This window comes from Micromonospora sp. USAFONa4, assembly GCF_057197825.1.
This window is the reverse complement of record NZ_CM170072.1, coordinates 4087655-4316230: the sequence shown is the minus strand read 5'-3', so window position 1 is coordinate 4316230 and position 228576 is coordinate 4087655. Positions and strand designations below refer to the sequence as shown.

Below are 228576 nucleotides of genomic sequence, written 5' to 3'. Positions count from 1 at the left end.
ACGCCGAGGAGCAGCAGCTCGCTGCCGGGCGGGCCGATCAGCTGCACCGCGACCGGCAGCCCGTCCGGGCGGCGGCCGACCGGCACCACCAGCGCGGGCAGGCCGGCGATGTTCCAGGGCGCGGCGAACGGGGCGTACCTGACGTTGGTCAGCATGTTGGCCCGCCAGGACCGGCCGGACCAGCCGCCGGCCTCCGGCGGCGCGGTGGCCAGGGCGGGCGTGAGCAGCAGGTCGACCGAGTGGTCGGCGAAGAAGCCGATCGAGCGCTCGCGCCAGGCGGCCCGGTCGGCCTCCCGGACGTACCCCCGTCGCTGCGCCCACTCGCCGAGGGCGACGTGCCGGCGGCTGCGCCGCTGGAGGCCTCGCCGGTCCAACCCGGCGGCGCGGACGTCGGCGGCCGCCGCGGCGAACCAGGTGGCGATGCCCTGCAGGCCCAGGGCCGTCGGGTAGACCGGGTCGGCCGGCACGGTGTCGTGGCCCGCCGCCGCGAGCAGCCGCCCGGCGGCGGCGACCGCGTCCCGGTTGGGCGCGTCGGCGTGCACGCCCCGCACGGGCGAGCGGAGCGAGACGCCCACCCGCAGCCGCTGCGGCGGCACCAGCTTGTCCGGGCGGCGGCCGGCCAGCACCGAGAAGCCGACGGCCGCGTCGGCGACCGTGCTGGTCAGCATGCCGTGCTCGGTGAGCCCGAACCAGTCGTCCGCGCCGAGCTGGCACGGGACCACGCCCCGGCCCGGCTTGAGCCCGACCAGGCCGCAGCAGGCCGCCGGGATGCGGATCGAGCCGAGGCCGTCGTTGCCGTGGGCGATCGGCACCAGGCCGGCGGCCACGGCCGCGGCCGCGCCGCCGGACGAGCCGCCGGGGGTACGTGCGGTGTCCCAGGGGTTGCGGGTCACGGCCGTCTCGTCGTCGGTGAGGCCCCAGAGGCCGAGCTCCGGCATCCGGGTCACCCCGAGGATCACCGCGCCGGCACCGCGCAGCCGCCGGACGACCTCGTGGTCGGCCTCGGCCACCGGCGTACGCACAGCCGCCGACCCGTTCCAGGTGGGCAGCCCGGCGACGGCGGTGTTCTCCTTGACCGCCACCGGCACCCCGGCCAGCGGAAGGTTGGCCAGGTCCTCCTGCTCGTCGACCTTCTCCGCCTCGGTGATCGCCTCCCCGCCGCGTACCGTGCGGAACGCGGCGAGGTCGGCGTCGACCCGGGCGATGTGGTCCAGGTGGTCGGCGACGACCTGGGTGGCCGTGACGTCGCCCCGGCGTACGCCCCGGGCGATCTGCTTGGCGGTCGCCCCCACCCAGGTCGGCATGATGTCCTGCACGGCCACCCTCCCAGCCAGCGGTCAGCCCAGCGCCTGCTCCAGATCGGCGAGCAGGTCGTCGACCGTCTCGATGCCGACAGACAGTCGCACGAGATCGCCGGGAACTTCAAGCGGCGAGCCGGCAGCACTTGCGTGTGTCATCCGGCCCGGGTGCTCGATCAGGGATTCCACGCCGCCGAGCGACTCGGCGAGGATGAAGAGCTTCGTCCGGTTGCAGATCTCGACGGCGTGCTCCTCGCCGCCGGCGGCCCGGAACGAGATCATGCCGCCGAAGCGGCGCATCTGCTTCGCGGCCACCTCGTGGCCCGGGTGCGCGGGCAGCCCCGGGTAGATCACCTGACCGACCTTGGCGTGCCCGTCCAGGTAGGCCGCGATCCGCTCGGCGTTGTCGCAGTGCCGGTCCATGCGTACGCCCAGGGTCTTGATGCCGCGCAGGGTCAGCCACGCGTCGAAGGGCCCGTTGATGGCGCCCATAGCGTTCTGGTGGTAGCGCAGCTCCTCGCCGAGCCCGGCGTCGGCCGCGACGAGCGCGCCACCGACCACGTCGGAGTGGCCGCCGATGTACTTGGTGGTCGAGTGCACCACCACGTCCGCGCCGTGCGCGATCGGCTGCTGGAGGTACGGCGAGGCGAACGTGTTGTCGACGACCAGCAGGGCGCCCGCGTCGTGCGCGACGCCGGCCAGCGCGGTGATGTCGGCGATGCCGAGCAGCGGGTTGGTGGGCGTCTCCACCCAGACGATCCGGGTCCGGCCCGGCTCGACGGCGGCCCGGATCGCGTCGGGGTCGGAGACCTTCGCCGGGGTGAAGTCCAGCCCCCAGCGCTCGGCCACCCGGGCGAAGAGCCGGTACGTGCCGCCGTACGCGTCGTCGGGGATCACCACGTGGTCGCCCGGCTTGCAGACGGTACGCAGCAGGGTGTCCTCGGCGGCCAGGCCGCTGGCGAAGGCGAGCCCGACGAGGCCGCCCTCCAGCGCGGCGAGGCACTCCTGGAGGGCGTCGCGGGTCGGGTTGCCGGAGCGGCTGTACTCGTAGCCCAGCCGGGGCGCGCCGACGGCGTCCTGGGCGTAGGTGCTGGTCTGGTAGATCGGTGGGATCACCGCGCCGGTGCGGGCCTCGGGGTCCTGGCCGGCGTGGATGGCGAGCGTGTCGAAGCCGTGACTCATCCCGTGAGGCTAATCCCCCGTCCCGAGGGCTGGAACGGAACGGTGCTGTCGGGTCCGCGCCCACGGCGGCGGGCCGGCGCAGGGACGTCTTTCATCCGGGCGGCCGGCATAGCCTGGACGGATGAGCGGGTGCGTGTTCTGCGGGATCGTGACCGGCGAGACGCCCGCCCTCCGGGTCGCCGACGAGCCCGACGGGGTGGCGTTCCTGGACACCCGGCCGGTCTTCAAGGGGCACGTGCTGGTGGTGCCGCGCACGCACCTGGTCGCCCTGGCCGACCTGCCCGCCGAGGCGCTGGCCGGCTACTTCGGCCTGGTGCGGCGGCTCGCGGTCGCCGTGGAGACCGGCACGGAGGCCGGCGGCACGTTCGTGGCGATGAACAACAAGGTGTCCCAGTCCGTCCCGCACCTGCACACCCACGTGGTGCCGCGCACGAAGGGCGACGGCCTACGCGGCTTCTTCTGGCCGCGCACCCGCTACGCCGACGACGCCGAGGCCGAGACCTACGCCGCCCGCATCACCGCAGCCCTCTGACGCCGCCCAGCCGCCCGCAGTGGGCGGAGGCGGGCGGAGAACCGGGGCGAACGCGACAGCCCACGCGAAGCGGGCGAAACACCCGCGCCGCCACGACAGGACCAGTCACCACCCAGCGTGACTGTTGCATATGGGGATGCAGAGCAAAGCGGGTGAGGCGAGGCAGGCGCAGCCAGCGAGCAATGTCACCGTGAGCGACGGAGTGGGCGCGCAGGTGACCGGCCCGGGCGCGCCACCGCTGCCCCGGGGACGACTGTGACCTTCTCGTGGGCGGCGGTCGCCTGAGTGTGGGTGGAGCGGGTAAGGAAGGCGGGTCCGGCGGTGTTGCACGCTGGGAGAAATACGAGAGGAGTCCCACCGTGTTCCTGCGCCGCATGAAGGCCGAACTGCCCACCTCCGACCAGGCCCTGCCGGGTCGCCTGATCGCCATGCCGATCGCGGACCGGCACGAGGTGCTGGGCACCCCGCTCAAGGGTCCCTTCCCGGAGGGCGCACAGGTGGCCGTGTTCGGCATGGGCTGCTTCTGGGGCGCCGAGCGGCTGTTCTGGACGCTGCCGGGTGTGATCACCACGTCCGCCGGCTACGCGGGCGGCATCACGCCGAACCCGACGTACGAGGAGGTGTGCTCGGGGATGACGGGGCACGCCGAGGTGGTCCAGGTGGTCTACGACCCCGCCACGATCAGCTACGAGGACCTGCTGAAGGTCTTCTGGGAGAACCACGACCCGACCCAGGGCATGCGCCAGGGCAACGACGTGGGCACCCAGTACCGGTCGACGATCTACGTGACCACGGACGAGCAGCTCGCCACCGCCCAGGCGTCCCGGGACGCGTTCGCACCGATCGTGGCGCGGGCCGGCAAGGGCGAGATCACCACCGAGATCGACCGGCTCGGCCGGTACTACTTCGCCGAGGACATGCACCAGCAGTACCTGGCGCCCACGAAGAACCCGAACGGGTACTGCAACCACGGCCCGAACGGGCTGAGCTGCCCGGTCGGCGTCGCCCGGGTGCCGTCCGACCTTCACTAGCCTCCTGGACGGAGCGGGCCGTACCGCTGCCCCGCCGACATCGACGTGGAAATTTCCTGCCCGAGGTGTCGTATCCGCCCGGCGCCGTTCGTCGCGGAGATGGAGGCAGACGAAGGTCCGCCCGAGACGAGGGAGCAGACATGGCCGAGTACCTCATCTACTTCAACCAGCAGTGGGTGGGTGACCACACCGAGGAGTGGTTCCGCGCGCGTGGGCCGCTCGCCATGGCGGTCGTGGACGAGATGAAGGCGGCCGGGGCGTACGTGTTCGCCGGGGGCCTGGAGGAAGGGGACACTCCTGTCTTCAGCGCCGACGCCACGAGCGGCACGTTGGTATTCACCGACGGGCCCTACGCCGAGACCAAGGAGTGGCTGGGCGGGCTGACCGTGGTGGACGTGGCCGACGTGGAAACGGCCCGGATGTGGGCCGGCAGGCTCGCGGAGGCGTGCGGCTGGCCCCAGGAGGTCCGACGGTTCGGCCGCGTCCCGCAACCCGGCGACGAGTGAGTGGGCAGGCCGGCGCGGCATCGGTCGCGCCGGCCTCCGCGCATCCTGAACTGAGCAATCGATCACATCAGCCGCCGGGCGGATACCACCCCATCCGCCACTCCTGACGCGGTCCGCCACCGGATCCGACACGTGCCGTGACGGAATCGCGCAGTGTAGCAAAACTTCAAGAAACTGTTATCATCTCAACGGGCAATCCTCGCTGCCCTCTGGCAGCATTGCCTGGCATGTGCGGACTTGCGGGAGAGTTCCGCCGTGACGGCTCACGCGCCGACGTGTCGGCGGTGGAGCGCATGGCGGCCACGATGAGCGACCGGGGGCCCGACGACAGCGGCGTCTGGGCCCAGGGCCCGACGGCCCTCGGACACCGCCGCCTGAAGATCATCGACCTCTCCGCCGCGAGCGGACAACCGCTGGTCGACCCCGGTGCGGGACTGACCGGCGTCTTCAACGGGTGCATCTACAACTACCGCGAGCTGCGCGAGGAACTCCAGGCCAAGGGCCACCGGTTCTTCTCCTCCGGCGACAGCGAGGTCGTGCTCAAGGCGTACGCCGAGTGGGGGCTCGACTTCGTCGACCACCTGATCGGCATGTTCGCCGTGGCGATCAGCGAGCGGGACACCGGCCGGCTGGTGCTGGCCCGGGACCGGCTCGGCATCAAGCCGCTCTACCTGGCCGAGACGCCCGGCGCGGTGCGCTTCGCCAGCACCCTGCCCGCGCTGCTGGCCGGGGGCGGCGTCGACACCGGCATCGACCCGGTCGCGCTCGCGCACTACCTGAGCTTCCACAGCATCGTGCCGCCGCCGCGCACCATCCTGCGCGGCGTCACCAAGCTGCCCCCGGCGACCGTACGGGTCTACGAGGCGGACGGCCGCACCTCCGAGCGGGTCTACTGGGACCCGGCCTTCACCCGCTCCGCCGAGCGGGCCGGCTGGTCCGAGAAGGACTGGCAGGACGCCCTGCTGGAGTCGCTGAGCACGGCCGTACGGCGGCGGATGGTCGCCGACGTGCCGGTCGGCGTGCTGCTCTCCGGCGGGCTGGACTCCAGCCTGGTGGTCGCCCTGCTCGCCGGCGAGGGCCAGCGCGGGCTGTCCACCTTCTCGATCGGCTTCGACGAGGTCGGCGGCCGGGAGGGCGACGAGTTCCGCTACTCCGATCTCGTCGCGAAGACGTTCGACACCGACCACCACCAGATCCGGGTGGCCGCCGCCGACCTGGTGCCGCCGCTGGAGGCGGCCGTCGCCGCGATGTCCGAGCCGATGGTCAGCCACGACTGCGTGGCGTTCTACCTGCTCAGCGAGGTGGTGTCGCAGCACGTCAAGGTCGTCCAGTCCGGCCAGGGCGCGGACGAGATCCTCGGCGGCTACCACTGGTACCCGCCGCTCGCCCGGGTCGGCCGGGACCAGGCGCTCGACACGTACGCCGGGGCCTTCTTCGACCGGAACGCGGCCGGGCTGGCCCGGGTGCTGAACCCGGCCTGGCTGACCGACGGCGACCCGGCGCGGGAGTTCGTGGCCGCGCACCTCGGCCGGGCCGGGGCGGAGACCGCCGTCGACGCCGGCCTGCGGATCGACACCCAGGTCATGCTGACCGACGACCCGGTCAAGCGGGTGGACAACATGACGATGGCGCACGGGCTGGAGGCCCGCGTGCCGTTCCTAGACCACGAGTTCGTCGAGCTCGCCGCGAGCTGCCCGCCGGAGCTGAAGCTGGCGCAGGGCGGCAAGGGCGTGCTCAAGGAGATCGGCCGCCGGGTGCTGCCGCACGAGGTCATCGACCGGCCGAAGGGCTACTTCCCCGTGCCCGGCCTCACCCACCTGGAGGGCAAGCTCCTCGACCGGGTACGCGACGCGCTCTCCGCGCCCGAGGCCCGCCGCCGCGACCTGTTCCGCGCCGACTACGTCGACGCCCTGCTCGCCGACCCGAACGCCGAACTGACCCCGTTGAACGGAAACAAGCTGTGGCAACTCGGACTCCTGGAAATGTGGCTCCAGAGCCACGGAATCGACTCACCGTGACCGACACCCTGGCGACCGGCGCGGCCCGGACCGACCGGTCGCGCAACAGTCGGCGGCGGGAGCGGGTGGGCCCCGGCGGCGATCCGATGGCGCCGGAGCCGGCGGAGCCGCCGACCCGGGAGGGCCACACCGACGTGGTGCTGGACTGCGGCTGGGGGCGGCTCGTCTTCGGGCAGACCTTCGTCGACCAGGCCGCCGTCGCCGCCGTGCTGCGCTCCGAGGCCGCCGGCTCCCGGGACATCTGCATCTACCTGCGCGACCCGCACGTGCTGGTGTCCCGGCTGCCCGACGAGCTGTTCATCGATCCGTCGCTGACCTACCGGCTGCCGCTCGACGGTGACCGTCCGACCGGCGACGGCGACGTGCCCGGGCTGACCATCCGCCCGCTCGCCGACGCCGCCGACGCGGACGCGGTCAACCGGATCTACGCCCGCAACGGCATGGTCACCGCCGGGGTCGACGTGCTCGTCGCCAACGCGCGCACCGACCGGTTCCTGCACCTGGTCGCCGAGGACGCCACCGGCGAGATCGTCGGCACCATCACCGGCGTCGACCACGTCGCGGTCTTCGACGACCCGGAGAACGGCGCCAGCCTGTGGTGCCTCACCGTCGACTTCAACACCGCGCCGCCGGGCACCGGCCAGGCGCTGATCACCGCGCTGGCCGCCCGGCTGGTCGAGCGGGGCCGGGCGTACGTGGACCTGTCGGTGCTCGCCGAGAACGGCGGGGCGATCCGGCTCTACGAGCGGCTCGGCTTCTACCGGACGGCGACGCTCTGCGTGAAGCGGAAGAACCCGATCAACGAGCGGCTCTTCCTGCCCGCGACGCCCGAGGGGTACGACCAGCTCAACCCGTACGCCAGGATCGTCGCCGACGAGGCGATGCGGCGCGGCATCCGGGTGGAGGTCACCGACCCCGCCTGGGGCGAGCTGCGGCTGAGCAGCGGCGGGCGGACCGTGCTGACCCGCGAGTCGCTGTCGGAGCTGACCTCGGCGGTGGCGATGAGCCGCTGCGACGACAAGCGGGTCACCCGCCGGATCCTCACCGAGGCGGGGCTCTCCGTGCCTCGCGGCCGGACCGCCACCGGCGACGACGGCGACACCGCCTTCCTCGCCGAGGTCGGCCGGGTGGTGGTGAAGCCGGCGCGCGGCGAGCAGGGCAACGGCATCACGGTGGGCGTACGGACCCCCGAGGCGCTGGCCGCCGCCGTCGAGCTGGCCGCCCGGTTCTGTCCCGACGTGCTGATCGAGGAGATGCGCGCCGGCGAGGACCTGCGCGTCGTCGTCATCGACCACGAGGTGGTGGCCGCCGCGGTCCGGCGTCCCGCCTCGATCACCGGCGACGGGGTGCACGACATCGCCGAGCTGATCGAGCGGCAGAGCCGCCGCCGGGCCGCCGCCACCGGTGGCGAGTCCCGCATCCCGCTCGACGACATGACCCGCGACGTGCTCGCCGAGGCCGACCACGAGCTGCACGACGTGCTGCCCGAGGGGCAGGTGCTGGCCGTACGCCGGACCGCGAACCTGCACACCGGCGGCACCATCCACGACGTCACCGCCGAGCTGCACCCCGCGATCGCCGAGGCGTGCGTGGCGGCCAGCCGGGCCCTGGACATCCCGGTCACCGGGCTGGACCTGCTGGTCGGTGCCCCGGACCGCCCGGAGCACGTGTTCATCGAGGCCAACGAGCGGCCCGGCCTGGCCAACCATGAGCCGCAGCCGACCGCCGAGCGCTTCGTGGACCTGCTCTTCCCCGGCACCCGGGCGCCGCAGCGGCTCTGGACCCCGGCCGGCCCTGGAGGTGCCGCGTGAGCCCGAAGCCCCTGGAGATCGACCTGGACTACCTGCGCCAGGTGCTGGTGGAGCTGCTGGAGATCCCGAGCCCGTCGGGGCGTACGGACCACGTGCAGCAGTACGTCGGCGAGCGGCTCTCCGCGCTCGGCATCCCCTCCACGCTGACCCGTCGCGGCGCGCTCAGCGCCTGTCTGCCCGGCCCCCGCTCGACGGGCGCCGACCGGGCGATCGTGGTGCACACCGACACCATCGGCGGCATGGTGAAGCGGCTGAAGGAGAACGGCCGGCTGGAGTTGAAGACGATCGGTACGCACAGCGCCCGGTTCGCCGAGGGCGCCCACGTGCGGATCTTCACCGACGACCTGGAGCGGGTGATCACCGGCCAGGTGCTGCCGCTCAAGGCCAGTGGCCACCGCTACAACGACGACGTGGACCTCCAGGGCGTCGGCTGGCAGCACGTCGAGGTACGGGTCGACGAGCCGGTCGAGGACGTGGCCGGGCTGCGCGCGCTCGGCATCGACGCGGGCGACTTCGTGGCGTTCCTGCCGAACCCGACGATCACCCCCAGCGGGTACGTCAAGTCCCGGCACCTGGACGACAAGGCCGGCGTGGCGGCGGTCCTCACCGCCCTCAAGGCGATGGTCGACGCCGGCGTACGCCCGGCGGTCACCGCGCACCTGCTGGTCACCGTGACCGAGGAGATCGGGCACGGGGCGTCGCACGGGCTCGACCCCGACGTGGCGGAGATCGTCTCCGTGGACGCGGCGGTGGTGGCGCCCGGCCAGCAGTCCCGCGAGGACGCCGCCACGCTGGCCATGGGCGACGGCGTGGGCCCGTTCGACTACCACCTGACCCGCAACCTGGCCTCGATCGCCGCCGAGCACGGGGTGGACCTGGTCCGGGACGTCTTCGAGTACTACCGCTCGGACGTGGCGGCGGCGGTGGAGGCCGGCGCGCACGCCCGGGTGGCGCTGCTCGGCTTCGGCGTGGACGCCACCCACGGGCACGAGCGCACCCACCTGGAGGGCCTGCGTCAGCTCACCCAACTGCTCTGCCTCTACCTCCAGAGCGACCTGGTCTTCCCCGAGTGGGACGCCGAGCCGGAGGGCGACCTGGCCGACTTCCCGTCGCTGGCCGTGCAGCCGGCCAGCGAGGAGGGCCCGCGCGAGGGCCCGATCGGCATCGCCGAGAACACCTGAGCGCCGGCCCGCCGTTCCCCGGCGCCGTGTGATCGAAATCCGTTGCCGGCGGCGCGCGGGCTGGATAGCGTGGCGGTACACGGGAAAGGAGGTGGTCCAGACTTGTATAGCAATCGGACTCGTGAGGTGGCTGTCCGCTAGCCGCTGTCCTCGACAGTAAACTCGTCCGCCGCGAGGCGGGCACAGCACCATCGTCGAGACCGTGTGGCAGCGGTGCGGCGAAACCACGACAGCCACCCGACCCCCGGGGTGCCGGCCCAGTCCAGCCGGCCCGTGCGCGAGCACGGAAGCCCCGGGGGTCGACCCTTTCCGCAGGCCGGATGGCCTACGCAGCCGGAGGTCACCGTGTCGATGCGCGAGCTGGTGGTGCTCGGCACGGCCAGCCAGGCCCCCACCCGGCAGCGCAACCACAACGGCTACGTGCTGCGCTGGGACGGCGAGGTGATCCTCTTCGACCCGGGCGAGGGCAGCCAGCGGCAGCTCCTGCACACCACGGTCACCGCCACCGACCTGACCCGGATCTGCGTCACCCACTTCCACGGCGACCACTGCCTCGGCCTGCCCGGCACCATCCAGCGGCTCTCCCTCGACCGGGTGCCGCACCCGGTGGCGGTGCACTTCCCGGCCGGCGGCGCGGAATACTTCGCGCGGCTGCGGCACGCCGCCAGCTTCCACGAGACCGCCGAGCTGCGCGTCGAGCCCGTCGAGGCCGACGGGCAGCGGATCGCCCTGGGCGTCGGCACGCTGGAGGCCCGCCGGCTGCGGCACCCGATCGAGACGTACGGCTACCGGCTGGTCGAGCCGGACGGCTGCCGGATGCTGCCGGAGCGGCTGGCCGCGTACGGCATCGCCGGGCCGGCGGTCGGGGAGCTGAGCCGCGTCGGCCACCTCGACGTCGACGGGCGCCGCGTCACCCGCGAGGAGGTGAGCGTGCCCCGGCCCGGGCAGCGGTTCGCCTTCGTCATGGACACCGGCCTCTGCGACGGGGTGTACGCCCTCGCCGAGCACGCCGACCTGCTGGTCATCGAGTCGACGTTCCTCGACTCGGAGGCCGCGCTGGCCGCCGAGGTCGGCCACCTCACGGCGGGCCAGGCCGCGCGGGTGGCGGCCGAGTCGGGCGTACGCCGGCTCGTGCTCACCCACTTCTCCCAGCGGTACGCCGACCCGGCCCGCTTCGCCGACGAGGCCCGCGCGCACTTCGACGGCGACCTCGTGATCGCCGAGGACCTGACGACCGTGCAGGTCCCGCCCCGGCGGGTAGCCTCGGCCGGGTGACGGTCACCCTGCGCCCCGCCACCGTCGACGACCTGATGGCGGTGGGCGCGCTGCACCAGCGTTCCCGGGTCGCCGCCTACGCGTCCTTCCTGCCGACGCAGGCACTGGCCGACCCGACGCCCGAGGCGATGGGCGCGTACTGGACCGAGCGGTGGACGTGGGAGCGGGACGAGCACCGGATGACGGTGGCCGAGCGCGCCGGCCGGCTGGTCGGCTTCAGCTATCTCGGCCCGGACGACGAGGGCGACCCGGTGACCGGCCTGCTCAACGCCATCCACCTCGAACCCGCCGAACGCGGCCGGGGCACCGGGCGCACCCTGATGGTCGATGCCCTGGACGCCATGCGCGCCCGCGGCTGGTCCCGCGCGGTGCTCTGGGTGCTGCGGGACAACGCGCACGCCCGGCGCTTCTACGAGCGCGGCGGCTGGACCCCCACCGGTACCGAACGCGACGAACACATCGGTGGGATGCTCACCCCCCAGCTCCGCTACACCCGCCAGGTGTAAGGAAGGGCCCCTTGTCAACGCGGTGCGTCGACAAGGGGCCCTTCCTTACACGTCAGCGCGCGCCGAGGTGGGCCAGCAGGTCCTGCCGGGTGAGGACGCCCTTCGGCTTGCCGTCGACCAGCACCAAGGCGGCGTCGGACTTCTCCAGCAGGCCGACCGCCTCGCTCACCGGCTGCCCGCCGCCGATCATCGGCAGCGGCTCGGCCATGTGCCGCTCGATGGTGTCGTGCAGGTGCGCCTGGCCGGTGAAGAGCGCGTCGAGCAGATCCTTCTCGGCGATCGAGCCGGCCACCTCGCCGGTCACCACCGGCGGCTCGGCCTTGAGCACCGGAAGCTGCGAGACGCCGTACTCGCGCATGTAGTCGATCGCGTCGCGGACCGTCTCGGTCGGGTGCACGTGCACCAGCTCGGGCAGGCCGCCCGGCTTGCCGGCGAGCGCGTCGGCGACCGTCGGCTCGGTGCCCGAGTTGTCCAGGAAGCCGTACCGGGCCATCCAGGTGTCGTTGAAGATCTTGGACAGGTAGCCCTTGCCGCTGTCGGGCAGCAGCACCACGACCACGTCGTCCGGGCCGGCCTTGCGGGCCACCTCCAGAGCGGCCACGACGGCCATCCCGCAGGAACCGCCGACCAGCAGCCCCTCCTCGCGCGCCAACCGCCGGGTCATCTCGAAGGACGCCTTGTCGGAGACCTCGATGATCTCGTCGGCGACGCCCCGGTCGTACGTCTCCGGCCAGAAGTCCTCGCCGACGCCCTCGACCAGGTACGGCCGGCCGGTGCCGCCGGAGTAGACGGAACCCTCCGGGTCGGCGCCGACGACCTTGACCCGCCCCTCCGACGCCTCCTTCAGGTAGCGCCCGATGCCGGAGATCGTGCCGCCGGTGCCGACGCCCGCCACGAAGTGGGTGAGCTCGCCCCCGGTCTGCTCCCACAGCTCGGGGCCGGTGGTCTCGTAGTGCGAGCGCGGGTTGGCCGGGTTGCTGTACTGGTTGGGCTTCCACGCGCCGGGGATCTCCCGGGCCAGCCGGTCGGACACGTTGTAGTAGGAGCGCGGGTCCTCCGGCGCGACGGCGGTCGGGCAGACCACCACCTCCGCGCCGTACGCGCGCAGCACGTCCTGCTTGTCCTGGCTGACCTTGTCGGGGCAGACGAAGACGCACCTGTAGCCCCGCAGTTGCGCCACCAGCGCCAGCCCGACGCCGGTGTTTCCGCTGGTCGGCTCGACGATCGTGCCGCCCGGCTGGAGGATGCCCGCCTTCTCGGCGTCCTCCACCATCCGCAGCGCGATCCGGTCCTTCACCGAGCCGCCCGGGTTGAGGTACTCCACCTTCGCCAGCACGGTGGCCTGGATCCCGGCCGTGACGTTGCGCAGCCGTACCAGCGGGGTGTTGCCGATCAGCTCGACGACGTTGTCGTAGTACCGCACCTCGTTGTGCCCTTCTCCTCCGGCGCCGCCGGCGGCGGCCGGGCAGACGTCTTCTCGACGCCCCAGGGTACGTGGGTTCAGGACGCCACGTGCCCGGGGATCACCGAGCTGCGCCGGGCCTCCCACTCCAGGAACCGCTCGGTCTCGGCCAGCACGCTGCCGGCCAGCCAGGTCACCATGACCGCGTCGTCGGCCAGCCCGAAGATCGCCAGCGGGATCTCGGGAAGCAGGTCGACCGGCGAGACGATGTACGCCGTCGCCGCGGTCATCAGTGCCAGCCGCAGGCCGCCGTCGTACTCCCCCCGGGTGGTGGCCCGGATCATCCGCGGCAACGCGCCCAGCCGCGCCCCGAGCGACGGCCCGCCCCGTGACCCGGCCGCGAGTGCCCGGGCCAGCGCGCTGAACGCCGCGGTGCGCTTCAATGTCTTCCCCATGTTCGGCCCCTCTCCACGTGCCAGGGTGGCGTGCCCGCGCAACCGTCCCCCGGTCACCCGTACAGGTACCCAGGACCGTCGCCTTCCAGGCACCCGCGAGCCGACACGACGACAGCGGTGTGTCGTGCCGGCGCGATAATGTCGCTGTATGGGGGTCGCTGGTTCCGTCGTCCCGGTTGGTCCGCGCTGGCAGCGCGCACGGCAGGTCGCCCGCCTCGCGGCGATCGGCACGGGCGCCACCGCCGCGGCCGTGGTGGCGACCGGCGGCGTGCTCCTCGGGCAGGCCCGGCAGGCCCGCCGCACGATCCCGATGGCCGAGGCGCCCCCGCCGCGCTGCGACGGCGTCTACGGCGCGAAGCTGCCCGGCCCGCCCGTCACCGTCGTCGTGCTCGGCGACTCGTCGGCCGCCGGCTACGGCGTGCACCGCCGCCGGGAGACGCCCGGCGCCCTGCTCGCCACCGGGCTGTCCCGCCGCCTGCAACGCCCCGTCCGGCTGCACCGCTTCGCCGTGGTGGGCGCCATCTCGGCGGTGCTGCGCCACCAGGTGGAGGCGGCGCTGGAGTGCCAGCCCGACGTCGCGGTGATCCTGATCGGCGGCAACGACGTGACCAACCGCGCACCGTTCGCCCTTGCGGTGCGCTACCTGGTCGACGCGGTCCGCACGCTGCGCGCGGCCGGCTGCGAGGTGGTCGTCGGCACCTGCCCCGACCTGGGCGCGATCCGGCCGATCCAGCCGCCGCTGCGGTGGCTGGCCCGGCACTGGAGCCGGCAGCTCGCCGCCGCCCAGACGGTGGCCGTGGTCGAGGCCGGTGGCTGGACGGTCTCCCTCGGCGACCTGCTCGGTCCCCGGTTCACGGCGGAGCCGACCCGGATGTTCGCCTGGGACCGTTTCCACCCCTCGGCGGAGGGCTACGCGATGGCCGCCGCCGCCCTCCTGCCGACCGTGCTGTCCGCGCTCGGCGCGGGGCAGGAACGCCGCCCGACCCTCGTCCGGGACGAGGGCGTGCGCTCGCTGCCGCAGGCCGCCCAGGAGGCGGCCCGCCACGCGGGCACCGAGGTCAGCGGCACCCGGGTCAGGGGGCGCGAGCGCGGCCCCGCCGGCCGGTGGGCGCAACTGCGCCGACGGGCCTTCTTCGGTGTCGGCGCGGCGCCGCAGCCCAGCCCCGCCGCCGACTCACCCACACTGGAGGGACTGGCATGAGCGAGCGCTTCATCCCCTCGGGGCTCGCCAATCGACTGGGCCGGGCGGCGACGCTCAGCCTCATCGCCGGCACGGTCGGCGGCGCCGCCGTCCTCGCCGGTCAGGCCTTTGCCGCCCGGCACCGCCGGTACGCCCAGCCGGAACTGGCGCTCGCCCTGCGCGCCACGGTCGGGCGGGCCGACGCGCCGCCGCTGCGCCTGGTGCTGCTCGGCGACTCGTCCGCCCTCGGCGTCGGGGTCGGCCGCCTCGACGAGACCATCGGCGGGCAGCTGGCCAACCTGCTCGCCGAGGGCCCGAGCGGTCGCCGGGTGCACCTGTCCAGCGTCGGCGTCTCCGGCTCACGCTCGACCGACCTGGCCACCCAGGTGGCCCGGGCGCTGCTCGGCGAGCGCCCCGACGTGGCGGTGATCCTGATCGGGGCGAACGACGCCACCACCCTGCGTCGTCCGGTGGAGGCCGCCGCCTACCTCGGGGCGGCCGTGCACCGGCTCCGCGAGGCCCGGGTGGAGGTGGTCGTCGGCACGTGCCCCGACCTGGGCGCCGTACGCGCCATCGCGCCGCCGCTGCGCAACGTGGTCGGCTGGTCGGGGCGGCGGGTGGCCCGCGCCCAGGCGGCGGCGGTGCTCGACGCCGGCGGCACGGTGGTCGACCTGGCCACCGAGACCGGCGCCGTGTTCCGGGCCGACGCCGGGACGCTGTGCCACGACGGCTACCACCCCTCCGCAGACGGCTACCGGGTCTGGGCGCACGCCCTGCTGCCGGCCGTCGCCGCCGCCGCGGCGGTCGCCTCCCGGCAGTGACCCGCCGGCCGCCCCCGCCCGGACGCGGTGCCCGCTTGCCGGCGCTGGTCCACCCACCGCCCGGGCCGGGCATCGTGGCCGACTCCCGGCACTGACCGCCGGCCGTCCCCGCTGTCCCGCCGGCAGTGACCCGCCGGCCGCCCCCGCTGTCCCGCCGGGCGTGACATTTCCCGGCCGGCGGGCAGCTTCCGCCCGAAGTTACCGACGGGTTAACGTTGGTTCATGCCGACTGAGTCGTCCCGCGACGCCGTCATCGTCGCCACCGCCCGCTCCCCCATCGGCCGGGCGCACAAGGGGTCCCTGCGCGACGTCCGCCCGGACGACCTCGCCGCGACCATCGTGCGGGCCGCCCTGGACAAGGTCCCCCAGCTCGACCAGACCGAGATCGACGACCTCTACCTGGGGTGTGGTCTGCCCGGCGGCGAGCAGGGCTTCAACATGGCCCGCGTGGTCGCCACCCTGATGGGCCTGGACACCCTGCCCGGCGCGACGCTCACCCGCTACTGCGCGTCGTCGCTGCAGACCACCCGGATGGCGATGCACGCGATCCGGGCCGGCGAGGGCGACGTGTTCGTCTCCGCTGGCGTGGAGACCGTCTCCCGGTACGCCCGCGGCAACTCCGACGGGCTGCCGAAGGAGGCGCAGGCGCTGGTCGGCGGCGGCTGGGAGAACCCGCGCTTCGCCGCCGCGGCCGAGCGTTCCAAGGCCCGCGCGCAGGGCGGGGCCCCGGTCTGGACCGACCCGCGCGAGGCCGGCGAGCTGCCGGACATCTACCTGACCATGGGGCAGACCGCCGAGAATCTGGCCCAGGTGTACGACGTCACCCGCGCCGACATGGACGAGTTCGGCGTACGCAGCCAGAACCTCGCCGAGAAGGCCATCGCCGACGGCTTCTGGGCCCGGGAGATCACCCCGGTCACCACGCCGGACGGCACGGTGGTCGGCACCGACGACGGCCCGCGCGCCGGGGTCACCCTGGAGGGCGTCTCCGGGCTGAAGCCGGTCTTCCGCCCGGACGGCCGCATCACCGCCGGCAACTGCTGCCCGCTGAACGACGGCGCCGCCGCCGTGGTGATCATGAGCGCCCAGCGGGCCAGGGACCTCGGCATCACGCCGTTGGCCCGGATCGTCTCCACCGGAGTGACCGCCCTCTCGCCGGAGGTCATGGGCCTCGGTCCGGTCGAGGCCACCCGGCAGGCGCTCAGGCGGGCCGGGATGACCATCGACGACGTCGACCTCGTGGAGATCAACGAGGCGTTCGCCGCGCAGGTGATCCCCTCGTACCGCCAGCTCGGCATCCCGCTCGAGAAGCTGAACGTGATGGGTGGCGCGATCGCCGTCGGGCACCCGTTCGGCATGACCGGCGCCCGGATCACCGGCACCCTGCTCAACGCCCTGGACTGGCACGACAAGACGATCGGCCTGGAGACCATGTGCGTGGGCGGCGGCCAGGGCATGGCCATGGTCGTCGAGCGCCTGAGCTGAGCACCGGTCCGGGGCCAGTCGCGCTAGAGGGTTTCGCGGGTCGCCGTCACCTCGGCGGCGGCCCGCGCCAGCACCTCCGGCGACGGGGCGGCGGCGGCGAGGTCGGCGGCCACCACCCGAAGCTGGTCGGGCAGCACCAGGTCGTTGTCGAGCCGGGGCACCGCCCGGCGGGGCCCGCCCTCCACGTCGGCGACCAGGTTGGCGATCTCCTGCACCAGACGGTGGATCAGGTCGGCCCGGGACACGTTGCCACCGGCGGCCGTGGCCGCCCAACGAGGTTGCTGCCAGTGCCCCACCTGGCGCACCAGCAACTCCACCGCCCGCCCCAATTCCCCCGCACTCACCCCGCCGATGCTACGGACCCCACCCTCCCGCACCCCTACCCCTCCCCCCACCCCCAGGCCTCGTTGATCATGGGGTTAGCGGCCGGAATCGCGATCAACTTCGCCGCCAACGTCATGATCAACGCGCGAGGCGCGAGGGGTGGGGCGCGAGGGGTGGGGGGCCGGGGGGGAGGAGGGGGGAGAGAGACGACGGCGCCCGCCCTCGCGGATGCGGGGGCGGGCGCCGTCGGTCGCGGGCGACGGTCAGTCGTCGCCTTGGAAGTAGCTCAGCAGGCGCAGGATCTCGATGTAGAGCCAGACCAGGCTGACCAGGATGCCGAAGGCGGCGACCCAGGAGTAGCGCTGGGGCAGCCCCATCCGGACGCCGTCCTCAACCTCCTTGAAGCTGAGCACGAAGCTCAGCGAGGCGACCACGATGCAGACCAGGCTGAACCCGATCGCCAGCGGGCTGCCGTCGCGCAGGCCGGTGTTCACGCCGAAGAGCGCGAACACGAGGTTGATCAGCATGACGGCGAAGAGACCCGCCATCACGGCGATCATGCCCTTGACGAACTTCGGGGTGGCCCGGATGACCTTCGCCTTGTAGAGCATGGCCATCACGAAGAAGACACCGAACGTGGCGGTCACCGCCTGGACCACGATGCCGTCGTAGAGCGAGTTGAAGAACTTGCTGACCATGCCGACGAAGACGCCCTCGACGACGGCGTACGCGACGACCAGCGCCGGGTTCGCCATCCGGGAGAACGAGATGATCAGGCCGAGGACCAGGCCGACCACCGCCGCGCCGATCCAGGCCGCGCCGAGCAGCGCGTCGGGCACCAGCACCCAGGCAGCCGCGGCGGAGACGCCGAGGATGCCGAGGAGCGTGACGGTCTTGACCACCACGTCGTCGATCGACATGGTGTTGACGGTCGGCGGGGCCGCCGGGTAGCCGGCCTCCGTCGGGTACTGCTGGGGATAGCCGGGCTGTCCGTACGGCCCGGTCGGGGCGTACCCGGCGGAGCGCTCCCGCTCGGCCGCCTGGCCGAGCCGGGCGAGCACCGGGTTCGAAGTCTTCACTGTCAGGCCTCCCTCAGGGGGTCGTTGCACGTGAACGTGCACCCCCAAGAGTAAACGCCCAGGGCAGTCCCGTGGAGATCGCCAAGCTGAGCGGAAGCTGAGAGTGCGGCGTGCCCGGGGCGGGGGTCGAACCCGCACGCCTTGCGGCAGCCGCTTTTAAGGCGGCCGTGTCTGCCGTTCCACCACCCGGGCGGGTGACACCGCGCGGGTCGACACGCGCGGTGCAGTGTCACGGTAGCGGGTCGGCGGCGACCCGGCGTACCCCGGCAGGTGGGTCGCACTAGGGTCGAGACCGTGAGCAGCGCAGCCCCCACGGCCCCCGACGCCGTCCCTGACCAGGCTGTCCTCGCCGTCGACCGGCCGTCCCGCCGGCTTCGGGCGGCGCGCCTGCTGACCGCCGTCCACCGTCGCCGGGCGGACGTCACCGTCGTGCTGCTCTTCGTGGCGCTGGCCGGCTGGCTCACCCACGGGCTCTGGCCCGACCCGGCGGCCCGGGTCCTGGCGCTCAACCCGGAGGACCAGGCCCTCTACGAGTGGTTCCTCGCCGTCGACTCGCGGGCGCTGCTCGGCGACTTCGACCTGCTCACCGGGCGGCTCAACGCGCCGGACGGGGTCAACCTGATGACCAACACCACGGTCATCGCGCTCGGCGTGCTCCTCGCCCCGGTGACCCTGTCGTTCGGCGCGCCGGTGACCTTCGCCCTGCTGGCCATGGCGAACCTGGCCGGCACCGCGATCGCCTGGTACCTGCTCTTCACCCGGGTCCTGCGTGCCCACCGGCTCGCCGCCGCGCTCGGGGCGGCGCTCTGCGGGTTCGGCCCGGGGATGGTCTCGCAGACCAACAGCCACCTGCACATGACCGCGCAGTGGCTCGTGCCGGTGATCGTCTGGCTGGTGGTCCGCATGCTGCGGGCCGCCGACCCGGCGGGCACCGCCGACGGGCCGGACCGCCGGCGGGTGGTCAGTTCGGCCGTCGGCCTGGCGGCGGCGGTCACCGCGCAGGTCTTCGTCGGCGAGGAGGTGCTCTTCCTCTGCGCGGTCACGCTGCTGGTGATGGCGGTCACCTACGCGGCGGCGGACCGGAACCTGGCCCGCCGCGCCCTGCCCGGCTTCGCCGCCGGGATGATGCTCGCCGCCGGGCTGGCCCTGGTCGTACTGGCCTGGCCGCTGTGGTTCCAGTTCGCCGGCCCACAGGGCGTCTCGGACGGCATGTTCAGCCCGCACTACTTCTCGGCGGACCTGCGCAGCTGGTGGACCGTCTCGCCGCTGTCGATCGCGGGCGGCGACGGGGCTGCCCGGCTGACCACCGGGCCGGCCGAGTACAACACCTTCCTCGGGCTGCCCCTGCTGCTGGTCGCCGCCGCCTGCGCGCTCTGGCTGGGCCGTCGCCCGCTGGTCGTCGCGTGCGTGGTCGGCACGCTCGTGACGGGGGCGCTGTCGCTCGGCCCCCGGGTGGTCGTCGACGGCGAACGCACCGCCGTCCCGGGCCCGTACGCCCTGCTCTCGGGCCTGCCCGTGGTGGACGGCGCGCTGCCGATGCGCTTCGCCCTCGCGGTGCTCCCGCTCATCGCCACGCTGCTGGTGCTGGCGGTCGACCGGGCGCTGCGCGGCACCGGCCGGGTACGCCGGCTCGTGCCGGCGGCGGTCGGCGTGGCGCTGCTGCCGCTGCTGCCGACCCCGCTGCCCACCGCCGAGCGCCCGCCGCTGCCCGAGTTCGTCACCGGCGGGCACTGGCGCCAGTGCGTCGAGCCGGGCGGGGTGCTGGTGCCGGTGCCGCTCGCCACGCCCAAGCAACCGTGGCCGATGCGCTGGGCGACCGCCGCCGACGCGGCGTTCGGCATGCCGGAGGGCTTCTTCATCGGCCCGTACGGTCGCGGCGGCACGGCGGCGATGGGCACCTACGCGCAGCCCACGTCGGCCCTGCTGGCCGAGGTCGGCAGGCGCGGCGGGCAACCCGTCATCGGGGACGAACAGCGCCGGCAGGCCGCAGAGGACGCGGAGTTCTGGGGCGCCTCCTGCGTGGCGCTGGCCGACGGCACCCCGCACGCCGACAGCCTTCGCGGCACCCTGGAGCAGCTCTACGGCCCCGCCACCCGGATCGCCGACGCCTGGACCTGGCGCGTCTGACGTGTGAGGAGAGGCCCCTTCCTATCGAATACGAGATAGGAAGGGGCCTCTCCTTACACCAGACTGCGGGTCGGGTCCGTCAGGCGCGGCCGGCGCCGACCGGCTGGGACGCCTCGGCGAACTCCTCGCGCGGGTCGTGCAGCTGGCCCAGGGCGACCACCTCACGCTTGAGGAAGAACGCCAGCGACCAGTCGACCACGACCCGGACCTTGCGGTTCAACGACGGGATCCGGCTCATGTGGTATGTCCGGTGCATGAACCACGCCGGCCAGCCGGTCATCTTGATCCCGTACACCTGGGCCACGCCCTTGTGCAGGCCGAGGCTGGCGACGCTGCCGGCGTGCTTGTGCTTGTACTCCACCGGCTCCCGGCCACGGACGACGTTGACGATGTTGTCGGCCATCCGGGCGGCCTGGCGGACCGCGTGCTGGGCGCTCGGCGAGCAGTAGTTGCCGGGCTCCTTGGTCAGGTCCGGCACGGCCGCGCAGTCACCGGCGCTCCAGGCGCCGTCGACCACCCGGTCGCCGTCGACCACCTGGAGGGTCGGCAGGCAGGTGACCCGCCGCCGCTCGTCGCGGGGGAAGTCCGTCGCGTCCAGCATCGGCGACGGCTTCACGCCGGCCGTCCAGACGATGGTGTCGGAGCGGAAGCTGTCGCCGTCGGAGAGCTTCACCACCCCGTCGAGGCAGGACTCCAGGCGGGTGTCGAGCCGGATGTCCATGTTCCGCTTGAGCAGCTGCTGCACCGTGTAGGCGCCCATGTCCCGGTCGACCTCGGGCAGCACCCGCTGGGTCGCCTCGACCAGCACCCAGCGCATGTCCTCCGGCTTGAGCTCCGGGTAGTACTTCAGGGCGTCCCGGGCCATGTCCTCCATCTCGGCGAGCGCCTCGATGCCGGCGTAGCCGCCGCCGACGAAGGTGAAGGTCAGCGCCGACCGGCGGACGGCCGGGTCCGGCGTGGCGGCGGCCACGTCGAGCCGGTCCAGCACGTGGTTGCGCAGGTAGATGGCCTCGCCGATGGTCTTGAAGCCGATGCCGTGCTCGTGCAGGCCGGGGATCGGCAGCGTCCGGGAGACCGAACCCGGGGCGACGACCACGTGGTCGTACGGGATCTCCCGGGTGGGGCCGCTGATGGGCTGCACCACGGCGGTCTTGCGGTGGTGGTCGATCCGGGTCACCGCGCCCGCCACCACCTTGCACCGGCGCAACTCCCGCCGCAGCGGCACCACGGAGTGCCGGGGCGAGATGTTGCCGGCCGCCGCCTCGGGCAGGAACGGCTGGTAGGTCATGTGGGGCTGAGGGTCCACCACGACGACCTCGGCCTCACGGGAGCTGAGCTTCTTCGACAGGCGCAGTGCCGCGTAGAGACCGACGTGCCCGGCACCCACCACAAGGATCCGCTTCGGGTTCACGTCATCTATCTTTCCCCGCGCGGCCCGGCTAATCCCGCTCGCGCCCCTTCTCTGTGACGGAGCACAACCCCTGTGACCTGCATGACTTCCCTCGCAAGGGGCTGTCACCTGCGGCGCAGCAGCCACCCCAGCAACGCCGCCACCGCCACCGCCACGAGCAGACCGACCACCGTCGCCGCCTGGTGTCCGGCGTCACCACCGAGCCTGCCGACCTCGACCAGCAGGACACCGAGGACGAAGGTGGCCAGCAGCACCGCGCCGGCCCGGGCCAGCCACCGCACGATCAGGTTCGGATCGACCACCGCGTCGTACGGCAGCACGGCGGCCAGCGCGCAGAGGGTGTGGGTGAGGTAGAGCACCGCCGCCACGGCGAGCAGCCGCCAGAGGGCGATCGGCCGGCCGTACCCGTCGGTGGCGACCAGCCAGCCGCCGACCGTGACCAGCGCCGCGAAGGTCGGCCAGACCCGGCGCGGCCCGACCGCCGGCAGGACCGCCACCGCCACGAGGGCGAGCAGCGGCCGTCCGAGCAGCATCTGCGACGGGTACGCCAGCAGCAGGCCGACCAGCACGGTGAGGAAGATGCCGGCGCGCACCAGCAGCGGCGTCAGGCTGATCCGGGCGGCGGCGTACCGCGCGGCCCGGACCCGCTCGGTCACGGCGCTCACGGGGCTACCCTTTCGTTCGCGACTGCGGGACTCCGCTGCGCTACGTTCCTCGCGCTCACCGGGCCCGCCTTTCGTTCGCGACTGCGGGACTCCGCTGCGCTACGTTCCTCGCGCTCACCGGGCCACCCTCGGGGCGGTCGCCAGGCGGGCCACGTCCCGCAGCACCTCGTCGAGGCTGCCCGCGCCGGCCCACCGCACCACCGGCACGCCGTGCTCGCGCAGCTGCCCGATCATGGTGTCCCGGTCCAGCCGCCACAGCCGGTACGCCACCTCGGCCCAGCCCCGGTCCTTCGGCGGGGTGAGGTCCGCCGGCAGGGTGTCCACCGCGACCACGAACCGCCCGGAGCGGGTCAGCCGGGCCAGCATCTGCGCCGACCGTTCGTCGAGCAGCGGGGTGAGGACCACCACCAGCGCGTCCGCCGACAACAACTGCGGCCCGAACACCTGGTCGTACGGCTCGTGCGGGGAGTGCTCCGCCCGCACCTCCAGCAGCCACTCCAGGACCGTCAGGTACTGCCGGCGGCCGGTGGCCGGGCGCAGCCGGCGGGCGGACGGGCCGTACTCGAGCATCGACACCCGGTCGCCACGGTGCAGGTAGTGCTCGGCGATCGCGGCGGCGGCCCGGACGGTGGTGTCCAGCACGGAGGCGGCTCCGGACACCCCACCCGAGCGGCCCGCCTCGGCGAGCACGTCGAGCAGCACCACCACCTCGGCGTCGCGGTCGGAGAGGGTGGCCGCCACGTGCAGTTGCCGGGCGCGCAGCGAGACCCGCCAGTCGATCCGGCGCAGCCGGTCGCCCGGGGCGAAGACCCGTACGCCGGCCAGTTCGCCGCCCTCGCCGGGCCGGCGCGAGTGGTGCGCGCCGACCAGGCCGGCGGCCCGGGGCATCGCCTCGACCGCGTCGAACGGCTCGGTCCTCGGGTAGACCCGCAACCGGGACGGCTCGGCGATCACGGCCCGGGAGACCAGCAGTCCCTGCGCGGCGGCCGCCCGGGCGCCCGCCGGGCCGATGGGGTGCCGGCCCCAGCGCAGCGCCGTGCCGGTCAGCTCCAGGTCCACGGCCGCCGCCGTCGGGACGGCGGTCACGAACGGCCGGTCGGCGACGGACGGGGCGACGGGCGAGCTTGCCCCGGACGCGGTGGTCGCCCCGGCGATCGTCACCCGCTGCACCCGCAGCCACGGCGAGACCCGGCTGCGCACCACCGCCACGTCGTAGTCGATGAGGTCCGGGTTGCCGACGGTGACCGTGCCGGTCAGCTCGCCGCCCTCGACCAGGTGCCCCTCGTCGGCGGAGACCCAGATCTGCGGCAGGGCGGTCGGCCGGCGGCGCAGCGCGTACGCGGTGCCCAGCGCGAACGGGGCGGCCAGCACGATCAGATCCACCCGGCCGAGCAGCACCCCCGCGATCAGCAGCAGCCCGGTGAGGAGCACCGCCCGGCCGAGCGCCCACGTGGGCACCCAGCCGGTCGCGGGCCCCGGCCCCGGTGGCGGCGGCTCGACCCGGGGCGACACGGCGGACGCGACCATCAGTGCCCGGGGCCGGCGGCGTAGCTGGGCAGCGCACCGCTGGCGGGCGCCGGGGTCGCCTCCAGCACCTCGCCGACCACGAAGGACGGGTCGACACGACGCAACCACATCTCGGGGCGCAACGTGATCCGGTGTGCCAGGGCGGGTGCCGCGACCTCCTTGACGTCCTCCGGGACGACGTAGTCGCGACCGGCCATCACGGCCCGTACGCGGGACAGCAGCAGCAGCGCCAGCGAGCCACGCGGCGAGGCGCCCACCAGCACCGACGGGTGTTCCCGGGTGGCGGCGGTCAGCGCGACGATGTAGCGGCCGACGGAGTCCTCCACGACCACGTCCTCCAGCGCGGCCTGCATGGCGCGCAGGGTCGCCGCGTCGACCACCGGCTTGATGTCCGCCTCCTCGCGGCGGCGGGCCATCCGCCGGCGCAGCACCTCCCACTCCTCCTCGGCCTCGGGGTAGCCGAAGGAGACCCGGAGCAGGAACCGGTCGAGCTGCGCCTCCGGCAGCGGGTACGTGCCCTCGTACTCGATGGGGTTGGCGGTGGCGAGCACGTGGAACGGCTCGTCCAGCTTGTACGTCACGCCCTCCACCGAGACCTGCTTCTCCTGCATCGCCTCCAGCAGGGCCGACTGGGTCTTCGGCGGGGTCCGGTTGATCTCGTCGGCGAGCAGCAGGTTGGTGAAGACCGGCCCGGCCCGGAACGAGAAGTCGCCGCTGCGCTGGTCGTACAGGAACGAGCCGGTCACGTCGGCGGGCAGCAGGTCGGGGGTGAACTGGAGCCGGCGGAAGTCCAGCCCGAGCGCCTGGGCGAAGGACCGCGCGGTCAGCGTCTTGCCGAGGCCCGGCAGATCCTCCAGCAGCACGTGGCCGCCGGCCAGGATGCCGGCGAGCACCAGCTCCAGCGCGTCCCGCTTGCCGACGACGACCTGACCGACCGCCTCCAGCACCGACCGGGCGAGGGGGCCGACCTCGGCGGCGGGCATGCTGCGGTCCACGTCGTTCATCACAGTCTCTCCAGTTCGGCGACGATCGCCGCGAGGTTGCGCGGCGACGGGGTGCGGCGAGGCGGGGTCTCCAGGAACTTCCACAGCTGGTCACCCAGCAGCACCCGGGCCCGGGCCGGATCCGACTCGCGGGTCACGCCGTGCCGCTGGCTCAGCCGCTCGTCGGCCAGCTCCCCGAGCCGGGGCAGGATCACGGTGGTGAAGCGTTCGGGCCGGCTGGCCGACCAGTCCAGCGGCAGTTCCCAGCCGTTGATCGCGGTGCGCAGCGCGTCCCTGGCGCCCCAGTTCCAGGTGCCGTCGTCGTCGGCGACAGGGGCCCGGCCGCCGCCGCGGGGCGGGGGCGGGGGCGCGAGGGCGGCGACGACGCGACGCACCACGAACAGCGCGACCACCCCGGCCACGAGGATCGGCAGCGAGACCCGCAGGCCCACCAGGCGCAGGCCGGCGACCAGCACGATCACGACGGCCGCGACGCCGGCCAGGGGACGCAGCACCCGGCCGACCCGCCCGCCCCGTCGGGGCTCGGCGCGTGCCGGCCGCTCGTCCTCGACGCTGAGCAGGTCGTCGATGCTGGTGCTGCTCACGGCGTCACCTCGCCACGTCGGGCGGGCGCCGGCCGCACCCCGGTCACGCCTGTGGGTGCCCCGGTCACGCCGGCACCTCCGTGTCGTCGGCGACCGCGACGGTCAACTCGCCGCGCAGCCGGCGCAGCGCCGCCCGGGCCTGGTCGCGGGTGCGCTCGTCGACCTCACGGGTCGCGTAGCGGGCCTCGCGGTAGACGTGGGCGAACTCGGCCAGCACGTCGGCGCTGGCGATGGCCGGGACGCCCACCGACGGGTCGCCCCGCAACAGCCGGGTGACCAGGTCGGTGGGGGTGTCGCCGGCCAGCCGGGGCACGCCGGCCCCGGCGGCGGCCTGCTCCAGGCGCACCCAGCAGGCGATCACCGCCGTACGCGGATCGGTGTCGCGGTCGTCCAACTCCTCCAGGCCGGCGTCGAGGGCGGCGGCCACCTCGCGGGCGGTGCCCTCGGGCGTCCGCCGGGACCGCTGGGCCGGCAGCGCCCTGGTGGTGCGGCGTATCGCGCCCCGGACCAACGTCCAGGTGAGATAGCCGAAGACGACGAGGATCGCCAGCCCGAGAAGTACGATGGCGACGGTGGCGATCCACTGCGGGATCGACGCCTGGGTGGCCTGGCCGGCGTCCCGCGGTTCGACGGGGATCGACTCGACCGGCTCGCCGCTCGGATACTCCGGCACGTACGGGATGTTGTCGGCGGCGGGCGGGATCCGGCTGGCGCCGATCGACGAGTGGGCGGACGAGAACGCGGCGACGGCCAGCAGGAGCACCACCGCCGCGACCGGCCACCACCTGCGCAGGACGCTGATTTCCATCGGGGGCTACCTCCGGATCGCCGGGGCGTGTCCCACGACTCGACGCGTTCCGTCCGTCATCGCCACCGCCCCCGCGTCTCAGTCCGCCCCGGCCAGTTGCTTCGCCCGGGCGAACACATCGTCCAGCATCCCTGGTGTCAGCCGCCCGGTGAAGGTGTTCTGCTGGCTGACGTGGTAGCAGCCGAGCAGCGCCGGTGCGCCCGTGCCGGACCAGTGTGCCCCATGGCCGAAGGCCGGTCGCGGGCTGGGCGGGCGCAGACCGTACACCTGGCGCAGCACCGGCCACCACGAGGCCCAGGCGAACGCTCCCAGCGCGACCACGACGCGCAGGGTGGGCCGGATCAGCGCCACCTCGCGGTGCAGCCACGGCGCGCACGTGTCCCGCTCCTCGGGAGTGGGCTTGTTGTCCGGCGGGGCGCAGCGCACGGCGGAGAAGATCCGCAGGTCGCGCACGGTGAGCCCGTCGTCGGCGGCGACGCTGGTCGGCTGGTTGGCCAGCCCGGCCCGGTGCAACGCGGCGAACAGGACGTCGCCGGACCGGTCGCCGGTGAAGATGCGGCCCGTGCGGTTGCCGCCGTGCGCGGCGGGCGCCAGGCCGAGGATGGCGATGCGCGCGTCGGGGGCGCCGAAGCCGGGCACCGGCCGGCCCCAGTATTCCTGGTCCCGGAAGGCCGCCCGGCGGACGCGGGCCACCTCCTCGCGCCACCGCACCAGCCGCGGGCAGGCGAAGCAGTCGCTGACGGCGGCGTCGAGGTCGGCCAGGTCGGTCGCCCGCGCGGCGCGGGCGACCACCTCGTCGGGCGTACGGGGCTCAGCCAAGCTTGGCCCGGAAGAGTTCGAGGGTGCGGGCCCAGGCGGTTGCGGCGGCGCGCTGGTCGAAGTTCTCCGGCCGGTCCTCGTTGAAGAAGGCGTGCGAGGTGCCGGGGTAGTCGTGGACCTGGCAGGTGCCGCCGGAGGTCTCGACGGCGCGGCGGACGGTGCGTACGCCGTCGGCGGCGGAGGTGCCGTCCTCTTCGGAGCAGTGGATGAGCGCCGCCTTGCCCGCGTAGTCGGGCCACTCGGGGCGCATCCCGTCCCACGGCAGCCGGGGGTAGAAGGCGGTGGTGGCGACGATCCGCTCGGACCGGGTCGCCGCCCAGAGGGCCAGGCTCGCCCCGGCGCAGAAGCCCGCACAGCCCACCTTGCCGGCGACCTCGGGCCGGCCGGCGAGGTAGTCGGCCGCGCCGGCGATGTCCGCCGCCGCCTCGTCCATCTGCTGGCTGTTCAGCATCTGGCGGGGCTCACTCGGTTTGCTGGCCGGGCCGCCGTGCCGGAAGTCCGGGGCGAGGGCGACGAAACCGGCCTCGGCGAAGCGGTCCACGACCGCCCGGACGTGCGGCACCAGGCCCCACCAGTCCTGGATGACGATGACCGCAGGGCTGGTCGCACCGCCGGAGGGTATCGCGAGATACCCCTCGCCCGTCCCCCCGTTGCCGCGGTAGCTCACCATCTCGCCCATCGGCCGTCCTCCTAGCGGTCAGTCATCGTTGGCTGGTCGCACAGTGTTGCTACGTGTCGGTAGCCTGCCACGCCGTGAGCGCCCCGGGGAAGACGCCGGAACAGTGGCATACACCTCCTGTCGGCGCCCCACCCACGGACGCCGACGGCGGCGCGGACGATGTCCGCGCCGCCGTCGGCGGTCCTGTCGTGCCGGGGGATCAGGCCTTCTTCGTCAGGCACAGCAGGTAGCCGGTCTTGCCCGGCTCGATGCTGTAGTAGACGTAGCCCTCCTGGCCCTCCTTGATGTACTGCCCGCACGCCTCGCCGGAGCGGGCCTGCGCCTGGGTCTGCCCGTCGACGCGGCCGACCACGTTGTAGACGGCGTCGGTGGAGGTGCACTCGACGACCTTCGCGCCGTCGACCTTCTCCTCCTTGGTGCCGGTCACCTCGGGCAGCTCGGCGATGCAGTCGCCGACCTTGGCCTCAGCGGTCTCGTCCTTGTTGAAGAAGTTGCCGATCGCCGAGCCGATGCCGAACTTGAGGCCCGCGACGACCAGGAACACGACGATCGCGCCCACGATGCCGAGCACCTTCTTGGAACCGGACTTCTCGGCTTGGGGCTCCGCCGGGGGCGGCGCCTGGACGGCCGACGGGGGCTGGGCGGCGTCCGGCGCGGGGGGCGGTGCGACCTGCTCTGACACGCGTTTTCCTTCCGGGGGGTGAGTGAGCAGACGACACCGTAGCGACCGGGACCGACAGCCGTTGCCCCGCTGGACTCATCCGTTCAGCTATTTCCCAGCTTCACTCCATGATCCTGTTCACGTCCGGCTCGGCGCGGGGGTGCCGGTCGGCATGCCCGTCGATGCGGGCGCGGGGGTCGAGGTGCCTGTCGGCGTGGGCGTCGGGGTCGGATTGCCGCTCGGCGCGGGCGCGGCCTCCGAAGGGGCGGGCACGGGCAGCCCCGGCGGGTTCAGCAGGGGCGGCGTGCTGGCGCTCGGCCGGGGCCCGAACGGCGCCCACTCCGGGCAGTACGGGTACGGGCGCAGCAGCGCGTTGGCCAGGTTCAGGTCCGGCGGGTTCGGGCACATCGGACGACCGAGCCGGATCGGGTCGCCGTTCTGGTCGAAGAGCCGGGCGTTCTCCACGAGCCGCCCCTCGCTGTCGTAGACGAAGACGTCGCGGATGTGGTCGTACCGGCCGTCGATCGAGATCTGCTCGTAGTCGAGGTCGCCGCTGCCGACCCGGTCGTTCATGTCCGCCAGGCCGACCAGCCCGAAGATCACCAGCACCGCCGTGCCGACGTGCAGCACCCGCCGCTTGGGCCGGGTCAGGCCCGGCGTGTGGTGGCCGAGCCAGATCGAGGCGAGCACGCTGCCGGCGAGCAGCACCAGGCCGGCCAGCAGGCTGCCGTTGAGCTCGGGCAGCACACCGAACGTGTCGCCGGTCGTGACCACCGTGACGAGCATGGCGGCCAGGTAGCCCCGCAGCACCCACCACGCCGGCCGGAGCAGCCGGAGGAACTCGCTGGCCGAGGCGTACCCGAGCGGTGGTCCGAGTTGGACGTCCCAGCGCTGCGCCCGCGCGCGGAGCCGGTCCACGGCGACGCCGACGCGACGGCTGCGGCGCCGGCCGCCGGTGGTGGCGCCGACCCCGGCGGCGGCGCGCAGTTCGGCCGCGTACGCCTCGGGCTCGCCGAGCCGGTCGACGAGCGAGCCGCCGGCCTCGGCGGCGACCTCGGCGAGGTGCTCCGGCAGGTCCTCGGTCAACTCGTCGCGGTGCGCCGGCGGCAGGTCGGCCAGCGCGGCCCGGACCCGTGCGGCGTAGTCCGCGATCTCCTGCTCAGTGACGGTCATGCCGCCATCCCCCGATCGTCGAGCAGTGCTTCCATGGTGGTGGCGAACGAGCGCCAGAGCTTGCCGGAGCGGGTGAGCTGGTCCCGGCCGGCGGCGTTGAGTGAGTAGTACTTGCGGTGCGGGCCGGATTCGCTCGGCACGACGTAGGTGGTCAGCAGGCCGGCGGCGTAGAGCCGGCGCAGCGTGCCGTAGACCGAGGCGTCGCCGACCTCCTCCAACCCGGCGTCGCGCAGCCGGCGCAGGATGTCGTAGCCGTAGCCGTCCTCCTCCCGGAGCACGGCGAGGACCGCGAGGCCCAGCACGCCCTTCAACAGCTGTGTGGTGTCCACGCATTGCACACTACTGCGCAATGCGAAGTACCGTCAAAGGGCGCGCCGCGCAGGACACGCAGATCGTCGCCGGCTGCGCCGATCGGGCACTCCTAGAGCTGGCCGCCGAGCCACAGGCCGAGTGCGGCCAGGACGAGGCTCGCGCAGAGGCTGCCGAGCACGTTGAAGGCCTCGACGGCGGCGTTCTTGCGCAGCAGTCCCAGCGTGTGCCACTCCTCCGTGGAGAAGGTGGTGTAGGCGCCGAGGAAGCCGACCCCGACGATCGCGGCGAAGTCCTGGGCCCCGGCCCCGACGTTCCTCACGGCGTAGCCGGTGACGATGCCGAGCACGAAGGCGCCCGAGACGTTGATCAGGAAGGTGCTCGCCGGGAAGGCCTTGCTGGACCCGCTCGCCCGCCGCGCCCACCAGGGCTTGACCAGCGCGTCGACGCCGGCGCGGCTGAGCGCCCCGAGACCACCGGCCAGGAAGACTCCGATGCCCACCCACATCAGGCGTGCCTGCCCGTCGGACGACCCACCCGCGCTTCCGCCAGGCGCGCGCCGAGCGCGGCGGCGATCACGCCGACGACGATGCTCGCGACGAGGTAGCTGATGCCCACCCCGGTGCGCCGTGCCCCGATCAGCTGATCGGCCTCGACGATGAAGTGCGACCAGGTCGTGAAGCCGCCGAGGAGACCCGTCGACAGGAACGGCTTGCCCCAGGGCCCCGGCAGCCGGTGCGCCGCGAGCAGCGTCATGACGGCGCCGAGGGCGAAGGCCCCCACCATGTTGATCATGAAGGTGACCCAGGGGAAGTCCGGCGGCGTGGGCGGGGCGAATTGAAGCCCCAGGACGTACCGCAGGGTGGCGCCGATGCCGCCACCGACGATGATCGCTAGGACTGTCACGCACCCATTAACCCACCGGCGGTCCTCGTGACCGCTAGGAGCGGAAGACCCTCACCCGCACGGTTGACCCTGCCCGGCAGGCCAGCCAACCATCAGGCTTGCGACCAGGCGATGCCGTCGAGGATGTCGTGCTCGGAGGCGACCACCGAGTCCATCCCCGCCCGTTCCATGATCACCCGGAGCACCAGGGCGCCCGCCCCGATCACGTCGGCCCGGCCCGGGTGCATCACCGGGATCGCCAGCCGCTGCTCCCGGCTCTTGCCGAGCAGGTCGGCGGTCGTCGCAGCCACCGCGTCGTACGACACCCGGGCGTGGTGGATGCGGCTCGGGTCGTACTCCTGGAGGCCCTGGGCGATCGCGACCACGGTGGTGACCGACCCGGCGAGCCCGACCAGCGTGGCGGCCTGCCGGCCCGGTACGGCCTCCAGTGCCCGGTCCACGGCGACCGCGATGTCGGCCTGCGCGGCGGCGACCTCGTCGAGGGCCGGCGGGTCGCCGTGCAGGTGCCGCTCGGTCATCCGGACGCAGCCGATGTCCATCGAGATGGCCGCCTCGACGCCGCCCGCGCGGGTGCCGACGACGAACTCGGTCGAGCCGCCGCCGATGTCGACTACCAGGTACGGCTCGCGCGCGTCGGTGGGCAGCCCGCGCACCGCGCCGGTGAAGGAGAGCCGCGCCTCCTCGTCGCCGGTCACCACCTCGGGCGCGACCCCGAGGGTCCGCTCGACCATCTCGCGGAACTCGGCGGCGTTGGAGGCGTCCCGGGACGCCGAGGTGGCGCACATCCGGACCCGCTCCGCGCCGAGCTTCTCGATCTCGGCGGCGTACGCGGCCAGCGCGACCCGCGTGCGTTCGATCGCCTCCGGGGCCAGCCGCCCCGTCTTGTCGACGCCCTGGCCGAGGCGCACGATCTGCATCCGTCGGCTCAGGTCGGCCAGCGGAGCCTCCGGACCCGCCGAGGCGTCCGGCAGGTCGGCGACCAGCAGTCGGATCGAGTTGGTCCCGCAGTCGATGGCGGCCACACGCGTCGTCACGGCAGCAACCCTACGTCAGGTGCGCCCAGGTGACCCGTCGTAGCCCGCGTCCAGCAGTTCGGTGCCGAGCGGCGTCAACCGGTGCAGCACCGCGCCGCCGTCCCGGACGCTGGCGACGAGCCCGGCCGCCCGCAACGCCCCCGCGTGCTCGGACGCCGAGGAGGTGCTGATCCCGACGGCCCGGCCGAGCGCCGTGGTGGTGTGCCGGCCGGGGCCGGCGAGGCGGCGCAGCACCGCCGCCCGGGTCACCCCCAGCAGGCGGCCCAGCGGATCGGGGGTGGTGGCCCTGATCAGGCGCGGCATCGGCGCGGGGTACACCACCAGCACCGGCCGGCCGGGCTCCACCAGCACCCGGGGATGCGGGCCGGCCAGCGGCGAGGGCAGCAGGAGCAGGCCGTGGCCGGTGCCGGACAGCGAGGCGCTCCACCAGGTCCGCACCGTCAGCGTCGGCGCCTCCCACCGGATCGCCGGGTGCAGGGCGTTGAGCAGCCCGTCCAACCCGTGCGTGGCGAGCTGCGCGGTCGCCCCCGCCACGTGGTGCCGGTGCGCCTCCGTCAGGTCGGCCCAGTGCGGCGCGAGCACCGCGTCGTGCCAGGTGCCCAGGGCCCGGCCGAACAGGTCCATCGTCTCCCCGTCGGCCTCGGCGAACCGCCTGCGCAGCGGCGTCGCGGGCAGCTGCGCGTACGCGGCGGTGACCTCCGCCCGGATGCGCCCGACGGGGGCGGCCCGGATCGCCTCCAGACCGGCGACGACCGATTCCAGCCCGTCCAGTGGGGTGAGGAAGTCGGGCAGGCGCCCGCGCGCGGGAAGCAGGTGCCGCAGCACGGAGGCGGCGGACCGGACCGGGCCCGACGCGGAGGCCGCGTCCGCCGCGGGGCCCGGCGTCATCCGGGCCGTGTCCGCGTCGTGCAACGCCTGGCAGGCCAGCAGGGACATGCCGACCGGGTGCAGGCGATCGGCGAAGCGGACCCGGCACAGGTCCGCCAGTCCCAGGCGGAGACGGAGCATGCCAGCAGACTGCCGCTCTTCGGCCTGGACCGAAAGGGTTGCCCCGCTCGGGCGCGGCCATCCAGGGTGGACCGGGGTCACGGAGGGGGCGGGGCGTGCGACGGATGGTGGCAGTGCTGACGGGGCTGCTCTTCGCCGTCGTCGCCACGGCGTGCGGTGGGGACCCGGGTCAGTCCCGGGGCACGCCGGCCCCGTCGCCTTCGGGGGCCGTCGAGCGCCCCGCCGCCGGCGACCACCGGCTCACCCTGGCGCACGGCGGGGCCGACCGCCGGTACCTGCTGCACGCCCCGCCCGGCTACGACCCCGCCCGGCCCACCGCGCTGGTGATCGCCCTGCACTTCTATCCCGGCAGTGGCGCCCGCCTGCGGGAGATGGTGGGGCTGGACGCCGTGGCCGACCGGGAGAACTTCCTGGTCGCGTACCCGGACGGGCACAACGGCGGCTTCAACGCGCTGATCTGCTGCGGGACGACCGACGACGTCGGCTTCCTCAAGGACCTCACCGCCCACCTCGTACGGACGTGGCGGGCCGATCCGGACCGGGTCTACCTCACCGGGATCTCCAACGGCGGGGACATGAGCTTCCGGGCCGCCGTCGAGGGCGAGGGGCTCTTCGCGGCGATCGGCGTGGTCAGCGGCGGCTACAGCGGCCCCCGCACGGCCCCCGAGACGTACGTGCCCCGGCGACCGGTCTCGGTGATCACCTTCATCGGCGGGCAGGACCGCTACGCCGACGTCTTCGCCGAGGGCGTACGGACCTGGCAGCGACGGCTGCGCTGCACGCCGGTGACCGGCGCACCGCCGGCGGGCGCGCCACGGGTCACCCGCACCGAGGCGCGGTGCGGCGACGGCAGCGACGTGACCGTCTACAGCCTGCCCGACATGGGGCACTCGTGGCCCGGGGCGACGACCGGCGAGCTGGCCGCCCCCGACGCGGGCCTCGTCGCCACCGAACTCGTCTGGGACTTCTTCGCCGCCCACCCGCGCCGGAGCTGAGCGGGCCGGGCGCGGCCGGCGGCCTCGGGCCGCGCGCACCGGGCCGGTCAGAGGCGCAGCAGCATCCGGGTGTTGCCGAGGGTGTTCGGCTTGACGCGTTCCAGGTCCAGGAACTCGGCGACGCCCTCGTCGTACGAGCGCAGGAGCTGCTCGTAGACCGGCTGCGGCACGGGCGCGCCGTCGATCTCGGTGAACCCGAACGAGCCGAAGAACCGGGTCTCGAAGGTGAGCACGAAGATCCGGGCCACCCCCAGCTCGCGGGCGCCGTCGATCAGCTCCGCGACGATCCGGTGGCCGAGCTTGCGCCCCCGGCAGGACGGGTCGACCGCCACCGTCCGGATCTCGGCCAGGTCCTCCCACATCACGTGCAGCGCGCCGCAGCCGACCACCGCGCCGTCGCCGGCCCGGACCGCGACCCGGAACTCCTGCACGTGCTCGTAGAGGGTCACGGTGGCCTTGCTGAGCAGCCGCCGGTCGTCGGTGTAGGTGTCGACGAGCCGCCGGATGCCGCGCACGTCCGAGGTGCGGGCCCGCCGCACCACGACCTCGTCGGCCCCCGCCACGCCTCCGTCCGCGCCCGCCATGTCAGTCCGCCGCCGGCACGTCCACGCACGGGCCGGCCGCCCACCACTTCTCCACCAGCGCCAGCGTCTCGTCGCCGAACGGGTTCACCCCGGGCCCGGCCCCGAGCGCGTGCCCGAGGTGCACGTGCAGGCACTTCACCCGGCCGGGCATCCCGCCGGCGGAGATGCCGGCGATCTCCGGCACCTCGCCGATCGCGTCCCGGCGGGCCAGGTAGTCCTCGTGCGCGGCGCGGTAGCGCGCGGCCAGCTCCGGGTCGGCGGCCAGCCGGTCCGCCATCTCCTTCATCAGCCCCGCCGACTCCAGCCGGCTGCACGCCGCCGTCGCCCGGGGGCAGGTCAGGTAGAACAGCGTCGGGAAGGGGGTGCCGTCGGCCAGGCGCGGGGTCGTCTCCACCACGTCCGGCAGGCCGCAGGGGCAGCGGTGGGCCACGGCCCGGGTGCCCCGGGGCGGACGTCCGAGCTGCGCGGCCACCGCGGCCAGGTCGGCCTCGGTGGCCGGTTCGCGCCGGGGCGGGGGTACGGAGTCCGCCGCCGGCTCCTGCGGTGGTACGACAGTCACGATCCTGATCTCTCGTTCGATGCTCGGGTGCTGCTCACCGGTCGGACTGCTCGCCGTTGGCGGCCTGCACGCTCGACCAGAGAGTGTCGTACCAGGAAGCGGGGGTGACGGGTGCCGACGGGGCCGCGGACGAACCGGCGTCCCGGGCGGCGCCCGCCGGGTCGGAGAGCACCACCAGCAGCGTCTCGCCCGGTGGGCCCATGAAGAACCGCTCCCTGGCCTGGATCTTGATGTATTCCGGGTCCTGCCACTTGGCCGCCCGCTCGGACAGCTCCTCGATCGCCTCCCGCTGGGCGGCCTGGGCGGCCTCCATCCGTTCGATGTCGGCCTGCTGGTCCAGGTAGACGCGCACCGGGTAGGTGTAGGCCAGGGCGAGCGCGATCAGCACCGCGAAGAGCACGGTGGCCCGGCCGGTGAGGCCCCGGGAGCGGGGTGCGGAGAGCCGCTTGACGGTGCCGGCGGCCGTACGACGGGCCGCGGCGGGCCGGCTCGCGGAGCGTACGCCCTCCGCGCCCCGGGCCGCCCCCGGCGCGCGACCGGCCGTGGCCCGCGACTCGGCGCGGACGCCGCCCTCGCGGACCGACGCCCGGGCGCCCCGGGCCCCGCCCGGCCGACCGGTGTGACCCGGCCGACGGGCGGGGCGCTGACCGCCCGGTGTGCGGCGCTGCTGCATCGTCACACCCCTCCCCCGAGGCCTCGCGCGTCTCAGGCCGAACGGTAGCGCGGGAAGGCGCCCGCCCCGGCGTACCGCGCCGCGTCGCCCAGCTCCTCCTCGATCCGCAGGAGCTGGTTGTACTTCGCGACCCGGTCCGAGCGGGCCGGGGCGCCGGTCTTGATCTGGCCGCAGCCCGTGGCCACCGCCAGGTCGGCGATGGTGGTGTCCTCGGTCTCGCCGGAACGGTGGCTCATCATGCACTTGAAGCCGGCCCGGTGGGCCAGGTCCACGGCGTCCAGGGTCTCGGTCAGCGAACCGATCTGGTTGACCTTCACCAGGACCGCGTTGGCGGCGTTCTCGGCGATGCCGCGGGCGATGCGCTGCGGGTTGGTGACGAACAGGTCGTCGCCGACGATCTGGACGCGGTCGCCGAGGGAGGCGGTGAGCGTCTGCCAGCCGGTCCAGTCGTCCTCGGCCAGCGGGTCCTCGATCGACACGATCGGGTAGTCGCCGGCGAGCTTGGTGTAGTAGTTGCTCATCTCCTCGGCGGTCTTCGCGGCGCCCTCGAAGGTGTAGGTGCCGTTGTCGAAGAACTCGGTGGCGGCCACGTCGAGCGCGAAGACGATGTCGGTGCCGAGCCGGTAACCGGCCTTCTCGACCGCCTCGGCGATCAGGTCCAGGGCGGCGGCGTTGGTCGGCAGGTTCGGCGCGAAGCCGCCCTCGTCGCCGAGGCCGGTGGAGAGCTCCTTCTTCTTCAGCACCGACTTCAGCGCGTGGTAGACCTCCGCGCCGGAGCGCAGCGCCTCGCGGAAGCTGGGCGCGCCGATCGGCGCGATCATGAACTCCTGGATGTCGACGTTCGAGTCCGCGTGCGCGCCACCGTTGAGGATGTTCATCATCGGCACGGGCAGCAGGTGCGCGTTCGGGCCGCCCAGGTAGCGGAAGAGGCTCAGCTCGGCGCTGCCGGCCGCCGCCTTGGCCACCGCCAGGGAGACGCCGAGGATGGCGTTCGCGCCCAGCTCGGACTTGCTGTCGGTGCCGTCGACGTCGAGCATCTTCTGGTCGATCAGCCGCTGCTCGCTGGCCTCGTAGCCGATCAGCTCGTCGACGATCTTGTCCTCGATGTTCGAGACCGCCTTCTCGACACCCTTGCCCTGGTAGCGGTCGGCGTCACCGTCGCGCAGTTCGATCGCCTCGAAGGCGCCCGTGGAGGCGCCGGAGGGCACCGCCGCCCGGGCGATCGTGCCGTCGTCGAGCCCGACCTCGACCTCGACGGTCGGGTTGCCCCGCGAGTCCAGAATCTCCCGCGCGACGATTCCCTCGATGGTTGCCACTGAGTCGCTCCTCGTTTGTGTGTTCCGGTCCGGTATGGGCCGCGACGGTGCGGCTGAGGCAGGTGTTGAACGCAGCGTATCGGGCGACGCTCGGACGCGGGCGGTCCGGGCGCTCGCCGGCCCGGCCCGAAACCTTCCTCCGGGCAGTGCTTTACACGGACATTCCCGGATTCTCGTGCCTCAACCGGCAACGGGTTTGCGCGCGGTTGACCCGATCGGCAAGGCTGGTCGCCATGCCCGCCGCCTCGACCACCCTCCGCATGCTCGCCGTGTCGGTCATCGCGTCGCTCACGGTGACCGGTTGTCAGACCCTCGACGACGCCGGCCGGACGATCGGGCGGTCCGACCTGGTGAACGACCTGGCCGCCCGGCTCGACCGGGCCCTGGAGCTGACCTACTCCGCCGACTATCAGCTCCCCGGCGGGCAGACCGCCGCCATCGCCCAGGCCCAGGACCCGGCCCGCTCCGCCTACACCTGGCCCGGCGGCAAGCTCACCGTCACCCCGGAGGCGACGACCCGCTGCGAGACCGCCGCCGGCCGCGCGACCTGCACCCTGGAGGCCCCGCCCGCGCCCAACGCGAAGCCCACGGTGACCATGTTCACCGAGGCCAAGCAGCGAGGGCTGGTGACGCCGCCGGTCGTCGTGGGGCTGCTCACCACCGCCGCGCTGGACCCGGACGCGGTGATCGAGCAGAGCGACACCACCCTCGCCGGCCACCACGCCACCTGCGTCGACGTGGCGCAGTCGGCCGGGGACTTCACCGCCTGCGTGACCACCGACGGCGTGCTGGGCAGCTTCACCGGCCAGGTCGACGGTCGCCAGGTCGAGCTGGCCCTGAGCCGCTACCGCGAGACGGTCGACGGCACCGTGTTCGACCTGCCGCCCAACGCCGGCGTCGTGGACCGCCGCCCGGCCAGCTCGTGACCGACCCCGCCGGCGGGGTCGTGGCGGGGCCGACCGGAACCCCCGGCCGGCGCCCAGCGCGACGGGCACGATCGGCCGTCACGATCCCACCCGGCTCCGTCGTTAGCGCAGCCGGGACTACAAACAACCAAGCGGATTAGCCGGCTCCATCGCCCCCGTTGCCGGCCCCGTTGGTGGACGCACGGACAAATGACGGTGGGTGTCAGGCCACCGGAATGGCCTGACACCCACCGACTTCACCGCCCTGCTTCGCCTTCAGCCAATATCAACTGGACCACTGCTTTGACTCGATGTTCTTCCGGCGGCTCGCTGAACCTCCGCTCGATCCCTTCTCTGATCACTTTCTCAAGGCGACCAGCCGAAGTGTTCAGCAGATCGACGTTGTTGTCAGAAAGCAACACGAGGACCTCCAGAACCACATCGGAGTACTCGTTCGGATAGCCGGGATACACCATATCCATCGGGTCGACAGCTTCCAGCGACTTGGCCAGAAGTTGGTACTGCCAGGGAAACCGACGGCGCATGACAGTCGTCACCACCCGCGTCTCCGCATAGCCCTGGAAGTCCCAGAAGGACGGATGAAGGGGCCCCTCTTCCGCCGAAAGATGATCCATCAGTCGACCCTACCGCCGTTCCAGGATCGTCCTGAAGACGGCGTTGCCGTTCTTCTTGATCTGGTAGACGGCGTATGCATTGGTACCGAAGGGCACGAGGACGCGGTCCTCAACCCGCCCATCCGAGTGGCTGTCAGGGATCGTTCCCGCGGGGAAGCCGTCCTTCTCGATCCTGACGCTCAGATCGCGCACAGCCTGCTGCGCCTCCCGGGCGTTGGCGAAACCCGCACGGAGGGCACGCTCGTCGTCGATGTGATGCAGGTGAGTGTTGAGCGCCTTCCGCGGAATGTCCCCCGGCTTCGGAAGGCAGACCTCCGCGTTGGCTGCGGCCAGGGGCAGGCTCTGAGCCCTGACCGTCGCAAGCGATTTGCTCGGCCCCTGTTGTGACACCTGGCTCTGACTCTTGAGACGCAGAGGCCCTGAGCCGTCAGCAGGAGCCGACGCGACAACGCCTGCCCGCGAAACGGCACCGCCCACAAGGCAGGCCGAGTCACGCTTGCGGAGTTTGTTCAGTTCCCGGATCAGGTCGGCACCGCGCTTGCCACCGAACAGCCAACCAGCGACCGGGATCATGGCGGCGAGGGCTTCGATGCCTCCCTGGATGTCGCCGCTGGCGAAGGCTATGAAGGCGTCGAGTGCATCGCAGGGTTCTCCGACGACCGGGACGAACCCGCAGATGGCCAGAACGAGCTGAACGACGACCTTGGCCTTGGCCGCGTCTTCGGCGTTCTTCTCCGCGTAGTACTCCATGACGGTGTCACAGGCTTCGGAGCTGCCGAACATGATCGTGCAGCTGTTCTGGCCGTCGAGGATCGCGTTGAGCAGCTCACCGCCCTTGCAGGCGATTCCGTGCAGACGGTGGGCCAGCTGGCACTCGGGAAGGTTGTCGTAGTATTCCTGCCTGGCCTGGCGACGCTCCGCCTCCTCCCTGTTCTGCAGGTCGATGGTGATCTTGAGCGCCTCGGCCGCCAGTCGGGTCGCCTCTGCGGCGTCCTTGCCGGCCGCGAGGGCCGACTTCTTGGCTTCGTCCGCCGACTTGCGGGCATCCGCGGCGAAGCCGTGCGCACGGTCCGCGGACGACTGCGCCCGGGCTGCGGCAGCATTCGCAGCGGCCGCGTCGGCCTTGGCGGCGTTCGCCGCGTTCCGAGCGCTCTGCGCCGATTGTGCTGCCTGCTCGGCGGACCGCCTGGCCTGATCTGCGGCGTCGGCGGCCTGGTCGGCGTAGGCCTCCGCCGCCCTTGCCGATGCCGCGGCCTGGTTGGCGTACTCCTGCGCATCGCCGGCGGCGTTCCTCGCCAGGGCCGCCAACCGGGCAGCTTCGGCAGCGCTCTGCCGCGCGAGGGCGGCGTCCTTGGCCGCGTCGTGGATGATCTGCTGGATCTTCAGTACGTGCGCTGCGGTCTCGGCGTCCCGCTGACGGGCGACGTACTGCACGACGGCGATGTAGTGACGCAACCCGGCTCGCGGACCGGACAGGGCGATCTGCCCCGCCGCTTTGACCTCCGGGCCACCGGCCGCCATGATCTGCGAGATCTTGATCCGGTCGTCGTGCTCCGCAGCGTCGAACTGCCCCCGGCTCAGGAACGCCTGACGATCAGCGGCCGTCCCGTCCAGGGCCGCGGTACCGGTCTCCTGGGTTCTCGGACCACCGTTGGCCATGATCTGAGTGATCTTGATCCGGTCGTCGTGTTCCTTGCCCACGTACTCGCGGGTGGCGAGGAACGCCCTGACGTCGGTGATCGTGCCGGCCAGGGCAACCCTGGCCGCGTCCTTCAGTGCCTCCTTGTCCGCGGTGTCGTAGATCTGCGCGACCTTTGCGCGGTCGTCCTGCTCGGCAGCGACCTCGAGAGAGCTGAGGACGAAGTCCCGGACGTCCGTCTCCGAGCCCACCAGAGCGCGCTCGGCAACCTGCTGGGTCCACTTGCCGCCGGTCGTCAACAGGCGAGCAGCAGCCTTCCGGCCGTTGCGCAGCACCAGGTCCGCCGGCGCGCCGGGAGCCCGCGCAGCGGCGAGCAACTGGCGGGTCTCCTCGTCCCGCCGCGCCTGCTCCTCCGCGTCGTAGGCGGCTTTCGCAAGTCGCTCCAGCTCGACGGCCCGCTCCGCCTCAGCCGCGGCCATGCCCTCGGCCACCAGGCTGTCGAGCCGCTCCTTGTCCGCGTCCCGCGCGTTCACCTCGACCACGCGGGCCTGCTCCACCGCCTGCGCGGCGGTGTCGGCAGCCGCCAGGGCGGCGTTCGCGTGTGCGGCGGCTTTCGCCGCCGCATAGGCAGCCTCCCCAGCGTGGGCGGCCGCCTCGTCCGCCGCCGCTGCCGCCGCCTCAGCCCGATCAGCCGCCTCACGGGCGTGCCGCTCCGCTTCGCCGGCTGCGGTCGCGGCCTTACGCGCCAGCGCCTCCGCCCGGTCTGCCGCCCGATCGGCTTCCGCCGCCCGACGCCGGGCCTCCTCCGCCGCCCGGCGCGCCCGGTCGGCCTCCGCCTGCGAGACGTTCGCGTGGTTGCTTGCCGCATCCGCCGCTGCCGCCGCCTCGTTGGCATTCGCCACCGCGCTACGCGCAGCCTTGGAGGCGTCACCCGCAGCTCCCGCCGCGTTCTTGGCTGCCTTCGCCGCGTCCGCGGCCTTGCGCGCCGACGCCGCCACGTTCCGGGCGTTCTGCGCCGCCTGCCGCGCCTTGGCAGCCTTGGTGGCGTCCCCCGCCGCTTCCGACGCCGCCGAGTACGCCCGAGACGCCGCGTCACCGGCCAACGCCGCCGCCGACGCCGCACGAGCCGCCGCGTTCGACGCCACCCGCGCCGCGCTGTTCGCCGCCGCGGCAGCCCCGATCGCCGTCCGCGCCGCCGCAGCCGCCCGCTTCGCCGCATCCGCCGCCCGGGCCGCCGCAGCCGAGGCCTTGATCGCAGAGTCCTTCGCCGCGGCCGTCTCAGCTGCGGCCCGCTGCGCCGCCTCCTTCGCCAGCCGTGCCGCTTCGATCGCCTTGTCCGCAGCCGCCTTCGCCGCCTGCGTCTCACGCTCCGCGGTCTGGCTGGCCTCCTTGGCCAGGTCGGCGAGTCGGCTGACCGTTGACAGTTCCTCGTCCCTCGCCCGGGCCACGTGCTGGCCGTAGCTGAGGAACTCCTCCACCGCAGCGGCGTTGCCATCCAGTGCCGCCTGCGCCGCAGCCTGCACGTACGGTCCGCCGGACGTCATGATCTGCGAGGTGCGCACCCGGTTGTCGTGCTCACGCGCGAGGTACTGACCCTTGGAGAGGAACTCCGTCACGTCGGCTTCACTGCCGTCCAGCGCTGCCTGACCAGCAGCCTTCAGCCGAGAGCCGCCCATCGCCATAAGCTGGGTGACTCGAGTCCGCTCGTCATACGGCAGAGCCCGTTCCCAGCCGACGTCCAGAAAATCGAAGCGGTTTGCGGTCGAGCCGTCCAGTGCCGCCTGGGCGGCTTGTCGGGTGGCCAGGCCCCCGCTCGCGAGGTAGCTGGCCACCTCGGCCGCGTTGTCCTGGTTGGCCGCCTCTTGAAGACCTCGACTGAGAAATTCCTCAAACTCGGCGTCACTACCGGTGAGCGCGACTTCGGCGGCGCGAGCAGTGGCCGGACCGGCGGTCCGCATGAGTTCCACAGCCCACTGCCGTGCGTCGAAGGCGGAGGGCTCCGAAGCTGCGGCCGGAGAAGGAACAGCGAGGAGCGCAGCTAGCATGGCCACCACGACAGTGGCGGTTGTCATTCCCCTTGTTCGTAGCCACCGACCAGTGGAATGGAACGATTGGGCAGGTTTGTCGAGCATCGATCCCCCGTGTAACAGGCGTTAGTCGGACACGCCGCATCGACGCGGCACGCGAGAGCCTACGAGATGAACGTCGATCTCGTTGTCCCGCGAATACGCCGTTCAACGGACGTGGCGGTCCGAATCGTCTTCCGCATCTGCACGGGCAGTTGACGAGTTGCTGCAGCGCCTATGAGGCATTAAGCAACGGAGAGTGACCGTGGACGAGAATGCGTCAGTCATCCGCTGCGAGAGATTCGAGCAACGAGCCACCGAGATCGTGTTGCCGATGCTCCGCCCACGGGAGCCCGCAGCGCTTGCCTCAGCCCAGGGGCGGTGCCACAGCGCGGACGACCAGTTTCGTCACACGCCGAGCAGGGTTCGCAGGTGGCGTGGGGGCGGGCAGTCGTGGGCGAGCATCGCGTCGTGCCACTCGCGTACCGCCACGCCGGCCGGGCGGGCGGCGGCGATCGCGGCCACCTCGCTGTAGCCGACGAAGTACGTCGAGAGCTGCGTCGAGGTGAGCAGGGCGCGCCGCCACTTGCCGGCCGCCTCCCCCTCCTCCTGGAAGCCCCGCCCCGTCATCAGCGCCATCGCCTCGGCCTCCGGCAGCTCCTCGCAGTGCACGAGCTGGTCCAGCAGCGCGTTGATGGTCATCCGGAGCTGCATCTTGAGCTGCTGCAACCGCACCGGCAGGCCGCCGAAGCCGAGGCCGGCCATCAGCTCCTCCGTGTAGACCGCCCAGCCCTCGATGAAGGGGCCCGACTCGGTCAGCGCGCGGACCCGGGTGGGGCCGACGTGCCGGCGGGCGTGGGCGAGCTGGAGGAAGTGCCCCGGCATCGCCTCGTGCACCGTCAGGTTGCGGATCATGTGGTCGTTGTACTCGCGGTAGAACGACTCGACCCGGTGCGCGGGCCACTCCGCAGGGGTGGGCGCGATGCAGTAGAAGGTCGGCACGTCCGCCGTCTCCAGCGGGCCGGGCGAGTCGCAGTAGGCGACCGCCACGCCCCGGGCGAACTGCGGCATCTCCTGGATCACGCACGGGTCGTCGACCAGGGTGATCAGGTCGTGGGCGCGGACGAAGTCGGTCGCCTCGTCCAGGGTGACGGAGGCCAGGTCCACGATGGTGTGGTCGTCCGGGTGCTCGGCGGCCAGCAGGTCCAGCGCCCGGCGTACCGTCTCGTCGTCGGCCGGACCGCCGACCAGCTCGACGGCCGCCGCACGGATCTCCCCGCCGACCCGGTCCAGGTTGGCCCAGGCCCGGCGCTGGATCTCGGCGGCGCCCAGCTCCGTGTCGAGGGTGTGCCAGAGCCGCGCCTCCCAGCGGCGACGGCCCAGCCGCGGGTCCCGCCCGGGGCCGGCGTCGGCGGCCAGGCCCTGACGCAGCCACGCGACGAACTCCTCCAGCGCCGCGATCGCCGCGGTGGCGGCCGGCTCGACCCGGTCGTGCAGGGCGGGGGCCTGCGCGAGCAGCGCCGGCACCTCGTCGCGGATGAGCGCCGCCGTGCCGGTGAACTGCCCGACCGCCGTCTCGGCGTGGACGCGCGGCATGTCGCGCAGCGTCGCGCGCGCGGTCGCCAGCGCGTCCGGTACGGCGGCGAGCCGACCCGCCAGGCTGGTCAGCCGCACGTCGGCCGGGGCGAACGGGCGGGCGAGCAGCGCGTGCAGCAGCGGCCCGGGGTTGTGCCGCAGCGGGTCCCACTCGTGCGCGCGGATGTCGCCGGACTCGAACAGCTCCCGGTCCACGAACGAGGTGAGCAGCGCGTGGTCGACGCGCTGCTCGACGTCCAGGGCGTCCGGGTCCAGCTCGGCGAGCGCGTCCGCCGCCTCCCTGAGCATCGTCCGGTCGGCGGCGACCGCCTCGGCGGAGAGGTCCGGCAGCCGGTCGTCGTAACGGTGGTCGCCGGTGGAGGTCGCGACCCCCGGCCGGCTCTCCAGCAACGCGTCGACGATCCGCTCCGCGAGCGGCACAAACGATTCCACCCGCCGACCCTACCGGGTCGGCTCAGGCCTTTTCGGCCGCGCGGACCGCGTCCGCGTAGGCGAGGACGGCGCGGCGCAGGGCCGCCTCCGGGTCCAGGCCCGCCTCGCGGGCCGCCGCGACCGTGGCGAGCAGGCCCGCACCGAGGCGCGCCTCCGGGTCCACCTGGGAATCCGCGAGTGGCGGCGGTACGGCGAGGCCGACCCGCCCGGCGCGCTCCAGGATCTTGGCGGCCAGGGCGAGGGCCGGCTGGCTGAGTGCGATGCCGTCGAGCACCGAGTCACGCGCCTTCTCGGCCCGCTTGATCCGCTCCCAGCTGGCCTCGATCTCCTCCAGCGTGCCGGCCTGGGCGTCGGCGAAGACGTGCGGGTTGCGCCGGACCATCTTGTCGACCAGCCCGCCGGCCACGTCGTCGACGGTCCACCGCTGCTCCTCGGGCAGCTCCTCGGCGAGGCGGGCGTGCAGCACCACCTGGAGCAGCACGTCGCCCAGCTCCTCGCGCAGCGCGTCGGTGTCCCCGGCGTTGATCGCGTCGTACGCCTCGTAGCACTCCTCGATCAGGAAACCGGCGAGGCTGCGGTGGGTCTGTGCGCGCTTCCAGGGATCGCCGCCGGGAGAGGCCAGCCGGTCCATCACCGCCACCGCGTCGAGCAGCCGGGCGCCCGGCGGATCCCAGGAGCCGTACATCAGCTCCAGCTCGGCCAGGCCGGGCTCGCGGGCCAGCCGCAGGCCCAGCTCGCGGGCCAGCGACTCGTCGCCGGCCGGGCCGGCCAGCCACACCGCGACGCCGTGCGACGCCGCCGCGTCGAGCAGCGCCTGCGTCGCCCGGCCGTCGGTCACGGTGACCTCGGCGCCCGCCGCGCGGACCGCCGTCGTCAGCTCGCTCTCCGCCCCCGCCAGCACCGGATGCCGGCGTACGACGTCCCACGCGGCGGCGGTCAGCAGCCCGGCCGGCAGCCGGGGCGAGGTGACGAGCAGGACGATCCGCGCCGGCATGCTCAGCTGTGGGTCTCGCCGGCCGCCTCGGGCGCGACGGTGGGCAGCGGGTCCGGAGTGGAGACGTCGGTGACCCCGTCGGAGCCGGCCTCGCCCAGCGGCACGCTCACCGCAGGCGCGTTGCCGGAGAAGCTCAGCACCGGGAACTCCAGCGGGCGGTAGCGGGGGTTGACCGTCACGTCGTACGCGGCGACCGCCTCGGCCAGCGACTTGCGGGTGGCCAGCGCGCCGCGCAGCTGCTCGCCGTCGAGCTGGCGGGCGGCCGCCTCGTCGGGCACGTCGGCCGGGATGGCGCCCGCCTTGCGGCCCGCCGCCACCACGTCCGCCAGATCCTGCGCGGTCGGCTCGGCCGGCGCCCCGGTCGGCACCCCCGACAGGCAGTTGTAGAGCTCGGCGGACTGGCGCACGAAGCCGGTGTCGGGCGACAGGCTGAGCTGCTGGGCGACCTGCTCCGGCGCGACCTGCCCGCGCGGCTGGTAGTTCTTGTCCGCGGAGAGCCGCTCGCAGACCTCGGCCAACACCAGCATGCTGACGATCTGGCCGCGGTCGGGCAGCTGCGGCACCTGCGCCGGGGGCTGCCCCTCGGGCGCCTCGGGCTGCCCGGTCGGCGTCGGGTTCTTCGCCCGCAGGTCGTCGACGATCCCGGTGACGGCATCCTCGGTGATCCGCAGGTCGCCGACGTAGGCGGCGACACCGGGCTCGGCACGGCAACCGGAGAGGGCGACGAGGCCGAGCGCCACGCTGGCGACGGCGACAAGACGGCGAGCACGCATGTCGGTCACTCTCTCATGCCGCCCGGGGCGGCCGTGACACCGCCCACCGGTCTCCCGGCCCGCCCGCCCCGTCGCGCGGAAGGTCCCCACCCCCTGCTCACCCGCCAGCTGCCGGTCAGCCGTCGTCGACCGCCACTCACCGCGCGGCGGCTCCCGCCGTCGCCGGCTCGCCTAGGACGTCCTTCAACAGCTGGGCGCACCACTCCAGCAGGGCCTGGTCGCGCAGCGGCTCGCCGCCCACCCGTCGGGTGCTCGGCCGGGGCACGCTGACCTGGTCGAGCGCCTGCTTGTAGACCGAGTCCGGGTGGTAGCGCTTGAGCCGCAGCTGCTTCGAGTCGGGCAGCGGCAGCGGGCCGAACCGGATGTGCTTGCCCTGCATCGAGACGTCGGTCAGGCCGTAGCGGCGGGCCAGCAGCCGGAACCGGGCCACGGCGACGAGGTTCTGCACCGGCGCGGGCGGCTCGCCGTAGCGGTCCGTCATCTCGGCGACCACCTCGCGCAGCCGGTCGGCGTCGCGGGCCTCGGCGAGCTTGCGGTACATCTCCAGGCGCAGCCGCTCCACGGCGACGTAGTCGTGCGGCAGGTGGGCGTCGACCGGCAGGTCGACCTTGACCTCGGTCTCCTCCTCCGGGCGCTCGCCCTTGAACGCGGAGACCGCCTCGCCGACCATCCGCACGTACAGGTCGAAACCGACGCCCTCGATGTGCCCGGACTGCTCGCCGCCGAGCAGGTTGCCGGCGCCCCGGATCTCCAGGTCCTTCATCGCCACGTACATGCCGGCGCCCAGCTCGGTGTGCTGGGCGATGGTGGCCAGCCGCTCGTGGGCGTGCTCGGTGAGCGGCTTCTCCGGCGGGTAGAGGAAGTACGCGTACGCCCGCTCCCGGCCCCGGCCGACCCGGCCGCGGATCTGGTGCAGCTGGGCCAGGCCGAGCAGGTCGGCCCGCTCCACGATCAGGGTGTTGGCGTTGGGGATGTCGATGCCGGACTCCACGATCGTGGTGCAGACCAGCACGTCGAACTCCTTCTCCCAGAAGCCGACCATGACCTTCTCCAGGGCCTCCTCGCCCATCTGGCCGTGCGCCACCGCGACCCGCGCCTCTGGCACCAGCTCGCGCAGCTTGCGGGCCGTCCGGTCGATCGACTCGACCCGGTTGTGCAGGTAGAAGACCTGCCCGTCGCGGAGCAGCTCGCGGTGGATGGAGGCGGCCACCTGCCGCTCGTCGTGCGCGCCGACGAAGGTGAGCACCGGATGCCGCTCCTCCGGCGGGGTGGCGATCGTCGACATCTCCCGGATGCCGGTGATCGCCATCTCCAGGGTCCGCGGGATCGGGGTCGCCGACATGCTCAGCACGTCGACCGAGGCGCGCATCGTCTTCAGGTGCTCCTTGTGCTCGACGCCGAAGCGCTGCTCCTCGTCGACGATGACCAGGCCGAGCGACTTGAACCGGGTGGCCGCCTGGAGCAGCCGGTGGGTGCCGATGACGATGTCGGCGGTGCCCGCGGCGGCCATCTCCAGGGCCTGCTCCGCCTCCTTCGGCGTCTGGAAGCGGGAGAGCTGCCGGATGGTCACCGGGAACTGGCTCATCCGCTCGGCGAACGTGTTGTAGTGCTGCTGCACCAGCAGCGTGGTGGGCACCAGCACCGCCACCTGCTTGCCGTCCTGCACCGCCTTGAACGCCGCCCGGACGGCGATCTCCGTCTTGCCGTAGCCGACGTCGCCGCAGATCAGCCGGTCCATCGGGACGGTCTGCTCCATGTCCCGCTTGACCTCTTCGATCGCCGCGAGCTGGTCCGGCGTCTCCTGCCACGGGAAGGCGTCCTCCAGCTCCCGCTGCCACGGCGTGTCGGGGCCGAAGCTGTGCCCCTTGGACGCCTTGCGGGCGGCGTAGAGCTGGATGAGCTGGGCGGCGATCTCCTTGACCGCCTTGCGGGCCCGGGCCTTGGACTTCTGCCAGTCCGAGCCGCCCATCTTGTGCAGGGTGGGCTGCTCGCCGCCGACGTAGCGGGAGAGCTGGTCGAGCTGGTCGGTGGGGACGAAGAGCCGGTCGCCGGGCTGGCCGCGCTTGCTCGGGGCGTACTCGATGACCAGGTATTCGCGGGAGGCCCCGTTGACGGTGCGCTGCACCAGCTCGACATAGCGGCCGATGCCGTGCTGCTCGTGCACGACGTGGTCGCCGGCCTTCAGCTCCAGCGGGTCGATGGTGTTGCGCCGCCGGCTCGGCATCTTGCGCATGTCGCGGGTCGAAGTGCCCCGCCCGCCGGTGACGTCGTTGCCGGTGAGCAGCACGAACCGGGACGCCTCGTCGACGAAGCCGCCGGTCAGGCTGCCGCAGGCGACCAGCACCTCGCCGGGGGCGGGCGCGGTCGGGATCTCCTCGGTCAGCCGCGCGCCGAGGCCGGCGTCGCGGAGCACCTCGACCGCCCGCTGGGCGGGGCCGTGCCCCTCGAAGACCAGCGCGACCGACCAGCCCTCGCCGGTCCAGCGCTTGAGGTCGTCGACCACCCGGGCGGTCTCGCCGTGGTAGAGCGGGGCCGGCTGCGCGGAGAGGGTCACCGCGATCGCGTCGTCGGGGGTGACGTCGTACGCCTCCGGCCCGTCCTCCCAGGGCTGCCGCGCCGGGGCGGCCTCCGCCTCGGCCAGCCCGAACGGCGACAGCGTCCACCAGGGCTGGCGCAGCTTCGCCGCGACGGCGCGTACGTCGCCCAGGGTCCGGAAGGCGGCGGCGCCGAGGTCGACGGGGGCCTGGCCACCGACGGCGGCCGCGGCCCAGCTCGCCTGGAGGAACTCGTCGGAGGTACGCACCAGGTCGTGCGCCCGGGTGCGGATCCGCTCCGGGTCGCACAGGATCACGTGGGTGCCGGCCGGCATGGCGTCCAGCAGCAGCTCCATCGAGTCGGCGCCGATCAGCGCCGGGGCCAGGGACTCCATTCCCTCCACCGGGATGCCCTCGGCCAGCTTGTCGAGGATCTCGGCCAGCTCCGGGTGCTCCTCGGCGAGGGCGGCGGCCCGCTTGCGCACCGACGGGGTGAGCAGCAGCTCCCGGCACGGCGGCGCCCACAGCTGCGGCACCTGCGCGATGGTGCGCTGGTCGGCGACGGCGAAGGTGCGGATCTCCTCCACCTCGTCGCCCCAGAACTCGACCCGGGACGGGTGCTCGTCGGTGGGCGGGAAGATGTCGAGGATGCCGCCGCGCACGGCGAACTCGCCCCGCTTGGTGACCAGGTCGACCCGCCCGTACGCCATGTCGGTCAACCGGCGGGCGACCTCCTCCAGGTCGGCCTCCTGCCTGGCGGCGAGCTGCACCGGCTCCAGGTCGCCGAGGCCCTTGAGCTGCGGTTGCAGCAGCGACCGGACGGGCGCCACGACCACCCGCAGCGGGCCGGTGCGACCGTGCGCGTCGGCCGAACCGGGGTGCGCCAGCCGGCGCAGCACGGCCAGCCGACGGCCGACCGTGTCGGAGCGGGGCGACAGGCGCTCGTGCGGCAGCGTCTCCCACGACGGGAAGACCGTCACCTGCTCGGGCGGGAGCAGGCTGCCCAGCCCGGCGGCCAGGTCGTCGGCCTCCCGCGTGGTGGCGGTCACGGCGAGCACCGGACGACCCGCGCCGCCGCCCGGCCCGCCGTCGCCGGCCTGGTCGGCGGCGACCGCCGCGACCGCGAAGGGGCGCAGCGCGGGCGGGGCGGTGATGTCGAGGCCGTCGACCTGCGCGGCACCGGAGCGCGCCAGGTCACGTGCCCGGGCCAGCCCCGGGTCGGCCAGGGCGGCGGAGAACAGACCGGTGAGCATGAGATCACTTCCAGCGGGAGGACACGACGATCACCCCTCGTCCGGCTGGACGGGGGGCCACCGGTCGACACTATCTCTCCGGTCGGACGAACCACCCCCGCGTAGGTTGGATCGTCGACAATCGGCGCAGGGCCACCCGGGGGGAGAACGGATGCCTGAGGGAACCGGCAGCGATCCACGCCGCAAGACCACGCCCGGCCGGTGGCGGGTGCTGGGTCACCCGGAGGGCATCCTGATCTACGAGGTGCGCTGCATCGTCGAGAGCCACGGCTGGACCGAGCCCGCCGTCGAGAGGTTCCACAACCTCATCCTCGGGCGGTCGGGGGCCTACCGACGGCGGCTCAACGGTCGTACGACCTTCTCGGACGCCACCTCCGTGCTGATCACCCGGCCCGGCGACGAGATGTCCGTGTCCCACCCGTTGGGCTGCGGCGACTCGTACACCTGCGTGCAGGTCGACCCGGCGGTGCTGGCCGGGCGCCCGGACGGGGCCCGCTGGCTGGAGACCGCCGGCTGGGAGGGCACCTCCGACGCGTCACTCGACCTGGCACACCGGATGCTCATCGCGGAGTTCCGGCGGGGACTGGACCACTTCGAGATGACGGAACGGCTGCACCGCTTCCTCGACGGGGTGCTCAGCCGTACCGGTGCCCTGGACGAGCCGGGGACGGACCTGGCACGGGCGGTCAGCCGGCGGCCCGCCACCCAGGCCGCCCACCGTCGCCTGGCCGACCGGGCCCGCGAGGTGCTCACCGCCGGCGACTACTCGCTCGGCCTCGACGAGGTGGCCCGCGAGGTGGGCGCCTCCCCGCACCACCTGAGCCGGGTGTTCCACCGGGTCACCGGCAGCAGCCTCACCGCCTACCGGAACCGGCTGCGGGTCCGGGCGGTGCTGGACACCCTCGCCGAGTCGGACGAACGGCCGCTGCGCACGGTGGCGGCGGAGCACGGCTTCGCCGACCAGGCCCACCTCACCCGGGTGGTCCGGGACCACGTGGGCCACCCCCCGGCCCACCTGCGCCGACTCCTCACCCACACCCGACGGCCCTGACCCCGCCCTCACCCCCCACCCGCCGTCCCTGCGTTCGGGCCGGGTCGGCGGGGTCTGAGTCGGCGGTCAACCGAGCATCGATGTTCAAGACCCGGGCCCGCCCGGCGGCCGAAGATGGAATCCGTCAGCCGGGATCGAGCCGCCGGATCGCGGTCGCGGGGTGCGCGGACCTGTTCGGGGAGGCCCGCAGCTCCACCCGGCTGCAACCTCGGCGACGGCGAGGCGCCGTCGCCGCCCGCCGGTGGTGCCGTACACCCCCCTGTACGGCACTCCGGTGGGCGCGGGGCGGCACGCTCGAAGGATCTTGACGGGGATGGCCGGCCGTGATCGGCTGCGCTGATGGGCAACCAGTGGCGGGCACAGTTCGACGCGGAGGTCACCTTCGCCAACGGCGGCGGGCTGCGGACCGACGGCTTCCGTCTGGACATCCCCGGCCGCGACATCACCGACGAGGAGCTGGCGGCGCTGTTCGTCCGCCACCTCGGGCTGCTGATGGTGGCCGAGGTACGCATCACCGGCCGGACGATCATCGAGGAGCCGCACAAGGGCGGCCGGGGTGTGGCCGCCGGGGCCGGCCCGGACGACGGTTCCCGGCGACGGCTGGTCGAGCTGAGCCACGTCGTCACCGACGGCATGACCACCCTGCCGGGCTGGCCGGCGCCGCGGATCACCGAGTGGCTGACCCGGGAGGCGTCCCGCGCCAACTACGCCCCCGGCACCGAGTTCCAGGTGGGGCGCATCGACATGATCGCCAACACCGGCACGTACGTGGACACGCCCGCCCACCGCTTCGCCGGGGGCGCCGACCTCGCCGGCACCCCGCTGGACCGCCTCGCCGACCTGCCCGGCGTCGTGGTCCGGGTACCGGCCGGCACCCGCGCGGTGGACCGGCTGCTGCTGGCGCCGTACGACGTCGCCGGGCACGCGGTGCTGCTGCACACGGGCTGGTCGGCGCACTTCGGCACGGACCGGTACGGCGCACCGGAGGCGCCCTACCTCACCGGCGACGGCGCCCGGACCCTGGTCGAGGCGGGCGCCGCCCTGGTCGGCATCGACTCGATCAACGTCGACGACATGAGCCCGGCGGCGGCCGGCGAGCGACCGGCGCACAGCGCCCTGCTGGCCGCCGGCGTGCCGATCGTGGAGCACCTGACCGGGCTCGACGCGCTGCCCCCGACCGGCTTCCGGTTCACTGCCGCCCCACCGATGGTGGCCGGCATGGGCACCTTCCCGGTACGGGCCTTCGCGGTCCTCGATCCCGCCTGATCGACGACCAGCAGCCTGCCACCGGCACCACGGCCGGGTGGGTCAGTAGCGGACCGAGATCTGTCGGGTGGTCGCGTCGATGCGGATCTCGCCGCCGTACGGGACGATCAGCTGCGGGTCGGTGTGGCCGAGGTCGACGTCGAAGACCACCACCGCGTCGGGGCGGTAGGCGGCGAGCGCCCGGGTCACCGCCTCCCGCTGCGCCGCCGCCCAGTCCCGCCGCTCGTCGGGGGTGTGCTGCCGGGTGAAGTCCCACGCCTTCGGCCGGCCGACGAGGACCGCCGGGAAGCCGGCGAGCAGGCCGCGCTCCCCCATGTTGCGCATGATCCGGAACACCTCGGTGGCGGGGGGCAGCTCCTCGGAGGTCTCGACCATCAGCACCGACCCGGCCAGGTCCCCGGCGGCAGGGACCCGGTCGGCGGCCAGCAGCCAGTGCAGGATCTCCAGGTTGCCGCCCCAGGTTCGCCCCTCGATGACCGTCGACGGCCCCTGCCAGCGCCAGCCCTCGCCCGGGAGCATCTCCGGCTCGTCGGCCAGCGTCGCCGGGTCCTGCCAGTCGTTCGGCCGGTCGCCCCACTGCGGCGCGGGCGTGAGGTCGTACCAGCCGGAGGTGAAGAGGGCCGCGCGCAGCGAGTCGAAGGTCAGCGGGTGCGGGCTGCCAGGCCGGCCGAGGTGCACGAGCACGGACCCGCCGTGGTACGACACGACGCCCAGCCGGTACAGGTGGTTGAGGACGTTGGTGTTGTCGGAGTAGCCGAAGTACGGCTTCGGGTTGGCCCGCAGCACGGCGTCGTCGAGGTGCGGGGTGACCGTGATCAGGTCGTCCCCGCCCACCGTGGCGAGCACGGCGGCGATCGTCGGGTCGGCGAAGGCGGCGGTCAGGTCCCGGGCCCGGTCGCGCGGGTCGGCGCCGAGTACCCGGGTGGTCGGGTACTCCACCGGTTCCAGGCCGAACTCCTCGCGCAGCCGGCGCAGCCCCAACTCGTACACGTGGGGGAAGAGGGCCGGCAGGCCGGCGGACGGTGAGACGACCGCGACCCGGTCTCCCGGTCGGGGCTTGGGGGGATAGTTCGGCGACGTCATGATCGGACGCTACCGACCGGCTCCACCGGTTTTCCGCTGCTCCGACCCGTCGGGACGCTGGCGGACGGCCTCTAGGCTGGCCCCGCCGAAGTTGATCGAGTATTCGGAGGCCGCGTGAGCACCCCCGCCGGACATCCGCCGCAGCCCTTCCACCACGGCCCACCGCACGGCGGCCCGTGGGCAGGCCCCGTGCCGCCGCCGGTGACCAGGCGCATCCCGGAGGACCAGCCCTTCGTGGTACGGCCCAACGTCGCGAAACGCGGCCTGCTGATGACGGGGGTGGTGCTGCTCCTCATCCTCCCGATCGCCTGCTGCGCCGGTCTCGGCATGGTGAACTCGTCCGATCCGCAGCTGCGTTCCCAGTCCGTGGTCGCGATCCTCGGCGTGGTCGGCTGCCTGCTGGCCCTGGTCGCCCTGCCGCTGGGGATCCAGCTCTGGCTGATCGGGTCCGGCGGCCCGGTGCTGGCGCTCGGCCCGGCCGGGCTCTGGATCCGCACCCGGCCGACCCGGGGCCAGGCGATCTGGCTGCCGTGGGAGGGCGTCGCGCGGATCTCCCGGCGCCGGTGGAGCCTGGAGAAGATGCTGGTGGTCACGCCACGCGACGCGCGGGTGCTCCAGCACCTCGGGGCGTTCACGGCGCTCGACAGCGCGACCCTGAGCGCCTTCTACGGCTCGGGGCTGGTCGCCACGCTCAACTTCGCGGACCGGTCCGAGGCGGAGATCATGGCGGCGGTCGCCCACTACAGCGCGGGCCGCTGCCAGCTCACCTGATCGGCGGTTGTCCCGGGCGGGCGCGGAAACACCACATACCGGGCACGGGCCGCCCTAGGCTGGCGGCGTGGACCAGGAGATGCGCGACGGGCTGCCGCGTACCGCCGCGCTGCTGCTCGGCACCCTGGTGCTCGCCACCGCGTTCATCACCGCGTACGTCGGCGCGCTGCACCGTCCCACGCCCCGCGACGTGCCGGTCGGGGTGGTGCGCGGCGACCAGAAGGCACAGGCCGTCCTCGCCGCCGTACGCAACCAGAGCGGCGCCCTCGACGCCGTCGAGTACGCCGACCCGCGCGCCGCCGACGACGGTCTGCTCACCCGCGAGGTGTACGGGGTGCTCGCCAGCGGCGCCGAGGGCGGACTGGTGCTGACCATCGCGAGCGCCGCCGCGCCGGCCGCCACCGACGTCGTCGTCCGGGTCCTCGACACCGCCGCCCGGCAGGCGGAGCTGCCCCTGCGGGTCACCGACGAGGTGCCGGTGGCCGCGACCGATCCGCGCGGGCTCGTGCCGTTCTACCTGGCCGTCGGGTACGTGCTGGGCGGCTACCTCGCCGCCACCGTGCTCGGCCTGGGCAACGGCACCGCCCCACGCAGCCTGCGCCGCGCCGGGCTGCGGATCGCCGCGCTGGCCGGCTACAGCCTGGTGCTCGGGGCCGCCGGCGCGATCGTGGTGGGACCCGTCCTGGACGTCTGGGACCACGACCTGGTCGGCGTCGCCGCGAGCGGGTCGCTGGCGGTCCTCGCGGCGGCGATGATCGCCTCGGCGGTGCAGGGCTGGCTGGGGCTGTTCGGCACCGGGCTGGTGATCCTGCTGCTGGTCGTGCTCGGCAACCCCGGTTCCGGCGGCATCTACGCCCCCGAGTTCCTGCCGACCTGGCTGCGTGGCATGCACCGGTGGAACGTGCCGGGTCTCGCCACCGACCTGCTCAAGTCCGTCGTCTACTTCGACCGCCGGTCGACCGGCTGGCCGATCGCCGGGCTCACCATCTGGACGGCGCTGGGCGTGGCGGGTGTGCTCAGCGCCACCCCGTTCCAGGCCCGCCGTCGCGCGGGCCGACGCCCCGCACCCGGCCCCACCAGCGCAGATGCGCCTGGCGCCGGCTGAGATGCCAGGAAGGGCCCTTTCCTGTACCGCAGACGATTGCAAGGGTCCCCTCCTTCCCGGCGGGGGACGCGGATACGATCCAAGGAGTCGGACAGCGCTGTCCTTCGTACTCGCGTAAGGAGCGCATCGTGACCGACCAGCACGACCACGACGGCCCCGACGCCGCCCTGCGGGCCGACATCCGCCGCCTCGGCACCCTGCTCGGGCAGACCCTCGCCCGCCAGGAGGGCCGGCCGCTGCTCGACCTCGTCGAGGAGATCCGCGCCCAGGTGCGCTCGGACGCGCCCACCGCCGCGCAGCGCCTCGCCGGCCTGGACGTCACCACCGGCACCAAGCTGGCCCGCGCCTTCTCCACCTACTTCCACCTGGCCAACATCACCGAGCAGGTGCACCGCGCCCGGGAGCTGCGGCGCCGCCGGGCGGTGCAGGGCGGCTGGCTGGACCAGGCGGCCAAGATGATCGCCGAGCGCGGGGTGCCGGCCGAGGAGATCGCCGCGGCGGCCCGGCGGCTGGCGGTACGGCCCGTCTTCACCGCCCACCCGACCGAGGCGGCCCGCCGGTCGATCCTGTCCAAGCTGCGCGCCATCGCCGACGAGCTGGACACCGAGACCGCGAACGCGATCCTCTACGGCGCCAGCGACGAGGGCCCGGCCAACCGCCGCCTCGCGGAACTGCTCGACCTGATGTGGCAGACCGACGAGCTGCGGCTGGACCGGCCGGACCCGACCGACGAGGCCCGCAACGCCATCTACTACCTGCGCGACCTGTACGCCGAGGCCGCCCCGCAGGTCCTCGACGATCTCGCCGACACGCTGCGCACCCTCGGCGTGGAGACCTCCCCGACCGCCCGGCCGTTGTCCTTCGGCACCTGGATCGGCGGCGACCGCGACGGCAACCCGTTCGTCACGCCGGCGGTGACCCGCGAGGTGCTGACCATCCAGCACGAGCACGGCATCGCGGCCACCGAGCAGGCGATGGACCACCTGATCGACGAGGTGTCGGTGTCCCGGCGGCTGCGCGGGGTGTCGCTCGACCTCTCCGCGAGCCTCGCCGCCGACCTGGACGCGCTGCCCGAGGTGGCGGCCCGGTTCCGCCGGGTCAACGCCGAGGAGCCCTACCGGCTCAAGGCCCGCTGCGTGAAGGCGAAGCTCGCCAACACCCGGCAGCGGCTGCGCCAGGGCACCGCGCACGTGCCCGGCCGGGACTACCGCGGCTCCGCCGAGCTGGTCGCCGACCTGGAGCTGCTGCGCGCCTCGCTGGCCCGCAACGCCGGCCAGCTCACCGCCGTGGGCCGGCTCGCCTCGACCATCCGTACGGTCTCCGCGTTCGGGCTGCACCTGGCGACCATGGACGTCCGGGAGCACGCCGAGGCGCACCACGCGGTGCTCGCCCAGCTCTACGCGGCCGTCGGCGAGGTCTCCGACTACCCGTCGCTGAGCCGGCAGGAACGCACGAAGCTGCTCGCCGACGAGCTGACCGGTCGCAGGCCGCTCTCCACGCTGGACACCCCGCTGACCGAGGCGACCCGCAAGACGTTCGACGTGTTCGGCACCATCCGCGAGGCGCAGGACCGGTTCGGCAGCGAGGTCATCGAGTCGTACATCGTCTCGATGACGCTCGGCGTGGACGACGTGCTCGCCGCCGTGGTGCTGGCGCGCGAGGCCGGCCTGATCGACGTGCACAGCGGCCGGTCCCGGATCGGCTTCGTGCCGCTGCTGGAGACCCCGGCCGAGCTGAACACGGGCGGCGAACTCCTCGACGAGTTGCTCTCACTGCCCGCGTACCGGGCGCTGGTGGCGGCGCGGGGCGACGTGCAGGAGGTGATGCTGGGCTACTCCGACTCCAACAAGGAGGCCGGCATCACCACGAGCCAGTGGTCCATCCACCGGGCCCAGCGCGCGCTGCGCGACGTGGCGGCCCGGCACGGCGTACACCTGCGGCTGTTCCACGGCCGCGGCGGCACGGTGGGTCGCGGCGGCGGGCCCACGCACGAGGCGATCCTGGCCCAGCCGTACGGCACCCTGGACGGCGCGATCAAGGTCACCGAGCAGGGCGAGGTCATCTCCGACAAGTACTCCCTGCCGTCGCTGGCCCGGGAGAACCTGGAGCTGACCCTGGCCGCGGTGCTCCAGGCCACCCTGCTGCACACCGCGCCCCGGCAGCCCGCCGAGATGCTGGAACGCTGGGACGCCACCATGGAGCTGGTCTCCGACTCGGCCTTCCGGTCGTACCGGTCGCTGGTCGAGGACCCGGACCTGCCCGCGTACTTCTGGGCGTCGACGCCGACGGAGCTGCTCGGCGCGCTGAACATCGGCTCCCGCCCGGCGAAACGGCCGAACACAGGGGCCGGGCTCGCCGGGCTGCGCGCCATCCCGTGGGTGTTCGGCTGGACCCAGACCCGGCAGATCGTGCCCGGCTGGTTCGGGGTCGGTTCCGGCCTGGCCGCGGCCCGCGAGGCGGGGCTGGAGGACGTGCTGGCCGAGATGCACCGCAACTGGCATTTCTTCCGCACCTTCCTGTCGAACGTCGAGATGATGCTCACCAAGACCGACCTGAGCATCGCCCGCCGCTACGTCGAGACCCTGGTGCCGAAGAAGCTCCACCCGATCTTCCACAAGATCGAGCAGGAGTACGAGCTGACCAAGCAGGAGGTGCTGGCGGTGACCTCCTCGCCGGCCCTGCTGGAGAACTCCCCGGTGCTCCAGCGCACCCTGGCCGTCCGCGACACGTACCTGGAGCCGCTGCACCACCTCCAGGTGGCCCTGCTGCGCCAGTACCGGGAGTCCGGGGCGGCGGGCCGGGCGGTGGCCACGGCACCGGGCGGCCGGCGTGCGCCGAGCGACGGTACGGCGCTGGAGCGGGCGCTGCTGACCACGGTCAACGGCATCGCCGCCGGCATGCGTAACACGGGCTGAGGTGTAAGGAAGGGCACCTTTCCGCGCTTCCCGCAGCGGAGGGTGCCCTTCCTTTACGTCGCCGCCGAGCCGGCCAGCGCCGCCGGTGCCGGTCGTGCCGTTGGTGTCGGTCGTGCCGTCGGTGTCGGTCGTGCCGTCGGTGTCGGCCCTACCAGTCGCCGCCGCCGAAGTCGCCGCCCCCGAAATCTCCGCCGCCGCCAAAGTCACCGCCGCCGCCAAAGTCACCGCCGCCGCCGAAGTCACCGCCCTGCTCGCCGAAGCCGGTGCCGTCGCCGAAGCCCTCCTGGTAGCCGGCCTCGTAGCCGTACCCTGGGTCGCCGAAGCCGGGCGAGAAGAGCGCGTCGGCGATCAGCACGCCGCCGAGGACACCCGCGCCGGCGCCCAGTGCGGTCTTCCACCACGGGGTGGAGTACCAGCCCGCCGGCACCGGCCGGCCCTGGTAGCGCCCGCCCGGGTAGTAGTAGGGGGTGTCGCGGCCGGGCTGCGGGCCGGCCTTGAAGGTCTGCCCCTGCACGTCGACCTGACGCTCCCGGGTGAGCTGCCCGGCGCCCTGCGCGGCGGCCAGCGGGGGCAGCTCGGGGCCGGGGTCGATGCCGAGCGCCACCCGGGCCGCCCGGGCGTAGGTCAGCCCCTCCAGCGAGGTCTCCCGGGCCAGGCGATACTGCTCGACGCTGCGGGCCTGCTCCAGCTGGCTGCCGGCCGCGTTGTAACGCTCGCCGGCGTCGACCAGCGCCTGCCGCACGGCCGGGTGGTCGCCGTGCAGGTTCATCACCTGGCCGCCGAGCCGCTCGTACCAGCGCTGGGCGTCGGCCCGCGCGTCGGCGAGGCGGCGCTCCGCGCGGGCGGCGCTCTCCCGGCGCCACCAGACGACCGCACCCACCAGCAGCACCACGAGGATGAGCAGCGGCAGATATCTCATGTCTGCGACGTTACCCAGGCCAGGCCAGCACCACGCCTCCGATCGACGCAGCTCGGCGGCGCGGGTCGGGCAAGGGCCGGGGCGGGCCGGGCCGGGCCGGGCTAGTGTCGCCGGTCGAGGTTCCACACGACGGCGTGCACGTCGCCGCCGGTGGCCGCCAGCTGGCCGGCGACGAGCCCCCGGTCGTTGACGAAGCCCACCCGGCCGCCGGAGCGGCCGAGATCCAGCGGGCCGAGGTCGACGCTGCGGCCCCGTGCCCAGGCCACGCCGTGCTTCGCGCCGCTGGCGACGGTCGCCTCGCCGACCACGGTGCCGGCGGCGTTGATCGCCATGGCCTGGCTGTACGAGCCGCCGAGGGTGCCCAGATCGGTGACGACGCCGTGGTGCCACCGCACGGCGCGCATGTCCGTCGGGGTCTGCGCGCTGCCGGCGACCTGCCCGCGCCCGTTGACGCCCACCGGGTAGCTGTCGGTGCCGCCGAGGGTGCCGAGGTCCGTGAAGACACCGTCGTACCACAGGAAGGCGTGCCATCCGGAGCCGTCGACCCGCATGGTGCCGACCACCTGGCCCCGGTCGTTGATGCCGGTGGCCATGCTGGTCGAGCTGGTCGGCGGCGTCAGCCGGACCAGCCTGCCGTCGCGCCACAGCGCCGCCTCGGTGCTGGCCCCGTCCGCGCTGTTGGTGAAGCCGACGACGTCGCCGCGGTCGTTGATGGCCGCCGCGAGGGTGTCGCCACCGCGACCGGGCAGGTCCGTGCTGATCCCGTTGCGCCAGCGGAACGCCCGGCCGTACTGGCCGCTGTCGTCGGTGTGTCTAGTGCCGATCACCTCGCCGCGCTCGTTGACGCCGACGGCCGAGGACGGCCCGTGGACGGCGGAGAGGTCGGTCATGACGCCGTCGCGCCACCGGAACGGCCTGGTCCGCCCGTCGGCCAGGACGGTGGTGCCGACCACCACGCCCCGCTCGTTGACGGCGGCGCCGTGGCTGTCCGTGCCCAGCGTGCCCAGGTCGGTCAGGGTCCCGTCCCGCCACACGAACGCATGGATGCGGCCGTCGGCGGTCTGGCTGTCGCCGAGGACCAGCCCGGAGTCGGTGAGCCCGACGGGGACGCTCCAGTCGCCGCCCAGCGTCCCGAGGTCCCGCCAGCCGATGGTGCCGCCGGGCGGCGCGGCGACCACCGCGACCGGCGCGGCGAGGCCGGCGAGGAGGACTCCCGCCGCCGCCGCGACGAGTGTCCGTACGGGACGCAACCACCCAGCCATGCCGTCTCCCTCCGAGTCCCTATCGTCACTCTGAGCCATGTCGCCGCTTCCTGTCTGCCCCGGAACGGCCCCACCCCGCCACGCCGCTCGGCACGATCGGCCACAACGTCCATCCGCGACAAAGGCGGCGGGTGCGACGAGAGCGGCACGGCGGCGCGTGGCGCGCCGGTCTGGCAAGCTCCGGGGGTGGACTTCTCGACGCTGGCCGTGGTGATCGTCTGCCTCTCCGCCGGGGGCGCGGCGGGCTGGTACGCCGCCCGGACCCGCTCGGCGACCGAGATCGCCCGGCTGGACGCCACGCTGCGGGCAACCCGGGAGGGCGAGGGGCGGCTCGAACAGTCCATGCGGGCGCTGAGCTACGAGGCCACCGCGCAGTCCCAGGAGGCGGTGGCCCGCGCCGTCGCCCCGCTGCACGACACGCTGCGCCGCTACGAGCAGCGCGTCGCCGAGCTGGAGCACGACCGCGTCGACGCGTACGCCGAGCTGCGGGAACAGGTCCGGGCAATGAGCACGGTCTCGGGCGAGCTGCGTACCGAGACGAAGCAGCTGGTGGCGGCACTGCGGGCACCCCAGGTGCGGGGCCGCTGGGGCGAGCACCAGTTGCGCCGGATCGTCGAGGCGGCCGGCATGCTGGAGCACTGCGACTTCTCCGAGCAGGTCACCGCCGCCACCGACCACCAGGGGGTCCGTCCCGACCTGGTGGTCCGGCTGCACGGCGGCCGGTCGGTGGTGGTGGACGCCAAGGCGCCGTTCGACGCCTACCTGACAGCGATGGAGGCCCGCGACGAGCGGGGCCGCGACACCCACCTCGACGCGCACGCGAAACACCTGCGCGCGCACGTCGACGCGCTGGCCGCCAAGACCTACTGGGCCGCGTTCGACAGCACGCCGGAGTTCGTGGTGCTCTTCGTGCCGGCCGACCCGTTCCTCGACGTCGCGCTGCAACGCGACCCGACGCTGCTGGAGCACGCGTTCGCCCGCAACGTGGTGCTGGCGACCCCAGCCACCCTGATTGCACTGCTGCGTACGGTCGCCTACTCGTGGCGGCAGGAGGCGCTGGCGCGCAACGCGGTCGCGGTGCACTCGCTGGCCCGCGAGCTCTACGGGCGACTGTCGACCCTGGGCGAGCACGTCGGCAAGCTCGGCTCGTCGCTCGGCGGCGCGGTGACCGCGTACAACCGGGCCGTGGGGTCGTTGGAGGCGCGCGTGCTGGTCAGCGCCCGCAAGCTCGCCGAGTTGGGGGTCTCCGACCAGGAGCTGGCCGCGCCCGCGCAGGTCGAGCTGGCGCCCCGTCAGCCGCAGGCCCCGGAACTGCTCGGAAACGCCGAGGCCGGGGCGCCGACCGGTCGGTCGGCACTGGACTGACGGCCGATACCTATCATCGCCGATGTGACAATGGACGCTTGCCCATGTCACGAAGTGGTCACAACGAACTCCACGGTAGTGACAGTGACCAGCGGCAGCGCGAAGGATTCGCCTCACGCGTGCCCTGCATCTGAGGGCCCTGTTCTCTGGAGGAAAGAGAACGTGAGCAAACCCCGAAACCTGAGCCGGCGGACCTCCGCCGCGCTCTTCGCGTCGGTCGTGGCGGCCAGCGCGGTGACGGTGGCCGGTGGTGCCGCCACCGCGAGCGCCGCGCCGACCGCCGCACCCGACGCGTCCCAGGCCACCCCTGTGGAGGCGCTGGGCTCGCACGACGCCAAGCTGCTCGCCGAGGCGGAGGCGAAGAAGGCCCCGACCGTCACCCTGATCGTGGCCACCAAGAAGGGCGAGGCGAAGGACGTCGCCGCCGACCTCAAGAACCTGGGCGCGGCCGTCACCGAGCGGTACGACAGCATCGGCTACGTCCTGGCCAAGGTCCCCACCTCCAAGGTGGTCAAGGCGGCCACGCTGCCCGGCGTCTCCGCCGTCGACCTGGACGAGACCATCCAGCTGCCCGACCCGACGCCCGAGGTCGCCCCCTCCGGCAGGAAGGCGGCGAAGCAGGCCACGACGCTGGCCGGCCCCGGGGCCGACACCCCGGCCGCCAACCCCTACATGCCGACCAACGAGATCGGCGCGGTCGACTTCGTCGCCAAGAACCCCCAGTGGGACGGTCGCGGCGTCACGATCGGCATCATGGACTCCGGTGTGGACCTCGGTCACCCGGCGCTGCAGAAGACCACCACGGGCGAGCGGAAGATCGTCGACTGGGTTACCGCGACGGACCCGTTCGAGGACGCCACCTGGCGCCCGATGCTCACCGAGGTCACCGGGCCGACGTTCACCTCCGGTGGCGCGACCTGGAAGGCCCCGGCGGGCACCTACCGGTTCAACCGGTTCAGCGAGTCGATCACGGCCGCCAGCGACCCGGCGGGTGACGTCAACCGCGACGGGGACCGGACCGACACGTTCGGCATCCTCTACGACCCGGCCACCCACAACATCTGGGTGGACGTCAACCAGAACAACGACTTCACCGACGACGCCCTGATGCGGCCGTACAAGGAGAAGTTCGATGTCGGGCACTTCGGCACCGACAACCCGGCCACCCCGGTGGTCGAGCGGATCCCGTTCGTGGTCGAGTACCGCGAGGACGTGGACACCGCCCCCATCGGCGGTCCCGGCCTGGTGGACTACGTCAACATCGGCATCGTCGAGAGCACCCACGGCACCCACGTCGCCGGCATCACCGCCGCCAACGACATGCTCGGCAACGGCGCCTTCGACGGTGCCGCGCCCGGCGCCAAGCTGGTCTCCGCACGGGCCTGCTCGTGGGGTGGCGGCTGCACCTACGCCGCCCTCACCACCGGCATGGCCGACCTGGTGATCAACCGCAAGGTCGACGTGGTCAACATGTCGATCGGCGGTCTGCCGGCGCTGAACGACGGCAACAACGCCCGCGCCGAGCTGTACAACAACCTGATCACCACCTACGGCGTGCAGATGTTCATCTCGGCCGGCAACTCCGGCCCGGGCCTGAACACCATCGGCGACCCGTCGGTGGCCGCCAACGTGGTCAGCGTCGCGGCGAGCATCAGCAAGGACACCTGGCTGGCCAACTACGGCTCCGCGGTGAAGACGAAGAACGCGCTGTTCAACTTCTCCTCCCGGGGCCCGCGTGAGGACGGCGGCATCAAGCCGAACATCGCCGCCCCCGGCTCGGCCATCTCCACCGCCCCGACCTGGCAGGCCGGCAACGCCGTCCCCGAGGCCGGCTACCTGCTGCCCCCGGGCTACGCGATGCTGAACGGCACCTCGATGGCCTCCCCGCAGGCCGCCGGCGCCGCCGCGCTGCTGCTGTCGGCCGCCAAGGCGACCGACAAGGGCGTCACCCCGGCCGCGCTGCGCCGGGCGATCTACAGCTCGGCCAAGCCGATCAAGGACGTCCCGACGTACGGCCAGGGCTATGGCATGTTCAACGTGCCGGGCGCGTGGAAGCTGCTGCGCAAGGGCGTGGAGACGCGCTCCTACACCTCCGAGGCCCCGGTCTGCACCGTCCTGTCCGGTCAGCTGGGCACCCCGAACCTGGGCACCGGCCTCTACAACCGTTGCGCATCCACCGAGGGTGGGCAGCGGATCGGCCAGTCGAAGAGCTACCAGGTCAAGCTCACCCGCACCAGCGGGCCGGCCGGCACCGTGAAGCACAACGTGGGTCTGCGCGGCAACGACGGCACCTTCACGGCGCCGAAGACCGTCTCGCTCCCGCTGAACAAGACCGTCACCGTCCCGGTCACCGCCAAGCCCGCCACCGCCGGCGCGCACGGCGCGATCATGACGATCGACGACCCGGACACCTCGGTGATCGACTTCGAGGTCTCCACCGTCGTCGTCGCCTCGAACGACGTGAAGAAGCCGAACTTCTCCTTCTCGGCCGAGGGCTCGGTCGACCGGAACGGCTTCACCTCGTACTTCGTGACGGTTCCGCCGGGCACGGGCGCCCTCCAGGTGAACCTGTCGGGCATCGCCACCGGTTCGCAGACGCGGTTCATCGCGTTCAACCCGTACGGCGTCCCGGTGGAGAGCACCTCCAGCCTCGCCTGCTACACCAACTTCTCCGACGCCAACGCCTGCAAGCCGCAGGAGCGCGACTACCAGAACCCGATCGCCGGGGTCTGGGAGATCGAGGTGGAGTCCCGTCGGACCTCGCCGTCGCTGAACAACCCGTTCCAGCTCACGGCGCGGGTGCAGGGTGTCGCGGTCGAGCCGGCCGTGGTCGAGCTGCCGTCGGTCACCGCCGGTGCGGCGACCCCGGTGACCTGGTCGCTGACCAACACCTTCGGCCCGGTCGCGGTGACCGGTCAGGGCGGTCCGCTCTCCAGCGTCCACGCTGAGCGGCCCACCATCGCCGAGGGCTCGTCGCAGGAGTACACCGTGGAGGTGCCGGCGGGCGCGACCCGCTTCACCGCCCGGATCGGCAACCCGGCCAGCGCCGCGGCCGACCTCGACCTCTACGTCTTCCGTGGCGCCACGGAGGTCGGTCGGGCCGCCGACGGCGACTCCGAGGAGGCCGTGACCATCAACAACCCGCCGGCGGGCACCTACCGGGTGGTCGTCGAGGGTTACGCGGTGGACGGGGCCGGTGGCAGCACCGCCTACGACTACCGGGACTCGTTCTCCGCGGCGGCGCTGGGCAGCCTCTCGGCGCCCGCCACCCCGCTCAACCTGGCCCACGGCGCCACCGCCACCCTCACCGGTACGGTGACCGCCCAGTCCACCCCGGTCGCCGGTCGGGCGCTCTTCGGTGAGCTGTCCGTGGTGACCACCGAGGGCGCGGTCGTCGGCCGCGGTGCCGTCTCCATCGGCGCCGTGAACTGACCCGTCCCGCACCGGAACACCGGAGCCCGTCCCCACCCGGGGGCGGGCTCCGCCCGTTGCGGTGCCCTCCGTCGCGACGCAGGAGGCTCGGGCCGCCCGACGCGGCCACGGGCGGACGCGCTCGCCCCTGGTGGGCAGGCGCACCCACGTGTGGCGGACGGCCGTCCGCTCAGCCCCGGCGGGCGGTGCCGGTCGGCACGCGCGGGGTACACCGACCAGCCCTCGCGGTGCGGTGCCGGTCAGCCCCGGCGGGCGGTCTCGACCAGGAAGGGCGTGCCCTGCTGGCAGGTCGTGAGCAGGTCGCGCTGGACCCGGCCGGTGACCGTGACCTTCGTGCCCGGCTTCAGCAGGTCACGCGGGCCGCCCACCAGCAGGTAGTTGTCGAGCAGCAGGCAGTTGGGCTCCACCCCGGAGGTGACGGTCCCGGTCAGGGTGGTGCCGCCGGCCGGCGGCGTCTTCGTCGGCCCGCCGCTGGGCCTCGTGGGCGGGGGCAGGGCCGGCCCCGTCGGGTCCACCGGGTCGCCGGGGGTCGGCGGGACCGCGGAGCTGCTCGGATCAGGGCTGGGCGGGCTGGTCACCGGCTGCGCTCCCGTCGGGGTCGGGGTGGGGGTGTCGCCGGTACCGTCCTGCCCGCCGCAGGCGCTCAGCGCCACGCAGACGGCCAGCGCGGAGACCGCGAGCCGAAGAGTCCTCATACCCTGGTCTGACGCAGCGGGACCGCCCACCGTTCCCGCCGGTCAGCCACGCGCCGCGGCGGCGGCCTTCATGTCCCGCTTGAGCTCCTGCGGCAGCGAGAAGGTCAGCCGCTCGTTGGCGGTCACCACCTCGTCGACGTCGGTGAAGCCACGCGCGGCGAGGTGGGCGAGCACCTCCTGGACGAGCTGGTCGGGAACGCTGGCGCCCGAGGTCAGGCCGACCGTGCGCGCCCCCTCCAGCCACGCGTCGTCGATCTCGTGCGCGAAGTCGACGAGGTGACCGGCGCGCGCCCCGGCGTCCAGGGCGACCTCGACGAGGCGTACGGAGTTGGAGGAGTTGGTCGAGCCGACGACGATCATCACGTCGCACTCGGGCGCGATCTCCTTGACCACGTGCTGCCGGTTGGAGGTGGCGTAGCAGATGTCGTCGCTGGGCGGCGACTGGAGCATGGGCAGCCGCTTCTTGAGCCGGGCCACCGTCTCCAGCGTCTCGTCGACCGAGAGGGTGGTCTGGGAGAGCCAGACGACCTTGTTCGGGTCGCGGACGGTGATCCGGTCGGCGTCCTCGGGGCCGTCCACGAGCTGGATGTGCTCGGGGGCCTCGCCGGAGGTGCCGATGACCTCCTCGTGCCCCTCGTGGCCGATGAGCAGGATGTCGTAGTCCTCGGCGGCGAACCGCTTCGCCTCCTGGTGCACCTTGGTGACCAGCGGGCAGGTCGCGTCGATCGCCCGCAGCGAGCGGGTCCGGGCCTGCTCGTAGACCTCCGGGGCCACCCCGTGCGCGGAGAAGATGACGGTGGCGCCCTCCGGCACCTCCTCGTTCTCCTCCACGAAGATCGCGCCCTGGGCCTCCAGCGTCTGCACGACGTGCTTGTTGTGCACGATCTGCTTGCGTACGTAGATCGGGGCGCCGTAGAGCTTGAGTGCCTCCTCCACGGTCTGCACCGCGCGGTCCACGCCCGCGCAGTAGCCGCGGGGCTTGGCCAGGATCACGCGCTTGCCGGTCCGGGACGTCACTTCAGCCTGAGTCACCCGCCCATCGTACGTGCCGCCTCAGAGGGCGACACGCGCCGCGACGCCACCACGGCGCGATGCCGGCCGCCCGCCGCCCACCCCCGGCCGAGCCGCGCGGGACTGTCCGGGACGGGCCGTAGGGTGGGCGGGTGAGCACAGGCGAGGTGGGGCGGAGCACGTCCGAGGAGCCGTGGCCGGTCCGGGTGGTCAGCCAGAAGGTCGGCGCCTGGATCGCCCGGCTGGGCTGGGTGTGGGTGGACGGGCAGGTGGCGCAGATCAGCCGCCGGCCGGGCGCCAGCACCGTCTTCCTCACGCTGCGGGACCCGTCGGCCGACCTGAGCCTGACGGTCACCACCAACCGGGACGTCCTGGACGTCGGCGCCCCCGAGCTGCGCGAGGGCGCCCGGGTGGTGCTGCACGCCAAGCCGGAGTTCTACGCGGCCCGGGGCACGCTGAGCCTGCGCGCCGACGAGATCCGGCAGGTCGGCCTCGGCGAGCTGCTGGCCCGGCTGGAGAAGCTGAAGAAGCTGCTCGCGGCCGAGGGGCTGTTCGACCGGGCGCGCAAGCGCCGGCCGCCGTTCCTGCCCAACCGGGTGGGATTGATCACGGGTCGCGCCTCGGCCGCCGAGCGGGACGTGCTGACCAACGCCCGCCGGCGCTGGCCGGCGGTGGAGTTCCGCACGGTCAACGTGGCCGTGCAGGGGCCGGGCGCCGTCCCGCAGATCGTCGACGCGCTCAAGGTGCTGGACGCCGACCCGACCGTCGACGTGATCGTCATCGCCCGGGGCGGGGGCGGCATCGAGGACCTGCTGCCCTTCTCCGACGAGGCGCTCTGCCGGGCCGTCTTCGCCTGCCGCACGCCGGTGGTCAGCGCGATCGGCCACGAGACGGACGCGCCGCTGGTCGACTACGTCGCGGACGTACGCGCCTCGACGCCGACCGACGCCGCCAAGCGCGTGGTTCCGGACCTCACCGAGGAGGTGCGCGTCATCCGGCAGGCCCGGCACCGCCTCGAACGCGCGGTGCGCAACCTGGTGGACCGCGAGTCGCACCGGCTCGACGGCCTGCGCTCCCGACCGGTGCTGGCCCGGCCGCAGGTGATGGTCGACCAGCGGCTCGCCGACCTGACCGGGCTGCGCCAGCGGGCCGGGCGCTGTCTGGACCACCGGCTCGCCGCCGCCGACGACGACCTGCGGCACACCCTGGCCCGGCTGCGCGCCCTCTCCCCCGCCGCCACCCTCGACCGGGGCTACGCGATCGTCCAGCGCGCCGACGGCCAGGTCCTGCGCGCCGCGTCCGAGGTCGGCAAGGGCGACCCGCTGCGGGTACGCCTCGCCGAGGGCGAGCTGGCCGCGACGGTCGACGGCTGAACGGAAGCGGAACACACGATGGCGGGCCGGCCGCGACGGTCGACGCTGAACGGCGACGGGATCACGATGTGGTGGGATGGCAGCGATGACTGACGAGAAGAAGGCCGAACAGCTCAGCTACGAGCAGGCCCGCGCCGAGCTGGCGTCGGTGGTCGAGCGGCTGGAGACCGGCGGCACCACGCTGGAGGAGTCACTGGCGCTCTGGGAGCGCGGCGAGAAGCTGGCCGAGACCTGCCAGCGCTGGCTGGACGGCGCCCGCGCCCGCATCGACGCCGCCCGCCAGGACCCCACCTCCTGACCTCCCCCGCCCGGGGCCCCGACTCGCCCGGCGATCATGGAGTTGTGGTGGGCGATACAGGGCGTTCTGCACCTTGTGTCACCCACCACAACTGCATGATCGGCGCGGGCAGGAGCGGCGCGGGCGGGAGCGCGCGCCGGGGGGTGGGGTTAGTTGAAGAGGTTGTAGAGCTCGGCGGGGGCCTCGACGACCTGGTCCGCCGGGGGCTTCTGGGCGGCGGTGGCGCTGCCGTAGTCCGAGTACGTGATCTTGATGTCCTGCGCCTTGGTCTGACCGGCGGCCGGGATCTGGATGACCATCTCGCTGAGTCGGCCCTGCGGGTCGAGCTTCGCGGTGAACGGCACCGACTTCGCCTGCGCCCCGAGGGCCGTGATCACCGTCGGGTCCACCGAACCCGCCTCCGCCGCCTTCGACACGTCGATCGTGCCGGCGTACGCGCCGTCGCCGGTCTGGCGTACCTCCGTGATGCCCTGCGTCAGCACCTCGCTGCCGGCGGGGTCGACCTTGTCGAAGTCGAAGCCGAGGTTGCGGTTGCCCTTGATCCGGGTCTGGTCCAGGTGCTGGTACTTGCCGAGGTTGAGCTTCTGCACCCCCGGCACGCTCTTGGCGGTCGTGCCGCCGAGTTCGACCTTCACCCAGCTGTCCGGCTTGTAGTGGACGAGGTCGAGCTTCATGAACAGGTCGTCGGTCGGCTTGCCGATCGTCACCCGCATCTCGGCGCTCTGGGTGGGCTCGTGCACCCGTCCCTCGGCCGTCGAGCCGACGCCGGACATGGTGAACCGGAAGTTGCCGTTGCTGATCTCACGGGTGGAAGCCAGCAGCGCCTGCTTGGCGTCACCGGACGCCGGGGCCGCGCTGCCGGAGGGCGCGGGCGTGCCGGACGCCGAGACGGTCGGGGAGGCGGACGAGCCCGCCGTCGGGGTCCCGGAGGAGTTGCAGGCGGCCAGGCCGGGAGTGAAGAGGGCGGCGGCCACCAGGCCGGCGCTCAGGCGTCGAACAGTCATACGTGTCTCCCACATGGGTCACCCGACGCACCTGGCGGCGGCCGGAAACCGGGCGACGCACCTCGTCGGCTGCGCCGCGCGAACCCCCTGAGGCCGGCTGCCGGGGGCGACCGGTCCGGGTCCGCCCCACTCCTGTTCCCTGTCGCCGCGTCGCACAATCACCGGGATGTCCGGTTGCCCCGGACGGGTGACCCCGGAACGCGGAAACGGGGCGGCCGAGGCCGCCCCGTTCCCGTCGTACGCTGTTACTTCTTGAACATCTCGTACGTCTCGGGGGACGCCTCGACCACCTTGTCGGCCGGCGGCTTCTGCGCGGCGGTGGCGCTGCCGTAGTCCGCGTACGTGACCTTGATGTCGTGCGCCTTGGTCTCACCGGCGGCCGGCACCGAGATCACCAGCTCGGTGAGCCGGCCCTCCGCGTCCAGCTTGGCGGTGAAGGGCAGCGTCTTGGCCTGCGCGCCGAGGGCCTTGACCAGGTCGGCGTCCAGGGTGGCGGCGTCGCCCGCGGCGGACACGTCGAGCTTGCCGGTGTAGCTGCCCTCGGCGGTCTTCTGCACCTCGGTGATGCCCTTGGTCAGCTTCGCGCTGCCAGCCGGGTCGACTTCCTCCATGTAGCGGCTGAGCTCGCCGGCGCCCTTGACCTTGGACTGGTCGAGGTGCTGGTACTTGCCCTTCCACTTCTCCGCGCCCGGGATCATGGCGCCCAGCTCGCCGAGGTCGAGCATCACCCAGCTGTCCGGCTCGATGTAGATCAGCTCCATGCCCATCGACATGCCGCCGGACTCGTCGTCGAACTTCATGCTGAACTGGGCGCTGTTGCTGGGCTTGTGCACCAGGCCCTTGCCGCTCAGGCCGGCACCGGCCAGCGTGAAGGTGAAGTTGCCCTTCTCGATCTCCTTGGTGGAGGCGAGCAGCGCCTCCTTGGGGTCGGCGGGCACGGCCGACGCTGCCGAGCCCGCAGCGGTCGGCGCGGGCTCGTCCGACTTGCAGGCAGTCAGGCCGGGAACGAGCAGGGTGGCGGCGAGCACGCCGACGCTCCACCGTCGAATGTTCACAGTTGTCTCTCTTCGCAAAACAGTAGGCACCTGGCGAGCTTGAGCCGCCGGGCAGTGAGCCGGGGCAGCGTAGCCGATCCGACCGACACCCGGGGGGCAGCTGTGGGAGCGGGCTACCGGATCGCCGAGGCCAGGTGCCGCAGCTCGTTGTCCCGGGCGTCGCCGACCACGATGACGGTCCGGTTCGGTTCGAGCAGGACCAGGGCCTGTTCGTTGCCACGGGCGGTGTACCGCTGCCAGGAACGTCCGCCCAGGTCCGTCTGGCCCTGCGGTTGCCCCTCGGCGGTCAGCTCGGTGGGCAGCAGCCGCTCCGGAGGCACGCTGCTCTGCACCAACTGGGCGGCCCGCCCCTCCGGGGTGAGATAGCCGAGGCGCAGGCTCGACCCGCCTTCGACGGTCTGGAAGTTCGCGCTGACCGTGCGCCAGCCGTCGCCCAGCTCCGCCGGCTCGCTGACCGGGAAGGCGTTGGCGGCCCGCGCCGATTCGAGGGCGGGCGCCGGGTCGACGGTCGTCGGCTGGTCGCCGCCGAGGAATCCCCGGTAGAAGGCGAGCAGCAGGGCGATCGGGATCAGCAGCACGAGCAGCGAGATCGCCATGTCCTTCGGCGAGCGCTCCGACTTGCGGGTGTCGACCGCGGGCGGCGGCGCGGGCCGCTCGCCCGTCTCCGCCCCGCCGTCGGGCAGGGCCGCCCCGAGGGCGCCGGCGGGTTCGACCAGCGCCGGCTCCCCTTCCGGTACGGCGGCGGCCCGGGTCGGGGCGACCGGCGGCTGGCCGTCCGGCGGCGTCGAGTCGGCGGGTACGCGATCGGCAGGCTGTGCGGCTTCCACCCCACCATCTTCGCAGCCTCCCGACCGGCCGTATCCGGGCCATCACCGCCCCGACCCCGCGCCGGGTGAGCGATCGTGTGAGGATCAGCGACAAACCCGGCAGCGGCGACGCCGCACCCTGCCGCCCCGCAACGTCGCGAGGAGGAGCCGTCATGACGAACACCAGGACGCGGATCCCACAGGATCTCGACCGCAACCTCGCCCTCGACCTGGTCCGGGTCACCGAGGCCGCGGCGATGGCCGCCGGTCGCTGGGTCGGTCGGGGCGACAAGGAGGGCGGCGACGGAGCCGCCGTCGACGCGATGCGCAAGCTGATCAACTCGATCCCCATGCGGGGCGTCGTGGTGATCGGCGAGGGTGAGAAGGACAACGCCCCGATGCTCTTCAACGGCGAGCACGTCGGCGACGGCACCGGCCCGGAGGTGGACGTCGCCGTCGACCCGGTCGACGGCACCACGCTGATGAGCAAGGGCATGCCGAACGCGGTGGCGGTGCTCGCCGTCTCCGAGCGGGGCGCGATGTTCGACCCGAGCGCGGTCTTCTACATGGAGAAGCTCGCCGTCGGCCCGGCGTACGCCGACGTGGTGGACATCAACGCCGGGGTGGCCGAGAACCTGCGCCGGATCGCCAAGGTCAAGGGCACCGACGTCTCCGAGGTCACGGTCTGCGTGCTGGACCGCAGCCGCCACGACAACCTGGTCACGCAGATCCGCCGGGTCGGGGCGGGCATCCGGTTCATCTCCGACGGCGACATCGCCGGCTCCATCGCGGCGGCCCGGGGCGAGTCCGACGTCGACGTGCTGATGGGCATCGGCGGCACCCCGGAGGGCATCATCTCCGCCTGCGCGCTGAAGTGCATGGGCGGGGCGATGCAGGCCAAGCTCTGGCCGCGCGACGCCGAGGAGCGGGAGAAGGCGCTCGCCGCCGGGCACGACCTGGACCGGGTGCTCACGACCGACGACCTCGTCACCGGGGACAACTGCTTCTTCGTGGCCACCGGCGTCACCTCCGGCGACCTGCTGCGGGGCGTCCGCTACCGGGCCGGTGGCGCGTACACGCAGTCGATCGTCATGCGCTCGAAGAGCGGCACGATCCGGGTGATCGACTCGTACCACCGGTTGGAGAAGCTCGCGCTCTACTCGGCCGTCGACTTCGACGGCCGCCCGCTGGCCGAGCAGGAGTGAGCGTCGCCGGGACGCTGGCCACGCCAGCCACGTCGGCGGCCCGCCGGATCACCGGCGTGGGCCTCGCGACCGCCTCCGGGCTGGCCGTGGCCGTGCAGTCCCGGATCAACGGCGAGTTGGGCGTACGCCTGGCCGACGGGATCGCCGCCGCGGTCGTCTCGTTCGGGGTGGGCCTGCTGGTGCTGCTGGTGCTGGTCCCCGCCACCCCCGGTGGGCGGCGGGGGCTGGTCGCCCTGCGCGGCGCGCTCACCGACGGCACGTTGCGGCCGTGGCACTGCCTCGGCGGGGCGTGCGGCGCGCTTTTGGTGGCCGCCCAGGGGCTGACCATCGGCACCCTCGGCGTGGCGGTCTTCACCGTCGCGGTGGTCGCCGGCCAGTCCGGCAGCAGCCTGGCGGTCGACCGGGCCGGGGTCGGTCCGGGCGGTCGCCAGCCGGTCACGCGCCGGCGGCTGGCCGGCGCGGCGCTGACCGTGGTCGCGGTCCTGCTGGCCGTCGGCGACCGGCTCGGCGACCCGGGCACCCTCGTGCTGGCCCTGCTGCCGCTGCTCGCCGGGGTGGCCATCGCCTGGCAGCAGGCGGTCAACGGCCGGGTACGGATGGCCGCCGGCAGCGCGCTGACCGCCACGCTCGTCAACTTCTCCGTCGGCACGGTGGCCCTGCTGGTCGCCTTCGCCGTCGACATCGCGCTCCGGGGCTGGCCGGCGGGCGGCGCGCCGGCCGAGCCGTGGCTCTACCTGGGCGGGCCGATCGGGATCGTCTTCATCGCGATCGCCGCGGCGATCGTCCGGTTCACCGGCGTGCTGCTGCTCGGCCTGTCCACCATCGCCGGGCAGATCGTCGGCGCCGTACTGCTGGACCTGCTGCTGCCCACGGCGGCCTCCCGCCCGGGGCCCGTCACCCTGCTCGGCGCGGCGCTGACCCTGGTCGCGGTCGGGGTCGCCGCGCTCGCGCCCCCGCCTGCCCCACGCCGCCCGCTGACCGCCTGCCGCCGGTGAGGCGGCCGCGACGGGGTCAGCGCGGCGGTCCGGTGGGAAGCGCCGGCCAGGGCGGTTCGACCGGGCGGACCGGCACCGTGACCAGCCGGGCCGCCCGCCAGCCCAGCAGCAGTCCCGGCACGGTGGCCGCCACGGCGAGCAGCACCGCCGTGACGGGGTACGCGGGCCGGCCGTAGAGCCAGCCGACCAGCGGCAGCGCGGTCAGGGCCAGGGTCAGGGCGACGGCCAGCAGCACCTCCACGGTCCATCGCCCACGCGCGCCCGACAGCCCGACGGGCGCCAGGCCGGACAGCGCCAGCAGGGGCAGCAGGACGGCGACCAGCCCGACAAGGCCCAGCACCCACACGAAGAGCAGATTCGACCAGGTCAGCGACAGCATGGCCCAGGCGGCGACCGCGAGCACGGCCAGGGGAACGGGCCGCCAGCGGCCGGTGCCGGCTCGTACCCCCACCCGCCCGGCCGCCACGGCGAGCACCGACGCGACCAGCGTGAGCCCCAGGGCCAGGGCCAGCAGCGGATCGTCCTGCCGGTCCGCCGGGCTGCTCCGGCCGAGTGCCGGTGGCCGCCCGTCGAACGGATATCCCCGGGCCTCCTCGGATCCGACGAAACCGAGCCGCTCCCAGCTCCCGTCGGGCCGGCGGACGGCGAAACCGTCGCGGCCGTTGGCCACCAGCACGACGTGCCGGCCGTCGCCGGTGTCCCGCACCGTCAGCTCCTGCGTGGCGATCCTCTCCCCGCGCCCCGGGTCCGGGTACTGCCGGCGCAGGAGGGCCCGCTGTGCCTCGGTCGCCCCCCAGGCGTGCTGCCAGCTCCGGCCCGCGTCGTCGCTCTGCTCCACCGCCAGTCGACCGGGGACCAACCGGTAGCAACGCGTCGGCAGGGCGGTCGAACACCCCCGGCTGACCGGGCCGGCGACCGGACCCTTCGTGCCGGCCAACGCCTCGGTCTCGCTCCGGATCGGATCGCGCCAGGTCGCCCCCGCGTCGTCGCTCACCCGCCAGGCGGGACTGTCGTCGACGACCTTGTCGGCGTAGCCGGCGCCGACGCCGGCCGCCAGCCGTCCGTCGAGGACCGCCGCCCGGATGGCGTCGGGATAGTGCACGGCGCTGGTGGCCGCCACCGCCAGCGTGGCCGCCGGCAGCAGCACGAGCAGCCGGACCAGGCGGGCGGACCGCCGTCGCACCGGCTCCCGCCGTGCCCGGGACCAGGTCCACCCGGCGAGGACCAGCGCCGGCAGGGCGAGCAGGTCGGTCGGGTCCGCCCGGACCACCGACGGCCCGCTGACGGCGCTCCAGAGCGCCGAGGCGCCGGCGGCGGCGTACCCGCTGGACTTGACCACGGTGAAGCTTGCGGCCACGAGACCGAGCCCGAGCCCGGCGGCGACGCGGTCCGGCAGGCGTGGGGCCAGCAGCGTCAGCAGCACCGCGACCAACGGCGGCGCGACGAGCAGGCCGGCGACGTCGCTGAGCTTTCCGGTCACCGGGCCGGGGAAGGCCGACTTGAGCAGGTGGTCGTTGACCACGAGCAGGACGAGGGCGGTGACGGTCGCGGGGTGCCCCAGCCAGGCCAGGGTCGCCGGCGCGCCATCGCCCCGGCGGGGTGGATCGCTCATCGGCTCACGGTCGCAGCCACCGATCTCGATCCGGCCACGGCCCGGGCAGGATCCGGTAGCGGCGCTCAGGTGCCGTCGGACGAGTGCCCGGGGAACAGGTGCGCGCTCGGGTCGATGGCCACCGCCGCGTTGTTGACCGCCGTGGCCGCCTCGCCGAAGCCGGTCGCGATCAGCCGCACCTTGCCCGGGTACTCCGTGATGTCGCCCGCCGCGAAGACCCGGGGCAGGTTCGTCGCCATCGCGCTGTCGACGACGATGTGCCGGCGGTCCAGCCGCAGCCCCCACTCGGCCAGCGGGCCGAGGTCGGCGGTGAAGCCGAGGGCGGCCACCACCGTGTCCACGGGCAGCAGCTCGGCCGCGCCACCGCGTACGGTGATCTCGGCGCCGGTGACCGTGCCGTCGCCGTGCAGCCTGGTCACCTCGGCGTTGACGATCACGCGCACCGGCAGCCCCAGCACCCGGGCGACGGTGGCCGCGTGCGCCCGGAACTTCTCCCGCCGGTGCACCACCGTCACCGAGCGGGCCAGCGGCTCGAGCGTCGACGCCCAGTCGAAGGCGGAGTCGCCGCCACCGACGATCAGCACGTCCCGGTCGGCCAGCTCCGTCGGCTGCGGTACGAAGTAGACGATCCCGGCGCCGGCGAAGTGCTCCGCCACCGGCAGCGGGCGGGGCGTGAAGCTGCCCAGGCCACCGGTGACGATCACCGCCCCGCACCGCAGTTGCCCGCCCCCGGCGAGGCCGAGCACCGGCTGCCCGTCGGCGTACGAGAGCTTCTCGGCGCGGGTGCCGAGCAGGTAGCACGGGTCGAACGGAGCCGCCTGGGCAACGAGGTTGGCCACCAGGTCCCGTCCCTTGACGGCCGGGAAGCCGGCGACGTCGTGGATCAGCTTCTCCGGGTACATGGCGGTGATCTGGCCGCCGGGCTCGGGCAGCGCGTCGACGACCGCGACGGAGAGCCCCCGGAATCCGGCGTAGTAGGCCGCGAACAGCCCGGCGGGGCCGGCCCCGATCACCGCGACATCGACCTCGCGCATGTGCGTACCGTCGCTTTCCGCTCACGGATCAACGCGTGCTGATCCCGACGGTAGGGCCGGCGGCGCGCCCGGGGCAAGCATGTCCCACCGGGCCGCGCGGCACCGGCGCGTCGGCGCTCAGGGCATGGTGAGCGTGGACTCCGAGCGGTGGGGGCCGCCCAGGTCTCCCCGGCGGCGCCGGAAGATGATCGCGGCGACCACCCCGCCGAGCAGCCCGAACAGGTGCCCCTGCCAGGAGATCCGCTCGTCGGTGGGGAGGATGCCGACCAGCTGCCAGCCGTAGAGCAGGCCGACGAGCAGGAAGACCGCGAAGTTCCACCAGCTCCGTTCGACGATGCCCCGGGTCAGCAGGATGCCCAGGTAGCCGAAGATGACCCCGCTCGCGCCGACCACCACGGAGGTCGACGAGCCGGTGAACCACACCCCCAGCCCGCTGACCAGGATGATGACGAGCGTCGACCAGAGGAAGCGGCGGGCGCCGGCGGCGAGCACGAAGGTGCCGAGCAGGATCAGCGGGATGCTGTTGCTGTAGAGGTGGTCGAAGCCGTGGTGCAGGAAGGGCGAGAAGAAGACCCCGTCGAGACCGTCGATGCGCTTCGGGATGATCCCGGCCGTGGCGTCGAGGCCGACCGCGAGTCCCTGGTCGAGGGCCTCGACGAGGAAGAGGAACGGCACCACCGCGCACATGGCGACGAAGGCCCGGCCGAGCGCGGCGTAGAACGCCTCGGTGCCGAACCGGTGCGGGTCGCCGCTTCCCGGGTGCAGGGTCACCCGTCAAGAGCTATCAGGTGTCGGGCGCAGCCGCCACTTCTGCGGCGATCCGTACCCGGAACGACGAGGGCGGGGTGTGTGGACGCCCACACACCCCGCCGTCGGAGGTCGATCAGTACCAGCCCACGTCCTGCGAGTGGGCCCAGGCCTTGCAGGGCGAACCGTAGCGGCCCTCGATGTAGCCGAGGCCCCACTTGATCTGGGTCGCCGGGTTGGTCTGCCAGTCGTCGGCGACCGAGCCCATCTTGCTGCCCGGCAGCGACTGCGGGATGCCGTACGCCCCGGACGAAGGGTTGCGGGCCTTGTGGTTCCAGCCGCTCTCCTTGTCCCAGAGCTTGTTCAGGCACGGGAACTGGTCCATCCCGAAGCCCGCCTTCACCATGAGCGCGCAGCCGACCTCGCGGTTGCCGCTGAACTCGGCGCAGGAGGCCGGGATGGGCCCCTCGTACGGCTTGCTCTCAGCGGCCTTCTCGGCCGCGGCCTTGGCGGCGGCCTCGCGGGCCTTCTTCCGCGACGCGGCGGCGGCCTCGGCCTCGCGGGCGCGCCTGGCGGCCTCCTTGGCAGCCGCGGCGGCGCGCAACTTCGCCTGGTACTCGGCGGTCCGCTGCTTCGCGGACTGCACCTGCTGGGCGGCCTGCCGCTCGCGCTGGTACTCGAACTCGGCCTGCTCGACAGCGGCGCCGACCTGAGCGGTCAGGCCCTGCTGCTGGGTCTGTCGGTCTTCACCCAGGTAGACACCGCCGGCAACGCCCACGGAGAGCAGTGCGACAGCGGCCGTACGGGCGCCGAACCGGCTCCACAGCCGACTCACGAAGTGGTCCCTTCGTCGGGTGCAAGGACACGGCGCGGGGCGGCGACCCGGGTGGGTCGCGTCCGCGCGTCGCGAGCGCCCCGACCCGGTGCCGGTCGCAGCCGACGTACCCCGGTGAATGCTGGCGTGTCCTGTGACGAACGATCACCAACGATCTTCTCGGTACGTGGGCGCTCGTGGGACACCATCGCGCACGGTGAGGCTGATGGGAAACGAAGAGCGCCGATTGTGATCTGCGCCACAAATATAATGCGGACAAACCCCTACATAGCGACCGTCATTGCGGGATGTCCTCCAGAAGATCCGTCACCATCGCGGCGATCGGCGAGCGCTCCGAACGGCTGAGGGTGACGTGGGCGAAGAGCGGATGGCCCTTGAGCGCCTCGATCACGGCGGTCACCCCGTCGTGCCGGCCGACGCGGAGATTGTCCCGCTGGGCGACGTCGTGGGTGAGCACCACCCGGGAGCCCTGGCCGATCCGGGATAGCACCGTGAGCAGCACCCCGCGCTCCAGCGACTGCGCCTCGTCCACGATCACGAAGGCGTCGTGCAGGCTGCGGCCCCGGATGTGCGTCAGCGGCAGCACCTCCAGCAGGCCCCGCGAGGTGACCTCCTCCAGCACGTTCTCGTGCACCACCGCGCCGAGGGTGTCGAAGACCGCCTGCGCCCAGGGCGACATCTTCTCCGACTCCGAGCCGGGCAGGTAGCCCAGTTCCTGGCCGCCGACGGCGTAGAGCGGGCGGAAGACCACCACCTTCTTGTGCCGGCGGCGCTCCATCACCGCCTCCAGCCCGGCGCAGAGGGCCAGCGCCGATTTGCCGGTGCCGGCCCGCCCGCCCAGCGAGACAATGCCCACCGACTCGTCCAGCAGCAGGTCGAGCGCGATCCGCTGCTCGGCCGAGCGGCCGTGCAGCCCGAACGCCTCCCGGTCGCCACGGACCAGCCGTACGGTCTTGTCGGGCAGCACCCGGCCGAGCGCGGAGCCCCGGCCCGAGTGCAGCACCAGGCCGGTGTGGCAGGGCAGCCCGGCGGCGGCGTCCAGGTCCAGCGCCTCGCCGGCGTAGAGCCGGCCGATCTGCTCCTCGGCGAGTTCCAGCTCGGCCATCCCGGTCCAGGTGGGGTCGCTGGCTTGGCCGTGCCGGTACTCGTCCGCCCGCAGGCCCACCGAGGCGGCCTTGACCCGCAGCGGCATGTCCTTGCTGACCAGGGTGACCTCCCGCCCCTCGGCGGCGAGGTTCAGCGCGACGGAGAGGATCCGGGTGTCGTTGGAGTCGGTGCGGAACCCCGGCGGCAGCACGCCGTCGTCGGAGTGGTTGAGCTCCACCCGCAGCGTGCCGCCGGAGTCGTTGGCGGGCACCGGGCGGTCCAGCCGCCCGTGCCGGACCCGCAGCTCGTCCAGCATGCGCAGGGACTGCCTGGCGAACCAGCCCAGCTCCGGATGGTGCCGCTTGCCCTCCAACTCGGAGATGACCACGAGGGGCAGGACCACCTCGTGCTCGGCGAACCGGTGGAAGGCCGCCGGGTCGGACAGAAGCACCGAGGTGTCCAGGACGAACGCCTGGCCCGCTGGTCGGGGCTCCTCGGTGTCCACCGGGGCGGCGGACGCGCCGCGGCGGCCCCGGGTGGCACGGCGGGTCGTGGCAGTCGCGGCCGGGGTCTGGTCGGTCCCGGCGGGCGTACGGCGAGTCGTCACAGGCCTGCTCCGACGGATGGGCACCCGCCACCCGCGTTCCGCCTCCTCCGGTGCCCGGGGACACGGGGTCGGATGCGGAACCCCGTGCGCGAGGTCGCAGATCCGGGCGGACCGGCTGGCCCGGGAGAACCCCGTGCCATGCCTAGACGCTAGCCGCGTCGGACCCCGTCGGCTAGTGGTCGGCGGTGGATCTCCGGGGACCGGCGGGTGAACTCGGCCGGCGGCGGATCCGGCCGGGATGCATGCCCCCTGCGCGCATCCCGGCCGGCGGGAACCACCGTCACCGGTCTGACGTGGTCCCGACGGTGCGTGTCCGCCGCGGACGACGCACCGCGTCCTGGTTCCGGTCGACGGGGCCTCGGGCTCCCCGTCGACCGGGGTTCAACCGGTCCGCCGCACCAGGGTGCCGGTCGGGTGCCGCCCGGCGACCGGGGCGACCGGCGTCGAGAACGACGAGCCGGTGTACGTGGTGCCGGGCCGCACCACGGTGCCGGTGACCCTGGTGGCGGCGGGCGGCGGGCCGGCCAGGGCGGACGCGATGGCGGCCTGGGCGTCGCGGCGACGTCGGTTCCAGGCCCCCCGGTCGCCGTCGAAGTAGCCCTGCCGGTAGCCGAACCGGTAGCCGATGCGGTAGCTGAGCTGACCGTGCAGCCGCCCGGCCGCGTAGCTCGTGGCGCCGAGGACGAGGACGAGGAAGACGGCGAGGAAGGGGCTCATCCGGCGGCTCCGGTGCGCCGCGGGTCCCGCCTCATCGCTCCTCCGGCTCGGTCGGCGTGGGCTCGGCGACCAGGAGCCGGTCCAGGTCGTCGGTGCTGACCTCCTCGACCAGCTCGACGCTGATCCGGCAGCCGTCCAGGACGACCTCGGCCACCGAGGAGCGGCGGATCTCCCCGCCGGCGTCGTAGACGCGGACGCTGACCTCGGGGCAGCCCAGGTGGGTACGCCAGGCGTCCCACTCGGTGCGGTCGCCGACGCTGAGTGACAGGTAACGGCAGCCCCGGGCGAGGTAGAGCCGCCATGGCGCGCTCAGGCCCGTGGCCACCCCCTCCGCGATCAGGCCGAAAGCCTGGGCACGGGTGGCTAGCTCGGTCACCACACCCCCCTCGCGCCGGGGGCGTGACGCATGTGAGCACTGATCGTCTCATACACGTGACACACCGTAGATTGTCTCATGGGCGTGACAGTATCAGCTTTTCGTCCGGTTACGGCGACCTCTACGGGCATCTATTCTGCCCAGGTGACACCCCTCAGAAGCGGTGCCGGATCGTTTACCGGCGCCCCGAAGAACACGTCACGTCCGCGTGACAACAGCGCGCCAGGACACGCACCGGTGGCCGGATGGTCGTACCGTCACCGGGTGACCGAGACGGCCAACGCACGGAAGATCGCCTTCGCCACCTTCGTCCGGAGGGCGCTCGACGAGGCCCGGGCCACCCGGGCGTGGAGCGGCACCGAGGTGTCCCGTCGCACCGGCGTCTCCCGGCAGACCATCAACCGCTGGGTCCGGGGCGACTGGGCGAGCGACCCGGAGGCCGAACGCGTGGTGGCGTTCTGCGAGGGCCTCGGCCTCAGCCCGGCGACCGCCTTCGCCGCGCTGGGCTGGGAACGGGCGACCGCCCCGCGCAGCGCCCCGGCCACGCCGCCGATGGACCCGGACGTGGAGGCGCTGCTGCGGCGGCTGGTGGACCCCGAGGTCTCCGATGCGGAGAAGTTCCACATCCGGGAAACCATCAGATATCTCGCGTACCGCCCCACCCTCCCGGTCCATGTCCGAAAACGAGGTAAACAGGCCGGCTAGTTCCTCAGATGGCGAAAGAACGGCAGGTCAGACTCATTCGTTTCGCTCCGGGGCCGGAACGGGCGCGCTAGCGTCCGTACTCGTACTGCTTGGGCTCGTCGTCGGCGGGGGGACGGGACAAGGCCGAACCCAGCCCTGCGGGACAGAAGGAGGGGTCTGTCCATGACCCTGAAGTGGATGGCAGTCGTGATCGCCACCGTGTCGCTGACACTGGGCGTGACCGGAAACGTGGTGACCCTGGCGGTCAACGGCGGGCAGCTTCCCCTGCTCGTCAACCTCGTCGCGCTCACCTCGGCCGGCACCGCGGTGATCCTGGCCGTGGTCGCCGAGCTGCACGACCGGCTCGACAACAAGGTCAGCGCCCTGACCGACTTCCTCGTCGGCCGGCTCCAGGAGATCGAGGAGCGCACCGGCGACCGCAACAGCGGCTTCGTCGAGGGTTACCTGCTCAACCACGGCCAGGAGGCCGCCGTCGTGCCGTTCGGCCGGCGGGGACGGGGAGCCGCCGAACGCTGACCGTCGGGCCCGTCGCACCCCGACCGCGCGCCTCCGGGGCGCCGGCCGGAGGCCACCTCTCGGCCGGGGATTGAGCCGCCCCGCCCGGGGTACGCTGTCGCGCGTGCCGCCGTTGAATCTGGGCAACCAGCAGCCGAGGAACCCGTTGGACGCCGACCAGGCCTGGCGGACGACCGCCGGGAGGGCGGCCGGGACCGTGCTCTTCTTCGACTTCGACGGCACCCTGGCGCCTGTCGACGACGATCCCACCGCCGTGCGTCCCGCCCCGAAGGTGCTGGCGGCGATCGAGGCGCTCGCCCCGGTCGTACGGCGGATCGCGATCGTCTCCGCACGTCCGGTCGACTTCCTCCGCGACCACCTCGGTGGGCTCACCGGCGTCGACCTGTACGGCCTCTACGGCCTGGAGCACAGCCACTCCGGCGGCGAGACCGTGACGGAGCCGGCGGCCCTGCCCTGGGTGCCCACCATGGCCGAGCTGGCCGACCTGGCCCGGGCCGAGCTGCCCGAGGGCGCGCTGGTCGAGTACAAGCGGCTCTCCGTGGCGCTGCACTGGCGCACCGCGCCGCAGCTCGGCGCGGCCGTGGAGCGCTGGGGCCAGGCCCAGGCCGAGCGGCTCGGGCTCAAGGTCCAGGCCGGGCGGATGGTGCTGGAGCTCAAGCCCCCGGTCGACCGCGACAAGGGCATGGTGATCGACGAGATCGTCCGGGACGCCGAGGGTGCGTGGTACTTCGGCGACGACGTCTCCGACATCAAGGCGTTCGCCGCGCTGCGGGCCCGGGCCGCCGCCGATCCGAACTTCTTCGGCGTCTGCGTCGCCGTCGCCAACCCGGAGACGGGTCACGAGGTCGCGGAGGCCGCCGACCTCACCCTGGACTCCCCCGCCGCCCTCGGCGCGTTCCTCACCGACGCCACCCGACACCTCACCTGACGCCCTCCCGCCCGGCTGGGCCGGGGGGCGCGCTCGCGGCCGGCCGGGCCGGGGGCGCGCGCTCGCGGCCGGCCGGGCCGGGGAAGCGCTCGCGGCCGTGCCAGGGAAGCGCTCGGGCCGGCCGGGCCGGCGAGGTGCTCCGGGTCGGTCAGGCGCCGTAGCGGCGCTGGCGGTTGGCGTACGAGCGCAGGGCGCGCAGGAAGTCGATGTGTCGGAAGTCCGGCCAGTTGAGCTCGCAGAAGTAGAACTCCGAGTGCGCCGACTGCCACAGCATGAAGCCGGAGAGGCGCTGCTCGCCGCTGGTGCGGATGACCAGGTCGGGGTCGGGCTGGCCCCGGGTGTAGAGGTGCTCGGCGATGTGCTCGACGTCCAGCACCTCGGCCAGTTCCTCGAGGGTGCCGCCGTTGGCGGCGTACTCCAGCAGCAGCGACCGCACCGCGTCGGTGATCTCCCGCCGGCCGCCGTAGCCGACCGCGATGTTGACCTCGGTCCCGCCGCTGCGGTCCCGGGTGCGTTCCTCGGCGGCCTTCAGCGCGGCGGCGGTCGAGGCCGGGAGCAGGTCGAGCGCGCCGACCATGCGCAGCCGCCAGGGATTGCCCTCCTCGGCCAGCTCGACCACCAGGTCCTCGATGATCTGGAGCAGCGGGTCGAGCTCCTTGGCCGGCCGGCGCAGGTTGTCGGTGGCCAGGAGGTAGAGCGTCACGTGCTCGATGCCGGCCTGGTTGCACCAGCCCAGCATGTGCTTGATCTTGACCGCGCCCATCCGGTGGCCGTCGTTCGGGTCGACGTAGCCCATCTCCCGGGCCCACCTGCGGTTGCCGTCGCACATCACGCCGACGTGCCGGGGCACCGGCTTGCCCGCGAGCTTCGCCGTGAGGCGACGCTCGTACACGGAATAGATCAGGTCCCGCAGAGTCATCACCTTGCAGCGTAGCGACCTGCGCGCCGAATCACCGCCTCGGAGTCCGCTCCCACGCCGACAGACCGATGCCGATCATGCCCAGCGTGCGGGCGTCGAGCCGCCCGTCGCCCAGCCCCAGCTCCACCACCGTGCGGTAGACGCGGTCGTCCCGACCCGCCGCGCGGACCGCGGCGTCGACCACCCGCCTGCGCCGGGCCAGCCACGCCGCGGCCGAGCTGTGCCGCAGGTGGGTGCCGAGGCGGCGGCGCAGCGTCGCCGCGTACCGCCGGGCGGCCTGCTCGGGCGAGCCGGCGGCCGCCGCGCCGGCGAGCGCGCCCGAGAGCAGCGCGTAGAAGATGCCCTCGCCGGTGAACGGGTTGATCAGGGAGAGCGCGTCGCCGGCGAGCAGCAGCCGGCCGCGCCCGGGGGCGGGACGGTGCGTCGACAGCGGCAGGTGGTGGGCCCGCAGGTCGGTGACCGTGGCCGGGTCCGTGCCGGGCAGCAGCGCGCCGAGCCGGTCGACCAGGTGCGCCCGGGTCAGCGGCTCACCCCGCAGCACCTCTCCGTACCCGACGTTCGCCCGGCCGTCCCCGATCGGGAACGACCAGGCGTACGCCGGCCAGCGCGGCGCCGAGGTGACGATGAGCTGTTCGGGCGGGCCGGGCAGCGCCGGGGCGTACCCCCGGATGGCGAGCGCCAGGTGCCGGTCGGGATTCGGCCGGTGCCCGAGCGCCCGCCGGAGGACGGACCCGGCGCCGTCCGCCCCGACCACCGCCCGCCCCGCCAGCACGCCGTCGAGCACCACCCGGTCGGCCCGCACCTCGACGTGCCGCACCGCGTGCCGGCGCAGCCGCGCGCCGGCCGCGACCGCCGCCGCCACCAGCCGCGCGTCGAAGACCCTGCGGGGCACGGTGTACGCCGGCCGGGGCAGCGCCCGGGCCACGGCACCGCCGCCCGGCCCGACCAGCCGCAGCGCCGGCAGTGGCGCGTACCCGGTCACCGCGTCGGGCACCCCCAGCTCGTCCAGCACGTCCAGCGCGTGCGCGGCGATGCCGTCCCCGCACGCCTTGTCACGGGGAAAGTCGGACCGGTCCAGCAGCAGTACGCTCGCCCCCGCCCGCCGGGCCGCCAGCGCGGCGGCCGACCCCGCCGGACCGGCTCCCACCACCACCACGTCGAACTCGTCGCCCACGGACTCGTCGCCCACGCGTCGCCTCCCACCGCCGGTCCGGCTCCTGCGGCCATCCTGCCGCCGCGGACGCGCACCACGCCGAAACCCGCCCGGCACGTCAACAAGGACCATTTGCCCACGCACGGCGGGATGACGGCGTGCAGGAGATCTTGGTAGCTACGTGCCCCTGGAGGGGCCTGTTCCTACCAAGATCCATGAAGAGCTAGGCGGGGCGGGCGGGGCCGCGGGCGGTCTCGTGGGCGGGGCAGGTCGACAGCGCGAAGGCACCGTCCCCGGGCGGGTGGGGAACGGGCCGCCGTGGCCCTGCTCAGGGTGGCGCCCTATGCCGGGCGGGTGGCGCGTTCGGCGCGGGTGGCGCGCCAGAGGCCGTAGATCGTCAGCGCGGCGGCAGCCACCAGCGGGCCGCCGTCGCGGACCAGCCCGTCCGGGCCGAGCAGCCACCAGCACAGCGGCAGGTCGACGGCGAGCACGATCGCGGTGACGGCCACCAGCAGCGTGCGCGCCCAGCCCTTGCCACGCATCAGGAAGGCGGTGCAGAAGAGCACCGCGTAGCTGGTCACGATCCCGGCGGCGAACCAGAACAGCACGGCGGGCACGGCGGCGAGCCGGTCGTCCAGCACCGCGCCGCCGGCGACCAGTGCCGGGACCAGCATGAGCGGGCTGTACGTGAACGCCGCGACCCGGCTGGTGAGCAGCCAACCGCTGACCTCCGGCCGGCGGGGCGGGGTCTCCCGCCAGGAGATGCCCTCCCGGTCGATGACCAGGCGGGGGCGGTGGCGGACCAGGTGCCCGGACACCGCGGACGAGCGGTAGAGCAGCCAGACCACGGCGGCACAGAGCACGGTGAGCAGGGCGAACCCGAGCAGCCCCGGCAGCGGCGGCACCCCCTGCCGGGGCACGATCAGCCGGCCGACCGCGAAGACCGTGGTCACCGCCAGGATCAGCCCGAACGGCCGGGCCACGGTCCGGCCCCGACGGACGTGCCCGATCAGCAGCAGGAAGCCGAGCGAACGGAGCATCGCCCAGCCCGTCCGTACTGCCAGCCCGAAGCCCTGCTCCGGGGCGTACCACCAGTTGAGCAGCTCGACCACGACGGTGGCCGCCGCGGTCAGCGCGAGCAGTGCGGTCAGCGCCCGGACGGCGGACGGCCGCCGGACCTCGGTCGCGGCGGCCGTCCTCATGGGATCCGATGATGCCCCGTCGGGGCTTCGGTCACACCTGTCCTCAGCGCTGCGGCGCAGCGTCGAGCCGGGCACGCAGCGCGTCCAGCTCGGCCCAGAGCACGCCCGGCAGCTTGTCGCCGAACTTCTCGAACCACTCGGTGACCATCGGGAGCTCCTTGCGCCACTCCTCCGGGTCGACCTTGAGCGCGATCCGGACGTCCTCCGGGGTCATGTCGAGGCCCTCGACGTCGAGCGCGTCCTGGGCCGGGACCATGCCGATCGGCGTCTCCACCGCCTCGGCGCGCCCCTCGATCCGCTCGATGATCCACTTGAGCACGCGGGAGTTCTCGCCGAAGCCGGGCCAGAGGAAGTTGCCCTCCGGGTCCTTGCGGAACCAGTTGACGTAGTAGATCTTCGGCAGCTTGGACTCGTCGCCGTCGGTGCCCTTGCCCATCTCGATCCAGTGCCGGAAGTAGTCGCCGGCGTGGTAGCCGATGAACGGGAGCATCGCCATCGGGTCGCGCCGGACGACGCCGACCGCGCCGGAGGCGGCGGCGGTGGTCTCCGAGGAGAGCGTCGCGCCCATGTAGACCCCGTGCACCCAGTCGCGGGCCTCGGTCACCAGCGGGATGGTGTCCCGGCGGCGACCGCCGAAGAGGATCGCGTCGATCGGCACACCGTTCGGGTCGAAGTAGTCCTCGGCGAGGATCGGGCACTGGGTGATCGGGGTGCAGAACCGGCTGTTGGCGTGCGAGGAGAGGCTGTCGCTCTCCGGCGTCCAGTCGTTGCCCTTCCAGTCGACCAGGTGCGCCGGCGGCTCGCCCATGCCCTCCCACCAGATGTCCCCGTCGTCGGTCAGGGCGACGTTGGTGAAGACGGAGTTGCCGCGGTCCAGCGTCCGCATCGCGTTGGCGTTGGTCTTCCAGTCGGTGCCGGGCGCGACGCCGAAGAGGCCGTACTCCGGGTTGACCGCGTAGAGGCGGCCGTCGGGGCCGAAGCGCATCCAGGCGATGTCGTCGCCGATGGTCTCGACCTTCCAGCCCGGGACGGTCGGCTCCAGCATGGCCAGGTTGGTCTTGCCGCAGGCCGACGGGAAGGCCCCGGCGACGTGGTAGACCTTGCCCTCCGGCGAGGTGATCTTGAGGATGAGCATGTGCTCGGCGAGCCAGCCCTCGTCGCGGCCCATCACGCTGGCGATCCGCAGCGAGTAGCACTTCTTGCCGAGCAGCGAGTTGCCGCCGTAGCCGGAGCCGAAGGACCAGATCTCCCGGGTCTCCGGGAAGTGGGAGATGTACTTGGTCTCGTTGCACGGCCACGCCACGTCCTGCTGGCCGGGGGCGAGCGGGGCGCCGATGGAGTGCAGCGCGTGGACGAAGTCCGCGTCGTCGCCCATGGCCTCAAGGACCTTGGCACCCATCCGGGTCATGATGCGCATCGACGCGACCACGTACGGGCTGTCGGTGATCTCGACGCCGAACATGGGGCTCTCGGCCTCGACCGGGCCCATGCAGAACGGAATGACGTACATGGTGCGCCCGCGCATGCAACCGCGGTAGAGCTCCGTCATCGTCCGCTTCATCTCGGCCGGCGCCATCCAGTTGTTGGTGGGGCCGGCGTCCGCCTCGTCGACGGAGCAGATGTAGGTGCGCTCCTCGACCCGGGCGACGTCCGTCGGGTCGGTGCGCGCGTAGAACGAGTTGGGCTTCTTCTCGGGGTTGAGCCGGATCAGGGTGCCGGCCTCGACCAGCTCGTCGGTGAGGCGCCGCCACTCCTCGTCGGACCCGTCCACCCAGACGACGCGGTCGGGGGTGGTCAGTTCAGCGACCTCACGGACCCAGGCGAGCAGTTTCGGGTGGGACGTCGGGGCCTGATCGATACCCCGAACGGTAGCCGGAGCAACCATGACACATCTCCTTGTGGTCGACGCTGACCGATCTATGGGATGCACGAGTCTTGACGGCGCTATGCGTCGTCTTCGTGGAAACCTGGGATTGGCCTCAGCGTAAACCGGGCGAGGTCACCAGTCAGTGGGACTGGTTGTGAAGAACTGCACAAGGTACGGGCACGCTGCGGCATCACGAGCTAATACCCGCTTTCACGCGCAGTTTCACGCAAATCCTGTGGGGAACCGTCACCGGCCGGGCCGGCGGCGCCCCGGGCGGCGGAACCCGCGAACCGCCCCGCAGGCCGCCGGATCTCGTTACGCTCTGTCCACAGGCGCACACCCGGGTGAGCGGTCCGCCGTTGCTACCCGTGCGGGATGACCCCAGCCGGTAGGCTCGCGTCGTGGCCGCGACGACGACCGGGGAGCCCGGCTCTCCGCAGACCCGCCCGGGTCTGGTCCGCTCGCTGGTGGACCGCTTCGGCCACCTGGTCCGCGAGCTGAGCAAGTTCGCCACCGTGGGCGGGATCGCCTTCCTGATCGACTTCGCGCTCTTCAACTACCTGACGAGCGTGCGGGGCGTCGAGCAGGTCACCGCGAAGACCATCTCGACGGTGATCGCGGCGTCCGTCGCGTTCGTCGGCAACCGGTTCTGGACGTGGCGGCACCGCAAGCGCTCCAACCCCGCCCGCGAGTACGCGCTGTTCTTCTTCTTCAACGGCGTCGGCCTGGGGATCGCCGTGGCCTGCCTGGCGGTCAGCCGCTACGGCCTGGGCAGCATCTGGCCGGAGGTGTTCCAGACCCCGCTGGCCGACAACATCGCCAGCTTCATCGTCGGCACCGGGCTCGGGACGCTGTTCCGGTTCTGGTCCTACCGACGGTTCGTCTTCGTCGAAGCGGGAACCCCCTCCGTTCCGGAAGAGAAGCACGACCGAGACCACCGGGCGTGACCTACCGCCCACCTTCGTCCCGGCCGGAGCCTGCCGGCCCCGCCCACTGCCCTAAGGTGTTCCGCATGCGTCTTGTCCGTCTGCTGCCTGAGCGCTGGCAGAAGTTCATCCACGAGGCGCTCAAGTTCGGAATCGTCGGCGGCGTCAACACCGTAATCAATTACGCCGTGTTCAATGTGCTCGCACTGACCGTTTTCGTGGACGGTCAACTGAAGGCGACGGTCATCGCGACCGTGGTGGCGACCATCACGTCATATCTGATGAATCGTCACTGGACGTACCGGGATCGCCCCAAATCGGCCATGCGGCGCGAGTACGTCCTCTTCTTCCTGTTCAACGGTGCGGGCCTGCTCATCGAACTGGGCGTCCTGGCCGCCGCCAAGTACGGGCTGGGCCTGACCAGCCTGCTGGCCCTCAACGTGGCCAAGACCGGTGGCGTGCTGCTCGCGACGCTGTTCCGGTTCTGGTCCTACCGCACGTTCGTCTTCCAACCGGCGCCGGCCCACGCGGCCGAGACGTGGCACAGCATCCCGCGCGACGAGTGGGACACCATGGCCGAGATGGACCCGGTGGCCGAGTTGGCGGAGTCGATCTCCGAGCTGGAGGAGTCCGAACCGCCGCCCGGCGCCGCGCGGCGTGCCCCACGCGGCGCGGCCGGCCCCGAACCCGCGTCGGCGGCGGGCCCGGCGGCCCCGGTCCAGGGGCGCCCCGTCCCGCTCGACGCCGGCCTCGGCGGCTCCCTCGACCGGGAACTGGAGGCGGAACTGGCCGCCGAACTCCAGGCCACCACCCGCCGCCCGCGCCGCCGCTGACCCACGCGCCGCCGCTGACCCACCCGCAGTCCCGACCCACCCGCAGTCCTGACCCACCCGCAGTCCCGGCCCGACCGGCCCCGGCCCGCTCCCGGGCCACGCCGGCCGGGCCGTGCCAGTTGAGGCGGTCGGGTCGGGCCAGTGTTCAGGCGGTCGGGTCGGGCCGGTTCAGGCGCTCGGGTCCCGCAGCGGCTTGCCCTCGTGCAGGTCCGCCAGGATGTCGCGCATCTCGTCGTCGCCGAGGGAGTGCTTGTCGTGGTGGGCCTCCACCAGCTCGTAGAGCTTGGTCTGGACCCGGCCGACCCCCGGCACGTCGTGCAGGACGGACTGGCCGCGTTCGCCGGCGGACTCGATGGTGAGCGTCCCGCAGCCGAGCAGACGCTCCACGAACCGCTGGTTCATCGCGTGGTCGTTGATCCGGGTCAGCGGGATGTCCCGCCGGTCGCGCGAGAGCACGCCCTGCTGGAGCAGCACCCGCTCGTTCGTGAAGAGGTAGTGGGTGCTCCGCCAGACCAGGAACGGCCACAGGGCCAGCCACAGCACCGCCAGCAGGGCCAGGCCGCCGATGACGGCGAGCGCGATCGAGCCGCCCCCGCCGGACGGCAGCAGGACCAGACCGGCCACCACCGCCGCGACGGCGAGCACGAGCACCGCGACCGGCCGGATCAGCGCCTTCCAGTGCGGGTGCAGGTGCAGCACGACGTGCTCGTCCTCGGTGAGCACGTCATCGGGGAACGCCACGGGAACCTCCTCGCAGAAACGGACGCGCTGACCGTAGCCGCTCCCCTCCCGCCGGGGGATCAGCCGCGCGGCGGGAGTCCGCGATCAGCGGAGATGCAGGACGTCGCCGGCCGCCAGGGCACGGGTGCCGGCGGGGGTGGCGACCAGGAGCTGGCCGTCGGCGTCCACGCCGGTCGCGGTGCCGGTCACCTCGTCGCCGCCGGGCAGCAGCACGCGTACCTGCCGGTCGATCGTCGTGCAGCTCGCCAGGTAGGCGTCGCGCAGACCGCTGGCGACCGCGTCGCCGCCGGCCGCGCGCCACTCGCCGTACCAGTCGGCGATCCCGCGCAGCAGCGCCCGCAGCAGCGGGTCCCGGTCGGTGGCCGCCGCGCCGGATAGTTGCAGGGAGGTCGCCGGCAGCCCCGTCGGGTTCTCCGGCAGCTCGTCGGCGCGCAGCGTGACGTTGAGGCCGACACCGAGCACGATCGCGGGCGGCCCGGCCGGCGAGGGCCCCGGCACCGCCTCGGCGAGGATGCCGGCACACTTCGCGTCGCCGACGAGCAGGTCGTTCGGCCACTTCAGGCCCGCGTCCAGCTCCGCCAGCCGGGTCACCGTCTCGACCAGGGCGACGCCGGCGAGCAGCGGCAGCCAGCCGTACCCCGTCTGGGGCGCCGACGGCCAGCCACGGCCGGCGACGGCCTCCCCGGGGCGGAGCAGCACGCTGGTGGCGATGCCGGCCCGGGCCGGCGACTGCCAGGCCCGGCCGCGCCGGCCGCGCCCGGCGGTCTGCCGCTCCGCGACCACCACCAGGCCCTCGGGCTCGCCGGCCCGGGCCGCCTCGGCGACGTCCGCGTTTGTCGAGCCGGTCTCGACGCGCAGCTCCAGGCGGGCCCAGGGCCCGTGCGGGGCGACCAGCGCCCGCCGCAGCCGCGCCGCCGACAGCGGCGGGCGGTCCAGATCGGTGTACGGCGAGCCCGGCATTCCGTCAGCCTACGGCCGCCCCCGTCCGGCCGACCGGGGACGTCGCGGCCCGGCTGAGGCGAACTGCACAGCGGCGGCGGCCTGAACCATCGTTATATTCCCAGGGTGACTACCGAGACCGGGATCAACATCCACAGCACCGCGGGCAAGCTGGCCGACCTGGATCGGCGGGTCGACGAGGCGGTGCACGCCGGGTCGGCGCGCGCGGTCGAGAAGCAGCACGCGAGGGGCAAGAAGACCGCCCGCGAGCGGATCGAGATGCTGCTCGACGAGGGCTCCTTCGTCGAGCTGGACGAGCTGGCCCGGCACCGGTCCACCAACTTCGGGCTGGCGAAGACCCGCCCGTACGGCGACGGCGTCATCACCGGCTACGGCACCATCGACGGCCGGCAGGTCTGCGTCTTCGCCCAGGACTTCACCGTCTTCGGAGGCTCCCTCGGCGAGGTCTTCGGCGAGAAGATCGTCAAGGTCATGGACCTGGCCATGAAGATCGGCTGCCCGGTCGTCGGCATCAACGACTCCGGGGGCGCGCGCATCCAGGAGGGCGTCGCCTCGCTCGGCCTCTACGGCGAGATCTTCTTCCGCAACGTACGGGCCAGCGGCGTCATCCCGCAGATCTCGCTGATCATGGGCCCGTGCGCCGGCGGCGCGGTCTACTCCCCGGCGGTCACGGACTTCACGGTGATGGTCGACCAGACCTCGCACATGTTCATCACCGGCCCGGACGTCATCAAGACGGTCACCGGCGAGGACGTGGGCATGGAGGAGCTGGGCGGCGCCCGTACGCACAACTCGCGCAGCGGCAACGCGCACTACCTCGCCACGGACGAGCAGGACGCGATCGACTACGTCAAGGCGCTGCTGTCGTACCTGCCGTCGAACAACCTGGACGAGCCGGTGGTCTTCGACGCGCCCGCCGACCTCGACGTGACCGACGAGGACCGGGAGCTGGACACGCTGATCCCCGACTCGGCGAACCAGCCGTACGACATGCACCGGGTGATCGAGCACGTCCTCGACGACGGCGAGTTCCTGGAGGTCCAGCCGCTCTACGCGCAGAACATGGTCGTCGGCTACGGCCGGGTCGAGGGCCGGCCGGTGGGCGTGGTCGCCAACCAGCCGATGCACTTCGCCGGCACCCTGGACATCGCCGCCTCCGAGAAGGCCGCCCGGTTCGTGCGCACCTGCGACGCGTTCAACATCCCGGTGCTGACCTTCGTGGACGTCCCCGGCTTCCTGCCCGGCACCGGCCAGGAGTGGGACGGCATCATCCGCCGGGGCGCGAAGCTCATCTACGCGTACGCCGAGGCCACCGTCCCGAAGGTCACCGTGATCACCCGCAAGGCGTACGGCGGGGCGTACGACGTGATGGGCTCCAAGCACCTCGGCGCGGACCTGAACTTCGCCTGGCCGACCGCGCAGATCGCGGTGATGGGGGCGCAGGGCGCGGTGAACATCCTCTACCGCTCGGAACTGGCCGCCGCCGAGGACCCGGCCGCCGTGCGGGCCGAGAAGATCGCCGAGTACGAGGACACCCTCGCCAACCCGTACATCGCGGCGGAGCGCGGCTACGTGGACAGCGTCATCCCGCCGCACGAGACGCGGACCCAGATCGTCCGCGCGCTGCGGGTGCTGCGCACCAAGCGCGAGACCCTGCCGCCGAAGAAGCACGGCAACATCCCGCTGTAGGGGCGTTTCCGGAGATCCCCGCGTCCGGCCTGGAGGCGGGGATCTCCGCTCAGCAGCCGGGGTTCGCCGCCGCGCACATCCGGCGTGCCGCGGTCCTGCCCAATGCCTCCAGGTCGGCGTGGCTCAGGCCACGGCCGGGGCGGACGTCGTCGACCGGCTCCGCGACGGTGTCCGGGCCAGTCGCGACCACGGTGACCAGGTCGCCGACCCGCACCACCATGGTGACCTCGACCGACGGGGTCGCGGCCACCGCCTTCCCGCCGGCCTGGCTGCGCGGGGCCAGCGTCTCGTGGCGCAGCATCACGGACTCGTCGCCGGCGAAGCCGCTGACCGGCTTTTCCCACCGATGCGTCTGCACGGACGCCACCGGACGGCCGCCCAGGAACGTGGGCTCGGTGAGCTGCCATTCCGCACAGGCGTCGAGCAGCATCCCGACGAGGCCGAAAACCAGCCGTCCCTGGCTCGGATCGACCCGGTAGACGTCCTGGGTGAGCGCCGGATGTCGCATCGTCGGGTCCACCGGTGCCCAGAGCAGGGTCTGGGACCGTGAATAGCGGGACGTGGGCGCGTCCGACGGCACGCCCCGGGCTCGGCCGCAGGACTCCAGCACCGGGTCGAGCCGCACCGGCTCCACGATGCCTGTCTCACCGAGTTGCACACCGGTCTTCAGTGGCACGTCCCGGGGGGCGAGCAGGGCCTCCTGCGGGATCTCGCCCGGCGCGACGTGCGCCGGGGACACCGAGGCGGCGGCGACCAGGGGGGACGGCGACACCGACCGCCCGGCCGCCGCGTAAGCGGAACCCGACATCACGACGAGCACCGCGACCGCCGCCGTCAACGCCGTACGCCTGCTGCGCCTGCGGGCCCGGGCGCGGATCTCCGCCGGCTCCGGCCAGCGGACCTCGCGCAGGTCCCGGTGCAGTTGCTCGACGAACGTCGTCTCGTCACGCATCGGCGGCCTCCTCCAGGTCAGAGACGGCGAGCAGACCGGCGAGCGCGGCGCGCCCCCGGAAGAGTCGGGCCTTGACGGTGCCCACCGGGGTGGCCGTCTGCCGGGCCACCTCGGCGACCGGCATGCCGACCAGGTAGTAGAGGGCGATCGCGGTGCGCTGCTCCTCGGGGAGCCGGCGCAGCGCGGTGACCACCTCGACGGTGGCGGTGTCCGGGCCGGGCACGCTCTCGCCGGGGCCGTGGCGCAGGTAGGCGCGGGCCCGGCTGCGCAGGCTGCGCCACCGGCTGACCGCGATCCGGCTCGCCACCACCCGCACCCACGCCTCCGGCTCCTCGTACGCGCTCACCGTCGACCAGCGCTGCCAGGCCCGGATGTACGCCTCCTGCACGGCGTCCTGCGCCTCGGCGAGGTCGCCGGTGAGTGCGTAGACGAACCCGAGCAGCCTTTGCCGGCTGCCCCGGTAGAACTCGTCGAACCCGTCGACGTCCGGCACCTGCGACCTCCCCGTGACGCTTGCAGGGGACACGCGTCGGACGGTGCCGCCGGTTGCCCGGTCGACCTGTCATTTCGCCCACTCGGCCGCGCCGGGCCGGGATCCGGGCGTGCCCGCGCGCCATTCGTGGCCCGGTCAGGGCGTCAGGCCGGCCTCGGTGAGGATCGGGCCGGCCAGCAGCAGCGCGCCGGCGCCGAGGGCGGCCAGGTTGACCAGGGCGAAGAAGGTGACCCAGAAGAGGGCCGGCAGCGGGGTGAGGCCGGCGAGTTGGTCGGCGTCGGAGGCGGGCATCCGGCCCCGCGAGCGCAGCCGTTGCAGCTCCACCACCGGCCGTACGCCGCCGAGCAGCAGGAACCACACCCCGGCGTACGCGAACGCCGCCTGCACCTGCGGTTCGGCGTACCAGGAGACGGCGAGGACCACCCCGCCGGTGACCAGCAGCGAGAGCACGCCGAAGACGTTGCGGATCATGATCAGCATGGCCAGCAGCAGCGCCACGGCCACCCAGAGCAGCAGGGTGATCCGGTTGCCGCCGAGCAGCCACGCACCGGCCAGCCCGACCAGCGGCGGGGCGACGTAGCCGGCGAGCAGGGTGAGGATCATCCCCGGGCCGGTGGGCCGGCCGGCGGAGAGGGTCAGCCCCGAGGTGTCCGAGTGCAGCCGGATGCCGTGCAGCCGGCGGCCGGTGAGCAGGGCGGCCAGCGCGTGCCCGCCCTCGTGGGCGATGGTGATGGCGTTGCGGGCGATCCGCCAGGGCATCCGGGTGGAGACGACCACCAGGGCGACGGCGGCGGTCAACAGCACCAGCAGAGGCGGTGGGTCCGGCTGCGCCGCGAACAGCTTGTCCCAGAGACCGCCGAGCCCGTCGATCGACACCATGGGGCGCGAGCCTACCGGCCCCGACCTGTGTCGCTACGGCTGAGGCGGAGAGCGCTTCACCCGGTCCGCTCGCCGGCGGCGGAGACACCGCCGTCAGGGTGGCCGGCTTCCACCGTTCCTGAAGATTTCCTTAGCTCCCCTTGCCATTCGGGGCACTTACCTCCAAAGATGAACGTCAATTAAGTCCGGCGTCCTTGGAGGCATCCATGACCCGTACCGGAACATCCCTGCGGCGGCTGCTGGCCGCCACCCTGGCGGCCCTCGCCACCGCGGCGGCGGGGCTCGTCGCGACCGCGACCCCCGCGGCGGCCGCCACCACGCCCGGCATCGACGTGTCGCACTACCAGGGCGCCATCAACTGGACCAGCGTCCGCAACGCGGGCATCCAGTTCGCCTTCATCAAGGCGACCGAGGGCACCAGCTACAAGGACCCGAGGTTCAACACGAACTACGTGGCCGCCTACAACGCCGGCGTCATCCGGGGCGCGTACCACTTCGCCCGGCCCAACATCTCCTCCGGGGCGGTGCAGGCGAACTACCTGGCCTCCAACGGTGGCGCCTGGTCGGCCGACAGCCGCACCCTCCCGGCCGCGCTGGACCTCGAAGCCAACCCGTACGCGGGTGGCTACTGCTACGGCCTGAGCACGACGGGCATGCGGAACTGGGTCCAGGACTTCCTCAACACCTACCGCTCCCGCACCGGCCGCTACGCCGTCATCTACACCACCACGAGCTGGTGGAACCAGTGCACCGGCAGCTGGACGGCCCCCTGGGCCAACCACCCGCTCTGGGTCGCCCGCTGGTCGAGCACGGTCGGCGCGCTGCCGGCCGGGGCGCCGTTCTGGAGCTTCTGGCAGTACACCGACCGGGGCAGCGTCGCCGGGATCAGCGGCGGGGTCGACCGCAACCACTGGAACGGTGACCGGAGCCGGCTGATCGCCCTGGCCAACAACACCTGAGCCTGAATCGCCTGGGGAGGCGGTTGGCGGCAGCGGGATCGGTTGTCACCGTACGGTCGACAACTGGTCCGGCTGCCGCCACGCCGCTCCCGCGCGGGCGTCAGACCTGCCGTCGGGCCGCCACGGGCACGGTCGCCGCGTTCTCGCGGGCGAGCGCGTTGCGCCGGGCGAAGCGCCGGACGCCCACCCCGGCGAGGGTGACGGTGACGACGCTGAGCAGCGCGAACAGCAGCGGCAGGCCGGCGGCGGCGAGCAGCAGGACGATGTCGCCGAGGGCCACGAGCATCCACAGTGCCACTCGGGGCCGGGCGTCCCTCCGTCGGTAACCCATGTCGTACCCTCCCTTCCGTCGTGAAGGTCAGATACCCCGTACGGCGGAAGGTCATGCGAGTCGATCTCGCATCGGGCGCGAATCCCGTGGGTCAGTCCTTGCGGTCGGGCACGAAGCCCTTGGCGATCCGGTCGAAGTCGGCCAGCTTGGCCTTCCAGTCCTTCGCGGCGACCTCCCAGCGCAGGGCGTAACCGCGATTCTTGGCCGTGACGAAGCCCCGGTTGCGGACATGGATCCGCGTACCGTCGCGAGTCTCCAGCCACTCCCAGTCCGCGCAGGTCTTCCAGAATCCGTCGCAGCTCGTGATGTCGACGTACTGGTAGTCGTTCACGCGCTTCCTGCGATCCGGTTCTTTCTGCTTCCAGTCGGCCAGCGCGTCCGGCTGCGGCCTGCTGGTCCACTGAACCAACAGCTCGCCAACACCGCCGGGCTCGTCGAAGATGACGGTGTCGGTTCCGCCGCTGCGGCGCACCCAGTTCGCGGGGATCGGCACCGTGAAGCCGCCCGGGTCCTTGTGCAGCTTCCAGCCCGCCGGCAGCGCGTCCGGGGTCGGCGACGGGGTGGCCGAGGGCGTCGGGCTCGGCGCGGCGCTCGTGGGCGGGGCCGGCGCCGGGGACTGCGGCGGCTGCCCCTGCGAGGTCGCCGCGCCGGTCGGGTCGGCCTGCGGGCTGCCGCCGCCGTCCCCACCGTCGCCGCTGGTCAGCATCGGCACGACCACCACCAGGCCGATCAGCAGCAGCGCCACCAGCACGCCGATCAGCACGTTGCGCCGGGTGTTGTTCGGCTTCGTACCGTCGGACGCCACGACCGTCGCCCGGCCGGACGGCGGGCTCACCGGCGCGGGCATCACCGAGGTGGGATTCGCCGGCCTGCCGGGCGCCGGGTCCACCGGCTCGGCCTTCGTGTCGTCGAGCGCGGGCCTCGGTGGGTCGACCTTGGCCGTCGGCGCCGCGTCCGAGGTGGAGGATCCGACCTTCGCGGTCGGCACGGAGTCCGAGGAGAGCGCCGCCGTCGCGTCCTCGGCGGTGGACGCCGCGGCGGCACCGGCGGCGGCCGCCGCCAGCGGCGCGCGCGGCGCCGGCGGGCTGACCGGCTTGTCGGAACCGCCCTCGGCCGGGCGCGGCGCCGGCACCAGCGGCGGGCGCGGCTCACGCGGACCGTTCGGCCCCGGCCGGCGTACGCCGTCGAGCAGCGGAATCGTGCGGGTGCGCTTGCCGCCGGCGCGGCGCAGCAACTTCTCCGCGACCTCGGCGGTGATCCGCTCGTTCGGGTCCTTGCGCAGCAGGCCGTTGAGCACCGGCTTGAGCGGCCCGGCGTTCTTCGGCGGGGGCATCGGCTCGGTGGCGAGCGCCGCCAGGGTGGCGATCGCCGACGGTCGCGCGTACGGCGACTTGCCCTCGACCGCCGCGTAGAGGGTGGCGCCCAGCGACCAGAGGTCGGCCTCCGGCCCGGCGGTGCCCTCGCGGGCCCGCTCCGGCGAGATGTACGCGGGCGACCCGAGCACCATGCCCGTGCGGGTCACGTTCGGGTCGCCGGGAATCGTGGCGAGGCCGAAATCGGTCAGCACCACCCGGCCGTCGTCGCCGAGCAGCACGTTGCCGGGCTTGACGTCGCGGTGCATCACGCCGGCCTTGTGTGCCGACTTCAGCGCGGCCAGCACGCCCAGGCCGATCTCCACGGCACGCGCCGGCGTCACCGGGCCGTCCTCGGCGAGCGTGTCCTGCAACGACTTCGACGGCACGTACTCCATGACGATCCACGGGTCGCCGTCGGTACGCAGCACGTCGAAGATGCGGACCACGTTGATGTGGTTGAGCCGGGCGATCGCCCGGGCCTCACGCAGCGAGCGTTCCCGCATCTCGCGGCGCTCCTCGTCGGTGAGGCTGGGCGGCGGGACGAGTTCCTTGATCGCCACGTCCCGGTGCAGCACCTCGTCGCGCGCCTTCCACACCCGACCCATGCCGCCCTGACCGAGCGGCGAGAGGAGCCGGTATCGGTCAGCGACGAGTTGGGGCAGCGCGTTCGACATCGCCCAGACGGTACCCGGAGCCGACGACGCTCACACCGCCGGCACGCCACTGTGCGGTTCAGGTCAACCTCTCCGACGCGTACGCTGACGCCATGTCTGCCGAAGAGCCGCTGTTCCGGGTCGTCCGCGGGGTCCCCACCGCCGAGGAACTGGCCGCGCTGGTGGGCGCGATCGTCGTACGGTCCCGCCCGGCCGCCGCGACCCCTCCGGTCGCCGCGTCCGCCTGGGCGCGCTCCGGCCGGCCCGTCGCGGCGGCGGTCGCCGGCCCCGGCGCCTGGCGGGCGACCGGCCTGCCCCGCTGACCTTTTCCGCACGGATCACCGCAGCTCGGCGCCCCTGCACACCCGCAGGGCAGCCGGTGTGTGCCGGGGCGGGGCTGCCGACACCCCCGGGACCTATTAACCTCACTCAGGGAAACGACGCAGTGACAGGCAGGGAGGGCCGATGATCCCCGAGGAGGACGGTCCAGCGTCCTGGCTCCGCGGCTACGGCGGCATCGAGGCCGACATCCGCCAGCTCCGGGAGTTCGCCGACAAGCTCCAGGCCGAGGTGGAACGCAACTACGACCCGCACCTGTCGTACATTGCCGCGGACCTGACAGCACCGGTGCCCAACCCGGCCGACGCGTTCATCGAGCTGGTCGACTTCCTGCGCGCGCACCACGAGACCCAGCAGGCCACCGCCGACATGGTCTGGGGCGTCCGCGACGTCACCGGCCACCTGGCCGTCGCCGCCGGCACCGTCGCCACCCGCTACACCGGGTCCGACGCCTTCGCCGCCGCGCGCGTGACCGACATCGAGCGGGCCCTCGCCAACCCGGCCCCCACGGCGTCTCGCGGCGCGCCGCCGATGCTGCCCGATCCCACCGGGCCGGAACCCCCGCCGGGACAGGGACGGGGACAGGGTCCGGTGGTGCTGCCATGATCGAACGGGGCACCGGCGGCCGCACGTCCGCCCTCACCGACTGGCGGCTGATGGACGTCGCCAGCATGTGGGCCTGCCTCCAGGACCACGACACCACCAACCACTGGAAGCAGGTCGCCGGCTGGCGCAAGATCTGCGACCTCGCCCGGATGCACCTGAGCCGGCTCCAGGAATACCGCAAGGGGCTCGCCGAGGCATGGCCCCCGGAGACCAACGAGGCGGCCCGGGCCTACGTCCGCGAGCTGGACGAGCTAATCGACAAGGTGCAGCGCACGCACGACGCGGCCAGCGCCAACTACACCGCGCTCTCCGCCGCCACGCAGGCCATCAGCGCCACCCGCACACAACTGAAGAAGATCTACGAGACGTACGCCGTCAAGGTCCAGGAGAAGCAGACGTACGACGCGACGCTCGCCGACCCGAAGGCGGCCATGGGCAGCCGGGTCCCTGATCGCCCGGTGACGGACGCGGACCTCGAACGCCTCAACGTCCAGGCGCGCGGCATCATGTACGGCCTCAGCGGCGAACTACAGCACGCCCGAGTAATGCTCCAAAAACCCCCTCCGATTAGGCCAGGCAGGGCCCCGGGGGACCAGGATGTCTACGGAGGCTCGTCCGCTGCTCCGGTAATCCCACCCATCGTCCCAATTCCAGTCGCGGCGTCAACCGTGGCACCATCGAGCAGTCGACCCACGAGCCCCGTTCGGCCCGTTGAAAAACCCGCTGCTCCGAACACCGGTCCCGTGCTCGGCGGAGCAGGCACCGGGGTAGCGCTGCCATCAGTGAATTCGGGAGTACCAGCTAGTACGCCCTCCGCGTTACCCAATCCGTCTCTGGGCGGCGGAGCGCTGCCGCCGTTTCCCGCAGGGACAAGCCGACCGAGCACTACTGGGCCGTTCGGCAAACCCGTTCCTGGCAGTACTGGCAACTACGCGCACCCAACCCCGCCTCCTGCCGGCCGGCCTATGCCTCCTGGAGGGCTTATCGGAGGAACACCCGGGATGGGGCTCGGCCAGCCCGGTGCGGGCCATAACCAGCCACGGCGCGTGAACCCCATCGGGGGCCTGATCGGTGGTGGCGGCGCAGGCACAGCGCCGACGGGCGGCGCTGGCTCTCGCCCCGGCGGAGGTCGCGGCTTGGGAACCGGGCAAGGCATGCTTCCGATTGGCGGCGCTCCGGTAGGTGGCCCGACGGGGCTCGCCGGCGCTAGCGGAATGTCTAAGCAGCCGAGACGTCGGGAGCAAAACAGCGAGGAGCTGCGCCACTGGGATCCAGACCGTCCGTGGGAGACGGACCAAGGCGTAGCCCCAATCGTCCGCCCGCCCGAAGAAGAGGGCCCTATAGACCCTGGGCCAGCCATCGGCCTCAACAGGTGACACTTGCCGCCACTCCCCGCTTGGCCACGCTGCTGACTGTCGCGGTGATAATTTTGTCGTCATCCCACCCGGCAGCGGCGACGGTCCTTCGCCCCACAGCATCGCAGCGCGATGGGGCTGACCGGGTCCGCAAGGACCAGTGGCACTTGCGCTACTTGAACGTTTACGCGGCACACCGGATCACTCAGGGCAACGGAATCACTGTCGCTGTCCCGGACACCGGCGTTGATCCTCACCCTGATTTGCGCACAAATCTCCTGACTGGGATCGACATCATCCCCGGTGGCAGCGGAAGCGGCAAGCAGGATCGAGATAGCCACGGCACTGGCATGGCGGGCCTAATCGCCGCTCACGGTCAAGCCAATGGAGTGGGGGCACTTGGAATCGCCCCGAAAGCCAAGATTCTTCCGGTATACGACACCCCAGCGGGAGGCGACGGCAGCCCTGACGCCCTAGCTCAAAGCATTGAGTATGCAATATCCAAGAGGGCTCACGTCATCAGCATCTCCAGTGTGGGCAGCACTAGCTCTCGCCTCGACCGAGCAGTACAAACGGCGATGGCTTCCAATATCGTCGTTGTAGCAGCGGCAGGGAATAGGCCCGAAGACAGCGAAGTCGGTTACCCAGCGTCCGCCGAAGGCGTGATTGCAGTTGGCGGGGTTGATCGTCAGGGCGGACGGGCCACAGTGTCAGTCACAGGTCCTGAGATCGATGTGGTTGCGCCGGCTGCCGATATCTACAGCACAAGTATTGATGGCAAGTACCGCAAAGGCACCGGCACGTCAAACTCCACAGCCATTGTTGCTGGGGCCGTCGCGTTGATCCGGTCCAAGTACCCGTACCTGCCTGCCTCCGAGGTGGCGCACAGGCTCACCGCCACAGCGATCGACAAGGGCCCTCCGGGACGGGACGACGAGTACGGCCACGGGGTCATCGACCTGGTGGCGGCGTTGACGGCTGACGTACCGCCGCTGGGTTTCGGATCGGCGACGGCAAGCGTGCCGGTCCACACCCCCTCGACCACGACGGCGGTAGCGGAGCCGGCGGGCGACGGGAACGGTGCGGCAACGGCCCGTGGCCTGGTCACCCTCGGCGTGATCGTGGCGGCCGGGGGCGCGTGGACGTTCATCGCCCGTCGGCGTCGTCGGGGCGACGACCCGCCGCCCCGCGTCAGTCGCTGAGTGATCCAGAAGACGGAGACGGGCGAGGAAGGGGGCGACACGTCCTACCCGAGACGTCGTCGTCCGGGTCAGCCGGTAACGTCGGCGACGTGCCGAAGTCCTTGCCGCTCCGCCTCGTGCTCGCCTCCGCCAGTCCTGCCCGCCGCAAGATTCTCCAGGCCGCCGGGATCGAGACGGACGTGCTGGTCAGCGGCGTCGACGAGTCCCTCGTGGTCACGGAGCGGGCCGAGGATCTCTGCCTGGAACTGGCCCGACTGAAGGCGCAGGCGGTACTCACCCGGCTGCGGCCGGCCGACGACCAGCGGACGCTGGTGATCGGGTGCGACTCGGTGCTGGCCTTCGACGGGGAGATCTTCGGCAAGCCGACCGACGCGGCGGACGCCACCCGGCGCTGGAAGCGGATGCGCGGGCGTAGCGGCGTGCTGCACAGCGGGCACTGCCTGATCGACGTCGAGGCGGGGCGGCGGGCCGAGGCGGTCGCCTCCACCGTCGTGCACTTCGCCGACATCGACGACGACGAGATCGCCACGTACGTGGGTACGGGCGAGCCGCTGGCCGTGGCGGGTGCCTTCACGATCGACGGCCTGGGCGGGCCCTTCGTGGAGCGGATCGAGGGTGATCCGAGCACGGTGATCGGGCTCAGCCTGCCGATGCTGCGCCGCCTTCTCGCCGAATTGGACCTGCGGCTCACCGATTTGTGGACGAAGGTCGCGCCCGGCAACCAGACGGTCGAGCCGCTCGGTTAGCGTCCGTGCATGACCACCAAGTCGATCCCGCTCACGTCGGAACTGCACGCGTACCTGGTCGGGCACGGGGCGCCGCCGGACGAGATCATGCGGGACCTGGCCGAGGAGACCCGCGCGGCCCTGCCGAACGACGCGCAGATGCAGGTCGCACCGGAGCAGGCCGCCTTCCTGACCTTCCTCACCCGGCTGCTCGGGGTGCGGCAGGCCGTCGAGGTGGGCACGTTCACCGGTCTCTCGTCGCTGGCGATCGCCCGTGGGCTGCCCAAGGGCGGACGGCTGACCTGCTTCGACGTCTCTGAGGAGTTCACCGGCATCGCCCGGCGGTACTGGGCCCGCGCCGGCGTGGACGACCGGATCGAGCTGCGCATCGGCCCGGCCGGCGACACGCTGCGCGAGCTGCCCCACGAGCGCCACCTGGACTTCGCGTTCATCGACGCCGACAAGACCGGCTACCCGGTCTACTGGGCGGAGCTGGTGCCCCGGATGCGTCCCGGTGGGGTGATCGCGGTCGACAACGTGCTACGCGGTGGCCGGGTGATCGCCCCGCAGAACGCCGACGACCGGGCCATCGCGGCGTTCAACGACGAGGTGCTCGCCGACGTCCGCGTCGACGCCGTGATGCTCCCGATCGCCGACGGCCTCACCCTGGCCCGAGTGCACTGACGCCCCACCTCATCGCGATCTTGGTAGGAAATGGTCCCTGGAGGGGCCGTTTCCTACCAAGATCCAGCGGGACCCAAGCTTCAACGGGCGCTGGTGTCAGGCGGGGGTCGGGGATCGGAGGTCGGCGGGGGCCGGGCGCAGGGCGCGGCCCAGGCGGGCGGCGAGCAGCGCAGCCGCCGCGATGAAGGCCGGCAGCAGCAGGAAGGCCAGGTGCGGTCCGACGCCGTCGGCCACCCAGCCGAGCGCGACCGGCGCGATCCCGAAGCCCACCCCCATCGAGTACGACGCGTAGCCGGCCGCCCGGTCCGCAGCCGGCCCGGCGACGGCGAGCGCGATCGAGATCGCCAGCGGGTAGTGCAGGGCATTGCCGAGGCCGAGGACGACCAGGCCGGTGACGGCGAGCCAGCCGACCGGCGCGATCCAGAAGAGCGCGAACCCGGCCAGCGACACGCCCAGCGCGGCCAGCAGCAGCGGCACGGGCCGGTACCGCAGGGCGAGCCGGCCCCCGGCGAGCCGGCCCACGAACATGCCGCAGACGATCGCGGCGACGGCGGCCGAGGCGCCGCCGGCCGCCATCCCGGCGTGTGAGCGGAGCACGTCGGCCGTCCAGAGCGACAGGCAGACCTCGATCGAGCCGGTGACCGCCATCAGCACCCAGGCGATCCAGTACGCCACCGGCAGGCGTCGGCCGAGCCCGTGGGCGCCGGCCACCGAGGCCACTCCGCCAGAAGCCGAAGACCCGGAAGCCCGAGTTCCGGAAGCCGACGACCCGGCAGCCGGAGAGCCGGGAGCCCGCAAGCCGGGAGCCGCGGCAGCGGGGGCGGGCTGCGGCAGGCGTACGCGGAAGGTCACGGCGGCGAGCGCGACCAGCGCGATCAGGACGACCTCGACGGCCATCGCCGGCCGCCAGCCCCATCCTGCGTCGACGCTGGCGCCGATGACCAGCGGGGCGAGGATGCCGGCGCCGGCGCAGACGGCGTTGGCCTCGGTCAGCGCCGCCGGCGCGCCGGCGCCGTGCCGGTCGGTGAGTACCACGGACACGCCGCTGATCACCAGCATGCCGAAGGTGGCGATCACGGCTACGGCGGTGATCGTGGCGGGCAGGGCGCGGACGACGCCCAGGGCGGCGACGCCGGCCGCCACGCCCGCCAGCCCGACCCAGATCGCCCGGCCCCGGCCGAGGCGGCGGGCCAGGGGTGCGAAGAGCGCCCCGCCGGCCAGCGCGCCGACGGCGATGCCGGTGCTGTGCAGGCTTGCGACGGCGGCGGAGGTGCCCTGTTCGTCGCGGAGCAGCGGCACGACCGGCCCGAAGCCGTAGAGGAAGAAGCCCCACAGTCCCAGCTGGGCGTAGGTCAGCCAGGTGAGCCGGTCACGGGTTAGCTGGGGCACCGGCCTCACGCTACAAGCGTCGGGCCGGCGCCCCGCCCGTGGTGAGAGGCAACTCTCCCCCGGTGTCAGGAAGGGCACCTTCCTTCAGCGCAGGCGTTGGGAAGGTGCCCTTCCTGACACCTCAGCGGACGCTGCGGGCGAACTGGCGGGCGGCCCAGACGACGCCGGCGGCGGCGAGGAGCGCGATGATGCCGAGGCCCTGCCATACCTTGTCGTCGCCGAGCTGGCCGGCGAAGAGGGCCCGGGTGCCGTCGACCGCCCAGGAGAACGGGTTCCACTCGGCGATGCCCTGGAGCCAGCCGGGGGCGAAGGTCAGCGGCAGCAGGATGCCGGAGAGCAGCAGCACCGGCTGGGCCACGGTGTTCATCAGGGGGGCCAGCGCGTCCTCGCTCTTGACCTTGAGGGCGATGCCGTAGGAGACGGCCGAGGTCATCAGCGCGATCAGGGCCAGCATGAGGTACGCCAGCAGCAGGTCGACGAGGGAGACGCGTAGGTCGAACAGGAGCGCGAGCAGGGTGATGATGACCGCCTGCACGATGAGCGACACCACGTCGCGCAGCGAGCGGCCGAGCAGCAGGGCGAGGCGGCTGACCGGGGTGACCCGGGAGCGTTCGATGACCCCGGCGCGCAGCTCGGCGATCAGGCCGAAGCCCTGGAAGAGGCCGCCGAAGATGGCGAGCAGCACCAGCAGGCCGGGTACGAAGATCTTGTAGGCCTCCGCCTGGGTGGGCGCGTTCAGCGCCGGCTTGAGCAGCGGGGCGAAGAGCAGCAGGTACATCACCGGCTGGAAGACGCCGACGAAGACCCAGACGGGGTTGCGCAGCAGTAGCTGGAGCTGGCGCTGGAAGATCAGCCAGGTGTCACGGGCGAGTTTCATGGGATCTCTCCGGTCGGGATCAGGACTCGCGCAGCGAGCGGCCGGTCTTGGTGAGGAAGACGTCGTCGAGGCTGGGCCGGTGCAGCTCGATGGACCTGAGCCCGAGGCCGGCGGTGTCGACGCGGCGCAGGATCTGCGGGATGGCGGTGGCGCCCTCGTCGACGTAGAGGCGTAGCCCGCCCTCCTCGGCGGTCTCCAGCTTGTTGACGTACGGCTCGCCGTCGAGCAGCTGCGCGGCCTGCGGGGTGGCCGCCGCGTCGAGCCCGACCAGCACGACGTCGCCGGAGATCTCGCGCTTCAGCTCCGTCGGGGTGCCCTCCGCGACCACCTCGCCGTGATCCATGATCGCGATCCGGTCGCAGAGCGCGTCGGCCTCCTCCAGGTAGTGGGTGGTGATGAAGACGGTCATGCCGTCGCCCCGCAGCCGGCGGATCTCGTCCCACATGTGCGCCCGGCTCTGCGGGTCGAGGCCGGTCGTCGGCTCGTCGAGGAAGACGATGCTCGGCTCGTGGATGATGCCGAGGGCGATCTCCACCCGCCGGCGCTGACCGCCGGAGTAGGTCTTGCACTTGCGGTCGGCGTACTCGGTGAGCTGGAAGGCGTCGAGGGCGCGGGCGGCCCGCCGGTGCGCGTCGGCCTTGCCGATGCCGTACATGCGGGCGTGCAGGACGAGTTCCTCCCGGGCGGTGGACTCGTCCCAGGTGCTGCCGCCCTGGGCGACGTAGCCGATGCGGCGGCGCACCTCGGCCGGGTCCTTGCGCAGGTCGGCCCCGGCGACGGTCGCCTCGCCGCCGTCCGGCTCGATGAGCGTGGCCAGCATCCGCAGGGTGGTGGTCTTGCCGGCACCGTTGGGGCCGAGGAACCCGAAGATCTCCCCCTCGGTGACCTTCAGGTCGACGCCGCGTACCGCGTCGACGGTCTTCGTCTGGCGACCCTCTCGGGAGCGGAACGACTTCCGCAACCCTCTGGTCTCGATCATGTCTGCTCCTGGTCGTCCGGGCCGGTGCCACCGGCCACCTGTCTGTCCCTCGGAGACGACGCCGGACGGCATGCTCCCCCGTGGCGCCCCGGGCAGGCTAACGCGATATAGCTCTTTTGGTCAACGTTGATTATTCGCGCTCCGTCGGCCGGGGCGGCAGCTGCTCCTCCCAGCCCTCCCAGCCCTGCGCCCGTTCCAGCCCCTCGGGCAGGTACGACACCCCCGACTCGATCCGTTCCGCGATCCGCTCGCACCAGGAGATCTCCGCCTCGGAGCGGGCGGTCCAGAGTTCGAACATCCACCCCACGTGCACCGGCTTGGTCGAACGCATCCAGCCAGAACTCAACGACGTACGCATCCACTCGACACCGGCGCGCAGCAGGTTCGCCCGGTTGCGCAGGGCGGCCGCCGCCTCCTCGCGCGGCATCGCGGGCAGGAAGGAGAACGCCGCCGCGAACGGATCCGGCGGCTCGTGCAGCTGCCACCACAGGCCGCGCAGCAGCGACTCGAACTCCTCCTCGCCCTTCGGCGTCACCTCGTACGTGGTGCGGGCCGGACGGGCGCCCACCTGCTCGGTGGCCACCTCGCGCAACAGCCCTTCCTGGGTCAGCTTGCGCAGGGCGTGGTAGATCGATCCGGGCTGCACGTTCGCCCACCTGTCGGCGCTCCAACTGAGCAGCTCACGGCGCACGTCGTAGCCGTGCACGGGCTGCATCCAGCGCACCAGCCCGAGGATCATCATTCGCGTGGCAGACACCGGATGAGCGTAATAAGCAAATTTGACTAGGGCGCGGTGAACAGTGCGGCATCCCACACTGAGCGATCGTTAGGGCCGCCACGGTGGCCGATACACTCCCGGTCAGTGACCCTCCGGGAGGAGCCAGCAAGGTGCGCAAGGTACTCATCGCCAACCGCGGCGAGATCGCCGTCCGCGTCATCCGCGCCTGTCGTGACGCCGGCCTCGGCAGCGTCGCCGTCTACGCGGACTCCGACCGGGACGCCCTGCACGCCACGCTGGCCGACGAGGCGTACGCGCTCGGCGGGGACACCGCCACCGACACGTACCTGCGGATCGACAAGCTGCTGGAGGTCGCCGCGAAGGCCGACGCCGACGCGGTCCACCCCGGCTACGGCTTCCTCTCCGAGAACGCCGACTTCGCCCAGGCCGTGATCGACGCCGGGCTGACCTGGATCGGCCCCACTCCGCAGGCGATCCGGGACCTCGGTGACAAGGTCACCGCCCGGCACATCGCCCAGCGCGCCGGCGCGCCCCTGGTGCCCGGCACCCCCGACCCGGTCGGCGGCCCCGACGAGGTGTTGGCGTTCGCCGTCGACCACGGCCTGCCGGTCGCCATCAAGGCCGCCTTCGGCGGCGGCGGGCGCGGGCTCAAGGTGGCCCGCACCATGGAGGAGATCCCGCACCTGTTCGAGTCGGCCACCCGCGAGGCGGTCGCCGCGTTCGGCCGGGGCGAGTGCTTCGTCGAGCGCTACCTGGACCAGCCGCGTCACGTCGAGGCGCAGGTGCTGGCCGACCGGCACGGCAACGTGATCGTGGTCGGCACCCGGGACTGCTCGCTCCAGCGCCGCCACCAGAAACTGGTCGAGGAGGCTCCCGCGCCGTTCCTCACGGACGCGCAGCGCGCCCAGATCCACGACAGCGCCAAGGCCATCTGCCGCGAGGCGGGCTACCACGGCGCCGGCACGGTGGAATACCTGGTCGGCGCCGACGGCACCATCTCCTTCCTGGAGGTCAACACCCGCCTCCAGGTCGAGCACCCGGTCACCGAGGAGACCGCCGGCATCGACCTGGTCCGCGAGCAGTTCCGGATCGCCGACGGCGAGCGGCTGCGGTTCACCGGGGACCCGACGCCGCGCGGGCACTCGATCGAGTTCCGGATCAACGGCGAGGACCCGGGCCGCAACTTCCTGCCCGCCCCCGGCACGGTCACCGCGCTGCGGCTGCCCACCGGTCCCGGCGTCCGGGTCGACACCGGCATCTCCGCCGGCGACGTGATCGGCGGCAACTTCGACTCGCTGCTGGCCAAGGTGATCATCACCGGCGAGACGCGTACCGAGGCGCTGGAGCGCGCCCGGCGCGCCCTGGACGAGATGGTCGTCGAGGGCATGGCCACCGCGCTGCCGTTCCACCGGCTGGTCGTCCGGGACGAGGCGTTCACCGCCGAGCCCTTCACCGTGCACACCCGGTGGATCGAGACCGAGTTCGACAACACCGTCGCGCCGTTCACCGCCGCCGCCGGCCCCGCCGACGCGCCGGCCGAGCGCGAGACCGTCGTGGTCGAGGTCGGGGGCAAGCGGCTGGAGGTCAGCCTCCCCGCAGGATTCGGCGGGGGTACGGCCACCGCAGCGCCCGCCGCGCGCAAGCCGGCCCGCCGGGGTGGCGGGACCAAGGCCGGCGTCGCGGTCAGCGGCGACGCGCTCACCTCCCCGATGCAGGGCACCATCGTCAAGATCGCGGTCGCCGACGGCGACACCGTGGCCGAGGGCGACCTGGTCGTGGTGCTGGAGGCGATGAAGATGGAGCAGCCGCTGCACGCCCACAAGGCGGGCACCGTCAGCGGCCTCGCGGCCGAGGTCGGCGCCGTCATCACCGCCGGCGCGGCGATCTGCACCATCGCCTGAGCTGTAAGGAAGGGGCACCTTCCTGTCGTTTCCGGTACAGGAAGGTGCCTTCCTGACGGCGCGGCGCGGCGCGGCGCAGCACGGGGCGGAACGGCGCGGCGCCGGACAGGGCGGGGCAGCAGCCCGCCGGGCGGTCAGCGCAGTTCGGCGCCCGCCACCGCTCGGACGGCGGCGGTCAGCGCGTCCAGGGTGGCGGAGTCCACCCGCCAGTGCTGCCAGTACAACGGGCGATCCAGGTGGCGGCCGGCGCCGAGGTCGACGCAGCGTCCGGCGGCGACGTCGGCGCGGGCGACCCGTTCCGGGACCAGCCCCCAGCCGAGCCCGAGCCGCACCGCCTCGTTGAAGCCGTCGAAGGACGGGACGTAGTGGACCGGCGGGTCGAGCCGGCGCCGGGTGACGGTGCGGGCGAACCGCTGCTGGAGCTGGTCCTTGCGGTCGAACGCCATCATCGGCGCCGACGCCAGGGCGGCCTCGGTGAGACCGTCGGGGAAGTGGCGCGCGGCGAACCCGGTCTCGGCGAGGGCGACGTACCGCATGGCGCCCAGCCGCTCCACCCGGCAGCCCTGCACGGCCTCGCGCTGCGCGGTCACGGCCGCCATCGCCGTGCCGTCGCGGATCAGCTCCGCCGTGTGGTCCTCGTCGTCCCGGCGTACGTCGAACAGCAGCGCCAGCTCGGTGGGCAGCCGGGCCAACGCGCCGACGAACCAGGTGCCCAGCGAGTCCCCGTTCGCGACGACCGTCACGCGGGTGGGCGCGGGCCCGCCGAGGGCGGGCCGGGCGGCGTCCAGCGCCTCGCGTTCCAGCAGGGCCACCTGCCCGGCGAGCCGTAGCAGCGGACGGCCCGCGTCGGTGGCCCGGCACGGCTTCGTCCGCTGGACGAGCACCTGACCGACGGACTGCTCCAGCGCCTTGAGCCGCTGGCTGACGGCCGAGGGGGTGACGTGCAGGGACCGGGCCGCCGCCTCGAAGCTGCCCTCGCGGACCACTGCGGCGAAGGTCCGGAGCTGCGTGGTGTCCAGCATGATGAAGCAGAGCTTATCCGGCATGAGAATCTTTAGCTGGGCTGCATCACGTGGGGCTCGTAGCCTCGGCTCGTGCCCGACATCCTCAGCAGCTCCGTGGCCGGCTCCGCCGCCGCCGGTTTCTCCCTCGCCATCGCGCTGATCGCCGCCATCGGCGCGCAGAACGCCTTCGTCCTGCGGCAGGGCCTGCGCCGCGAGCACGTCCTGCCGGTCGTCGCCGTCTGCGCCGCGTCCGACGCGCTGCTCATCGCGCTCGGCATCGCCGGCATGGGCGGCGCGACGGCGGAGCACCCCACCGCTCTCACCGCCGTCCGGTGGCTCGGCGCCGCGTTCCTGCTCGGGTACGCCGCGCTGGCCGCCCGCCGCGCGCTGCGTCCCGGCGCGCTCTCCCCCGCCGACCGGCCGCCGGCCACGCTCGGGGCGACGCTGCTGGCCTGCCTCGCGTTCACCTACCTCAACCCGCACGTGTACCTCGACACCGTCCTCCTGCTCGGTGGGGTGGCCCGCCAGCACCCGCACCACTGGGTCTTCGGCGCGGGCGCCGCGCTGGCCAGCGTGGTCTGGTTCACGGTCCTCGGCGCCGCCGCCCACCGGCTCGCGCCCGTGCTGGCCCGCCCCGTGGCCTGGCGGGTGATCGACGGGACGGTGGCCGTCGTGATGGTGGCGGTCGCGGCGACCCTGCTGTTCGACTGACGACGCCCACCCGCCGGTCGGGGTGTTTTCCGCTACCACCCGGGGCGCGGGCGGCGGCGGGCGGGAATGATGGCGACGTGCGGTTCCTTCACGGCGCGGCTCCCGCGCACGACCTGACCTACAACGACGTCTTCATGGCGCCCGTCCGTTCCGAGGTGGGTTCGCGGCTCGACGTCGACCTGGCCACCCCCGACGGCACGGGCACCACCATCCCGCTGGTCGTGTCGAACATGACGGCGGTGTCCGGCCGCCGGATGGCCGAGACGGTCGCCCGGCGCGGCGCGATCGCGGTCATCCCGCAGGACATCCCCATCGAGGTGGTGGCGAACGTCGTCGCCTGGGTCAAGCGGCGGCACCTGGTGCACGACACGGCGATCACGCTGGGCCCGACCGACACCGTCGGCGACGCGATCCACCTGCTGCCGAAGCGGTCGCACGGCGCCGTGGTGGTCATCGACGAGGAGAGCCGGCCGGTGGGCGTGGTGACCGAGGCCGACACGGTGAGCGTGGACCGCTTCGCCCAGCTCCGGCACGTGATGTCCACGGAGCTGCACACCGTGCCGGCGGACGCGGACCCGCGTACCGGCTTCGAGCGGCTCTCGGCGGGGCGGCGCCGGTTGGCGCCGGTGGTCGACGCCGAGGGACGCCTGGTCGGGGTGCTGACCCGGCAGGGCGCGCTGCGGGCGACCCTCTACCGGCCGGCGGTGGACGACCGGGGCCGGCCGCGGATCGCCGCCGCCGTGGGCATCAACGGTGACGTGACCGGCAAGGCGGCGGCGCTGCTGGAGGCCGGGGTGGACACGCTGGTGGTGGACACCGCGCACGGCCACCAGGAACGCATGATCACCGCCCTGCGGGCGGTCCGCGCGCTGGACCCGGCGGTCCCGGTCGCGGCGGGCAACGTGGTGACCGCCGAGGGCGTACGCGACCTCGTGCGGGCGGGGGCCGACATCGTCAAGGTCGGCGTCGGTCCGGGTGCGATGTGCACCACCCGGATGATGACCGGCGTGGGCCGGCCGCAGTTCTCCGCCGTGCTCGACTGCGCCGCGGCGGCCCGGCAGCTCGGCCGGCACGTCTGGGCCGACGGCGGTGTGCGGCACCCGCGCGACGTGGCGCTGGCGCTGGCCGCCGGGGCCTCGAACGTGATGATCGGCTCCTGGTTCGCCGGCACCTACGAGTCCCCCGGCGACCTCTACACCGACGCCGACGGCCGGCGTTACAAGGAGAGCTTCGGCATGGCCTCGGCGCGGGCGGTCAGCGCGCGGACGGCCGACGACAGCGCGTACGACCGGGCCCGCAAGGCGGTCTTCGAGGAGGGCATCTCCTCGGCGCGGATGTATCTGGACCCGGCCCGCCCGGGCGTGGAGGACCTGATCGACGAGATCATCGCGGGGGTGCGGAGCGCCTTCACCTACGCGGGCGCCCGCGACCTCGCGGAGTTCCACGAGCGGGCCCTGGTCGGCGTGCAGAGCACGGCCGGCTACACCGAGGGGATGCCGCTGCCCACCAGCTGGTGACCCCGCCGCCACCGGCGGGCCGCGTCGCCACTCCGGGCCGCGTCGCCAGCCGGCTGACGCTGCCCGCCGGTGGCCGTCAGGGCTGCGGGAAGAGGCGGTGGATCACCTCGCGGGCCGCCTTCCGGGGGTCGTCGCCGACGCGAGGCGGCAGCGCGCCCGAGATCCAGAGCGTGGCGAAGCCGTGCACGATGGACCAGGCCGCGAGCGCGTCGCCCTGCGGATCCTCCGCCGTCGGACGTCGCTCGGACAGCCCGGCGACGCCCGAGTGCAGCGCGGCCCCGGCGCGCTGGCGGGCCGCCACCAGCTCCTTCGCGTCGGCCCGGTAGAGGTCCGGACGGAACATCACCTCGAAGTGCGCGCGGTGGCGGACCGCGAAGTCGACGTACGCGACGCCCCGGTCGAGCAGTTCGCCGCCGGCGCCGTGCAGCGCCTCGGCCAGCAGGTGGAAGCCCTCGGTGGCGAGGGCGGTGAGCAGCCCGGCCTTGTCGCCGAAGTGGTGGGCCGGGGCGGCGTGCGAGACGCCCGCCCGGCGGGCCAGGTCGCGCAGGCTCAGTGCTGCCGGACCTGACTCCTCGATCACCTGCACCGCCGCCGCGAGCAGGGCGCGACGCAGGTCGCCGTGGTGGTAGCCGCGCGCTCCGGTCATGCCGCCATCATATCTTGTCGTTGACAAGATGACACCTCCGGAGGCAATCTTGTCGACGACAAGTTACGACCGAGGAGGTACCGATGGCTCCGTTGATCGCACTCGTGGCCGGCACCGCGCTCGCCCGGCTGGCCGGGCTGGCCGGCGTGGCCGCCCTCGACGGCTGGCATCCGGCGCTGCGGGTGGGCCTGGCGCTGATGTTCGTGGTGACCGGCGTCGCGCACTTCGCCCCCGCCTACCGGGCCGACATGATCGCGATGGTGCCGCCGCGCCTGCCCCGGCCCGACCTGCTGGTCACCGTCACCGGCGTGCTGGAGCTGGTGGGCGCGGTCGGGCTGCTGGTGCCGGCGACCGCCCGCTGGACCGCGGCCGGGCTGGCCCTGCTGATGCTGGCCATGTTCCCGGCGAACGTCTCGGCGGTGCGGCGCGGGCTGACCCTGGCCGGCCGCCCGGCGACCCCCCTCGGCCCGCGTACGGCTGAGCAGATCCTCTTCGTCGGAGTGGCCGTCGCTATTTCGTTTGGGGCCTGACGTTCAGGGCGCTAATCTGCCGTCCATGGAACTGTTGACGCTACGGGACGTGCCGATAGCACGACTGCTCGTGGTCGCCGGGCACGTCACCGGGCAGCGGTGGAACCGCTACCTGGCCGAGGCGCACGGCCTCACCCAGGCCGGGATGGTCACTCTGATGACCCTCGCCGAGCACGGTGAACTGGCGCACCGCGCGGTCGCCGAGCACTGTTTCGTCCGGCCGGCCACCCTGACCGGCATCGTCGACACCCTCGAACGCGACGGCCTCGTCGAGCGGCAGCGCGACGAGGCCGACCGGCGCAGCGTCAAGATCGCGATCACCCCGGCCGGCCGCGCCCGGATCGACGCGCTGACCGCCATGATCCGCTCCGGGCAGCCGCTGACCTCGGTCGACGCCGACCCGGCGAAGGCGGCGGTGATCCGCGAGTTCCTCCTTGAGGTCATCGGCAACGGCGACCACGGCACCCCGGAAGGGAGCCCGGCGTGCTGACCCGGCTGCTGCGTACGCACCTTCGCCCGTACCACCGGCCGCTGGCCGCCGTGGTGCTGCTCCAGTTCGTCGGCACCATGGCGTCGCTCTACCTGCCCAGCCTCAACGCCGACATCATCGACCTGGGCGTGGCCCGGGGCGACACCGGCTACATCATGCGCACCGGCGGCTGGATGCTCGCGGTCAGCCTGATCCAGATCGTCTGCTCGGTCGCGGCCGTCTACCTCGGCGCGCGCACGGCGATGGCCTTCGGCCGGGACGTCCGGTCGTCGATCTTCGAGCACGTCAACCGCTTCTCCGCCCGCGAGGTCGCCCGGTTCGGCGCGCCCTCGCTGATCACCCGCAACACCAACGACGTGCAGCAGGTGCAGATGCTCGTGCTGATGAGCTGCACGATGCTCGTCGCCGTGCCCATCATGAGCGTCGGCGGCGTGGTGATGGCGCTGCGCGAGGACGTCGGGCTCTCCTGGCTGATGCTCGTCAGCGTGCCCGTGCTGGCCGTCGCCCTCTGGCTGATCATCCGGCGGATGGTGCCGGGCTTCCGGCTCATGCAGACCCGCATCGACACGGTCAACCGGGTGCTGCGCGAGCAGATCACCGGCATCCGGGTGGTGCGGGCGTTCGTCCGGGAGCCGTACGAGACGGACCGCTTCGCCACGGCGAACGCCGACCTCACCGCCACCGCCCTGCGGATCGGCCGCCTGATGGCGTTGATCTTCCCGGTGGTGATGCTGGTGCTCAACGTCTCCAGCGTCGCGGTGCTCTGGTTCGGCGCCGAGCGGGTGGACGCCGGGGCGATCCAGGTCGGCGCCCTCACCGCCTTCCTGCAATACCTGATGCAGATCCTGATGGCCGTCATGATGGCCACGTTCATGCTGATGATGGTGCCGCGGGCGGCGGTCTGCGCCGAACGGATCGTCGAGGTGCTCGACACCGACTCCTCCGTGGTGCCCGCCGCCTGCCCGGTGACCGAGGTGACGAGCCACGGCGAGCTGGAGCTGCGCGACGTCGCGTTCCAGTACCCGGGGGCGGCCGAGCCGGTGCTGCGCAACGTGTCGTTCCGGGTGACGCCGGGGACGACGACGGCGGTCATCGGCAGCACGGGCGCGGGCAAGACCACCCTGCTGTCGCTCGTGCCCCGACTGGTCGACGCGACCGCCGGCGCGGTGCTGGTCGACGGCGTCGACGTGCGGGAGCTGGCGCCGGACGAGCTGTGGCGCCGCATCGGGCTGGTGCCGCAGCGGCCGTACCTGTTCACCGGGACGGTGGCGAGCAACCTGCGCTACGGCAACCCGGACGCGACCGACGCGGAACTCTGGGAGGCGCTGGAGATCGCCCAGGCGCGGGACTTCGTCGAGGCGATGCCCGAGGGGCTGGCGGCGCCGATCGCGCAGGGCGGCACGAACGTCTCGGGCGGGCAACGGCAGCGGCTGGCCATCGCGCGGGCCCTGGTCCGGCGGCCGGAGATCTACCTCTTCGACGACTCGTTCTCCGCGCTCGACCTCGGCACGGACGCACGGCTGCGGGCGGCGCTGCGCCCCGTCACCGCGGACGCCGCCGTGGTGATCGTGGCGCAGCGGGTCTCCACGATCGTCGGCGCCGACCAGATCGTCGTCCTCGAGAACGGGGGCGTGGTCGGGATCGGCCGGCACGACGAGCTACTACTCACCTGCCCGACCTACGCCGAGATCGTGGCGTCGCAGAACACCACGGAGGTGGTCGCGTGAGCGAGCGGAGCGAGCCCACCGTCAGGCGCAGCGGCGCGGGCACGAGCGCCGTACCGCAGCAGAAGCCGGCCGCCGACGCCGCGACGCCGAAGCGGCTGCCGCCCGGCGGGCAGCGCGGCGGTCCGCACGCGGGCGTCGGGATGCCCGCCGAGCGGTCGATGAACTTCGGGCCCTCGGCCCGGCGGCTGCTGGGTCGGCTGCGCCCGCAGCGCCTCCAGCTCGTCGCCGTGATCGCGCTGGCCGTGCTCAGCGTCGGGCTCAGCGTGGTCGGGCCGAAGGTGCTCGGCTGGGCCACCGACCTGATCTTCACGGGGGTGATCGGCCGGCAGCTGCCGGCGGGCACCACCGCCGACCAGGCCGTGGCCGCCGCGCGGGCGGCCGGCAACGACAACTTCGCCGACATGCTCGCCCGGATGGACGTGGTGCCCGGCGAGGGCATCGACTTCACCGCGCTGGCGCGGGTGCTGCTGCTGGCCCTCGGGCTCTACCTGGTGGCCAGCCTGCTGATGTGGTGGCAGGGCTGGCTGCTCAACGGGGTGGTGCAGCGCACCGTGCTGCGGCTGCGCGCCGAGGTGGAGGAGAAGCTGAACCGGCTGCCGCTGCCCTACTTCGACCGGCAGCCCCGGGGCGAGCTGCTCAGCCGGGTCACCAACGACATCGACAACATCTCGACGAGCCTCCAGCAGACGCTGAGCCAGCTGCTCACCTCGCTGCTCACCGTCGTCGGCGTGCTCGCCATGATGTTCTGGATCTCGCCGCTGCTGGCCCTGGTGGCCCTGGTCGCGGTGCCGGTCTCGGTGGTCGTCACCGGTGCCATCGCCAAGCGGTCGCAGCGGCAGTTCATCGCCCAGTGGGCGCACACCGGCGAGCTGAACGGCCAGATCGAGGAGGCGTTCACCGGCCACGAGCTGGTCAAGGTCTTCGGCCGGCAGCGCGAGGTGGAGGCCGCCTTCACCGCCAAGAACGACGAGCTGTTCCGGGCGAGCTTCGGCGCCCAGTTCATCAGCGGGATCATCATGCCGGCGATGATGTTCGTCGGGAACCTCAGCTACGTGGCGATCGCCGTCGTCGGCGGGCTGCGGGTGGCGTCGGGGTCGATGAGCCTCGGTGACGTGCAGGCGTTCATCCAGTACTCGCGGCAGTTCACCCAGCCGCTCACCCAGGTCGCCTCGATGGCGAACCTGCTCCAGTCCGGGGTGGCCTCCGCCGAGCGGGTCTTCGCCGTGCTCGACGCCGAGGAGCAGAGCCCCGACCCGGCCGAGCCGGCCCGCGTACGCGACCCGCACGGCCGGGTCGAGTTCGCGAACGTCTCCTTCCGGTACGCCCCCGACAAGCCGCTGATCGAGGACCTCTCCCTGGTCGCCGAGCCCGGCCACACGGTCGCCATCGTGGGGCCGACCGGGGCCGGCAAGACCACGCTGGTCAACCTGGTCATGCGCTTCTACGAGCTGGACGCCGGCCGGATCACGCTCGACGGGGTGGACGTGACCACGATGCGCCGCGACGACCTGCGCGGCCGGATCGGCATGGTGCTCCAGGAGACCTGGCTCTTCGGGGGCACCATCCGCGACAACATCGCGTACGGCCGCCCCGGGGCGACCGAGGAGGAGATCCTGGCCGCGGCCCGGGCCACGTTCGTGGACCGGTTCGTGCGCAGCCTGCCCGACGGCTACGACACGGTCATCGACGAGGAGGGCAGCAACGTCAGCGCCGGCGAGAAGCAGCTCATCACGATCGCCCGGGCCTTCCTCGCCGAGCCGTCGCTGCTGATCCTGGACGAGGCGACCAGCTCGGTGGACACCCGCACCGAGGTGCTGCTCCAGCGGGCGATGGCCGCGCTGCGGTCGGACCGGACGAGCTTCGTCATCGCGCACCGGCTCTCCACCATCCGCGACGCCGACCTGATCCTGATGATGGAGGACGGCCGGATCGTGGAGCAGGGCACGCACGAGGAACTGCTCGCCGCGCGGGGCGCGTACCACCGCCTGTACCGGTCGCAGTTCACCGCCGCCCTCCAGCCCGAACCCGACCCCGACGCCCAGCCCGGCCTCGACCTCCAGGCCGGCCCCGAGCCCGCGCCGCTCGAAGGGTCGTCCCGGTGACGGGGGGACCGCCGGCGGCGACGGACGGGCGGTCGACGGGGTCGGGGCCGGGCGGGGGCTCAGCGGGTCGGCAGCAGGGCCGGGCCGCGCCCGGCCACCACCGCGCCGATCAGCCGCAGGGCGTCGGCGGCGGGCATCGGGTCCAGGGCCCGGCCGCCGCGCAACCGCAGGGAGACCGCGCCCCCGGCCGCCTCGCGGGGTCCGACGACGGCGGCGTACGGGACCCGGGCGCGGGCCGCGTCGCGGATGCGGGAGCCCAGCGAACCGGCCCCGTCGACCTCGACGCGCAGCCCGGCGGCCAACGCGTCGCGGGCGAGCCGGGCCGCCGCACCGGCCTGGTCGTCGCCGACGGGCAGCACCACCAGCTGCACCGGGGCGTACCAGGCGGGAAAGGCGCCCTCGTGCACCTCGATCAGGTATGCGAAGAGCCGCTCCATGCTGCCCACGAGGCTGCGGTGCACCATCACCGGTCGACGCCGCGCCCCGGACGCGTCGGTGTACGACAGGTCGAACCGCTCCGGCTTGTCGAAGTCGAGCTGGACGGTGGAGAGGGTGGACTCCCGGCCGGCGGCGTCGCGCACCTGGATGTCGATCTTCGGGCCGTAGAACGCGGCCTCCCCCGGGGCCTCGGTGAACTCCACCCCGTCGAGCGCGGCGCGCAGCAGCTCCTCCGCCCGCGCCCACTCGGCGTCGTCCCCGACGTACTTCTCCCCCGGCCCGCGCAGCGACAACCGGAACCCCGCCGGCCGTACGCCGAGCGCGGCGTGCGCCTCGCGGATCAGCCGGAGGATCTCGACGACCTCCTCGCCCACCTGCTCCAGGGCACAGAAGTTGTGCGCGTCGTTGAGCGAGATGGCGCGCACCCGGGACAGCCCGCCGAGCACCCCCGAGCGCTCGGCGCGGTACATGCCGCCCAGCTCGGCGATCCGCAGCGGCAGCTCCCGGTAGGAGCGGCCCCGGGCCCGGAACACCAGGGCGTGGTGCGGGCAGAGCGCCGGCCGCAGCACGAACTCGTCGTCGGCGCCGAGCGCCATCGGCGGGAACATGTCGTCGGCGAAGTAGCCGAGATGGCCGGAGAGTTCGAAGAGTTCCCGCCTGCCCAGCGGCGGGGTGGACACGTGCCGGTAGCCGGCCCGGCGTTCCAGCTCGCGGACGTACTCCTCGACGGCGTGCCGGGCGGCGGCCCCGGCCGGCAGCCAGAGCGGCAGCCCGGCGCCGGCCAGCGGGTCGGAACCGAACAGCTCCAGCTCCCGGCCGAGCCTGCGGTGGTCGATCATGTCGCGCTCCTTGATCGGGTACGACCCGGAGGCGACCCGGTCACCGGACGCCGCGAGGCCCCGGGGCGGATCGCCCCGGGGCCTCGTCGACGGTCAGGTCAGTACGGCGCGCCGGGGTCTCCCGGCGTCGTGGTGGATACCGCACTGCGCATGCCGCGACGGTACGGCCCTGCCCGCGGGGACCGCAGCCGGTTTTTCCGGGCGGTCCGGCACGGGGGCGGCGGGGGCGGAGGCGCGGACGGGCACAGGGGCGGGCCGCCGGCACGGGACCTGCCGACGGCCCGCGGCGGCCGCACCGTCAGGAACGGGGGACCCGACGGTAGTGGGGCCGCGCCCCGACAACGGTACGCCGGGGCGCCCCGGTCCGCCGACCCTCGGCGCCGCGCCCGTCCGTCACCCGCGGCGCTCTCCGCTCGTTGTGTCCGGTGGCCCTGCCGTGTCGGTGGTCACCACGCGCCAGGGTCCCGCCCCGTGACGCCGGACGACCCGTCAGGCTCGGTACCCGCAATCGGCCCCGTCCGGCGAGGTGGCAGTCGTGCCCGAACTACTCACTGAGGTCGCAACGCCGGCCTGGGCGTACCTCGCACTGCTCGCGCTGCTGGTCGCCGACGCCTTCGTCCCCGTGATCCCCACCCAGGTCGTGATGATCACCGGCGGCGCGCTCACCGTGTACGGCGGGCTGAACCTGCCGGTGACCATCGCCGTCGGCGCGCTCGGCGTCTTCGTCGGGGACCTGGCCTGCTACCTGCTCGGGCGGGGCGCGCCGGACCGCCGGGCGCCGCGCGACGCCCAACGGGGCCGGGCCCGGCGCGTCGCCAGCCGGGTCACCCAGGGGCTGCGCCGACCCGGGCCGCTCGTGATCCTGCTCTGCCGATTCGTGCCCGGCGGACGGATGGCGGCCTGCTTCTCGGCCGGCCGCAGCCGGTACCCGTACCGCCTCTTCCTGCTCTACGAGGGCCTGGCGGCGCTGGCCTGGGCGACGTACGGCGGGCTGGTCGGGCACCTCGGCGGGACGGCGCTCACCGAGTCCGCGTGGCGGCTGGCGCTGATCGCGGGGGTCGCGGCGGCCGGCTTCGCGGCGGCGGGCTGGGCCATGACCGCCGTCGGGGCCCGGCGGGCGGCCGAGTCGGTCGCGGTGCCGGTCGTCGTCGCGGCGAGGCGGGACGCGCCCGGGGCGGAGTGACCGGCCGCCCCGGCGCCGCCTAGGGGTGGTCCCGGGGACCGGTCTCGGTGGGCGGCCCGGATCCGTCTGGGGTCCCTCTCGGGACAGGCTGAGCCATGCACGGAACCCGGAACAGTGGACTGCTGGCCCTCGGCGGGATCGCCCTGGCGACGCTGCTCGCCGTGATCGGCCACGTCGAGGTCAACGAGAACCTGGACCCGTGGACGCTGACCGTCAGCGACTACGCCGTCTCCGACCGGGGCGGCGTCATCGACGCCGCCATGCTGGTGCTCGCGGCGGCCACCGCCGTGCTCCTGCCCGCCCTGTGGCGCGGCCACCGGCCGCCCGCCGCCGGAGCGGGGCGGACGGCGGAGGCGCTCCTGGCCGCCTGGGTCGGCGGGCTGCTGCTGGCCGCGGTGGTGCCGACGAACCAGCCCGGCCTGCCCATGGACACCGCCTCCTACGTCCACCGGTACGCCTCGGTGGTCGCCTTCCTGGCGCTGCCGGCCGCCGGCTGGCTGCTCGCCCGACGCCTGCCGGCAGCCGCCGGCCGCCGGGTACGCGGTCTCGCCACGGCCAGCGTGCTCCTGGCGGCGGCGATGGTCTGGTCCGCCTACCCCGGCGACCGGCTGCTGCTCGGCCTGGTCGAGCGCCTGCTGATCCTCACCGAGGTCGCCGTGCTCGTCGTCGTCGCGGTCACCCTGCTCCGGCGGGTCACTCCAGCTCGTGCAGCATGAGCTGGCGGGCGGCCTCGGTGATGGAGCCCGACAGGCTCGGGTAGATCGTGATCGTCTGGGCCAGCTCGTTGACCGTGAGGTTGTTCTCCACCGCCATGGTGATCGGCAGGATCAGCTCGCTCGCCTTCGGCGCCACCACCACGCCGCCGATCACCTGCCCGCTGGCCGGGCGGCAGAAGAGCTTGACGAAGCCGTCGGCGAGGCCGTCCATCTTGGCGCGGGCGTTGCCGTCCAGCGGCAGCATGACCTGCCGGGCCGGCACCTTGCCCGAGTCGACCTCGTCCTGCGAGACGCCCACGGTGGCCAACTCCGGGTCGGTGAACACGTTCGCCGCGACGGTACGCAGCCGCAGCGGCCGGACCGCCTCGCCGAGCGCGTGCCACATCGCGATCCGGCCCTGCATGGCGGCGACGCTGGCCAGCGGCAGCACCCCGGTGCAGTCGCCGGCCGCGTAGATGCCGGGCACGTTGGTCCGGGAGACCCGGTCGACGGTGACGTAGCCGCCCCTGGCCAGCGCGACGCCGTACTCGGCCAGGCCCAGGTCGGCGGTGTTGGGGATGGAGCCGACCGCGATCAGCGCGTGGGAGCCGGCCACCTTCCGGCCGTCGGAGAGCTCGACCTCCACCCCGTCGGCGGTACGCCGGACCGCGTCGGCCCGGGAGTTGTTGAGGATGCTCATGCCCCGGTTACGGAAGACCCGCTCGATGGCCATGGCCGCGTCGGCGTCCTCGTGCGGCATCACCCGGTCACGGCTCGACACCAGCGTCACCGGCACGCCCATCGCCAGGTAGGCGCTGGCGAACTCCGCGCCGGTGACGCCGGAGCCGACCACGATCAGGTGCTCGGGCAGCTCCGGCAGGTCGTACACCTGGCGCCAGGTCAGGATGCGCTCGCCGTCCGGTACGGCGGTGGGCAGCTGGCGCGGGGTGGCGCCGGTGGCGACCAGCACGGTCGACGCGGCGATGGACTGCTCGCCGCCGCCGTCGGTCGGGGTGACGAGCACCCGGTGGGTGTGCCCGAGGGTGTCCTCGCCGAGCCGGGCGGTGCCCGACACGAAGGTCACCCCGGCCTTGACCAGCTTGGCGTGGATGTCGGCGGACTGGGCGAGCGCGAGGCGCTTGACCCGCTCGTGCACCGCGCCGGCGTCGACCGTGACCGCCTCCAGGCCGTCGGAGTCCACCCCGAACTCCTCGGTGTCCCGGTAGCCGGTCACCACCTCCGAGCTGGCGATGAAGGTCTTCGACGGTACGCAGTCGGACAGCACGCAGGCCCCGCCGGCGCCCTCGGCCTCCACGACGGTGACATCAGCGTCCAGCTGCGCGGCGACCAGGGCCGCCTCGTAGCCGGCCGGTCCACCGCCGATGATCACGATCCGGCTCACAGGGCCATCCTTTCGTTCGCGACTGCGGGGCTCTGCTCCGCTGCGCTCCTCGCGCTCACCGTGCCCGCCCTTCGTCAGTGCTCACAGTGACTTTCTTCTCCCGAACGCGTCCGACACGCTCGGTCGTATTCTCCCCCACCCCGCGGGCGGGCTATCGTCATCGCCGTGCGTCATCACGCCGCCTACGGCTCTAACCTCGACCCCGCCCGCATGCGCGCCTACTGTCCGCATTCGCCGATGGTGGGCACCGGCTGGCTGGAAGGCTGGCGGCTCACCTTCGCGGGCGAGGACGTCATCGGCTGGGAGGGTGCGGTCAGCACGGTCGTCGAGTCGCCCGGCGACCGGGTCTTCGTGGCGATCTACGACATCCACCCCTACGACGCCGCCCAGCTCGACGAGCTGGAGGGGGTGACCGCCGGCACGTACCGCAAGCTGCACGTGCGGATCTCCACCCTCGACGGCGACGTGACCGCGTGGATCTACGTCTTCGACGGGTACGAGGGCGGGCTGCCCACGGCGTGGTACCTCTCGGAGATCGCGAACGCCGCCGAGAAGGCGGGCGCGCCGGACGACTACGTCACCGAGCTGCGGTCCCGCCCCACCGGCACCGCGTCGGCCTAGCCCGTACGGTCGGCACCGCGCGTATCCCACGGCCCCCAGTCTGCTCCGGCGTCGGGCGGGGCCCCCATCCGGCCCCGCCCGGCGTCGTCAATCACACACCGGCGGCCGGCACGACCAGCTCGTACATGTCGACCCAGCGCACCTCGCGCAGCCCCACGGACCGGTAGAGCGAGAGCGGCGCGGTCGGGTTGGCCAGGTCGACCCCGAGGCCGACGGACTCCCGGCCCTTCTGCGCGTACCGGGCGAACGCGTGGTTCAGCAGCGCCGCGCCCACCCCGCGACGACGGTGACCGGGCAGTACCGCGAGGTTCCTGACCCACCCCTCGTTCCGGTCGAGCGCCTGGTCGGACGACCGGAGTACGCCGGCGGGCCGCCCGTCCACCTCGGCGACGAACCACTCGTCCCAGGCCGTCCCGGGTTTGATGAGGGCCCGCCACCGGTCGTAGCCGGACGGCTCGTAGTCGGGGGTGTCGCGGAAGGCGGTGTCGAAGATCCGGTGGAAGTCGCGCAGCTCCGCCTCGTCGCCCGGACGCACCGGCCGGACCGTCACCCCGGGCGGCGGTGGCGGCGGCTCGCCGGGCAGCCCGACCAGCGACCGGCGCATGAGCTGGTACCGCTTGACGAAGTCGAACCCCGCCCCGGTCAGCTCGGCCGCCCACCGGCGCTCGGGCTCGCAGGCGGGGCAGCGCACGGTCAGGTCCGGCAGGCCGCGCTCGGCGGCCCGCGCGGCCACCCGGTCCAGCTGCCGGGCCAGCAGCGGCCCCCGCACCTCCGCGCCCCGGTCCGGGTCGACGAACACGTCGACGAACTCCCGCCCTGCCCCGGTCTCGTTCTGCAGGATCGCCCAGGCCACCAGCGTGCCCTCCGGATCCGTCACCACCCAGGAGTCCCGCTCCGGGTCGACGTTCGGCGCGGTGAGCGCGTCGCGCACGTCGTCGGCGTCGAAGTCCGGGTAGCCGATGGCGAAGGTGTCGGCGGCGTGCACCACCGCCAGGATCGCCGGTACGTCGTCCAGGGTGGGTCGGCGGGCGTGCCAGCCGGCGGGAAGAGTCACGGGGGCGATCCTGACAGGCGGGCCGGCGGGTCGCCGCCGATTTTCCGGCCCGCCCCGGCGGCCGGGTCCCGGCGGGGGTCCCGTTCCTGCGCGGCGGCTCAGCCCGGGTCGGTCAGGTGGGCCCGGGTCGCGGTGAGCAGTTCCACCAGTTCGGTGCCGTCGGCCGGGCCGAGCGCCGCGAAGGCCGGCGAGGCCAGCCGGTCGGTCACCGCCTCGGCCCAGAGCCGCCTGCGCACCAACGGCCCGACCGGCGGGTACGGCGGCGGCCAGCCGCAGGCGACCGCGCCCGCCTCCCCGTCCGGACCGGCGAGCACGGCCTCCAGCGGGGTCATCCCGCTGGCCCGGACCGCGATCAGGTGGGCCCCGGCGAAGTGCTCCCGGAGCAGGCGCAGGCCGACGGCCGCCCGGGCGCCGGCCGTCCGGACCGGCACCGGCATGGCGCGCCAGGCCGCGAAGAGCGGCATGCCGCTGGCGTCCGCGGCGTCGACCGCGCGGCTGAGCAGGGCGGCGAGCCGGCTCACCCCGGCGAGGGCGTCGAGCCGTTCCTCGCCCCACCGGCAGCACTCGACCACGGTGGCGGCGGCCACCTCGACCGGCGGGACGACCCGGCGGGCCGCGTCCCAGCCGTCGGCGACGGCTTCGGGGGCCAGGAAGCCGAGGGCGGCGGCGACCGTCTCGGCGCGCACGTCCCCGAGGGCCCCGGCCCGCCCGGTGACGTAGAACGCCCAGCCGGGGATGCCGAGCAGCCGGGCCCGACGCAGGGTGGTCGGGCAGCGGGTGAAGACGTCACCGAGGTCCAGCACGATCGGCTTGCTGGCCGCGGCGACCTGTTCCGGCGTCATCCGCCCGCTCCCCGTCCGTCCACAGGGGTCAGTCTGCCGCGCCGCCGCCCGACTCGGCATCCCCCTCTTCGGCGTCGAGGGCCTCCACCGCCGCCTCGACCTCGCCGGCGCGGCGGCGCGCGGCCGTCACCGTGCGTTCCGCCCCGCGCCGCGCCAGCCTCGCCCGGCTCAGGTCCTGCTCGGCGACAGCCCGGCGCCGCTCCAGCTCGGCCAGTTCCGCCTCGATCGCGTCCAGGGCGCCGACGCCGTCGCGCTCGGCCGCCGTCGCGCCGGCCAGCTCCGCCTCGGCGCGTTCCTGGTCGGTACGCGCCCTGGCCAGCTCCTTCTCCAGCGCCCGCCTGCGGCGCGCCCGCTCCGCCCGGGCGGCCCGTTCCGCCTGCTCGGCGCGGAGCGCGGCCCGGTCGACGCCGCCCCGCTGCTTCCCGGTCGGCTCGGGCCGGGGCGCCGGCGCCGGCTCCTCCCCGCCGGTCACCAGCCGCAGCTGGGGGCGGGGCACCTCGCCGAAGCCGGCGTAAGTGGCGGCTTTCAGCAGCCGGCCGGAGCGGACCTGTTCGGCCACGTCGGTGTCGGCGAGCGCGGCGTTGAGGGTGGCCTCCACCTCGCCCAGCGGCAGCTTCCCGGCCGGCGGGGCCTCCTCCATCCCGGCCGCCAGCTTGCGTACCTCGGCGACGAGTGCGCCGACCACCGCCCGCCGCTGGGTGGAGAGTTCCCGCAGCCGGGGCCCGCGCAGCTCGCGTTGGGCGGTGCGCAGGGCCTCGGCGAGCTGGGCCAGGTCGGCGACCAGCTCGGGGCGGCGGATGGCGAGCAGGTTGACCAGCCAGGCCGCCACGGTGGGCCGGCGCAGCCGGGCGATCTCCCGGGCGGCCTTCGGGTCGCCGGCGCGGCGGGCCTCGGCGACGGCCTCGTCGCGGATCGCGACGAACCGGTCCGGCGGGGTGGTGTAGAGCCGGTGCACCAGCTCTCGGGGCGGGCCGGGCATCGCCGTCAGACGTCGATCCGGGTGCCCGGTTCGAGCCGGCGGTACTCCACGTCGGACAGCCGGGTGAAGTTGCCGTTGAGCACGTTGAGTCCGTTGTCGTTGAGCAGCCCGTCGTGCAGCGCGTACGCCCGGCGCGGGGCGACCGCCCGGAGGAAGTCCAGCGACTCGGAGAACTTCGTCCACGGCGCGTGGATCGGCAGGAAGAGCGTGTCGACCTGCGCGTCCTCGGGGACGACCAGGCTGTCCCCGGGGTGGTACACCGTGTCGTTCAGCAGGTACGCCAGGTTGTCGATCACGGGGATGTCGGGGTGGATCACGGCGTGCCGGCCGCCGTGGGCGCGTACCGGCACGCCGGCGGCCGTGAACGACTGTCCGGGTCGGACCGCGTCGAGCGCCTCGGCGGCGTCGCCCAGAGTGGCGGCCAGGGACGCCGGCCCGTGGATGACGAAGCGCCGTCGGTCGAGCTGCCGGATGACCGCCTCGACGTCGAGGTGGTCGGGATGCTCGTGGGTGATCAGCACCGCGTCGGCCCCGTCGAGCGCAGCCGGATCGCTGAACACGCCCGGGTCGATGACCAGCACTCCCCCGTCGTGTTCCACCCGCAGGCAGGAGTGGGCGTACTTGGTGAGCTGCATCGTGACTCCAAGATTATCGAATCGTGATGTCCTGAGCGCAGTCTGCCGGAACCGACGTGGGGACGTGTCACGTCTGACGTATCGCCCCGCACGGGGGCGAGGACGATGGAGGCGGGATGGACGGACGGGATCGGCGACGTCGAGGCGTACGGCTGACGGCCGCCGCGCTGGTGGCGCTGTTCGCGCTCGCGGGTTGCGGCAGCGACGCGCGGGACAACGCGGACAGCGGGCCGGCGGCGGCCCCGGCGGAGCGGGACCGGGCCGGTGGCGCGGCGGACCAGGCCGGGGACTCGGCGGGGGGCGCGGCGGAGCGGGGCGGCGGCAAGGCCGAGCAGGGCAGCGGCGCCGGCGCACCGGACCTGCGGGTCGACCAGCGCTCCATCATCTACACGGGCACGATGCGCGTGCAGGTGGACGATGTGGACGAGGCCGCGCGGAGCGCGATCGCCACGGTCACGGCGGCCGGCGGTTTCATCGGCGGCGACCAGCGGCGCAGCGCCGACGCGGACGCGCGGGCCGAGCTGGAGCTGCGGGTGCCGGCGGCGAAGTTCCACGGCGTCGTCGACGAGCTGGCGAAGCTCGGCCGGCAGCAGCGGCGGGAGATCCGCACGGAGGACGTCACCGAGCAGATGGTCGACCTGGACGCGCGGATCATCACCCAGCGCGCCCGGGTGGAGAGCGCCCGCAAGCTGCTGGCGAAGGCGACCTCGATCAGCGACCTGGTGTCGCTGGAGAACGAGCTGTCCCGGCGGGAGGCCGACCTGGCGTCGCTGGAGGCGAAGAAGGAGCGGCTGGCGGACCTGACCAGCCTGTCGACGATCACCGTGTCGCTGGTCGGCCCCGACGCGAGCACCGCCGACGAGGAGACCGAGGTCGGCTTCCTGGTGGGGCTCAAGGGCGGCTGGAAGGTCTTCCTGACCTCCATGACCATCCTGCTGACGGTGCTGGGTGCGGTGCTGCCGTGGCTGCTGGCGATCGGCGTACCGGTGACGGTGCTGCTGTTGGTGCTGCGCCGGCGGCGGCGGCGTACGGCCCCGCCGGCGATGACGCCGACCGGACCGGCCGCGCCGCTGCCGCCTACCGCGCCGCCGCCAGTGCCCGCAGCGCGGTCTGGACCATGAGTCGTACGCCGACCGGGATGGCCCGTTCGTCCGCGTCGAACGAGGCCCGGTGCAGGTCCACGTTCGGGCCGGAGCGGCCGACGCCCAGCCGGGCGAGCGCGCCGGGGACGTACTCCAGGTACCAGGAGAAGTCCTCGCCGCCCATGCTCTGCGGGGTCTCGGCGACGCCCTCCGGCCCGAGCGCGGCGACGGTGGCGCCGGTCAGGACCTGGATGGCCCGGGAGTCGTTGCACACGGGCGGGCGGCCCCGCAGGTATTCCAGGTCGACGGTGGCCCCGGTCGGCGCGACGACGTCGCGGACCACCTGACCCACGATCTTGGGGGCCAGCTCCCAGGTGTCGCGGTCCATCACCCGCAGGGTGCCGGAGGCGCACGCCTCGGAGGGGATGACGTTGTAACGGGTGCCGGCCGAGGCGTGGCCGAAGACCAGCAGCAGCCCGCTGTTGGCCGGCACCCGGCGGCTGACCAGGGCCGGCACCTCGGTGATGAGGCGACCCAGCGCGTCGACCAGGTCGACGGTCAGGTGCGGGCGCGCGGTGTGCCCGCCCGGGCCGGTGAGCCGGACGGTGACGTTGTCGGCGGCGGCGGTGATCGGGCCGACCCGCAGGCCGATCTGCCCGACCGGCAGGTTGGGATCGCAGTGCAGCGCGAAGATCTGCACCACGTCGTCCAGGCCGCCGGCCTCGATGACCTCCAGCGAGCCGCAGGGCAGGATCTCCTCGGCGGGCTGGAAGATCAGCCGGACCCGGCCGGGCAGCTCGCCGAGGTCGGCGAGCTGGGCCAGCAGCATGCCGACGCCGAGCATCACGGTGGTGTGCACGTCGTGGCCGCAGGCGTGGCAGACGCCGTCCACCGTGGAGCGGTACGGCACGTCCTTCGAGTCGGTCAGCGGCAGGGCGTCGATGTCGGCGCGCAGCGCGACCACCGGGCCGTCGGGGCGGCCGTCGATGTCGCAGATGACCCCGTTGCCCTTCGGTAGCAGCCGCGGCCTCAGCCCGGCCAGGGTGAGCTCCCGGGCGATCAGGGCGGCCGTCTCGAACTCCTCGCCGGAGAGCTCCGGGTGGGAGTGGAGGTGGCGACGGGTGGCGACCAGCCCGGGCACCCGGAGGGCGAGCAGGTGGTCCAGCTCGAACGGCAGGGGCTGGGAGCCGGACGGCGCCTCCGGCCAGGACGACGCCAGCTGGTTGCCGGTGGGCAGCGTCAACGCACTCGTCACGTCGAATTCTCGTTCGCTAGAGATGGATGGATCATCAGGAACAGCAGACAGCCTAGACCTCCGACGGTGACGCTGCGCAACGTCGTTCCGGTAGCCGTCGGACCGCACAGCGTCACGTATGCCCTGCTCGGAGCGCTCGTAGATCTGCGGGACAGCAGGTAGATCGCGGTCGAACGCCGTCATCCGCCTCCCACCTCCTACAACGCGTAATCGGCCCGGCCGTCGCGAAATCGATGCCGATCGCAGAGGCCGCTTTTCCGAATTGTCGCATTAGTCGGTCACACCGACGGACACTCCGACAATTACCCGACCATCGCCCGAGCGAGGGCACCCGAGACGGTCACACACCCCGTCGCCGACCAACCGCACACCGTGTGCGTCCACGTCCACCCGGTCGGGTTACCCCCGAACCCGTCCGGCACACGCCGTGGCCGGTCGGCCACGGCGCCCCGCACCGCGCGCGGCCCTACCGGCGGCGTCGCCGGGACTGCTCCACGCGCCCGCGCCGCCGATGGGCGGCCAGCGTCTGCTCCGACTGTAGCGCTCCGCCCCGCACGCCCGCGACCAGCGGGAACGTGCCGTGGGCGGGTCGTTACCCGCACGTGCACCGGCCGGTTACGGCGCGGGGGTGAAGCGGCGCCGCACCGGACGCCGACGGCCGCCCGCCCCGACGCGGCGGGAGGTCGGACAGCCGTCGGCCGGCGTGATCAGAACCGGTCGCTCGGGCGGTACAGCCCCCACACCTGGCGCAGGGTGCCGCAGACCTCGCCCACGGTGGCGCGGGCCCGCAGCGCCTCCCGCATCGGGTAGAGCACGTTCTCCGTGCCCTCGGCGGCGGCCCGCAGCTCGGCCAGCCCCCGCTCGACCGCCCCGGCGTCGCGCTCGGCACGCAGCCGGGCCAGCCGCTCCGCCTGCGCCGCCTCGATCGTCGGGTCGACCCGCAGCGGCTCGTACGGCTCCTCCTCCTCGACGGTGAACCGGTTGAGGCCCACCACCACCCGCTCGCCGGAGTCGATCTCCTGCGCGATCCGGTACGCGGACTGCTCGATCTCCCGCTTCTGGAAGCCCGCCTCGATGGCGTCGACCGCCGAGCCGTGGTCGGCCACCCGCTCCATCAGCTCGGTCGCCGCGGCCTCGATCTCGGCGGTCATCGCCTCCACCACGTACGAGCCGGCGAACGGGTCGACCGTGGCGGTCAGGTCCGTCTCGTACGCCAGCACCTGCTGGGTGCGCAGCGCCAGCCGGGCCGCCTTCTCGGTGGGCAGCGCGATCGCCTCGTCGAAGCTGTTGGTGTGCAGCGACTGGGTGCCGCCGAGCACCGCGCCGAGGCCCTGCACCGCCACCCGGACCAGGTTGACCTCCGGCTGCTGGGCGGTGAGCTGCACGCCCGCGGTCTGGGTGTGGAAGCGCAGCATCATCGACTTCGGGTTCCTGGCGCCGAAGTCGTCGCGCATCAGCCGGGCCCAGATCCGGCGGGCGGCCCGGAACTTGGCCACCTCCTCCAGCAGGGTGGTGCGGGCGACGAAGAAGAACGACAGCCGGGGCGCGAAGTCGTCCACGGCCAGGCCGGCCGCCAGCGCGGCCCGGACGTACTCGACGCCGTTGGCCAGGGTGAACGCGATCTCCTGCGCGGGCGACGCGCCGGCCTCGGCCATGTGGTAGCCGGAGATGGAGATGGTGTTCCACTTCGGCACCTCCTTGCGGCAGTAGCCGAAGGTGTCGGCGACCAGCCGCAGCGAGGGCTTCGGCGGGAAGATGTACGTCCCGCGGGCGATGTACTCCTTCAGGATGTCGTTCTGGATCGTGCCGTTGAGGGCCGAGCCGGCGACCCCGTTCTCCTCGGCCACGAGCTGGTAGAGCAGGAGCAGCACCGAGCCGGGCGCGTTGATGGTCATCGAGGTCGAGACCTTGTCGAGCGGGATGCCGTCGAAGAGCAGCCGCATGTCGTCGATCGAGTCGATGGCCACCCCGACCTTGCCCACCTCGCCGTGCGCGATCGGGTCGTCGGAGTCGTAGCCCATCTGCGTCGGCAGGTCGAAGGCCACGGAGAGACCCATCGTGCCGGCCCGCAACAACTGGTGGTACCGCGCGTTGGACTCGGTGGCGGTGCCGAAGCCGGCGTACTGGCGCATGGTCCAGGGGCGGGAGGTGTACATGGTGGGGTAGACCCCCCGCGCGTACGGGAACTCGCCCGGGCCGCCGAGCCGGGAGTCCAGATCCTCCGGAAGGTCCGCCGCCGTGTAGACGCCCTTGATCGGGAAACCGGACTCGCTTGACCGCGGTTCGCTCATTAGCGGATGGTAGGACGCGCGACGGCGTCGGCGGGTGAGGGATACCGCACACCGGGCGACGCGTCGACGGGCATCGACGAGAGGTGAACGCTCGGACACGTACCGTCCAGTTCGACAACGTCCGCCGCGTCGGGTTTCGCATCGGGCGTCGGAACCAGCAAGATAGGGGGGTTGTGTCCCAGCCCCCCTCGAATTCCCCCGGTGGCTTTTCTGTGACTCAGATCCCGACGTGGAGCGGCGGACCAGTCAGTTCCCCCAACGGACGCGCGACGCCCGGCACGACCATCGGCGAGCGCTACTCGCTGCGTTCGGCGGTGGGCAACGGCGGCATGGGCACGGTCTGGCGTGCCACGGACACACTCCTGCGGCGGGACGTGGCCGTCAAGGAGGTCGTCCTGCCCCCGGGGCTGGCCCCCAGCGACCGCGACGCCATGTACGAGCGCACCCTGCGCGAGGCCCGCGCCGCGGCGGCCATCCAGCACCCGGCCGTCGTCCAGGTCTACGACGTGGTCACCGAGGGCGGCCGGCCGTGGATCGTGATGGAGCTGCTCGACGCCCGCAGCCTCGCCGACATGGTCATCGAGGACGGGCCGGTCGCGCAGCGGGTGGTCGCCAAGATCGGCATCGCCCTGCTCGGCGCGCTGGAGGTGGCGCACGCGATCGGCGTGCTGCACCGCGACGTCAAGCCGGCCAACGTGCTGATCTGCGCCGACGGGCGCTGCGTGCTGACCGACTTCGGCGTGGCCCGGATGCCCACCGACGTGCAGCTCACCACCCCCGGGATGGTGCTCGGCTCGCCGCACTTCATCTCCCCCGAGCGGGCGATGGGCCAGGAGTTCGGCCCGCCGAGCGACCTCTTCTCGCTGGGCGTCACGCTCTACACGGCGGTGGAGGGGCGGCCCCCGTTCGACAAGGGCGACCCGATCGAGACCATGCACGCCGTGGTCGAGGACCCGCCCGCCCCGCCGCAGCGCAGCGGGCCGCTGGCCCGGGTACTGATGGGTCTGTTGGAGAAGGACCCGGCCCGCCGCCTCGACGTGCACACCGCCCGGGCCATGCTGCGCGAGCTGCTCGCCGGCCCGCTGACCAGCAACGCCGCCGCCGTGAACTCGGTGACCGACCCCTACTCGGTGGTCCCGGTGCAGCGGCCCGTGCCGACCCCGCCGGCCGCCGCACCGGAGCAGCCGAAGCCGAGCGGGCAGATCGGCGGCCGGGCGATGCTCAACCCCGGCGAGTCGCTCACCGACCGGCTGGCGGCGCTGCGCCGGGGCGAGCGCCCCGCGCAGGCCGCCCTCGCCGCGAGCCCCGCCGCGATGGACGACACCAGCGCCGACGCCCTGGCCGGGCCGCTGCACACCCCCACCGGCGCGATGCCCGCGCCGAGCGGTTCCACGCCGGCCGGCCGCACCTACGGCGGCGCCGAGGCGACCCAGCGGATGACGTCCGGCGGGTCGGACGCCACCCAGCAGCTACGCACCAACGCCGCCGGCCTGGTCGGCTTCAGCGGCCCGACCGAGGCGACCCAGCGGGTGAAGGCGGGCACGCCCACCTTCGGCACCCCGCCCGAGGCCACCCAGCGGGTGGGCGCCGGAGCGCCCGTCTTCGGCGCACCGCCGCCGGAGGCCACCCAGCACCTCGGCGGCACCTACGGCGGCGGCCAGTGGTCGGTGCCGGGCACCGGGCAGCCGTGGGCGACCCCCGCCACCGCGCCCGCCGCGAGCGGCCCGGGCGGCGGCTTCGGCGGCCGGGTCGGCGCCGTCGGCAACCAGCTCGTCGGCACCGTCAAGGGCTGGCCGCGCAAGGTGCAGCTCGCCGCCGCCGGCGGCCTGGCCGCGCTGCTGCTGATCGGGGCGGTCGTCCTCTTCACCGGCGGCGACGACCCGGCACCGACCGTCCCGCAGGCCGCCCCGACGTCGCAGGCCCCGGCCGCCGGCGTGCCCGAGATGAAGGAGCACACCGGCAAGGGCGTACGGGTCATGGTGCCGCAGGGCTGGGAGATCAAGAGCGCCGGCAACTGGGTGGACTACGTCGACCCGGAGGACGAGGGCCGCAAGGTCCGGATCCTGGTGGAGGACTTCCGCACCAACTCGATGCGCTGGGCCGAGGTCGCCGAGGACGGCCTGAAGAACCGCTCCAAGTCCTGCGCCAAGCCGTACGCCCAGCTCGCCATGAACGAGGTGCAGTGGGTCGGCAAGGCGGCGGCCGAGTTCGAGTACACCTGCGGCGAGGGCGAGGCCAAGCGGCACGGCGTGTGGCGCGGCGTGGTCCACGAGGGCAAGGTCTACTCGTTCTACCTCACCTCGACCGACACGAAGTTCGCCGACAGCCGGCCGATCTTCGACGAGATGGTGAAGTCGTTCCAGCTCACCGAGGCCGGCTGAGCCCGGGGGAAGCGCGGTGGTGATCCGCCGGCGTGCTATCAAGAGACATGCCGGCGGAAACCACTGACATCGACGACATTCGCGAGCAAGCGCGGCGCTGGCTCGACGACGATCCCGACCCGACCAGCCGGGAGGAGTTGCGGGCGGTGCTCGACCGCCTGCCGGCGAGCGCCCCGGAGCTGGCCGACCGCTTCGCCGGCCCGCTGACCTTCGGCACCGCCGGGCTGCGCGGCCCGCTGCGCGCCGGCCCCAACGGGATGAACCTCGCGGTGGTCACCCGGGCCGCCGCCGGACTGGTCGGCTGGCTCGCCGCCCAGGGCGGCTCCGGCCCGCTGGTGATCGGGTACGACGCCCGGCACGGTTCCCGCGAGTTCGCCGAGCGGACCGCCCAGGTCGCCACCGGCGTGGGACGCCCGGCGCTGCTGCTGCCCCGCCCGCTGCCCACCCCCGTGCTCGCGTACGCGGTGCGCCACCTCGGGGCGGTCGCCGGGGTGATGGTGACCGCCAGCCACAACCCGCCGCAGGACAACGGCTACAAGGTCTACCTCGGCGCGGAACTGGGCGGGGCGCTCGGCGACGGCGCCCAGATCGTGCCCCCGGCCGACGCCGGCATCGAGGCCGCGATCCGGTCGGTCGGGCCGCTGGCCGAGGTGCCGCTCGGGCCGGCCGGCCAGGTGCTCGGCGACGACCTGGTGGCCTCCTACGTGGAGCGGGCCGCCGCCGTCATCGACCCGGACGGGTCGCGCGACCTGGCGGTGGCGTACACGCCGCTGCACGGGGTGGGCGCGGCGGTGCTCACTGCGGCGTTCGCCCGCGCGGGCTTCCCCGTGCCCGGTGTGGTGCCCGAGCAGGCCGAGCCCGATCCGGCGTTCCCGACCGTCTCCTTCCCCAACCCGGAGGAGCCGGGGGCGGTGGACCGGCTGGTCGCGCTGGCCGAGGCGACGGGCGCGGACATCGCCATCGCCAACGACCCCGACGCGGACCGCTGCGCGGTGGCCGTCCGGGACACCGGTCCCGCGATGAGCACGCAGGCAGCGGTCGCCGGCCCGGATCAGCCGGCGGCGAACCCGCCCGGCTGGCGGATGCTGCGCGGCGACGAGGTGGGCGTGCTGCTGGCCGACCACCTCATGCGGCGCGGCGTGACCGGCCTGTACGCCACCACGATCGTGTCGTCGTCGCTGCTGCGGGCGATGTGTGCCGCCCGGGGCCTGCCCTACGACGAGACGCTGACCGGGTTCAAGTGGATCGTCCGGGCCGGCGGCGGGTCCGAGCCGCTGGTCTTCGGCTACGAGGAGGCGCTCGGCTACTGCGTCGCCCCCGGGCACGTACGCGACAAGGACGGCATCACCGCCGCGTTGGCCGTGGCGGAGCTGGCCGCCGGGCTCAAGGCGCAGGGGCGCACCCTGACCGACCGGCTGGACGAGCTGGCCGCCGAGTTCGGCGTGCACCACACGGACCAGCTCTCCGTACGGGTGGACGACCTGCGGCTGATCGCCGACGCGATGGCCCGGATCCGGGCCGCCACCCCGACGACGCTGCTCGGGCAGCCGGTCACCGAGGCGCAGGACCTGCTCCCCGAGGCGGACGTGGTGATCCTGCGTACCGGCACCGCCCGGGTGGTGATCCGCCCCTCGGGCACCGAGCCGAAGCTCAAGGCGTACCTGGAGGTGGTGGAGCCGGTGGCGGACGGCGACGTCGCCGCAGCCCGCGCCCGCGCCACCGCCGCGGCAACCACCCTCCGCAAGGAGATGGCCACCACCCTGGGCCTCTGAACCCCACCCCCGCCCACCCCGCCCCACCCCCGCCCCCGCCACGTTGATCATGAGGTTAGCGGCATTGGAAAGCGCTTCCCCGGGCCGCCAACCTCATGATCGACGGGGTGTCGGGGGTGGGGGGCGGCGGGGTGGGGCGGGGTGGGCGGGGTGGGTCCAGGCGGGGTGGGGTCAGCGGCGGGGGCCCAGGGCGGCGTCGACGGCGCTGCCCAGGGCGGCCACGACGAGGCCGACCGAGGGGCGGACCACGGAGTCGTCCAGGCTGACGGTGCCGGAGAAGCCGGAGCCGCCGGCGATCTCCTCCAGCCGCTGCCGGGCCTCCCGGGCCGCGTCACCGCTCAGGCCGAGCGCCGGTTCCATCCGCAGCACCGCCACCAGGGTGGCCAGGGCCGCCGTCCGCTCGTCGGGCAGCTCGCCGCTGGCCAGCGCCTCGGCGAGCCGGCGTCGGGTGTCCGCCTCGACGGCCGGGTCCACCGTCGGGTAGCGGTGCACGTGGATGAAGCCCAGCTCGGTCTCGTCGACGTCGCGCACCACGCCCTGGGCGCACAGGTCGCCGAGGATCTTGTCGCGCAGGCCGTGGCGCAGCCGCTGCACCCAGGACGAGGGGCTGTGCGGCGTGTCGGCGGCCATGCGGGCGAGGACCCCGTCGACGAGCGGCTCGCCGGTGGGCGTCGGGTCGACCACCGTCAGGGACCCCTCGGAGTACACGATCCGCCCGGCCAGGGCCAGTTCGATCAGCACCGCGGCGGCCATCCCCAGGTCGAGGCTGATCCGCGGCATGGTCGCCTTGCCGGTCTCGTCGTCGTACGCGAGGAGAAGCAGCTCTTCGGCGAGCGCAACACCAGTCATGGCCGGAGACGGTAGCGGCTGCGCGCATCCCGCGCACGGACTCGCGCACGGATTCACGCGCAGCCGCGCGGCGGACCTCAGAAGCGGGGCATGCCACCGAACTGGCGGTCGCCGGCGTCGCCGAGCCCCGGCACGATGAACATGCTGTCGTTGAGCCCCTCGTCGATCGAGGCGGTGACCAGGCGCAGCGGCAGGCCGGAGCGCTCCAGCCGCTCGATGCCGACGGGCGCGGCGAGCACGCAGAGCACGGTGATGTCGGTGCAGCCGCGGTCGGCCAGCAGCCGGCAGCAGTGCTCCAGCGAGCCACCGGTGGCGAGCATCGGGTCGAGCACCAGCACCGGCAGGCCGCTCAGGTCGCGCGGCAGCGACTCCATGTAGGCGCGCGGCTCGTACGTCTCCTCGTCCCGGGCCAGGCCGACGAAGCCCATCGAGGACTCCGGCAGCAGGCCGAGCGCGGCGTCGGCCATGCCCAGGCCGGCCCGCAGCACCGGTACGAGCAGCGGCGGATTGGCCAGCCGGGTGCCCTCGGTGCCGGTGACGGGGGTCTGCACCGGGTACTTCTCGACGGGGAAGGAGCGCGCGGCCTCGTACACCAGCATGGTGGTGAGTTCGTGCAGCGCCGCCCGGAACGAGGAGGAGTCGGTGCGCGCGTCCCGCATGGCGGTCAGCCGCGACTGGGCGAGCGGATGGTCAATGACGTGTACGTCCACGATCGCTCAACCTACCGGTCCACCCGTCCCGGCACTGCGGGTGCGGCCGGAGGGGCGACCTCGCTCACCACCGCGCCCGCGACGGCACGGTGACCAAGATCACTGTCCGGCCGGGTGCGTAGACTTCGGGGCATGACGGCGACAGCGACGTCGGCCCGGTCGGAGCTCTCCGAGTTGGGACGATCCGAGACCGCTCTGCGGACCTTCCTGCACGGCCTGCCCGGCGTGGACCAGGTCGGCGCGGAGCAGCGGGCGGCACAGCTCGGCACCCGCTCCATCAAGACCACCGCCAAGGCTCAGGCCATCGACCTGGCGATCCGGATGGTCGACCTGACCACCCTCGAAGGGGCGGACACCCCGGGCAAGGTGCGGGCCCTCGCGGCCAAGGCGCTGCGCCCCGACCCGGCCGACCCGTCCTGCCCGCACGTGGGCGCGGTCTGCGTCTACCCCGCGATGGTGCCGCACGTGGCCGAGGTGCTGCGCGGCTCCGGCGTGCACCTGGCCAGCGTGGCGACCGCCTTCCCGTCGGGCCAGGCCCCGCTGGAGGTCAAGCTCGCCGACACCCGGGCCGCCGTGGCGGCCGGCGCCGACGAGATCGACATGGTGATCAACCGGGGCGCCTTCCTCGCCGGCCGTTACCAGGAGGTCTACGACGAGATCGTGGCCACCAAGGAGGCCTGCGGCGACGCGCACCTCAAGGTCATCCTGGAGACCGGCGAGCTGGCCACGTACGACAACGTGCGGCGCGCCTCCTGGCTGGCGATGCTGGCCGGCGGCGACTTCATCAAGACCTCCACCGGCAAGGTCCCGGTCGCGGCCACCCCGCCGGTGACGCTGGTGATGCTGGAGGCCGTCCGCGACTTCCGGGCCGCCACCGGGCGGCAGGTCGGCGTGAAGCCGGCCGGCGGCATCAAGACCACCAAGGACGCCATCAAGTACCTGGTGATGGTCAACGAGACCGTCGGCGCGGACTGGCTGGACCCGGACTGGTTCCGGTTCGGCGCCTCCAGCCTGCTCAACGACCTGCTCATGCAGCGCACCAAGCTGACGACCGGCACCTACTCCGGTCCCGACTACTTCACCCTGGACTGAGAGCCGATGTTCGAATACGCACCCGCCCCCGAGTCCCGCTCGGTGGTGGACCTGAAAGCCTCCTACGGGCTCTTCGTCGACGGGGAGTTCGTGGACCCCACCGACGGCGGCACGTTCAAGACGGTCAACCCGGCCTCCGAGGAGGTGCTCGCCGAGGTCGCCGAGGCCGGCGCGCAGGACGTGGACCGCGCCGTCCGCGCCGCCCGCCAGGCGTACGAGAAGGTCTGGGGCCCGATGCCGGGCCGGGACCGGGCGAAGTACCTCTTCCGGATCGCCCGGATCCTCCAGGAGCGCTCCCGCGAGCTGGCCGTGCTGGAGTCCCTGGACAACGGCAAGCCGATCAAGGAGTCGCGTGACGTCGACCTGCCCCTGGTCGCGGCGCACTTCTTCTACTACGCCGGCTGGGCCGACAAGCTGGAGCACGCCGGCTTCGGCGCGAACCCACGCCCCCTCGGCGTGGCCGCGCAGGTCATCCCGTGGAACTTCCCGCTGCTGATGCTGGCGTGGAAGATCGCCCCGGCGCTGGCCGCCGGCAACACGGTGGTGCTGAAGCCGGCCGAGACGACGCCGCTGACGGCACTGCTCTTCGCCGAGATCTGCCAGCAGGCCGACCTGCCCGCCGGCGTGGTCAACATCGTCACGGGCGCTGGCGAGACCGGCCGGGCGCTGGTCGAGCACCAGGGCGTGGACAAGGTCGCCTTCACCGGTTCGACCGAGGTCGGCCGGGCCATCGCCCGCTCGGTCGCCGGCACCCGCAAGAAGCTCACCCTGGAGCTGGGCGGCAAGGCCGCCAACATCGTCTTCGACGACGCCCCGATCGACCAGGCCGTCGAGGGGATCGTCAACGGGATCTTCTTCAACCAGGGGCACGTCTGCTGCGCCGGCTCCCGGCTGCTGATCCAGGAGAACGTCGCCGACCGGGTGCTGGAGTCGCTGAAGCGGCGGATGGCCCAGCTGCGCGTCGGCGACCCGCTGGACAAGAACACCGACATCGGCGCGATCAACTCGGCCGCGCAGCTCGCGCGGATCCGGGAGCTGTCCGACGCCGGGTCCGCCGAGGGCGCCGAGCGCTGGTCGCCGCCGTGCGAGCTGCCGGAGCGCGGCTTCTGGTTCGCGCCGACGATCTTCACCGGGGTCACCCAGGCGCACCGGATCGCCCGCGAGGAGATCTTCGGCCCGGTGCTGTCCGTGCTGACGTTCCGCACCCCGGCGGAGGCCGTCGAGAAGGCCAACAACACGCCGTACGGGCTGTCGGCCGGGATCTGGACCGACAAGGGCTCCCGGATCCTGTGGATGGCCGACCGGCTGCGCGCCGGCGTCGTCTGGGCCAACACGTTCAACAAGTTCGACCCCACCTCGCCGTTCGGCGGCTACAAGGAGTCGGGCTACGGTCGCGAGGGCGGCCGGCACGGGCTGGAGGGCTACCTCAATGTCTGAGCGGGTCGCGGTACGCAAGACGTACAAGCTCTTCATCGGCGGGAAGTTCCCGCGCAGCGAGTCGGGACGGTCGTATCTCGTGCAGGACGCCAACGTTTCCCTCGCCTCCCGCAAGGACGCGCGGGACGCCGTGGTCGCCGCCCGCGCCGCCGTGAAGGGCTGGGCCGGGGCGACGGCGTACAACCGGGGTCAGATCCTCTACCGGGTCGCCGAGATGCTGGAGGGCCGGCGCGAGCAGTTCGTCGCCCTCGGCGTGCCCGGCGACGAGGTCGACGCGGCCGTGGACCGCTGGGTCTGGTACGCCGGCTGGTCCGACAAGCTCCCCCAGGTCTACGGCGGCGCCAACCCGGTCGCCGGGCCGTACTTCAACCTGTCGGCGCCCGAGCCGACCGGCGTGGTGGCCGTGGTCGCCCCCGAGTCCCCGGCGCTGCTCGGCCTGGTCAGCGTGATCGCCCCGGCGATCGTCACCGGCAACACGGTGGTGGTGGCGACCTCGCCGACGCAGCCCCTGGCGGCCGTGACCCTGGCGGAGGTGCTCGCCACCTCCGACCTGCCCGGCGGCGTGGTCAACCTGCTCACCGGCCGGATCGCCGAGACCGTGCCGGCGCTGGCCGCCCACATGGACGTCAACGCCATCGACCTGACCGGGGTGGCCGACGCCGAGCTGGCGACGGAGCTGGAGGTCAAGGCGGCGCAGAACCTCAAGCGGGTGCTCCGGCCGGCCCCGGCCGACCACGACTGGTCCGCCGACCCCGGCATCACCCGCATGACCACCCTGCTGGAGACGAAGACGGTCTGGCACCCCAAGGGGGTGTGACTGTTCTGTCCCGGGGTTTTCCGGGGGAGCCCCGCCCGCTCCGGGCGGTCAGGCTTGATCCCTGCGCGGGCGGGGCTCCCCCGGAAAACCGTTCGTGGACAGGTTCGTGGGAAAGCTCAGCTCAGGTGTGCTGCCTCGGGTGGGGTGAGCGCTCGGGGTGCTGCCGTGGGTGGCTGTGGTGGTGTGCGGGGCGGGGCGGGTCTACTACGGGGGGTAGGATTGCGGCGTGACTCGGCTTGGTGATCTCGAACGTGCGGTGATGGACGTTTTGTGGGACTCGGTCCCGGGCACGTCGGACGGGATCACCGTGCGCGAGGTGGCCGACGCGCTGGACGGCCGCGAGCTGGCGTACACGACGGTGATGACCGTGCTGGACCGGCTCGCCGGCAAGGACATGGTGCAGCGCGAGCGGGAGGGGCGGGCCTGGCGTTACCGGGCCGCCGCCAGCCGCGAGGCGTACATCGCCCAGCTCATGCTCGACGCCCTCGACCTCGGCGGCAGCCGGGACGCCGCGCTGGTGCGCTTCGCCCGCTCGGTGACCGGCACCGAGGCCGAGGTGCTGCGCGCCGCCCTCGGGGCCGAGGCCGAAGGCACCGGGCACGACGGGAGCGCGCTGACCGACCGGGTCGAGGCGCCGTCGGTCGACGGCGTGGCGCCCCGGACCGGCAAGGCAGCGGACAGGTAGGGCGGCGGTCGTGGCGTACGCCCTGCACTTCGCCGCGTCGATGCTCGCCTGCTGGCTGACCGCGCAGGTGCTGGCCCGCTCCACCTGGACGTGGCGCAGCCCCCGGGTCGCGATCGTCTGCTGGCAGGCGGTCGGGCTGGCCCTCGGGCTCTCCGCCATGGGCGTGCCGATGGCGCTGGGCCTGTCCGCCTACGACCGCCCGACCGGTAGCGCGCTGGTCGCCCTCGCCACCGACCTCGCCCACGGCACCCTGCCCGTCGGGCTGGGCGCGCCGCACCTGGCCGCCGTCGGGGTGGGCTTCGGCATCGGCGCGGTGCTGCTGACCACGACCGTCCGCAGCATCCACGGCACCGTACGCGCCCAGCGCCGGCACCGGGACCTGCTCGCCCTGGTCGCCCGCCGGGACCCGACGGTGCCCGGGGCGCTGGTGCTGGACCATCCGAGCGCGGCGGCATACTGCCTGCCCGGGATGAAGCCCCGGGTGGTGGTCAGCGCGGGCACGCTCGACCTGCTGGACAGCGCCGAGTTGGCAGCCGTGCTCGCCCACGAGCGGGCGCACGCCCAGGAACGGCACGACCTGGTGCTGCTGCCGTTCACCGCGCTCAGCCGTGCGCTGCCCTGGTTCGCCTGGGTCCGCGAGGCGCACGACCGGGTCGCCCTGCTGGTCGAGATGCGGGCCGACGACAAGGCCCGGGAGGCGCACGCCGACGCCCCGCTGGCCGGTGCGCTGCGCCGGTTCGCCGCGGCCGGCAACCGGGTGACTCCGGCCGGCACGCTCGGGCTGGGCGACCGGGACCTCGACGTCCGGGTGCAGCGGCTCCTGGTCGCCGACCGGCCGCCGCGGCTGCTCGGGGCCGCCGCGCTGACCGTGGCGACAAACGTGGCCGCCCTGCCGGTCTCCCTCTTCCTGAACTGATCCGCGCCGGCCCGCCCCCGCGCCGCCCGCTTCCCTCGGCGGCACCCGGGGACCGTCGGCGTGCTCCCGCGCACGGTGGAGTTACCGCCGCGTGGATCGCCGCCGGACATGCTGGGACCGGACCGCCCGCGTACGCGAACCGCCAGGCGTCCCACCCTCCCCCACGGCTACTACAAAACGTCGTAGCATCGTCTACGACGAGCCATAGTAGTCATGCGTAGGCAATCTACGTGTAGGCTCGCTACGACAAGTGAGCCAACCGTACGGAGAGCCGGCCATGGACACCCTGCTCCTCGCCCGCCTGCAGTTCGCCACCACCACCTCGATCCACTTCCTCTTCGTGGCGGTGACCCTCGGCCTCGTGACCCTGCTGGTCGGTCTCCAGACCGCCTGGGTGATCACCAACAAGCCGGTCTACGAACGACTGACCCGCTACTGGGGCCAGCTCTACGTGATCAACTACGTGCTCGGCATCGCCACCGGCATCGTGATGGAGTTCCAGTTCGGGCTGAACTGGAGCGGGCTGTCGCGCTACGTCGGCAACGTCTTCGGCGCGCCGCTGGCCATCGAGACGCTCGTCGCGTTCTTCCTGGAGTCGACGTTCCTCGGCATGTGGATCTTCGGCTGGCACCGGCTGCGTCGGGGCGTCCACCTCGCCCTGCTCTGGGGCGTCGCGATCACCGCGTACGCCTCGGCGTTCTGGATCATGGTGGCGAACTCCTGGTTGCAGAACCCGGTCGGCTACGAGGTACGCGACGGGGTCGCGCATCTCACCGACTTCGCCGCGCTGCTGGACAACCCCACCTTCCGCGTGGCCTTCGGGCACGTCGTCACGGCGGCACTGCTCGTCGGCGGAATGCTGATGGCCGCGGTCAGCGCGTGGCACCTGGTCCGGCGCACCGACGACTTCGCGCTGCACCGCAAGGGGCTACGCATCGGCCTGATCACCTCGGCGGTGGCGATCTTCTTCGTGCAGGGCTTCGGCTTCGCCCAGTTCTTCGCGATCAGCGACGTGCAGCCCACCAAGTTCGGCGACGACCCCGCCGCCGCGCCGCTGATCGCCGAGTGGACCGCCCGGTTCGGCCCCGGCGACTACACCCCGCCGGCCCTCGCCGATGTCGGCCTCGGTTTCATGATCCTCATCGGCTTCACCCTCGGCCTGCTCTGGCTGATGCTCCCGCTGCTCTGGCGGGACTGGGTGATTCGCCTGCGCGTCCCGCTGTGGATCCTCCAGTTCGCCCTGCCGCTGCCGTTCGTCGCGATGATCCTCGGCTGGATCGCCCGCGAGGTCGGCCGCCAGCCCTGGGCCGCGTACGGGCTCCTGCCCGTGGACCAGGCGGTGTCGCCGGTCAGCCCCTGGCTGATGCTCACCTCGCTGATCGGCTTCAGCCTGCTGCTCGGCGCGCTCGCCGTCGCCAACTGGGTGCTGCTGGCCCGGCACGCCGCCCGGGGCGCGCACGACCCGGCCCTGGGGCGGCAACCGGACCAGCCGCCGGCCGACCCCCACCCCGAGCCCGCCTTCGCCTGAGGAGACGACCGTGGAACTCGCCTGGTACGCCCTGCTCGGGCTCTTCTTCGCCGTCTACCTGGTGCTCGGCGGCTACGACTACGGCGTCGGCCTGCTGCTGGCCCGGGGCACCGACCCCGCCCGCCGCCGCGCCGCGCTCAACGCGGTCGGCCCGTTCTTCCTCGGCAACGAGGTCTGGCTGGTGGCCGCCGTCGGCATCCTGTTCGGCGCCTTCCCCGTGCTGGAGGGGGAACTGCTCTCCGGCTTCTACCCCGCGGTGCTCGCCGCGTTGACCGGGGTGATCCTGGTGACCGCCGGCGTGCAGCTGCGCAGCCGCCCCGACGGGCAGCGGGCCCGCGCCTCGTGGGACCGGATCGTGGTCGTCGGCAGCGTGCTCGCCGCGCTCGGCTGGGGTGCCGTGCTGGCCGGGCTGCTCCAGGGCGTACCGCTGCACGCCGACGGCCACGTCGCCGGGGTGACCCACCTCTTCACCCCCTTCGTGGCCGCCGCCGGGCTCGCCGTCGTCGCGCTGGTCGCGCTGCACGGTGCGACCTTCCTCACGCTCCGGCTGCCCGCCGCCGACGCCGCGCCGGTCGGGCGACTGGCCGCCCGGCTCGTCCCGGTCGCGCTCGCCACCGTCGGCGCGGCCACCGTCCTCGGCCTGCTCTCCGCCGACGTACGCGCCGCCGCACGGCAGCCGGTGGTGGGCGTACTGCTGCTGTCGTTGCTGGTCGCGGCGCTGCTGACGGCCCGCGCGGCGCTCGCCCGGCGGCGGCCGGGGCTGGCCTTCGCCGCCACCTGCGCGTCCCTGGCGCTGCCGGTGGCGCTGGCCGGCGCGACCATCTGGCCCTACGCGCTCGTCTCCACGGTCGACCCGGGCGCGTCACTGACCGTGGCCGACGCGGCGGCCAGCACCCCCACGCTGCGGCTGCTGAGCTGGCTGACGCTGCCGCTCCTGCCGGCCCTACTAGGCTTTCAGGCGATGTGCTGGTGGGTGTTCCGGGGACGGACCGACGGCAGGGCACCGGTGTACTGGTGAACCGCCGTCCCTTCGACCCGCGTCTGCTGCGCCGGGTCCCGGGGGCCCGGCGCGACCTCGCCGTGCTCGCGCTGCTCGGCGTGCTGGCCGCGGGGCTGGTCGTCGCGCAGGCCACGGCGCTGGCCGCGCTGCTGGCGACCGCGTTCGAAGGGCGGCTCGACCGGCCCGCGCTGGCCGGTTTCGCCACCGCGGTGGCCGCCCGCTCGCTGCTGGTCTGGGCGCAGGGCACGGTGTCGGCGCGGGTCGCGGCGACGGTCAAGGCGGCGCTGCGGGCCGACCTGCTCGGGGCGGTCGGGCGGCACGGCCCCGGCTGGGTCGCGGGACAGCGCGCCGGGCAGCTCGCCACGCTGACCGGGCGCGGGCTGGACGCGCTCGACGCGTACTTCACCGGCTACCTGCCGCAGCTGGTGCTCAGCGTCACCGTGCCGCTCGCCGTACTGGCCCGGATCTTCCTCGCCGACTGGAGCTCGGCGCTGATCATCGCGGTCACCCTGCCGCTGATCCCGATCTTCGGCGCGCTGCTCGGCTGGCAGGCGCAGGCCGCCACCGAGCGGCAGTGGCGGCGGCTCTCCCTGCTCGGCGGGCACTTCCTCGACATGGTCGCCGGCCTGCCCACCCTGCGCGCGTTCGGCCGGGCCCGGGCGCAGACCGACGTGGTCCGCCGGATGGCCGACGGCCACCGGGTCGCGACCATGAAGACGCTGCGGATCGCGTTCCTGTCCGCGCTGGTGCTGGAGCTGGTGGCCACCCTCTCGGTGGCGCTGGTCGCCGTGCCGGTCGGCGTGCGGCTGCTCGGCGGCGGGCTGACCCTCCAGACCGCGCTGCTGGTGCTGCTGCTCACCCCGGAGGCGTACCTCCCGCTGCGGGCGGCCGGTGCCCGCTTCCACGCCAGTATGGAGGGGCTCACCGCGCTGGACGAGGCGCTGACCCTGTCGGCCGCCGCGCCCGCGCCGGCGCGCGACGCGGGCGCGGCCGTCCCCGACGGCCGCGGCGAGATCCGGTTCGAGGGGGTGACCGTGGCGTACGAGCGGACCACCGCCCTGCGCGACGTCACGCTGACCATCCGCCCGGGCGAGCGCGTCGCCGTGATCGGCCCCAGCGGCGCCGGCAAGAGCACCCTGCTCGGCCTGCTGCTCGGCTTCGTCACTCCGACCGCCGGCCGGGTCACCGTGGGCGGGGTCGACCTGGCCGACGCCGACGCCGACGGCTGGCGCCGCCAGGTGGCCTGGGTGCCGCAGCGGGCCCACCTCTTCGCCGCCCCGCTGGCCGACAACATCCGGCTCGGCGCGCCGGACACCCCGGACGCCGCGCTCGCCACGGCGGTCCACGACGCCGCCCTGGACGACGTGGTCGCCGGGCTGCCCGACGGGCTCGCCACCGTCCTCGGCGAACGCGGGCACGGCCTTTCCAGCGGGCAGCGGCAGCGGGTCGCGCTGGCCCGCGCGTTCCTGCGGGACGCGCCCGTGGTGCTGCTCGACGAGCCGACGGCCCGGCTGGACACCGCCGCCGAGGCCGTCGTCCTCGACGCCACCCGCCGGCTGGTGGCCGGGCGGACGGCGCTGCTGGTGGCGCACCGGCCGGCGCTGCTCGCCGACGCGGACCGGATCCTGCGCATCGAGGACGGCCGGGTCACCGAGCTGACGCCCACGGCGGCCGGGGAGGCCACCCGATGACCGACGACCGCCCCGCCGACGACGCCCGGACCGGGCCGGGGCGGGCCGGCTCCGCCGAGCGGGCCGTGCTGCGGCTGGCTCGGCCGTACCTGAACCGGCTGCTCGGCGCGGGGCTGCTCGCCGCCGCCACCGAGTTCGCCGGCCTCGCCCTGATGGCCACCGCGACCTGGCTGCTGATGAGCGCCGCCGGCCAGCCCCCGCTGGACCGCCTCACCGTCGCGATCGTGGCGGTCCGGGCGCTGGCGATCAGCCGGGGCGTGCTCCGCTACACCGAACGGCTCGCCGGGCACGACGCCGTGCTGCGGCTGATCACCGACGTCCGGGCCCGGGTCTTCGGCACCCTCGCCGCCCGCCCGACGGCCCGGCAGCGCTCCGGCGACGCGCTGAGCCGGCTCGTCTCCGACGTGGAGGCCGTCCAGGACCTGCTGCTGCGGGTGCTGGTGCCGGCCTCGGCGGCGGCGCTGGTCAGCGTGCTCGCGGTCGGCGGGGCGGCGCTGATGTCGCCGGCCGCCGCCGGGGTGCTCGCGGTCGGGCTGCTGGTCGCCGGGGTGGCGCTGCCCGCCCTGGCCACCGCGCTGACCCGGCGCGCCGCCGCCGAGCTGGCGCCGCTGCGCGGCGCCCTCGCCACCGACGCGGTCGACCTCACCCACGGCGCCGCCGACCTGGCCGCGTTCGGCGCCACCGGGCACGCGCTGGAGGCGGCCGGGGCACGGGCGCGGCGGCTGGCCCGGTTGGAGCGGCGGCTCGCCGCCACGGGCTTCGCGGTCGACGCGGCGGGGGTGCTCGTGGCCGGGCTGACCGCCGGCGCGGTGGTGCTCGCCGCGCTCGCCGACGACGTGGACGGGGTGCTGGTCGGCGTCCTGGCGGTCGGCACGCTCGCCGCCGTGGAGATCGCGCTGGCGCTGGTCGGGGCCGCCCGGCAGTGGACCCAGCTGCGGACCGGCCTGACCCGGGTCGCCGCCCTGCTGGACGCCCCGGCCGGTCCGGCCACCTCCGACGGCGCCGAGGTCGGCCCGGGGCCGTACGACGTGCGGTTCGAGGAGGTCACCGTCCGGTACCGGGAGGGCGCCCCGCCCGCTCTGGACGGGTTCAGCCTGGACCTGCCGCCCGGTCGCCGGGTCGCGGTGGTCGGGCCCAGCGGCGCGGGCAAGAGCACGCTGGCCGCCGTCCTCACCGGTGCGGTGCGCCCCGCGCACGGCCGGGTCACCCTCGACGGGCGCGGGCTGTCGGAATACCGGGCCGAGGAGTTGCCCCGCGCGGTCGGCGGACTGCTCGCCGAGGCGTATGTCTTCCACGCCTCCGTGCGGGAGAACCTGCTGCTCGGGCGGCCCGCCGCCAGCGAGGAGGAGCTGGCGGCGGCGACCGCGGCGGCCGGGCTGCTGGACTGGGTGCACGAGCAGCCGGACGGCTGGGACACCGTGGTGGGCGAGGAGGGCGGCCAGCTCTCCGGCGGCCAGCGGCAGCGGCTCGCGCTGGCCCGGGCGCTGCTCGCGGCGCCGGGAGTGCTGGTGCTCGACGAACCGACCGAGGGGCTCGATCCCGCCGCCGCCGACGCGGTGCTCGCCTCCGCGCTGGCGGCCGCCCCGGCCGGGCACTCCGTGCTGCTGATCAGTCACCGGCTCAGCGGGCTCGCCGACCTGGACGAGATCGTGGTGCTGGACGCCGGGCGGGTGGCCCAGCGCGGCCGGCACGCCGAACTGGTCGCCGCTCCCGGCTGGTACCGGGACCAGTGGCTGATCCAGGAGGCGGCCGAACGCGGGTACCTGGCGCTGCGCCCCTGACCTCCGGCCGGCCCGACCCGCCCGCCGGCTCCGGGTCGGGCCAGGGTTTGTCCCCGACGACGTCCGGCGGCGGCCCGTGACAGGGTGGGGCCATGCGGGGCGAGGACGACGCGACGACGGTGGAGGAGCGGCTGCGGGAGCTGGGCGCGCACCTGCGGGGGCCGCGCCGGCTCAAGTCCGACCTGCTGACCGAGGCACGGCACGGGCTGCTGGACGCCGTCGAGGCGTACCGGGCCGACGGGCTGCCGGCGACGGAGGCGCAGCGCCGGGCGGTGGCCGAGTTCGGCTCGCCGGCGCAGCTCGCCCCGGCCTACCAGGCGGAGCTGGCGGCGGGCGCGCTGCGCGGGCTGTCGCTGCGGGTCATCGCGCTCGCCACTGTCGCGTTCGTCGCCGGCGACCTCACCTGGCAGGGGTCGAGCTGGGGCGGCTCCCCGCCGCCGGCCGCCTACCAGCTGCTGTCGGCGTCGGTGGGCTGGATCTGGGCGGCGGCGTTCGCGCTGGCCGCGACAGGGCTGCTGCGGGCCGGCCGGGCGGCGCTGCGCGGCGGCGCCGACCGGGCGGTGGGGGCGGCCCTCGTCGGGGTCCTCGCCCTCGGCGTACTGACCGGCTCGGCACTCTTCGCGTGGTCGATCGGCCTCTGGGACGACGCGCTCACCTGGCCGCCGATGATCATCGGCGCGGTGGTGGCCGCTGCCGGCTACCTCTGGCTCGGCCGGGCCGCCCGCACCTGGCTGCTCGCCGCCCGCTGATCCGGGCCACGGATCAGCGCCCCGCCCGGGTCGAGGGCTGCCGCCCGTCCCGCACGGCGGAGGACGGACGAGGGACACCGGCCCGTCGCAATGGCCGGTGCCCGTCAGGCCGGCGCCGCCGGCGGGGTGTCGGTGTCGAGGAACCGGCCGACGGTGGAGCGGAACGCGCGCCACCCGGACCGCTCGCCGGCCAGCGCCCGCCGGCCCTCGTCGGTGAGTTGGTACGTCCGCCGTTCCCGCCCGTTGACGGTGCTCCAGGTGCTGGCCACGTGGCCGGCCCGCTCCAGCCGGCGCAGCGCGGGATAGATGGTGCCGGTCGGCAGGTCGAGCTGCCCGTCGCTGCGGTTGCGCAGCGCCTCGATGATCGCGTAGCCGTGCAGCGGACCCTGCTCGAGCACCGCGAGCAGCAGCGCGTCGAGGTGTCCGTGCAGCGCCTGGGCCTTCATGTGTAGCAACGCTACTTGTCGGCCGCCCGCTCCGCCACCGGGGTGCGGGCACCGGTCTCCCGGAGACGCCCACTAGGGTATGTGCCCAGAGTCACTCGCCGGCGGCGGACGCCGGCGGGCAACCCGAAGCACACGGAGGTCAGCGTGGCCCGCCAGTCGCCCCAACGGCCCGACGCCGACGAGCCCGAGCTCGACGACGCCGACGCCCCGGCCGAGTCCGGCACCGCAACCGTCTCGGCCGAGGCCGCCCGCGCCCTCTGGGACGAGCTGCGCATCGACCCGGTGGAGATCGCGCTGCCCGCCGGCACGGGCTACACCCTGCGGGCCTACCGGCCGGCGCGGGAGCTGACCCCGACCGACGTCACCGAGCGCGACCAGGACGACCCGTTCCTGGCCCGCCGCCAGGTCACGGAGGAGGACGAGGAGGACGACGACGAGGCCGTCGTCATCCTCGACGAGGAGGTCGCCCAGGAGTTCGCCGAGAGCGACGACGAGGAGGCCAAGGGCCGCCGCCGCGACGCGACCGACGACGAGGACGCCGAGACCGCCGCCGAGGACGACGAGGACGAGGCGGGCGACGAGGAGGTGCCGGTCTTCCTCACCCACCGTGGCAAGCTGCTGCTCTTCAAGACGCCCGAGTCGCTGGTCAGCTTCATCCGCTCCGGGGCGCCGAACGACCTGTCTCAACTGGACAGCTGGAATGAACTGTCCGAACGGGTGGAGCCGGCCGACATCGCGCCGCTCGACGAGGACGTCTACGAGCTCGACCTGGTGGTCGAGAACCTCCGCGGCGGGCACGACACCTGGGACTGGACGCTGCTCATCGAGGCCGGCGAGGTGGCCCGCGACCTGGCGTACGCGCTGCGGCTACCCGCGGTGCTGGACATGCTCTCCGCCGGCTCCAGCCTCGACGACCTGGACGAGGCGCTGCGTGCCTCGGTCGACGGCGGCGTCGGCGGGTTCTTCGGTCGGCGCCGACTGAGGAAAATCGGGGCACAAACCGCAAGTCTGGGTTGGCGCACCATTGTCGGGAAGATCTCTGCGACCGTGGACTGGCGCGACTGACCCTTTACGGGGAGCATCAGTCTCTGGCAGTGAAAGCCTTGTGTCCCGGGAGGAGGACGACGCCGTGGCGCTCGTGCGCGTGTACTGCGGTCTGGCCTCGGCGGATCCGGCCGACCGACCGGGCTCGGCCGGTTCGACGCTGACGTCCGCTGTGGTCGACGACGCAGGCCGTCTGCTGCATGTCTGCGAGATCGGCGACGACCCCGCTGGCTACGCCCAGCTGGTCGCGCTGCTCGTGGAGCGGTCGGGCGGGCCGAGCGGTGCGGCCATCGCCGCCGACAGCGACGACCACACGGTCACCTCGCTGCTCAGCGCCGCCGGGCGTCCACTGGCGATCGCCGACGACGACTCCGTCGACGACTTCGCCGAGCGCTTCGCCGACGACGACTCCCTGGAGGAGATGCAGTCGCCCCCGGCCGAGCGGCGCGCCGTCGGCCTGGCCCGTGCCCTGCAGGCCGGCGCCCTCTCCGCCGTCACCCTCCCGGCCCCCCGGGACCTCGCCGGCTACAAGCAGGTCCTCGCCGCGCACGCCGCCCTGGCCAGCGGCCGGCACTCCGCCGCCGTCGCGCTGCGTGAGGTGCTCCGCGAGCTCTACCCGGCCGCGTTGCGGGCGTACCCGGACCCGGCCGAGCCGGTCTCGCTGGCCGTGCTGGACGCCCTGCCCGAGCCCGGCATGCTGAGCGGCACCGTGGGCCTCGGCGACGACGCCCCGGCCCCGGCCCCGGCCGAGGCGGTCACGGCGCGGCTCGCCGCCGACGGGGTCGCCGACGCCGACGAGCTCACCTCAGCGGTGACCGCCCTGCGGGTGGCCATCAGCGAGACGCCCCGACGCGCCACCGTCAACCGCGCCCTCACCTCCGCCGTGGCGGAGACCGTGCGGCAGGCGGTCGCCTCCGTCCGGGCTTGCGACGCCGGCTGCCAGGCGCTGGTGGGCGCGCTCAACGACCGGGTCGGCACGCCCGCCACCCCGGCCCCCGGCCGCCGCGCCGCGATCCGGCACGGCGAACCGCTCGCCGACGCACCCGGCCTCGCCCCCACCGGCGGTGCCCTGCCCGGCCTCACCCCCGCCGGCAACGGTCTGCGCGCCCTCCGGCCCGCCGAGCCCGAGCCCGCCCCGGGCGGTGGCCGCCGCAGCCGGCCCGAGCCCGCCTCCGGCCCGACGCCGCCCCCGGCCCCCCGGCCGCTCGGCCCGCCGCCGGTCGCACCGGCCCCCGTCAGCCCGCCGCCGGTCGCGCCGACGCCGCTGACGCCGGCCGCGGTCGCCGGTCCCCCGGTCTCCGCGCCCCCCACGCGCCCCGGGTCGCTGCCGAGCCGGATCGACGGCCCGACCAACCGCCCGGTCTCCGCGCCGCCGCCTCCGCCGCCGGGCATCACCCCGATCGCGCCGGCGCAGCGGGGCACGGTGCCACCGGCCGAGGCGGGAGAGCCGTTCCGCCCCACCCTGACCACGGCGGCGATCCAGAGCGCCCGCGCGGAGCGCCAGCGCACCGTGATCCCGCCCCGCCCGAAGACCAACGGCGAGCCGGCCACGCCCACGGGCGGCTTCAGCGCCACCGACCTGAGCGTTCCCGTGCCCACGCCACGCCCCGGCCAGGAACCCACCTCCCCGGCCGCCCGGGCGGAGTCCGCTCCCCCCGGCTCCCGGGCGAACTGGCCGCTGGTCAACAACCCGGAGGACCCGGCCGACAGTTCCGCCAAGAACCCGGTCGTCGGCTCCTACGGCGACCGCGGCGGGCGCGGCGTCGACGCCCCGACCGATCCGGGGGCGGAGCGCCGGGTCACCCCGCCCTGGCTGGCCGACGACCTGCCCCAGGAGCCGCCGGTGCTGCGGCTGGTCGAGCCCCCGCCGCTGGCGGACCGCGCGCTGCGCGACGGAACGGGCCCGGCCGCCGACGCCCAGCCCGAGACGCCCCCGCTGCGGCTGGTCGACCGCGAGGAGGCCGCCCGCAATGGCCGGCCCGCCCCCCGCGAGGAGCGGCCGCCGACCGAGTACCGGCCGGCACCCCGCGACGAGCGACCGGCCGCCGAATACCGACCGGCACTCCGCGACGAGCGGCCCGCACTCCGCGACGAGCGACCGGCGCCCCGCGACGAGCGGCCGGCGGCCGAGTACCGGCCGGCACCGCGTGACGAGCGGCCGGCGGCCGACTACCGCCCGGCGCCCCCGATGGAGCGCCGCCCGCCGCCCGTGTCCGACGAGGGCGACGGCGACCTGCTGATCTTCGCCCAGGCCAAGTCCGCCTGGTTCGTGGGGCACGACGACGAGTCCGACCTGGAGTGGTCGACCACGGCCGACACCGGCTGGCAGGCGGCCGAGCAGGCCGCCCGCCCGGCGGTCGGCGCCGAGACCCCGGCGGGGCTGCCGAAGCGGGTCCCCCAGGCCAACCTCGTCCCCGGCTCACCGCTGCGGGACGAGCGACCCCTGCGGATCGTCCGCGACGCGGCGAGCCTCGCCGAGAACACCACCGGCTACTTCCGCGGCTGGCGCCGTGGACAGGAGATCGGCGGGTTCGCGGTCGGTGGCCGACCCGGCCGGGAGGCCGCCGGCGGCTGGGACTTCACCCGCGACACGGGCGACCGGGACGACGACCGGGAATACGAGTACCGCTCCGCCGGCTACCGTTCCTGACCGCCGGGAAACCGCCTCCCACCTGCGTGTTCCTGCCCACACCCGGATAATTTGACGCCACGTCGCGGCGGCCGGGAGCATACCGGCGGAACAGCCGGCGGCAAGGGTCGCCGGGTGGGAAGGCGACTCATGGCGACATCGGCGAACGGCCCCTCCGTGTTCACCCGTCGGGGCCTGCTGGCCGCGACGGCCGGCACGCTCCTGCTCAGCGCCTGCGGGCGCGGCGAGGCGGGCGAGGGCGACCGCGCCACGGCGGTCGCGCCGGGCGGTCAGGAACTGCTGGTCGGGGTCAGCCTGGAGCTGACCGGTCCCGGAGCCGCGCTCGGCGTCCTCCAGCAGCGGGCGCTGGAGATCACCCTCGAATCGCTGAACGCCAAGGGCGTGCCGATCGGCAACCTCCGCCGCGCCGTACGGCTGGAGGTGCGGGACAACGCCGGCAACCCCGCGCTGGCGGCCCGGCAGGCCACCGCACTGGCCCGCGACAGCGGCGTACACGCCCTGGTCGGTGGCACCGTGGCCGAGACCTCGATGGCCCTGGCCGGGGTGGCGCAGAAGGAGCGGGTGCCGTTCCTCTCACTCGCCTTCGGCGACGGGATCGTGCTGCCGCTGGCGCAGCGGACGTACGTCTTCAAGATGACCCCGGACGCCGGCGACATGGCCCGACGGCTCGCCCGGCTCATCGCCTCGCAGCGGCTCTCCCGGGTGGCGCTGCTGGCCGCGGACGGCCTGCACGGCGATTCCGGCGTACGGGCCATGACAGGGGCCCTGCGGACGGCCGGGGTGGCGCTGAGCACCGCCACCCGGCTGCCCCGCACCGGCGCGGACCTCCGCCGGGCGGCCCGCGCGGCGACGGGCTCGCGCCCCGACGGGGTGGTGGTGTGGGCGACCGCCCCGGACTCGGCCGCCGCGGTCGGGGCGCTGCGCCGGGCCGGCTACGACGGACCGGTGTTCCTCGACGCGGGCGGGGTCGCCGAGCAGACCCTGGAGGGCGGGAACGCGGCCCTCCTGGAGGGCGCGTACGCCGTCCACCCGACCTCGCTGGGCGGGGCGATGCTCGCCAACACCACCATGTCGGCGCTGGACCGCAAGGAGTTCGTCTACCGCTACGTCCAGCTGCACGGCGGGTTCAGCGGCTTCGCCCCGTACGCGTCCGACGCGGTGCAGCTGGTCGCCGACGCGGCGCGGCTGTCCACCAGCGTCGACCGTGGACGGATCCGGGCGTTTTTGCAGAACCAGGTCACCGAGGGGATGGCGGGGATGTACTCCTTCACCCCCATCCGGCACGGCGGGATGGACCAGGGCTCGCTGGGCGTCTACACCGTCAGCGCGGGTGCCTGGACGCGGGTGTCCTGACCACGCGCCACCTGGGCGCGGGCAGCGACGAGCGCCCGGTGGCGGCCGAGGCCGTCACCGGGCGCGTCGCGGCGATCAGGCCGGCGCCACGGCGCGCGAGCGCCGCATGGTCAGCACGTACTCGACAAGCGAGATCAGCACGTGCTTCGTCGACTCCCGGTTACGGGCGTCGCAGGCCACCACCGGCACGTCGCCGGGAATCGCGAGCGCGTCCCGGACGTCCTGCGGGTCGTGGTACTGCATCCCGTCGAAGCAGTTGATGGCCACCAGGTACGGCAGCCGCCGGTGCTCGAAGAAGTCGATCGCCGCGAAGCAGTCGGCCAGCCGGCGGGTGTCCACCAGCACGACCGCGCCGATCGCACCCCGGACCAACTCGTCCCACATGAACCAGAACCGGGTCTGCCCCGGCGTACCGAACAGGTACAGGATCAGGTCACGGTCGATCGAGATGCGGCCGAAGTCCATCGCCACCGTGGTCGTCGTCTTGCCCGGCACCTGCCGGGTGTCGTCGACGCCCACGCCGGCGGAGGTCATGATGGCCTCGGTCGTCAGCGGCGTGATCTCCGAGACCGAGCCGACCAGCGTCGTCTTGCCGACGCCGAATCCACCGGCGATAACGATCTTCGCCGACGTCACGCGCCCACTCGGGGTCGGCGGGCGGTGCGACATGTCAGAGCCTGCGAAGTCCACTCAGCACCCTCTCCAGCAGTTCAGTGCCCACCGCGTCGTCCGAGTCGTCCAGAATGGTCGGCTCGTGGACCGCGACCAGGCCGTCCGTCGCCATGTCGGCGATGAGCACCCGGGCCACACCGAGCGGGAGCTGCATCCGCGCCGCGATCTCGGCGAGCGACTGCACACGTCCATCACACAGCGCAGCGATGTACTGGTGCTCGCGGCCCTGAGCGCCGTTGCCATTGGCAGCGGCGCGGCCGCGCACCGTCGTCTCGACGAGCGCCTCCAACGCGATGTCGAGGCGGGGGCGGGTACGACCACGGGTAACGGCGTATGGACGGACCAACGCTCCGGTCGGTTCGTCACGATCGGCCATGTCGCCGCTCACCTCCCTCGCACCCGGCACCGGCTCCGGATGGAGCCGTCGTCGTTGTCGTTGTCACCCCGCCGACCTCACGGGTCAACGGGTCGTCAGCCCAGCATTCCCGCAGCCGCGCGTGGCTGCGGGGTCAACGCGTCGCCCACCCGGTCGACCAGCAGGGCCATCTCGTAGCCCACCTGTCCCACGTCGCTGCTGCGGGCGGCGAGCACCGCGAACGACGATCCGTCCGAGATGGACATCAGGAACAGGAAGCCATTGTCCATCTCCACCACTGTCTGCAGCACCGCGCCTCCCTCGAAGCAGCGGGCCGCGCCCTGGGTGAGGCTGACCAGGCCGGACGCGATCGCGGCCAGCTGATCGGCCCGGTCCCGCGGGAGATCCCGTGACGACGCGAGGAGCAGTCCGTCCGCGGAGACGGCGACCGCGTGCGCGACACCGGGTACCCGGTCGGCGAAGTTGGCCAGCAGCCAACCGAGATCCTGCGTAGTTGTCATCGTTCTTGCTCCTTCTGCCCGCTCCCGGCCATCGGGCCTGAGCCAGACTGCGAGGATTGCTGCCCTCCCGGAGTCACCTCCGGGCTGGTCGGGTTGCTGTCCGACGGGTTCGTACGCCCCCGCTGCACGCCCCGATGGTAGGCCGAAAGCAGGCCTCGGACACCCTCCGGCGTACGCCGCTGCACCGAGGTGGTGGGCTTCTCCACCGCGCCGGGCACCAGCTGCGCCATCGGGGTGCGCTTGGGTAGACCGGTCGAGGTGGTCGCCGCGACGGGCACCTCGGTCGCCGCCGAGGCGGCACGCCACCCGTCGTCGGCCGCGGTCTGCCAACCACCGGTCTGTTGCGAGGACCGGCGGTGACCGAAGCTGTCGGCGACGCCGGGGCGGGCACCCCCGTTGGCCGTCGGTCCGTTCTCGCGCGGCGCTCCTCCGGCCGCCGGAGTGTCTGCCATCGGTGCGTTACCTGTCGTCCCGGGTGGTGTCGGCTGCACGGCCCGACCGCCGGCGTCGACCCGGGCGAACTGCTGGGTCGGTGCACCGTTGGTCGGCGTCTTCTCGGCGGCCGGCGCCGCCTCCTCCGGCCCCGGGCGGCGGGTACGGAACCAGGCCGACTCGAGCTCCCGGAAGATCGGCAGCTCCATCGTCTCGTCCGCGTACCGCTGCGGGGTCTGGGCCGGCGGCGTGGTCGGCCGCGCCTGCGGGACGGCCGGGGCCGACCGCTCCGCCGGCGCGGGGGCCTGGGCCGCCGGGGTCGGCGCGCCGGAGCGCGGCACGCGCGGCAGTTCGGTCGTCATGTCCAGCGCGGCGGCCAGCCGCTCGGGCACCGGCGGGGTCGCCACGTCCCGGTCCGCACCGGCGACCGGCGGCCAGGCCGGCGGCGCCGGCGTGCTCGGACCCGGCGTGCCGGGGGCCGGGCGCTGCGGCAGCGGGCCGGTCGACGGCGGCGAGTACGGCGGGCCGGAGTACGGCGCGGCCGAGACCGGCGGGCCGGAGTACGGGTGGCCGGAGACAGGCGACGCCGAGACCGGCATGCCGGAGACCGGCGGGCCGGACACCGGCGGCGCGGAGTAGGGAACCGGCGGGGTCGACACCGGCGGGCCCGCGTAGGGCACGGGCGGCGCGGAGACCGGCGGGACGGAGTACGGCCGGGCCTCGGGGCTGCTCGGCAACTGCCGCGGGACGGCCTGCTGCTGACCCGTGGCGTCCTGGTCGTCGGCCGACCGCCGCTGCGGCAGCGGGTCGATCGACTCGCCGTTCGACGTGCGCGGCCGGAAGGCCTCGCCGCCGTTGAAGCCGCTGGCGCCGGTCAGGTCCGACCAGGCCGGCATGGACCGCGTCGAGCCGGCCGAGGCCGGTGCGCCGGCCCCGTTGCGCGGCGCCGGGTCGAACGGCCGGCCGCCCAGGGTGACCTGGTTGCCGGACTCGCCGGGGCGCTGCGTGGGCATCGGGTTGGCCGGGCCGTTGCCGAGCGCCGGCAGCGCGCCGAAGGCGGGGGCCGGGCCGTGCGACTGCGGGCCGGGCGCCGGCAGCGCGGGCGACGACTGCGGGCGGCCGGAGAGCGCCCGGGGCACGAGCACCGAGGTCGGCATGACCACCTCGGCGACGGTCCCCCGGTCGGTGCCCGGACGCAGCTCGACCTTGACGCCGTGCCGGGACGCCAGCCGGGCGACCACGACCAGGCCCATCATCCGCGAGACGGCCACGTCGACCTGCGGCGGCGTGGCGAGCCGCTCGTTGAGGTCGTGGAGCTGGTCGGGGCTGATCCCGATACCCCGGTCCTCCACGTAGAGCGACGCGCGGTCGCCGACGCGCCGGGCCTCCACCATGACGTGCGAGTCCGGCGGCGAGAAGGCGGTGGCGTTGTCGAACAGCTCGGCGACCAGGTGGACCAGGTCGTTGACGGCGTGCGCCGCGACCTCGATGTCCCGGTCGATCACCCCGAACTCGATCCGGGTGTAGTGCTCGACCTCGGACTGGGCCGCCCGGAGCACGTCGATCAGCGCGGCCGGCTGCCGCTGCACGCGGGTGGAGTCGGCCCCGGCGAGCACCAGGAGGTTCTCGTCGTTACGGCGCATCCGGGTCGCCAGGTGGTCGAGCTGGAACAGCTCGGCCAGCCGGTCCGGGTCCTCCTCGCCGCGCTCCAGCCGGTCGAGGTGACCGATCAGGCGGTCGACCAGGATCTGCGAGCGGCGGGCCAGGTTGACGAACATCGTCGCGACGGACGCGCGCAGCGCGGCCTGCTCGGCGGCGGTGCGGACGGCCTCCAGGTGGACCGCGTTGAACGCCTCGGTCACCTGGCCGAACTCGTCCTTGCTGCGCACCGGCAGCGGCTCGGCGATCTGGTTGGCGAGCTGCACCGGGGAGAGCTGACCGGTCACCTTGGGGTCGCGCAGGCGGGCGACGGCCTGGGGCAGGCCGTACTGGGCGATGGAGAGGGCGCCCTGGCGCAGGTCGCGCAGGGAGCGCGCCATCGAGCGGGCGACCAGGTAGGCGAAGAGGATCGCCAGGAGCAGCATGCTGAGCAGCAGGCCGGTCTCCAGGAACACCTGGCGCTGCACGTCGGAGCGGAGGTTCTCGGCGCCCGCGACGACCTCGCGGTCGATCTTCGCCTCGACCGTACGGATCAGCTTGGCGTTGGCCACCATCGCCGCGTCCCACTGGTCGGCGTCGAACGGGGCGCCGGTCAGGGTGTCGGCGGTGGTGATGCCGTTGAGCCAACTGTTGTAGGTGTTCGCCTCGCGCAGGTCGGGGCCGGCGACCACCTGGGCGTAGTACTCCTGCTCGGGCTGGCTGGCCACCACCTGGAAGCTCTGCAGCCACTGGCTGGAGCCGGTGCTGGTGGCGATGTACTCGTTGCGCAGGTTCGGGGTGAGCCGCTGCTGGATGAACGCCCGGTGCACCACGTCTCGGCGGCGGGAGAGGAACTCCTTGTTCCGGGCGGTGGCGGTCGACGCGCGCATCTTGTCGCTGAGCTCGTTGTCGCCGGCGAGTTGGGTGGCCGAGTCGCGGATGCTGATCAGGTCGTCGATCAGGCCGTCGTAGGCCTGCATGGCCGGGACGAGCCCGAGCTTGCCGTTGAAGACCTGGCTGCGGGTGCCGGGCAGGTCTGTCAGGGTCTGGTCGATCTCGCCCAGCAGGCCGTCGAGGTTGGCCGGGAGGTCCTCGACCTCGGCCCGCTGCTGGGAGTACCGCCCCTTGGCCTTGTCCACGGTGACGTTGGCCTGCTCGTACGCCTGCTTGTAACGGGCGTTGTCCTGGCCGCGCGGCACGCCCAGCAGGCGCAGCGCGTTGGTCCGCTCGTTCTGCAGGGTGTCGACCAGGTCGCCCGAGTAACCGACGAGGTTGGCCAGGTCGCCGGCCCGGTTGGCGTTGTTGAGGGTCTCCAGGTGATCGACCAGACCGCTGGTGCCCACGACCACCGTGGCGATGGTCGGCACGATCATGATGAGGCCGAGCTTGGACCAGATCGGCATGTCGCGGAACCGACCGGCCGGCCGGCGCAGACGCGACAGGAAGGAGCCCGCCGGCTTTGGCCGTTTGCTCACGTCACCGCCCTCGCGATTTCTGGATCCGCATTGCCCCTGGACAAGGACCAGCGGCCGACCCTGCGGGCCGGACCATCCGAGATTCCATCACGCTACCTGCCAAAGAGAAAGCCCAGGTTGGCCGCAGCCAGCGGTGTGATGAGATGTTGATGCAATTTGATAGCAATCCGTCTGGCCGGAGTCACTGAAAGTAATGAAGCAGCCTCATCGCGTTGTCCTGCTCGCCGGTCCTTCCGGGTCCGGAAAGTCGTACATAGCGCAGCGAACCGGCCTTCCGGTGCTCTGCCTGGACGACTTCTACAAGGACGGTGACGACCCTACGTTGCCGCGACGAAACGGCCTGGTGGATTGGGAGTCCCCCCGCTCCTGGGACGCTGCGGCGGCCGTGGAGACGATTGCCCGACTGGCCAGGGAGGGCAAGGCCGATGTGCCGGTTTATGCGATCGGTGCGGACCGTCGGGTGTCCACCCGGCCATTCGAGGTCGCCGGTTCGCCACTTTTCGTGGCCGAAGGGATCTTCGCGGCCGAGATCGTCGAGGAGTGCCGCCGGAGAGGGGTCCTGGCCGGGGCTTATGCCCTACGGCGCCCCCGGGGGGCGACCTTCGTCCGCCGGCTGGCGCGCGACCTCGCCGAGCAGCGCAAGGCGCCCGGGGTGCTGGTGCGCCGCGGCCTGGCGCTGCTGCGCGCCGAGCCGGCGGTGCTGCGGCGGCAGACCGGCCTGGGCGCCGAGGCGGCCCGGGCGGGCGAGGTGCTGCGCGCGGTGGCCGGCCTGCTCGCCGGCCACCCGCACCGCACCTGACCGGGCCGCCCGAACGCGGCGGCCCGCCGTGGTCAGCCCAGCAGCTTGCCGTACGCGGGCTTGATCACCTCGTCGATGATCTTCAGCCGCTCGTCGAACGGGATGAAGGCGCTCTTCATGGCGTTGATGGTGAACCACTGGAGCTCCTTCCAGCCGTAGCCGAAGGCGTCCACCAGCAGGGCCATCTCCCGGGACATCGACGTGCCGCTCATCAGCCGGTTGTCGGTGTTCACCGTCGCCCGGAACCGCAGGTCCCGCAGCAGCCCGATCGGGTGCTCGGCGATCGAGGGGGCGGCGCCGGTCTGCACGTTCGAGGACGGGCACAGCTCCAGCGGGATCCGCTTGTCCCGCACGTACGCGGCCAGCCGGCCGAGCACCGGCTCCGGGCCGGGCGTGATGTCGTCCACGATCCGCACGCCGTGGCCGAGCCGGTCCGCCCCGCACCACTGGATCGCCTGCCAGATCGACGGCAGGCCGAACGCCTCGCCGGCGTGGATGGTGAAGTGGAAGTTCTCCCGCTGGAGGTACTCGAAGGCGTCCAGGTGCCGGGTGGGCGGGAAGCCCGCCTCGGCGCCGGCGATGTCGAAGCCGACCACCCCGGCGTCCCGGTGCCGGACGGCCAGCTCGGCGATCTCCTGCGACCGGGCGGCGTGCCGCATCGCGGTGAGCAGCGTGCCGACCCGGATCGACTGGCCGGCTTCGGCGGCGACGGCGGTGCCCTCGACGAAGCCGGCCAGCACCGCCTCGACCACCTCGTCCAGGGTGAGGTCCCGCTCCAGGTGCTGCTCGGGGGCGAACCGCACCTCGGCGTAGACCACCCCGTCGGCGGCCAGGTCCTGGGCGCACTCCCGGGCCACCCGGCGCAGCGCCGACGCGGTCTGCATGACGGCGACGGTGTGCGCGAACGTCTCGAGGTAGCGCTCCAGGGAGCCGGAGTCGGCCGCCTCGACGAACCAACGGCCGAGCGCCTCGGGGTCGGTGGTGGGCAGTTCGTGCCCCACCTCGGCGGCCAGTTCGACGATCGTCGCCGGCCGCAGGCCGCCGTCGAGGTGATCGTGCAGCAGCGCCTTCGGGACCTTGACGATGTCCTCGTAACGGATTGTCGCGACCATGCTCAGACCCTAGTCGGCCGCACGGGAAGCGGCCGACGGGACCGGCCGGGATCCGGTCAGGGACGCCAGCCGTACACCCGGTCGACGGCGAGCCGGAGCACCAGCCGGCCGTCGGCGACCATCGCCGCCCGGTAGTCCGCCCAGTCGGGGTGCTCGCCGCGGATGCGCCGGTAGACCTCGACCAGCTCCTCGACCGTGGCGTCACCGGGCCCCGCCGCGGGCGGGGTGAGCGTGACCACGCCCTCCGCGACCGCGTAGGCCCCGCCGTCGGCGGTGGTGACGTGCAGGCTGGCCCGCGGGTCGCGGCGCAGGTTGCGCACCTTGGCCCGGCCGTCCGTGGTGGAGCAGCGGATCAGGCCGGGCTCGGCGAGGAAGTCGAGGTTGGACAGCTGGGGCCGGCCGTCGCGGCGCAGGGTCACCAGCACGCCCCGGCCGCGCTCACCGAACAGCTCCCACAGCCGGGCGGTCACGCCGTCACCCGCAGCGGGGCGAGGGCGGCGGTGAGCCGGGCCAACTCGTCGAGCATCGCCGTGGCGGCGACGTCGCGCCCCGGGTCCGGCACGAGCTCCCCCGTGTCGTCGAGCGCCTGCCGCAGGAACACGGTCACCGCCTCGTTGGCCGGCATCATCTTGAGGGTGGTCACGACCTGCTTGATCATCTGGACCGCGCGCAGGCCGCCGGAGGTCATGCCGTAGCTGACGAAGCCGACCGGCTTGTACTGCCACTCCGTGTAGAGGTGGTCGATCGCGTTCTTCAACGGCGCGCTGAAGCCGTAGTTGTACTCCGGCATGACGAAGACGAAGGCGTCGGAGGCGGCGACGGTGGCGCTCCACTCCCGGGTGTGCCCGTGCAGGTAGCGGCCCTCGGAGGGGTGGTGCGGCTCGTCGTGGAAGGGCAGGCCCACCTCGGCGAGGTCGACGAGGCGGACGTCGTCGAAGGCGTCGTACGCGGCGGCGAGGGTGGTGAACCAGTCGCCGATCCGGCGGCCCACGCGGCCGGGCCGGGTGCTGGCGACGATGACGGTCAGGCGGGGCATGGCGAGGTCGCTCCTGTGGTGACGGGCCGGCCCGGGGCCGGCACGGTGAACCTCGGGATGAGGTGCTCCGCCAGCGGGCCGATGCTGACGGCGAAGAGGAGGGTCCCGGGGCCGACGGTGCCGCCGAGCGCCCAGCCGAGGGCGAGCACGCCGAGCTCGATGGCCGTGCGGACCCGCCCGATCGGCAGGCCGCGGGCGGCCAGCCCGGTCATCAGGCCGTCGCGCGGCCCAGGACCGAGGCGGGCCCCGAGGTAGAGGGCCGTGGCGAGCCCGTTGAGCAGGATGCCGACGACCAGCAGGCCCGCCCGGCCGGCGACCGGGGCCACGGGCGGCAGGACGGCGAGCGCGACGTCGGCCGCGACGCCGACCACCACCGCGTTCGCGACGGTGCCGACGCCGGGGCGCTGCCGGAGCGGGATCCAGAGCAGCAGCACGGCGAGAGCGACCAGGTTCACCACCTGCCCGAGGGGGAGCCCGGTCCGCGCGGCGAGGCCCTGGTGCAGCACGTCCCAGGAGGCGAGGCCCAGGTCGGCGCGGACCATCACGGCCACGCTGACGCCGAACAGCACGAGGCCGCTCAGCAGGCGGGCCAGCCGGCCCGGCAATCTGGTTGACATGTCACTCACCTTAGGAGGCAGGTTGATGACATGTCAACCAGATGGCTAGGATGGTCGGCATGGCACAACCACGCTGGCTGGACGAGCGCGAACAGAGCGCCTGGCGGGGCTACCGGCGGATGCGCCGCCTGCTCGACCTGGAGCTGGCCCGCGAGCTGATGCGCGACGCCGGGCTCTCCGAGCCCGACTACGACGTGCTCTCCGACCTCTCGGAGACACCCGACCAGCGGCTGCGGCTCAGCGAGCTGGCCGACCGGATGCTCTGGTCGCGCAGCCGGCTCTCCCACCACCTCACCCGCATGCAGCAGCGCGGCCTCGTCACCCGCGAGGAGTGCGCCTCGGACGGGCGCGGCGCCGTCGTCGTACTCACCGCCGAGGGCCGGCGCGCCATCGAGGCAGCCGCCCCCGGCCACGTGGCGGCCGTCCGTCGGCACCTCATCGACCTGCTGAGCCCCGACGAGGTCGCCGCGCTGGACGCGCTCACCCACCGGGTGGTCGACCACCTCACCCGACCCGGAGAATGAGCCGGTGGACCACCGCATCGTGGACCGGCTCCGCTGCCCGGTCTGCGCCGAGCCGCTGACCGAGGTCGCCACCGGCGGCACCCGCGCGCTGCGCTGCCCGCGCCGGCACAGCTTCGACATGGCCCGCCAGGGCTACGTCAACCTGCTCGCCGGCCGCGCCCCGCACGCCGGGGACACCGCCGAGATGGTGGCCGCCCGCGCCGACTTCCTCGCGGCCGGCCACTACGACCCCATCTCGGCCGCCCTCGCCGCCGCCGCGACCCAGGCCGTACGGCACGTCGCCGAGGCGCGCGCCGACGGGGCGTACCCCCTGGTGGTGGACGCCGGGGCGGGGACGGGCCGGCACCTCGCGGCGGTGCTGGCGGCGCTGCCGGACGCGGCGGGTCTCGCCCTGGACGTGTCGAAGCCGGCGCTGCGCCGGGCCGCCCGGGCGCACCCGCGCGCGGCGGCGGCGCTCGCCGACACCTGGCAGCGACTCCCCCTGGCCGACGCCGGCACGGCCGTGCTGCTGAACGTCTTCGCGCCACGCAACGGCGCGGAGTTCCACCGGGTCCTCGACCCGGCCGGCGCGCTGCTGGTGGTCACGCCGGCCGAGGACCACCTCACCGAACTGGTCGGCGCCCTCGGCCTGCTGCGGGTGGACCCGGCCAAGGCGGACCGGGTCGCCGAGAGCCTGGGCGGGCACTTCACCCCGGGGGCGTCCACCCTGCACCGGCGGGAGCTGGCGCTGACCGGCCCGGAGGTCGCGACGCTGGTCGGGATGGGCCCCAGCGCCTGGCACACCGACCCGGCCGGGCTCGCCACCCGGGTCGCCGCCCTCGCCGAGCCGGTCCGGGTGACGGTCGCGGTACGCCTGACCACCTGGCACCCGACTCGGGTGTAAGGAAGGCCCGCGTCAGGTGGAGAGGTCGACCTCTTCCCAGCCGGGGGGCTCGTCGTGGTACGGCCCGCGCAGCATCACCGCCCACTCCAGGGCCCACCGGCGCTGGCCGATGGCGTTCGCGTCCACCAGCCCCGGCGGCGTACGGCCGGCCCGTTCCGTCTCCAGGTAGGCCCAGTCCAGGCAGTAGTGCAGGTCCAGCAGGGCGGCCGCGTCGGCGGGGTGCTGCGGGGCGGTGAGGATCCGGGCCCGCCAGTGGCCGAAGGTCTCCCCGTCGTGGATGTGCGGCATCCGCTCCACCAGCCGCTCGTCGACCGGCAGCGTCGGGTCGAGCTGCTTGGTCAGGCCGAGCACCCAGGCCAGCGCGAAGAGTGCGTCGTGGTGCAGCACGAACGACCGGTGGTCGCCCTTGCCTCCGGTCACGAACTGGAACTCCGGCGGCGTGACCATCTCGACCAGGTGCGAGGCGAGCAGCCAGCTCATCGCCGACTGCGGCGGCATCCCGAAGCAGCGGGCCAGGATCAGGTGCAGCACCGCGATGCGGGCCTCGATCTCCACGGTGGGGCGGAGCTCGATCTGGTCGCCGGGCTCCCACACGAGTGGGAACTGGGCGGGCGGCAGCGGGAGGCCCAGCCGGGACAGCTCGTCCAGGCTCGCCTCACGCACCTCCCGTGGATCGGGGGCAGGTACGGTCACGGCGAAAAATTCCTGTCTGCTCGCGACGACTCGGCGCCGGTTGTCCCCCTGGCCAGGGAGGATAGCGGTCCGAGCGGGCCGGCACCATGCCGCCCCGGGGACCGCCGCGCTCAGCCGATCCGCTCGATGACCAGCGGCGTCGCGGCGGGTGCGGTCGGCGCGATCCGTACCGCCCGCGCGGCGTCGTCCCGGGCCGCCGGGATCCGGGCGGCGTCCTCCGCCCGCAGTTCGAAGAGGACGTCGCCCGCCCGCACCGGGTCGCCCGGACGCCGGTGCAGCACGACCCCCGCCGGCACGCTGACCGGGTCCTCCTTGCGGGCCCGTCCGGCGCCGAGCCGCCAGGCCGCCACCCCCATGTCGTACGCGTCGATCGCCGCGACGAAGCCGTCCGCGTCCGCGCGGACCACCTCGACCTCGTTCGCGGTCGGCATCGGGGCGTCCGGGTCGCCGCCCTGGGCGCGGATCATCGCCCGCCAGGAGTCCATCGCCCGACCGTCGCGCAGAGCCGCGGCCGGGTCGGCGTCCGGCAGCCCGGCCGCGTCGAGCATCTCGCGGGCCAGCGCCAGGGTCAGCTCGACAACGTCGGCGGGACCGCCCCCGGCGAGCACCTCGACGGACTCGGTCACCTCGACGGCGTTGCCGATGGCCAGGCCCAGCGGGGTGGACATGTCGGTGAGCAGGGCGACGGTCCGTACGCCGTGCGCGCCGCCGAGCTCGACCATCGTCCGGGCCAGCTCGCGGGCCTGCTCGACGGACTTCATGAACGCGCCCGAGCCGACCTTCACGTCGAGCACCAGCGCGCCGGTGCCCTCCGCGATCTTCTTGCTCATGATCGAGCTGGCGATCAGCGGAATGGCCTCGACGGTCCCGGTCACGTCGCGCAGCGCGTACAGCTTGCGGTCGGCGGGCGCGAGCCCCGCGCCGGCCGCGCAGATCGCCGCGCCGACGTCCCGGAGCTGGGCGGTGAACTCGTCGTTGCCCAGCGCCGCCCGCCAGCCCGGGATCGATTCCAGCTTGTCCAGCGTGCCGCCGGTGTGCCCGAGGCCCCGGCCGCTGAGCTGCGGCACGGCGGCGCCGCACGCGGCGACCAGCGGGGTGAGCGGCAGGGTGATCTTGTCACCGACGCCGCCGGTGGAGTGCTTGTCGACGGTCGGCCGGTCGACGGCGGAGAGGTCGAGCCGCTCCCCGCTGGCGATCATCGCGGCGGTCCACCGGGCGATCTCCGGCCCGGTCATGCCGCGCAGCAGGATCGCCATGGCCAGCGCCGACATCTGCTCGTCGGCGACCACCCCCCGGGTGTACGCGTCCACCACCCAGTCGATCTGCGCGTCGGAGAGCACCCCCCCGTCCCGCTTGACCCGGATGACGTCAACCGCCGTGAAAGCACTCATCACAAAAGATCTTCCTAGTCGTATGCAGATACCGGCACGCGGACCGCGACCACCGAGGGCTCGGGCCGACCGTGCCCGGCGGAGGGATCAAGCCTGACCGCCCGGAGCCGGGCACGGTCGGCCCGAGCCCCAAAAGCTCAACCCCAGCGAACCGGGATCTCCATCGGCGGCTCACCCTCGCCGGCCCAGAAGATCGCCCCCGAGGCGTCCACGACCACCACCCGGGGCGTACGGGCGAGGCCCCAGGTGATCGCCTCCGCCGGCTCGTCCCAGCTCGGGCCCTCCTCCAGCACGCCGGTCTCGGCGCCGTCGTCGTCGCCCGCGGACCGCTCCCAGTAGGCGGTCCAGACCTGCTGACCGGCGGAGAGATCGGGGTGCACGAAGACCGTGCCGCGCCCGCGCCAGGCGGCCAGCCGCTCCGGCACCACCGGCACCGGGGCCTCCCCCGTCACGGCCTCCAGGTCGGTCACGTCGAAGGCGTGCGGCAGCAGCTCGGCCATCCGCAGCGGGCCGCCCCTCGCCTCGATGAGGCACTCCGGGCCGCCCTGCTCCCAGAGCAGCTGGCGGCACCGGCCGCACGGCATCAGCGGCTCGCCGGTCGCGTCGACGCAGGACAGGGCCACGATCCGGCCGCCGCCGGTGGCGTGCAGCGAGGAGACCACGCCGCACTCGGCGCAGAGCACCACGCCGTACGCGGCGTTCTCCACGTTGCAGCCGACCACCACCCGGCCGTCGTCGACAAGCGCGGCCGCCCCGACCGGGAACTTCGAGTACGGCACGTACGCGTGCCGCATCACCTCGGTGGCGGCGGCCCGCAGCCGCTCCCAGTCGATCTCCATGTGGTACTCCCCCGTCAGCCCTTGATGTACGGCTTGCCGTCGGCGGCCGGCGCCCGGACCCGACCGACGAGCCCGGCCACCGCCAGGATCGTCGCCAGGTAGGGCAGCATGGCCAGGAACTGGTTCGGGATCACGCTGTTGATGGCGCCCAGGTAGGTGGCGAGCTGGTCGGCGAAGCCGAAGAAGAGCGCCGCGAGCAGCGCCCCCGTCGGGCTCCACCGGCCGAAGATCAGCGCGGCCAGGGCGATGAAGCCCTTGCCGCCGATCATGTTCTTGGTGAACGAGTAGAGCGCCAGCGTGTAGGACGCGCCGCCGATGCCGGCGACCACCCCGGCGAGCAGCACGTTGCGGTAGCGCAGCCCGAGCACCTTGACGCCCAGGGTGTCGGCGGCGGTGGGGTGCTCGCCGACCGAGCGGGTGCGCAGGCCCCACCGGGTGCGGAACAGCGCGATGTGGATGACCAGCACCAGCAGCAGGCCGAGGTAGAGGAAGATGTTGCCCCGGAACAGCGCCGGGCCGAGCAGCGGGATGTCCGACAGCAGCGGGATCTCCCAGTTGCTGAACCGGGGAGCGCTGTTGTACTTCTGCGCGTTGGTCTGCATCAGCCGCTCGTAGAGGAAGCCGGTGACGCCGACCGCGAGCAGGTTGAGCACGATGCCCATGACCACCTGGTCGACCAGGTAGCGGATCGAGAAGACGGCCAGCAGCAGCGAGATGAAGGCGCCGCCGATCGCCGCCGCGACCAGGCCGACCCAGACGTTGCCGGAAAGGCTGCCGAAGAGCGCGCCGCTGAAGGCGCCCATCAGCAACTGCCCCTCGATGGCCACGTTGACCACGCCGGAGCGCTCGCAGAGCACGCCGGCCAGGGCGCCGAAGACCAGCGGCAGGGCCAGGATGAAGGTGCCCCGGAGGATGTTGACCAGCGGCATGAAGTTCTGCCCGGCCGGCGCGTCGGAGACCTGCCAGCAGAGGAACGACAGCACGAAGCCGACCAGGCCGACGCCGAGCACGAGGGTGAACCAGCGCTTCGGCAGCCCGGCCAGCATGGCGACGCCGGCGGCGACCGCGACGAGGCCGAAGAGGATCGCGCCGAGGGTGCCGTGGATCTCGAGCGCGGCGCCGGCGGCGTCCTCGCTGAGGGTGAACCGGGCCTGCTCGCCGGTGGCGAGCGCCCCGAACAGCACCGTCGCCAGCAGGCCGAGGGCGAGCAGCACGGCGCCGACCTTGCGGGTACGGGTCCAGAAGCCCTGGTCGACGGGGGCGACCGCGACGTCTTCGACAGCCATGGTGGACATGAGTTACCAGCCCTTCGCCAGGCTCGTCTGCAACCGGGCGGCGCGGGCGGCCCGGAGCTGGAAGATCGCCTTCACCAGGGCCGGCGCGGCGATGAAGATGACGATCAGCGCCTGGAGCACGGTGACCAGCTCCAGCGAGATCCCCGAGTAGGACTGCATCCGGTTGCCGCCGGCCTGGAGCGCGCCGAAGAGCAGCGCGGCCAGCGCGACGCCCCACGGCTTCACGCGGCCGAGCAGCGCCACCAGGATGCCGTCGAAGCCGATCTGGGCGACCACCAGCGGGGTCAGCGCGCTGGCGGTGGAGCCGAGCACCATGTTGGAGCCGCCGAGGCCGGCCAGGATCCCGGCGAAGACCATGATCAGGACGTACGTCCGGGTGACGCTGATGCCGGCGGTCCGCGCGGCGTCGGGGTTGGCGCCGACGGCGCGCAGCTCGAAGCCGAGCGTGGACCGGTTGAGCAGCCACCAGACCGCCCAGGTGGCCAGCACCGCCAGGATGATGCCGGCGTGCACCCGCAGCCCGTCGCCGAGCAGCCGGGGCAGCTGGGCCGAGCCGTCGACCGGCTTGCTGATCGCGTCCGTACGGTTCGGGTCCTGGACGCCGTTCTGCACGATGATCCAGGTCAGGAAGTACGTGGCGACGTAGTTGAGCATGATCGTGTTGATCACCTCGTGGGCGCCGGTGCGCGCCTTGAGGATGCCCGGGATGAAGCCCCAGATCGCCCCGCCGAGCGCGCCGGCGAGCACCGCGACGAGCAGGTGCAGGCCGGGCGGCAGCGGCAGCAGGAAGCCCGCCAGCGCGGCCAGGATCACGCCCATGGTGGCCTGGCCCTGGGCGCCGATGTTGAACAGGCCGCCCCGGAAGGCCAGCGCCACCGACAGGCCGGTGAAGACCAGCGGCGCGGTGTAGGTCAGCGTCTCCGAGATCGGGCTCATCACCGCCTGGAAGCCGACCGCGTCCGGGTCGAAGATCGCGCCCTTGAACAGGTTGCCGTACGCCTCGCTGACCAGCGTCCAGCTCGCGTTGAGCGCGTCGGCCGGCCGGGCCGTGATGTAGCTGTAGGTGGCGAGCACCTCGGGGTCGGACACGATCATCAGGATCGCGCCGACGACCATCGCCAGCACCAGCGACAGCAGGGTCACCGTGAAGGTGTTCGCCGCCCAGAGGTTGTCCAGGAACAGCCGGCCCAGCGAGGGCTTCGCCTCCGGGGCCGGGGCCTTCGGGGAGGTGGCCGTACCGGCGCGCTCGGTGTTGCCGAGCGCGGTCTGCGCGGCCTGCGCCTCGGTCGCCGGCTCCTTGTCCGGGGAGCCCGACGGGGGGTTCGGGGTGCCCGGGGAGCCCGACTCGGGGTTCGGGTTCGTCATGCCTCGTCCTTGCTACCAGGGCCCTCGGCGGCGGGGGCCGCCGCACCGCCGTCGGCCGGGGTCGTGCCGGTCGCGGCGGCGGGCGCCGCGTCGGGGGTGATGCCGGCCATCAGCAGGCCGATCTCCTCGCGGGGGGTGTCCGGGCCGACGATGCCGATGATCCGGCCGCGGTACATGACCGCGATCCGGTCGGCCAGGCCGATCACCTCGTCGAGCTCGCTGGAGACCACCATGACGGCGGTGCCGACGTCCCGTTCCCGGATGACCTGGCTGTGGATGAACTCGATCGACCCGACGTCGACGCCGCGGGTCGGCTGGGCGGCGATGAAGAGCTTCAGCGGCCGGGACAGCTCCCGGGCCACGATCACCTTCTGCTGGTTGCCGCCGGAGAGGGTGCCGACGGGGGCGTCGGCCGAGGAGGTGCGCACGTCGAACTGCGCGATCCGCTCCTTCGCCGACTTGGCGATGGCGTCCGGCTTGAGCGCCAGGCCCCTGCCGAAGGGCGGCCGGTCGTAGATGTCGAGCACCAGGTTCTCCGCGACGGAGAACTCCTTGACGACGCCGTCGACGCTGCGGTCCTCCGGCACGTAGCCGACGCCGGCGCGCAGCACCTTCTTGGTCGACCAGCCGTTGACCCGCTGCCCGTCGAGGGTGACCGTGCCGGCGAGCGTCGGGCGCAGCCCCATGATCGCCTCGATCAGCTCGGTCTGGCCGTTGCCCTGCACGCCCGCGATCCCGAGCACCTCGCCCGCGCGTACGGTCAGGTCGACCCCGTCGACCGCCCGGATCTGCCGGTCGTCGTCGACGACCAGGCCGGAGACCTCCAGGACCGGCTTGCCGGGGGTGGCGGTCTCCTTGTCCACGGTGAGCCGGACGCTGCGGCCGACCATCAGCGCGGCCAGCTCGTCGCGGCTCGCCTCGGGGGAGGCGGTGCCGACGGTCTTCCCCCGCCGGATCACGGTGATCCGGTCGGCGATGGCCTTGACCTCGCCAAGCTTGTGGGTGATGAAGACGATCGACTTGCCGGCGGCCTTGAGCGACCGCATCACGGTGAGCAGTTCCTCGGTCTCCTGCGGCGTGAGCACGGCCGTCGGCTCGTCGAGGATGAGCAGGTCGACGTCGCGGGTGAGCGCCTTGACGATCTCCACCCGCTGCTGGATGCCGACCGGCAGGTCCTCGATCACCGCGTCCGGGTCGACCCTCAGGTTGTACCGCTCGGAGACCTCGGCGACCTCGCGCCGGGCCCGCCGCCGGTCCAGGAAGCCGGCGATGCCGCCCCGGACCTGTTCGGCGCCGAGCATGATGTTCTCGGTGACGGTGAAGACGGGCACCAGCATGAAGTGCTGGTGCACCATGCCGATCCCGGCACCGATCGCGTCCGACGGCCCCCGCAGCTTCAGCGGCGCGCCGTCGACCAGGATCTCGCCCTCGTCGGGCTGGTAGAGCCCGTAGAGCACGTTCATCAGGGTCGACTTGCCGGCGCCGTTCTCGCCGAGCAGGGCGTGGATCTCTCCAGGCTCCACCGTCAGGTCGATGTGATCGTTGGCGACCAGATCACCGAACCGCTTGGTGATGCCGCGCAGTTCGAGTCTCAGCGCAACCTCCTGGAGTGCGAAGCGATGGTGCAGCGTAGCTGCCGGTGGACCGCTCGCGGCGCGGGGCCGTCGTCGGGTTGGAGCGGATCGGCCGCCCCGGCGCCGTGGGGTGGATTCCCCCACGACGCCGGGGCGGCCGGATCGTCGTGCTGTACCGCCCGCCGGCCTACCTGGGTGATCGTCTCACCACGGGCGGCCGGCTTAGCCTCACTTCGGCTGGGCCGCGGAGGTGACGGTGACGGTGCCGGCGGCGATGTCCGCCTTCAGCTTGTCGACCTCGGCCTTCAGCTCGGCCGGGACCTTGCCGTCGAACTCGTGGTACGGGGCGAGCCCGACGCCGTTGTTCGACAGGTTGCCGAGGTAGCCCGGGGTGGCCGACAGCTTCTCGCCGCCGGCGGCCTTGACGACGGCCTCCTTGACGGCGTCCGGGATGTTCTTCTCGACGGTGGTGATGATCGCCGCGCAGTCCTGGGTGCTCTCGCAGCCGTCGACGTCCACCCAGATGGTGTTGTACTTGCCGCCCGACGCCTTCGCGGCGCCGGTGGTGCCGAGGCCCGCGCCGCCGGCGACCGGCATGACGATGTCGGCGCCCTGGGCGACCAGCGCGTCGCTGACCTTCTTGCCCTCGTCCTGCTTGACGAAGTCGTTGGTGAAGGAGCCCTTCTGGGTGGCCTTGTCCCAGCCGACGACCTTCACGCTCTTGCTCTTGGTCTTGTTGTAGTGCGCGACGCCGTCGGCGTAGCCGTCCATGAAGATGGTGACCGGCGGGATCGGCAGGCCGCCGTAGGTGCCCACCGTGCCGCTCTTGGTCATGCCGGCGGCCAGGTAACCGGCGAGGAAGCCGGCCTGGGCGGTGTCGAACTGCATCGGGAAGACGTTGGTCTCCGGGACCTTCGCGTCGACGATGCCGAACTGCTGGTTCGGGTTCGCCTTGGCGATCTTGGAGGTGGCGTCACCCATCAGGCCGCCGACGGCCAGGATGAAGTCGCACTTCTGGTTGACGTACTGGGTCAGGTTGACCTCGTAGTCCGCCTCGGCCTTCGACGCGACGTACTTGATGTCGATCTTGTCGTTGGCCTTCTTGGCCTCCTCCAGACCCTTCCAGGCGGAGGTGTTGAACGACTTGTCGTCGATGCCACCGACGTCGGTCACCATGCAGGCGCTGTACTTCTTGTCGCCACTGCCGGCGTTGTTGTTCTCTTCGGGAGCCTCGCCACACGCGGCGGCACTCAGCACGAGCCCACCCATCGCGAAGACGGAGGCAATCCGCATCCCACGCACAGAGCGCAAGACGTCTCCTTCCCATTGCACACCGCGTCCTGCACGGTGGCAGCCCTTTGAGCCGGCCTGCGCTGCGCCGCCGGCGTCCCACGTTACGGACGGGAGCGTACGCCCGCGCCCACCCACCGGCCGACAATCGTGCACGACTGTTGAGCGCCTGTTACCCCTACGTAACCCTTAGGTGGGGCAGATCACTCTCAGTGCTGGTGAGTGCGCGGCGGGGCGTCGCGGAACGTCCGGTTCTGCGCGTCGTCCCCTGCCGGTGACGTTACCGCCAGAAGACGGCCACCGCCGCGTTGACCAGGGTCAACCCGACGATTGCCAGGAAGTGCCCACGGTTGACCACGTCGCGCTTCCGGGAAAAGAAGACCATGACAAAGATCAGTATGGCGAGCACCAACTTGGTAACAAGTTTCGCGGGGGCCGGCTCGTCGCCGTCACGCAGCGGCGCCGAGAGGCCGATCCCGGTCGCCAGCATGATCACGGACCCCCAGAGCATGGCCGGGTTGATCCGCAGCTTCCCGCTGATGTACTGGACGATCGCGCCGCCGAGCAGCAGGGCGAAACCGATCAAATGGACGTAGCGAAGTATCAGTCTCAGAGCTTCCACGCCCACCATCCTCCCCCATCAACGACGGATTGTAGTAGCCGGGCGGTAGGGGTCAGGGCAGCCGCCATGCCTGGAAGGTGGGGCCGTCCGCCGGGAGGGTGACCGCGCCGTCTGCGTCGGGGCGCAGGGCGGGGGCGCCGCCGTACAGGTTCTCGGCCGGACCCAGCCCGGTCAGGCGCAACGGCTGGCCGGCGGCGCGGCGGGCCAGCACCAGCACCGTGCCGGTCGGGGCCTCGCGCAGGAAGACCAGGGCGTCCGCGTCGGCGCGCAGCCAGCGCAGGCCGCCGTGGCGCAGCGCGGGCTCCGCGCGGCGCAGCGCGACCAGGGCGCGGTACGCGGCGAACGTCGCGGCGTCCCAGCTCTCCGGCCGGTGCCACGGCATCGGCGTACGTGAGCCCTCGCCGTTGCTGCCGGTCAGGCCCAACTCGTCGCCCGCGAAGATCATCGGAGTGCCGGGCATCGTGGCGAGCAGGCCGGCGGCCACCTCCTGCCGCGCGGCGTCGCCGACCACCGTGCGGATCCGGGCGGAGTCGTGCGACCCGAGCAGCTGCCACGAGTGGGTGTACGACCGCCAGGAGACCAGCGAGCGGTAGGCGTCCATGGTGGCGAGCACCGCGTCCGCGTCCCGGCGCACCACCCCGCCCGGGGTGCCGAGGAAGTTCGGTACGGGCTGGTCGCCGTGCCGCAGCCAGGACCAGACCGGGTCGGTGAAGCCGACGTAGTTCATCGTGCCGTGCCAGCCGTTCCGGTCGAGGTCGCCGGTGTGGTCGTGGCCGTGCTCGGCCATCAGCAGGGCGTCGGCCCGGGTCCGGGCGACCACCTCGCGCAGCAGCGCCGCCACCTCGTGCGTGTACGCGTCCGCGCCCCGCCGCCCGGTCATGTTCGCCACGTCCACCCGCCAGCCGTCCAGCCCGTACGGGGGGCGCAGCCAGCGGCGCAGCAGCGAGTCGTCGGCGGTGGCGAAGCGCCGGCGCAGTTCGGCGCTGCCCCAGTTCAGCTTGGGCAGCGACTTGACCCCGTTCCAGGACTCGTAGTCGCCGGTGACCTCGTCGAAGTAGTACAGCTCCCGCTCTGGCGCGGACACGTCGGAGGCGGCCCTGGTGAACCACTCGTGCGCGTCGCCGGTGTGGTTGCTGGTGATGTCGCCGAGCAACCGCCAGCCCCGGGCGCGTACGGCGTCGGCGAGGCGGGCCAGGGCGGCGTCCCCGCCGAGCAGCGGGTCGACGGTGTCGAAGCTGGCCGCGTCGTAGCGGTGGTTGGAGCGGGCCGGGAAGACCGGGGTCAGGTAGACGGTGTTCACGCCGAGGCGGTCCAGGTGGTCCAGCCGCTCGGCGACGCCGTCCAGGTCGCCGCCGTAGAACTGCCGGGGCGTCTCGGGCCCGCGCCCGATCACCGGGGTGTCCCAGTCGCACGGGATCGCCCAGTCCGGCACCTCGCGGCCCTCGGCGGCGGCGGAGCGGGCGAACCGGTCCGGGAAGATCTGGTAGATCACCGCGTCGCGGGCCCAGGCGGGCGGCGCGGCATGGGTGACCAGCTTGAAGTCGCCGTTGTCGGGCACGTCGTGGCCCACCACGCCGGCGGCGTTCAGCCAGCGGCTGCCGCGGCTGCCAGTGAGCATGAACCGGTAGTTGCTGACCGGGTTGCGGGCCTCGACGGGCACCCGCCACCAGACGTCGGCGCCGTCGGTGCGGTCGACGACCGCCTCGGTGAACCGGGGCTCGCCGTCGCCGGTGGTGCGCACGTGCACCTGCCGGACGTCGGCGCCGGCCGGTACCCGGACGAAGACGTCGACGACGTCGCCGAGGGCGGGCTCCTGCTCGGGGACGTACAGGGCGGAGCCGTCGTGGTGCGGCAACAGGGACATGGTGGCGCCTTTCGCGTCGGTCGGACGGGGAGAGAAATGGGTCTCCCGCCGCGGTCGGTTCCCCGACCGCGGCGGTCGATCCGTGACTGCTCCGGTGTACGTCGGACGCCGACGCCCTTGCCGCAGCGGTGAGCCGAGGAGGCTCAGCCTTTGACCGCCCCGGCCGTGAGGCCGTTGACGATGTAGCGCTGGAGGAGTTGGAACACCAGCACCGTCGGGATGGCGGTGAGCAGGGTGCCCGCCGCGAAGATCCCGAAGTTGTTGTTGCGTTCGCCGGCCACCAGCCCGAACATGCCGACCGCGAGGGTCTTCGAGTTGGTGTTCGTGAGGAACACGTTGGCGATCACGAACTCGTTGATCGAACCGATGAAGGCGAGCAGACCGGTCACCGCCAGGATCGGCGCCACCAGCGGCAGCATGATCCGGAAGAAGACCTGGGCGTGCGAGGCGCCGTCCATGGTGGCGGACTCGTCCAGCTCCTTCGGCAGCGTGTCGAAGAAGCCCTTCATCAGCCAGGTGTTCGCGCCGAGGGCGGCACCCATGTAGAGCAGGAAGAGACCCCACGGGGTGTTGAAGCCGATCACCGGCCACAGTTCGGTGACCTTCGTGAAGATCAGGAAGATCGCCACGATCGCCAGGAACTGCGGGAACATCTGGATCAGCAGCAGGGAGAGCAGCCCGACGCGGCGGCCGGCGAAGCGCATCCTGGAGAAGGCGTACGCCGCCAGCGCCGACAGGAAGATCGACGCGAAGCTCGCCACCCCCGCCAGGAGCAGTGAGTTGAGGAACCAGCGGCCGAAGGCGGTCCGCTCGAAGAGGTTGGTGAAGTTCTCCAGCGAGGCACCGGTCGGCACCAGCTCCGTGGAGGAGAGCGTGCCGAGCGGGTTGAGCGCCGCCGAGACGACGAACAGGATCGGGAAGAGGCTGAACGCCACCGCCAGGATGCCGACCAGGTGCCGCCATCCCACCTGGGCGAACCAGCGGTTCCGCCGTCCGGTCGCGTTGCGGTTGGCGACAGGCGCTTCGGTGCGGGTGCTCACGAGTACACCTCCTCCTGCTTGCGGGTCCGGGAGAAGCTGATCGCCGACACCGTCGCCACGATCGCGAAGATGAAGATCGAGACAGCGGCGGCCAGTCCGTACTCGGCGCCCTGGGCGCCGAAGGCCAGCCGGTAGGTGTAGGTGATCAGCAGGTCGGTGGCGCCGGCCGTCGGGTTGTCCGCCGGGAACGGTCCGCCCTCGGTGACGAACTGGATCGCGTTGAAGTTGTTGAAGTTGTACGCGAAGGACGCGATCAGCAGCGGCGAGATCGCCACCAGTAGCAGCGGCATGGTCACCGCGCGGAACGACTGGAACGGCGACGCCCCGTCGACCGAGGTGGCCTCGGTCAGCTCGCGTGGGATGGCCTGCAACGCGCCGGTCGTCACCAGGAACATGTACGGGTAGCCGAGCCAGAGCTGCACCAGCAGCACCGCGAGCCGGGCCGACCAGGTCTCGCCGAACCAGTCCACCCCGAGCCCGAACAGGTTGTTGATCAGGCCGAAGTCGGTGTTGAACATGTCCCGCCAGACCAGCAGCATCGCGAAGGACGGCATGGCGTAGGGCAGGATCAGCAGCACCCGGTAGAAGTTCGTGCCCCGCATCCGGGGCGAGTGCAGCGCCAGCGCGATGCCCATGCCGAGCAGGAACGTGAAGCCGGTGGAACCGAGCGCGAAGGCGAAGTTCCAGATCAGCGTGCCGAAGAACGGGCCGGAGATGGCCGGGTCGGTGAGCACGTCGGCGAAGTTGCGCAGCCCGACGTTGACCTGCCAACCCTGGGCCAGCGTCTCGCCGTCCGCGGCGACGAAGGAGCCGACCTTCCCGTCGGCGGTCCAGGTCTTACCGGTCTCGCTGTCGCGGATGCAGTCGCAGCCCGCGTCGTACGCCCGGACCGCCTTGCCCTCGTAGGCGCGCGACAGGCCGGACGAGCGCAGCGCGCCCCCGGAGGTCGGCACCACCAGGTCGGTGATGTCCTTGCTCCGATTGCTGGCCTCGCCGAAGTTGAGGATCTGGTAGCCGTCGGCGGCGGTGACCTTGCCACCCGGCGCGACGGTGACGCTGCCGGCGTCGAGCGGGCGCAGGCCCCCGGTGTCGCCGACGGAGACGGTGTTCGTCTGCGGGTCGGTGACCAGGAAGACCAGCGCGCCGGTGGCCGGGTCGCCCTTCGTGGCGACGGTCAGCGGGTACTGGACCGAGCCGGGGACCTGCGTCACCGAGCCGCTCTGGATGGCGACGATGGCGTCGTCCTTGCTGCCCCGGTGGCCGTCGCCGAAGTTCGTGAAGGCGGTGCTCGCGGTGTAGAGCACCGGAATGATCTGGAACGCCACCAGGAAGAGCGTGCCCGGGATCAGGTACTTGACGGGGATGTGCCGGGGCGTCAGGTAGAGGTAGAAGAGGCCGGCGGTGGTCGCCAGCAGGACCGCCAACCCGACCCAGAGTTCGGCCTCGATGAGCGGGAAGGCCGCCCAGACCGCGATCCCGGCCACGAGGCCGAGCAGGACCACCTTGACCAGCAGGCCGGTCAGGGTGATCGGCGCGTGGTTCCGCGCGGTACGGGACTTGCGCGGGGGCCCGGACCGTACGGGCCCCCGGCCCGGGGGCTGCGTGGCAGTCCCCGGGCCGGACGACGGCGTGCTCATTACTTGATCTGGCCGGCGATCGTCTTACCGGCGGCGGTGATCGTCTTGGCCGGGTCGGCGCCGCCGATGATGGCGGCCTCCGCCTTGCCGAACGGGTCCCAGATCGCGGCCATGGCCGGGATCGCCGGGAGCACCTGGCCGTTCTTGCCGGCCTCCTGGAACTTGGCCAGGTCCGGGTCGCTGCCCTTGACCTGGTCGAGCGCGGCGGTCAGCGCCGGGGGACGCGGCTCGGCGTTGTAGAGCGCCATGGCGAGGTCCGGGGTGGTCACGTGGTTCGCGACGAACTCCTGCGCCAGGGCCTTGTTCTGCCCCTTGGCCGCGACGTAGAAGGACTGGACGCCCACGAACGGCTGGGCCTCCTTGCCGCCGGCGAAGCCGGGGACCGGGGAGATGTCGTACTTGATGTTTGCCTTCTTGGCGTCGGCGATGGCCCACGGGCCGGAGACCAGGAAGGCGCACTTCTTGCCGGTGAAGGTGGCGATGGAGTTCTCGCCGGTGATGGAGCGCTTCAGCGCACCCTCGCCCTTCTCACCCAGCTTGGCGATCTTCTGGAACGCCGCGATCGACTCCGGCTTGCCCACGCCCAGGTCCTTCGGGTCGTAGTCGCCGTTGGCGGCGGTGCCGAAGAGGTAGCCGCCGGCCGAGGTGTAGAGCGGGTAGATGTGGTACGCGTCGCCGTTCTGGCCGGACTGGAGGCAGAGGATCTCGCTGGCCTTCTTCTCGGCCTTGAGCTTCTTGCCGGTGGCGACCAGCTCTTCGATGGTCTTCGGCGCCTCGGGGGCCAGCTCGGTGTTGCGGATCAGCGCCAGGTTCTCCATGGCGTAGGGCACGCCGTAGAGCTGGCCGTTGAACGTGACGGCCTTGACGGCGGTCTCGTTGAAGGCGCTCTTCTGCTCGGCGGCGAGCTGGACCGGGTCGATGGCGCCGTTCTGCACCAGGTTGCCGATCCAGTCGTGCGCGCCGACGACGACGTCCGGGCCGCTGCCCTGCTGGGAGGCGGTGACGAAGTTGGTCTGGAGGTCCTTGGAGACGGCCTGGACCTCGACCGTGACGCCGTTCTCCTTGCCGAACTTCTCGCCGAACGGCTTGAGGGCGGCGGCGCGCTTGTCGTCGGCCCAGATCACCAGCTTGCCGCCGGTGGCGGCCTTGCTGGACTCGTTCGCGGCCGGCTCGTCGTTGCTGTCGCCACCACAGCCGGAGGCGGCGAGCGCCAGGCCGAGGACGGCGACCACACCCGCGGTACGGATGCGCATCGGTACTCCTGTCGTCATGGCGGCCCGCCGGGGGAAGGGCGATCCCGCCAGTGGAAGCTCTGTAAATTTCTTGCCAACCGGCGCCGGGCGTGCTGCGCCGCTGCTCTCGCGTGTTGCGGGGACGTTAGCAAGAGGTTGCAGAGAATGGAAGGGCTTGCAGAAGTGTACGCAAGAACTTGCCTTTGAGCTAAAGTGCGCCCATGCGCGCTCGACTGTCCGACATCGCCCAACAGGCCGAAGTCAGCGAGGCCACGGTGTCGCGGGTGCTCAACGACCGCCCGGGAGTGGCCCCCGAGACCCGGCAAGCCGTACTCACCGCCCTCGATGTGCTCGGTTACGAGCGCCCGGCCCGGCTGCGCAAGCGCAGCGCCGGCCTCGTGGGCCTGGTGGTCCCCGAACTCGACAACCCGATCTTCCCCGCCTTCGCCCAGGTGATCGAGTCGACCCTGGCGCAGAGCGGCTTCACCCCCGTGCTGTGCACCCAGACGGCCGGCGGGGTCACCGAGGACGAGTACGTCGAGATGCTGCTGGACCGGCAGGTCTCCGGAATAGTCTTCGTCTCCGGCCTGCACGCGGACACCGCCGCCAACCACGACCGCTACCGGGCCCTGATCGCCCGCCCGCTGCCCGTCGTGATGATCAACGGGTACGCGCCCGGCATCCCCGCGCCCTTCGTCTCCTGCGACGACGGCGAGGCCACCGAGCTGGCCGTGGCCCACCTGGTGGCGCTCGGGCACCGCCGCATCGGCCTGATCACCGGCCCGGACCGGTTCGTGCCGGTGCAGCGCCGCGTGGCCGGCTTCCGGGCCGCGATGGGCCGGCTGGTCGGCGTCGACGAGGCCGGCCTCGACGAGCTGGCCGAGCTCTCCCTGTTCGGTGTGGAGGGTGGCGAGGCCGCCGCCGCCCGGCTGCTGGAGCGCGGCGTCACCGGCATCGTCTGCGGCTCCGACCTGATGGCGCTCGGCGCGATCCGGGCCGCCCGGCAGCGCGGCATGTCGGTGCCCGGCGAGCTGTCGGTGGTCGGCTACGACGACTCCCCGCTGATGGCCTTCACCGACCCGCCGCTGACCACCATGCGACAGCCGGTGGCCGCGATGGCCGTCGCCGCCGTGCGGGCCCTGGTCGACGAGATCAACGGGCACGCCGCCCCGCACTCGGAGTACGTGTTCCGCCCGGAACTGGTGGTGCGCGGCTCCACCGCGGTCGCGCCCACCGACGCCGCGCGGTCGGCCCCGGGCGGCCCGACGCGGCAGCGCCCGGCCCCGCCCGCGCTCGCCGTCCCGGCCTGACCGCCCCCGCCCGCCCCGACGGCCCGCTCCCGCAAGGGCCGGGCGGTCGAGGGTCGCCGCGCGCCGTGACCCACGCCATTTCTTGCGCAAGGAATGCTTGACTCTTGCAGTCACGGGCGGCATTCTGCTCAGACACCGCACCCGCACCCGCGCCACGCCGGGTGCCGCCGTCCCGCGCCACAGAACGGGGAACGCCACCGATGACCGTCAGCAACCCCACGCCGCTGACCTCCGACGACGACTGGTGGCGCTCCGCGGTCGTCTACCAGGTGTACGTACGCAGCTTCGCCGACTCCAACGGCGACGGCGTCGGCGACCTCCAGGGCATCCGTGAGCGCCTGCCGTACCTGCGCGACCTCGGGGTGGACGCCCTCTGGCTGACCCCCTTCTACACCTCCCCGATGATCGACGGCGGGTACGACGTCGCCGACTACCGCGACGTCGACCCGATGTTCGGCACCCTCACCGACTTCGACAACATGATCACCGACGCGCACGCCCTCGGCCTGCGGATCATCGTCGACCTGGTGCCCAACCACACCTCCGACCGGCACCCGTGGTTCCAGGCGGCGCTGGCCGCCGGACCGGGCTCCGCCGAGCGCGAGCGCTACCTCTTCGCCGAGGGCAGGGGCGAGAACGGCGAACTGCCCCCGAACGACTGGGAGAGCATCTTCGGCGGCCCCGCCTGGACGCGGATCGACGACGGCCAGTGGTACCTGCACCTGTTCGACCCGGCCCAGCCGGACCTGAACTGGCGCCACCCCGAGGTGCGCACCGAGTTCGAGGGCGTGCTGCGCTTCTGGCTCGACCGGGGCGTGGACGGCTTCCGGATCGACGTGGCGCACGGCATGATCAAGGCCGAGGGGCTGCCGGACGTCGGGTTCAGCTCGATGACCACCGGTCAGCGCCAGGCGGAACTGCTCGGCAAGGGCCGGCTCCCCTACTTCGACCAGGACGAGGTGCACGAGATCTACCGCGCCTGGCGGCCGATCCTGGACAGCTACCCGGGCGGCCGGATGGCGGTCGCCGAGGCGTGGGCCGAGACCCCGCAGCGCCTCGCCCGCTACATCGGCCCGGACGAGCTGCACCAGGCGTTCAGCTTCGACTTCCTCGACGCGACCTGGTCGGCCGACTCGTTCCGCAAGGTCATCGACACCGCGCTCGCCGAGTCGACGATCGTCGGCGCCCCCACCACCTGGGTGTTGTCCAACCACGACAAGCAGCGGCACGTAACCCGCTACGGCGACGGTGCCGAGGGGCTGCGCCGGGCGCGGGCCGCCACCCTGCTCATGCTCGCCCTGCCCGGCTGCGCCTACATCTACCAGGGCGAGGAACTGGGCCTGCCGGAGGTGCTCGACCTGCCGGACGAGCTGCGCCAGGACCCGGCGTTCCTGCGCACCGGCGAGAGCCGGGACGGTTGCCGGGTGCCGATCCCGTGGAGCGGCGAGCTGGCCCCGTACGGCTTCGGGCCGCAGGGCAGCGAGCTGAGCTGGCTGCCGGCCCCGGCGACCTGGCGCGGCCTCTCGGTCGCCGCCCAGGCCGGCGTGCCCGGCTCGACGCTGGAGCTCTACCGCACCGCGCTGCGGATCCGCCGGGAACACCCGGCGCTGGCCGCCGACGCGGGCGCAGTCACCTGGTTGGAGGCCGGGCCGGGCGTGCTCGCCTTCAGCCGCGCCGCCGGCGACACCGTGCTGACCTGCGTGGTCAACATCAGCGGTGCGCCGGCCCTGATCGACGGGTACGGCGTGCCGATCGCCGCCAGCGAGCCGCTCACCGGGCAGGGCTCCGGCCATCTGCTCGGAATCGACGCGGCAGCCTGGTTCGAACGGCGCTGAGCGGGTAACCCGTCATCGACCTGGTCGTCCGTCGTGCCCCGCGCCGACGGGCGACTGGGCCATCGACCCCTTGTGGTGGGGGGTGAGGTGGCGCCGGCGTCATCGGAGTCCGCTCCGGCGGCGCCGGCGTCCATCTGGATGCGTCCGCCCGGATGGGCTCAGGCGCCGCCGGTGAGCTTCGCGGCGATGCGCCCGAAGGCGGCCCGCAGCTCGGCCTCGGTGGGCGGGGCCAGCGGCTCCGCCCGGTCGGCCTCCTCGGCCGCCGCCTCCAGTTCCTCGTCGATGGTGTCCTCGAAGTCGCCGTAGAGGTCGGCCTGGTCGAGCTGCGCCGCCTCGTCCTCGGCGGCGACCTGCGCCGCGGCGATCTCGCCCCGGATCTCCTCGGCCGAGACCGCGGGCAGCAGCGGCTCGACCACCGCCATCAACTGCTCCTCGGCGACGATCGCCTCGGCCAGCGCGAGGGCGTGCGGCCGCTCGTAGGGGCCGCAGACCACCGGCTCCCACTCGTCGGCGTCGCCGAGCGGGCCGAAGGTGATGATCCACGGCAGGCCGAGCATCGGCGAGTCGTCCGGCAGGTCCAGTGTCACGAGTGCGCCCACGCGCCCATCATGGTCCGTCACGCCCCCGGGCCGGGAGGCATTCGCCCCTAATTCACCGCCGTCGTGGCTGTCGGCATTCCGCGCGCGTCAGCCCGGCCGGGCCGCGTCCAACGCCGCGCGGACCAGGGCCAGCGCCGCCGCGGGCGGCACGCCCAACCGGGCGGCCTCGGCGGCGTAGTCGGCCGCGACCCGCTGCAACCGGTCGGTCGCGTCGTCGCGCCCGGGCGCGACGAAGGTGCCGTGCCGGCCGCGGGTCTCCAGCAGACCGGCCGCCTCCAGCTCCCGGTAGGCCCGCGCCACGGTGTTGACCGCCAGCCCGAGGTCGGCCGCGAACGCTCGGACGGTGGGCAGCCGGGTGCCCACCGCCAACCGGCCCGTCCCGATCAGCTCCGCGAGCTGCCCGCGCACCTGCTCGTACGGCGGCACCGCCGAGGCCTGGTCGACCGAGATCCGCACGCCCGCTCCCCCGCTCATCCGGCCCCGCCCGGGGTGCCGGGATCCGTCTCCGCGTCCGTCTCGGCCGGCGCCGGGCTCGCCGCCAGGTCCACCACCCGACCGCGCGGGCTGGTCGCGGCCAGCGCCGCGCCGAAGAGCACCAGCTGGTTGAGCAGGTAGAGGTAGAGCAGCAGGCCCACGGCGCCCGCCACGACCGTGTACGCCGGGTTCCGCTCGGTGCGCACCACGTAGAAGCGGCCGACGGTGTTCAGCAGCGTGATGCCGACCGCGACCAGCAGCACCACGGGGCGCAGCCGGGCCCGGGTCATCCGCAGCCTCGGCACCGCCACCAGCAGCAGGGTGGCCAGCACCGCGTTGATCAGCACGCTGAGCACCGCGCTGACCGTGGTCAGGCCCGCCGAGCCGGTGCTGCGCAGCAGGAAGCGCAGCAGCGACTCCAGGGTGTCCACCGCCGCCACCGAGACGCCGAGCAGCACGAAGATGACCACCAGCACGCCGAGGTCGACCAGGCGGCGGACCACCAGGTTGCCCGGTTGCTGGTTGAGCCCGTACATGAGCCGCTGGGAGGAGCGGATCGCCTCGACCCAGCCGATCCCGGTGAACGCCAGGATGATCAGGCCGACCACCCCGACCGTGCCGCTGCTGTCGGCGATCTGCACGGGGTCGAGGAACGGCAGGTTCTCCCGGAGGAAGTCGGCGGCGGCGTCGCTGACCTCGTCGTTGTCCTCCAGGATGGCCCCGAAGATCGAGTACCCGACCAGCGCCAGCGCGAAGACCGCGAAGAAGCCGTAGTAGGCGATCGCGGCGGCCAGCCGCCCGCCCAGCACGTCGGTGTAGAGCACGCCGGCCCGCCACAGGTGGTCCGCGACGCCCCACCGGCGGCGCACGGCGCTGATCCTGCTGTCGATACCCGCCTCGATGCGGCCCAGCACGTTCACGCCGTCATCCTCGCCGATCTTCCGCCCCCGCGCGGGCAACCGGACGCCGCCCCGTACCGGGCGGCGGTCCTCCGGCGCGCACCGGCTTCGGCGAAGCGGGCGCCGTGGCGCTCTTGGCGCACCCGGGCGACCGCTCAGCCGCCCAGCCGGAAGTCCCGGCGCGGCTGCCACCGGGTCTGCCCGCTGTGCGAGAAGAGGGTGAACGCCTCGACCTCGAACATGGCCGAGAAGTCGGCCAGGTCCTCGTACGCCCTGTCCAGCGCCTCCGGCGCGACGTCCTGCGCGACCGTGACGTGCGGGTGGTACGGGAAGCGCGTCTCGCGGTGCAGCTCCGGGGCGGCGCTGATCGCGGCGGCGAGCAGCTCGCACTCGCTGATCCCGGCGGCCACCGCCACGAAGACGACCTGGGTGACGGGCCGGAACGTGCCGGTGCCCCGCAGGTGCAGGGTGAACGGCAGGTGGGCGGCGGCGACCGCCCCGAGGTGCCGTTCCACCGCCGGCAGCGTCGCCACCGGGATCTCGGTCGGCCCGAGCAGGGTCACGTGCGCGGGCACGACCCGAGGGTCGCCGGCCTCGACCCGCCGCCGGGTGAGCATGCCGCCCCACGGCTCCGGGATGTCGACCGCGATGCCGATCTCGATGGTGTCACCGGCGTCCGGCGTCCCGTCCCTGCGATCCACGCTGTGCGTCATCCCTCCGGCCACCGGCCCGTCCGCCCTCACCCGTCGCGCCGGGGCGCTACTCGCCGCGCACCGGCGGGAAGAAGCCCACCCGCTCGTACACGGTGCGCAGCGTCTCGCCGGCGGTCGCGCGGGCCTTCTCCGCGCCGGCGGCGAGCAGCTTGTCCAGCTGTGCCGGGTCGTCGAGGTAGGTCCGCGTGCGCTCCTGGATCGGGCCGACGAACTCCCGCACCACCTCGCCGAGGTCCTTCTTCAGGTCGCCGTAGCCCTTGCCGGCGTACGCGGCGACCAGGTCGTCGACGCTGCGCCCGCTCAGGGCCGAGTAGATGGTCAGCAGGTTGGAGATGCCGGGCTTGGTCTCGGTGTCGAAGACGATCTCCCGCCCCGTGTCCGTGACCGCGGAACGGATCTTCTTGGCCGAGCGGGCCGGATCCTCCAGCAGGTTGACGATGCCGGCCGGCGACGAGGACGACTTCGACATCTTGGCCGTCGGGTCCTGCAGGTCGGTGATCTTCGCGGTGTCCTTGACGATGTGCGGCGCGGGCACCGTCAGGGTCGGCCCGAACAGCGAGTTGAACCGCTGGGCCAGGTCGCGGGAGAGCTCCAGGTGCTGGCGCTGGTCCTCGCCCACCGGCACGGCGTTGGCCTGGTAGAGCAGGATGTCGGCGGCCTGCAGGACCGGGTAGGTGAACAGGCCCACGCTCGCCCGCTCGCCGCCCTGCTTCTGCGACTTGTCCTTGAACTGCGTCATCCGGCTCGCCTCGCCGAACCCCGTGATGCAGCCCAGCACCCAGGCGAGCTGCGAGTGCTCGGGCACCTGCGACTGCACGAAGAGCGTGCTGCGCTCCGCGTCGAGGCCGACGGCGAAGAGCTGGGCGGCCGCCATCCGGGAGCGCTGCATGAGCGTCTTCGGGTCGTGCCCCGCGGTGATCGCGTGCAGGTCGACCACGCAGTAGTAGGCGTCGTGGGTGTCCTGCAACGCCACCCAGTGCCGCACGGCGCCCAGGTAGTTGCCGAGGTGGAACGAGTCGGCCGTCGGCTGGATGCCGGAGAAGACGCGGGGGCGGGCGGGTACGTCGGACATGGCGGCAATTCTGTCAGCAAGACCCGGTGCGCGTCATGACGGGCCGGCGGGTCGGCTCCGCCCCGTCGGTGTCGGGGCGGCGGCTTCGCGCCGTGGCTCCGGCAGGCGCCCGGCGGTGACCGTGAGCCGGGCCACCCGTCGCCCCTCCAGCGTGAGCACCCGCAGCAGCCATCCGCCGGACGGGTCGTCGGGTGCCGCGCCGCCGTCGCCGGCCGGGCCGGCGGTCACCGGCACCTCGTCGCCGGCGACCGGGAGCCGGCCCAGCGCGGCCATCACGAATCCGCCGACCGTCTCGTACGGGCCGGGCGGCAGGCTCACCCCGGTGCGCTCGGCGAAGTCGGCGAGGTTGAGCCTGCCGTCCACCACGGCGGGCAGGCCCGCGTGCACCGGCTCGGGGGCGGTGTCGTACTCGTCGTGGATCTCCCCGATCAGCTCCTCGATCAGGTCCTCCAGGGTGACGATGCCGGCGGTGCCGCCGTACTCGTCGACCACCACGGCGAGGTGGTGGCGTTCCCGGCGCATCTCGCTGAGCGCGGCGAGCACCCGTTTGCTGCCGGGCAGCCGCTTCACCTCCCGGGTCAGCTCGCCGACGGTGGTGCGGGGGTCGAGGTCGGGGCGGAGCAGCACGTCGCGCAGGTGCACGAAGCCGACCACGTCGTCGTGGGTGCCGTCGACGACGGGGTAGCGGGTGTGCGTCTCGGCCCGGACCAGCCGCTCCGCCTCGGCGATGGTGTGCCGGGCGGAGAGGAAGACGACCTCGGTGCGCGGCATCATCACCTCGCGGACCAGGCTCGCGCCCGCGACCAGCACCTCGTCGATGATCCGGCGCTCGACCGGGTCGAGCAGGGTGTTGGCGGCCACCAGGTCGCGCAGCTCCGCCTCGCTGATCCGCTCCCGGCCGGCCGCCGGGCTGGCGCCGAGCAGGGCCGTCACCGCCCGGGTGGCGGCGTCGGCGGTGCGCACCACCATCCGGGCGACGGCCCGGGGCAGCGGCCCCGGTTCGCGGCGTGGCCGGTCCCGGGCGCGTCGCCGCGGCCCGGGAGCACCCGCTTCCCGCATGACAGTGATGGTAGACAGCACGGCGCCAACGGGCTGTCCGTGTTCGGCTCTGTTCGAAGTTGGTGAGTCATGGTGGAATGGCAAGGTCGCCGACGGAGGGCGGCCACCGGGCGACCGGCCGTAGGGTGATCACGACACGGGCCGCGACCGGGCGGCCAGGCAGGAGGAGACCGACGTGAAACTGCTCGTCACCGGCGGCGCCGGCTTCATCGGCAGCGTGGTGACCCGGATGCTGCTCGACGCCGGCCACGAGGTGGTGGTGCTCGACGACCTGCGCACCGGCCACCGGGAGGCGCTCGCCCCCGACGCGACGTACGTCGACGCGTCCGTCCACGACGCCGCGCGGGTGCTCACCCCGGGCGCGGGCTTCGACGGGGTGCTGCACTTCGCCGCGCTGATCGCCGCCGGCGAGTCGATGACCAGGCCCGAGCTCTACTGGCACACCAACACGGTCGGCTCGATCGCCCTGATCGACGCCGTCCGGGCCGCCGGCGTACCCCGCCTGGTCTTCTCCTCCACCGCCGCCGTCTACGGCAACCCCACCGAGCTGCCGATCCCGGAGACCGCCGTCAAGGCCCCCACCAACACGTACGGCGCCACCAAGCTCGCCGTCGACATGGCCCTCACCTCCGAGGCGATCGGGCACGGCCTGGCCGCCGTCTCGCTGCGCTACTTCAACGTGGCCGGCGCGTACCTCGACGGCGACGTCGCGCTCGGCGAGCGCCACGACCCCGAGACCCACCTGATCCCGATCGCGCTGGAGGTGGCCGCCGGCAGGAGGGAGAAGCTCCAGCTCTTCGGCGACGACTACCCGACCGTCGACGGCACCTGCGTGCGCGACTACATCCACGTCGCCGACCTGGCCCGCGCCCACCTGCTGGCGCTCGGCGCCGCCACCGCCGGCCAGCACCGGATCTACAACCTGGGCAACGGCAACGGCTTCACCAACCGGCAGGTGGTCGACGTGGTCCGCGAGGTCACCGGCCACCCCGTGCCGGTCGAGGTGGCGCCGCGCCGCGAGGGCGACCCCGCCGAGCTGGTCGCGTCGTCCGCGCTGGCCCGCGAGGAGCTGGGCTGGGTGCCGCAGAAGCCGACCCTGCCCGACATCGTCGCCGACGCCTGGGCCTTCTACCGCACGCACGTCGTGGGGCCGCGGTGACCGACGACGTCGCGGCCCGCGCCACCGCCGGCTTCCGTTCGGCGTACGGCGAGCCGCCCGCCGGCCGCTGGGCGGCTCCCGGGCGGGCGAACCTCATCGGCGAGCACACCGACTACAACGACGGCTTCGTGCTCCCCTTCGCCCTGCCGCTGCGCACGGTGGTGGCAGCCGCCCCGCAGCCCGGCGACACCTGGACGGTCTGCTCCGAGCTCACCGGCGAGACGGTCGCCTTCGGCGCCGGCGAGCTGGCCGGGCCCGGCCGGGTCGACGGCTGGGGCGCGTACGTGGCGGGGGTCGTCTGGGCGCTGCGTGAGGCGGGGCACACGCCACCCGGCGCGCGCCTGGCGATCGCCTCCGACGTGCCGCTGGGCGCCGGGCTGTCCTCCTCGGCCGCGCTGGAGGCCGCCGTGCTGGCCGCCCTGGTCGACCTGGGCGGGCTAGACCTGCCCGCCGAGCGACGGCCCCGGCTGGCCCAGCGGGCGGAGAACGACTACGTGGGCGCGCCGACCGGGATCATGGACCAGTCGGCGGTGATCCGGTGCCGCGCCGGGCACGCGCTCTTCCTCGACTGCCGGGACGAGTCCGTCGAGCAGGTCCCCTTCGACCTGGCCGCCGCCGGCCTCGCCGTGCTGGTCGTCGACAGCCGGGCCCCGCACCGGCACGCCGACGGCGAGTACGCCGCCCGCCGCGGCTCCTGCGAGCGGGCCGCCGGGCTGCTCGGCGTCGCGGCGCTGCGGGACGTCCCGACCGACGCTCTGGCCGACGCCCTGGCCCGGCTCGACGAGGACGAGACCCGCCGCCGGGTACGGCACGTCGTCACCGAGAACCAGCGGGTGCTCGACACGGTCGCGCTGCTGCGCGCCGGGCGGGTACGCGAGATCGGCCCGCTGCTGACCGCCTCGCACGCCTCGATGCGCGACGACTTCGAGATCACCGTTCCGGAGATCGACACGGCCGTCGAGGCGGCCCTGGGCGCCGGGGCGCTCGGTGCCCGGATGACCGGCGGCGGCTTCGGCGGCTGCGTCCTCGCCCTCGTCGACGCGGAACGGGCCGACGCGGTCGCCGCCGCCGTCACGGCCGCGTACGCCGAGCGGGGCTTCGCCGCGCCCGGCCACGTCACCGTCCTGCCCGGCCCCGGGGCGACCCGGCTGGACTGAGCACCGACGCGGCTGCCCGCCGGCCGCCCGGCGGGCAGTGGCGGCTGCCGGCCGGGCCCTACGCCGGGCGCGGTCAGCCCGGCAGGCGACGGGCGGGCGTCGGCACCCGCCCGTCGGCGGGACTCACTGCGCCTCGACGATCATCCCCGCGCCGACCGTGCGGTTGGTGGCCTCGTCGATGATCACGAAGCCGCCGGTGGTCCGGTTGCGGCGGTACTCGTCCGCGAGCAGCGGCACCGTGGTCCGCAACCGCACCCGGCCGATCTCGTTGAGCCTGAGCCCGTCGGCGGACTCGTCGCGGTGCAACGAGTTGACGTCCAGCCGGTAGTGCAGCGCGCGTACGATCGCCCGCGCGGAGCGGGTGGTGTGCTTGATCGCGTACCTGCCGCCGACCTGGAGCGGACGGGTCTCGTCCATCCAGCACACCATCGCCTCGATGTCCTGGGACACCGCCGGGGCGTTGTTCGGACGGCAGATCATGTCGCCCCGGGAGATGTCGATCTCGTCTTCCAGGCGTACGGTCACCGACATCGGCGGGAACGCCTCCGCGACCGGGCCGTCGGCGGTCTCCACGGCGGCGATCCGGCTGGTGAACCCGGACGGCAGCACCATCACCTCGTCGCCCGGCTTGAGCACGCCGGAGGCGACCTGGCCGGCGTAGCCCCGGTAGTCGGTGACCGTGGTGGACTGCGGGCGGATCACGTACTGCACCGGGAACCGCACGTCGACCAGGTTGCGGTCGCTCGCGATGTGCACCCGCTCCAGGTGGTGCAGCAGCGACGGGCCCTCGTACCAGGGCATGTTCTCCGACCGGGCGACGATGTTGTCGCCGCGCAGCGCCGAGATCGGCACCACCGTCAGATCGGGCACGTCGAGCTTCGCGGCGAACGCGGTGAACTCGTCCGCGATCCGCTCGAAGACCTCCTGCGAGAAGTCGACCAGGTCCATCTTGTTGACGCAGAGGACCAGGTGCGGCACGCGCAGCAGCGAGCAGAGGAACGCGTGCCGGCGGGACTGCTCGACCAGGCCCTTGCGGGCGTCCACCAGGATCAGCGCCAGGTCGGCCGTCGACGCCCCGGTGACCATGTTGCGGGTGTACTGGATGTGCCCCGGCGTGTCCGCGATGATGAACTTGCGCCGGGGGGTGGCGAAGTAGCGGTACGCCACGTCGATCGTGATGCCCTGCTCGCGCTCGGCCCGCAGGCCGTCGGTGAGCAGCGCCAGGTTCGTGTACTCGTCGCCCCGGGCCGCGCTGACCGCCTCGACGGCGGCGAGCTGGTCGGTGAAGAGCGACTTCGTGTCGTAGAGCAGCCGGCCGATCAGGGTCGACTTGCCGTCGTCGACGCTGCCGGCGGTGGCGAAGCGCAGCAGGTCCATGCGGCGGGCCTCCGGCCCGGCCCCGGTGGCGGCCCGGCCGTCCGTCGTGTCCGCGCCGTCGGGCGCGACGGTCTCGGTGGTCATCAGAAGTAGCCCTCCCGCTTGCGGTCCTCCATGGCGGCCTCGCTGACCCGGTCGTCGCCCCGGGTGGCGCCGCGCTCGGTGATCCGGGTGGCGGCGACCTCCTCAATGACCTTCTCGACCGTGTCGGCGTCGGAACGGACCGCCGCCGTGCAGGACGCGTCGCCCACCGTCCGGTAGCGCACCCGCGCCTTGAACCGGTCCTCGCCCGCCCGTGGGCGGAAGAACTCGTTGACCGCGTAGAGCATCCCGTCGCGCTCGACCACCTCGCGCTCGTGGGCGTAGTAGATCGACGGCAGGGCGATGCGCTCGCGCGCGATGTAGTGCCAGACGTCCAGCTCGGTCCAGTTGGACAGCGGGAAGACCCGGATCGACTCGCCCGGGTGGTGGCGGCCGTTGTAGAGCGACCACAGCTCCGGGCGCTGGTTCTTCGGGTCCCACTGGCCGAACTCGTCGCGGAAGCTGAACACCCGCTCCTTGGCGCGGGCCTTCTCCTCGTCGCGGCGGGCGCCGCCGAAGAGCGCGTCGAACCGGTGCTTCTCCACCGCGTCCAGCAGCACCGGCGTCTGGATCCGGTTGCGCATCCCGTCGCCCGACTCCCGCACCAGCCCGCTGGCCAGCGCCTCCGGCACGCTCGCCACCACCAGATGCAGCCCCAGCTCGGCGACCCGCTGGTCCCGGTATTCCAGGACCTCGGGGAAGTTGTGCCCGGTGTCCACGTGCATGACCGGGAACGGGATGTTGGCCGGGGCGAACGCCTTCTGGGCCAGCCGGAGCATCACGATCGAGTCCTTGCCGCCCGAGAAGAGCAGCACCGGCCGCTCCATCTCGGCGACCACCTCGCGCATCACGAAGATGCTCTCGGCCTCCAGCGCGTCGAGGTGCGACACCTGGTAGGCGGCGGGGGCGGTCATGACACGGGCTCGCTTCGCTCGAATCCGCTCATCGATATTCCAGACCTTTCCGGTCGGGCATGCCAAGAAGTGCCGCTCAGGCTACCCGGAATGACGCTGCAACGCTGCAAGCAACCGACTGGCGAGATCCTCGCGGCAGACCAGCAGGTCCGGCAGGCGCGGATCCGCCTCGTTGTATCTCAGCGCAGAACCGTCGATCCGGGAAGCGTGCAGCCCGGTGGCCGTCGCCACAGCGACCGGCGCGGCCGAGTCCCACTCGTACTGACCGCCCGCGTGGATGTAGGCGTCCACCTCACCGGTGACCACCGCGGCGATCTTCGCCCCGGCCGAGCCCATCGGCACCAGGTGCGCCCCGACGTCCTCCGCCAGGTCGGTCAGGAACACCGGCGGCCGGCTCCGGCTCGCCGCCAGGCGGATCGTCCGCCCGCCGGGCGCCGCGGCCGCCTCCGGGGTCAGCTGCGGGTACGCCGGCGGATAGTCGGTGCCCAGCACCCGCTGCTGCGCCGGCAGCCCGACCGCGCCCGCCACCAGCCCGTGCGGCGTCGGCGCGTCACGCGCCCAGAGCGCCACGTGCACCGCCCAGTCCGAACGGCCCTCCTCGGCGAACTCCCGGGTGCCGTCCAGCGGGTCGATGATCCACACTCGGTCGGCCGCCAGCCGGGAGACCGCCTCGGCGTTCACCTCCGCCGCCCAGGCCAGCCGCGAACCCTCGTCCTCCTCGGAGAGGACCGCGTCACCCGGCCGCCACTTCGCCAGCTCGGTGCGGATCAGGTCGTGCGAGACCTTGTCGCCCGCCGACTTCAACGCCCCCGCGTCGGCGAAACCCATCTCGGACCGCAGGCCGAGCAACGCCTGACCGGCCCGGGCCGCCAGCCACCGGGCGAAAGCGCCGTCGATCATCGGAGGACTGCCCATGACTCCTGCTCCCGTCGCCTCGCCGTGCTCCGCACCCGGCGCGCCGCCGACGAGCCGCCCCGACGGTCGCGTCGCGCCGAAAGGCGAAGACTACCGGCCCCCGGCGCCCGACCCGGCCCTCACACCCCGTGGTAGAGGTTCTGCGTCGGCTCCACGCCCCTGGTGATCACCGACTCCACCACATCCGCGGCCCGGTCCACCAGGAACTCCAGCTCCTTGCGCTCCGCCGCGCCGAAATCCGACAGTACGTAGTCCGCCGGGTCCTGCCGCCCCGGGGGCCGGCCGATGCCGAACCGCACCCGGACGTACTCCTTCGTGCCCAGCGACTTCGACATCGAGCGCAGGCCGTTGTGCCCGCCCTCGCCACCGCCGCACTTCACCCGCACCTGCCCGTACCCGATGTCCAACTCGTCGTGCACCGCGACCACCCGGCCCGGCGGCACCTTGTGGAACTGGGCCAGCCCGGTCACCGGCCCGCCGGACAGGTTCATGTACGTCAGCGGCTTGACCAGCACCAGCTTCGGCCCGCCGAGACCGAGCCGCCCCTCGGCGACCTCCGCCACCGCCCGCTTGTGCCGGCCGAACCTCGCGCCGAGCCGGCCCGCCAGCAGGTCGGCCACCATGAAGCCGACGTTGTGCCGGTTGCCGGCGTACTCCCGACCCGGGTTGCCCAGGCCGACCACCAGCCACGGCCCCGTCTCGTCCGTCACGCCCCGCCCCTCCCGCTGCTCGCCGTCACCCGCCCGCCCGGACATCGATACGCCGACAGGCGCCCCCGACCGCGCGGGGACGCCTGTCGCAACGATGCGAACCGATCAGGCCTCGGTCTTCGCCTCGGCGTTCTCCTCGCCCTCCGCGGCCGGAGCCTCGGCGCCCTCGGCGGTCTCCTCGCCGACACCGGCCTCGGCCTCCTCAGTGGCCTCCTCGACCTCGGGGAGGGTGGCCTCGAGCTGCTCGGCGGTCGGCGCGGCGGTCACCGAAGCGACGGTCTGGTCCGCGTCGGCGGCCAGCTCGACGCCGGCCGGCAGCTCCACGTCGCCGGCGGTGACCTGGGTGCCGGCCTCCATGCCCTCGATCGAGGCCTCCAGGTGGTCCGGCACCTTGGTGGCGTCGGCGGTGACCGACAGGGTGTCGTGGTCGTGCACGATCAGGGTGTCCCGCGCGGCCTCGCCGGTCAGCTGCACCGGGACCTCGACGGTGACCTTCTCGCCCCGGCGGACCAGCAGCAGGTCCACGTGCTCGAAGGTGTCCTTGATCGGGTCGCGCTGGATCGCCTTCGGCAGCGCCAGCACCTGGGTGCCGTCGCTGACCTCGATCGCGAAGAGCTGGTTGGCGCCGCCCTTGCGGATCGCGGCGGCGAACTCACGCGACGGCAGCGCGATGTGCTTGGGCTTCTCGCCGTGGCCGTACAGCACGGCGGGCACCTTGCCGGCCCGGCGGGTACGACGGGCACCACCCTTGCCGAACTCGGTGCGGGGCTCGGCGCTGATCTTTACCTCGGACACGGGAGAACTCCTGATGCTTTCGCTGCGGCGGCTTGTCGTCTGGCGGTGCTGGGGCGAGGGGCTCGCTGGGGCTCATGCGTCGAGAACGACTGCCCGGAGCACCGCGTCGATGACGGTGCCTCCGTGCGGCGCTTCTCAGCGGCCCGCCGGGCACCCTCGCCGTGGCAACCGCACCAGTCTACCCGAGCTGAATCCGCGCGTTCCGGCAGTCCCCTTATCACCGTTCCCGCAGGCCCGCAGGGCGATTTGGACCTGCCCCGCCGGCACCCGCCGCCGGGCGCCGCGCGACGCCGCCGGAGGGCGACCGCCCGGCCGCCGGGGCGGCCCGCCGCCGACCGGACTCCCCGCCGCCGACCGGGTCGATGCGACGCCGCCGCCGGGGCGGTCGACGCCGGACCGGGGGCGACGGTGGCCGCCCGGTCCGGCGTCAGACGGTCAGCTCAGGCCGCCGAAGAGGGTCGTCACCGAGCCGTCGTCGAAGACCTCGCGGATCGCCCGCGCCAGCAGCGGCGCGATCGACAGCACGGTGATCTTGTCGAGCTGCTTCTCCGGCGGCAGCGGCAGCGTGTTGGTGACCAGGACCTCGCTGATCGGGGCGTTCTTCAGCCGCTCGGTCGCCGGGTCGGAGAGCAGCGCGTGCGTCGAGGCCACGATCACGTCGGCCGCGCCGGACGCCCGGAGGATGTCCGCCGCACCGCAGATCGTGCCGCCCGTGTCGATCATGTCGTCGACGATCAGGCAGACCCGGCCCTCGACCTCGCCGACCACCCGGTTCGCCACCACCTGGTTCGGCTTCAGCGGGTCCCGGGTCTTGTGGATGAACGCCAGCGGGCAGCCGCCCAGCCGGTCGGTCCACCGCTCGGCCACCCGCACCCGGCCCGAGTCCGGCGCGACCACCGTCATCGGGCGGCCGGCGTACTTGTGCTGGACGTACTCGGCGAGGATGTCCATCGCGAAGAGGTGGTCGACGGGGCCGTCGAAGAAGCCCTGGATCTGCGCGGTGTGCAGGTCGACGGTGAGGATCCGGTTCGCCCCGGCCGTCTTCAGCAGGTCCGCCACCAGCCGGGCCGAAATCGGCTCCCGGCCGCGGTGCTTCTTGTCCTGCCGGGCGTACGGGTAGAACGGCAGGACCACCGTGATCCGCTTGGCCGAACCGCGCTTCAGCGCGTCGATCATGATCAGGGTCTCCATGACCCAGGTGTTCACCCCGTGCGTGACGGACTGCACCACGAAGGCGTCCGAACCGCGTACCGAGTCCTTGAACCGTACGAAGATCTCGCCGTTGGCGAACTCGTACGCGTCGGCCGGCGTCGGCGCGACGCCGAGCACCTCACCGATCTCCTTGGCCAACTCCGGAAAGCCACGTCCGGAAAAAAGCATCAGGCTCTTGCGGTTTTCGGCGACGATGCTGCCCATGGGCCCGTCTGCTCCCGTTGGTCGGTGGTACCCGGCGGTGGTGGTGGGCCGGGGACTATTCGGTTGCAGTATCCCCCGCGCCCGGGGCCGACCTGACCGGCTCGGCATCCCCGTGGATTGCCTCACCTTCACTTGCCCCGGATCCCGGCGCCGACGCACCCTCATCCGCTGCCTGGGCCCGCGCGGCCGCCTCGGCGGAGACCGTGCCCGCCCGCTTGCGGGCCACCCAGCCGTCGATGTTGCGCTGCGGCGCCCGGGTCACCCCGAGCGCGCCCGCCGGCACGTCCTGCGCGATCGCGCTGCCCGCCGCCACGTACGCCCCGGCGCCCACCTCGACGGGCGCGATCAGGCTGGTGTCGCAGCCGACGAACGCGCCCTCGCCGACGGTGGTGCGGTGCTTGTTCACCCCGTCGTAGTTCACGAAGATCGTCGCCGCGCCGATGTTGGCCTTCGCGCCGATCGTCGCGTCCCCCACGTACGACAGGTGCGGCACCTTCGCGCCCGCACCCACCTCGGAGTTCTTCACCTCGACGAACGTGCCGACCTTGGCCTTCTCGGCGAGCCGGGCGTCCGGCCGCAGGTACGCGTACGGCCCGACGCTGGCGCCCGCACCGACCTCCGCGCCCACCGCGTGGCTGCGCAGCACCGTGGCGCCCGGGCCGACGACGGTGTCGATCAGCGTCACGTCCGGCCCGACCACCGCGCCCGTGCCGACCACCGTGCCGCCGCGCAGCTGGGTGTTCTGGTCGACCACCGCGTCCCGGTCGAGGGCGACCGTCACGTCGATCCAGGTGGTGTCCGGGTCGAGCAGGCTGACCCCGGTACGCATCCACGCCTCGTTGACCCGGTCGCGCAGCAGCCGGCGCAGGGCGGCCAACTCGACCCGGTCGTTGCAGCCCAGCGTCTCCACGTGGTCCGCCGCCACGTGCACCGCCACCGGCTCGCCGGCCGAGCCCAGCAGGGCGAAGACGTCGGTCAGGTACTCCTCGCCCTGGTCGTTGTCCGTCGACAGCTTGCCCAGCGCGTCGCGCAGCCGGGCCACGTCGAACGCGTAGATGCCGGCGTTGATCTCCCGGATCGCCCGCTGCGCGGGGGTCGCGTCGCGCTCCTCGACGATCTGCTCCAGCCGCCCGTCGGTGTCGCGCACGATCCGGCCCAGCCCGGTCGGGTCGGGCACCTCGGCGGCGAGCACGGTCGCCGCCGCGCGCGCCTCCTCGTGCGCCGCCACCAGTGCGGCCACCGTCTCCGGGCGGAGCAGCGGCACGTCACCGTTGATCACGACCACGGTGCCGGTGGCGTCGGGCGCGGCGTCCAGCGCGATCCGGACGGCGTGCCCGGTGCCGAGCTGCTCCGCCTGGAGCACCGGGGTGGCGTCGGGGGCGATCTCCGCGAGGTGCGCGCGGACCTGGTCGGCGCCGTGCCCCACCACGACCACCGTGCGGTCCGCGGCCAGCGGCGCGGCGGCGGCGAGCACGTGGCCGACGAGGGTACGGCCGAGCAGCGGGTGCAGCACCTTGGGCAGCGCCGACTTCATCCGCTTGCCCTCACCGGCGGCGAGCACGACAACGGTGCGGAGGTGGGGCTGGGACACGACACGGGCTCCCGTCGGGACGGCTAACAGTCTCGCGGCCATGCTAACCAGACGGCGAGCCGCCGTTCGGCATGGCCACACGAATGCCGTGAGACGCGGTGTGAGCTGGGGTGCCTGGATTCGAACCAGGAGCTCAAGGCTCCAAAGGCCTGCGGGTTGCCGTTACCCCACACCCCATAAAAATGTCAAGCTTCGCGCACCGTCATTGACGGTTCGCCTCGCTCGACGGTCTGGAACAGCTCGGCGATCATACCTTCGATCCGCCAGTAGAGCTCGCGGCTACGCGGCACGGTGATCACCAGGCAGCCACGATAGTCGTCCCCGACGTTGCGCCGCAGCGTGGCCGGACGGTGTTTCTTGAGGTTGGCGCGCTGGAAGCGACCGACCGGCAGATCGAGTTTCCGGACCCACCATTTCAGCGCCGCGTCGGGGTCGGCCGTCTCATGGATGCTGACGCGATAGCTGGGCACGGCACGGTCGACCCCGCACACCTGGAGAAATCGCAGGAAGAGCGCGAGCAGCCCCGGATCGCTGTTGACGAACTGGAGGCGGTCGTCCCGCCGCCACGGCTTGGACTTCGTCCCCTCACACCAGTAGACCGCCGCACCGAGGAGCAGGAGATCCCGGTCGGCGAGGGAGCCCACCAGGCCGGCCGCGCGCACCTGCTCCGCGGCCCGGGCCGCGTCGCGGGCCTTTCGATGCGCCGACCACCGCGCCTCGTTCATCAACGCCGCGTGGGTCCGGCGCCGCTCGGCGCCCGCCCCCTCCTCGGTCAGCGGCAGGTGCCTGACCCACTGGTAGGCGGTCGACTTCGCCACGCCGAGCTGGCGGGCGATGTCGTTCACGGAACGCCCCTCGGCGCGCAGCTCGACCGCCGTCGCTCTGAGGTCGTCCTTGGCATTTGGTCGGCGGGTCCGCTCGGGCGGCGGCACGCCCCGGAGAAGGTCGTGGACCCGGTTACGCCCGAGCCCGGTCCGCGCCCGGATCTCGCGGACGGAGAGCTGCTCGACGGTGCGCAGCCGTCGCACCTCTTCAGCCAACGGATCATCCATGAGCAGCACCTTAGAACGGACGTACGACAGCATCAGACATTCATCCCTGACGCTGTCCCATGCGCCCCGCCAGGGCCTAAGTTACGGTGACGTAGGCGTAACTTCGTGATCACTCCGTCCCTCTGCGAGGTGCCCATGTCCGCTACGTCCCTCGACCCCGCCGCCGGGCCGAAGCCCCTCACCCAGGGCACGCAGTCCCGGGGCATCCTCATCGCCCTCTGGGCGTTCGTGGTGATTCCCTTCCTGGCCCTCGTGGCCGCCGTACCGGTCGCCTGGGGCGGCTGGCTGAGCTGGACCGACGTGGCCGTCGCCGGGTTCTGGTACGTGCTCTCCGGGCTGGGCATCACGGTCGGCTACCACCGGTACTTCACGCACGGGTCGTTCAAGGCGAAGCGCTGGCTGCGGATCGCGCTGGCGGTGTCCGGCTCGCTGGCGGTGCAGGGCGAGATCATCCAGTGGGTGGCCGACCACCGGCGCCACCATGCCTTCTCCGACCTGGAGGGCGACCCGCACTCGCCGTGGCGGTTCGGGGAGAGCGTCCGCGGCCTGACGAAGGGCCTGTTCCACGCGCACGTCGGCTGGCTCTTCGGCCGGGAGCTGTCCAACCGGAGGCGCTTCGCCCCGGACCTGCTCGCCGACCGGGACATCAGCCGGGTGGACCGGCTGTTCCCGCTGCTGGTGGTGGTCTCGGTGCTCGGTCCCGCGCTGATGGGCGGCCTGCTCACCTGGTCGTGGCGGGGAGCGCTCTCCGCGCTCTTCTGGGCCGGCCTGGTGCGCATCGCCCTCCTGCACCACGTGACCTGGTCCATCAACTCCGTCTGCCACGTCTACGGGGAGCGGCCGTTCGCGATGCGCCAGGGCGACCGCGCGTCGAACTTCTGGCCGCTGGCGATCGTGTCGTTCGGCGAGAGCTGGCACAACCTGCACCACGCCGACCCGACCAGCGCCCGGCACGGCGTACTGCGCGGCCAGGTGGACATCTCGGCCCGGGTGATCTGGCTGTTCGAGAGGCTCGGCGCGGCGTGGGACGTGCGCTGGCCGAAGCCCGAACGCATCGCGGCGAAGCTCGCCGCACCGGCCACCGGCCGGTAGCGCGGTCGATGGGCGCGGAGGCCGCCTGGCAGGATGGGCCGGGTGACCGAGCGCCGGCGGAATGACGAGAACATGGCGGATGTCCCTGGCAACGACGGCACGACCGGCCGGCGGCGGGCGGTTCCCGCCGTGCCCCCCAAACCCTCCTCACGCGTACGCATGTCGGCGGCCCAGCGCCGGGAGCAGCTGATCTCGATCGCCCGGCAGATCTTCGCCGAGCGCGGCTTCGACGCCACCTCCATCGAGGAGGTGGCGGCCCGCGCGAAGGTCTCCAAGCCGGTGGTCTACGAGCACTTCGGCGGCAAGGAGGGGCTCTACGCGGTGGTGGTGGACCGGGAGGTCCGCGCCCTGCTGGACCGGATCACCACGGCCCTGACCGCCGGGCACCCCCGCGAGCTGCTGGAGCAGGCGGCGCTGGCCCTGCTGACGTACATCGAGGAGGAGACCAGCGGCTTCCGGGTGCTGGTGCGGGAGTCGCCGGTGCTGTCGGCGGCGGGCAACTTCAGCAGCGTCATGAACGACGTGGCGCACCAGGTGGAGCACATCCTGGGCGCCGAGTTCTCCAGCCGGGGCTACGACCCGAAGCTGGCCGAGCTCTACTCGCAGGCGCTGGTGGGGATGGTGGCGCTGACCGGCCGCTGGTGGCTGGAGGTGCGCAAGCCGCGCAAGGAGACGGTGGCGGCGCACCTGGTCAACCTGGCCTGGAGCGGGCTGTCGCACCTGGAGGCCAAGCCGAGCCTGATCACGGTACGGGGTCGCTGACCCCGACGTCGGTCAGCGGCCGTGGGCCTCGGAGACCGGGTGGTGCCGCAGCCGCCGTTCCTCCTCGGCGTGCTCGTCGGTGCCGACCTTGTCGTACAGGCCGGTGCCGAGCAGGAGCAGGCCGAAGAGCATCGACACGATGACCGTGGACATCGAGAAGTTGAGGAAGTTGGCCTCGGTCTGGAGCACGGACATCATGAGGACGCTGGTGACCAGGAAGACGACCCCGGCGGTCAGGTTCATGTAGTGGCCGAGGTTGCCGCGCCGGGACGCGCCGATGATGAGGACGATCCCGAAGGCGACGGAGGCCAGCGAGAAGGCCAGGTTGGTGCGGAGCCCGAGGGCCCAGTTGTCGCCCCGGTCGAAGAGCGGATCGCCCGCTGTCAGGGCGACGCCCCAGACGCCGAAGACCAGGATGTAGAGCCCCACCAGGCCGGCGAGGACCCGGTAGACCGGCCGCGCCGGATGGTTCACGGGAAAGTGCGGCATGACCCCTCCACCAGTCAGGACATTCGCCCCCGATTGTCCCCCGGAAGAGGCCACCCGTCCGCCGAACCGCTCGACAACAGCCACAACCAAAAGATCCCACCCCACCGGGCAGCAACGGGCCGGGTGGAGCGGGACCACAGGTTTTCGCCGGAGCCCGACCCGCTCCGGGCGGTCAGGCTTGATCCCTGCGCGGGTCGGGCTCCGGCGAAAACCCCACAACCACTCAGAGCACGAGCCGGGCCTTCTGCCAGGCCTCCTGCTCCTCGTCCGTGCCGACCTTGCCGTACATGCCGACCATCAGCAGGACCAGGCTGACCACCATCAGCGCGATGACGGTGAAGATGCTGAAGTTGAAGATGTTGGCCTCGGTCTGGATGAAGGCGAGACCGGCGAGGCTGATCACCATGATGGCGTACGCCAGCCACTGGTTGATCATGACGTCGATGTTGCGGCCGATCGCGGTGCCGGCCAGCACCGCGGCCCCCAGCAGGACGCTGAGCAGCGAGAAACCGAGGTTCGTGCCCTGGCCGAGGACCTGGGTGTCATCCTGGGCGAGGGCCTCGTTGCCGGCGCTCGCGATGATGCCGAGCACGCCGAAGGCCACCAGGTACAGACCGGTCAGCCCGCCGATCGCCCGGTAGACCGGCCGCGCGGGGTGGTTGACGGGGGTGTGGGCCATGTCTGAGTCTCCAACGCCGTTCGGGTGAGGGGTCGCCGACGATTGTCCCGCACCCCGGGGTGTGACGCCGCACACGGGGGCCTCCGGTGTGCGGCGCCGCGACCAGGGGGCGACTCAGGTCGCCGGGATCTCCTCGGCCAGGGCCAGCCAGGACTCCTCGGTCCGCTCCCGCTCGGCCCGCAGCTCCTTGAGCTGGGCGTCGAGTTCGGCGACCTTCGCGTAGTCGGTGGCGTGCGTGGCGAGCTGGTCGAGCAGCGTCGCCTCCTTCTGCTCCAGCTTGGCGACCTGCCGTTCCAGCCGGGCCAGTTCCTTGCGGGCCTGCCGCGCCTCGGCGGCAGACATGCCGGTCGCGGCGGGGGTGCCGGCGCCGCCCCCGGGGGCCGTCTCCGGCATCGCGGGGCCGGGTTGGCCGGCGGCCCGGGCGAGGTACTCGTCGACGCCCCCGGGCAGGTGCACCAGCCGGCCGTCGCCGAACATCCCGTACGCGACGTCGGTGACCCGCTCGATGAGGTACCGGTCGTGGCTGGCCACGATGACGGTGCCGGGCCAGGAGTCGAGCAGGTCCTCCAGCGCGGCGAGGGTGTCGGTGTCCAGGTCGTTGGTGGGCTCGTCGAACAGCAGCACGTTCGGCTCCCCGGCGAGCAGCCGGAGCATCTGCAACCGGCGACGCTCGCCGCCGGAGAGGTCGCTGACGGGCGTCCAGAGCCGCCGGTCGTCGAAGCCGAAGACCTCGGCGAGCTGGGCGGCGGAGACCTCCCGGTCGCCGAGTTGCACCCGCCGGGCGACCTCCTCCACCGCTTCGAGCACGCGCAGGTGGCCGGGGAGTTCGGCCAGCTCCTGGGAGAGGAAGGCCGGCCGGACGGTCGAGCCGGTGGCGAAGCGCCCGTTGTCGGGGCGGGTGATGCCGGCCAGCATCCGCAGCAGGGTGGTCTTGCCCGCCCCGTTGCGGCCGAGGACGGCGATCCGGTCGCCGGGGCCGACCTGCCAGGTGACGTCGCGCAGGATCTCCTTCGGGCCGGCGTGCAGGGTGACCTGCTCCAGGTCGTACACCTGCTTGCCGAGCCGGGCGGTGGCGAGCCGTTGCAGCGACATGGTGTCGCGCACCGGCGGCACGTCGGCGATGAGGGCGTTGGCGGCGTCGATGCGGAAGCGCGGCTTGGAGGTGCGGGCGGGCGGGCCCCGGCGCAGCCAGGCGATCTCCTTGCGGAGCAGGTTCTGCCGGCGGGCCTCGGTGGCCGCGGCGACCCGCTCCCGCTCGGCCCGGGCGAGGGTCCAGGCGGCGAAGCCGCCCTCGTACGCCCGGACGGTCTGGTCGGCGACCTCCCAGGTGGTGGTGCAGACGGCGTCGAGGAACCACCGGTCGTGGGTGACCACGACGAGCGCGCCCTTGCGGCCGACGAGGTACTTCGCCAGCCAGTCGACGCCGCCGACGTCGAGGTGGTTGGTGGGCTCGTCGAGGATGAGCAGGTCGGACTCGCGGACCAGCAGCGCGGCCAGCGCGACCCGCCGCCGCTCGCCGCCGGACATCGGGCCGACGGGCTGGTCGAGGCCGAGGTGGGGCATGCCGAGGCCGTCGAGGATGGCCCGCACGCCGGCGTCGCCGGCCCACTCGTGCTCGGCGCCCATGCTCTCGCCGAGCCAGGCGGTGCCGAGCACCACGTCCCGGACGGTGGCCTCGGGGGCGAGCTGGAGGCTCTGCGGCAGCCAGGCGACCCGCAGGTCGCGGCGGTGGGTGACCCGCCCGTCGTCCGGTTCCTCGATGCGGGTGAGCAGCCGCAGCAGGGTGGACTTGCCGGCGCCGTTGAGGCCGACCACGCCGATCCGGTCGGCGTCGTCCAGGCCGAGCGAGACGTCGGTGAGCAGCGGCCCGGCGGCGCCGTAGCCCTTGGACACCCGGTCCAGGTTGACGATGTTGGCCACGACCTCACCTCCCATGATCAAGGCGTCCCGGTGCCGGCCGGCACCTGGGACGCCTGAGCCTCCAGCGTACGCGGACCGCCCCGCCGCCCGCCGGGCGCGGGCTCCACCCGGCGCCGCCTGGAGAGGCGGTACCCGGGGGCCGGGAGCGCGGGATCGGGGCGGGGTGGGCCGGTCAGGCGATGCGCGCGCCGGGGACCGGGCCGTGCGCGGTGCGCGCCTCGCGGCACACGTCGGCGGTGGCCAGCTCCGCGGCGATCCGCTCGGCGTCGGCGGCGTCCGCCGCGAGGAAGACGCAGGTCGGCCCCGAGCCGGAGACGATGCCGGCCAGCGCGCCGGCCGCCTCGCCGGCCTTCAGCGTCTCCGCCAGCGACGGGCGCATGGCCAGGGCGGCGTCCTGGAGGTCGTTGCCGAGGGCCGCGGCGAGCACCCGCGGGTCCCGCTGGCGCAGCGCGGCGAAGAGCGCGTCGGTGCTGCCCAGCGGCGCACCGGCGGTGCCGGCCGCGCGGAGCCGGTCCAGTTCCCGGTAGGCGACCGGGGTGGAGAGGCCGCTGTCGGCCACGGCCACGACCCAGTGCCAGGTGGTGGGGCGGGCCAGCACGGGGCTGACCGACTCGCCCCGGCCGGTGCCGAGCGCGGTGCCGCCGTGGATCAGGAACGGCACGTCGGAGCCGAGGTCGGCGGCGATCCGGGCCAGCTCGTCGCGGGACAGCCCGGTCCCCCAGAGCGTGTCGCAGGCGACCAGCGCCGCGGCCGCGTCGGCGCTGCCTCCGGCCAGCCCACCGGCCAGCGGGATCTGCTTGCGCAGGTGCAGCCGGGCGTGCGGCGGCACCCCCGCGTAGCCGGCGAGGGCGCGGGCCGCCCGGATGGCCAGGTTGGTGTCGTCCAGGGCCAGCTCGCCGGCGCCCTCGCCCTCCATGGTCAGGGTGAGCGTGTCGCCCCGGCGGGCGGTCAGCTCGTCGTGGATGGAGATGGCGTGGTAGACGGTGTTCAGCTCGTGGTAGCCGTCGGGGCGCAGCGGTCCCACCCCGAGGTGCAGGTTGACCTTGGCGGGCACCCGGACCCGCACCGGTCCGCTGGCTCCGCGCCGCCGCTGCTCGTCCTCGTCGTCCGGTCCCCAGGCCTCGGTCACGGGCGTCAGCCTACTGCGCGGCGGGTGGGGCGGCCGGAGCCGACGCGGCGATGGCGGCGAACTGCTCGACGGTGAGCGACTCCCCGCGTGCGCCGGGGTCGACGCCGGCGGCGGTGAGCGCGTCGGCGGCCCGGTCCGCGCCGCCGGCCCAGCCGGCCAGCGCGGCGCGCAGGGTCTTGCGGCGCTGCGCGAAGGCCGCGTCCACCACGGCGAAGACCCGTTCCCGGGGTACGTCGGCGCGGGGTGGCTCGCGGCGGGTGAAGGCGACCAGCCCGGAGTCGACGTTCGGCACCGGCCAGAAGACGTTCGGCGGGACCTTCCCGGCGGCGCGGGACGAGGCGTACCAGGCGAGCTTGACCGACGGCACGCCGTACACCTTGGAGCCGGGACCGGCGACGAGCCGGTCGGCGACCTCCTTCTGCACCATCACCAGCCCGTGCCGCAGGCTGGGCAGCTCGGCGAGCAGGTGCAGCACCACCGGCACGGCCACGTTGTAGGGCAGGTTCGCGACCAGCGCGGTCGGCGCGGGTTCGGCCAACTCGGCGGCGCGGACGCGCAGCGCGTCGGCGTGGTGCACGGTCAGCCGCGCGGCGTCGGGCCCGGCGTGCCGGGCTGCGGTGTCGGGCAGCGCGCCGGCCAGCGTCGCGTCCAGTTCCACGGCGTGCACGTGCGCGGCGGCCGGGAGCAGGGCGAGGGTGAGGGAACCGAGGCCGGGACCGACCTCCAGCGCCACGTCGTCCGGGGCCAGCCCGGCGGCGGTGACGATGCGCCGGACGGTGTTCGGGTCGTGCACGAAGTTCTGGCCGAGCCTCTTGGTGGGGGTGACGCCCAGCCGGGCGGCCAGTTCCCGGATCTCCGCCGGGCCGAGGAGACCGGTCACGCCCCGTAGCCTATGCGGCCCGCCGTAGGTGAAAGGAAGGGCCCCTTCCTTTCACCAGGGGCCGAAGGCGCGGTCGCCGGTGGCGGAGACGGCGGCGCAGAGCTCGTCCAGGTCCGTGCCCGTCGTCTCGGCCAGCGACCGTACGGTCAGCGGGATCAGGTACGAGGCGTTCGGCCGGCCCCGGTGCGGCATCGGGGTCAGGTAGGGCGCGTCGGTCTCGACCAGGATCTGCTCGACCGGGGTCAGCGCGGCGGCCTCCCGCAGCGCGGCGGCGCTGCCGAAGGTGACCGTGCCGGCGAAGCTGAGCAGGTAGCCCCGGCGGACGCACTCGCGGGCGAAGTCGGCGTCGCCGGAGAAGCAGTGCAGCACCACGGTGTCCGGCGCGCCCTCGTCGTCGAGGATCCGCAGCACGTCGGCGTGTGCCTCCCGGTCGTGCACGACCAGGGTCTTGCCGTACCGCTTGGCGATGGCGATGTGCGCCCGGAAGCTCTCCTCCTGGACGGCGCGTCCCTCCTCGCCGGTACGGAAGAAGTCCATCCCGGTCTCGCCGATCCCGCGCACCCGCTCGCGGGCGGCGAGCGCCTCGATCTCGCGCAGCGCCTCGTCCAGGTCGGGCAGGCGGGGGGCCTCGTTCGGGTGCAGCGCCACGGTGGCCAGCACGGCCGGGTGGTCGTCGGCGACGTCGGCTCCCCAGCGGGAGGAGGCGACGTCCACCCCGACCTGCACGAGCCGGTCGACGCCGACCGAGGCGGCGACGGCCACGGCCACGGCGACCGGGTCCTCGACGGGTACGACGCCCGGGGCCCCGTCCGCCCGCGGCTGCGGGGGCACGCCGGCCTCGCTGACGGTGATGTCCAGGTGGGTGTGGCTGTCCAGCACGGGGCGGGGCAGCGGCTCGGGCACGGGCGGGAACTCCCCGGCCCGGCGGGCGGCGCGCTGCTTGCGGGTTTCGGTGGGCTCGCTCATCGCGGCCAGCATCACACACCGCCGGTGGCCCGCGTCGTGGGGACGCCACCGCCTGTTCACCGGGACGGCACATCTCGCGCCTAGCGTCGTCGGCGTGACCATCACCCCTCAGGCCAGCGGAAACGGCCCGCGTGTGACGTACGGGGGCGTGGTGTACCCGGCGGAGGAGATCGCCCGGGGCGCGGCGTACGAGCTGTTCAGTGCAGAGGAGGCACCCGGCTTCGAGTGGGCGCCCCGGCCCGGGGCCACGCTGCCGTGGCGCAGGTTCGTGCACGCCACCGAGGTCACCGTCGTGCCTCCCGTGGCCGATCCGGGCGACGAGGCGGAGTCCCCGCTGCTGGTGCCGCTGCACCGCGAGCGGGGCTGGGCGTACGTGCAGCAGCTCAGCCAGCAGCCCGCGGCGGCCGGGGACCCGACGCTGGCGGCGGTGCGCGCCTCCGCGGTCATCCGGCGGGGCACCCGGATGGTGAAGGTGCTCTCCGCGCGGCAGCTCGCCGGTTACGTGCGCGGGTGGCTGCCGCACGGGTTCTGCTACCGGGAGCACGACGTGGCGCACCTGCGTACGCCGTCGGCGACGGCCGTGCTGCGCACCGACGGCGCGGACGGTCCCGACGGCGCGGACGTGACGTACGCGCTGCGCTGGCGGGCGGCCGACCCGGCCGACTACGACGTGCCGGTCGGCGCGGCGCACCGGGGGCTGACCGCGCTCGCGCCCCGGGACCGGCTGGGCGGGGCGGTGCTCGGCACCGGTTTCGTGCCCAGCAGCGCCCAGCTCGTCCCGGAGTTCGTGACCCGGGACTTCGCGGACCTGCCGATGCCGGCGAACGCCACCCTGCTCGCGTACCCGGCCGACGGCGTGGAGGTGGTGCTCTACAGCTACCAGGCCGAGCAGCGCGGCTGGCTGCGGATGGCCGGCCCGCAGTGGCGGCACCTGCTGGCGGCGGTGCCGGGGCTCTCCCCCGACCAGGAGTACGTGCCGACCGGCGAGGCGCCCCGCTCCACGCGGCTGGTCGGCGGCTACGCCGGCGGCGAGTACGAGGCGGTGGCGGACCAGCCGGGCGGGTTCCGGGTGCTGGCGATGACCCGGGCCGCCCGGTACCCGGTGGAGTCGGCGGCCCGCCGGCTGCGGCTGGCCGACTGGCGGGGCGTGCCCTGCCTGGTGCTGCGGGAGGAGTCCGGGTGGTTGCGCCTGCGCCTGCGTCGGCCCGGCCCGGACGCGGTGGCGGAGACCGGGGCGCAGTGCCAGGAGCGGGGCGTCCACGAGACGTGGGCGCCCGCGTCCGAGGTCACCGACGACCGGGTGGTGGACCTGCCGTACGCGCTCTGAGCAGGGCCGGGCGCCGGTTTCAGGCGGCATAACCCCGGGTGGGGTGGGAAAGCGCGGGCGTCCGACCGTCACGTGACCAGGAGACGCGCATGCCTTTCATCACCGTGGGGACGGAGAACTCCGCCCCCGTCGACCTGTACTACGAGGACCACGGCTCCGGTCAGCCGATCGTGCTGATCCACGGTTTCCCGTTCAACGGGGCGACCTGGGAGAAGCAGGTCGGACCGCTGCTGGCTGCCGGGTACCGGACGATCACGTACGACCGGCGGGGCTTCGGCAACTCGGCGCAGCCGGCGTCCGGGTACGACTACGACACGTTCGCCGCCGACCTCGACGTGCTGATGTCGGAGTTGGACCTGCGGAACGCGATCCTGGTCGGCCACTCGATGGGCACCGGCGAGGTGACCCGCTACCTGGGCGTGTACGGCTCGCAGCGGGTGGACCGGGCGGTGCTGCTGGCCCCGCTCGCGCCGTTCCTGCTGAAGACCTCGGACGACCCGGAGGGGGTCGAGAAGAGCCTCTTCCAGGGCTTCCAGCAGGCCATCATCGACGACCGGTTCGCCTACCTCACCACCTTCTGCGAGGCGTTCTTCAACTACCAGGAGAACAAGGGCAGGCTGGTCAGCGAGGAGGCGTTCCGGGCGCACTGGGAGATCGGCGCCCGGGCCTCGGCGAAGGGCACGCACGACAGCGTGGACGCCTGGCAGACCGACTTCCGGGGCGACGTGTCCCGCATCGACGTGCCGGTGCTCATCGTGCAGGGCGACGCCGACGCGGTGCTGCCGTACCCGGCGACCGGTCAGCGGCTCCAGCCGATGCTGCCCGGCAGCCAGCTGGTGACGCTGAAGGGCGCGCCGCACGGCATCCCGTGGACGAACGCGGCCGAGGTCAACCGCAGCATCATGGACTTCATCGGCGCGCCGGCGATGGCCCGGACCTGACGCGCCACCGGCTCCGGGTCCGGGCATGGCGGCGACGGGCGCGGCCCCCTCGGGGGTCGCGCCCGCCGGCACGCAGGCGGCCGTCAGTCGGCCAGGCGGGCGAGTTCCTCGTCGACGATCGACGGGTCGAGCTTGCGGAAGACCGGCTTCGGCGCGGCCAGCGGCCGGCCGGCCTCCAGCGGTACGGACTCCCAGCGCGCGCCGACGGTGTAGTCGCCGGTCAGCACCGGGTACGCGGGCCCGCCGTCGAGGTCCTCGACCTCCTCGATGACCGGCATCGGGGCGTGCACGCCGGTGCCGCCGAGCAGCTCGTGCACCTGCTGCGCGGAGTGCGGCAGGAACGGGGTGAGCAGCGTGTTGGCGTCGCTGACCACCTGGAGGACGACGTGCAGGATGGTGCCCATCCGCGGCTTGTCGTCCTCGCCCTTGAGCTTCCACGGCGCCTGCTCGGAGAGGTACCGGTTGGCCTCGGCGACCACCCTCATCGCCTCGCCGATGGCCTGCTTCTGGCGGTGCCGGGCGATCAGGTCGCCGACCGTCGCGAAGCCGGCCCGGGCGACAGCGAGCAGCGCCTCGTCGGCCTCGGTGAGGCCGGCCGGGTCGACGGGCGGGATCGCGCCGAAGTTCTTCGCCGCCATGGAGACGGACCGGTTGACCAGGTTGCCCCAGCCGGCGACCAGCTCGTCGTTGTTGCGGCGCAGGAACTCCGCCCAGGTGAAGTCGGTGTCGTTGCTCTCCGGGCCGGCGGCGGCGATGAAGTAGCGCAGCGCGTCGGCGTCGTAGCGCTCGAGGAAGTCCCGGACGTAGATGACGACCCGGCGGGAGGAGGAGAACTTCTTCCCCTCCATGGTCAGGTATTCGCTGGAGACCACCTCGGTGGGCAGGTTGAGCCGGCCCAGCTCGCCCGGCGCGCCGTCCCGGCTGCCCTCGCCCGAGTAGCCCGAGAGCAGCGCCGGCCAGATCACCGAGTGGAAGACGATGTTGTCCTTGCCCATGAAGTAGTAGGCGCGGGCGTCCTTGCCCTCCCCGTCGGTGGACCACCACCGGCGCCACGCCTCGGGGTCGCCGGAGCGGCGGGCCCACTCGATCGAGGCGGACAGGTAGCCGATCACCGCGTCGAACCAGACGTAGATCCGCTTGTCGGGGCGCTCGCGCCAGCCGTCGAGCGGGATCGGCACGCCCCACTCCAGGTCACGGGTGATGGCCCGGGGCTGGAGGTCGTCGAGCAGGTTCCTCGAGAAGCGCAGCACGTTGGGCCGCCAGCCCTCGCGGGTGTCGAGCCACTGCCGCAGCACGTCGGCCAGGGCGGGCAGGTCGAGGAAGAAGTGCTCGGTCTCGACGAACTTCGGGGTCTCCCCGTTGATCCGCGACTTCGGGTCGATCAGGTCGATCGGGTCGAGCTGGTTGCCGCAGTTGTCGCACTGGTCGCCGCGCGCGCTGTCGTAGCCGCAGATCGGGCAGGTGCCCTCGATGTAGCGGTCGGGCAGCGTCCGGCCGGTGGACGGGGAGATCGCCCCCATGGTGGTCTTCGGGACGATGTAGCCGTTGCGGTACATCCCCTCGAACAGCTCCTGCACCACCGCGTAGTGGTTGCGGGTGGTGGTGCGGGTGAACAGGTCGTAGGAGAGCCCGAGGCCGTGCAGGTCCTCCACGATCACCCGGTTGTAGCGGTCGGCCAGCTCGCGCGGGGTTACCCCGTCGGCGTCCGCCTGCACCTGAATGGGGGTGCCGTGCTCGTCGGTGCCCGACACCATGAGCACGTCGTGCCCGGCCATCCGCATGTACCGGCTGAAGACGTCGGAGGGAACGCCGAAACCGGAGACGTGGCCGATGTGGCGCGGGCCGTTGGCGTACGGCCAGGCGACCGCCGCGAGAACGTGACTCATGACCAGCAAGCCTAGTGACCCGCTCGCGGTGACCGCGAACCAATAGGGCCCCCGGCCCGGCGGCCCGGCGGGACCGGGTCCGATGTTCGCCCGATTTGTCGCCGACACGCGGCCTGAGCTGCCGGCGGACGCCATGGTCGCGGGGTGCAATGAACGCCGTGACTGGCAGACGAGCGGCCCGGGATCGTGATGACCGTCCCTCCGGCCCGACGGACGACGGCGCGGGGAGGACGCCGCGCGGCACCCGCGCGCCGCACCCCCGGGCGGTCCAGGCCGCCGCGCCGCCGGAGTCGCCACCGGAACCGCACGTCGAGGCCGTCGGACCGGTGGCGGCCCCGCCGTCCGCCGCGCCCGCCGTCGAGGTGGAGCCCACGACCGGGGCGCCGGTCGACGCCGTACCGCGCCGGGTCCCCGTCCGGCAGCCGAACCGCTGGCCCCGCCGGGGGCGTCCGTCCGCCGGTGACCCGCCGGACCGGGACGACGGCGGGCGTACGCCGGACGGCGGAGACGGTGCCGACGGGGCGTACTGGCCGCCGATCGAGCTGGTGCACTGGGACGGCACGCCGATCCGGGAGGAACCGCCGCACGAGCGGGAGCGGTCGGCCCGGGAGGATGCCGCGCGGCGGCGGGCCCGGCGCACCCCGCGTCCGCCCGATCCGCTGCCGGGGCTGGCCGCCCTGCTGGCGCTGAGCCTGGTGGCGACCTTCTTCGCCTGGGTCAGCGCGGACCCGTTCTGGCTGGCGGTGGGGCACGCCACCCGGGGCACGGTGGTGATCGCCGACTGCACCGGAGGCGGCCTCGCGCAACGCTGCCGGGGCAACTTCGCCCCCGCCGACGAGACGTGGACCGCGTACGGCGTGCGGGTGAGCGGGGTGGCCGCGGAGCGCACCGCGACCGGCACGGTCCTGCCGGCCCGGATGACCGGCCCGGACGGCGGCACCGCGTACGCGGACACCGGCGCGGCCGGGCACCTGCGCTGGCTGCTCGGCCTGCTGGTGGTGCTGGGCTGCGGCGCGGGGATCGTCCGGTGGACCGGGTCCGCCCGGATCGCCGACCCCCGGCTGCGCCGCTGGGCGGTGACGGGTGCCGCAGCCGGCCCGCTGGCGATCACCCTCGGCTTCCTCGTCGCCGCCTGGTGAACCCGTCGGGCGCTGCCGGGCGCCCGACGGCCGGGCCGCCGCCGAGGGTGCCCGGCCAGTCCTGGCCGGGATCCCGGTCGGGCCGCGTCGAGATCCCCGTCGGGCCGCGTCGGGTGCCCGGCCGGGCCTGATCGGTATCCCAGCCGGGCCGGGTGGAGATGCCAGCCGGGTGTCAGGCGTGCCGACCCGGATGTCAGGCGTGCACGACGGCGTAGACGTCGCGGCGGCGCAGGGCGTACTCCGAGGCGACCTCGGTGATCGCGTCCCGGCGGGACAGCCCTGCGGCCTCGCGGGCGGCGACGGCGGCGCGCAGCGTGTCGTCGTCGGGCCGCTCGGGGGCCGACTCGGGCGCACCGGCCACGACGAGGGTGATCTCGCCGCGCGGCTCCCCTTCGGCCGCCCAGTCGGCCAGCTCGCCGAGCGGGCGGCGGACGATCTCCTCGTACGTCTTGGTCAGCTCGCGGCAGAGCGCGGCGGGCCGGTCGGCGCCGAACGCGGCGGCCAGGTCGGCGAGCGCGGCGGCGATCCGGTGCGGCGCCTCGAAGAAGACAAGCGTCCGCTCCTCGGCGGCGAGCGCCCGCAGGCGGGACCGGCGGGCGCCGCCGGTGCGCGGCAGGAAGCCCTCGAAGCAGAACCGGTCGCAGGGCAGGCCGGACAGTGCCAGGGCGGTGGTGACCGCGCTCGGGCCCGGGGCGGCGGTGACCGGCACGCCGGCGTCCAGGGCGGCCCGGACCAGCCGGTAGCCCGGGTCGGAGACGCTCGGCATGCCGCCGTCGGTGACCAGGGCGACCAGGTAGCCGGCGGTCAGCACGTCGACCAGCTCGGGGGTGCGCCGCTCCTCGTTGCCCTCGAAGTAGGAGACGATGCGGCCGCCGACGGTGACGTCGAGGTCCCGGGCCAGCCGGGTCAGCCGGCGGGTGTCCTCGGCGGCCACCACGTCCGCGGCGGCGAGCACCTCGCGGAACCGGGCGGAGGCGTCGGCGGGGTTGCCGAGCGGCGCGCCGAGCAGGACCAGGCGCCCGGTTTCGGACTTTTCACCCACGAGATGCAACTCCTTCATCGACGGCTTTACCGGTATCGGGGACGACGGGCGCCACCGGGCACCTTCGCAGCCTACGATCGCCGGGTGACGAGTGCGTCGACAGCACAGAGCGCGGACCAGGCGGGGCAGGACCTCACGGACGGCGGTCCGCCGGAGGGCACGTCCCCGGCTTCCGGCGGGATCCCCGGCGTGGTCCGGCGGCGGCTGGCCACCGTCGAGGCCCGGTTGGACGGGCGTTCCTGGCTCGCCACCGGCGTGATCGTCGCCATCGCGGCGATCCTGCGCTTCGTCGGCCTGAGCCACCCGCCGGGCAAGATCTTCGACGAGACCTACTACGCCCGGGACGGCTGGGGGCTGATCGACAAGGGCGTCGAGTGGAACTACAAGGACGGCGGCCCGTCGTACGTGGTCCACCCGCCGCTGGGCAAGTGGCTGATCGGGTTCGGCGAGTGGGCCTTCGGCTACTCCGACGCGGAGCACGGCATCTCCGTGCCGGGGCACCTGATGACGACGGCGCCGGAGTTCGGCTGGCGGGTCTCGGCGGCGGTCGTCGGCACCCTGTCGGTGCTGCTGCTGGTCCGCATCGGCCGCCGGATGTTCCGCTCGACCGCGCTGGGCTGCGCCGCCGGCCTGCTGCTCGCGCTGGACGGCTTCCACCTGGTGCTCTCTCGCACCGCGCTGCTCGACATCTTCCTGCTGTTCTTCGTGCTGGCCACGTTCGGCGCCCTGGTGCTCGACCGGGACGCCCGGCGCCGCCGGTGGGCCCGGGCGCTGGAGGCCGGCCTGGACCCGGGCCGGCCCGGGCGGGCCGGACGGCCGGCGGGCGGCTGGCGGAACTGGCCGTGGTGGCGGCTCGCCGCCGGGGTCCTCTTCGGCTGCGCCTGCGCGGTCAAGTGGAGCGCGCTCTACTTCCTGCCCGTCTTCGCGCTGCTGGTGATCCTGTGGGAGGTCGGGGTCCGCCGTTCCGCCGGCGTACGCCGGCCGTGGCGGGACGCCCTCCTCGACGAGGTGCCGTGGCTGGTGCTGGCCGGCGTGCTGATGGTGCTCACCTACGTCGCCACCTGGTCCGGCTGGCTGCTCGGCGACGAGGGCTACTACCGGCTGGCCGAGCGCTACCCGAACGCCCCGCTGAGCGACACCCCGGTCTTCGGCGCGTTGAACAACCTGATCGAGTACCACAAGGCCGCGTACGGCTTCCACGCCGGCCTCGACGACCCGCACAAGTACCAGTCGTGGCCGTGGCAGTGGCTGCTGCTCGGCCGGCCGGTCGCCTTCTACTGGGTTGGCAACGGGCCCTGCGGGGCGCCGAGCTGCGCCTCCGAGATCCTGCTGCTGGGCACCCCGTTGCTCTGGTGGTCGTTCCTGCCCGCGCTGGCGGCACTGGCCTGGCTGGGCCTGGCCCGGCGGGACTGGCGGGCGGGGGCGATCCTGCTCGTCGTGGCGGCCGGTCTGCTGCCCTGGTTCTGGTTCGCCCTCGACGGCCGGACGATGTTCTCCTTCTACACCGCACCGGTCCTGCCGTTCCTGGTGCTGGCGGTGGTCTACGTGCTCGGCGCGATCATCACGCCGGCCGGTCCACCGGGCGCCGTCGCCGCGCAGCCGGGAGACGGCGGCCCCGCCGCCGCGCGCGTCGAGTCGGACGAGCTTCGGGACCGCCGGCTGGTCGGCGGGGTGATCGCCGGGGCGTACGTCCTGCTGGTCGCGCTCTGCTTCGCGTACTTCCATCCGATCTTCGTCGGGAAGGTGCTGCCGTACGCCGAGTGGTCGGCGCGGATGTGGCTGGACGGCCGCTGGATCTGACGGACGGCACGGCACCCGCCGCGCGCCCCCGGGCGGCGCGGCGGGTGCACAAAGAACGGGCCCGCACGCGGTGGCGTGCGGGCCCGTTCGACGTAGATGCGCGCCCCGATCGCCTGCCACGGGGGAAGCGGGCGATTGGGGCGCGCATCAAGAGCTTAACCACCACCTACCACTGGCACAACGGGTCGACTTCGGTCAGATTTCCGACCAACGCGACACCGCACGGATGGTTTACATCCGGCACCTAACGGTCCGTCATCTTGCGCAAACGGTACGGATCGGCACCCCGGCAGCAACGGGCTCTGCCAGATTTCGCAGTGATCGGGATTCCCATCGATGGGAGACTTCCCGTAACGTATCGATAGATTTGGTTCTCCAGTAACCCTGGGTCCGGTCCGTCGGCACCCGGGCCGGTTGCACTGTCAGCCATCCCGATCGATCGGACGGAGTTCACGATGACCCGTACCCTCCGCTGGACCGGCGGCCTGCTGGCCACCGTCACCGCCGCCACCCTCGGCCTGTCGGCTCCCGCCCACGCCGCCACCGTCTCGGTACCGCTGCGCACCCTCGTCGCCGACCTGCCGGTGGCCACCGAGGTACGCACCGGCTACAACCGGGACCTGTTCCCGCACTGGACCGACGCCGACTCCGACGGCTGCAACACCCGCTACGAGGTGCTGATCGCCGAGGCCACCACCCGCCCCACGGTGGGCTCCGGCTGCCAACTGACCGGCGGGCGCTGGCGCTCCTACTACGACGCCGCCTACTGGACCAACCCGTCCGACCTGGACATCGACCACATGGTTCCGCTCGCCGAGGCGTGGGACTCGGGGGCTCGCAACTGGACCACGTCGCGGCGGCAGGCGTTCGCCAACGACCTCGGCGACGTCAGGTCGCTGGTCGCGGTGACCGACAACGTCAACCAGGCCAAGGGCGACCAGGACCCGGCCACCTGGCAGCCCACCAACGAGAAGTGCCGCTACGTCGGCGAGTGGGTGGCGGTGAAGACCCGGTGGCGGCTGAGCGTCGACAGCGCCGAGAAGAGCGCGTTGACCAGCCGGGCGAACTCCTGCACGAACATCACGATCACGGTGACGCACGCGTACTGACCGCCGGGCACCCCGGGGCGGGCGACCAGCCGCGCCGGGGTGCGGTCAGGAGGCCCGGGGGTTGCGGGGCAGCCAGCCGAGAAACCGGCCCTGGAGGGACGTGCCGGCGGACGGCGGCAGGTCCTGCGCGGCGGCCGCGAGACAGGACCCCAGGTACACGCTGAGCATGGCGCGGTCCCGCCGGTACTCCTCCAGCAGACGGGACCGCTTGGCCGGGCACGGCCAGTCCGCCCCGCACGTGCCGCAGGTCCAGGCGGGAGCAAGTGGGGCGTGCTCGTCCGTGCCGGACGCCGAGGACTCCGTACCACCGGTCATCGCACTCCCTCTCCGGATCACGTGGCGACCCGCCCCGGCGGACCGGTCGACAGTGGACCGGCCCCTGCCCACCGGCGACGCCCTGTCAGCGCCGCAGGACGCTGCGGTGTTACGCCTTGCGGTACGTTCACCAACCATGACCCTCGCGACGCCGACCGTGGACGGGGCGCCGGCCCGGCGGTCCGGCCGCCAGCCGCCGCACCGGCCACCGGCCGGCGGGCCCGACGCCGGGCGGACGCGCGTGCGGTCGTACCTGTCGGCAGGCGGCGATGCGTGACCTGCTGCCGTCGTCCGTGGCGGTGGCCGTGGCCGGGCCGGCGGACTGGGTCGGCGAGCTGCTGCCGGCCGAACGGGCCTGCTTGAGCGAACGCGCGGTGGACAGCCGCCGCCGCGACTTCACGGCCGGGCGGGTCTGCGCCCGGCGGGCGATGACCGCGCTGGGCGTGCCCCCGGTGGCGGTGCCGACGGCCGCAGATCGGTCGCCGGTCTGGCCGACCGGTGTGGTCGGTGCCATCACCCACACTGCGGGCTACTGCGCAGCCGTCGCGGCCCGCGCCGGCGAGGTCCGGTCGGTCGGCATCGACGCAGAGGGGCACCGGGAGCTCAACGCGGGCGTACGCCGGCTGATCTGCCTGCCCGAGGAGCAGGAGCGGTGCGCCCGCCTGCCGGTGGGGACCTCCTGGCCGGCGGTGCTGTTCAGCGCCAAGGAGACGATCTACAAGGTGTGGCACCCGGTCGTCGGCACGTGGCTGGACTTCCACGACGCGCTGGTGGAGTTGGATCCGGACGCCGGCACCTTCACCGCCCGCATCGCCCCAGCGCGACTCGACGCGGCTCCGCTCGCCCGTCCGCCCGCGCTGGTCACCGGCCGGTTCGCGGTGGACGACGCGCTGGTCCGCACCGCCGCCGTCCTGCTGCCCGGTTGACCCGGGCACGGAATCCGAACAGGGGACGGCGCGGCGCTGCCGGAGACGCGAAGATGGTCCGTTGTCCGCGCACGGTAGCGTCAGCCGCGTTTGCCGTCGTCGTCAGGTGCCTAGGAGTACGGTGAGTCACCCCCCGCCCCCTTACGGGCCGCAGGATCCGAACCGACCGAGCCCGGAGCAGCAGCCGCAGCCGTACCCGCCGGCACCGATGCCGCAGTTCCCCGCCGACCAGGGCGGTCACCCGCCGCAGCCGCCGACCTCCGGCGCCCCGCAGGCCACGGGCGACCCGTGGGCTCCGCTCCCGCCCGTACCGCCGCAGCAGCCGGCCGGCGACCCGTGGGCCGCGCCGCAGCCGCCGGTCTCCGGGGCACCGCAGCCCCCGGTGTCGGGCGCGCCCGGCGAGCCGTGGGCGCAGCCGCCGGTCTCCGGGGTGCCGCAGCCACCGGTCTCCGGGGTGCCGCAGCCGCCGGTGTCCGGGATGCCGGGCGAGCCGTGGGCCGCCCCGCACCAGCCGACGTCGGGCACGCCGTACCCGCCGGTGTCCGGCACGCCCGGGTATCCGGCCGCCGGGCCCGGCTACCCGCCGCCCGGTGGACCCGGCTACGCGCCGGGTGGGCCAGGCTACCCGGGCGGCGCGCCCGGTCACCCTTTCGGCGCGCCGCATCCGGTCGCCCCGCCGAAGAAGAACAACACCGTCCTGATCGTCGTGGCCGTGGTGGCCGTGCTGGCCCTGCTCTGCTGCGTCGGCGGCGTCGTCGCCCTCGTCGCCGGCGCCAACAAGGCGGCGAACGACCTGGAGAAGGCCGCCGCCCCGAGAATCACGTTGCAGCCGGACGGCCCCTCCCCGGCGGCGAGGGACGGCGAGAACTTCAACCTGAGGCCCGGCGCCACCCTGGTGGTCTCCGACGACGACGGCACCATCGAGATCACGGTCACCCGGTTCACGACGGAGACCAAGGGCTGCCGGTCGTACGCCCCGCCCCCCGACAAGGGCATGTACCTGATCGCCCACGTCACCGCGACGGTGACCAAGGGCAAGAGCTCCATCAACCCGTTCTACTTCAACTGGGTGGCCGCCAACGGCACCACCGCCAACGGCCTGGCGAGCGCGCTCTCCGGCTGCGGCGACACCCTGGGCTCCGGCAACAACCTGCCCGAGGGCAGCAAACGCGCGGGCACGGTGGTGTTCAACGTGGCCGACAAGAACGGCGCGCTGGAATACCAGCACAGGTTCGAGACCACCGGCTCCTGGCGGCCGTGAGTCACCGCTCGTGACGGGAGGCCGGCCCCCTGGAGTCCGGCCTCCCGCGCTCTTCCCGCCGGCCGTCCCGTCGGGGCCGGCGCTCGTCAGCGGCCCTGCTCCAGCAGGTCGGCGACCGTGATCAGCGGGGTCGTCAGCGACGGCACCAGGGCGGCGTCCTCCAGCCGACCGCGCCGGTAGGTGACCAGTTCCGCCCCCCGCACGCTCCAGGCCGGCACCGCTCCCGCCAGGTGCGCGGCGATCAGGGTCGGCCCGACCAGCGCCTGCTGCCCCGGGGCCGCCGCGGCCACCCGCCACTGCCGGTCGAACTCCTCGTGCCCGGTGGCGTAGGTGTCGCTGCCGAACAGCGCGCGGCCCAGTTTCGAGAACGCGTGGCGCGGTCCGACCGCGAGCGCCGGGAACGACCGCCGCAGCCACACCGAGCAGACGACGTACGTGTGGGTGTGCGTGGTGGTCGTCTGGTTGCCGTCCGCGCCGGTCGAGCTGTGCGTCTCGGTGTACGCGTACTCGGCCACGCAGACGGGTCGGCCCTGCAACGTCCCGGTCAGCGCGAACCGCACGCCCCGGCGGTTGCGGCCCGGCACCCGGTCGGTCCAGGTGATCTGGGGCCGCTCGGCGAAGGTCCAGCCGTACCGGGCGGCCCACTGTCGCCAGTGCTCCCGCCGCTCCCGCTCCCGCCGGTGGGACGCCACGACCAGCGCGACGACGCCCGCCACGAGCAGGACGGCCACTGCCGCGCAGCCGCCCATCCAGAACACACCCGCCATCCGCTCCACGGGCCGCAGCGTAGTGACCGGCCGCACGCGCGCCCGTCCCCGTACGGTGCCGGTTGCCGGCCGGGTTGCGGGGTCTCCTCGACGCCGCGCCCCGCGTCCGTCACCCGGCGTCGTCGGGACCCCTGTCGATCCACTGATCGCACCCCAGACATCGACGAATCGATTGATCCTCATTTGGCGCGCTGCTTAGCTCCCACCGGCACCGTCGACGACGACGGTCCTGGCCGGAACGTGAACCCTACGCGTGACCCGACCGGGCCGCGCTCCCGCGCGAGGCGCGTCAACGGAAATCGCGCACCACCACCATGACGGGGAAGTCGAATGACGGCACGGACGAACGACGCGGTCGAGCTGAGCGTGGTCATACCCACCTACCAGGACGCGCAGTGCCTGGCACTGACGCTGCGGTCGTTGACGCGACAGACGGTGAGCCCCGAGCGCTTCGAGGTGGTGGTCATCCGCGACGGCGGCTCCCCCGCCGGTTACGCCGACGCCGTCGAGGCCGCCACCGGTCTCGACCTCCGCCTGCTGGAGTTCCCCCGACGGCGGGGACGCTCCGCAGCCCGCAACGAGGCGGTCCGGCACACCCGGGCGCCGCTGCTGTTGTTCCTCGACGCCGACTCGTACGCCTCCCCGCAGTTGCTGGAGCGCCACCTGGCCCACCACGCCGTCGCCGGCCGGCCCGCCGTGCTGATGGGCCGGCGCGACGAGCTGAGCCTGGAGCACGTCGAGGCCGCCCTCGACGACGGGGAGATGACCGACGTCCCCCGCCGCCGCGCGGACCGCGCCGGTGACCTGCGTTTCCCGCACGGTCAGCCCCCGGGGCCGGAGTGGCTCCGGGCGGGCTGGGCGCTCGCCTACACCCACAACATCTCGCTCGCCCGGGACACCTTCGACCGGGCCGGGGGGTTCGACGAACGCTCCGGGCTGCGCTGGGGCCTGGAGGACATCGAGCTGTTCTACCGGGTGCACCGGCACCTCGGCGTGACCGAACTGAACTTCGCCTTCGACGACGAGGCCCGCGCCTTCCACCTCCCGCACCACCGCAACACCGACCGCGACTGGTCCGACTTCGCGGCCAACCGGAGCCTCCTGACCGGGCAGTACCACGTCATCGAATGGGAGTTCTACGGCCTGCTGGACGTGTACGACTCGCTTGAGCGCATCGTGTACTACCGCTCCGCGGCCACCGACTGCGCGCGGCGCTCGACGTGCCGGATCGGGCCGGCGTTCGACCGGCTCGCCGACCGCCTTCCCGGCCCCCGCGTGCTGTGGGTTGGCACCGGCAGCGATCAGGTCGACCTGCCGACCGGGGCGCTGACCTTCGACTACGCCGCCCCGCCGGGCCCGACGAACCACCACCTGGTCGGCATGGACCCGCCCATCCCGCCGGGCAGCCTCGACGCGGTGGTCAGCGTCGACTTCTGGCGGTACCTGCGGTGGGACGACCTCTGCCGGTTCGTCAACACCTCCGGACGGCTCGCCCGCGAGGTGCACCTGGTCGGCACGGGCGACACCGGTTCGGCGCCGCTCACCCCGGGGCCGGCGGTGCTGGACTACCTGCGCCGCGCCCTGAGCGCCGCGTTCGCCACCAGGCTGACCCACGTCGACGGGCTCGGTGAGGTGCTCACCCTGCGGCCCCTGCCTGCCGCCGCTCGGAGGAGCCCGACGCGCGTGTGACGTCGCCGGCGACCGCAGGCGGTCACCGGTACGCGGGTCAGGCGGGCGGCCGGAGCAGGGCCGCGCCGGCCCCGTGGTGGCTCGTCAACGCGCGCCGGACCGGGTGCTGCGGAAGGTGCGGCGGTAGGTGTCCGGGGGCACGCCGACGGTGCGGTTGAAGTGCCGGCGCAGCGTCGCGGCGGTGCCCATGCCGGTGGCCGCCGCGATGGCGTCGATGCTGTCGCCGGTGGTCTCCAGCAGCTCCTGGGCGTGCCGGATCCGCTGGGTCAGCAGCCATTGCAGCGGCGTGGTGCCGGCCACCGACCGGAAGTGGCGGCCCAGGTTGCGTGAGCTCATGTTCGCCCGGCGGGCCAGGTCCTCCACGGTCAACGCGTGGTCGAGCCGTTCGATCGCCCAGGAGAACAGCTCGGCGAGCGGATGGTCGTCCTGGTCGGGCACCGGGGCGGTGACGTACTGGGCCTGTCCGCCGGCCCGGTGCGGGGGTACGACCAGGCGGCGGGCGAGCGTGTTGGCGACCGCCGAGCCGTGGTCGAGGCGGACCAGGTGCAGGCACAGGTCCATCGCGGCGGCCTTGCCGGCGGAGGTGAGCACGCTGCCGTTGTCCACGTAGAGCACGTCCGGATCGACCTGCACCCGGGGATAATGGGCCGCCAGGGCCTCGGTGTGCGCCCAGTGCGTGGTCGCCCGTCGGCCGTCCAGCAGGCCGGCGGCGGCGAGCACGAACGCCCCCGTGCACAGGGAGGCCACCCGCGCGCCCGCCTCGTGGGCCGCGCGCACCGCGTCGACGAGGTCGGCGGGCGGGTCCACGTCGACGTCGACCCACCCGGGAACGATCACCGTGTCGGCGTGCACGAGCTGGTCGAGCCCGCAGTCGGGCTCCAGCCGGAACCGGCCGACCCGCACCGCGCCCGATCCGCAGACGGTGACGCCGTACCAGGGGTCGACCACGCCGGTCAGGTCGGCGCCGAAGACCTCGTACGCCAGGGACAGCTCGAAGTGCAGCATCCCGTCGGTGACGGCCAGCGCGACGGTAGCCATGTCCGAAACTGTACGGCAGGTGTCGTTCCAGACACTCGCGCCGCCGAGCCACCGCCACCAGGATGAGCGGAGTTGATCAATCAGGCACGGAAACTGGGAGAGCTGATGGGATCGGGTCGGACGGTGGCGGTCTTCGGCGCGTACGGGCACACCGGGCGCTTCGTGGTGGCGGAGTTGCGCGCCCGCGGGTTCGTACCGCTGCTCTGCGGACGTGACGCGGACAAGCTGCGGGCGCTCGCGGCGTCCTGTCCGGGTCTCGACATCCGGCCGGCCCCGGTCGACGACCCGGCCTCGCTCGACCGCGCGCTGGCCGGCGCGGCCGCGGTGGTCAACTGCGCCGGGCCCTTCGCCGTGACCGCCGCCCCCGTGATCGAGGCGGCGCTGCGCGCCGGGATCCCGTACGTGGACGTGGCGGCCGAGATCGAGGCCAATCTCGACACATTCACGCACTTCGCCGATCGCGCCCGTGCCGCGGGAACCGCGGTGGTCCCCGCGATGGCCTTCTTCGGCGGCCTCGGCGACCTGCTGGTCACCGCAGCGATGGGTGACTGGACGGCGGCCGACGAGGCCCACGTCGCGTACGGGTTGAGCGGTTGGCATCCCACGCCCGGGACCCGCGCCGCCGGCACGGTCTCCCGGCAGCGCAGGGACGGCCGGCGCGTCCGCTTCAGCCAGGGACGACTGGAGTACCGCGACGACACCCCGCCGGCTGTGCGGTGGCCCTTCCCCGAGCCGATGGGAACCCGGGCCGTGATCGGCGAGTTCAGCATGGCCGACATCGTCACCGTCCCCAGCCACCTGGCCATCCCCGAGGTCTGCACCTACATGACGGTCGAGGCGGCCGGCGAGTTGGCGGCCCCGGCGACACCGGCCCCGGCCGCGATCGACGACAGCGGACGGTCCGGGCAGACCTTCGTCGTCGACGCCGTCGTGCGCTCCGGCGGCGTGCGACGGCGTGCCGTGGCGAGCGGCCGGGACATCTACGCCGTCAGTGCGCCTCTCGCCGTGGAGGCCGTCGACCGTGTCCTCACGGGACGGACCAGGACCGTCGGCGTCGCCTCCGCCGGCGCGATCTTCGACGCGCCCGACTTCCTCCGCGCCCTGTCCGGGCACGTCTCGGTCGACCTGCGCCCGTAGGCCTTCGTCCGGGCGCCCTCGACGGCGCCACTGTCGTGGTGGTCGCCGGTCACGTTCGCCACCTGCGGCGCTGGCCGGCACACCGAATCCTCAAGGTTGCCTCTGGCCGTCGCAGCAGAGGGTTGATCAAACGGCTCAGGCGATGCAAAGATCCAGGTCAAGCCACGTCGTCGACGTGAAAGACGCCTCCGCCGCCTCAGTTCCGCCCATGCTCCGCACGGTCCTCGACGCGATCCGTCGAGGCCTGGATCGCCGTGGGCGGACACGACGCACTGCATCCGACGAACCCGGCCCGCTCACACCCGGCACGGTCCTCCGACGCGATCCGTCGAAGCCGGGCTCGTCGTGGGCGGGCGCGGCATGACCATTTTTGGATGGATCGATGCGGTCCGGCCCGCGCTCGGGCCGGCCGCGACCTCACTGACGGCCACAGACAGAAGGAGGGGAGCATGCGAGGTAGACAACCACGCATCGTGTTCTTCGCGATGTCCGCCCTGGTGGCAACCACTTTCGTGGCGACCGCGCCTGCGGGCGCGGACCCCGCGAGGCCCACCGCCACGGGTTCCGAAAAAGCCCACCACGCGGATCACGAGTCGAACCACGTACGCATCAAGCTGACCGGATCCGACATGCTCGACAAGGTGGTGGCCGCCGGCTACGACGTCGATCACGGCCTCACGCGCGTGCCGGACGGCATCGAGGGCGAGGCGCACGTGGACGCCGGGCAGGTCGCCGAGCTCAAGGCGATGGGCGTCAAGATCCTCGGCGAGAACGAGCGCTTCACCTGGAGCGACGTGGCCGACGGCGGCTTCCGGGCCGCCGGGGCGCGGGCCGCCCAGCCGCTCGCCCAGCCGGCGCAGGTGACCGAGGCGAACGACGCGACGGTACGGGTCGTCCGCGCCGACTGGTTCACCACGAAGGGCCAGGGCTTCCTCTACGTCGAGGCACGGACCACCCAAGGTGGACAGACCAACCCGATCGTCCTGATGCAGCTCGAGAACGACTCGGGCGTCGGTACGCCGTTCGGCTCCGCCCGGACGATGAGCCGCTTCGTCGACTCCGGGCAGTACATGTTCCACCGGAACCTGTTCAAGCTCGACGCGCGTCCTGACCAGATCAGGGTCACCAGCTCGACCGGCGGCGTCACCACCGGCAAGGTCTCCGACTGGCTCGAGGGCGCTCCGCCGCCGCTGACGGACAACCCCGGCTACAAGTCGGACTTCATCGACGGCTACAAGCATCCGCAGCAGCTCTTCAGCCGCGCCGAGGAGATCGCCCGGCAGTACCCGGACATCGCCGAGATCGTCTACCTGCCGCACAAGACGAACGGCTACCAGCGCAAGGCGCAGGCCACGATCGGCGGTACCGGGCAGGCGGCGGTCGTCGTCAGTTCGGCGGCGTGGGGCCACGAGGGTGGCAACGACGTCACCGTCGAATTCGTGGAGCGGCCGGGGGCGAGCCTCCCGCTCGGCGTCGACGTGTCGGGCAAGGCGGTCCGCGTCCTCCTCGCGAAGGACGCCAACGGCGCGCTCGCCAGCACCGCCGCGCAGGTGGCGGCGGCACTGGAGACCCAGTCCCAGGGCCTGATCGACCGGGCGCACCCGTACCGCAGCAACGCCGGCACCGGGCTCGTCGTGCCGACGTCCGCCCCGGTCGCGCTGAGCGACTTCCTCGACCAGAAGCGCGTCGGCGCGCCGGAGGGCGAGGTGCCCCGCGGCGAGGCCACCATCCCGGTCCTGCGGATCGGCAAGCACCGCGACGGCCGCAACCCCGGTGTCCTGATCCAGGCCCAGGACCACGCCCGCGAGTGGGTGCCGGCGACGACGACGCTGGAGACGGCCGAGCGTCTGGTGCACAACTACAGGACCGACCAGGACACGAAGAAGATCGTCCAGGAGACGGACATCTTCCTCGTCCTGTCGAACAACCCCGACGGCGCGAACTACAGCTTCTACAACTACGCCTCGCAGCGTAAGAACCTGACGAACCACTGCGAGGACGCGAACGCCGACCCGGACCGCCGCAACTCGTGGGGCGTCGACCTGAACCGGAACTACCGGGTCGGGTCGGGCCACGACGGCTACGCCGGTGGGTCGACGGTCTGCACCAGCGGCACCTACCAGGGGCCGGAGAAGCTGTCCGAGCCCGAGTCGAAGAACATCGTCTGGCTGGTCGAGAAGTACTCGAACATCAAGTTCATGATGTCGGTGCACTCCAACGGCGGCCAGCTGTTCTGGCAGCCGGGCGCCTACATCGCGGACGGACGGGTCACCACGCCCCGTCCGCCGCTGGGCGACGAGGCGTTCTACTGGCAGTCGGCCGGCAGGATCCTGTCGCAGGTCAAGGCGTACCGGGAGACCGTCGTCACGCCGGAGAACGTCGGCGGCTCGTCGGACGTCCTGTACTCCTCCGCCGGCAACGTCCGTGAGGACATGTACCACACCTACGGGATCTACTCCTTCGGCTGGGAGGTCGGCGGCTCGATCTACAACCCGGCCACCGGCAACTGGCAGGGCGGCTCGTTCCAGCCGGCCTGGGAGGGCAATCCGGCGCTCGTCAGCGGCCACTCCGAGACGATGGAGTACGCCAACGGGATCATGGAGATGTTCCGGATCGCGGCGGAGTGGGGTAAGGACAAGAAGAAGCCGACGTCCGAGCTCGTGCCTGGCGGCGGCAGGTACACCGGGTCCGTCGACGTGCGCTTCGAGACGAGCGAGCCCGCCACCATCTACTACACGACGGACGGCAGCCGGCCCACCCTCGAATCGCCGCGATACCAGGCCACCGAGTTCCGTGAGCCGGGGCAGGTCTTCCGCGTCACCGGGACCACCACGTTCCGCTGGTTCTCGGTCGACGCCTCCGGCAACGTCGAGAAGGGCTACGACCCCGAGAAGAACGGCAAGAACTACCGCTCGGCGACGGTCACGATCGTCAAGTAGGTAGCGGCATCAAGTCGTTGCCTCGTCGGTGCGGTCTCCCGCACCGACGAGGCAACGAGCTTTCCACCGCGGGTCACGGCCGGCCGGCCGCCGCCGTGGTGCCGCCGGGCGATCCGGCGTCCGCCGCCCGGGCGGAAATGCCGGCTGCGCCGCGGCCCTCGGCCGCTAGCGTGGGGCAATGTCTCTTGACCCGGTAGCACACAACCGCACCGCCTGGGACCGGCAGGTCGAGCAGGGCAACGAGTGGTCACGCCCCGTCTCCAGCGAGACGATCGCCAGGGCGCGGGCCGGCGACTGGTCGATCGTCCTGATCGGCTACCAGCCCGTCGACCGCTCCTGGTTCCCCGCCGAACTCGCGGGCACGGACGTCCTGTGTCTGGCCTCGGGCGGCGGGCAGCAGGGTCCGACGCTGGCCGCCGCCGGCGCCCGGGTCACCGTCTTCGACAACTCGCCGCGTCAGCTCGAACAGGACGAGTCGGTCGCCCGGCGCGACGGCCTGGAGCTGCGTACCGTCCTCGGTGACATGCGCGACCTGTCGGCGTTCCCGGACTCCTCGTTCGACCTGGTCTTCCACCCCGTGTCGAACCTGTTCGTGCCCGAGCTCGCGCCGGTGTGGCGGGAGTGCTTCCGGGTGCTGCGACCGGGCGGGACGCTGCTGTCCGGCTTCCTCAACCCGGACGTCTTCCTCTTCGACAACGAGGCGCTGGACCAGCGCGGCGAACTGGTGGTGCGCCACCGGCTGCCGTACAGCGACCTGACCCACGTCCCGGCGGCGGAACGCGAACGCCTGTGGGGCGCGGACGCGCCGCTGGAGTACAGCCACACGATGACCGCGCAGATCGGCGGTCAGCTCGCCGCCGGCTTCGTCATCGTCGGCTTCGAGGAGGCGCCGCACCACTCCGACGCCACCGCCGGATGGCTGCCCGGCTACTTCGCCACCCGGGCGGTGAAGCCGTGACGGCGGGCGGCTGACAGGTGGCCTGGCCTTGCCGACCCGACTCACGGGCCAGCCAGGTGCCCGGGCGCCCGCAGCTGGCAAATCCCTTGCCGGCCGGACTGCCAACTGCGACGCTCCGCCGATGATCGACAGGCCTGGCGTCGACGAACGGCTCCTGGCGGCTGAGGTGGCCGCCGCCTGGGCCGTCACCATCGTCGACCTCGTGTTCATGCCGGTAGGGCTCGACGGGCACGCATGGGCGTACCGGGTGGACGCGTCCGACGGCGAGCGATACTTCCTGAAGCTGCGCCGCGGCACGTTCACCCGGGCGGCCGTCCTGCTGCCCGGGTTCCTCAGGGCGCAGGGCGTCGGGCAGGTCGTGGCACCCATCGACCTGCCGGACGGCGGAGCCTGTCACGGGTTCGGGGAGTACCAGCTGCTGCTCTACCCGTTCCACGACGGCGGCAGCCTGTGGCGGCGCGGCCTCACCGACCGCCAGTGGATTGAGTACGGCGAGTTCCTGGGTCGGCTGCACGCCGTCACGCCGAGCGCAGACCTCGCCGCCGTCCTGCCGGTCGAGACCTACCGGTCGAACGCTGGCGAGCGGCTGCGAACCCTCGGCGGGGAGGCTGCGGCGCACGAGACGCTCGGCGCCTTCTGGGCCCGGTACGGCGCCGCGCTGCACCGGTTGGCGGAGACGGTCGACGAGCTGGCCTCCCGCGTGACGCACGCTCGACACGTCATCTGCCACGCCGACATCCACCCCGGCAACCTGATCGCTGACGGCGACGGTCCACTGCACGTCGTGGACTGGGACGCGCCGATCCTCGCGCCACGCGAGCGGGACCTGATGTTCATCCACAGCCAGGACTTCGGCGACCACCCGATCGACGCGCACCGCGCCGAACTCTTCCGCCGGGGCTACGGCCCGCTGGAGCCGGACCAGACCCTGCTGAGCTACTACCGCAGCGAGCGGCACCTCGACGACGTCACCGAATTTCTGCGTAGCATCCTCAACCCCGAAACCAGTCCGGAATCTCGCGCCAACGACCTGCACTGGCTCACCCGCATCGCCGAGACCGTCGCCGACCCCGGCTACGCGCCCTGATGCTGCACTCCGCTGCCGTACGAGATCAAAAAAGGCCGTCTCCGACGAGCGGAAACGGCCTTCGAAATGGGTGGAGTTGAGGGGATTCGAACCCCTGACCCCCTCGATGCGAACGAGGTGCGCTACCGGACTGCGCCACAACCCCTCCGCCGGCGGACCGGCATCGGTCCCACCCGGCTTTCACCGGGCGGGCCGGCGCCAAGGCTAACAGGTTCACCGCCCCCGCCGCGAATCCACCCCCCGCGCGCCGAGATCTTGGCAGGGAACGGCCCCTCCGGGGGCCGCCAGCCACCAAGATCTCGAAGAGGGACCCCAAGGAGGGGGAGCCGATGGGCGCGAAAGTCGGTGGACATCACGGGCGGTGGTGGGAAGCGTGGGGCGCATGCGACAGGAAGACGTCTGGAACGACGACACCGCCCGCCGCTACGACACCCCCGGCACCGGCATGTTCGCCCCCGAGGTGCTGGGGCCGACCGTGGACCGCCTGGCCGAGCTGGCCGGCGGCGGGGCGGCGCTCGAATTCGCCGTCGGCACCGGCCGGGTGGCCGTCCCGCTCGCCGCGCGCGGGGTGCCGGTCACCGGCATCGAACTGTCCCGCCCGATGGTGGAGCGGCTGCGGACGAAGGCGGACGAGGCGACCGTTCCGGTGGTGATCGGTGACATGGCGACCGCCGCCGCCCCGGGCGAGTTCTCGCTGGTCTACCTCGTCTACAACACGATCTCGAACCTGCTCGCCCAGTCCGAGCAGGTGGCCTGCTTCCGCAACGCCGCCCGCCACCTCGCCCCGGGCGGCCGGTTCGTGATCGAGTTGTGGGTGCCGGAGCTGCGCAAGCTCCCGCCGGGCCAGCAGGCGACGGTCTGGTCGTCCGAGCCGGGGTACATCGGCCTGGACACCTACGACGTGCTGCGCCAGCAGGTCGTGTCGCACCACTTCCGGTTCGACGAGAGCACGCACGCCCGGCTGTTCCGGTCGCCGCACCGCTACATCTGGCCGGCGGAGCTGGACCTCATGGGTCAGCTGGCCGGGTTCGAGCTGGAGAGCCGGTATGCGGACTGGTCCGGCGCCGAGTTCACCGCCGACTC

Annotated in this window: 203 protein-coding genes, 3 tRNA genes and 1 pseudogene (2 of these 207 only partly in view); 85 read left to right on the top strand and 122 right to left on the bottom strand. The window is 73.3% G+C overall.

Translation table 11 applies throughout. The features are described from left to right. On the bottom strand, nucleotides 1-1322 hold the 5' portion of the coding sequence (locus tag AC0OO9_RS19215; RefSeq protein ID WP_484511396.1) for an amidase. It extends 76 nt beyond the left edge of the window; 1322 of the gene's 1398 nt are visible here — the first part of the coding sequence; the start codon lies at nucleotides 1320-1322; the stop codon falls past the left edge of the window. 15 nt (nucleotides 1323-1337) lie between these two features. Continuing rightward, entirely contained in the window at nucleotides 1338-2480 is a 1143-nt protein-coding gene (locus tag AC0OO9_RS19210) for a cystathionine gamma-synthase (protein ID WP_484511395.1), read from the bottom strand. 121 nt (nucleotides 2481-2601) lie between these two features. On the opposite strand from AC0OO9_RS19210, the gene AC0OO9_RS19205 reads away from it, so the two are divergent. The 8 genes from AC0OO9_RS19205 to AC0OO9_RS19170 all read left to right on the top strand — a co-directional run bounded on the left by AC0OO9_RS19205 (nucleotide 2602) and on the right by AC0OO9_RS19170 (nucleotide 11340). Beyond that, nucleotides 2602-3012 carry an HIT family protein gene (locus AC0OO9_RS19205; protein ID WP_484511394.1) on the top strand — a complete coding sequence of 137 codons (411 nt, stop codon included), beginning with the start codon at nucleotides 2602-2604 and terminating at the stop codon, nucleotides 3010-3012. A gap of 359 nt (nucleotides 3013-3371) precedes the next feature. Then, nucleotides 3372-4043 (top strand): peptide-methionine (S)-S-oxide reductase MsrA, encoded by a 672-nt coding sequence (gene msrA / locus AC0OO9_RS19200; protein WP_484511393.1) that lies wholly within the window; start codon nucleotides 3372-3374, stop codon nucleotides 4041-4043. Between the two features lie 140 nt (nucleotides 4044-4183). Next, entirely contained in the window at nucleotides 4184-4549 is a 366-nt protein-coding gene (locus AC0OO9_RS19195; protein WP_132233480.1) for a YciI family protein, read from the top strand. Between the two features lie 227 nt (nucleotides 4550-4776). Then, nucleotides 4777-6567: an N-acetylglutaminylglutamine amidotransferase gene (locus AC0OO9_RS19190; protein ID WP_484511392.1), complete on the top strand. Its 1791-nt coding sequence runs from the start codon at nucleotides 4777-4779 to the stop codon at nucleotides 6565-6567. Next, nucleotides 6564-8378: an N-acetylglutaminylglutamine synthetase gene (gene ngg, locus AC0OO9_RS19185; RefSeq protein ID WP_484511391.1), complete on the top strand. Its 1815-nt coding sequence runs from the start codon at nucleotides 6564-6566 to the stop codon at nucleotides 8376-8378. Before AC0OO9_RS19190 ends, ngg begins: the two co-directional genes overlap by 4 nt. Further along, nucleotides 8375-9559, top strand: coding sequence for an osmoprotectant NAGGN system M42 family peptidase (locus tag AC0OO9_RS19180; RefSeq protein WP_484511390.1), 1185 nt, complete (start codon nucleotides 8375-8377; stop codon nucleotides 9557-9559). The genes ngg and AC0OO9_RS19180 overlap by 4 nt, the downstream gene beginning before the upstream one ends. 345 nt (nucleotides 9560-9904) lie before the next feature. Beyond that, entirely contained in the window at nucleotides 9905-10834 is a 930-nt protein-coding gene (locus tag AC0OO9_RS19175) for a ribonuclease Z (RefSeq protein ID WP_484511389.1), read from the top strand. Further along, nucleotides 10831-11340, top strand: a complete 510-nt coding sequence (locus tag AC0OO9_RS19170) for a GNAT family N-acetyltransferase (protein WP_484511388.1) — start codon at nucleotides 10831-10833, stop codon at nucleotides 11338-11340. The genes AC0OO9_RS19175 and AC0OO9_RS19170 overlap by 4 nt, the downstream gene beginning before the upstream one ends. A 52-nt stretch (nucleotides 11341-11392) precedes the next feature. Here AC0OO9_RS19170 and AC0OO9_RS19165 read toward each other — a convergent pair whose 3' ends face one another. Both AC0OO9_RS19165 and AC0OO9_RS19160 read right to left on the bottom strand, forming a co-directional pair. Next, nucleotides 11393-12763: a cystathionine beta-synthase gene (locus tag AC0OO9_RS19165; RefSeq protein WP_132233468.1), complete on the bottom strand. Its 1371-nt coding sequence runs from the start codon at nucleotides 12761-12763 to the stop codon at nucleotides 11393-11395. A gap of 77 nt (nucleotides 12764-12840) precedes the next feature. Further along, the gene (locus AC0OO9_RS19160; RefSeq protein WP_101414212.1) at nucleotides 12841-13197 is read right to left on the bottom strand and encodes a YkvA family protein; all 357 of its coding nucleotides are present in this window, start codon (nucleotides 13195-13197) and stop codon (nucleotides 12841-12843) included. Nucleotides 13198-13345: 148 nt separating this feature from the next. On the opposite strand from AC0OO9_RS19160, the pseudogene AC0OO9_RS19155 reads away from it, so the two are divergent. From AC0OO9_RS19155 to AC0OO9_RS19145, 3 genes and pseudogenes are all read left to right on the top strand, one after another. Continuing rightward, a pseudogene (locus AC0OO9_RS19155) lies at nucleotides 13346-14406 on the top strand (SGNH/GDSL hydrolase family protein); the annotation flags it as partial. Further along, nucleotides 14395-15198, top strand: coding sequence for an SGNH/GDSL hydrolase family protein (locus AC0OO9_RS19150; RefSeq protein ID WP_132233462.1), 804 nt, complete (start codon nucleotides 14395-14397; stop codon nucleotides 15196-15198). The pseudogene AC0OO9_RS19155 and the gene AC0OO9_RS19150, both read left to right, overlap by 12 nt. Nucleotides 15199-15420: 222 nt before the next feature. After that, nucleotides 15421-16683: an acetyl-CoA C-acetyltransferase gene (locus AC0OO9_RS19145; RefSeq protein WP_484511387.1), complete on the top strand. Its 1263-nt coding sequence runs from the start codon at nucleotides 15421-15423 to the stop codon at nucleotides 16681-16683. 23 nt (nucleotides 16684-16706) lie between these two features. Here AC0OO9_RS19145 and AC0OO9_RS19140 read toward each other — a convergent pair whose 3' ends face one another. From AC0OO9_RS19140 to AC0OO9_RS19130, 3 genes are all read right to left on the bottom strand, one after another. Next, a complete protein-coding gene (locus tag AC0OO9_RS19140; protein ID WP_484511386.1) occupies nucleotides 16707-17027 on the bottom strand; it encodes a hypothetical protein in 321 nt (106 codons plus the stop codon). 243 nt (nucleotides 17028-17270) lie between these two features. Beyond that, entirely contained in the window at nucleotides 17271-18086 is an 816-nt protein-coding gene (locus AC0OO9_RS19135; protein WP_121396533.1) for a Bax inhibitor-1/YccA family protein, read from the bottom strand. 111 nt (nucleotides 18087-18197) lie between these two features. Beyond that, nucleotides 18198-18278 (bottom strand) — tRNA-Leu (locus AC0OO9_RS19130). A gap of 102 nt (nucleotides 18279-18380) precedes the next feature. On the opposite strand from AC0OO9_RS19130, the gene AC0OO9_RS19125 reads away from it, so the two are divergent. Further along, nucleotides 18381-20213: a hypothetical protein gene (locus tag AC0OO9_RS19125; protein ID WP_484511385.1), complete on the top strand. Its 1833-nt coding sequence runs from the start codon at nucleotides 18381-18383 to the stop codon at nucleotides 20211-20213. A gap of 79 nt (nucleotides 20214-20292) precedes the next feature. Here the strand turns inward: AC0OO9_RS19125 and AC0OO9_RS19120 are convergent, their stop codons facing one another. From AC0OO9_RS19120 to AC0OO9_RS19050, 15 genes are all read right to left on the bottom strand, one after another. Next, the gene (locus AC0OO9_RS19120) at nucleotides 20293-21624 is read right to left on the bottom strand and encodes an NAD(P)/FAD-dependent oxidoreductase (protein WP_311414764.1); all 1332 of its coding nucleotides are present in this window, start codon (nucleotides 21622-21624) and stop codon (nucleotides 20293-20295) included. A 104-nt stretch (nucleotides 21625-21728) separates the two neighbouring features. Beyond that, the gene (locus AC0OO9_RS19115) at nucleotides 21729-22289 is read right to left on the bottom strand and encodes a hypothetical protein (protein ID WP_484511384.1); all 561 of its coding nucleotides are present in this window, start codon (nucleotides 22287-22289) and stop codon (nucleotides 21729-21731) included. A 114-nt stretch (nucleotides 22290-22403) separates the two neighbouring features. Beyond that, nucleotides 22404-23816 carry a DUF58 domain-containing protein gene (locus AC0OO9_RS19110; RefSeq protein WP_484511383.1) on the bottom strand — a complete coding sequence of 471 codons (1413 nt, stop codon included), beginning with the start codon at nucleotides 23814-23816 and terminating at the stop codon, nucleotides 22404-22406. Further along, complete coding sequence (locus AC0OO9_RS19105; RefSeq protein WP_484511382.1) at nucleotides 23816-24820, bottom strand: AAA family ATPase; 1005 nt, start codon at nucleotides 24818-24820, stop codon at nucleotides 23816-23818. The genes AC0OO9_RS19110 and AC0OO9_RS19105 overlap by 1 nt, the downstream gene beginning before the upstream one ends. Further along, entirely contained in the window at nucleotides 24820-25404 is a 585-nt protein-coding gene (locus AC0OO9_RS19100; protein ID WP_484511381.1) for a hypothetical protein, read from the bottom strand. Before AC0OO9_RS19100 ends, AC0OO9_RS19105 begins: the two co-directional genes overlap by 1 nt. A gap of 64 nt (nucleotides 25405-25468) precedes the next feature. Then, complete coding sequence (locus AC0OO9_RS19095) at nucleotides 25469-26212, bottom strand: DUF4129 domain-containing protein (RefSeq protein WP_484511380.1); 744 nt, start codon at nucleotides 26210-26212, stop codon at nucleotides 25469-25471. 78 nt (nucleotides 26213-26290) lie between these two features. Further along, nucleotides 26291-27004 (bottom strand): uracil-DNA glycosylase, encoded by a 714-nt coding sequence (locus AC0OO9_RS19090; RefSeq protein WP_484517986.1) that lies wholly within the window; start codon nucleotides 27002-27004, stop codon nucleotides 26291-26293. A 19-nt stretch (nucleotides 27005-27023) separates the two neighbouring features. Then, a complete protein-coding gene (locus AC0OO9_RS19085) occupies nucleotides 27024-27710 on the bottom strand; it encodes a dienelactone hydrolase family protein (protein ID WP_484511379.1) in 687 nt (228 codons plus the stop codon). Nucleotides 27711-27909: 199 nt separating this feature from the next. Next, nucleotides 27910-28392: an LppU/SCO3897 family protein gene (locus AC0OO9_RS19080; protein ID WP_484511378.1), complete on the bottom strand. Its 483-nt coding sequence runs from the start codon at nucleotides 28390-28392 to the stop codon at nucleotides 27910-27912. 117 nt (nucleotides 28393-28509) lie between these two features. Next, a complete protein-coding gene (locus AC0OO9_RS19075; protein ID WP_484511377.1) occupies nucleotides 28510-29544 on the bottom strand; it encodes an HAAS signaling domain-containing protein in 1035 nt (344 codons plus the stop codon). Further along, nucleotides 29541-29873: a PadR family transcriptional regulator gene (locus AC0OO9_RS19070; RefSeq protein WP_484511376.1), complete on the bottom strand. Its 333-nt coding sequence runs from the start codon at nucleotides 29871-29873 to the stop codon at nucleotides 29541-29543. The genes AC0OO9_RS19075 and AC0OO9_RS19070 overlap by 4 nt, the downstream gene beginning before the upstream one ends. A gap of 92 nt (nucleotides 29874-29965) precedes the next feature. Then, complete coding sequence (locus AC0OO9_RS19065) at nucleotides 29966-30361, bottom strand: fluoride efflux transporter FluC (RefSeq protein ID WP_484511375.1); 396 nt, start codon at nucleotides 30359-30361, stop codon at nucleotides 29966-29968. After that, nucleotides 30361-30759, bottom strand: coding sequence for a fluoride efflux transporter CrcB (crcB, locus tag AC0OO9_RS19060; RefSeq protein ID WP_484511374.1), 399 nt, complete (start codon nucleotides 30757-30759; stop codon nucleotides 30361-30363). The genes AC0OO9_RS19065 and crcB overlap by 1 nt, the downstream gene beginning before the upstream one ends. 92 nt (nucleotides 30760-30851) lie before the next feature. Next, on the bottom strand, nucleotides 30852-31781 hold the full coding sequence (locus AC0OO9_RS19055) for a Ppx/GppA phosphatase family protein (RefSeq protein WP_484517985.1): 930 nt from the start codon (nucleotides 31779-31781) through the stop codon (nucleotides 30852-30854). A 27-nt stretch (nucleotides 31782-31808) separates the two neighbouring features. Next, nucleotides 31809-32801, bottom strand: a complete 993-nt coding sequence (locus AC0OO9_RS19050) for an ArsR/SmtB family transcription factor (RefSeq protein WP_484511373.1) — start codon at nucleotides 32799-32801, stop codon at nucleotides 31809-31811. Between the two features lie 104 nt (nucleotides 32802-32905). Between AC0OO9_RS19050 and AC0OO9_RS19045 the strand changes: the two genes are divergently transcribed. Beyond that, a complete protein-coding gene (locus AC0OO9_RS19045; protein WP_484517984.1) occupies nucleotides 32906-33796 on the top strand; it encodes a CE1 family esterase in 891 nt (296 codons plus the stop codon). Nucleotides 33797-33843: 47 nt separating this feature from the next. Here the strand turns inward: AC0OO9_RS19045 and AC0OO9_RS19040 are convergent, their stop codons facing one another. From AC0OO9_RS19040 to eno, 4 genes are read right to left on the bottom strand one after another with little or no spacing between them, the layout of a single operon-like run. After that, a complete protein-coding gene (locus AC0OO9_RS19040) occupies nucleotides 33844-34380 on the bottom strand; it encodes an amino-acid N-acetyltransferase (protein ID WP_311414779.1) in 537 nt (178 codons plus the stop codon). Between the two features lies 1 nt (nucleotide 34381). Next, complete coding sequence (locus AC0OO9_RS19035; protein ID WP_311414780.1) at nucleotides 34382-34939, bottom strand: DUF501 domain-containing protein; 558 nt, start codon at nucleotides 34937-34939, stop codon at nucleotides 34382-34384. 34 nt (nucleotides 34940-34973) lie between these two features. Then, nucleotides 34974-35612, bottom strand: coding sequence for an FtsB family cell division protein (locus tag AC0OO9_RS19030; protein ID WP_484517983.1), 639 nt, complete (start codon nucleotides 35610-35612; stop codon nucleotides 34974-34976). Nucleotides 35613-35644: 32 nt separating this feature from the next. Further along, complete coding sequence (gene eno / locus AC0OO9_RS19025; protein WP_421457286.1) at nucleotides 35645-36928, bottom strand: phosphopyruvate hydratase; 1284 nt, start codon at nucleotides 36926-36928, stop codon at nucleotides 35645-35647. 233 nt (nucleotides 36929-37161) lie between these two features. Here eno and AC0OO9_RS19020 point away from each other — a divergent pair, with 233 nt between their 5' ends. Further along, nucleotides 37162-37854: a hypothetical protein gene (locus AC0OO9_RS19020; RefSeq protein ID WP_484511372.1), complete on the top strand. Its 693-nt coding sequence runs from the start codon at nucleotides 37162-37164 to the stop codon at nucleotides 37852-37854. Nucleotides 37855-38090: 236 nt separating this feature from the next. Here AC0OO9_RS19020 and AC0OO9_RS19015 read toward each other — a convergent pair whose 3' ends face one another. The 6 genes from AC0OO9_RS19015 to mfd all read right to left on the bottom strand — a co-directional run bounded on the left by AC0OO9_RS19015 (nucleotide 38091) and on the right by mfd (nucleotide 49755). Next, nucleotides 38091-38468, bottom strand: a complete 378-nt coding sequence (locus tag AC0OO9_RS19015; protein WP_484511371.1) for a hypothetical protein — start codon at nucleotides 38466-38468, stop codon at nucleotides 38091-38093. A gap of 9 nt (nucleotides 38469-38477) precedes the next feature. Further along, nucleotides 38478-42074: a polymorphic toxin-type HINT domain-containing protein gene (locus tag AC0OO9_RS19010; RefSeq protein WP_484511370.1), complete on the bottom strand. Its 3597-nt coding sequence runs from the start codon at nucleotides 42072-42074 to the stop codon at nucleotides 38478-38480. 507 nt (nucleotides 42075-42581) lie between these two features. Further along, the gene (locus AC0OO9_RS19005) at nucleotides 42582-44201 is read right to left on the bottom strand and encodes a DUF885 domain-containing protein (RefSeq protein WP_484511369.1); all 1620 of its coding nucleotides are present in this window, start codon (nucleotides 44199-44201) and stop codon (nucleotides 42582-42584) included. Between the two features lie 22 nt (nucleotides 44202-44223). Further along, nucleotides 44224-45195, bottom strand: a complete 972-nt coding sequence (locus AC0OO9_RS19000; protein WP_484511368.1) for a nucleoside triphosphate pyrophosphohydrolase — start codon at nucleotides 45193-45195, stop codon at nucleotides 44224-44226. Nucleotides 45196-45197: 2 nt separating this feature from the next. After that, nucleotides 45198-45968 (bottom strand): hypothetical protein, encoded by a 771-nt coding sequence (locus tag AC0OO9_RS18995; RefSeq protein ID WP_484511367.1) that lies wholly within the window; start codon nucleotides 45966-45968, stop codon nucleotides 45198-45200. A gap of 136 nt (nucleotides 45969-46104) precedes the next feature. Next, nucleotides 46105-49755: a transcription-repair coupling factor gene (mfd, locus tag AC0OO9_RS18990; RefSeq protein ID WP_484511366.1), complete on the bottom strand. Its 3651-nt coding sequence runs from the start codon at nucleotides 49753-49755 to the stop codon at nucleotides 46105-46107. A gap of 151 nt (nucleotides 49756-49906) precedes the next feature. Here mfd and AC0OO9_RS18985 point away from each other — a divergent pair, with 151 nt between their 5' ends. Next, nucleotides 49907-50806: a helix-turn-helix domain-containing protein gene (locus AC0OO9_RS18985; protein ID WP_484511365.1), complete on the top strand. Its 900-nt coding sequence runs from the start codon at nucleotides 49907-49909 to the stop codon at nucleotides 50804-50806. A 339-nt stretch (nucleotides 50807-51145) separates the two neighbouring features. Continuing rightward, on the top strand, nucleotides 51146-52072 hold the full coding sequence (locus AC0OO9_RS18980) for a cyclase family protein (RefSeq protein WP_484511364.1): 927 nt from the start codon (nucleotides 51146-51148) through the stop codon (nucleotides 52070-52072). Between the two features lie 42 nt (nucleotides 52073-52114). Here AC0OO9_RS18980 and AC0OO9_RS18975 read toward each other — a convergent pair whose 3' ends face one another. Beyond that, entirely contained in the window at nucleotides 52115-53155 is a 1041-nt protein-coding gene (locus AC0OO9_RS18975; protein WP_484511363.1) for a S66 family peptidase, read from the bottom strand. Between the two features lie 114 nt (nucleotides 53156-53269). Here AC0OO9_RS18975 and AC0OO9_RS18970 point away from each other — a divergent pair, with 114 nt between their 5' ends. The 3 genes from AC0OO9_RS18970 to ppc all read left to right on the top strand — a co-directional run bounded on the left by AC0OO9_RS18970 (nucleotide 53270) and on the right by ppc (nucleotide 57946). Beyond that, nucleotides 53270-53926, top strand: coding sequence for a hypothetical protein (locus AC0OO9_RS18970; protein ID WP_484511362.1), 657 nt, complete (start codon nucleotides 53270-53272; stop codon nucleotides 53924-53926). 67 nt (nucleotides 53927-53993) lie between these two features. Then, nucleotides 53994-55031, top strand: coding sequence for a hypothetical protein (locus AC0OO9_RS18965; protein ID WP_484511361.1), 1038 nt, complete (start codon nucleotides 53994-53996; stop codon nucleotides 55029-55031). A gap of 128 nt (nucleotides 55032-55159) precedes the next feature. Further along, on the top strand, nucleotides 55160-57946 hold the full coding sequence (gene ppc / locus AC0OO9_RS18960; protein WP_421457275.1) for a phosphoenolpyruvate carboxylase: 2787 nt from the start codon (nucleotides 55160-55162) through the stop codon (nucleotides 57944-57946). A gap of 148 nt (nucleotides 57947-58094) precedes the next feature. Here the strand turns inward: ppc and AC0OO9_RS18955 are convergent, their stop codons facing one another. Together AC0OO9_RS18955 and AC0OO9_RS18950 are read right to left on the bottom strand one after the other, a co-directional pair. After that, complete coding sequence (locus tag AC0OO9_RS18955; protein WP_484511360.1) at nucleotides 58095-58865, bottom strand: hypothetical protein; 771 nt, start codon at nucleotides 58863-58865, stop codon at nucleotides 58095-58097. A 101-nt stretch (nucleotides 58866-58966) separates the two neighbouring features. After that, nucleotides 58967-60127, bottom strand: a complete 1161-nt coding sequence (locus AC0OO9_RS18950) for a hypothetical protein (RefSeq protein WP_484511359.1) — start codon at nucleotides 60125-60127, stop codon at nucleotides 58967-58969. A 186-nt stretch (nucleotides 60128-60313) separates the two neighbouring features. Here AC0OO9_RS18950 and AC0OO9_RS18945 point away from each other — a divergent pair, with 186 nt between their 5' ends. Then, complete coding sequence (locus AC0OO9_RS18945; protein WP_484511358.1) at nucleotides 60314-61492, top strand: DNA recombination protein RmuC; 1179 nt, start codon at nucleotides 60314-60316, stop codon at nucleotides 61490-61492. Between the two features lie 162 nt (nucleotides 61493-61654). Beyond that, nucleotides 61655-64924 carry a S8 family serine peptidase gene (locus AC0OO9_RS18940; RefSeq protein WP_484511357.1) on the top strand — a complete coding sequence of 1090 codons (3270 nt, stop codon included), beginning with the start codon at nucleotides 61655-61657 and terminating at the stop codon, nucleotides 64922-64924. 239 nt (nucleotides 64925-65163) lie between these two features. Here AC0OO9_RS18940 and AC0OO9_RS18935 read toward each other — a convergent pair whose 3' ends face one another. Both AC0OO9_RS18935 and AC0OO9_RS18930 read right to left on the bottom strand, forming a co-directional pair. Then, on the bottom strand, nucleotides 65164-65619 hold the full coding sequence (locus AC0OO9_RS18935) for a hypothetical protein (protein WP_393167415.1): 456 nt from the start codon (nucleotides 65617-65619) through the stop codon (nucleotides 65164-65166). Nucleotides 65620-65661: 42 nt separating this feature from the next. Further along, nucleotides 65662-66651: a 4-hydroxy-3-methylbut-2-enyl diphosphate reductase gene (locus AC0OO9_RS18930; protein ID WP_484511356.1), complete on the bottom strand. Its 990-nt coding sequence runs from the start codon at nucleotides 66649-66651 to the stop codon at nucleotides 65662-65664. A 131-nt stretch (nucleotides 66652-66782) separates the two neighbouring features. Between AC0OO9_RS18930 and xseA the strand changes: the two genes are divergently transcribed. Continuing rightward, complete coding sequence (gene xseA, locus AC0OO9_RS18925) at nucleotides 66783-68003, top strand: exodeoxyribonuclease VII large subunit (protein ID WP_421457268.1); 1221 nt, start codon at nucleotides 66783-66785, stop codon at nucleotides 68001-68003. An 85-nt stretch (nucleotides 68004-68088) separates the two neighbouring features. Beyond that, complete coding sequence (locus tag AC0OO9_RS18920; RefSeq protein ID WP_132233964.1) at nucleotides 68089-68301, top strand: exodeoxyribonuclease VII small subunit; 213 nt, start codon at nucleotides 68089-68091, stop codon at nucleotides 68299-68301. Between the two features lie 149 nt (nucleotides 68302-68450). Here the strand turns inward: AC0OO9_RS18920 and AC0OO9_RS18915 are convergent, their stop codons facing one another. The 3 genes from AC0OO9_RS18915 to AC0OO9_RS18905 form a co-directional block, all read right to left on the bottom strand. Continuing rightward, the gene (locus tag AC0OO9_RS18915; protein WP_484511355.1) at nucleotides 68451-69305 is read right to left on the bottom strand and encodes a hypothetical protein; all 855 of its coding nucleotides are present in this window, start codon (nucleotides 69303-69305) and stop codon (nucleotides 68451-68453) included. Between the two features lie 245 nt (nucleotides 69306-69550). Next, nucleotides 69551-70360, bottom strand: coding sequence for a hypothetical protein (locus AC0OO9_RS18910; RefSeq protein WP_484511354.1), 810 nt, complete (start codon nucleotides 70358-70360; stop codon nucleotides 69551-69553). 113 nt (nucleotides 70361-70473) lie between these two features. Beyond that, nucleotides 70474-71187: a DUF4245 domain-containing protein gene (locus AC0OO9_RS18905; protein ID WP_484511353.1), complete on the bottom strand. Its 714-nt coding sequence runs from the start codon at nucleotides 71185-71187 to the stop codon at nucleotides 70474-70476. 152 nt (nucleotides 71188-71339) lie between these two features. Here AC0OO9_RS18905 and glpX point away from each other — a divergent pair, with 152 nt between their 5' ends. Then, nucleotides 71340-72371: a class II fructose-bisphosphatase gene (gene glpX / locus AC0OO9_RS18900; protein ID WP_484511352.1), complete on the top strand. Its 1032-nt coding sequence runs from the start codon at nucleotides 71340-71342 to the stop codon at nucleotides 72369-72371. After that, nucleotides 72368-73366, top strand: a complete 999-nt coding sequence (locus AC0OO9_RS18895; RefSeq protein WP_484511351.1) for a DMT family transporter — start codon at nucleotides 72368-72370, stop codon at nucleotides 73364-73366. Before glpX ends, AC0OO9_RS18895 begins: the two co-directional genes overlap by 4 nt. A 16-nt stretch (nucleotides 73367-73382) precedes the next feature. Here AC0OO9_RS18895 and AC0OO9_RS18890 read toward each other — a convergent pair whose 3' ends face one another. The 7 genes from AC0OO9_RS18890 to AC0OO9_RS18860 all read right to left on the bottom strand — a co-directional run bounded on the left by AC0OO9_RS18890 (nucleotide 73383) and on the right by AC0OO9_RS18860 (nucleotide 80380). Further along, a complete protein-coding gene (locus AC0OO9_RS18890) occupies nucleotides 73383-74978 on the bottom strand; it encodes a hypothetical protein (protein WP_484511350.1) in 1596 nt (531 codons plus the stop codon). A 65-nt stretch (nucleotides 74979-75043) separates the two neighbouring features. After that, on the bottom strand, nucleotides 75044-76012 hold the full coding sequence (locus tag AC0OO9_RS18885; protein WP_151455781.1) for an NAD(P)/FAD-dependent oxidoreductase: 969 nt from the start codon (nucleotides 76010-76012) through the stop codon (nucleotides 75044-75046). Between the two features lie 117 nt (nucleotides 76013-76129). Continuing rightward, on the bottom strand, nucleotides 76130-76783 hold the full coding sequence (locus tag AC0OO9_RS18880; protein WP_421457261.1) for a rhomboid family intramembrane serine protease: 654 nt from the start codon (nucleotides 76781-76783) through the stop codon (nucleotides 76130-76132). A gap of 112 nt (nucleotides 76784-76895) precedes the next feature. Further along, a complete protein-coding gene (locus tag AC0OO9_RS18875; protein WP_484511349.1) occupies nucleotides 76896-77594 on the bottom strand; it encodes an aggregation-promoting factor C-terminal-like domain-containing protein in 699 nt (232 codons plus the stop codon). A 277-nt stretch (nucleotides 77595-77871) separates the two neighbouring features. Then, nucleotides 77872-79287, bottom strand: a complete 1416-nt coding sequence (phoH2, locus tag AC0OO9_RS18870; protein WP_484511348.1) for an RNA 5'-3' helicase PhoH2 — start codon at nucleotides 79285-79287, stop codon at nucleotides 77872-77874. A 381-nt stretch (nucleotides 79288-79668) separates the two neighbouring features. Then, on the bottom strand, nucleotides 79669-80004 hold the full coding sequence (locus tag AC0OO9_RS18865; protein ID WP_484511347.1) for a hypothetical protein: 336 nt from the start codon (nucleotides 80002-80004) through the stop codon (nucleotides 79669-79671). A gap of 31 nt (nucleotides 80005-80035) precedes the next feature. Then, nucleotides 80036-80380, bottom strand: coding sequence for a hypothetical protein (locus AC0OO9_RS18860; protein ID WP_089003683.1), 345 nt, complete (start codon nucleotides 80378-80380; stop codon nucleotides 80036-80038). A 264-nt stretch (nucleotides 80381-80644) separates the two neighbouring features. On the opposite strand from AC0OO9_RS18860, the gene AC0OO9_RS18855 reads away from it, so the two are divergent. The 3 genes from AC0OO9_RS18855 to otsB all read left to right on the top strand — a co-directional run bounded on the left by AC0OO9_RS18855 (nucleotide 80645) and on the right by otsB (nucleotide 82529). Beyond that, nucleotides 80645-81085 (top strand): XRE family transcriptional regulator, encoded by a 441-nt coding sequence (locus tag AC0OO9_RS18855; RefSeq protein WP_132233360.1) that lies wholly within the window; start codon nucleotides 80645-80647, stop codon nucleotides 81083-81085. Nucleotides 81086-81247: 162 nt separating this feature from the next. Then, nucleotides 81248-81601 (top strand): hypothetical protein, encoded by a 354-nt coding sequence (locus AC0OO9_RS18850; protein ID WP_484511346.1) that lies wholly within the window; start codon nucleotides 81248-81250, stop codon nucleotides 81599-81601. Nucleotides 81602-81704: 103 nt separating this feature from the next. Beyond that, nucleotides 81705-82529, top strand: a complete 825-nt coding sequence (gene otsB / locus AC0OO9_RS18845) for a trehalose-phosphatase (protein ID WP_484511345.1) — start codon at nucleotides 81705-81707, stop codon at nucleotides 82527-82529. 148 nt (nucleotides 82530-82677) lie between these two features. Here otsB and AC0OO9_RS18840 read toward each other — a convergent pair whose 3' ends face one another. From AC0OO9_RS18840 to AC0OO9_RS18825, 4 genes are all read right to left on the bottom strand, one after another. Next, the gene (locus AC0OO9_RS18840; RefSeq protein ID WP_132233354.1) at nucleotides 82678-83448 is read right to left on the bottom strand and encodes an isoprenyl transferase; all 771 of its coding nucleotides are present in this window, start codon (nucleotides 83446-83448) and stop codon (nucleotides 82678-82680) included. Between the two features lie 31 nt (nucleotides 83449-83479). Then, a complete protein-coding gene (locus tag AC0OO9_RS18835; protein ID WP_484511344.1) occupies nucleotides 83480-84637 on the bottom strand; it encodes a geranylgeranyl reductase family protein in 1158 nt (385 codons plus the stop codon). A gap of 305 nt (nucleotides 84638-84942) precedes the next feature. Next, nucleotides 84943-85803 (bottom strand): hypothetical protein, encoded by an 861-nt coding sequence (locus AC0OO9_RS18830; protein WP_425853959.1) that lies wholly within the window; start codon nucleotides 85801-85803, stop codon nucleotides 84943-84945. A 43-nt stretch (nucleotides 85804-85846) separates the two neighbouring features. Continuing rightward, nucleotides 85847-87688: a phosphoenolpyruvate carboxykinase (GTP) gene (locus tag AC0OO9_RS18825; protein WP_484511343.1), complete on the bottom strand. Its 1842-nt coding sequence runs from the start codon at nucleotides 87686-87688 to the stop codon at nucleotides 85847-85849. A gap of 383 nt (nucleotides 87689-88071) precedes the next feature. Here AC0OO9_RS18825 and AC0OO9_RS18820 point away from each other — a divergent pair, with 383 nt between their 5' ends. Together AC0OO9_RS18820 and AC0OO9_RS18815 are read left to right on the top strand one after the other, a co-directional pair. Beyond that, complete coding sequence (locus tag AC0OO9_RS18820; RefSeq protein WP_132233346.1) at nucleotides 88072-88617, top strand: GtrA family protein; 546 nt, start codon at nucleotides 88072-88074, stop codon at nucleotides 88615-88617. A 65-nt stretch (nucleotides 88618-88682) separates the two neighbouring features. Further along, nucleotides 88683-89429 (top strand): GtrA family protein, encoded by a 747-nt coding sequence (locus AC0OO9_RS18815; protein WP_484511342.1) that lies wholly within the window; start codon nucleotides 88683-88685, stop codon nucleotides 89427-89429. 168 nt (nucleotides 89430-89597) lie between these two features. Here AC0OO9_RS18815 and AC0OO9_RS18810 read toward each other — a convergent pair whose 3' ends face one another. Both AC0OO9_RS18810 and AC0OO9_RS18805 read right to left on the bottom strand, forming a co-directional pair. Beyond that, complete coding sequence (locus AC0OO9_RS18810; protein ID WP_421457252.1) at nucleotides 89598-90170, bottom strand: PH domain-containing protein; 573 nt, start codon at nucleotides 90168-90170, stop codon at nucleotides 89598-89600. A gap of 84 nt (nucleotides 90171-90254) precedes the next feature. After that, nucleotides 90255-91130 (bottom strand): biotin--[acetyl-CoA-carboxylase] ligase, encoded by an 876-nt coding sequence (locus AC0OO9_RS18805; RefSeq protein ID WP_484511341.1) that lies wholly within the window; start codon nucleotides 91128-91130, stop codon nucleotides 90255-90257. 105 nt (nucleotides 91131-91235) lie between these two features. Here AC0OO9_RS18805 and AC0OO9_RS18800 point away from each other — a divergent pair, with 105 nt between their 5' ends. Continuing rightward, nucleotides 91236-92819: an acyl-CoA carboxylase subunit beta gene (locus AC0OO9_RS18800; RefSeq protein ID WP_484511340.1), complete on the top strand. Its 1584-nt coding sequence runs from the start codon at nucleotides 91236-91238 to the stop codon at nucleotides 92817-92819. Between the two features lie 49 nt (nucleotides 92820-92868). On the opposite strand, the gene AC0OO9_RS18795 is transcribed toward AC0OO9_RS18800, so the two are convergent. The 3 genes from AC0OO9_RS18795 to AC0OO9_RS18785 all read right to left on the bottom strand — a co-directional run bounded on the left by AC0OO9_RS18795 (nucleotide 92869) and on the right by AC0OO9_RS18785 (nucleotide 95143). Then, on the bottom strand, nucleotides 92869-93771 hold the full coding sequence (locus AC0OO9_RS18795) for a hypothetical protein (RefSeq protein ID WP_484511339.1): 903 nt from the start codon (nucleotides 93769-93771) through the stop codon (nucleotides 92869-92871). Beyond that, nucleotides 93764-94264: a SigE family RNA polymerase sigma factor gene (locus AC0OO9_RS18790; protein WP_484511338.1), complete on the bottom strand. Its 501-nt coding sequence runs from the start codon at nucleotides 94262-94264 to the stop codon at nucleotides 93764-93766. The genes AC0OO9_RS18795 and AC0OO9_RS18790 overlap by 8 nt, the downstream gene beginning before the upstream one ends. Before the next feature lie 135 nt (nucleotides 94265-94399). After that, the gene (locus AC0OO9_RS18785) at nucleotides 94400-95143 is read right to left on the bottom strand and encodes a M50 family metallopeptidase (protein WP_484511337.1); all 744 of its coding nucleotides are present in this window, start codon (nucleotides 95141-95143) and stop codon (nucleotides 94400-94402) included. 206 nt (nucleotides 95144-95349) lie between these two features. On the opposite strand from AC0OO9_RS18785, the gene AC0OO9_RS18780 reads away from it, so the two are divergent. Continuing rightward, nucleotides 95350-96102: a GH25 family lysozyme gene (locus AC0OO9_RS18780; RefSeq protein WP_484511336.1), complete on the top strand. Its 753-nt coding sequence runs from the start codon at nucleotides 95350-95352 to the stop codon at nucleotides 96100-96102. Between the two features lie 100 nt (nucleotides 96103-96202). Here the strand turns inward: AC0OO9_RS18780 and AC0OO9_RS18775 are convergent, their stop codons facing one another. Beyond that, nucleotides 96203-96433, bottom strand: coding sequence for a hypothetical protein (locus AC0OO9_RS18775; protein WP_151454419.1), 231 nt, complete (start codon nucleotides 96431-96433; stop codon nucleotides 96203-96205). A gap of 91 nt (nucleotides 96434-96524) precedes the next feature. Continuing rightward, entirely contained in the window at nucleotides 96525-98462 is a 1938-nt protein-coding gene (locus AC0OO9_RS18770; protein ID WP_484511335.1) for a serine/threonine-protein kinase, read from the bottom strand. A gap of 92 nt (nucleotides 98463-98554) precedes the next feature. Here AC0OO9_RS18770 and AC0OO9_RS18765 point away from each other — a divergent pair, with 92 nt between their 5' ends. The 5 genes from AC0OO9_RS18765 to AC0OO9_RS18745 all read left to right on the top strand — a co-directional run bounded on the left by AC0OO9_RS18765 (nucleotide 98555) and on the right by AC0OO9_RS18745 (nucleotide 103352). After that, nucleotides 98555-98764, top strand: coding sequence for an acyl-CoA carboxylase epsilon subunit (locus tag AC0OO9_RS18765; protein WP_484511334.1), 210 nt, complete (start codon nucleotides 98555-98557; stop codon nucleotides 98762-98764). Nucleotides 98765-98906: 142 nt separating this feature from the next. Next, nucleotides 98907-99386, top strand: coding sequence for a hypothetical protein (locus AC0OO9_RS18760; protein WP_484511333.1), 480 nt, complete (start codon nucleotides 98907-98909; stop codon nucleotides 99384-99386). Between the two features lie 1405 nt (nucleotides 99387-100791). Continuing rightward, complete coding sequence (locus AC0OO9_RS18755) at nucleotides 100792-101943, top strand: S8 family serine peptidase (protein ID WP_484517982.1); 1152 nt, start codon at nucleotides 100792-100794, stop codon at nucleotides 101941-101943. Nucleotides 101944-102032: 89 nt separating this feature from the next. Beyond that, entirely contained in the window at nucleotides 102033-102689 is a 657-nt protein-coding gene (locus AC0OO9_RS18750) for a Maf family protein (protein ID WP_484511332.1), read from the top strand. Between the two features lie 9 nt (nucleotides 102690-102698). After that, nucleotides 102699-103352, top strand: coding sequence for an O-methyltransferase (locus AC0OO9_RS18745; RefSeq protein WP_484511331.1), 654 nt, complete (start codon nucleotides 102699-102701; stop codon nucleotides 103350-103352). A 96-nt stretch (nucleotides 103353-103448) separates the two neighbouring features. On the opposite strand, the gene AC0OO9_RS18740 is transcribed toward AC0OO9_RS18745, so the two are convergent. From AC0OO9_RS18740 to AC0OO9_RS18725, 4 genes are all read right to left on the bottom strand, one after another. Beyond that, nucleotides 103449-104741: an MFS transporter gene (locus tag AC0OO9_RS18740; protein ID WP_484511330.1), complete on the bottom strand. Its 1293-nt coding sequence runs from the start codon at nucleotides 104739-104741 to the stop codon at nucleotides 103449-103451. A gap of 121 nt (nucleotides 104742-104862) precedes the next feature. Next, nucleotides 104863-105618 (bottom strand): ABC transporter permease, encoded by a 756-nt coding sequence (locus AC0OO9_RS18735; protein WP_132233312.1) that lies wholly within the window; start codon nucleotides 105616-105618, stop codon nucleotides 104863-104865. 19 nt (nucleotides 105619-105637) lie between these two features. Continuing rightward, nucleotides 105638-106597, bottom strand: coding sequence for an ATP-binding cassette domain-containing protein (locus tag AC0OO9_RS18730; RefSeq protein WP_132233310.1), 960 nt, complete (start codon nucleotides 106595-106597; stop codon nucleotides 105638-105640). Nucleotides 106598-106727: 130 nt separating this feature from the next. Next, entirely contained in the window at nucleotides 106728-107339 is a 612-nt protein-coding gene (locus AC0OO9_RS18725; protein WP_484517981.1) for a PadR family transcriptional regulator, read from the bottom strand. 146 nt (nucleotides 107340-107485) lie between these two features. Between AC0OO9_RS18725 and AC0OO9_RS18720 the strand changes: the two genes are divergently transcribed. Continuing rightward, complete coding sequence (locus AC0OO9_RS18720; RefSeq protein ID WP_484511329.1) at nucleotides 107486-109237, top strand: acetyl/propionyl/methylcrotonyl-CoA carboxylase subunit alpha; 1752 nt, start codon at nucleotides 107486-107488, stop codon at nucleotides 109235-109237. A 134-nt stretch (nucleotides 109238-109371) separates the two neighbouring features. Here the strand turns inward: AC0OO9_RS18720 and AC0OO9_RS18715 are convergent, their stop codons facing one another. Beyond that, nucleotides 109372-110259 (bottom strand): LysR family transcriptional regulator ArgP, encoded by an 888-nt coding sequence (locus tag AC0OO9_RS18715; RefSeq protein WP_484517980.1) that lies wholly within the window; start codon nucleotides 110257-110259, stop codon nucleotides 109372-109374. 96 nt (nucleotides 110260-110355) lie between these two features. On the opposite strand from AC0OO9_RS18715, the gene AC0OO9_RS18710 reads away from it, so the two are divergent. Together AC0OO9_RS18710 and AC0OO9_RS18705 are read left to right on the top strand one after the other, a co-directional pair. After that, nucleotides 110356-110952 (top strand): LysE/ArgO family amino acid transporter, encoded by a 597-nt coding sequence (locus AC0OO9_RS18710; protein WP_484517979.1) that lies wholly within the window; start codon nucleotides 110356-110358, stop codon nucleotides 110950-110952. 77 nt (nucleotides 110953-111029) lie between these two features. Next, nucleotides 111030-112469: a GuaB1 family IMP dehydrogenase-related protein gene (locus AC0OO9_RS18705; protein WP_484511328.1), complete on the top strand. Its 1440-nt coding sequence runs from the start codon at nucleotides 111030-111032 to the stop codon at nucleotides 112467-112469. A gap of 76 nt (nucleotides 112470-112545) precedes the next feature. Here AC0OO9_RS18705 and AC0OO9_RS18700 read toward each other — a convergent pair whose 3' ends face one another. Beyond that, on the bottom strand, nucleotides 112546-113115 hold the full coding sequence (locus AC0OO9_RS18700; protein ID WP_484511327.1) for a TetR/AcrR family transcriptional regulator: 570 nt from the start codon (nucleotides 113113-113115) through the stop codon (nucleotides 112546-112548). 83 nt (nucleotides 113116-113198) lie between these two features. Here AC0OO9_RS18700 and AC0OO9_RS18695 point away from each other — a divergent pair, with 83 nt between their 5' ends. The 4 genes from AC0OO9_RS18695 (at nucleotide 113199) to AC0OO9_RS18680 (ending at nucleotide 117964) form a co-directional block, all read left to right on the top strand. Next, complete coding sequence (locus AC0OO9_RS18695) at nucleotides 113199-113645, top strand: DoxX family protein (RefSeq protein WP_151454433.1); 447 nt, start codon at nucleotides 113199-113201, stop codon at nucleotides 113643-113645. A 25-nt stretch (nucleotides 113646-113670) separates the two neighbouring features. Next, a complete protein-coding gene (locus tag AC0OO9_RS18690; protein ID WP_484511326.1) occupies nucleotides 113671-114135 on the top strand; it encodes a MarR family winged helix-turn-helix transcriptional regulator in 465 nt (154 codons plus the stop codon). Further along, nucleotides 114129-115862 carry an ABC transporter ATP-binding protein gene (locus tag AC0OO9_RS18685; protein ID WP_484511325.1) on the top strand — a complete coding sequence of 578 codons (1734 nt, stop codon included), beginning with the start codon at nucleotides 114129-114131 and terminating at the stop codon, nucleotides 115860-115862. Before AC0OO9_RS18690 ends, AC0OO9_RS18685 begins: the two co-directional genes overlap by 7 nt. 140 nt (nucleotides 115863-116002) lie before the next feature. Then, complete coding sequence (locus AC0OO9_RS18680; protein ID WP_484517978.1) at nucleotides 116003-117964, top strand: ABC transporter ATP-binding protein; 1962 nt, start codon at nucleotides 116003-116005, stop codon at nucleotides 117962-117964. A gap of 59 nt (nucleotides 117965-118023) precedes the next feature. Here the strand turns inward: AC0OO9_RS18680 and thrS are convergent, their stop codons facing one another. Continuing rightward, nucleotides 118024-119241 (bottom strand): threonine--tRNA ligase, encoded by a 1218-nt coding sequence (thrS, locus tag AC0OO9_RS18675; RefSeq protein ID WP_484511324.1) that lies wholly within the window; start codon nucleotides 119239-119241, stop codon nucleotides 118024-118026. Between the two features lie 535 nt (nucleotides 119242-119776). On the opposite strand from thrS, the gene AC0OO9_RS18670 reads away from it, so the two are divergent. Next, the gene (locus AC0OO9_RS18670) at nucleotides 119777-120424 is read left to right on the top strand and encodes a DedA family protein (protein ID WP_327030467.1); all 648 of its coding nucleotides are present in this window, start codon (nucleotides 119777-119779) and stop codon (nucleotides 120422-120424) included. Between the two features lie 95 nt (nucleotides 120425-120519). Beyond that, nucleotides 120520-121140, top strand: a complete 621-nt coding sequence (locus tag AC0OO9_RS18665; protein ID WP_484511323.1) for a DUF998 domain-containing protein — start codon at nucleotides 120520-120522, stop codon at nucleotides 121138-121140. On the opposite strand, the gene AC0OO9_RS18660 is transcribed toward AC0OO9_RS18665, so the two are convergent. Continuing rightward, on the bottom strand, nucleotides 121118-122521 hold the full coding sequence (locus tag AC0OO9_RS18660; RefSeq protein ID WP_421457229.1) for an NAD(P)H-quinone dehydrogenase: 1404 nt from the start codon (nucleotides 122519-122521) through the stop codon (nucleotides 121118-121120). The genes AC0OO9_RS18665 and AC0OO9_RS18660 overlap by 23 nt on opposite strands. A gap of 165 nt (nucleotides 122522-122686) precedes the next feature. On the opposite strand from AC0OO9_RS18660, the gene AC0OO9_RS18655 reads away from it, so the two are divergent. Continuing rightward, entirely contained in the window at nucleotides 122687-123142 is a 456-nt protein-coding gene (locus tag AC0OO9_RS18655; RefSeq protein ID WP_132233291.1) for a gamma-glutamylcyclotransferase family protein, read from the top strand. 91 nt (nucleotides 123143-123233) lie between these two features. On the opposite strand, the gene AC0OO9_RS18650 is transcribed toward AC0OO9_RS18655, so the two are convergent. The 4 genes from AC0OO9_RS18650 to AC0OO9_RS18635 form a co-directional block, all read right to left on the bottom strand. Continuing rightward, on the bottom strand, nucleotides 123234-124196 hold the full coding sequence (locus AC0OO9_RS18650) for a GNAT family N-acetyltransferase (RefSeq protein ID WP_484511322.1): 963 nt from the start codon (nucleotides 124194-124196) through the stop codon (nucleotides 123234-123236). A 98-nt stretch (nucleotides 124197-124294) separates the two neighbouring features. After that, nucleotides 124295-125038 carry an SCO6745 family protein gene (locus AC0OO9_RS18645; protein WP_484511321.1) on the bottom strand — a complete coding sequence of 248 codons (744 nt, stop codon included), beginning with the start codon at nucleotides 125036-125038 and terminating at the stop codon, nucleotides 124295-124297. A 28-nt stretch (nucleotides 125039-125066) separates the two neighbouring features. Then, the gene (locus AC0OO9_RS18640) at nucleotides 125067-126017 is read right to left on the bottom strand and encodes a hypothetical protein (RefSeq protein WP_484511320.1); all 951 of its coding nucleotides are present in this window, start codon (nucleotides 126015-126017) and stop codon (nucleotides 125067-125069) included. Nucleotides 126018-126022: 5 nt separating this feature from the next. Next, nucleotides 126023-126652, bottom strand: a complete 630-nt coding sequence (locus tag AC0OO9_RS18635) for an MBL fold metallo-hydrolase (RefSeq protein ID WP_484511319.1) — start codon at nucleotides 126650-126652, stop codon at nucleotides 126023-126025. 116 nt (nucleotides 126653-126768) lie between these two features. Between AC0OO9_RS18635 and AC0OO9_RS18630 the strand changes: the two genes are divergently transcribed. Further along, the gene (locus AC0OO9_RS18630; RefSeq protein ID WP_484511318.1) at nucleotides 126769-127773 is read left to right on the top strand and encodes a DUF4349 domain-containing protein; all 1005 of its coding nucleotides are present in this window, start codon (nucleotides 126769-126771) and stop codon (nucleotides 127771-127773) included. On the opposite strand, the gene AC0OO9_RS18625 is transcribed toward AC0OO9_RS18630, so the two are convergent. Beyond that, nucleotides 127730-128989 carry an amidohydrolase gene (locus AC0OO9_RS18625; protein ID WP_484511317.1) on the bottom strand — a complete coding sequence of 420 codons (1260 nt, stop codon included), beginning with the start codon at nucleotides 128987-128989 and terminating at the stop codon, nucleotides 127730-127732. The two genes, AC0OO9_RS18630 and AC0OO9_RS18625, sit on opposite strands and share 44 nt — an antisense overlap. A gap of 707 nt (nucleotides 128990-129696) precedes the next feature. Then, a complete protein-coding gene (locus AC0OO9_RS18620; protein WP_484511316.1) occupies nucleotides 129697-131280 on the bottom strand; it encodes an acyl-CoA mutase large subunit family protein in 1584 nt (527 codons plus the stop codon). Nucleotides 131281-131492: 212 nt separating this feature from the next. On the opposite strand from AC0OO9_RS18620, the gene AC0OO9_RS18615 reads away from it, so the two are divergent. Together AC0OO9_RS18615 and AC0OO9_RS18610 are read left to right on the top strand one after the other, a co-directional pair. Next, nucleotides 131493-133661 carry a serine/threonine-protein kinase gene (locus AC0OO9_RS18615; protein ID WP_484511315.1) on the top strand — a complete coding sequence of 723 codons (2169 nt, stop codon included), beginning with the start codon at nucleotides 131493-131495 and terminating at the stop codon, nucleotides 133659-133661. A 47-nt stretch (nucleotides 133662-133708) separates the two neighbouring features. Then, nucleotides 133709-135433: a phospho-sugar mutase gene (locus AC0OO9_RS18610; protein WP_484511314.1), complete on the top strand. Its 1725-nt coding sequence runs from the start codon at nucleotides 133709-133711 to the stop codon at nucleotides 135431-135433. A gap of 171 nt (nucleotides 135434-135604) precedes the next feature. Here the strand turns inward: AC0OO9_RS18610 and AC0OO9_RS18605 are convergent, their stop codons facing one another. Next, nucleotides 135605-136282, bottom strand: a complete 678-nt coding sequence (locus tag AC0OO9_RS18605; RefSeq protein ID WP_358115402.1) for a GOLPH3/VPS74 family protein — start codon at nucleotides 136280-136282, stop codon at nucleotides 135605-135607. A gap of 77 nt (nucleotides 136283-136359) precedes the next feature. Continuing rightward, nucleotides 136360-136992 carry a uracil phosphoribosyltransferase gene (gene upp / locus AC0OO9_RS18600; RefSeq protein ID WP_311413748.1) on the bottom strand — a complete coding sequence of 211 codons (633 nt, stop codon included), beginning with the start codon at nucleotides 136990-136992 and terminating at the stop codon, nucleotides 136360-136362. Between the two features lie 132 nt (nucleotides 136993-137124). Here upp and deoC point away from each other — a divergent pair, with 132 nt between their 5' ends. The 10 genes from deoC (at nucleotide 137125) to AC0OO9_RS18550 (ending at nucleotide 148688) form a co-directional block, all read left to right on the top strand. Beyond that, entirely contained in the window at nucleotides 137125-138084 is a 960-nt protein-coding gene (gene deoC / locus AC0OO9_RS18595) for a deoxyribose-phosphate aldolase (RefSeq protein WP_311413747.1), read from the top strand. A 6-nt stretch (nucleotides 138085-138090) separates the two neighbouring features. Beyond that, the gene (locus tag AC0OO9_RS18590; RefSeq protein ID WP_484511313.1) at nucleotides 138091-139521 is read left to right on the top strand and encodes an aldehyde dehydrogenase family protein; all 1431 of its coding nucleotides are present in this window, start codon (nucleotides 138091-138093) and stop codon (nucleotides 139519-139521) included. Further along, nucleotides 139514-140338, top strand: a complete 825-nt coding sequence (locus AC0OO9_RS18585; protein ID WP_151457508.1) for an aldehyde dehydrogenase family protein — start codon at nucleotides 139514-139516, stop codon at nucleotides 140336-140338. The genes AC0OO9_RS18590 and AC0OO9_RS18585 overlap by 8 nt, the downstream gene beginning before the upstream one ends. A 226-nt stretch (nucleotides 140339-140564) precedes the next feature. Next, the gene (locus AC0OO9_RS18580) at nucleotides 140565-141023 is read left to right on the top strand and encodes a BlaI/MecI/CopY family transcriptional regulator (RefSeq protein WP_484511312.1); all 459 of its coding nucleotides are present in this window, start codon (nucleotides 140565-140567) and stop codon (nucleotides 141021-141023) included. A gap of 10 nt (nucleotides 141024-141033) precedes the next feature. Then, nucleotides 141034-141939 (top strand): M56 family metallopeptidase, encoded by a 906-nt coding sequence (locus AC0OO9_RS18575; RefSeq protein WP_484511311.1) that lies wholly within the window; start codon nucleotides 141034-141036, stop codon nucleotides 141937-141939. Nucleotides 141940-142216: 277 nt separating this feature from the next. Continuing rightward, nucleotides 142217-143467: a cytochrome ubiquinol oxidase subunit I gene (locus AC0OO9_RS18570; RefSeq protein ID WP_484511310.1), complete on the top strand. Its 1251-nt coding sequence runs from the start codon at nucleotides 142217-142219 to the stop codon at nucleotides 143465-143467. 10 nt (nucleotides 143468-143477) lie between these two features. Continuing rightward, a complete protein-coding gene (locus AC0OO9_RS18565) occupies nucleotides 143478-144485 on the top strand; it encodes a cytochrome d ubiquinol oxidase subunit II (protein WP_484511309.1) in 1008 nt (335 codons plus the stop codon). Further along, entirely contained in the window at nucleotides 144482-146158 is a 1677-nt protein-coding gene (gene cydD, locus AC0OO9_RS18560; RefSeq protein ID WP_484511308.1) for a thiol reductant ABC exporter subunit CydD, read from the top strand. The genes AC0OO9_RS18565 and cydD overlap by 4 nt, the downstream gene beginning before the upstream one ends. Further along, entirely contained in the window at nucleotides 146155-147939 is a 1785-nt protein-coding gene (gene cydC, locus AC0OO9_RS18555; protein WP_484511307.1) for a thiol reductant ABC exporter subunit CydC, read from the top strand. The genes cydD and cydC overlap by 4 nt, the downstream gene beginning before the upstream one ends. Before the next feature lie 92 nt (nucleotides 147940-148031). Next, the gene (locus AC0OO9_RS18550) at nucleotides 148032-148688 is read left to right on the top strand and encodes a permease prefix domain 1-containing protein (protein ID WP_484511306.1); all 657 of its coding nucleotides are present in this window, start codon (nucleotides 148032-148034) and stop codon (nucleotides 148686-148688) included. Between the two features lie 104 nt (nucleotides 148689-148792). Here AC0OO9_RS18550 and AC0OO9_RS18545 read toward each other — a convergent pair whose 3' ends face one another. Further along, nucleotides 148793-149134, bottom strand: a complete 342-nt coding sequence (locus tag AC0OO9_RS18545; protein ID WP_484511305.1) for a PadR family transcriptional regulator — start codon at nucleotides 149132-149134, stop codon at nucleotides 148793-148795. Nucleotides 149135-149215: 81 nt separating this feature from the next. Here AC0OO9_RS18545 and AC0OO9_RS18540 point away from each other — a divergent pair, with 81 nt between their 5' ends. The 3 genes from AC0OO9_RS18540 (at nucleotide 149216) to AC0OO9_RS18530 (ending at nucleotide 154181) form a co-directional block, all read left to right on the top strand. Beyond that, on the top strand, nucleotides 149216-150199 hold the full coding sequence (locus AC0OO9_RS18540; RefSeq protein WP_370519015.1) for a DNA primase: 984 nt from the start codon (nucleotides 149216-149218) through the stop codon (nucleotides 150197-150199). 40 nt (nucleotides 150200-150239) lie between these two features. Beyond that, nucleotides 150240-152828, top strand: coding sequence for a transposase (locus tag AC0OO9_RS18535; protein WP_484511304.1), 2589 nt, complete (start codon nucleotides 150240-150242; stop codon nucleotides 152826-152828). A gap of 129 nt (nucleotides 152829-152957) precedes the next feature. Then, on the top strand, nucleotides 152958-154181 hold the full coding sequence (locus AC0OO9_RS18530) for an ABC transporter substrate-binding protein (protein ID WP_484511303.1): 1224 nt from the start codon (nucleotides 152958-152960) through the stop codon (nucleotides 154179-154181). A gap of 75 nt (nucleotides 154182-154256) precedes the next feature. Here AC0OO9_RS18530 and AC0OO9_RS18525 read toward each other — a convergent pair whose 3' ends face one another. The 4 genes from AC0OO9_RS18525 to AC0OO9_RS18510 form a co-directional block, all read right to left on the bottom strand. Continuing rightward, nucleotides 154257-154850, bottom strand: a complete 594-nt coding sequence (locus AC0OO9_RS18525) for a GTP-binding protein (protein ID WP_132231432.1) — start codon at nucleotides 154848-154850, stop codon at nucleotides 154257-154259. Nucleotide 154851: 1 nt separating this feature from the next. Next, entirely contained in the window at nucleotides 154852-155229 is a 378-nt protein-coding gene (locus AC0OO9_RS18520; protein ID WP_132232372.1) for a DUF742 domain-containing protein, read from the bottom strand. A 95-nt stretch (nucleotides 155230-155324) separates the two neighbouring features. Next, complete coding sequence (locus AC0OO9_RS18515) at nucleotides 155325-155729, bottom strand: roadblock/LC7 domain-containing protein (RefSeq protein WP_007455462.1); 405 nt, start codon at nucleotides 155727-155729, stop codon at nucleotides 155325-155327. Beyond that, nucleotides 155726-159274 (bottom strand): sensor histidine kinase, encoded by a 3549-nt coding sequence (locus tag AC0OO9_RS18510; RefSeq protein WP_484511302.1) that lies wholly within the window; start codon nucleotides 159272-159274, stop codon nucleotides 155726-155728. The genes AC0OO9_RS18515 and AC0OO9_RS18510 overlap by 4 nt, the downstream gene beginning before the upstream one ends. A 460-nt stretch (nucleotides 159275-159734) precedes the next feature. Here AC0OO9_RS18510 and AC0OO9_RS18505 point away from each other — a divergent pair, with 460 nt between their 5' ends. After that, nucleotides 159735-160073, top strand: coding sequence for a hypothetical protein (locus AC0OO9_RS18505; RefSeq protein ID WP_311413734.1), 339 nt, complete (start codon nucleotides 159735-159737; stop codon nucleotides 160071-160073). 32 nt (nucleotides 160074-160105) lie between these two features. Here the strand turns inward: AC0OO9_RS18505 and AC0OO9_RS18500 are convergent, their stop codons facing one another. The 4 genes from AC0OO9_RS18500 to yczE are packed head-to-tail and all read right to left on the bottom strand — an operon-like array spanning nucleotide 160106 to nucleotide 162838. Beyond that, entirely contained in the window at nucleotides 160106-161185 is a 1080-nt protein-coding gene (locus tag AC0OO9_RS18500) for an adenosine deaminase (protein WP_484511301.1), read from the bottom strand. A 56-nt stretch (nucleotides 161186-161241) separates the two neighbouring features. Then, entirely contained in the window at nucleotides 161242-161655 is a 414-nt protein-coding gene (locus tag AC0OO9_RS18495) for a PPOX class F420-dependent oxidoreductase (protein WP_484511300.1), read from the bottom strand. Next, a complete protein-coding gene (locus AC0OO9_RS18490; protein WP_484511299.1) occupies nucleotides 161652-162221 on the bottom strand; it encodes an NADPH-dependent FMN reductase in 570 nt (189 codons plus the stop codon). Before AC0OO9_RS18490 ends, AC0OO9_RS18495 begins: the two co-directional genes overlap by 4 nt. Continuing rightward, nucleotides 162209-162838 (bottom strand): membrane protein YczE, encoded by a 630-nt coding sequence (gene yczE, locus AC0OO9_RS18485; protein WP_484511298.1) that lies wholly within the window; start codon nucleotides 162836-162838, stop codon nucleotides 162209-162211. Before yczE ends, AC0OO9_RS18490 begins: the two co-directional genes overlap by 13 nt. A 59-nt stretch (nucleotides 162839-162897) precedes the next feature. Here yczE and AC0OO9_RS18480 point away from each other — a divergent pair, with 59 nt between their 5' ends. Beyond that, nucleotides 162898-163362 (top strand): MarR family winged helix-turn-helix transcriptional regulator, encoded by a 465-nt coding sequence (locus tag AC0OO9_RS18480; protein WP_484511297.1) that lies wholly within the window; start codon nucleotides 162898-162900, stop codon nucleotides 163360-163362. 4 nt (nucleotides 163363-163366) lie between these two features. Next, nucleotides 163367-164245: a putative RNA methyltransferase gene (locus AC0OO9_RS18475; protein ID WP_484511296.1), complete on the top strand. Its 879-nt coding sequence runs from the start codon at nucleotides 163367-163369 to the stop codon at nucleotides 164243-164245. Between the two features lie 12 nt (nucleotides 164246-164257). Here the strand turns inward: AC0OO9_RS18475 and AC0OO9_RS18470 are convergent, their stop codons facing one another. The 12 genes from AC0OO9_RS18470 to AC0OO9_RS18415 all read right to left on the bottom strand — a co-directional run bounded on the left by AC0OO9_RS18470 (nucleotide 164258) and on the right by AC0OO9_RS18415 (nucleotide 179108). Beyond that, nucleotides 164258-164938, bottom strand: coding sequence for a DUF4272 domain-containing protein (locus AC0OO9_RS18470; RefSeq protein WP_132231450.1), 681 nt, complete (start codon nucleotides 164936-164938; stop codon nucleotides 164258-164260). A 110-nt stretch (nucleotides 164939-165048) separates the two neighbouring features. Then, nucleotides 165049-166329: a thymidine phosphorylase gene (locus AC0OO9_RS18465; RefSeq protein ID WP_484511295.1), complete on the bottom strand. Its 1281-nt coding sequence runs from the start codon at nucleotides 166327-166329 to the stop codon at nucleotides 165049-165051. Nucleotides 166330-166466: 137 nt separating this feature from the next. Further along, the gene (locus AC0OO9_RS18460) at nucleotides 166467-167168 is read right to left on the bottom strand and encodes a cytidine deaminase (RefSeq protein WP_311413725.1); all 702 of its coding nucleotides are present in this window, start codon (nucleotides 167166-167168) and stop codon (nucleotides 166467-166469) included. Nucleotides 167169-167182: 14 nt separating this feature from the next. Continuing rightward, on the bottom strand, nucleotides 167183-168463 hold the full coding sequence (locus AC0OO9_RS18455; protein WP_421457199.1) for an ABC transporter permease: 1281 nt from the start codon (nucleotides 168461-168463) through the stop codon (nucleotides 167183-167185). 3 nt (nucleotides 168464-168466) lie between these two features. After that, nucleotides 168467-169828 (bottom strand): ABC transporter permease, encoded by a 1362-nt coding sequence (locus AC0OO9_RS18450; RefSeq protein ID WP_484511294.1) that lies wholly within the window; start codon nucleotides 169826-169828, stop codon nucleotides 168467-168469. Then, the gene (locus tag AC0OO9_RS18445; RefSeq protein WP_311413753.1) at nucleotides 169825-171363 is read right to left on the bottom strand and encodes an ABC transporter ATP-binding protein; all 1539 of its coding nucleotides are present in this window, start codon (nucleotides 171361-171363) and stop codon (nucleotides 169825-169827) included. Before AC0OO9_RS18445 ends, AC0OO9_RS18450 begins: the two co-directional genes overlap by 4 nt. A gap of 267 nt (nucleotides 171364-171630) precedes the next feature. Then, entirely contained in the window at nucleotides 171631-172695 is a 1065-nt protein-coding gene (locus AC0OO9_RS18440; protein ID WP_484511293.1) for a BMP family lipoprotein, read from the bottom strand. A 277-nt stretch (nucleotides 172696-172972) separates the two neighbouring features. After that, nucleotides 172973-173314, bottom strand: a complete 342-nt coding sequence (locus AC0OO9_RS18435; protein ID WP_132231464.1) for a hypothetical protein — start codon at nucleotides 173312-173314, stop codon at nucleotides 172973-172975. 52 nt (nucleotides 173315-173366) lie between these two features. Then, nucleotides 173367-175178 (bottom strand): glycoside hydrolase family 13 protein, encoded by a 1812-nt coding sequence (locus AC0OO9_RS18430; RefSeq protein ID WP_484511292.1) that lies wholly within the window; start codon nucleotides 175176-175178, stop codon nucleotides 173367-173369. Between the two features lie 143 nt (nucleotides 175179-175321). Further along, nucleotides 175322-176218 carry a sugar ABC transporter permease gene (locus AC0OO9_RS18425; RefSeq protein WP_132231468.1) on the bottom strand — a complete coding sequence of 299 codons (897 nt, stop codon included), beginning with the start codon at nucleotides 176216-176218 and terminating at the stop codon, nucleotides 175322-175324. Further along, the gene (locus AC0OO9_RS18420) at nucleotides 176215-177855 is read right to left on the bottom strand and encodes an ABC transporter permease subunit (protein WP_484511291.1); all 1641 of its coding nucleotides are present in this window, start codon (nucleotides 177853-177855) and stop codon (nucleotides 176215-176217) included. Before AC0OO9_RS18420 ends, AC0OO9_RS18425 begins: the two co-directional genes overlap by 4 nt. Further along, the gene (locus tag AC0OO9_RS18415; RefSeq protein WP_311413720.1) at nucleotides 177855-179108 is read right to left on the bottom strand and encodes a sugar ABC transporter substrate-binding protein; all 1254 of its coding nucleotides are present in this window, start codon (nucleotides 179106-179108) and stop codon (nucleotides 177855-177857) included. The genes AC0OO9_RS18420 and AC0OO9_RS18415 overlap by 1 nt, the downstream gene beginning before the upstream one ends. A 200-nt stretch (nucleotides 179109-179308) precedes the next feature. On the opposite strand from AC0OO9_RS18415, the gene AC0OO9_RS18410 reads away from it, so the two are divergent. Then, on the top strand, nucleotides 179309-180397 hold the full coding sequence (locus tag AC0OO9_RS18410; RefSeq protein WP_484511290.1) for a LacI family DNA-binding transcriptional regulator: 1089 nt from the start codon (nucleotides 179309-179311) through the stop codon (nucleotides 180395-180397). A gap of 200 nt (nucleotides 180398-180597) precedes the next feature. Continuing rightward, a complete protein-coding gene (locus AC0OO9_RS18405) occupies nucleotides 180598-182232 on the top strand; it encodes a glycoside hydrolase family 13 protein (protein ID WP_484511289.1) in 1635 nt (544 codons plus the stop codon). A 158-nt stretch (nucleotides 182233-182390) separates the two neighbouring features. On the opposite strand, the gene AC0OO9_RS18400 is transcribed toward AC0OO9_RS18405, so the two are convergent. The 6 genes from AC0OO9_RS18400 to AC0OO9_RS18375 form a co-directional block, all read right to left on the bottom strand. Further along, nucleotides 182391-182831: a hypothetical protein gene (locus AC0OO9_RS18400; RefSeq protein WP_484511288.1), complete on the bottom strand. Its 441-nt coding sequence runs from the start codon at nucleotides 182829-182831 to the stop codon at nucleotides 182391-182393. Nucleotides 182832-182918: 87 nt separating this feature from the next. Beyond that, a complete protein-coding gene (locus tag AC0OO9_RS18395; protein ID WP_393170328.1) occupies nucleotides 182919-183287 on the bottom strand; it encodes a GntR family transcriptional regulator in 369 nt (122 codons plus the stop codon). Nucleotides 183288-183301: 14 nt separating this feature from the next. After that, a complete protein-coding gene (locus AC0OO9_RS18390; protein WP_484511287.1) occupies nucleotides 183302-184225 on the bottom strand; it encodes a YihY/virulence factor BrkB family protein in 924 nt (307 codons plus the stop codon). A 134-nt stretch (nucleotides 184226-184359) separates the two neighbouring features. After that, entirely contained in the window at nucleotides 184360-184917 is a 558-nt protein-coding gene (locus tag AC0OO9_RS18385; RefSeq protein WP_421457189.1) for a 2'-5' RNA ligase family protein, read from the bottom strand. A gap of 46 nt (nucleotides 184918-184963) precedes the next feature. Beyond that, nucleotides 184964-185989, bottom strand: coding sequence for a tryptophan--tRNA ligase (gene trpS / locus AC0OO9_RS18380; protein ID WP_151453452.1), 1026 nt, complete (start codon nucleotides 185987-185989; stop codon nucleotides 184964-184966). Nucleotides 185990-186022: 33 nt separating this feature from the next. Further along, complete coding sequence (locus tag AC0OO9_RS18375; protein WP_484517977.1) at nucleotides 186023-186958, bottom strand: hemolysin family protein; 936 nt, start codon at nucleotides 186956-186958, stop codon at nucleotides 186023-186025. A 265-nt stretch (nucleotides 186959-187223) separates the two neighbouring features. Between AC0OO9_RS18375 and galE the strand changes: the two genes are divergently transcribed. Together galE and galK are read left to right on the top strand one after the other, a co-directional pair. Further along, entirely contained in the window at nucleotides 187224-188207 is a 984-nt protein-coding gene (gene galE / locus AC0OO9_RS18370) for a UDP-glucose 4-epimerase GalE (protein ID WP_484511286.1), read from the top strand. Further along, nucleotides 188204-189364: a galactokinase gene (galK, locus tag AC0OO9_RS18365; RefSeq protein WP_484511285.1), complete on the top strand. Its 1161-nt coding sequence runs from the start codon at nucleotides 188204-188206 to the stop codon at nucleotides 189362-189364. The genes galE and galK overlap by 4 nt, the downstream gene beginning before the upstream one ends. Before the next feature lie 123 nt (nucleotides 189365-189487). Here the strand turns inward: galK and cysN are convergent, their stop codons facing one another. From cysN to AC0OO9_RS18320, 9 genes are all read right to left on the bottom strand, one after another. Continuing rightward, nucleotides 189488-190825 (bottom strand): sulfate adenylyltransferase subunit CysN, encoded by a 1338-nt coding sequence (gene cysN / locus AC0OO9_RS18360; protein WP_484511284.1) that lies wholly within the window; start codon nucleotides 190823-190825, stop codon nucleotides 189488-189490. Next, nucleotides 190825-191736 (bottom strand): sulfate adenylyltransferase subunit CysD, encoded by a 912-nt coding sequence (cysD, locus tag AC0OO9_RS18355; protein ID WP_484511283.1) that lies wholly within the window; start codon nucleotides 191734-191736, stop codon nucleotides 190825-190827. The genes cysN and cysD overlap by 1 nt, the downstream gene beginning before the upstream one ends. 81 nt (nucleotides 191737-191817) lie before the next feature. Further along, nucleotides 191818-192651 (bottom strand): inositol monophosphatase family protein, encoded by an 834-nt coding sequence (locus AC0OO9_RS18350; protein ID WP_151453458.1) that lies wholly within the window; start codon nucleotides 192649-192651, stop codon nucleotides 191818-191820. A gap of 119 nt (nucleotides 192652-192770) precedes the next feature. Next, nucleotides 192771-193361, bottom strand: a complete 591-nt coding sequence (pth, locus tag AC0OO9_RS18345) for an aminoacyl-tRNA hydrolase (protein WP_132231500.1) — start codon at nucleotides 193359-193361, stop codon at nucleotides 192771-192773. Between the two features lie 105 nt (nucleotides 193362-193466). After that, a complete protein-coding gene (locus tag AC0OO9_RS18340; RefSeq protein ID WP_484511282.1) occupies nucleotides 193467-194156 on the bottom strand; it encodes a 50S ribosomal protein L25/general stress protein Ctc in 690 nt (229 codons plus the stop codon). Nucleotides 194157-194591: 435 nt separating this feature from the next. Further along, nucleotides 194592-195572 (bottom strand): ribose-phosphate diphosphokinase, encoded by a 981-nt coding sequence (locus tag AC0OO9_RS18335; protein WP_421457183.1) that lies wholly within the window; start codon nucleotides 195570-195572, stop codon nucleotides 194592-194594. Nucleotides 195573-195627: 55 nt separating this feature from the next. Continuing rightward, nucleotides 195628-197205 carry a bifunctional UDP-N-acetylglucosamine diphosphorylase/glucosamine-1-phosphate N-acetyltransferase GlmU gene (gene glmU, locus AC0OO9_RS18330; protein WP_484511281.1) on the bottom strand — a complete coding sequence of 526 codons (1578 nt, stop codon included), beginning with the start codon at nucleotides 197203-197205 and terminating at the stop codon, nucleotides 195628-195630. A gap of 63 nt (nucleotides 197206-197268) precedes the next feature. Then, a tRNA-Gln gene (locus tag AC0OO9_RS18325) sits at nucleotides 197269-197340 on the bottom strand. Nucleotides 197341-197348: 8 nt separating this feature from the next. Next, nucleotides 197349-198248, bottom strand: a complete 900-nt coding sequence (locus tag AC0OO9_RS18320; protein WP_484511280.1) for a helix-turn-helix domain-containing protein — start codon at nucleotides 198246-198248, stop codon at nucleotides 197349-197351. A gap of 102 nt (nucleotides 198249-198350) precedes the next feature. Here AC0OO9_RS18320 and AC0OO9_RS18315 point away from each other — a divergent pair, with 102 nt between their 5' ends. After that, complete coding sequence (locus AC0OO9_RS18315) at nucleotides 198351-199307, top strand: acyl-CoA desaturase (RefSeq protein ID WP_484511279.1); 957 nt, start codon at nucleotides 198351-198353, stop codon at nucleotides 199305-199307. Between the two features lie 72 nt (nucleotides 199308-199379). Further along, complete coding sequence (locus AC0OO9_RS18310) at nucleotides 199380-200069, top strand: TetR family transcriptional regulator (protein ID WP_484511278.1); 690 nt, start codon at nucleotides 199380-199382, stop codon at nucleotides 200067-200069. 12 nt (nucleotides 200070-200081) lie between these two features. On the opposite strand, the gene AC0OO9_RS18305 is transcribed toward AC0OO9_RS18310, so the two are convergent. The 6 genes from AC0OO9_RS18305 to AC0OO9_RS18280 form a co-directional block, all read right to left on the bottom strand. After that, a complete protein-coding gene (locus tag AC0OO9_RS18305; RefSeq protein WP_132231511.1) occupies nucleotides 200082-200558 on the bottom strand; it encodes a DUF4383 domain-containing protein in 477 nt (158 codons plus the stop codon). Between the two features lie 223 nt (nucleotides 200559-200781). Then, nucleotides 200782-201237 carry a DUF4383 domain-containing protein gene (locus AC0OO9_RS18300; protein ID WP_425853989.1) on the bottom strand — a complete coding sequence of 152 codons (456 nt, stop codon included), beginning with the start codon at nucleotides 201235-201237 and terminating at the stop codon, nucleotides 200782-200784. 114 nt (nucleotides 201238-201351) lie between these two features. After that, a complete protein-coding gene (locus AC0OO9_RS18295; RefSeq protein ID WP_484511277.1) occupies nucleotides 201352-203157 on the bottom strand; it encodes an ABC-F family ATP-binding cassette domain-containing protein in 1806 nt (601 codons plus the stop codon). Nucleotides 203158-203329: 172 nt separating this feature from the next. Continuing rightward, a complete protein-coding gene (locus AC0OO9_RS18290; RefSeq protein ID WP_484511276.1) occupies nucleotides 203330-204286 on the bottom strand; it encodes a 4-(cytidine 5'-diphospho)-2-C-methyl-D-erythritol kinase in 957 nt (318 codons plus the stop codon). 10 nt (nucleotides 204287-204296) lie between these two features. Further along, entirely contained in the window at nucleotides 204297-205166 is an 870-nt protein-coding gene (gene rsmA / locus AC0OO9_RS18285; RefSeq protein WP_484511275.1) for a 16S rRNA (adenine(1518)-N(6)/adenine(1519)-N(6))-dimethyltransferase RsmA, read from the bottom strand. A gap of 51 nt (nucleotides 205167-205217) precedes the next feature. Then, nucleotides 205218-206144: a TatD family hydrolase gene (locus AC0OO9_RS18280; RefSeq protein ID WP_484511274.1), complete on the bottom strand. Its 927-nt coding sequence runs from the start codon at nucleotides 206142-206144 to the stop codon at nucleotides 205218-205220. An 82-nt stretch (nucleotides 206145-206226) separates the two neighbouring features. Between AC0OO9_RS18280 and AC0OO9_RS18275 the strand changes: the two genes are divergently transcribed. Together AC0OO9_RS18275 and AC0OO9_RS18270 are read left to right on the top strand one after the other, a co-directional pair. Next, the gene (locus tag AC0OO9_RS18275) at nucleotides 206227-207459 is read left to right on the top strand and encodes a hypothetical protein (protein WP_484511273.1); all 1233 of its coding nucleotides are present in this window, start codon (nucleotides 206227-206229) and stop codon (nucleotides 207457-207459) included. A gap of 89 nt (nucleotides 207460-207548) precedes the next feature. Beyond that, the gene (locus AC0OO9_RS18270; protein WP_484511272.1) at nucleotides 207549-208400 is read left to right on the top strand and encodes an alpha/beta fold hydrolase; all 852 of its coding nucleotides are present in this window, start codon (nucleotides 207549-207551) and stop codon (nucleotides 208398-208400) included. 83 nt (nucleotides 208401-208483) lie between these two features. Here AC0OO9_RS18270 and metG read toward each other — a convergent pair whose 3' ends face one another. Continuing rightward, complete coding sequence (gene metG, locus AC0OO9_RS18265) at nucleotides 208484-210286, bottom strand: methionine--tRNA ligase (RefSeq protein ID WP_484511271.1); 1803 nt, start codon at nucleotides 210284-210286, stop codon at nucleotides 208484-208486. Between the two features lie 149 nt (nucleotides 210287-210435). Here metG and AC0OO9_RS18260 point away from each other — a divergent pair, with 149 nt between their 5' ends. Continuing rightward, nucleotides 210436-211425, top strand: a complete 990-nt coding sequence (locus AC0OO9_RS18260; RefSeq protein WP_484511270.1) for a hypothetical protein — start codon at nucleotides 210436-210438, stop codon at nucleotides 211423-211425. A 193-nt stretch (nucleotides 211426-211618) separates the two neighbouring features. On the opposite strand, the gene rsmI is transcribed toward AC0OO9_RS18260, so the two are convergent. Continuing rightward, nucleotides 211619-212485, bottom strand: a complete 867-nt coding sequence (gene rsmI, locus AC0OO9_RS18255) for a 16S rRNA (cytidine(1402)-2'-O)-methyltransferase (RefSeq protein WP_484511269.1) — start codon at nucleotides 212483-212485, stop codon at nucleotides 211619-211621. 66 nt (nucleotides 212486-212551) lie between these two features. Here rsmI and AC0OO9_RS18250 point away from each other — a divergent pair, with 66 nt between their 5' ends. Together AC0OO9_RS18250 and AC0OO9_RS18245 are read left to right on the top strand one after the other, a co-directional pair. Then, nucleotides 212552-214267 carry a dolichyl-phosphate-mannose--protein mannosyltransferase gene (locus AC0OO9_RS18250; protein WP_484511268.1) on the top strand — a complete coding sequence of 572 codons (1716 nt, stop codon included), beginning with the start codon at nucleotides 212552-212554 and terminating at the stop codon, nucleotides 214265-214267. 455 nt (nucleotides 214268-214722) lie between these two features. Next, entirely contained in the window at nucleotides 214723-215376 is a 654-nt protein-coding gene (locus tag AC0OO9_RS18245; protein ID WP_357576559.1) for an HNH endonuclease family protein, read from the top strand. 45 nt (nucleotides 215377-215421) lie between these two features. On the opposite strand, the gene AC0OO9_RS18240 is transcribed toward AC0OO9_RS18245, so the two are convergent. Then, entirely contained in the window at nucleotides 215422-215691 is a 270-nt protein-coding gene (locus AC0OO9_RS18240; RefSeq protein WP_484511267.1) for a hypothetical protein, read from the bottom strand. Nucleotides 215692-215960: 269 nt separating this feature from the next. Between AC0OO9_RS18240 and AC0OO9_RS18235 the strand changes: the two genes are divergently transcribed. Both AC0OO9_RS18235 and AC0OO9_RS18230 read left to right on the top strand, forming a co-directional pair. Further along, on the top strand, nucleotides 215961-216617 hold the full coding sequence (locus AC0OO9_RS18235) for a 4'-phosphopantetheinyl transferase family protein (RefSeq protein WP_484511266.1): 657 nt from the start codon (nucleotides 215961-215963) through the stop codon (nucleotides 216615-216617). 208 nt (nucleotides 216618-216825) lie between these two features. Beyond that, entirely contained in the window at nucleotides 216826-217878 is a 1053-nt protein-coding gene (locus tag AC0OO9_RS18230; RefSeq protein WP_484511265.1) for a DUF4352 domain-containing protein, read from the top strand. Nucleotides 217879-217964: 86 nt separating this feature from the next. Here AC0OO9_RS18230 and AC0OO9_RS18225 read toward each other — a convergent pair whose 3' ends face one another. Next, the gene (locus AC0OO9_RS18225) at nucleotides 217965-218654 is read right to left on the bottom strand and encodes a hypothetical protein (RefSeq protein ID WP_484511264.1); all 690 of its coding nucleotides are present in this window, start codon (nucleotides 218652-218654) and stop codon (nucleotides 217965-217967) included. 321 nt (nucleotides 218655-218975) lie between these two features. On the opposite strand from AC0OO9_RS18225, the gene AC0OO9_RS18220 reads away from it, so the two are divergent. Continuing rightward, complete coding sequence (locus AC0OO9_RS18220) at nucleotides 218976-220334, top strand: glycosyltransferase family 2 protein (RefSeq protein ID WP_484511263.1); 1359 nt, start codon at nucleotides 218976-218978, stop codon at nucleotides 220332-220334. Nucleotides 220335-220418: 84 nt separating this feature from the next. On the opposite strand, the gene AC0OO9_RS18215 is transcribed toward AC0OO9_RS18220, so the two are convergent. Continuing rightward, complete coding sequence (locus AC0OO9_RS18215) at nucleotides 220419-221372, bottom strand: helix-turn-helix domain-containing protein (RefSeq protein WP_484511262.1); 954 nt, start codon at nucleotides 221370-221372, stop codon at nucleotides 220419-220421. A gap of 105 nt (nucleotides 221373-221477) precedes the next feature. On the opposite strand from AC0OO9_RS18215, the gene AC0OO9_RS18210 reads away from it, so the two are divergent. From AC0OO9_RS18210 to AC0OO9_RS18195, 4 genes are all read left to right on the top strand, one after another. After that, nucleotides 221478-222509 (top strand): saccharopine dehydrogenase family protein, encoded by a 1032-nt coding sequence (locus AC0OO9_RS18210; RefSeq protein WP_484511261.1) that lies wholly within the window; start codon nucleotides 221478-221480, stop codon nucleotides 222507-222509. Between the two features lie 449 nt (nucleotides 222510-222958). Continuing rightward, a complete protein-coding gene (locus AC0OO9_RS18205) occupies nucleotides 222959-225448 on the top strand; it encodes a M14 family metallopeptidase (protein ID WP_484511260.1) in 2490 nt (829 codons plus the stop codon). 178 nt (nucleotides 225449-225626) lie between these two features. Beyond that, on the top strand, nucleotides 225627-226406 hold the full coding sequence (locus AC0OO9_RS18200) for a class I SAM-dependent methyltransferase (RefSeq protein WP_484511259.1): 780 nt from the start codon (nucleotides 225627-225629) through the stop codon (nucleotides 226404-226406). Between the two features lie 121 nt (nucleotides 226407-226527). Continuing rightward, nucleotides 226528-227493 (top strand): phosphotransferase enzyme family protein, encoded by a 966-nt coding sequence (locus tag AC0OO9_RS18195; RefSeq protein WP_484511258.1) that lies wholly within the window; start codon nucleotides 226528-226530, stop codon nucleotides 227491-227493. A 71-nt stretch (nucleotides 227494-227564) separates the two neighbouring features. Here AC0OO9_RS18195 and AC0OO9_RS18190 read toward each other — a convergent pair. Then, a tRNA-Ala gene (locus AC0OO9_RS18190) sits at nucleotides 227565-227638 on the bottom strand. A 237-nt stretch (nucleotides 227639-227875) separates the two neighbouring features. On the opposite strand from AC0OO9_RS18190, the gene AC0OO9_RS18185 reads away from it, so the two are divergent. Continuing rightward, on the top strand, nucleotides 227876-228576 hold the 5' portion of the coding sequence (locus AC0OO9_RS18185) for a class I SAM-dependent methyltransferase (protein WP_484511257.1). The gene runs 43 nt beyond the window's last position; only the first 701 of its 744 coding nucleotides appear in the window; its start codon is at nucleotides 227876-227878; its stop codon lies beyond the right edge, outside the window.

Excerpts from the sequence above, each read along its gene's own strand:
- AC0OO9_RS19190 (WP_484511392.1), top strand. The coding sequence starts at position 4,777 with ATGTGCGGACTTGCGGGAGAGTTCCGCCGTGACGGCTCACGCGCCGAC.
- AC0OO9_RS18430 (WP_484511292.1), bottom strand. The coding sequence starts at position 175,178 with ATGTCCCTGTTGCCGCACCACGACGGCTCCGCCCTGTACGTCCCCGAG.
- AC0OO9_RS18605 (WP_358115402.1), bottom strand. The coding sequence starts at position 136,282 with ATGACTGGTGTTGCGCTCGCCGAAGAGCTGCTTCTCCTCGCGTACGAC.
- AC0OO9_RS19065 (WP_484511375.1), bottom strand. The coding sequence starts at position 30,361 with ATGTGGGTGGGCATCGGAGTCTTCCTGGCCGGTGGTCTCGGGGCGCTC.
- glmU (WP_484511281.1), bottom strand. The coding sequence starts at position 197,205 with ATGGCCGCGAGACTGTTAGCCGTCCCGACGGGAGCCCGTGTCGTGTCC.
- AC0OO9_RS18240 (WP_484511267.1), bottom strand. The coding sequence starts at position 215,691 with ATGACCGGTGGTACGGAGTCCTCGGCGTCCGGCACGGACGAGCACGCC.
- AC0OO9_RS18280 (WP_484511274.1), bottom strand. The coding sequence starts at position 206,144 with ATGCTGGCCGCGATGAGCGAGCCCACCGAAACCCGCAAGCAGCGCGCC.
- AC0OO9_RS18700 (WP_484511327.1), bottom strand. The coding sequence starts at position 113,115 with ATGACCGGAGCGCGCGGCTACCACCACGGCGACCTGCGTCGCGCCCTG.
- glpX (WP_484511352.1), top strand. The coding sequence starts at position 71,340 with ATGACGAACACCAGGACGCGGATCCCACAGGATCTCGACCGCAACCTC.
- AC0OO9_RS18850 (WP_484511346.1), top strand. The coding sequence starts at position 81,248 with ATGACCCTGAAGTGGATGGCAGTCGTGATCGCCACCGTGTCGCTGACA.
- AC0OO9_RS18530 (WP_484511303.1), top strand. The coding sequence starts at position 152,958 with ATGGCGACATCGGCGAACGGCCCCTCCGTGTTCACCCGTCGGGGCCTG.
- AC0OO9_RS18830 (WP_425853959.1), bottom strand. The coding sequence starts at position 85,803 with ATGAGGACGGCCGCCGCGACCGAGGTCCGGCGGCCGTCCGCCGTCCGG.
- AC0OO9_RS19040 (WP_311414779.1), bottom strand. The coding sequence starts at position 34,380 with ATGGCGGGCGCGGACGGAGGCGTGGCGGGGGCCGACGAGGTCGTGGTG.
- AC0OO9_RS19210 (WP_484511395.1), bottom strand. The coding sequence starts at position 2,480 with ATGAGTCACGGCTTCGACACGCTCGCCATCCACGCCGGCCAGGACCCC.
- AC0OO9_RS18375 (WP_484517977.1), bottom strand. The coding sequence starts at position 186,958 with ATGGTGGTGCGCACCGCCGACGCCGCCACCCGGGCGGTGACGGCCCTG.
- AC0OO9_RS18545 (WP_484511305.1), bottom strand. The coding sequence starts at position 149,134 with ATGAAGGCCCAGGCGCTGCACGGACACCTCGACGCGCTGCTGCTCGCG.
- AC0OO9_RS18915 (WP_484511355.1), bottom strand. The coding sequence starts at position 69,305 with ATGACTGTTCGACGCCTGAGCGCCGGCCTGGTGGCCGCCGCCCTCTTC.
- AC0OO9_RS19145 (WP_484511387.1), top strand. The coding sequence starts at position 15,421 with ATGCCGACTGAGTCGTCCCGCGACGCCGTCATCGTCGCCACCGCCCGC.
- AC0OO9_RS18695 (WP_151454433.1), top strand. The coding sequence starts at position 113,199 with ATGGCTCCGTTGATCGCACTCGTGGCCGGCACCGCGCTCGCCCGGCTG.
- AC0OO9_RS19105 (WP_484511382.1), bottom strand. The coding sequence starts at position 24,820 with ATGAACGACGTGGACCGCAGCATGCCCGCCGCCGAGGTCGGCCCCCTC.
- AC0OO9_RS19075 (WP_484511377.1), bottom strand. The coding sequence starts at position 29,544 with ATGACCGTCACTGAGCAGGAGATCGCGGACTACGCCGCACGGGTCCGG.
- AC0OO9_RS18980 (WP_484511364.1), top strand. The coding sequence starts at position 51,146 with ATGGGCAACCAGTGGCGGGCACAGTTCGACGCGGAGGTCACCTTCGCC.
- AC0OO9_RS18420 (WP_484511291.1), bottom strand. The coding sequence starts at position 177,855 with ATGAGCACGCCGTCGTCCGGCCCGGGGACTGCCACGCAGCCCCCGGGC.
- AC0OO9_RS18725 (WP_484517981.1), bottom strand. The coding sequence starts at position 107,339 with ATGATGATCCTCGGGCTGGTGCGCTGGATGCAGCCCGTGCACGGCTAC.
- AC0OO9_RS18985 (WP_484511365.1), top strand. The coding sequence starts at position 49,907 with ATGCCTGAGGGAACCGGCAGCGATCCACGCCGCAAGACCACGCCCGGC.
- AC0OO9_RS18550 (WP_484511306.1), top strand. The coding sequence starts at position 148,032 with ATGCGGGGCGAGGACGACGCGACGACGGTGGAGGAGCGGCTGCGGGAG.
- deoC (WP_311413747.1), top strand. The coding sequence starts at position 137,125 with ATGACGGCGACAGCGACGTCGGCCCGGTCGGAGCTCTCCGAGTTGGGA.
- AC0OO9_RS19015 (WP_484511371.1), bottom strand. The coding sequence starts at position 38,468 with ATGGATCATCTTTCGGCGGAAGAGGGGCCCCTTCATCCGTCCTTCTGG.
- AC0OO9_RS18315 (WP_484511279.1), top strand. The coding sequence starts at position 198,351 with ATGTCCGCTACGTCCCTCGACCCCGCCGCCGGGCCGAAGCCCCTCACC.
- AC0OO9_RS18780 (WP_484511336.1), top strand. The coding sequence starts at position 95,350 with ATGACCCGTACCGGAACATCCCTGCGGCGGCTGCTGGCCGCCACCCTG.
- AC0OO9_RS18310 (WP_484511278.1), top strand. The coding sequence starts at position 199,380 with ATGGCGGATGTCCCTGGCAACGACGGCACGACCGGCCGGCGGCGGGCG.
- AC0OO9_RS18955 (WP_484511360.1), bottom strand. The coding sequence starts at position 58,865 with ATGAGATATCTGCCGCTGCTCATCCTCGTGGTGCTGCTGGTGGGTGCG.
- AC0OO9_RS18260 (WP_484511270.1), top strand. The coding sequence starts at position 210,436 with ATGAACGCCGTGACTGGCAGACGAGCGGCCCGGGATCGTGATGACCGT.
- AC0OO9_RS18885 (WP_151455781.1), bottom strand. The coding sequence starts at position 76,012 with ATGCGCGAGGTCGATGTCGCGGTGATCGGGGCCGGCCCCGCCGGGCTG.
- AC0OO9_RS18760 (WP_484511333.1), top strand. The coding sequence starts at position 98,907 with ATGATCCCCGAGGAGGACGGTCCAGCGTCCTGGCTCCGCGGCTACGGC.
- AC0OO9_RS18935 (WP_393167415.1), bottom strand. The coding sequence starts at position 65,619 with ATGAGGACTCTTCGGCTCGCGGTCTCCGCGCTGGCCGTCTGCGTGGCG.
- AC0OO9_RS18745 (WP_484511331.1), top strand. The coding sequence starts at position 102,699 with ATGACCACCAAGTCGATCCCGCTCACGTCGGAACTGCACGCGTACCTG.
- AC0OO9_RS18480 (WP_484511297.1), top strand. The coding sequence starts at position 162,898 with ATGGCACAACCACGCTGGCTGGACGAGCGCGAACAGAGCGCCTGGCGG.
- AC0OO9_RS18410 (WP_484511290.1), top strand. The coding sequence starts at position 179,309 with ATGCGCGCTCGACTGTCCGACATCGCCCAACAGGCCGAAGTCAGCGAG.
- AC0OO9_RS18525 (WP_132231432.1), bottom strand. The coding sequence starts at position 154,850 with ATGTCGCACCGCCCGCCGACCCCGAGTGGGCGCGTGACGTCGGCGAAG.
- AC0OO9_RS18635 (WP_484511319.1), bottom strand. The coding sequence starts at position 126,652 with ATGCAGCTCACCAAGTACGCCCACTCCTGCCTGCGGGTGGAACACGAC.
- AC0OO9_RS18305 (WP_132231511.1), bottom strand. The coding sequence starts at position 200,558 with ATGCCGCACTTTCCCGTGAACCATCCGGCGCGGCCGGTCTACCGGGTC.
- AC0OO9_RS18200 (WP_484511259.1), top strand. The coding sequence starts at position 225,627 with ATGTCTCTTGACCCGGTAGCACACAACCGCACCGCCTGGGACCGGCAG.
- AC0OO9_RS18770 (WP_484511335.1), bottom strand. The coding sequence starts at position 98,462 with ATGTCGAACGCGCTGCCCCAACTCGTCGCTGACCGATACCGGCTCCTC.
- AC0OO9_RS19150 (WP_132233462.1), top strand. The coding sequence starts at position 14,395 with ATGAGCGAGCGCTTCATCCCCTCGGGGCTCGCCAATCGACTGGGCCGG.
- trpS (WP_151453452.1), bottom strand. The coding sequence starts at position 185,989 with ATGTCCGACGTACCCGCCCGCCCCCGCGTCTTCTCCGGCATCCAGCCG.
- AC0OO9_RS18210 (WP_484511261.1), top strand. The coding sequence starts at position 221,478 with ATGGGATCGGGTCGGACGGTGGCGGTCTTCGGCGCGTACGGGCACACC.
- yczE (WP_484511298.1), bottom strand. The coding sequence starts at position 162,838 with ATGTCAACCAGATTGCCGGGCCGGCTGGCCCGCCTGCTGAGCGGCCTC.
- AC0OO9_RS18460 (WP_311413725.1), bottom strand. The coding sequence starts at position 167,168 with ATGGAGATCGACTGGGAGCGGCTGCGGGCCGCCGCCACCGAGGTGATG.
- AC0OO9_RS19030 (WP_484517983.1), bottom strand. The coding sequence starts at position 35,612 with ATGCAGCAGCGCCGCACACCGGGCGGTCAGCGCCCCGCCCGTCGGCCG.
- AC0OO9_RS18630 (WP_484511318.1), top strand. The coding sequence starts at position 126,769 with ATGGACGGACGGGATCGGCGACGTCGAGGCGTACGGCTGACGGCCGCC.
- AC0OO9_RS18350 (WP_151453458.1), bottom strand. The coding sequence starts at position 192,651 with ATGGGCAGTCCTCCGATGATCGACGGCGCTTTCGCCCGGTGGCTGGCG.
- AC0OO9_RS18320 (WP_484511280.1), bottom strand. The coding sequence starts at position 198,248 with ATGCTGTCGTACGTCCGTTCTAAGGTGCTGCTCATGGATGATCCGTTG.
- AC0OO9_RS18715 (WP_484517980.1), bottom strand. The coding sequence starts at position 110,259 with ATGCTGGACACCACGCAGCTCCGGACCTTCGCCGCAGTGGTCCGCGAG.
- AC0OO9_RS18840 (WP_132233354.1), bottom strand. The coding sequence starts at position 83,448 with ATGACTCTGCGGGACCTGATCTATTCCGTGTACGAGCGTCGCCTCACG.
- mfd (WP_484511366.1), bottom strand. The coding sequence starts at position 49,755 with ATGCTCACCGGTCTGTTCTCCGCCGCCCTGGCCGACCCGGGGCTGGCC.
- AC0OO9_RS18995 (WP_484511367.1), bottom strand. The coding sequence starts at position 45,968 with ATGCGTGCTCGCCGTCTTGTCGCCGTCGCCAGCGTGGCGCTCGGCCTC.
- thrS (WP_484511324.1), bottom strand. The coding sequence starts at position 119,241 with ATGATCGACCACCGCAGGCTCGGCCGGGAGCTGGAGCTGTTCGGTTCC.
- AC0OO9_RS18300 (WP_425853989.1), bottom strand. The coding sequence starts at position 201,237 with ATGGCCCACACCCCCGTCAACCACCCCGCGCGGCCGGTCTACCGGGCG.
- AC0OO9_RS18775 (WP_151454419.1), bottom strand. The coding sequence starts at position 96,433 with ATGGGTTACCGACGGAGGGACGCCCGGCCCCGAGTGGCACTGTGGATG.
- AC0OO9_RS18730 (WP_132233310.1), bottom strand. The coding sequence starts at position 106,597 with ATGATCGAGACCAGAGGGTTGCGGAAGTCGTTCCGCTCCCGAGAGGGT.
- AC0OO9_RS18440 (WP_484511293.1), bottom strand. The coding sequence starts at position 172,695 with ATGCGGATTGCCTCCGTCTTCGCGATGGGTGGGCTCGTGCTGAGTGCC.
- cysD (WP_484511283.1), bottom strand. The coding sequence starts at position 191,736 with ATGACCGCCCCCGCCGCCTACCAGGTGTCGCACCTCGACGCGCTGGAG.
- AC0OO9_RS18490 (WP_484511299.1), bottom strand. The coding sequence starts at position 162,221 with ATGCCCCGCCTGACCGTCATCGTCGCCAGCACCCGGCCCGGCCGCGTG.
- AC0OO9_RS19205 (WP_484511394.1), top strand. The coding sequence starts at position 2,602 with ATGAGCGGGTGCGTGTTCTGCGGGATCGTGACCGGCGAGACGCCCGCC.
- AC0OO9_RS18690 (WP_484511326.1), top strand. The coding sequence starts at position 113,671 with ATGGAACTGTTGACGCTACGGGACGTGCCGATAGCACGACTGCTCGTG.
- AC0OO9_RS18815 (WP_484511342.1), top strand. The coding sequence starts at position 88,683 with ATGCGTCTTGTCCGTCTGCTGCCTGAGCGCTGGCAGAAGTTCATCCAC.
- AC0OO9_RS19000 (WP_484511368.1), bottom strand. The coding sequence starts at position 45,195 with ATGCCGGCGCGGATCGTCCTGCTCGTCACCTCGCCCCGGCTGCCGGCC.
- AC0OO9_RS19110 (WP_484511383.1), bottom strand. The coding sequence starts at position 23,816 with ATGGTCGCGTCCGCCGTGTCGCCCCGGGTCGAGCCGCCGCCACCGGGG.
- cysN (WP_484511284.1), bottom strand. The coding sequence starts at position 190,825 with ATGACCACCGAGACCGTCGCGCCCGACGGCGCGGACACGACGGACGGC.
- AC0OO9_RS18610 (WP_484511314.1), top strand. The coding sequence starts at position 133,709 with ATGCCGGCGGAAACCACTGACATCGACGACATTCGCGAGCAAGCGCGG.
- AC0OO9_RS18795 (WP_484511339.1), bottom strand. The coding sequence starts at position 93,771 with ATGCGTGACGAGACGACGTTCGTCGAGCAACTGCACCGGGACCTGCGC.
- AC0OO9_RS18735 (WP_132233312.1), bottom strand. The coding sequence starts at position 105,618 with ATGAAACTCGCCCGTGACACCTGGCTGATCTTCCAGCGCCAGCTCCAG.
- AC0OO9_RS18570 (WP_484511310.1), top strand. The coding sequence starts at position 142,217 with ATGGACACCCTGCTCCTCGCCCGCCTGCAGTTCGCCACCACCACCTCG.
- AC0OO9_RS19050 (WP_484511373.1), bottom strand. The coding sequence starts at position 32,801 with ATGCTCCGTCTCCGCCTGGGACTGGCGGACCTGTGCCGGGTCCGCTTC.
- AC0OO9_RS18215 (WP_484511262.1), bottom strand. The coding sequence starts at position 221,372 with ATGGCTACCGTCGCGCTGGCCGTCACCGACGGGATGCTGCACTTCGAG.
- AC0OO9_RS18450 (WP_484511294.1), bottom strand. The coding sequence starts at position 169,828 with ATGACGAACCCGAACCCCGAGTCGGGCTCCCCGGGCACCCCGAACCCC.
- AC0OO9_RS18455 (WP_421457199.1), bottom strand. The coding sequence starts at position 168,463 with ATGTCCACCATGGCTGTCGAAGACGTCGCGGTCGCCCCCGTCGACCAG.
- AC0OO9_RS18500 (WP_484511301.1), bottom strand. The coding sequence starts at position 161,185 with ATGGTCGCGACAATCCGTTACGAGGACATCGTCAAGGTCCCGAAGGCG.
- AC0OO9_RS18920 (WP_132233964.1), top strand. The coding sequence starts at position 68,089 with ATGACTGACGAGAAGAAGGCCGAACAGCTCAGCTACGAGCAGGCCCGC.
- AC0OO9_RS18680 (WP_484517978.1), top strand. The coding sequence starts at position 116,003 with ATGCCCGCCGAGCGGTCGATGAACTTCGGGCCCTCGGCCCGGCGGCTG.
- AC0OO9_RS18950 (WP_484511359.1), bottom strand. The coding sequence starts at position 60,127 with ATGGCTGGGTGGTTGCGTCCCGTACGGACACTCGTCGCGGCGGCGGCG.
- AC0OO9_RS18405 (WP_484511289.1), top strand. The coding sequence starts at position 180,598 with ATGACCGTCAGCAACCCCACGCCGCTGACCTCCGACGACGACTGGTGG.
- AC0OO9_RS18515 (WP_007455462.1), bottom strand. The coding sequence starts at position 155,729 with ATGACAACTACGCAGGATCTCGGTTGGCTGCTGGCCAACTTCGCCGAC.
- AC0OO9_RS18235 (WP_484511266.1), top strand. The coding sequence starts at position 215,961 with ATGCGTGACCTGCTGCCGTCGTCCGTGGCGGTGGCCGTGGCCGGGCCG.
- AC0OO9_RS18195 (WP_484511258.1), top strand. The coding sequence starts at position 226,528 with ATGATCGACAGGCCTGGCGTCGACGAACGGCTCCTGGCGGCTGAGGTG.
- cydC (WP_484511307.1), top strand. The coding sequence starts at position 146,155 with ATGACCGACGACCGCCCCGCCGACGACGCCCGGACCGGGCCGGGGCGG.
- AC0OO9_RS18665 (WP_484511323.1), top strand. The coding sequence starts at position 120,520 with ATGCACGGAACCCGGAACAGTGGACTGCTGGCCCTCGGCGGGATCGCC.
- AC0OO9_RS18825 (WP_484511343.1), bottom strand. The coding sequence starts at position 87,688 with ATGGTTGCTCCGGCTACCGTTCGGGGTATCGATCAGGCCCCGACGTCC.
- AC0OO9_RS18890 (WP_484511350.1), bottom strand. The coding sequence starts at position 74,978 with ATGAGCGATCCACCCCGCCGGGGCGATGGCGCGCCGGCGACCCTGGCC.
- AC0OO9_RS19045 (WP_484517984.1), top strand. The coding sequence starts at position 32,906 with ATGGTGGCAGTGCTGACGGGGCTGCTCTTCGCCGTCGTCGCCACGGCG.
- AC0OO9_RS18415 (WP_311413720.1), bottom strand. The coding sequence starts at position 179,108 with ATGCGCATCCGTACCGCGGGTGTGGTCGCCGTCCTCGGCCTGGCGCTC.
- AC0OO9_RS18205 (WP_484511260.1), top strand. The coding sequence starts at position 222,959 with ATGCGAGGTAGACAACCACGCATCGTGTTCTTCGCGATGTCCGCCCTG.
- AC0OO9_RS18385 (WP_421457189.1), bottom strand. The coding sequence starts at position 184,917 with ATGACGCACAGCGTGGATCGCAGGGACGGGACGCCGGACGCCGGTGAC.
- AC0OO9_RS18640 (WP_484511320.1), bottom strand. The coding sequence starts at position 126,017 with ATGCCCGGCCCGCCCCGAGAGCTGGTGCACCGGCTCTACACCACCCCG.
- metG (WP_484511271.1), bottom strand. The coding sequence starts at position 210,286 with ATGAGTCACGTTCTCGCGGCGGTCGCCTGGCCGTACGCCAACGGCCCG.
- AC0OO9_RS18805 (WP_484511341.1), bottom strand. The coding sequence starts at position 91,130 with ATGCCGGGCTCGCCGTACACCGATCTGGACCGCCCGCCGCTGTCGGCG.
- AC0OO9_RS18245 (WP_357576559.1), top strand. The coding sequence starts at position 214,723 with ATGACCCGTACCCTCCGCTGGACCGGCGGCCTGCTGGCCACCGTCACC.
- AC0OO9_RS18270 (WP_484511272.1), top strand. The coding sequence starts at position 207,549 with ATGCCTTTCATCACCGTGGGGACGGAGAACTCCGCCCCCGTCGACCTG.
- AC0OO9_RS18620 (WP_484511316.1), bottom strand. The coding sequence starts at position 131,280 with ATGAGCGAACCGCGGTCAAGCGAGTCCGGTTTCCCGATCAAGGGCGTC.
- AC0OO9_RS18590 (WP_484511313.1), top strand. The coding sequence starts at position 138,091 with ATGTTCGAATACGCACCCGCCCCCGAGTCCCGCTCGGTGGTGGACCTG.
- AC0OO9_RS18465 (WP_484511295.1), bottom strand. The coding sequence starts at position 166,329 with ATGAGTGCTTTCACGGCGGTTGACGTCATCCGGGTCAAGCGGGACGGG.
- AC0OO9_RS19195 (WP_132233480.1), top strand. The coding sequence starts at position 4,184 with ATGGCCGAGTACCTCATCTACTTCAACCAGCAGTGGGTGGGTGACCAC.
- AC0OO9_RS18785 (WP_484511337.1), bottom strand. The coding sequence starts at position 95,143 with ATGGTGTCGATCGACGGGCTCGGCGGTCTCTGGGACAAGCTGTTCGCG.
- AC0OO9_RS18865 (WP_484511347.1), bottom strand. The coding sequence starts at position 80,004 with ATGAGCCCCTTCCTCGCCGTCTTCCTCGTCCTCGTCCTCGGCGCCACG.
- AC0OO9_RS18585 (WP_151457508.1), top strand. The coding sequence starts at position 139,514 with ATGTCTGAGCGGGTCGCGGTACGCAAGACGTACAAGCTCTTCATCGGC.
- AC0OO9_RS18230 (WP_484511265.1), top strand. The coding sequence starts at position 216,826 with ATGCCGCAGTTCCCCGCCGACCAGGGCGGTCACCCGCCGCAGCCGCCG.
- AC0OO9_RS18645 (WP_484511321.1), bottom strand. The coding sequence starts at position 125,038 with ATGACGCCGGAACAGGTCGCCGCGGCCAGCAAGCCGATCGTGCTGGAC.
- AC0OO9_RS19085 (WP_484511379.1), bottom strand. The coding sequence starts at position 27,710 with ATGGGCGAGATGGTGAGCTACCGCGGCAACGGGGGGACGGGCGAGGGG.
- AC0OO9_RS19020 (WP_484511372.1), top strand. The coding sequence starts at position 37,162 with ATGCCCGCCGCCTCGACCACCCTCCGCATGCTCGCCGTGTCGGTCATC.
- AC0OO9_RS18220 (WP_484511263.1), top strand. The coding sequence starts at position 218,976 with ATGACGGCACGGACGAACGACGCGGTCGAGCTGAGCGTGGTCATACCC.
- AC0OO9_RS19095 (WP_484511380.1), bottom strand. The coding sequence starts at position 26,212 with ATGGAAATCAGCGTCCTGCGCAGGTGGTGGCCGGTCGCGGCGGTGGTG.
- AC0OO9_RS18975 (WP_484511363.1), bottom strand. The coding sequence starts at position 53,155 with ATGACGTCGCCGAACTATCCCCCCAAGCCCCGACCGGGAGACCGGGTC.
- AC0OO9_RS18520 (WP_132232372.1), bottom strand. The coding sequence starts at position 155,229 with ATGGCCGATCGTGACGAACCGACCGGAGCGTTGGTCCGTCCATACGCC.
- AC0OO9_RS19160 (WP_101414212.1), bottom strand. The coding sequence starts at position 13,197 with ATGGGGAAGACATTGAAGCGCACCGCGGCGTTCAGCGCGCTGGCCCGG.
- rsmI (WP_484511269.1), bottom strand. The coding sequence starts at position 212,485 with ATGAAGGAGTTGCATCTCGTGGGTGAAAAGTCCGAAACCGGGCGCCTG.
- AC0OO9_RS18335 (WP_421457183.1), bottom strand. The coding sequence starts at position 195,572 with ATGGGCAGCATCGTCGCCGAAAACCGCAAGAGCCTGATGCTTTTTTCC.
- AC0OO9_RS18765 (WP_484511334.1), top strand. The coding sequence starts at position 98,555 with ATGTCTGCCGAAGAGCCGCTGTTCCGGGTCGTCCGCGGGGTCCCCACC.